The 230,686-nt window shown below is 44.1% G+C and carries 216 protein-coding genes, 2 tRNA genes, 1 pseudogene and 1 riboswitch (2 of these 220 cut by a window edge); of the genes and pseudogenes, 105 read left to right on the forward strand and 114 right to left on the reverse strand.

Annotated features, from left to right (window positions below):
• The 4 genes in view from radA to ACN0QW_RS06865 are tightly spaced (at most 34 nt apart) and all read left to right on the forward strand, a layout consistent with a single transcriptional unit that may run on beyond the window.
• Window positions 1-1,403: the 3' portion of a DNA repair protein RadA gene (gene radA / locus ACN0QW_RS06850; protein ID WP_417429957.1), read on the forward strand. It extends 10 nt beyond the left edge of the window; only the last 1,403 of its 1,413 coding nucleotides appear in the window; its start codon lies beyond the left edge, outside the window; the stop codon is at window positions 1,401-1,403.
• A gap of 22 nt (window positions 1,404-1,425) precedes the next feature.
• Window positions 1,426-2,115 carry a CvpA family protein gene (locus ACN0QW_RS06855; RefSeq protein ID WP_417429959.1) on the forward strand — a complete coding sequence of 230 codons (690 nt, stop codon included), beginning with the start codon at window positions 1,426-1,428 and terminating at the stop codon, window positions 2,113-2,115.
• Window positions 2,116-2,149: 34 nt separating this feature from the next.
• On the forward strand, window positions 2,150-3,607 hold the full coding sequence (purF, locus tag ACN0QW_RS06860) for an amidophosphoribosyltransferase (RefSeq protein ID WP_417429961.1): 1,458 nt from the start codon (window positions 2,150-2,152) through the stop codon (window positions 3,605-3,607).
• Between the two features lie 10 nt (window positions 3,608-3,617).
• On the forward strand, window positions 3,618-4,340 hold the full coding sequence (locus ACN0QW_RS06865) for an SDR family NAD(P)-dependent oxidoreductase (protein WP_299373307.1): 723 nt from the start codon (window positions 3,618-3,620) through the stop codon (window positions 4,338-4,340).
• Window positions 4,341-4,398: 58 nt separating this feature from the next.
• On the opposite strand, the gene der is transcribed toward ACN0QW_RS06865, so the two are convergent.
• From der to ACN0QW_RS06880, 3 genes are read right to left on the reverse strand one after another with little or no spacing between them, the layout of a single operon-like run.
• Entirely contained in the window at window positions 4,399-5,883 is a 1,485-nt protein-coding gene (gene der / locus ACN0QW_RS06870) for a ribosome biogenesis GTPase Der (protein WP_417429963.1), read from the reverse strand.
• Window positions 5,884-5,921: 38 nt separating this feature from the next.
• Window positions 5,922-7,244: a PQQ-binding-like beta-propeller repeat protein gene (locus ACN0QW_RS06875; RefSeq protein WP_417429965.1), complete on the reverse strand. Its 1,323-nt coding sequence runs from the start codon at window positions 7,242-7,244 to the stop codon at window positions 5,922-5,924.
• Between the two features lie 17 nt (window positions 7,245-7,261).
• The gene (locus tag ACN0QW_RS06880; RefSeq protein WP_417429967.1) at window positions 7,262-7,903 is read right to left on the reverse strand and encodes a tetratricopeptide repeat protein; all 642 of its coding nucleotides are present in this window, start codon (window positions 7,901-7,903) and stop codon (window positions 7,262-7,264) included.
• A 259-nt stretch (window positions 7,904-8,162) separates the two neighbouring features.
• Between ACN0QW_RS06880 and ACN0QW_RS06885 the strand changes: the two genes are divergently transcribed.
• Entirely contained in the window at window positions 8,163-8,540 is a 378-nt protein-coding gene (locus ACN0QW_RS06885) for a hypothetical protein (protein WP_417429969.1), read from the forward strand.
• A gap of 12 nt (window positions 8,541-8,552) precedes the next feature.
• On the opposite strand, the gene ACN0QW_RS06890 is transcribed toward ACN0QW_RS06885, so the two are convergent.
• Window positions 8,553-9,932 (reverse strand): NAD(P)/FAD-dependent oxidoreductase, encoded by a 1,380-nt coding sequence (locus tag ACN0QW_RS06890; protein WP_417429971.1) that lies wholly within the window; start codon window positions 9,930-9,932, stop codon window positions 8,553-8,555.
• 102 nt (window positions 9,933-10,034) lie between these two features.
• Between ACN0QW_RS06890 and ACN0QW_RS06895 the strand changes: the two genes are divergently transcribed.
• The 3 genes from ACN0QW_RS06895 to ACN0QW_RS06905 all read left to right on the forward strand — a co-directional run bounded on the left by ACN0QW_RS06895 (window position 10,035) and on the right by ACN0QW_RS06905 (window position 12,032).
• A complete protein-coding gene (locus ACN0QW_RS06895) occupies window positions 10,035-10,373 on the forward strand; it encodes a DUF2794 domain-containing protein (protein ID WP_417429973.1) in 339 nt (112 codons plus the stop codon).
• A 151-nt stretch (window positions 10,374-10,524) separates the two neighbouring features.
• Window positions 10,525-11,556 carry a diguanylate cyclase gene (locus tag ACN0QW_RS06900; RefSeq protein WP_417429975.1) on the forward strand — a complete coding sequence of 344 codons (1,032 nt, stop codon included), beginning with the start codon at window positions 10,525-10,527 and terminating at the stop codon, window positions 11,554-11,556.
• A 35-nt stretch (window positions 11,557-11,591) separates the two neighbouring features.
• A complete protein-coding gene (locus tag ACN0QW_RS06905) occupies window positions 11,592-12,032 on the forward strand; it encodes a GNAT family N-acetyltransferase (RefSeq protein WP_417429977.1) in 441 nt (146 codons plus the stop codon).
• Window positions 12,033-12,088: 56 nt separating this feature from the next.
• Here the strand turns inward: ACN0QW_RS06905 and ACN0QW_RS06910 are convergent, their stop codons facing one another.
• Window positions 12,089-12,295: a SlyX family protein gene (locus ACN0QW_RS06910; RefSeq protein ID WP_299373335.1), complete on the reverse strand. Its 207-nt coding sequence runs from the start codon at window positions 12,293-12,295 to the stop codon at window positions 12,089-12,091.
• Window positions 12,296-12,449: 154 nt separating this feature from the next.
• On the opposite strand from ACN0QW_RS06910, the gene ACN0QW_RS06915 reads away from it, so the two are divergent.
• Together ACN0QW_RS06915 and ACN0QW_RS06920 are read left to right on the forward strand one after the other, a co-directional pair.
• Window positions 12,450-12,785: an ArsR/SmtB family transcription factor gene (locus tag ACN0QW_RS06915; RefSeq protein WP_417429980.1), complete on the forward strand. Its 336-nt coding sequence runs from the start codon at window positions 12,450-12,452 to the stop codon at window positions 12,783-12,785.
• A 57-nt stretch (window positions 12,786-12,842) separates the two neighbouring features.
• Window positions 12,843-13,010, forward strand: a complete 168-nt coding sequence (locus ACN0QW_RS06920) for a hypothetical protein (protein ID WP_417429982.1) — start codon at window positions 12,843-12,845, stop codon at window positions 13,008-13,010.
• An 81-nt stretch (window positions 13,011-13,091) separates the two neighbouring features.
• Here the strand turns inward: ACN0QW_RS06920 and guaA are convergent, their stop codons facing one another.
• The 6 genes from guaA to ACN0QW_RS06950 all read right to left on the reverse strand — a co-directional run bounded on the left by guaA (window position 13,092) and on the right by ACN0QW_RS06950 (window position 21,078).
• Complete coding sequence (gene guaA, locus ACN0QW_RS06925) at window positions 13,092-14,645, reverse strand: glutamine-hydrolyzing GMP synthase (protein WP_299373385.1); 1,554 nt, start codon at window positions 14,643-14,645, stop codon at window positions 13,092-13,094.
• Window positions 14,646-14,851: 206 nt separating this feature from the next.
• Window positions 14,852-15,661 (reverse strand): TSUP family transporter, encoded by an 810-nt coding sequence (locus ACN0QW_RS06930; protein WP_417429985.1) that lies wholly within the window; start codon window positions 15,659-15,661, stop codon window positions 14,852-14,854.
• 167 nt (window positions 15,662-15,828) lie between these two features.
• Window positions 15,829-17,130, reverse strand: coding sequence for an RsmB/NOP family class I SAM-dependent RNA methyltransferase (locus ACN0QW_RS06935; RefSeq protein WP_417429987.1), 1,302 nt, complete (start codon window positions 17,128-17,130; stop codon window positions 15,829-15,831).
• Between the two features lie 125 nt (window positions 17,131-17,255).
• A complete protein-coding gene (gene guaB / locus ACN0QW_RS06940) occupies window positions 17,256-18,719 on the reverse strand; it encodes an IMP dehydrogenase (protein WP_417429989.1) in 1,464 nt (487 codons plus the stop codon).
• Window positions 18,720-18,959: 240 nt separating this feature from the next.
• The gene (locus ACN0QW_RS06945) at window positions 18,960-19,670 is read right to left on the reverse strand and encodes an RlmE family RNA methyltransferase (protein ID WP_299373398.1); all 711 of its coding nucleotides are present in this window, start codon (window positions 19,668-19,670) and stop codon (window positions 18,960-18,962) included.
• Between the two features lie 298 nt (window positions 19,671-19,968).
• Window positions 19,969-21,078 carry a Ppx/GppA phosphatase family protein gene (locus ACN0QW_RS06950; RefSeq protein WP_417429992.1) on the reverse strand — a complete coding sequence of 370 codons (1,110 nt, stop codon included), beginning with the start codon at window positions 21,076-21,078 and terminating at the stop codon, window positions 19,969-19,971.
• Window positions 21,079-21,355: 277 nt separating this feature from the next.
• On the opposite strand from ACN0QW_RS06950, the gene ACN0QW_RS06955 reads away from it, so the two are divergent.
• The 3 genes from ACN0QW_RS06955 to ACN0QW_RS06965 all read left to right on the forward strand — a co-directional run bounded on the left by ACN0QW_RS06955 (window position 21,356) and on the right by ACN0QW_RS06965 (window position 22,739).
• Window positions 21,356-21,429: transfer RNA gene (locus ACN0QW_RS06955), tRNA-Gln, on the forward strand.
• A 167-nt stretch (window positions 21,430-21,596) separates the two neighbouring features.
• The gene (locus ACN0QW_RS06960) at window positions 21,597-22,184 is read left to right on the forward strand and encodes a YceI family protein (protein WP_417429994.1); all 588 of its coding nucleotides are present in this window, start codon (window positions 21,597-21,599) and stop codon (window positions 22,182-22,184) included.
• Window positions 22,185-22,202: 18 nt separating this feature from the next.
• The gene (locus tag ACN0QW_RS06965; RefSeq protein WP_299372599.1) at window positions 22,203-22,739 is read left to right on the forward strand and encodes a cytochrome b; all 537 of its coding nucleotides are present in this window, start codon (window positions 22,203-22,205) and stop codon (window positions 22,737-22,739) included.
• A 129-nt stretch (window positions 22,740-22,868) separates the two neighbouring features.
• Here the strand turns inward: ACN0QW_RS06965 and ACN0QW_RS06970 are convergent, their stop codons facing one another.
• Complete coding sequence (locus ACN0QW_RS06970) at window positions 22,869-23,927, reverse strand: phospholipase D-like domain-containing protein (protein WP_417429996.1); 1,059 nt, start codon at window positions 23,925-23,927, stop codon at window positions 22,869-22,871.
• Window positions 23,928-24,158: 231 nt separating this feature from the next.
• Between ACN0QW_RS06970 and ACN0QW_RS06975 the strand changes: the two genes are divergently transcribed.
• Window positions 24,159-24,986: a tellurite resistance TerB family protein gene (locus ACN0QW_RS06975; protein WP_417429998.1), complete on the forward strand. Its 828-nt coding sequence runs from the start codon at window positions 24,159-24,161 to the stop codon at window positions 24,984-24,986.
• Between the two features lie 132 nt (window positions 24,987-25,118).
• Here ACN0QW_RS06975 and ACN0QW_RS06980 read toward each other — a convergent pair whose 3' ends face one another.
• The 6 genes from ACN0QW_RS06980 to argE all read right to left on the reverse strand — a co-directional run bounded on the left by ACN0QW_RS06980 (window position 25,119) and on the right by argE (window position 32,934).
• Window positions 25,119-26,849, reverse strand: coding sequence for a dipeptide ABC transporter ATP-binding protein (locus tag ACN0QW_RS06980; protein ID WP_417430000.1), 1,731 nt, complete (start codon window positions 26,847-26,849; stop codon window positions 25,119-25,121).
• Between the two features lie 14 nt (window positions 26,850-26,863).
• The gene (locus tag ACN0QW_RS06985) at window positions 26,864-27,799 is read right to left on the reverse strand and encodes an ABC transporter permease (RefSeq protein WP_417430002.1); all 936 of its coding nucleotides are present in this window, start codon (window positions 27,797-27,799) and stop codon (window positions 26,864-26,866) included.
• Window positions 27,799-28,767, reverse strand: a complete 969-nt coding sequence (locus tag ACN0QW_RS06990) for an ABC transporter permease (RefSeq protein WP_417430004.1) — start codon at window positions 28,765-28,767, stop codon at window positions 27,799-27,801. Before ACN0QW_RS06990 ends, ACN0QW_RS06985 begins: the two co-directional genes overlap by 1 nt.
• Window positions 28,768-28,860: 93 nt before the next feature.
• Window positions 28,861-30,456 (reverse strand): ABC transporter substrate-binding protein, encoded by a 1,596-nt coding sequence (locus ACN0QW_RS06995; protein WP_417430006.1) that lies wholly within the window; start codon window positions 30,454-30,456, stop codon window positions 28,861-28,863.
• A gap of 65 nt (window positions 30,457-30,521) precedes the next feature.
• Window positions 30,522-31,694: a M20 aminoacylase family protein gene (locus ACN0QW_RS07000; RefSeq protein WP_417430008.1), complete on the reverse strand. Its 1,173-nt coding sequence runs from the start codon at window positions 31,692-31,694 to the stop codon at window positions 30,522-30,524.
• A gap of 76 nt (window positions 31,695-31,770) precedes the next feature.
• The gene (gene argE / locus ACN0QW_RS07005) at window positions 31,771-32,934 is read right to left on the reverse strand and encodes an acetylornithine deacetylase (RefSeq protein ID WP_417430010.1); all 1,164 of its coding nucleotides are present in this window, start codon (window positions 32,932-32,934) and stop codon (window positions 31,771-31,773) included.
• Between the two features lie 277 nt (window positions 32,935-33,211).
• Here argE and ACN0QW_RS07010 point away from each other — a divergent pair, with 277 nt between their 5' ends.
• A complete protein-coding gene (locus ACN0QW_RS07010; RefSeq protein ID WP_417430012.1) occupies window positions 33,212-34,129 on the forward strand; it encodes a LysR family transcriptional regulator in 918 nt (305 codons plus the stop codon).
• A 25-nt stretch (window positions 34,130-34,154) separates the two neighbouring features.
• Here ACN0QW_RS07010 and ACN0QW_RS07015 read toward each other — a convergent pair whose 3' ends face one another.
• Entirely contained in the window at window positions 34,155-35,390 is a 1,236-nt protein-coding gene (locus ACN0QW_RS07015) for an ROK family transcriptional regulator (RefSeq protein ID WP_417430014.1), read from the reverse strand.
• A gap of 141 nt (window positions 35,391-35,531) precedes the next feature.
• On the opposite strand from ACN0QW_RS07015, the gene ACN0QW_RS07020 reads away from it, so the two are divergent.
• The 5 genes from ACN0QW_RS07020 (at window position 35,532) to ACN0QW_RS07040 (ending at window position 40,660) form a co-directional block, all read left to right on the forward strand.
• Window positions 35,532-36,776 carry an extracellular solute-binding protein gene (locus tag ACN0QW_RS07020; RefSeq protein ID WP_417430016.1) on the forward strand — a complete coding sequence of 415 codons (1,245 nt, stop codon included), beginning with the start codon at window positions 35,532-35,534 and terminating at the stop codon, window positions 36,774-36,776.
• 14 nt (window positions 36,777-36,790) lie between these two features.
• Window positions 36,791-37,678 (forward strand): carbohydrate ABC transporter permease, encoded by an 888-nt coding sequence (locus tag ACN0QW_RS07025; RefSeq protein WP_417430018.1) that lies wholly within the window; start codon window positions 36,791-36,793, stop codon window positions 37,676-37,678.
• A 92-nt stretch (window positions 37,679-37,770) separates the two neighbouring features.
• Window positions 37,771-38,526, forward strand: a complete 756-nt coding sequence (locus tag ACN0QW_RS07030) for a carbohydrate ABC transporter permease (protein ID WP_417430020.1) — start codon at window positions 37,771-37,773, stop codon at window positions 38,524-38,526.
• A complete protein-coding gene (locus ACN0QW_RS07035) occupies window positions 38,523-39,557 on the forward strand; it encodes a carbohydrate kinase family protein (RefSeq protein WP_417430022.1) in 1,035 nt (344 codons plus the stop codon). The genes ACN0QW_RS07030 and ACN0QW_RS07035 overlap by 4 nt, the downstream gene beginning before the upstream one ends.
• A complete protein-coding gene (locus ACN0QW_RS07040) occupies window positions 39,554-40,660 on the forward strand; it encodes an ABC transporter ATP-binding protein (RefSeq protein WP_417430024.1) in 1,107 nt (368 codons plus the stop codon). The genes ACN0QW_RS07035 and ACN0QW_RS07040 overlap by 4 nt, the downstream gene beginning before the upstream one ends.
• On the opposite strand, the gene ACN0QW_RS07045 is transcribed toward ACN0QW_RS07040, so the two are convergent.
• From ACN0QW_RS07045 to ACN0QW_RS07085, 9 genes are all read right to left on the reverse strand, one after another.
• Window positions 40,661-40,924, reverse strand: coding sequence for a hypothetical protein (locus ACN0QW_RS07045; protein WP_417430026.1), 264 nt, complete (start codon window positions 40,922-40,924; stop codon window positions 40,661-40,663).
• Window positions 40,924-41,256 carry a hypothetical protein gene (locus ACN0QW_RS07050; protein ID WP_417430028.1) on the reverse strand — a complete coding sequence of 111 codons (333 nt, stop codon included), beginning with the start codon at window positions 41,254-41,256 and terminating at the stop codon, window positions 40,924-40,926. The genes ACN0QW_RS07045 and ACN0QW_RS07050 overlap by 1 nt, the downstream gene beginning before the upstream one ends.
• 155 nt (window positions 41,257-41,411) lie before the next feature.
• Window positions 41,412-42,392, reverse strand: coding sequence for a peptide ABC transporter ATP-binding protein (locus ACN0QW_RS07055; RefSeq protein ID WP_417430030.1), 981 nt, complete (start codon window positions 42,390-42,392; stop codon window positions 41,412-41,414).
• Complete coding sequence (locus ACN0QW_RS07060; protein WP_417430032.1) at window positions 42,392-43,405, reverse strand: ABC transporter ATP-binding protein; 1,014 nt, start codon at window positions 43,403-43,405, stop codon at window positions 42,392-42,394. Before ACN0QW_RS07060 ends, ACN0QW_RS07055 begins: the two co-directional genes overlap by 1 nt.
• 4 nt (window positions 43,406-43,409) lie before the next feature.
• Window positions 43,410-44,330 carry an ABC transporter permease subunit gene (locus tag ACN0QW_RS07065; protein WP_417430431.1) on the reverse strand — a complete coding sequence of 307 codons (921 nt, stop codon included), beginning with the start codon at window positions 44,328-44,330 and terminating at the stop codon, window positions 43,410-43,412.
• A 2-nt stretch (window positions 44,331-44,332) separates the two neighbouring features.
• Window positions 44,333-45,349 (reverse strand): ABC transporter permease subunit, encoded by a 1,017-nt coding sequence (locus ACN0QW_RS07070; RefSeq protein WP_417430034.1) that lies wholly within the window; start codon window positions 45,347-45,349, stop codon window positions 44,333-44,335.
• Window positions 45,350-45,430: 81 nt separating this feature from the next.
• On the reverse strand, window positions 45,431-46,987 hold the full coding sequence (locus ACN0QW_RS07075; RefSeq protein ID WP_417430433.1) for an ABC transporter substrate-binding protein: 1,557 nt from the start codon (window positions 46,985-46,987) through the stop codon (window positions 45,431-45,433).
• A 576-nt stretch (window positions 46,988-47,563) separates the two neighbouring features.
• Window positions 47,564-47,908 (reverse strand): PilZ domain-containing protein, encoded by a 345-nt coding sequence (locus tag ACN0QW_RS07080; protein WP_417430036.1) that lies wholly within the window; start codon window positions 47,906-47,908, stop codon window positions 47,564-47,566.
• A 221-nt stretch (window positions 47,909-48,129) separates the two neighbouring features.
• On the reverse strand, window positions 48,130-48,507 hold the full coding sequence (locus ACN0QW_RS07085; RefSeq protein ID WP_417430038.1) for a hypothetical protein: 378 nt from the start codon (window positions 48,505-48,507) through the stop codon (window positions 48,130-48,132).
• 277 nt (window positions 48,508-48,784) lie between these two features.
• Between ACN0QW_RS07085 and ACN0QW_RS07090 the strand changes: the two genes are divergently transcribed.
• Genes ACN0QW_RS07090 through ACN0QW_RS07100 form a run of 3 tightly spaced genes read left to right on the forward strand, consistent with a single transcriptional unit; the run spans window position 48,785 to window position 53,735 of the window.
• Entirely contained in the window at window positions 48,785-49,378 is a 594-nt protein-coding gene (locus ACN0QW_RS07090; protein WP_417430040.1) for a helix-turn-helix transcriptional regulator, read from the forward strand.
• Window positions 49,375-50,532, forward strand: a complete 1,158-nt coding sequence (locus ACN0QW_RS07095) for an efflux RND transporter periplasmic adaptor subunit (protein ID WP_417430042.1) — start codon at window positions 49,375-49,377, stop codon at window positions 50,530-50,532. The genes ACN0QW_RS07090 and ACN0QW_RS07095 overlap by 4 nt, the downstream gene beginning before the upstream one ends.
• Window positions 50,529-53,735, forward strand: a complete 3,207-nt coding sequence (locus ACN0QW_RS07100; RefSeq protein ID WP_417430044.1) for an efflux RND transporter permease subunit — start codon at window positions 50,529-50,531, stop codon at window positions 53,733-53,735. Before ACN0QW_RS07095 ends, ACN0QW_RS07100 begins: the two co-directional genes overlap by 4 nt.
• A 56-nt stretch (window positions 53,736-53,791) precedes the next feature.
• Here ACN0QW_RS07100 and ACN0QW_RS07105 read toward each other — a convergent pair whose 3' ends face one another.
• The 4 genes from ACN0QW_RS07105 to ACN0QW_RS07120 all read right to left on the reverse strand — a co-directional run bounded on the left by ACN0QW_RS07105 (window position 53,792) and on the right by ACN0QW_RS07120 (window position 57,254).
• Entirely contained in the window at window positions 53,792-54,385 is a 594-nt protein-coding gene (locus ACN0QW_RS07105; protein ID WP_299374036.1) for a CDP-alcohol phosphatidyltransferase family protein, read from the reverse strand.
• Window positions 54,386-54,414: 29 nt separating this feature from the next.
• Window positions 54,415-55,239, reverse strand: coding sequence for a CDP-alcohol phosphatidyltransferase family protein (locus ACN0QW_RS07110; protein WP_417430047.1), 825 nt, complete (start codon window positions 55,237-55,239; stop codon window positions 54,415-54,417).
• Window positions 55,239-55,937: a phosphatidylserine decarboxylase gene (locus ACN0QW_RS07115; RefSeq protein WP_417430049.1), complete on the reverse strand. Its 699-nt coding sequence runs from the start codon at window positions 55,935-55,937 to the stop codon at window positions 55,239-55,241. Before ACN0QW_RS07115 ends, ACN0QW_RS07110 begins: the two co-directional genes overlap by 1 nt.
• A 138-nt stretch (window positions 55,938-56,075) precedes the next feature.
• On the reverse strand, window positions 56,076-57,254 hold the full coding sequence (locus ACN0QW_RS07120; protein WP_417430051.1) for a LysM peptidoglycan-binding domain-containing protein: 1,179 nt from the start codon (window positions 57,252-57,254) through the stop codon (window positions 56,076-56,078).
• 306 nt (window positions 57,255-57,560) lie between these two features.
• On the opposite strand from ACN0QW_RS07120, the gene ACN0QW_RS07125 reads away from it, so the two are divergent.
• The 5 genes from ACN0QW_RS07125 to ACN0QW_RS07145 all read left to right on the forward strand — a co-directional run bounded on the left by ACN0QW_RS07125 (window position 57,561) and on the right by ACN0QW_RS07145 (window position 61,681).
• The gene (locus tag ACN0QW_RS07125; RefSeq protein WP_417430053.1) at window positions 57,561-58,145 is read left to right on the forward strand and encodes a TIGR00730 family Rossman fold protein; all 585 of its coding nucleotides are present in this window, start codon (window positions 57,561-57,563) and stop codon (window positions 58,143-58,145) included.
• Window positions 58,146-58,251: 106 nt separating this feature from the next.
• Entirely contained in the window at window positions 58,252-59,466 is a 1,215-nt protein-coding gene (locus ACN0QW_RS07130; RefSeq protein WP_417430055.1) for an NADP-dependent isocitrate dehydrogenase, read from the forward strand.
• Window positions 59,467-59,471: 5 nt separating this feature from the next.
• On the forward strand, window positions 59,472-60,017 hold the full coding sequence (locus tag ACN0QW_RS07135; protein WP_417430057.1) for a peptidylprolyl isomerase: 546 nt from the start codon (window positions 59,472-59,474) through the stop codon (window positions 60,015-60,017).
• 188 nt (window positions 60,018-60,205) lie between these two features.
• The gene (locus ACN0QW_RS07140; protein WP_417430059.1) at window positions 60,206-60,694 is read left to right on the forward strand and encodes a peptidylprolyl isomerase; all 489 of its coding nucleotides are present in this window, start codon (window positions 60,206-60,208) and stop codon (window positions 60,692-60,694) included.
• 144 nt (window positions 60,695-60,838) lie between these two features.
• Window positions 60,839-61,681 (forward strand): mechanosensitive ion channel family protein, encoded by an 843-nt coding sequence (locus tag ACN0QW_RS07145; protein ID WP_417430061.1) that lies wholly within the window; start codon window positions 60,839-60,841, stop codon window positions 61,679-61,681.
• Window positions 61,682-61,768: 87 nt separating this feature from the next.
• On the opposite strand, the gene ACN0QW_RS07150 is transcribed toward ACN0QW_RS07145, so the two are convergent.
• Window positions 61,769-62,272, reverse strand: coding sequence for a methylated-DNA--[protein]-cysteine S-methyltransferase (locus ACN0QW_RS07150; RefSeq protein WP_417430063.1), 504 nt, complete (start codon window positions 62,270-62,272; stop codon window positions 61,769-61,771).
• Window positions 62,273-62,399: 127 nt separating this feature from the next.
• Here ACN0QW_RS07150 and ACN0QW_RS07155 point away from each other — a divergent pair, with 127 nt between their 5' ends.
• On the forward strand, window positions 62,400-63,614 hold the full coding sequence (locus ACN0QW_RS07155) for an MFS transporter (RefSeq protein ID WP_417430065.1): 1,215 nt from the start codon (window positions 62,400-62,402) through the stop codon (window positions 63,612-63,614).
• 97 nt (window positions 63,615-63,711) lie between these two features.
• On the opposite strand, the gene alaS is transcribed toward ACN0QW_RS07155, so the two are convergent.
• Window positions 63,712-66,366 carry an alanine--tRNA ligase gene (gene alaS, locus ACN0QW_RS07160; protein WP_417430067.1) on the reverse strand — a complete coding sequence of 885 codons (2,655 nt, stop codon included), beginning with the start codon at window positions 66,364-66,366 and terminating at the stop codon, window positions 63,712-63,714.
• Window positions 66,367-66,627: 261 nt separating this feature from the next.
• Here alaS and ACN0QW_RS07165 point away from each other — a divergent pair, with 261 nt between their 5' ends.
• Entirely contained in the window at window positions 66,628-67,158 is a 531-nt protein-coding gene (locus ACN0QW_RS07165; protein ID WP_417430069.1) for an invasion associated locus B family protein, read from the forward strand.
• Between the two features lie 90 nt (window positions 67,159-67,248).
• On the opposite strand, the gene recA is transcribed toward ACN0QW_RS07165, so the two are convergent.
• From recA to ACN0QW_RS07205, 8 genes are all read right to left on the reverse strand, one after another.
• A complete protein-coding gene (gene recA / locus ACN0QW_RS07170; RefSeq protein WP_417430071.1) occupies window positions 67,249-68,319 on the reverse strand; it encodes a recombinase RecA in 1,071 nt (356 codons plus the stop codon).
• A gap of 191 nt (window positions 68,320-68,510) precedes the next feature.
• Window positions 68,511-70,862: a PAS domain S-box protein gene (locus ACN0QW_RS07175; RefSeq protein WP_417430073.1), complete on the reverse strand. Its 2,352-nt coding sequence runs from the start codon at window positions 70,860-70,862 to the stop codon at window positions 68,511-68,513.
• Window positions 70,863-71,015: 153 nt separating this feature from the next.
• Window positions 71,016-72,077, reverse strand: coding sequence for a flagellar biosynthesis protein FlhB (gene flhB / locus ACN0QW_RS07180; RefSeq protein ID WP_417430075.1), 1,062 nt, complete (start codon window positions 72,075-72,077; stop codon window positions 71,016-71,018).
• Window positions 72,078-72,119: 42 nt separating this feature from the next.
• Window positions 72,120-72,878 carry a flagellar biosynthetic protein FliR gene (locus tag ACN0QW_RS07185; RefSeq protein WP_417430076.1) on the reverse strand — a complete coding sequence of 253 codons (759 nt, stop codon included), beginning with the start codon at window positions 72,876-72,878 and terminating at the stop codon, window positions 72,120-72,122.
• 3 nt (window positions 72,879-72,881) lie between these two features.
• Entirely contained in the window at window positions 72,882-73,148 is a 267-nt protein-coding gene (gene fliQ, locus ACN0QW_RS07190; RefSeq protein WP_417430078.1) for a flagellar biosynthesis protein FliQ, read from the reverse strand.
• A 47-nt stretch (window positions 73,149-73,195) separates the two neighbouring features.
• Window positions 73,196-73,504: a flagellar hook-basal body complex protein FliE gene (gene fliE / locus ACN0QW_RS07195; protein ID WP_417430080.1), complete on the reverse strand. Its 309-nt coding sequence runs from the start codon at window positions 73,502-73,504 to the stop codon at window positions 73,196-73,198.
• 24 nt (window positions 73,505-73,528) lie between these two features.
• Entirely contained in the window at window positions 73,529-73,939 is a 411-nt protein-coding gene (gene flgC / locus ACN0QW_RS07200; RefSeq protein WP_417430082.1) for a flagellar basal body rod protein FlgC, read from the reverse strand.
• A gap of 54 nt (window positions 73,940-73,993) precedes the next feature.
• Entirely contained in the window at window positions 73,994-74,395 is a 402-nt protein-coding gene (locus ACN0QW_RS07205) for a flagellar basal body rod protein FlgB (RefSeq protein ID WP_417430084.1), read from the reverse strand.
• A gap of 229 nt (window positions 74,396-74,624) precedes the next feature.
• On the opposite strand from ACN0QW_RS07205, the gene csrA reads away from it, so the two are divergent.
• From csrA to fliP, 5 genes are all read left to right on the forward strand, one after another.
• The gene (gene csrA / locus ACN0QW_RS07210; RefSeq protein WP_417430086.1) at window positions 74,625-74,852 is read left to right on the forward strand and encodes a carbon storage regulator CsrA; all 228 of its coding nucleotides are present in this window, start codon (window positions 74,625-74,627) and stop codon (window positions 74,850-74,852) included.
• 128 nt (window positions 74,853-74,980) lie between these two features.
• Entirely contained in the window at window positions 74,981-75,346 is a 366-nt protein-coding gene (locus ACN0QW_RS07215) for an EscU/YscU/HrcU family type III secretion system export apparatus switch protein (protein ID WP_299380318.1), read from the forward strand.
• Window positions 75,343-75,672, forward strand: a complete 330-nt coding sequence (locus ACN0QW_RS07220; protein WP_299380316.1) for a hypothetical protein — start codon at window positions 75,343-75,345, stop codon at window positions 75,670-75,672. Before ACN0QW_RS07215 ends, ACN0QW_RS07220 begins: the two co-directional genes overlap by 4 nt.
• 4 nt (window positions 75,673-75,676) lie before the next feature.
• Window positions 75,677-76,015, forward strand: coding sequence for a FliO/MopB family protein (locus ACN0QW_RS07225; protein ID WP_417430089.1), 339 nt, complete (start codon window positions 75,677-75,679; stop codon window positions 76,013-76,015).
• Window positions 76,012-76,764: a flagellar type III secretion system pore protein FliP gene (gene fliP / locus ACN0QW_RS07230; RefSeq protein ID WP_417430091.1), complete on the forward strand. Its 753-nt coding sequence runs from the start codon at window positions 76,012-76,014 to the stop codon at window positions 76,762-76,764. Before ACN0QW_RS07225 ends, fliP begins: the two co-directional genes overlap by 4 nt.
• Window positions 76,765-76,817: 53 nt before the next feature.
• Here the strand turns inward: fliP and ACN0QW_RS07235 are convergent, their stop codons facing one another.
• The 9 genes from ACN0QW_RS07235 to ACN0QW_RS07275 form a co-directional block, all read right to left on the reverse strand.
• Window positions 76,818-80,444: a tetratricopeptide repeat protein gene (locus tag ACN0QW_RS07235; protein WP_417430093.1), complete on the reverse strand. Its 3,627-nt coding sequence runs from the start codon at window positions 80,442-80,444 to the stop codon at window positions 76,818-76,820.
• The gene (locus tag ACN0QW_RS07240; RefSeq protein WP_417430095.1) at window positions 80,441-81,325 is read right to left on the reverse strand and encodes a flagellar motor protein MotB; all 885 of its coding nucleotides are present in this window, start codon (window positions 81,323-81,325) and stop codon (window positions 80,441-80,443) included. The genes ACN0QW_RS07235 and ACN0QW_RS07240 overlap by 4 nt, the downstream gene beginning before the upstream one ends.
• Complete coding sequence (locus ACN0QW_RS07245) at window positions 81,325-82,014, reverse strand: flagellar motor protein MotB (protein ID WP_417430097.1); 690 nt, start codon at window positions 82,012-82,014, stop codon at window positions 81,325-81,327. Before ACN0QW_RS07245 ends, ACN0QW_RS07240 begins: the two co-directional genes overlap by 1 nt.
• A gap of 5 nt (window positions 82,015-82,019) precedes the next feature.
• Window positions 82,020-82,667 (reverse strand): protein phosphatase CheZ, encoded by a 648-nt coding sequence (locus ACN0QW_RS07250; RefSeq protein ID WP_417430099.1) that lies wholly within the window; start codon window positions 82,665-82,667, stop codon window positions 82,020-82,022.
• 12 nt (window positions 82,668-82,679) lie between these two features.
• The gene (locus ACN0QW_RS07255) at window positions 82,680-83,069 is read right to left on the reverse strand and encodes a response regulator (RefSeq protein ID WP_046507440.1); all 390 of its coding nucleotides are present in this window, start codon (window positions 83,067-83,069) and stop codon (window positions 82,680-82,682) included.
• A 240-nt stretch (window positions 83,070-83,309) separates the two neighbouring features.
• Window positions 83,310-84,011: a MotE family protein gene (locus tag ACN0QW_RS07260; RefSeq protein ID WP_417430102.1), complete on the reverse strand. Its 702-nt coding sequence runs from the start codon at window positions 84,009-84,011 to the stop codon at window positions 83,310-83,312.
• Between the two features lie 12 nt (window positions 84,012-84,023).
• Complete coding sequence (locus tag ACN0QW_RS07265; protein ID WP_417430104.1) at window positions 84,024-84,509, reverse strand: DUF6468 domain-containing protein; 486 nt, start codon at window positions 84,507-84,509, stop codon at window positions 84,024-84,026.
• A gap of 3 nt (window positions 84,510-84,512) precedes the next feature.
• Window positions 84,513-85,601, reverse strand: coding sequence for a flagellar motor switch protein FliM (gene fliM, locus ACN0QW_RS07270; RefSeq protein WP_047764828.1), 1,089 nt, complete (start codon window positions 85,599-85,601; stop codon window positions 84,513-84,515).
• A 15-nt stretch (window positions 85,602-85,616) separates the two neighbouring features.
• Complete coding sequence (locus ACN0QW_RS07275; protein ID WP_299380704.1) at window positions 85,617-86,141, reverse strand: flagellar basal body-associated FliL family protein; 525 nt, start codon at window positions 86,139-86,141, stop codon at window positions 85,617-85,619.
• Window positions 86,142-86,598: 457 nt separating this feature from the next.
• Here ACN0QW_RS07275 and flgF point away from each other — a divergent pair, with 457 nt between their 5' ends.
• The 4 genes from flgF to flgH are packed head-to-tail and all read left to right on the forward strand — an operon-like array spanning window position 86,599 to window position 89,908.
• Complete coding sequence (gene flgF / locus ACN0QW_RS07280; protein ID WP_417430107.1) at window positions 86,599-87,327, forward strand: flagellar basal-body rod protein FlgF; 729 nt, start codon at window positions 86,599-86,601, stop codon at window positions 87,325-87,327.
• A 13-nt stretch (window positions 87,328-87,340) separates the two neighbouring features.
• Window positions 87,341-88,126: a flagellar basal-body rod protein FlgG gene (flgG, locus tag ACN0QW_RS07285; RefSeq protein WP_047764831.1), complete on the forward strand. Its 786-nt coding sequence runs from the start codon at window positions 87,341-87,343 to the stop codon at window positions 88,124-88,126.
• Between the two features lie 22 nt (window positions 88,127-88,148).
• Window positions 88,149-89,144: a flagellar basal body P-ring formation chaperone FlgA gene (gene flgA / locus ACN0QW_RS07290; protein ID WP_417430108.1), complete on the forward strand. Its 996-nt coding sequence runs from the start codon at window positions 88,149-88,151 to the stop codon at window positions 89,142-89,144.
• An 11-nt stretch (window positions 89,145-89,155) separates the two neighbouring features.
• The gene (flgH, locus tag ACN0QW_RS07295; protein ID WP_417430110.1) at window positions 89,156-89,908 is read left to right on the forward strand and encodes a flagellar basal body L-ring protein FlgH; all 753 of its coding nucleotides are present in this window, start codon (window positions 89,156-89,158) and stop codon (window positions 89,906-89,908) included.
• Between the two features lie 78 nt (window positions 89,909-89,986).
• Here flgH and dksA read toward each other — a convergent pair whose 3' ends face one another.
• Entirely contained in the window at window positions 89,987-90,403 is a 417-nt protein-coding gene (dksA, locus tag ACN0QW_RS07300) for an RNA polymerase-binding protein DksA (RefSeq protein ID WP_046507418.1), read from the reverse strand.
• A 115-nt stretch (window positions 90,404-90,518) separates the two neighbouring features.
• Window positions 90,519-90,935 carry a flagellar assembly protein FliX gene (locus ACN0QW_RS07305; RefSeq protein WP_417430113.1) on the reverse strand — a complete coding sequence of 139 codons (417 nt, stop codon included), beginning with the start codon at window positions 90,933-90,935 and terminating at the stop codon, window positions 90,519-90,521.
• Window positions 90,936-91,197: 262 nt separating this feature from the next.
• Between ACN0QW_RS07305 and ACN0QW_RS07310 the strand changes: the two genes are divergently transcribed.
• From ACN0QW_RS07310 to ACN0QW_RS07370, 13 genes and pseudogenes are all read left to right on the forward strand, one after another.
• Entirely contained in the window at window positions 91,198-92,340 is a 1,143-nt protein-coding gene (locus ACN0QW_RS07310) for a flagellar basal body P-ring protein FlgI (protein WP_417430115.1), read from the forward strand.
• Complete coding sequence (locus ACN0QW_RS07315) at window positions 92,340-92,663, forward strand: rod-binding protein (RefSeq protein ID WP_299380698.1); 324 nt, start codon at window positions 92,340-92,342, stop codon at window positions 92,661-92,663. Before ACN0QW_RS07310 ends, ACN0QW_RS07315 begins: the two co-directional genes overlap by 1 nt.
• Entirely contained in the window at window positions 92,664-93,134 is a 471-nt protein-coding gene (locus ACN0QW_RS07320; protein ID WP_417430117.1) for a hypothetical protein, read from the forward strand.
• 48 nt (window positions 93,135-93,182) lie between these two features.
• Complete coding sequence (flgK, locus tag ACN0QW_RS07325) at window positions 93,183-95,060, forward strand: flagellar hook-associated protein FlgK (RefSeq protein WP_417430119.1); 1,878 nt, start codon at window positions 93,183-93,185, stop codon at window positions 95,058-95,060.
• A gap of 11 nt (window positions 95,061-95,071) precedes the next feature.
• A complete protein-coding gene (locus ACN0QW_RS07330; protein ID WP_417430121.1) occupies window positions 95,072-95,992 on the forward strand; it encodes a flagellin in 921 nt (306 codons plus the stop codon).
• 47 nt (window positions 95,993-96,039) lie between these two features.
• Window positions 96,040-96,567: a flagellar assembly protein FliW gene (gene fliW, locus ACN0QW_RS07335; protein WP_417430123.1), complete on the forward strand. Its 528-nt coding sequence runs from the start codon at window positions 96,040-96,042 to the stop codon at window positions 96,565-96,567.
• Window positions 96,568-96,817: 250 nt separating this feature from the next.
• Entirely contained in the window at window positions 96,818-97,567 is a 750-nt protein-coding gene (locus ACN0QW_RS07340) for an SDR family NAD(P)-dependent oxidoreductase (protein ID WP_417430126.1), read from the forward strand.
• A complete protein-coding gene (locus ACN0QW_RS07345; RefSeq protein ID WP_417430128.1) occupies window positions 97,564-98,955 on the forward strand; it encodes an AMP-binding protein in 1,392 nt (463 codons plus the stop codon). Before ACN0QW_RS07340 ends, ACN0QW_RS07345 begins: the two co-directional genes overlap by 4 nt.
• Complete coding sequence (locus tag ACN0QW_RS07350; RefSeq protein WP_417430130.1) at window positions 98,952-100,022, forward strand: acyl-protein synthetase; 1,071 nt, start codon at window positions 98,952-98,954, stop codon at window positions 100,020-100,022. The genes ACN0QW_RS07345 and ACN0QW_RS07350 overlap by 4 nt, the downstream gene beginning before the upstream one ends.
• The gene (locus tag ACN0QW_RS07355) at window positions 100,019-101,269 is read left to right on the forward strand and encodes an acyl-CoA reductase (RefSeq protein WP_417430132.1); all 1,251 of its coding nucleotides are present in this window, start codon (window positions 100,019-100,021) and stop codon (window positions 101,267-101,269) included. Before ACN0QW_RS07350 ends, ACN0QW_RS07355 begins: the two co-directional genes overlap by 4 nt.
• A gap of 84 nt (window positions 101,270-101,353) precedes the next feature.
• On the forward strand, window positions 101,354-101,983 hold the full coding sequence (locus ACN0QW_RS07360; RefSeq protein WP_417430134.1) for a class I SAM-dependent methyltransferase: 630 nt from the start codon (window positions 101,354-101,356) through the stop codon (window positions 101,981-101,983).
• 170 nt (window positions 101,984-102,153) lie between these two features.
• On the forward strand, window positions 102,154-103,080 hold the full coding sequence (locus ACN0QW_RS07365) for a hypothetical protein (RefSeq protein WP_417430136.1): 927 nt from the start codon (window positions 102,154-102,156) through the stop codon (window positions 103,078-103,080).
• Between the two features lie 139 nt (window positions 103,081-103,219).
• Window positions 103,220-103,483: pseudogene (locus ACN0QW_RS07370) on the forward strand (integrase core domain-containing protein); the annotation flags it as partial.
• 170 nt (window positions 103,484-103,653) lie between these two features.
• On the opposite strand, the gene ACN0QW_RS07375 reads toward ACN0QW_RS07370, so the two are convergent.
• Genes ACN0QW_RS07375 through ACN0QW_RS07390 form a run of 4 tightly spaced genes read right to left on the reverse strand, consistent with a single transcriptional unit; the run spans window position 103,654 to window position 107,832 of the window.
• Window positions 103,654-104,736 carry a glycosyltransferase family protein gene (locus tag ACN0QW_RS07375; protein ID WP_417430138.1) on the reverse strand — a complete coding sequence of 361 codons (1,083 nt, stop codon included), beginning with the start codon at window positions 104,734-104,736 and terminating at the stop codon, window positions 103,654-103,656.
• 45 nt (window positions 104,737-104,781) lie between these two features.
• Entirely contained in the window at window positions 104,782-105,576 is a 795-nt protein-coding gene (locus tag ACN0QW_RS07380; protein WP_417430140.1) for an FkbM family methyltransferase, read from the reverse strand.
• Entirely contained in the window at window positions 105,569-106,546 is a 978-nt protein-coding gene (galE, locus tag ACN0QW_RS07385) for a UDP-glucose 4-epimerase GalE (RefSeq protein ID WP_417430142.1), read from the reverse strand. Before galE ends, ACN0QW_RS07380 begins: the two co-directional genes overlap by 8 nt.
• Window positions 106,543-107,832 carry a glycosyltransferase gene (locus tag ACN0QW_RS07390; RefSeq protein ID WP_417430144.1) on the reverse strand — a complete coding sequence of 430 codons (1,290 nt, stop codon included), beginning with the start codon at window positions 107,830-107,832 and terminating at the stop codon, window positions 106,543-106,545. Before ACN0QW_RS07390 ends, galE begins: the two co-directional genes overlap by 4 nt.
• Window positions 107,833-107,989: 157 nt before the next feature.
• On the opposite strand from ACN0QW_RS07390, the gene ACN0QW_RS07395 reads away from it, so the two are divergent.
• Window positions 107,990-108,832, forward strand: a complete 843-nt coding sequence (locus ACN0QW_RS07395) for a class I SAM-dependent methyltransferase (protein ID WP_417430146.1) — start codon at window positions 107,990-107,992, stop codon at window positions 108,830-108,832.
• Between the two features lie 16 nt (window positions 108,833-108,848).
• Here the strand turns inward: ACN0QW_RS07395 and ACN0QW_RS07400 are convergent, their stop codons facing one another.
• From ACN0QW_RS07400 to ACN0QW_RS07455, 12 genes are all read right to left on the reverse strand, one after another.
• Window positions 108,849-110,363, reverse strand: coding sequence for a hypothetical protein (locus tag ACN0QW_RS07400; RefSeq protein WP_417430148.1), 1,515 nt, complete (start codon window positions 110,361-110,363; stop codon window positions 108,849-108,851).
• Window positions 110,360-111,070 carry a cytidylyltransferase domain-containing protein gene (locus tag ACN0QW_RS07405; RefSeq protein ID WP_417430150.1) on the reverse strand — a complete coding sequence of 237 codons (711 nt, stop codon included), beginning with the start codon at window positions 111,068-111,070 and terminating at the stop codon, window positions 110,360-110,362. Before ACN0QW_RS07405 ends, ACN0QW_RS07400 begins: the two co-directional genes overlap by 4 nt.
• Window positions 111,067-112,014, reverse strand: coding sequence for a dihydrodipicolinate synthase family protein (locus ACN0QW_RS07410; RefSeq protein ID WP_417430152.1), 948 nt, complete (start codon window positions 112,012-112,014; stop codon window positions 111,067-111,069). The genes ACN0QW_RS07405 and ACN0QW_RS07410 overlap by 4 nt, the downstream gene beginning before the upstream one ends.
• Entirely contained in the window at window positions 112,007-113,059 is a 1,053-nt protein-coding gene (locus ACN0QW_RS07415; RefSeq protein ID WP_417430154.1) for a GDP-mannose 4,6-dehydratase, read from the reverse strand. The genes ACN0QW_RS07410 and ACN0QW_RS07415 overlap by 8 nt, the downstream gene beginning before the upstream one ends.
• Window positions 113,049-114,866, reverse strand: a complete 1,818-nt coding sequence (locus ACN0QW_RS07420; RefSeq protein WP_417430156.1) for an N-acetylneuraminate synthase family protein — start codon at window positions 114,864-114,866, stop codon at window positions 113,049-113,051. Before ACN0QW_RS07420 ends, ACN0QW_RS07415 begins: the two co-directional genes overlap by 11 nt.
• Window positions 114,867-114,918: 52 nt before the next feature.
• Window positions 114,919-115,944 carry a GDP-mannose 4,6-dehydratase gene (gmd, locus tag ACN0QW_RS07425; RefSeq protein ID WP_417430158.1) on the reverse strand — a complete coding sequence of 342 codons (1,026 nt, stop codon included), beginning with the start codon at window positions 115,942-115,944 and terminating at the stop codon, window positions 114,919-114,921.
• Between the two features lie 18 nt (window positions 115,945-115,962).
• A complete protein-coding gene (gene fcl / locus ACN0QW_RS07430) occupies window positions 115,963-116,922 on the reverse strand; it encodes a GDP-L-fucose synthase (protein WP_417430160.1) in 960 nt (319 codons plus the stop codon).
• 2 nt (window positions 116,923-116,924) lie between these two features.
• Window positions 116,925-118,421 (reverse strand): mannose-1-phosphate guanylyltransferase/mannose-6-phosphate isomerase, encoded by a 1,497-nt coding sequence (locus tag ACN0QW_RS07435; protein ID WP_417430162.1) that lies wholly within the window; start codon window positions 118,419-118,421, stop codon window positions 116,925-116,927.
• Window positions 118,422-118,464: 43 nt separating this feature from the next.
• The gene (locus ACN0QW_RS07440; RefSeq protein WP_417430164.1) at window positions 118,465-119,229 is read right to left on the reverse strand and encodes an HAD family hydrolase; all 765 of its coding nucleotides are present in this window, start codon (window positions 119,227-119,229) and stop codon (window positions 118,465-118,467) included.
• Entirely contained in the window at window positions 119,219-120,838 is a 1,620-nt protein-coding gene (locus ACN0QW_RS07445; RefSeq protein WP_417430166.1) for a hypothetical protein, read from the reverse strand. Before ACN0QW_RS07445 ends, ACN0QW_RS07440 begins: the two co-directional genes overlap by 11 nt.
• Before the next feature lie 4 nt (window positions 120,839-120,842).
• On the reverse strand, window positions 120,843-122,660 hold the full coding sequence (locus ACN0QW_RS07450; RefSeq protein ID WP_417430168.1) for a glycosyltransferase family 2 protein: 1,818 nt from the start codon (window positions 122,658-122,660) through the stop codon (window positions 120,843-120,845).
• A 231-nt stretch (window positions 122,661-122,891) separates the two neighbouring features.
• Window positions 122,892-123,845 carry a class I SAM-dependent methyltransferase gene (locus ACN0QW_RS07455; RefSeq protein WP_417430170.1) on the reverse strand — a complete coding sequence of 318 codons (954 nt, stop codon included), beginning with the start codon at window positions 123,843-123,845 and terminating at the stop codon, window positions 122,892-122,894.
• Window positions 123,846-124,023: 178 nt separating this feature from the next.
• Here ACN0QW_RS07455 and ACN0QW_RS07460 point away from each other — a divergent pair, with 178 nt between their 5' ends.
• Complete coding sequence (locus ACN0QW_RS07460; protein WP_417430172.1) at window positions 124,024-124,731, forward strand: phytanoyl-CoA dioxygenase family protein; 708 nt, start codon at window positions 124,024-124,026, stop codon at window positions 124,729-124,731.
• Window positions 124,732-125,045: 314 nt separating this feature from the next.
• Complete coding sequence (locus tag ACN0QW_RS07465) at window positions 125,046-126,980, forward strand: hypothetical protein (RefSeq protein WP_417430174.1); 1,935 nt, start codon at window positions 125,046-125,048, stop codon at window positions 126,978-126,980.
• A 39-nt stretch (window positions 126,981-127,019) separates the two neighbouring features.
• Here the strand turns inward: ACN0QW_RS07465 and ACN0QW_RS07470 are convergent, their stop codons facing one another.
• The 8 genes from ACN0QW_RS07470 to ACN0QW_RS07505 all read right to left on the reverse strand — a co-directional run bounded on the left by ACN0QW_RS07470 (window position 127,020) and on the right by ACN0QW_RS07505 (window position 136,073).
• Entirely contained in the window at window positions 127,020-129,320 is a 2,301-nt protein-coding gene (locus tag ACN0QW_RS07470; RefSeq protein ID WP_417430176.1) for a tetratricopeptide repeat protein, read from the reverse strand.
• 61 nt (window positions 129,321-129,381) lie between these two features.
• A complete protein-coding gene (locus ACN0QW_RS07475) occupies window positions 129,382-130,023 on the reverse strand; it encodes a hypothetical protein (protein WP_417430178.1) in 642 nt (213 codons plus the stop codon).
• 98 nt (window positions 130,024-130,121) lie between these two features.
• Window positions 130,122-130,592, reverse strand: coding sequence for a flagellar export chaperone FliS (fliS, locus tag ACN0QW_RS07480; RefSeq protein ID WP_417430180.1), 471 nt, complete (start codon window positions 130,590-130,592; stop codon window positions 130,122-130,124).
• A gap of 18 nt (window positions 130,593-130,610) precedes the next feature.
• Entirely contained in the window at window positions 130,611-132,299 is a 1,689-nt protein-coding gene (gene fliD, locus ACN0QW_RS07485) for a flagellar filament capping protein FliD (RefSeq protein WP_417430182.1), read from the reverse strand.
• 53 nt (window positions 132,300-132,352) lie between these two features.
• On the reverse strand, window positions 132,353-132,748 hold the full coding sequence (locus tag ACN0QW_RS07490; protein ID WP_417430184.1) for a flagellar protein FlaG: 396 nt from the start codon (window positions 132,746-132,748) through the stop codon (window positions 132,353-132,355).
• 91 nt (window positions 132,749-132,839) lie between these two features.
• Window positions 132,840-133,661: a flagellin gene (locus ACN0QW_RS07495; RefSeq protein ID WP_417430186.1), complete on the reverse strand. Its 822-nt coding sequence runs from the start codon at window positions 133,659-133,661 to the stop codon at window positions 132,840-132,842.
• Window positions 133,662-133,910: 249 nt separating this feature from the next.
• Window positions 133,911-135,017 (reverse strand): DegT/DnrJ/EryC1/StrS family aminotransferase, encoded by a 1,107-nt coding sequence (locus ACN0QW_RS07500; RefSeq protein ID WP_417430188.1) that lies wholly within the window; start codon window positions 135,015-135,017, stop codon window positions 133,911-133,913.
• Between the two features lie 189 nt (window positions 135,018-135,206).
• Entirely contained in the window at window positions 135,207-136,073 is an 867-nt protein-coding gene (locus ACN0QW_RS07505) for a flagellin (protein ID WP_417430190.1), read from the reverse strand.
• Window positions 136,074-136,426: 353 nt separating this feature from the next.
• Between ACN0QW_RS07505 and rfbA the strand changes: the two genes are divergently transcribed.
• The 16 genes from rfbA (at window position 136,427) to ACN0QW_RS07585 (ending at window position 154,443) form a co-directional block, all read left to right on the forward strand.
• Window positions 136,427-137,326: a glucose-1-phosphate thymidylyltransferase RfbA gene (gene rfbA, locus ACN0QW_RS07510; RefSeq protein WP_417430192.1), complete on the forward strand. Its 900-nt coding sequence runs from the start codon at window positions 136,427-136,429 to the stop codon at window positions 137,324-137,326.
• Window positions 137,327-137,517: 191 nt separating this feature from the next.
• On the forward strand, window positions 137,518-137,955 hold the full coding sequence (locus ACN0QW_RS07515) for a flagellar protein FliS (RefSeq protein WP_299380020.1): 438 nt from the start codon (window positions 137,518-137,520) through the stop codon (window positions 137,953-137,955).
• Window positions 137,956-137,978: 23 nt separating this feature from the next.
• Window positions 137,979-139,463, forward strand: a complete 1,485-nt coding sequence (locus ACN0QW_RS07520; RefSeq protein ID WP_417430194.1) for a flagellar hook-length control protein FliK — start codon at window positions 137,979-137,981, stop codon at window positions 139,461-139,463.
• A 20-nt stretch (window positions 139,464-139,483) separates the two neighbouring features.
• Window positions 139,484-140,194, forward strand: a complete 711-nt coding sequence (locus ACN0QW_RS07525) for a flagellar hook assembly protein FlgD (protein WP_417430196.1) — start codon at window positions 139,484-139,486, stop codon at window positions 140,192-140,194.
• A gap of 90 nt (window positions 140,195-140,284) precedes the next feature.
• Complete coding sequence (locus ACN0QW_RS07530) at window positions 140,285-141,916, forward strand: flagellar hook protein FlgE (protein WP_417430198.1); 1,632 nt, start codon at window positions 140,285-140,287, stop codon at window positions 141,914-141,916.
• Between the two features lie 204 nt (window positions 141,917-142,120).
• Window positions 142,121-142,426 carry a DUF1153 domain-containing protein gene (locus ACN0QW_RS07535; protein WP_417430200.1) on the forward strand — a complete coding sequence of 102 codons (306 nt, stop codon included), beginning with the start codon at window positions 142,121-142,123 and terminating at the stop codon, window positions 142,424-142,426.
• Between the two features lie 225 nt (window positions 142,427-142,651).
• Window positions 142,652-144,439 carry a flagellar basal-body MS-ring/collar protein FliF gene (gene fliF, locus ACN0QW_RS07540; protein WP_417430202.1) on the forward strand — a complete coding sequence of 596 codons (1,788 nt, stop codon included), beginning with the start codon at window positions 142,652-142,654 and terminating at the stop codon, window positions 144,437-144,439.
• Between the two features lie 44 nt (window positions 144,440-144,483).
• On the forward strand, window positions 144,484-145,494 hold the full coding sequence (fliG, locus tag ACN0QW_RS07545; RefSeq protein ID WP_299380034.1) for a flagellar motor switch protein FliG: 1,011 nt from the start codon (window positions 144,484-144,486) through the stop codon (window positions 145,492-145,494).
• Between the two features lie 12 nt (window positions 145,495-145,506).
• Window positions 145,507-146,319, forward strand: a complete 813-nt coding sequence (locus tag ACN0QW_RS07550) for a hypothetical protein (protein WP_417430204.1) — start codon at window positions 145,507-145,509, stop codon at window positions 146,317-146,319.
• Window positions 146,320-146,372: 53 nt separating this feature from the next.
• A complete protein-coding gene (gene fliN, locus ACN0QW_RS07555; RefSeq protein WP_299380048.1) occupies window positions 146,373-146,669 on the forward strand; it encodes a flagellar motor switch protein FliN in 297 nt (98 codons plus the stop codon).
• 24 nt (window positions 146,670-146,693) lie between these two features.
• Window positions 146,694-147,533, forward strand: coding sequence for a motility protein A (locus tag ACN0QW_RS07560; protein ID WP_299380039.1), 840 nt, complete (start codon window positions 146,694-146,696; stop codon window positions 147,531-147,533).
• A 39-nt stretch (window positions 147,534-147,572) separates the two neighbouring features.
• A complete protein-coding gene (locus ACN0QW_RS07565) occupies window positions 147,573-149,021 on the forward strand; it encodes a sigma-54-dependent transcriptional regulator (protein ID WP_417430207.1) in 1,449 nt (482 codons plus the stop codon).
• Window positions 149,022-149,048: 27 nt separating this feature from the next.
• Window positions 149,049-151,166 (forward strand): flagellar biosynthesis protein FlhA, encoded by a 2,118-nt coding sequence (gene flhA / locus ACN0QW_RS07570; protein WP_417430209.1) that lies wholly within the window; start codon window positions 149,049-149,051, stop codon window positions 151,164-151,166.
• Between the two features lie 58 nt (window positions 151,167-151,224).
• Window positions 151,225-152,202 carry a GTP-binding protein gene (locus ACN0QW_RS07575; RefSeq protein WP_417430211.1) on the forward strand — a complete coding sequence of 326 codons (978 nt, stop codon included), beginning with the start codon at window positions 151,225-151,227 and terminating at the stop codon, window positions 152,200-152,202.
• Entirely contained in the window at window positions 152,202-152,999 is a 798-nt protein-coding gene (locus ACN0QW_RS07580; protein ID WP_417430213.1) for a MinD/ParA family protein, read from the forward strand. Before ACN0QW_RS07575 ends, ACN0QW_RS07580 begins: the two co-directional genes overlap by 1 nt.
• Window positions 152,992-154,443 (forward strand): hypothetical protein, encoded by a 1,452-nt coding sequence (locus ACN0QW_RS07585; protein ID WP_417430215.1) that lies wholly within the window; start codon window positions 152,992-152,994, stop codon window positions 154,441-154,443. Before ACN0QW_RS07580 ends, ACN0QW_RS07585 begins: the two co-directional genes overlap by 8 nt.
• A 108-nt stretch (window positions 154,444-154,551) precedes the next feature.
• Here the strand turns inward: ACN0QW_RS07585 and ACN0QW_RS07590 are convergent, their stop codons facing one another.
• The gene (locus ACN0QW_RS07590; protein WP_417430217.1) at window positions 154,552-156,984 is read right to left on the reverse strand and encodes a GcvT family protein; all 2,433 of its coding nucleotides are present in this window, start codon (window positions 156,982-156,984) and stop codon (window positions 154,552-154,554) included.
• Between the two features lie 85 nt (window positions 156,985-157,069).
• Entirely contained in the window at window positions 157,070-158,632 is a 1,563-nt protein-coding gene (locus tag ACN0QW_RS07595; RefSeq protein ID WP_417430219.1) for a trimethylamine methyltransferase family protein, read from the reverse strand.
• A 180-nt stretch (window positions 158,633-158,812) separates the two neighbouring features.
• On the opposite strand from ACN0QW_RS07595, the gene ACN0QW_RS07600 reads away from it, so the two are divergent.
• On the forward strand, window positions 158,813-159,712 hold the full coding sequence (locus tag ACN0QW_RS07600) for a LysR family transcriptional regulator (protein WP_417430221.1): 900 nt from the start codon (window positions 158,813-158,815) through the stop codon (window positions 159,710-159,712).
• A gap of 42 nt (window positions 159,713-159,754) precedes the next feature.
• Here ACN0QW_RS07600 and ACN0QW_RS07605 read toward each other — a convergent pair whose 3' ends face one another.
• Together ACN0QW_RS07605 and fliI are read right to left on the reverse strand one after the other, a co-directional pair.
• Entirely contained in the window at window positions 159,755-160,186 is a 432-nt protein-coding gene (locus tag ACN0QW_RS07605; protein WP_417430223.1) for a hypothetical protein, read from the reverse strand.
• Entirely contained in the window at window positions 160,183-161,625 is a 1,443-nt protein-coding gene (gene fliI, locus ACN0QW_RS07610; protein ID WP_417430225.1) for a flagellar protein export ATPase FliI, read from the reverse strand. The genes ACN0QW_RS07605 and fliI overlap by 4 nt, the downstream gene beginning before the upstream one ends.
• A 310-nt stretch (window positions 161,626-161,935) precedes the next feature.
• On the opposite strand from fliI, the gene ctrA reads away from it, so the two are divergent.
• Window positions 161,936-162,649 carry a response regulator transcription factor CtrA gene (gene ctrA / locus ACN0QW_RS07615; protein WP_299379410.1) on the forward strand — a complete coding sequence of 238 codons (714 nt, stop codon included), beginning with the start codon at window positions 161,936-161,938 and terminating at the stop codon, window positions 162,647-162,649.
• Window positions 162,650-162,765: 116 nt separating this feature from the next.
• On the opposite strand, the gene ACN0QW_RS07620 is transcribed toward ctrA, so the two are convergent.
• From ACN0QW_RS07620 to ACN0QW_RS07640, 5 genes are all read right to left on the reverse strand, one after another.
• Window positions 162,766-163,611: a CheR family methyltransferase gene (locus ACN0QW_RS07620; protein ID WP_299379413.1), complete on the reverse strand. Its 846-nt coding sequence runs from the start codon at window positions 163,609-163,611 to the stop codon at window positions 162,766-162,768.
• Window positions 163,608-164,780: a protein-glutamate methylesterase/protein-glutamine glutaminase gene (locus ACN0QW_RS07625; RefSeq protein WP_417430228.1), complete on the reverse strand. Its 1,173-nt coding sequence runs from the start codon at window positions 164,778-164,780 to the stop codon at window positions 163,608-163,610. The genes ACN0QW_RS07620 and ACN0QW_RS07625 overlap by 4 nt, the downstream gene beginning before the upstream one ends.
• An 11-nt stretch (window positions 164,781-164,791) precedes the next feature.
• Window positions 164,792-165,157 carry a response regulator gene (locus ACN0QW_RS07630; RefSeq protein WP_299379420.1) on the reverse strand — a complete coding sequence of 122 codons (366 nt, stop codon included), beginning with the start codon at window positions 165,155-165,157 and terminating at the stop codon, window positions 164,792-164,794.
• Window positions 165,158-165,223: 66 nt separating this feature from the next.
• Window positions 165,224-165,679: a chemotaxis protein CheW gene (locus ACN0QW_RS07635; protein WP_053006163.1), complete on the reverse strand. Its 456-nt coding sequence runs from the start codon at window positions 165,677-165,679 to the stop codon at window positions 165,224-165,226.
• Window positions 165,680-165,705: 26 nt separating this feature from the next.
• Window positions 165,706-168,444, reverse strand: a complete 2,739-nt coding sequence (locus ACN0QW_RS07640) for a chemotaxis protein CheW (protein ID WP_417430231.1) — start codon at window positions 168,442-168,444, stop codon at window positions 165,706-165,708.
• Between the two features lie 291 nt (window positions 168,445-168,735).
• Here ACN0QW_RS07640 and ACN0QW_RS07645 point away from each other — a divergent pair, with 291 nt between their 5' ends.
• Window positions 168,736-170,433 carry an ABC transporter permease gene (locus tag ACN0QW_RS07645; protein WP_417430233.1) on the forward strand — a complete coding sequence of 566 codons (1,698 nt, stop codon included), beginning with the start codon at window positions 168,736-168,738 and terminating at the stop codon, window positions 170,431-170,433.
• Between the two features lie 109 nt (window positions 170,434-170,542).
• On the opposite strand, the gene ACN0QW_RS07650 is transcribed toward ACN0QW_RS07645, so the two are convergent.
• The gene (locus tag ACN0QW_RS07650; protein ID WP_417430235.1) at window positions 170,543-171,568 is read right to left on the reverse strand and encodes a Fe(3+) ABC transporter substrate-binding protein; all 1,026 of its coding nucleotides are present in this window, start codon (window positions 171,566-171,568) and stop codon (window positions 170,543-170,545) included.
• 273 nt (window positions 171,569-171,841) lie between these two features.
• Window positions 171,842-172,477: a histidine phosphotransferase family protein gene (locus tag ACN0QW_RS07655; protein WP_417430237.1), complete on the reverse strand. Its 636-nt coding sequence runs from the start codon at window positions 172,475-172,477 to the stop codon at window positions 171,842-171,844.
• Window positions 172,478-172,888: 411 nt separating this feature from the next.
• On the opposite strand from ACN0QW_RS07655, the gene ACN0QW_RS07660 reads away from it, so the two are divergent.
• From ACN0QW_RS07660 to ACN0QW_RS07670, 3 genes are all read left to right on the forward strand, one after another.
• Entirely contained in the window at window positions 172,889-174,619 is a 1,731-nt protein-coding gene (locus ACN0QW_RS07660; protein WP_417430239.1) for an NAD(P)H-dependent oxidoreductase subunit E, read from the forward strand.
• On the forward strand, window positions 174,619-177,399 hold the full coding sequence (gene fdhF / locus ACN0QW_RS07665; protein ID WP_417430241.1) for a formate dehydrogenase subunit alpha: 2,781 nt from the start codon (window positions 174,619-174,621) through the stop codon (window positions 177,397-177,399). The genes ACN0QW_RS07660 and fdhF overlap by 1 nt, the downstream gene beginning before the upstream one ends.
• 220 nt (window positions 177,400-177,619) lie before the next feature.
• On the forward strand, window positions 177,620-178,213 hold the full coding sequence (locus ACN0QW_RS07670; protein WP_417430243.1) for a cytochrome P460 family protein: 594 nt from the start codon (window positions 177,620-177,622) through the stop codon (window positions 178,211-178,213).
• Between the two features lie 44 nt (window positions 178,214-178,257).
• Here ACN0QW_RS07670 and ACN0QW_RS07675 read toward each other — a convergent pair whose 3' ends face one another.
• The gene (locus ACN0QW_RS07675) at window positions 178,258-179,892 is read right to left on the reverse strand and encodes a PAS domain-containing sensor histidine kinase (RefSeq protein ID WP_417430245.1); all 1,635 of its coding nucleotides are present in this window, start codon (window positions 179,890-179,892) and stop codon (window positions 178,258-178,260) included.
• A 328-nt stretch (window positions 179,893-180,220) separates the two neighbouring features.
• Entirely contained in the window at window positions 180,221-181,678 is a 1,458-nt protein-coding gene (locus ACN0QW_RS07680) for a catalase (protein ID WP_417430247.1), read from the reverse strand.
• Window positions 181,679-181,881: 203 nt separating this feature from the next.
• On the opposite strand from ACN0QW_RS07680, the gene ACN0QW_RS07685 reads away from it, so the two are divergent.
• Together ACN0QW_RS07685 and ACN0QW_RS07690 are read left to right on the forward strand one after the other, a co-directional pair.
• The gene (locus ACN0QW_RS07685; RefSeq protein ID WP_417430249.1) at window positions 181,882-182,844 is read left to right on the forward strand and encodes a hydrogen peroxide-inducible genes activator; all 963 of its coding nucleotides are present in this window, start codon (window positions 181,882-181,884) and stop codon (window positions 182,842-182,844) included.
• Between the two features lie 60 nt (window positions 182,845-182,904).
• Window positions 182,905-184,338 (forward strand): amidase, encoded by a 1,434-nt coding sequence (locus tag ACN0QW_RS07690; protein ID WP_417430251.1) that lies wholly within the window; start codon window positions 182,905-182,907, stop codon window positions 184,336-184,338.
• Window positions 184,339-184,403: 65 nt separating this feature from the next.
• Here ACN0QW_RS07690 and ACN0QW_RS07695 read toward each other — a convergent pair whose 3' ends face one another.
• The 6 genes from ACN0QW_RS07695 to ACN0QW_RS07720 form a co-directional block, all read right to left on the reverse strand.
• The gene (locus ACN0QW_RS07695; protein ID WP_417430253.1) at window positions 184,404-185,393 is read right to left on the reverse strand and encodes an ABC transporter ATP-binding protein; all 990 of its coding nucleotides are present in this window, start codon (window positions 185,391-185,393) and stop codon (window positions 184,404-184,406) included.
• On the reverse strand, window positions 185,390-186,367 hold the full coding sequence (locus ACN0QW_RS07700) for an ABC transporter ATP-binding protein (protein ID WP_417430255.1): 978 nt from the start codon (window positions 186,365-186,367) through the stop codon (window positions 185,390-185,392). Before ACN0QW_RS07700 ends, ACN0QW_RS07695 begins: the two co-directional genes overlap by 4 nt.
• A gap of 12 nt (window positions 186,368-186,379) precedes the next feature.
• Entirely contained in the window at window positions 186,380-187,279 is a 900-nt protein-coding gene (locus ACN0QW_RS07705; protein ID WP_299373152.1) for an ABC transporter permease subunit, read from the reverse strand.
• The gene (gene oppB / locus ACN0QW_RS07710) at window positions 187,279-188,199 is read right to left on the reverse strand and encodes an oligopeptide ABC transporter permease OppB (RefSeq protein ID WP_417430258.1); all 921 of its coding nucleotides are present in this window, start codon (window positions 188,197-188,199) and stop codon (window positions 187,279-187,281) included. The genes ACN0QW_RS07705 and oppB overlap by 1 nt, the downstream gene beginning before the upstream one ends.
• 79 nt (window positions 188,200-188,278) lie before the next feature.
• Window positions 188,279-189,913, reverse strand: a complete 1,635-nt coding sequence (locus tag ACN0QW_RS07715; RefSeq protein WP_417430260.1) for a peptide ABC transporter substrate-binding protein — start codon at window positions 189,911-189,913, stop codon at window positions 188,279-188,281.
• 423 nt (window positions 189,914-190,336) lie between these two features.
• Window positions 190,337-190,684, reverse strand: coding sequence for a RidA family protein (locus ACN0QW_RS07720; RefSeq protein WP_299373143.1), 348 nt, complete (start codon window positions 190,682-190,684; stop codon window positions 190,337-190,339).
• 155 nt (window positions 190,685-190,839) lie between these two features.
• Window positions 190,840-190,953, forward strand: a riboswitch (TPP riboswitch).
• Between the two features lie 76 nt (window positions 190,954-191,029).
• Between ACN0QW_RS07720 and thiD the strand changes: the two genes are divergently transcribed.
• From thiD to ACN0QW_RS07740, 4 genes are read left to right on the forward strand one after another with little or no spacing between them, the layout of a single operon-like run.
• Window positions 191,030-191,836 carry a bifunctional hydroxymethylpyrimidine kinase/phosphomethylpyrimidine kinase gene (gene thiD, locus ACN0QW_RS07725; RefSeq protein ID WP_417430263.1) on the forward strand — a complete coding sequence of 269 codons (807 nt, stop codon included), beginning with the start codon at window positions 191,030-191,032 and terminating at the stop codon, window positions 191,834-191,836.
• A gap of 39 nt (window positions 191,837-191,875) precedes the next feature.
• A complete protein-coding gene (locus ACN0QW_RS07730; RefSeq protein WP_417430265.1) occupies window positions 191,876-192,637 on the forward strand; it encodes an ABC transporter ATP-binding protein in 762 nt (253 codons plus the stop codon).
• On the forward strand, window positions 192,634-193,392 hold the full coding sequence (locus ACN0QW_RS07735; RefSeq protein WP_417430267.1) for an ABC transporter permease: 759 nt from the start codon (window positions 192,634-192,636) through the stop codon (window positions 193,390-193,392). Before ACN0QW_RS07730 ends, ACN0QW_RS07735 begins: the two co-directional genes overlap by 4 nt.
• 24 nt (window positions 193,393-193,416) lie before the next feature.
• On the forward strand, window positions 193,417-194,364 hold the full coding sequence (locus tag ACN0QW_RS07740) for an ABC transporter substrate-binding protein (RefSeq protein WP_417430269.1): 948 nt from the start codon (window positions 193,417-193,419) through the stop codon (window positions 194,362-194,364).
• Between the two features lie 63 nt (window positions 194,365-194,427).
• Here ACN0QW_RS07740 and ACN0QW_RS07745 read toward each other — a convergent pair whose 3' ends face one another.
• The 3 genes from ACN0QW_RS07745 to fdhD all read right to left on the reverse strand — a co-directional run bounded on the left by ACN0QW_RS07745 (window position 194,428) and on the right by fdhD (window position 197,630).
• Entirely contained in the window at window positions 194,428-195,738 is a 1,311-nt protein-coding gene (locus tag ACN0QW_RS07745; protein WP_417430271.1) for an MFS transporter, read from the reverse strand.
• A gap of 331 nt (window positions 195,739-196,069) precedes the next feature.
• Window positions 196,070-196,693: a molybdenum cofactor guanylyltransferase MobA gene (gene mobA, locus ACN0QW_RS07750; protein WP_417430273.1), complete on the reverse strand. Its 624-nt coding sequence runs from the start codon at window positions 196,691-196,693 to the stop codon at window positions 196,070-196,072.
• Complete coding sequence (fdhD, locus tag ACN0QW_RS07755; protein WP_417430435.1) at window positions 196,686-197,630, reverse strand: formate dehydrogenase accessory sulfurtransferase FdhD; 945 nt, start codon at window positions 197,628-197,630, stop codon at window positions 196,686-196,688. Before fdhD ends, mobA begins: the two co-directional genes overlap by 8 nt.
• Window positions 197,631-197,999: 369 nt before the next feature.
• Here fdhD and ACN0QW_RS07760 point away from each other — a divergent pair, with 369 nt between their 5' ends.
• The 4 genes from ACN0QW_RS07760 (at window position 198,000) to ACN0QW_RS07775 (ending at window position 201,752) form a co-directional block, all read left to right on the forward strand.
• The gene (locus tag ACN0QW_RS07760; protein ID WP_417430275.1) at window positions 198,000-198,974 is read left to right on the forward strand and encodes an ABC transporter substrate-binding protein; all 975 of its coding nucleotides are present in this window, start codon (window positions 198,000-198,002) and stop codon (window positions 198,972-198,974) included.
• A 161-nt stretch (window positions 198,975-199,135) separates the two neighbouring features.
• On the forward strand, window positions 199,136-200,032 hold the full coding sequence (locus ACN0QW_RS07765) for an ABC transporter permease (RefSeq protein ID WP_417430277.1): 897 nt from the start codon (window positions 199,136-199,138) through the stop codon (window positions 200,030-200,032).
• A 1-nt stretch (window position 200,033) separates the two neighbouring features.
• Complete coding sequence (locus ACN0QW_RS07770; RefSeq protein ID WP_417430279.1) at window positions 200,034-200,828, forward strand: ABC transporter ATP-binding protein; 795 nt, start codon at window positions 200,034-200,036, stop codon at window positions 200,826-200,828.
• A gap of 93 nt (window positions 200,829-200,921) precedes the next feature.
• The gene (locus ACN0QW_RS07775) at window positions 200,922-201,752 is read left to right on the forward strand and encodes a M23 family metallopeptidase (protein ID WP_417430281.1); all 831 of its coding nucleotides are present in this window, start codon (window positions 200,922-200,924) and stop codon (window positions 201,750-201,752) included.
• Window positions 201,753-201,796: 44 nt separating this feature from the next.
• Here ACN0QW_RS07775 and ACN0QW_RS07780 read toward each other — a convergent pair whose 3' ends face one another.
• Genes ACN0QW_RS07780 through ACN0QW_RS07790 form a run of 3 tightly spaced genes read right to left on the reverse strand, consistent with a single transcriptional unit; the run spans window position 201,797 to window position 204,343 of the window.
• On the reverse strand, window positions 201,797-202,249 hold the full coding sequence (locus ACN0QW_RS07780; protein WP_417430283.1) for a DUF6463 family protein: 453 nt from the start codon (window positions 202,247-202,249) through the stop codon (window positions 201,797-201,799).
• A gap of 2 nt (window positions 202,250-202,251) precedes the next feature.
• Window positions 202,252-203,595, reverse strand: coding sequence for an ABC1 kinase family protein (locus tag ACN0QW_RS07785; protein ID WP_417430285.1), 1,344 nt, complete (start codon window positions 203,593-203,595; stop codon window positions 202,252-202,254).
• A complete protein-coding gene (locus tag ACN0QW_RS07790) occupies window positions 203,585-204,343 on the reverse strand; it encodes a TetR family transcriptional regulator (RefSeq protein WP_417430287.1) in 759 nt (252 codons plus the stop codon). The genes ACN0QW_RS07785 and ACN0QW_RS07790 overlap by 11 nt, the downstream gene beginning before the upstream one ends.
• Before the next feature lie 329 nt (window positions 204,344-204,672).
• Here ACN0QW_RS07790 and ACN0QW_RS07795 point away from each other — a divergent pair, with 329 nt between their 5' ends.
• Window positions 204,673-206,025, forward strand: coding sequence for a mechanosensitive ion channel family protein (locus tag ACN0QW_RS07795; protein ID WP_417430289.1), 1,353 nt, complete (start codon window positions 204,673-204,675; stop codon window positions 206,023-206,025).
• Here the strand turns inward: ACN0QW_RS07795 and ACN0QW_RS07800 are convergent, their stop codons facing one another.
• Entirely contained in the window at window positions 206,026-206,667 is a 642-nt protein-coding gene (locus ACN0QW_RS07800; RefSeq protein WP_417430291.1) for an HAD family hydrolase, read from the reverse strand. It abuts the gene before it with no gap.
• Window positions 206,668-206,772: 105 nt separating this feature from the next.
• On the opposite strand from ACN0QW_RS07800, the gene ACN0QW_RS07805 reads away from it, so the two are divergent.
• Window positions 206,773-207,627: a C40 family peptidase gene (locus ACN0QW_RS07805; protein WP_417430293.1), complete on the forward strand. Its 855-nt coding sequence runs from the start codon at window positions 206,773-206,775 to the stop codon at window positions 207,625-207,627.
• Window positions 207,628-207,958: 331 nt separating this feature from the next.
• Entirely contained in the window at window positions 207,959-208,948 is a 990-nt protein-coding gene (gene moaA / locus ACN0QW_RS07810) for a GTP 3',8-cyclase MoaA (RefSeq protein ID WP_417430437.1), read from the forward strand.
• A gap of 52 nt (window positions 208,949-209,000) precedes the next feature.
• Here moaA and ACN0QW_RS07815 read toward each other — a convergent pair whose 3' ends face one another.
• Both ACN0QW_RS07815 and ACN0QW_RS07820 read right to left on the reverse strand, forming a co-directional pair.
• The gene (locus ACN0QW_RS07815) at window positions 209,001-210,224 is read right to left on the reverse strand and encodes an MFS transporter (protein WP_417430295.1); all 1,224 of its coding nucleotides are present in this window, start codon (window positions 210,222-210,224) and stop codon (window positions 209,001-209,003) included.
• 42 nt (window positions 210,225-210,266) lie between these two features.
• The gene (locus ACN0QW_RS07820; RefSeq protein WP_417430297.1) at window positions 210,267-210,752 is read right to left on the reverse strand and encodes a molybdopterin-guanine dinucleotide biosynthesis protein A; all 486 of its coding nucleotides are present in this window, start codon (window positions 210,750-210,752) and stop codon (window positions 210,267-210,269) included.
• Window positions 210,753-210,910: 158 nt separating this feature from the next.
• On the opposite strand from ACN0QW_RS07820, the gene ACN0QW_RS07825 reads away from it, so the two are divergent.
• On the forward strand, window positions 210,911-211,678 hold the full coding sequence (locus tag ACN0QW_RS07825) for an NAD kinase (protein WP_299377646.1): 768 nt from the start codon (window positions 210,911-210,913) through the stop codon (window positions 211,676-211,678).
• Between the two features lie 180 nt (window positions 211,679-211,858).
• On the opposite strand, the gene ACN0QW_RS07830 is transcribed toward ACN0QW_RS07825, so the two are convergent.
• Complete coding sequence (locus tag ACN0QW_RS07830; protein WP_417430299.1) at window positions 211,859-212,095, reverse strand: DUF1127 domain-containing protein; 237 nt, start codon at window positions 212,093-212,095, stop codon at window positions 211,859-211,861.
• Between the two features lie 142 nt (window positions 212,096-212,237).
• On the opposite strand from ACN0QW_RS07830, the gene ACN0QW_RS07835 reads away from it, so the two are divergent.
• From ACN0QW_RS07835 to ACN0QW_RS07845, 3 genes are all read left to right on the forward strand, one after another.
• Complete coding sequence (locus tag ACN0QW_RS07835; RefSeq protein WP_417430301.1) at window positions 212,238-213,239, forward strand: transcriptional regulator GcvA; 1,002 nt, start codon at window positions 212,238-212,240, stop codon at window positions 213,237-213,239.
• A gap of 431 nt (window positions 213,240-213,670) precedes the next feature.
• Window positions 213,671-213,741 (forward strand) — tRNA-OTHER (locus ACN0QW_RS07840).
• A 134-nt stretch (window positions 213,742-213,875) separates the two neighbouring features.
• On the forward strand, window positions 213,876-214,400 hold the full coding sequence (locus tag ACN0QW_RS07845; RefSeq protein WP_417430303.1) for a gamma-glutamylcyclotransferase family protein: 525 nt from the start codon (window positions 213,876-213,878) through the stop codon (window positions 214,398-214,400).
• A gap of 56 nt (window positions 214,401-214,456) precedes the next feature.
• Here the strand turns inward: ACN0QW_RS07845 and ACN0QW_RS07850 are convergent, their stop codons facing one another.
• The 3 genes from ACN0QW_RS07850 to ACN0QW_RS07860 all read right to left on the reverse strand — a co-directional run bounded on the left by ACN0QW_RS07850 (window position 214,457) and on the right by ACN0QW_RS07860 (window position 216,271).
• Window positions 214,457-214,792 carry a PilZ domain-containing protein gene (locus ACN0QW_RS07850; protein ID WP_299377654.1) on the reverse strand — a complete coding sequence of 112 codons (336 nt, stop codon included), beginning with the start codon at window positions 214,790-214,792 and terminating at the stop codon, window positions 214,457-214,459.
• Window positions 214,793-215,051: 259 nt separating this feature from the next.
• The gene (locus ACN0QW_RS07855) at window positions 215,052-215,777 is read right to left on the reverse strand and encodes a competence/damage-inducible protein A (RefSeq protein WP_417430305.1); all 726 of its coding nucleotides are present in this window, start codon (window positions 215,775-215,777) and stop codon (window positions 215,052-215,054) included.
• Window positions 215,778-215,821: 44 nt separating this feature from the next.
• Window positions 215,822-216,271: a YtoQ family protein gene (locus tag ACN0QW_RS07860; protein WP_417430307.1), complete on the reverse strand. Its 450-nt coding sequence runs from the start codon at window positions 216,269-216,271 to the stop codon at window positions 215,822-215,824.
• Window positions 216,272-216,468: 197 nt separating this feature from the next.
• Between ACN0QW_RS07860 and ACN0QW_RS07865 the strand changes: the two genes are divergently transcribed.
• On the forward strand, window positions 216,469-216,837 hold the full coding sequence (locus tag ACN0QW_RS07865; protein WP_417430309.1) for a DUF2946 family protein: 369 nt from the start codon (window positions 216,469-216,471) through the stop codon (window positions 216,835-216,837).
• Between the two features lie 150 nt (window positions 216,838-216,987).
• Window positions 216,988-218,418 (forward strand): PepSY-associated TM helix domain-containing protein, encoded by a 1,431-nt coding sequence (locus tag ACN0QW_RS07870; protein ID WP_417430311.1) that lies wholly within the window; start codon window positions 216,988-216,990, stop codon window positions 218,416-218,418.
• Between the two features lie 75 nt (window positions 218,419-218,493).
• Here the strand turns inward: ACN0QW_RS07870 and ACN0QW_RS07875 are convergent, their stop codons facing one another.
• Both ACN0QW_RS07875 and ACN0QW_RS07880 read right to left on the reverse strand, forming a co-directional pair.
• Entirely contained in the window at window positions 218,494-219,738 is a 1,245-nt protein-coding gene (locus ACN0QW_RS07875) for an MFS transporter (protein ID WP_417430313.1), read from the reverse strand.
• A gap of 155 nt (window positions 219,739-219,893) precedes the next feature.
• Window positions 219,894-220,523 carry a hypothetical protein gene (locus ACN0QW_RS07880; RefSeq protein ID WP_417430315.1) on the reverse strand — a complete coding sequence of 210 codons (630 nt, stop codon included), beginning with the start codon at window positions 220,521-220,523 and terminating at the stop codon, window positions 219,894-219,896.
• A 262-nt stretch (window positions 220,524-220,785) separates the two neighbouring features.
• On the opposite strand from ACN0QW_RS07880, the gene sfsA reads away from it, so the two are divergent.
• The 3 genes from sfsA (at window position 220,786) to radC (ending at window position 223,116) form a co-directional block, all read left to right on the forward strand.
• Window positions 220,786-221,487 (forward strand): DNA/RNA nuclease SfsA, encoded by a 702-nt coding sequence (gene sfsA / locus ACN0QW_RS07885; RefSeq protein ID WP_417430317.1) that lies wholly within the window; start codon window positions 220,786-220,788, stop codon window positions 221,485-221,487.
• An 80-nt stretch (window positions 221,488-221,567) separates the two neighbouring features.
• Entirely contained in the window at window positions 221,568-222,377 is an 810-nt protein-coding gene (gene map, locus ACN0QW_RS07890) for a type I methionyl aminopeptidase (protein ID WP_417430319.1), read from the forward strand.
• Between the two features lie 55 nt (window positions 222,378-222,432).
• Complete coding sequence (gene radC / locus ACN0QW_RS07895) at window positions 222,433-223,116, forward strand: RadC family protein (protein ID WP_417430320.1); 684 nt, start codon at window positions 222,433-222,435, stop codon at window positions 223,114-223,116.
• A 69-nt stretch (window positions 223,117-223,185) separates the two neighbouring features.
• On the opposite strand, the gene ACN0QW_RS07900 is transcribed toward radC, so the two are convergent.
• A complete protein-coding gene (locus ACN0QW_RS07900; protein WP_417430322.1) occupies window positions 223,186-223,926 on the reverse strand; it encodes a hypothetical protein in 741 nt (246 codons plus the stop codon).
• Window positions 223,927-224,203: 277 nt separating this feature from the next.
• Between ACN0QW_RS07900 and purB the strand changes: the two genes are divergently transcribed.
• On the forward strand, window positions 224,204-225,595 hold the full coding sequence (gene purB, locus ACN0QW_RS07905) for an adenylosuccinate lyase (protein WP_299377403.1): 1,392 nt from the start codon (window positions 224,204-224,206) through the stop codon (window positions 225,593-225,595).
• Window positions 225,596-225,680: 85 nt separating this feature from the next.
• On the opposite strand, the gene ACN0QW_RS07910 is transcribed toward purB, so the two are convergent.
• Both ACN0QW_RS07910 and ACN0QW_RS07915 read right to left on the reverse strand, forming a co-directional pair.
• Window positions 225,681-226,001, reverse strand: coding sequence for an ATPase inhibitor subunit zeta (locus tag ACN0QW_RS07910; RefSeq protein WP_417430324.1), 321 nt, complete (start codon window positions 225,999-226,001; stop codon window positions 225,681-225,683).
• Between the two features lie 189 nt (window positions 226,002-226,190).
• Complete coding sequence (locus ACN0QW_RS07915; RefSeq protein ID WP_299377399.1) at window positions 226,191-226,508, reverse strand: DUF1476 domain-containing protein; 318 nt, start codon at window positions 226,506-226,508, stop codon at window positions 226,191-226,193.
• Window positions 226,509-226,705: 197 nt separating this feature from the next.
• Between ACN0QW_RS07915 and ACN0QW_RS07920 the strand changes: the two genes are divergently transcribed.
• The 5 genes from ACN0QW_RS07920 to purL all read left to right on the forward strand — a co-directional run.
• Window positions 226,706-227,461: an NRDE family protein gene (locus tag ACN0QW_RS07920; RefSeq protein WP_417430327.1), complete on the forward strand. Its 756-nt coding sequence runs from the start codon at window positions 226,706-226,708 to the stop codon at window positions 227,459-227,461.
• Window positions 227,462-227,668: 207 nt separating this feature from the next.
• On the forward strand, window positions 227,669-227,977 hold the full coding sequence (locus tag ACN0QW_RS07925; protein WP_417430329.1) for a hypothetical protein: 309 nt from the start codon (window positions 227,669-227,671) through the stop codon (window positions 227,975-227,977).
• A gap of 117 nt (window positions 227,978-228,094) precedes the next feature.
• Window positions 228,095-228,337, forward strand: a complete 243-nt coding sequence (purS, locus tag ACN0QW_RS07930) for a phosphoribosylformylglycinamidine synthase subunit PurS (RefSeq protein ID WP_299377393.1) — start codon at window positions 228,095-228,097, stop codon at window positions 228,335-228,337.
• Between the two features lie 88 nt (window positions 228,338-228,425).
• On the forward strand, window positions 228,426-229,115 hold the full coding sequence (purQ, locus tag ACN0QW_RS07935; protein WP_417430331.1) for a phosphoribosylformylglycinamidine synthase subunit PurQ: 690 nt from the start codon (window positions 228,426-228,428) through the stop codon (window positions 229,113-229,115).
• A 12-nt stretch (window positions 229,116-229,127) separates the two neighbouring features.
• Window positions 229,128-230,686: the 5' portion of a phosphoribosylformylglycinamidine synthase subunit PurL gene (gene purL / locus ACN0QW_RS07940; RefSeq protein WP_417430333.1), read on the forward strand. The gene runs 631 nt beyond the window's last position; only the first 1,559 of its 2,190 coding nucleotides appear in the window; its start codon is at window positions 229,128-229,130; the stop codon falls past the right edge of the window.

A 230,686-nucleotide genomic window follows, 5' to 3' on the forward strand; every position in this document is an offset into this window, starting at 1 on the left:
CCATAATTCGCTACGTTTGTCAGTCCTGCGGTGCTGACTATGCAAAATGGTCAGGGAAATGTGATTCCTGTGGCGAGTGGAACTCTATAACCGAAGAAGCAGGATCATCATCTCCCGTTCCTGGTGGCCTTGGTAAAAAGAATGTTCGCAAAGGCAAACAAATTGAGTTTGTTAGCCTAGAGGGTACAAGCAAGCCCGTTCCCAGAATGATCAGTAAAAACCTTGAATTCGATCGAGTTTGTGGTGGCGGGCTCGTTCCAGGCTCAGCCGTTTTGATCGGTGGAGACCCAGGCATTGGGAAATCAACGCTTCTCACCCAGATATTAGCAGCCCTCACAACAAGCGCAGGTGTTAAGTGTGTTTACATCTCTGGCGAAGAAGCCATTGATCAGGTCCGTCTGAGAGCCCGTCGTCTGGGTTTGAAAGGCGATGATTTTCTACTCGCCTCGGCAACGTCTGTTCGTGACATCGCCACCACACTTGATGAACATGACGCTCCACAAGTTGTCGTTATCGATTCTATACAAACAATGTTTGTGGACAGCCTGGATTCTGCCCCCGGAACAGTCTCTCAAGTGCGGGCATCGGCCCAAGAACTGATCCAACTGGCCAAGGCACGGAGCTTTAGCGTTTTACTGGTTGGTCACGTTACAAAAGAAGGCGTCATTGCCGGGCCGAAAGTTCTGGAACACATGGTTGATACCGTTCTTACTTTTGAAGGGGAACGCGGACATCATTTCAGAATCTTGCGCGCCGTAAAAAACCGTTTTGGCCCAACGGATGAAATTGGCGTCTTCGAGATGTCAGAACAAGGACTTGAGCAAGTTTCAAATCCCTCAGCGCTCTTTCTTGCAGAACGGCGTGGCAATGTTACAGGCGCAGCCGTTTTTGCAGGGCTGGAAGGCACGCGCCCAGTTCTCGTCGAAATACAAGCACTTGTCTCTCCCTCACAACAGGCAAACCCAAGACGCGCAGTTGTCGGTTGGGATTCTGGTCGATTGGCAATGATCCTCGCTGTTCTAGAAGCGAGATGCGGTCTCGTACTCGCCGGGAATGAAGTTTATCTAAATGTTGCCGGGGGTCTGCGGATCGGAGAACCAGCAGCAGATATGGCCGTTGCTGCCGCTTTAATTTCAGCAGCCATGGACATTCCCGTCCCCGAAGATACTGTTGTATTTGGGGAAATTGGCCTTTCAGGTGAAATCAGGGCCGTCAACCAATCTGAAAGCAGGTTAAAAGAAGCCACAAAGCTTGGTTTTAAAAATGCAATAATTCCGCCTATTCGTGCAAAGAAGAATTGTAATAAGGCCGCTTCGGGGTTAGATACAAGACAGATTGAACATCTGCAGGATCTGGTTGCATTGTTTGCGGCTAAATCAGTCAAGAAAACTGCGGGTGGCTAACCGGCAAAATTGTTAGGTATTGATGGAAAACTTACCCATCTCACTCTTCGATGTCGCTGTAATTGGCATCATTGTCGTCTCAGGTCTCTTTGCTCTGTTTCGGGGTTTCGTGCACGAAGTCCTATCTGTAGCATCATGGATTGGTGCAGGCTTTGTCACCCTTTGGACATTCCATCCTCTACTACCCTACGTACAGCAATTTATTAACATCCCCTTTGTTGCTGAAATCGTCACCGGGTTTGCTCTTTTTGTGATTACCCTTGGCCTTTTCATGGTAATGATCAGAGCTATCTGTCGACATGTCCGGGAAAGCACATTTGGTCCTCTTGACCGCTCGCTCGGTTTTCTATTCGGGCTAGTACGCGGTGGAATAATTGTCAGTATAACCTGGATTGCACTCTTTGTATTTCTCATGCCAGAAAAAGAGGGCTGGCCAGACGATGTTCAACGGGCAAAAACACGCCCCTCGATTCAGCAAGCTTCAGCAATCTTAGTAAAAGCTTTACCTGAAAAATTTCATAATGAGACCATTAGACAGGTTCTCAAGCAGGCTGAGGCCGCCCGACAAACCTATAATGCGACACAAACTTATCAACGTTTGATAAGCCCGGAATCAAAATCCTCATCAGATAGCGAAGATGCTTCTGGCTATAATGATGAGATGCGTTCACAAATGCAAAAGACCATAGATGCCGTAAGTGGCAGCGAATAACGGATTTATTACTGAGTTCAGGAAAGCGAAAGCCATGACACTCGAAGATTTTCATGATGATGATAAGCTCCACGAAGAATGCGGTGTTTATGCCGTGCATGGACACGAAGGGGCTGCGGCTCTTGTTACTCTTGGCCTTCATGCTCTGCAGCATCGAGGACAAGAAGCGGCTGGCATCATCAGCTATGATGGTAGTGAATTTTATAACCATCGTGCCCTGGGGCATGTCGGCGACAACTTTTCATCACAGGAAGTTATCGAACGCCTGAAGGGGCATGTATCTATCGGGCACACGCGCTATTCTACTACTGGCGAAACAGCTTTACGGAACGTACAACCCCTCTTTGCCGACCTTCACGATGGCGGATTTGCACTTTGCCATAATGGAAATCTGACAAACTCTCAAAAAATACGAGACCAATTGGTCATGCGTGGCTCCATCTTTCAGTCAACAATGGACACTGAGGTGATTTTACACCTCGTCGCAACCTCTATTCAGGATACCATTGTTGGCAAAGTTACTGATGCCATTCAGCGTATTGAGGGTGCCTACGCCCTTCTATGCATGACGAAAGAAGGCGTTATCGCCGTCCGCGACCCCCATGGGATCAGACCTTTGGTTCTTGGCGAACTAGAGGGCGGTTATGTCGTCGCCTCCGAGACCTGTGCTCTGGACATTATCGGGGCCAACTTCATTCGGGATGTTGATCCCGGTGAAATGATTGTCATTAACGATGACGGTGTTCAGTCCCTGCGTCCCTTTCCGCCAACACGTCAACAAACATGTATTTTCGAATATATCTATTTTGCCCGGCCAGATTCAGTCATTGATGGTGTCAGTGTTTACGATGCACGTAAAAACATTGGGAAAGAGCTGGCACAAGAAAGTCATGTAGAATCAGATGTTGTTGTTCCGGTTCCGGATTCAGGTGTTCCCGCCGCGATCGGCTATTCACAAGAATCCGGTGTTCCTTTTGAACTCGGCATAATTCGAAATCACTATGTCGGCCGGACCTTTATTGAACCAGGCCAACAGATCCGCAATCTTGGCGTAAAGCTGAAGCACAATGCAAACAAAGCCGTTCTTAAAGGCAAACGCGTCATTCTTGTAGATGATTCGCTGGTGCGCGGAACGACCTCTATCAAGATCGTCGAGATGGTAAAAGCTGCTGGCGCGAAAGAAGTCCACATGCGCATCGCCTCTCCGCCGATTGGATATCCATATTTCTATGGCATTGATATTTCACAATCCAAAGAGTTGCTTGCTGCCCAAATGGATCTGGAAGAAATGGCCAAGCATATTGGTGTTGATAGCCTCGCATTCTTAACCATTGACGGTATGTACCGTGCGATGGGCAAAGAAGGGCGTAATCCAGAAGCACCTCAGTATTGTGATGCACCTTTTACTGGGCACTATCCAACTCAGATCGACGACTATAAAGATCACGTCGTTGACGTGCCAAGATTTATGCAATCAAAAAAAGCCGGGTAGGACGTTTTTCATGAAGAATGCAGATAACGGGCGGCTTGAAGGCCGGATCGCACTTATTACAGGTGCGTCTCGTGGTATTGGACGCGCTGTTGCCAAACGCTTTGCACAAGAAGGGGCTCAACTCTTGCTCATGGCCAGAACAGTTGGTGCTCTTGAAGAAATTGATGATGAGATTCGCTCTGAAGGTGGTAAAAACCCTATCCTCATTCCGCATGATCTTAAAAACATGGATGGCCTAGATCAACTAGGCGCATCACTATACGATCGCTATGGCAAGCTTGATATTCTCGTTGGAAATGCAGGATCGCTTGGTCCTCTATCCCCCATTGGTCATATCAAACCCAAGATTTGGCAAGAGACTTTTGATATCAATGTCACCGCGAACTATCGTCTCATCAGAAGTCTTGACCCTTTGCTAAAGAAATCAGACGCAGGTCGAGCTATCTTTGTCACGACAGGATCAACAGCCAAAGCCTATTGGAGTCTTTATAAAGCCTCTAAAGCTGCACTGAATACATTGGTTCAGTCCTATGCCTGTGAAATTGAGAAAACGAACGTCAAAGCTAATTTGATTTCACCCGGACCAATCAGAACAACAATGCGGGAAAAAGCTTTCCCCGGCGAAGACCCTATGACACTCAGAGCACCAGAAGAGATCACTGATACTTTTGTTGATCTGGCTTCTGTCGACTGTACCTTGAATGGACAGTTTATTGATATCAGAGAAGAATAGCTTGCCCTGACTACTTACCAAAAAAGGCTCCTTACCGGAGCCTTTTTTTTATTACCTTTTAAGTCTTCTTTTTCTTACCTGCATAGGGATTATCTCCCTTTTTCATATGCATACGAAGGGGAACCCCTGGCATATCAAAGGTTTCACGGAGATTGTTCTCCAAAAACCTTGTATAGGATGCAGGAAGATCCTCTGGCAAGGAACAGGAAATCGCAAAAGTTGGTGGCCGTGTCCGGGCCTGCGTAATGTATTTCAACTTGATGCGTCGTCCACCCGGCGCAGGCGGCGGATGGCGTTCAATCAACTCTGCAAGCCATCTGTTTAGACCAGCTGTTGGCAAACGAATATTCCAGATATCATAAATATCAAAGACAGTATCCAACATCTTATTCAGCTTGTGCCCCTTAAGGGCAGATATTGTCACGACAGGAATGCCTTTGACCTGTGGCAGCGATGTTTGAAGGCGATCTTTCACCAGCTGCATAACTTCATCTTTGTCTTTACAGGTATCCCATTTATTCACAACGATAATAAGGGCACGCCCCTCATCAATTACCGTTCGGGCGATCGTTAAATCCTGTTTTTCCAAGACACCATCAGCGTCCAAAACCAGAGCAACAACCTGTGCATATTTCAAAGCACGAATGGTATCAGAAGCAGAAAGCTTTTCCACTTTATCTTCGATTTTAGATCGACGGCGAAGCCCTGCTGTATCAACAAGTTTAAGGGGCTTTCCCCGATATTCCCATTCAATGGAAATTGCATCCCGTGTGATCCCCGCTTCAGGACCCGTCAACAACCTGTCTTCATCAATCAGCTTATTGATTAGCGTAGATTTACCAACGTTCGGGCGTCCGACAATGGCAAGCTGCAGAGGTCCGCGCTCGGCCTCATCATCTTCCAAAACCTCTAATTCGTCCTCAGAGTATTCATCTTCGTCTAAATTATCCTGATCTTCGGATTGGGCTTCATCATCTAGACTATTTGGCGAACCTGAATCTGCTTTTGACTTCTCAAATACTTCTGACGATGCCTTTGATTCCGCGGCACGTGTCATATGCTCTTTGACAACATCATAGAGATCACTGCTGCCCAAACCATGTTCGGCAGAAAATGGAATAGGCTCACCAAGACCTAATGAATAGGCTTCCATAAGCCCCTGTTCGCCTACCCTGCCCTCGCACTTGTTTGCCATCAACGCGATAGGTGTTTTTCCACGGCGAAGGTATTTTGCAAAATGCTCATCAATTGGCATAACACCCACACGGGCATCAATAACCATAATAACAAGATCAGCGTCTTCAACAGCACGTTCAGTTTGCCTGCGCATACGCGCTTCCAGACTGCCATCAAAAGCTTCTTCTAAACCTGCAGTATCAATAATTCGAAACCGACAATCAAAAAGATAGGCATCACCTTCTCTTCGATCCCGGGTTACCCCAGGTTGATCATCAACAAGAGCGAGCCGTTTTCCAACAAGTCGATTAAAGAGTGTAGATTTGCCCACATTGGGACGCCCTACAATAGCGACCGTAAAAGTCATTTTGTTTGTCTTTCTTCTCGCGCTTTAGCCCCTAGGGCTTATTGCATCGCGATAATTTCTGCTTCAGCAGTCAGGAAATACAAGCTATTCCCAACAACAACCGGAGGCATAGCAGCTCCGTCAGGAAGCTCAAGATATCCGAGGATATCGCCGGTATAGGGTGATAAAGAAATTGCCTCGCCATGAGATCCAGCAATAATCAAACGGTCACTTGCCAATACGGGGCCTTGCCATGCAATCAACCCTTTACGATCTTCGGGATCGGCAAAACGTGGTAAAGACTGGATCCAGCGAATACGGCCATCTTGCCTTCTGACAGCCGCAATCTGCGAGTCATTCGTCAAAACATAAATAAACTCACCCGCAACCCATGGCATCTGTACACCACCAATATCGGTATCCCAAAGACGTACACCTTCCTTGAGATCAATAGCAACCATCCGACCAGAGTGACTTATGGCAATTACCCTGTCTCTGTCAATAACTGGCATCGCTTTAATATGAGCGAGATCGGTCAACGGGTCAGTCTTTTTGACAGAAGAAAGGTTCAGGTTCCATTCCTCGTCCCCTTCGATCACGTCAATGGCAACAATCTCGCCTGAAGAATAAGGCACCACCAGTTTACGTCCGGCAATTGCGGGGCTCGCACCACCAAGCAAGCTGGTTTCAGATTGAAGACCGATATGGCTCCATAAACGACGGCCATCATCAGCAGCAAGAGACAGGGTTTGGTTATCAAGCGTTACAATGAAAACACGGCCGCCGTTGACTGTTGGAGCAGCCCTGATCGGAGCAGGTGCATCCTGAGACCAAATGACATCACCAGAACGGACATCCAGAGCAAAAATCCTAGCAAACCCAGTAGAAACAAAAATTCGACCATCCGCATAGGCAATACCGCCCCCGAAGAAACCATCATCTTCATCATGCGGATCAAGATCTTTTTCCCAGTAAACTCGACCCGTCAGGCGATCATAGGCCTTTACCGTCGAACGGGAATCCATTGTAAAGAGAACAGATTCGACAACAAGCGGTTGAGCGAGGATCAGCTCATCGCCATCGCTTTCTTCACCAATATCATCACTCCAGCTTTCTCGGGGTAGATCCCCTAAAGAAAGATGGAACATTGCATGGGCAGGGTTGCCACCATTATGAGTCCAATAGCTATTCATGAAAGGTTTGGGCAATACAATCCGCTGGTCGCTTATTGATGGATCAGCCTGTAACCCTTTATCAACAGATTGAATAGAAATACGTGCACCAGGTAAAGGCGGAGCTTCGTCTTCGCCCCACCACTCATCGGCCAAACTGCACCCAGAAAGAACAAAGCCCAGACCAAGTATCAACAGGCTTTTACGCATCCCCATCCCCATCTATTTTACTCCGCCAAGCTCTCTAGTATTTGACCAGAGCGACTTTTGATTCCATTTGGTGTATCAACATCATCAATAAGCTGTTGAAAAAGTGCTTTAGCTGCTGTGTTGTCACCTTCGCGTAAAGCAACAATAGCCTGTAGTTCAATAGCACTATAACGGAATGCCCCGTTTGCAACAGCTAAACCGGCCAAGCGTTGCTTCACATCAGCAAGATCACCATCTGCAACCAAATGCATCGCCGCGAGTAAAGAAGCCACATCTTTTAGCGTAGAGAGTGGTGGACTGCTTGCCGCAATCTCATCCCAAACCTTAACCGCAGCTGTGGTGTCGCCAGCTTCGACAAGAAGACGGGCCTGTTCAAAGCGAGCCAACGTCCCGTAACCATCATCACTTTGAGCCAAAGGTGTTAACACCTTCTCTGCTTCATCAGCTTTACCAGCCTGGGACAATTCCAATGCCGATGCAAAAATTGCTGATTTTTCGGCTTGCACTGTGCTTTTATAACTTTCCCAGCCTTGGAAACCAGCTGTTGCCGCAACGACAAGAACAGCTGCACCAATCGCCCACTTACCATATCTTTTCCAAAGAACTTCAACGCGTTCACGTTTCAGATCTTCTTCAACTTCCTGAAAAATATCAGCCACGAATTAATTATCCCTCGTTTTGGCGTACCGCCATTAGCGCAAAACTTTTTTCAAAGCCCGCGACTAATCAGTCATCACTCGAAATTCGTTGAACTTTATATAGAAACTTTACCCTTACAACAATCGCAATCATCAAATAAGAAGGCACACCATCGAAGATCATCGTCTAATTTCCTAATAAATTATTTACGAAGATGCCGTAGACTTCGCAAATAGGTATATTACCGACCTAATGATCGGCTTTAAACTAGGCAAAATTATGAAACGTCTCTTAAGTGCATTATTGATAAGTATTACCGCGGCAATCTCGTTAGCCGGATGTAGCTTAACGGACCCCGTAACAGCCGCGGCCAGCGTTGGGACACTTGTCCATACAGATAAAACCATCACAGACCATTTTGTTAGCTGGGCAATGGCTAAAGACTGTTCCATTGTTTATTCGTCAAAAGGTGAACCCTATTGCAGAGACGAACAGATGGAAAATGGGTTGGCTAATTCTGGTTACGAAAACTTGTATTGCTACCGTAATATCGGCGGTGTGACCTGCTATGAAAGCCCCTATCAGGAAGCTAGCTCACAAACAACGATATACCATAGTAAACAAACGCCACCATCAAACGTAGCATCAGGGAATTAACGCGCTAAGTGATTAGGCAAACCGCTTTGGACTATATGGGGAAAGATCAAACGATGGCCTCTTTCCTTCGACTATTGAAGAAACTACTTTTCCTGTAATCCCACCTAGGGTTAATCCTACATGCTGGTGTCCAAAAGCGAGTATGATGTTCTTGTTTTGTGGGGAAGGGCCAATCACAGGTAACGCATCTGGCATTGATGGTCGAAACCCAAGCCATTCACTCTGACGTACTCCCAAGTCTGGTAGTGCTATTTTAGCCGTTCTTTCCAGATAGTTCATCAAACTTTCAGTATAATCCTTTTGTAACCCACCAAGCTCCACAGTACCCGCTATACGTACCTGATCGCTCAATGGTGTCATATAAAACCCTTTTTCTGCCCACCCGACAGGACGGCTAAGAGACGTGTTCTGTGCACTGAGCATAATGTGGTAACCACGTTCTGTATCCAACGGCATCTTCCCAACAAGAGAAGGAAGCAAATCCAGTGAATACGCACCTGCCGCGACAACACTTTTTTGAACGAGAAACTCCACATTTTCGCACTGGACGCGCACGTTTTGATCACCAGAACTTTCCAGTTTTTTAACATTTTCCAGAAGAACGGCCCCTCCTTGACTTACAAAATGCTCTGTTAATCGCTCAATCAATTTCCCTGGATACAAAAACTGAAACGATTTATCAAAAAACACTCCCTTATAAAATATGTTCGTCAGGCTTGGTTCCAGTTCATATATTTCACCGGCCTCGACTTCACGAAGGGACACACCTCGTTCTTGCCTAGCTAGAATATCTGAATTTGCGGCTCTATAGCCTTTTTCAGTATTATATAAATAAAGACAGCCGTGTCGTTGTATAAGATCTTTCGCACCGGCGTCTTCTATTAAGGGCATCAAGCCACTTTCAGCCTTCGAAAGCAGTACCGCCAAAGCATCAATAATGCGGGTGACTTCTTTTGGCCGACAATGGGATATAAACTGGCTAAGCCAAGGAAACATCCGATAAATATAATTCCACTTTACGGCAAAAGGACTATTCTTGCTCAGAACCATGGCAGGAACGTTAAATGGCAATGACGGAGAATTAATTGGTATACAGGCATAATCAGCAAAAGTGCACGCACTTCCACTGGCCGTACTGTTACCAGGGGAGCAACGATCAATAATACAGACTGAATACCCACTCTTTTGGAGCCATAAAGCAGATGAAATACCAACCATACCGCCACCGATTACGGCAACATCGTATTTCTTTGTTTCTCTTAGAATAGACATACAACTCTCTATAAATAAATGATGGCAATTCAGAACTAACCAGTTAAACCAACCGTTACCAGAAGCTAAATCAATATCAGGATAAACTCTGAATAGATCAACATCTTTGGCTGATATCATTCAGGCTTATTGCCCCGGAATGCTTCGGCTATTAGGTATGGACCTTCTCATAAAAATCAGCCAACCTATAAGAATGGATATTCGCTATATATTGGGTGCTGAATGACCACTGTTTACTACCTGAACAAGGGGAAGAAAACCTCTCAACAAATCACCTTTAACAAACAAGAATTAGGGCAACTGTTATCAGTTTACAGCCAAAGGGTCGCCAAAGGAGAATGGCGAGACTATGCCATTGATATGTTAGGGGATTCTGCCGTTTTCTCTATCTTCAGACATGCACATGAAACCCCCTTATTTGCTGTCGTAAAGTCTATGGGTCACAAAAACCGTTATGAAGAATATACGGTGTTTAATGGACATAAAAAATTAAAAAGAACCCGAAACTTATCCGAAGCCCTCGAAATTTTTAATAATATTCTTCATCCTGTTAGCTACTGATTAACGCCTGGGATTCTATAAATAAATACAAGCATAAAAAATATTTCTATCGCCAAAACAGATCTGATTAATTAAATACCTCAATCAAGGCAGACGTCAGCTCTGTAAATTAGATTTAATAGAACATTTAAGCTTTAAGGAAAAACTGTAAATGCTGGTCGCCGATAGTTTCACAAATGCACAAGCTTACGCAGAGAAAGCTATCACTATTATGGTACAAAGGGGTATCCCCTCTACCCCACCCAATTATACAATCTGGTATGATTATGTCAGTGGTAAAAATACTGATCTCAAAATTGCCGTCGATAAAATCATTCAAGACAAAAAGCCGTTTACTCCAGAAACCTGTAATGAACTGTATCAGCGGTTTTATCTCGCCGACACAACTCATGGCGCTCACCTGCAAGAAGCTGGAGAAAGAATACAAGATACGTTAGCCCAGGTAATCCAGCAGATCAGCGAAGCGGGAAGTGATAACGCGACCTATGGCGAAAAGATTACAAGCATTGCCGATGATATGGCCGGAGAAGACAACGCGTCGTCTTTACAAAATTTTGTAAAAGAAATCGTGCGCGAAACTGCCGAAATTACAGAAAAGAATAAAATTCTTCAAAGCCAGCTACAAAAATCATCAAGTGAAATCGATACGCTTCAGGAAAACCTGGAAAAAGTCAGAACGGAAGCCTTAACCGATGCACTGACCCAAATTGGAAATCGAAAGCTTTTTGATACAAATCTTAATAAAGAGGCAAAAAAAGCAGACGAAGAAAATTCCGACCTCTGCTTGCTTCTAATGGACATTGATCTTTTTAAGAAGTTTAACGACACCTTCGGTCACAGAGTTGGTGATGAAGTCCTGAGAGTTGTTGCCCGCCAATTAAAAAGCGCTGTGAAGGGACAGGACACACCTGCTCGGTACGGAGGGGAAGAGTTTACATGCATCTTACCGAGCACAAGCCTTCACGATGCCACAAGCCTTGCAAACCAGATCCGTGAAAAAATCGCCAAACAAGTTTTACGAAATAAAAAAACGGGTCAAGAATTTGGCAGAATCACCCTTTCGATTGGCGTTTCAAAATACGTTAAGGGCGAATCCCTCGAAGGATTTATCCAACGTGCAGACGAAGCACTCTACAGAGCAAAAGACCAAGGCCGTAACCGCGTGATACAAGAAATTTCCTAAAACTCACAATCCCTGATTAGCTATATAAATACCTTATGATGCCACTCTCCTTCAAAACAGCTATGTCTACAGACTTGGAAAAGCTCATTTCAATTCGTATCGGAGCAATGAGAGAGAGTTTGGAAAATGTCGGGCGGTTCGATCCTGAGCGCGCACGTGAACGCTTTGCGAATAAATTCACCGCAGATAAAACAACACTTGTTTTACAGGGTGACGAAATCATCGGATTTTATGTTCTTCTGGCGAGAGAGAATTACCTCTGGCTCGATCATCTTTATATAGATCCCGCCACACAAGGTGTTGGTGTGGGATCTAGCGTTATGAACAGAATAATTAAAATAGCCTTGAGTAAAAAACTTCCCCTGAAACTCTGTGCATTAAAAGAAAGCAAGGCCAATATCTTTTACATAAAACACGGTTTCGAGCTTACTCATTCAGAAGAATGGGATAACTTTTATTCACGCCCATATTTGTAAGGAATTTCTTCAGCTTAATCCGAGCCACAGTTTCTTTGTTGGATAACTAATCCCTATCAGGATACAAAACCAACGGGCCCTACATTATCATCTTGGCCACTGACAATTTGCTCAATAACCCGTTCTGAACGTTCAAGGCGTTTGGTCAACTTTTCAATAACCTGCCATTGCTCTGCCAGCACATCACTGAGCTCTTGTATGGTTTTATCCTGCTCAGCGATATAACCTTCGAGAACATTCATACGATCATCTATCTCGGCCATTTCGTGCTCTTTCTACTTTGAACTCTATCCCAAACCATCATCTTGCTTTTGTAGCTATTTAAATAGCCTTTGTGCAAATGGTATATTAAATTTTATTTTGATAATTCTAGAAATACCGTTTAATGTAAGCTTAATCGAAAAAAGAGCGTTAAAAATGAATATAGAAACTGCCGCATCACAGATGGAAGCTTTGGGTAAACCCAAAAGGTTAGACATATACCGGGCCCTCATTCGTGCAGGAAAAGAAGGGTTATCTGTCGGGGCTTTACAAGACAAACTGGGAATACCGGGTTCAACCCTGTCGCATCATCTAAAAACACTAATGATTGCGGACCTCATCACTCAGGAAAGGCAGGCGACAACCCTGATTTGCCGTGCCAACTACACCTCAGTACAGCAGCTGGTCGATTATCTGGTTTGCGAGTGCTGTATCGACTCATCTCAAGATAGTGCGGACTGCGAAATCGATGCTTCACTTACATGCAGCTAAATGATCTCGATTGTCAGATATACTATGCTCAACCACCAAAACGTTAAGGAGAAACCAGTGGAAAGAAAAATAGACGGATCAAAAGCAACGATGGCCAACAATCAAAAATGTTGCGGTGGATCACCAGTAAACAACACGGATGCCTGTTGCAAAGCGGATGAAGTTGCCAAAGAACAAGGGCAAAAAGGGTGTGGATGTTCGTGTAGCTCCCCCAAAAGCGCTTAAATCGAGCCATAAATGAAAAAGGCGAAACACAGGGTTTCGCCTTTAATACAAACGTTTACCGTTAGATTTATTCCAACAGAATTATTCCCACTCAATAGTTCCTGGTGGCTTTGACGTGCAGTCATACACCACCCGGTTAATGCCGCGGACTTCATTGATGATGCGGTTTGTCACCCGCCCAAGGAACTCGTGGTCAAAGTGGTAATAATCCGCGGTCATCCCGTCGGTGGAGGTCACAGCCCGAAGAGCACAGACAAAATCGTAAGTCCGTGCATCCCCCATCACACCAACAGTACGCACGGGCAGCAACACAGCAAAAGCCTGCCAAATCTCATTATAGAGACCCGCTTTGCGAATTTCTTCAAGATAGATCGCATCAGCTTTACGCAGGATATCGCACTTTTCAGGCGTTAGCGGCTGTCCTGGGATACGGATTGCAAGACCAGGTCCCGGGAAGGGATGACGATCAACAAAGCTATCGGGCAACCCGAGTTCACGGCCCAAGCCACGAACCTCATCTTTGAAAAGCTCTCTGAGCGGCTCAACCAGCTTCATGTTCATGCGTTCGGGCAAACCGCCAACATTGTGGTGCGATTTGATGGTAACGCTTGGTCCGCCTGTGAAAGAAACTGATTCAATTACATCTGGGTAGAGCGTTCCCTGAGCAAGGAAATCTGCGCCGCCAATTTTATTGGCTTCTTCCTCGAAAACATCAATGAAGAGACCGCCAATGGTTTTACGTTTTTTTTCTGGATCAAACTCATCCCCAAGGGCCGCAAAGAAACGATCAGCGGCATTCACGTGGACCAGTTCAATATTGTAGTGATCTTTAAAGAGAGTAACCACCTGCTCGGCTTCGCCCATACGCATAAAGCCGGTATCAACGAAGACGCAAGTCAGCTGCTCACCAATGGCTTCGTGTAAAAGAACGGCAACAACAGAACTGTCGACACCACCAGAAAGTCCACATATAACTTTCCCGTCGCCAACCTGTTCGCGAATGGCCTCTACCTTTTGATCTTTAAAGGCAGCCATTGTCCAGTCGCCAGTACAGCCCGCAACGCCGTGGGTGAAGTTCTTCAAAAGCTGTGCACCATGGGGCGTGTGATAAACTTCCGGGTGGAACTGAACCGCGTAAAACTTTTTGTCATCGTTGGCGACAGCGGCACAAGGCGCGCCCTCAGAGGTTGCAACAACCCTAAAGCCCGATGCCAGCTTACCAACACGGTCGCCGTGGCTCATCCAGACCTGTTCCTGGGTGCCAACACCCCATACACCATGGAAAAGGGCACAGTCTTCGGTAATATCAATAATCGCCCGACCAAATTCCTGATGGTCAGAAGTTTCAACTTTACCGCCAAGCTGTTCCATCATGGTCTGCTGACCATAACAAATTCCCAACACAGGCACGCCCATTTCAAACACCTTTGTCGGTGCAGACGGGGCATCATCCCAAGTTACAGAGGCAGGACCACCGGAAAGGATGATGGCTTTTGGCGCATAGGCATCCAGAAAAGCATCATCTATGGCGTTAAAAGGATGGATCTCGGAATAGACGCCGCTTTCACGCACACGACGTGCAATCAGCTGGGTAACCTGAGACCCGAAATCAATAATGAGAATACGATCAGTCATGGATGGAACTCATGCTCCGCAATAAGCCCGACACCATCATTGGCAAATCCAATCAAAGGTATCCAGGGCACGTTCAATTTCACGTCCCTTACCTGCCGGAAAGCGCGACAAATGTCAAAGACAGAAACAGCTCTTTTACCTGTTTGAGGCTCTTTTTACAGTAAGCCATAAAAATCGCGTTTCTCTTTTCGTCGCCATTTTTTGAGCTACGAAAGAAAAACATCCAAAAACGAAACTATCAAGCGACCGAGAATATGATCGGGGTTAGAGTAGATCAGCTTTACGGTCATCAGAATCGACGTCACCACCAAAAGCGGCCGAATAATCCGCGCGCCATGCTTCATGGTCATCTGCGCGCCAAGATAACCACCGATCACGGATCCACAGGCCATGATCAAACCAACGGACCACACCAGACTGTCGCCAAGGATAAAGAACAACAGCGAGGCAAAGTTACTGGTGAAGTTCAATAACTTCGCATGCGCGGTGGCTTTGAGGATGTTGTACCCAAGCAGGCTCACTATGGCCAAAGTGAAGAACGACCCTGTGCCGGGACCAAAAAAACCGTCGTAAAACCCAATGCCTGTTCCAAAAAAGAACGCAAAGACATTACGGCTGATCCGTTGGTGACGATCTTCATCCCCCAGCTTGCGCTGAAACAGAAAATAGATGGCGATTGCAATCAGTAAAAAGGGAATGGCATTGACCAGAAAGCTGCTATCAACCGACCGAAGAACAAGCACGCCAGATGCCGCACCGATAAAGGTCAGAACTATCGGCAGTATCCACGCTTTGATATCCAGATGACCTTTGCGGATAAAACTAAGCGTCGCTGAGAAAGTTCCGAACGATCCCTGTAGCTTGTTTGTTGCAATTGCCTGAACCGGCGACAGCCCAACAGTCAACAAGACAGGTAGCGTAATCAGCCCCCCGCCCCCGGCAATGGCATCAACAAAGCCCGCAAAAAGACCCGCAGCAAACATCAGAGCAAGAAGCTCGGGAGAAAAGAAATCCATTCTGGTGACCTGTCGGAAGAAAAGAGCCGAAAAACAACATCGGGGAAACAGGATCTAGTCCTAACAAGCTTTCCCAGCTAATGCAGCAAAAGATATTATTTAATCAGGATTGTAAGCGCACAAATTGTCCCGGTTACAATTACGGAATGATCCAACACCACTCCCGATTATGACCGTCGTTCAAGCACCGCGCAGAAGAAGCCATCAAGGCTGTGTTGCGCGGGGGATACTTTCATTGTTTGGTCGATAAAGGCACAGGGTTTCATGCCTTGTTCTTTCCAGATTTCGCTGACAGGCACGCGTTGATAGTTTGGATGTTTTGCAAGGAAAGCGTCTATTTGATCCGTGTTTTCGTCATCAAGGACAGAACAGGTCGCATAAATCAGTCGACCACCAACTTTTACACAAGAAGCCCCCTGTTCCAGTACTTTGGTTTGCATTTCCTTGTAGTTTACAAACTTACCCGATGTGATCCGCAAACGTGCATCTGGTTGGCGTCGCCATGTCCCGCTTCCAGAACAGGGGGCATCCACCAACACGCGGTCAAAACCTTTTGCAGACATCTTTTTCAGATTATCTTTGTTCAGCGTTGCATAGCGGATGTTTTCAATTCCGGCCTTTTCAACCCGTGGCTCAGCTCGTTGAAGTCGGCGGGGGTCAATATCCATTGCTACCAACTCGCCGTCGTTTTGCAGCAACGCGCCCAAGGCAAGAGATTTGCCCCCGGCACCCGCGCAGAGATCAAGCACAGACTGTCCCGGTGTCACGTCGCACAATAAGGCGATCAGCTGTGACCCTTCGTCCTGAACTTCGACCAGACCATCACGAAAGGCTTTGCAGTTTCCGAGGGCTGTGCGCCCCTGAACCCGAATACCCCAAGGCGAAAAGTCAGTTACTGCTCCTTCGACATTATCTTTGCCTAGCAGGTCAATTACCTGATCCCGTTCGCCCTTTAGCAAATTGGCGCGAAGATCAAGACTGGCTTGTTTTTGCAAACCAACGGCTTCTGCTTTGGCACCTTCGACACCAAACTGTTTTTCAAACAAAGCATAGAGCCAGTCCGGCAATTCCCCCTGAACCGCTGCCGGCATATCCGGATGGTTAAGCTCTTGTCCTTGTAGTGTTGCCAAAGCTTCGTTTTCAAATTCGCTGAGGGCACGGGGGCTGTAATCCCCGCCATCGCAAATTTCATCCAACTCAGAAGCTTTCAGCCCTTCGACCAATGTCGCGTAAGATAAAACAAGTGATCGACACCCATCCCCAAGACCGGATTTAATCGTCCACCAATCAAGTCTAGATTTGGATCGGATCACGCCATAGACCCGTGCAGAGATATCCTTGCGATCTTTGGAGCCAATAAAACGCCGCGCGCGAAGGTAGCTGTTGACCACTCGATCCATGGGCAGGGATGATTCCATAACTTCGGTCAGAAGTTCGATTGAAGTTTGAATACGTCCAGAAGGTCTCACAACAGATCTCGCGTTTTTAGCTGGGAATAAAAAGGGCGACACCCGTTACAGGGGGCCGCCCATAAAAATAGTCGATTAGAGAGCAGAAACCAAATGCCGATTACTGCTGCCTAATATCTTAGGCCTTAACCACCACTGCGATAGTTCGGGGCTTCGCGGGTGATTGTCACATCGTGCACGTGGCTTTCGCGCAGGCCAGCGTTTGTAATTTTACAGAAAACGCAATTCTCACGCATGTGATCAATGGTCGGAGAGCCCGTATAGCCCATGGATGCTTTCAGGCCGCCAACCAACTGGTGCACAATAGCACTTGCCTGACCTTTGTATGGTACACGCCCTTCGATGCCTTCTGGAACCAGTTTCAGATTGTCTTTAACATCATCCTGGAAATAACGATCCGCAGATCCACGCGCCATGGCACCAACAGATCCCATACCGCGGTAAGATTTATAAGAACGTCCTTGATAAAGGAAAACTTCCCCCGGGCTTTCGTCTGTTCCGCCAAGAAGCGAACCAACCATAACCGCACGTGCCCCGGCAGCAATTGCCTTGGCAATATCGCCAGAGTTTTTAATACCACCATCAGCAATAATGCCGACATTGCTTTTGTTCGCAACTTCGACCGCGTCCATAATCGCCGTTAGCTGAGGGACACCAACACCAGCTACGATACGGGTTGTACAGATAGATCCCGGCCCGATACCAACCTTAACCGCATCTGCCCCCGCACCAATCAAGGCGCGTGTTGCTTCGGCTGTGGCAACGTTACCCGCAACAATCTGAGTGGATGGATAGGTTTTCTTGATCAACTCAACTGCGTTAATCACGCCACGGGAATGACCGTGAGCCGTATCAATAACCAAAAGATCAACACCAGCGTCAATCAGGGCCTCTGCGCGAGAAAAACCTTCGTCACCAACACCCGTTGCCGCCGCGGCACGCAAACGTCCGTGATCGTCTTTACACGCAATCGGATGTTTTGCCGCTTTGTCGATATCTTTAACAGTAATCAAACCGATACAGCGATAATTATCATCAACAACCAGAAGCTTTTCGATACGGTGTTGATGTAGCAGACGTTTGGCTTCGTCCCCGGTAATACCCTCTTTAACCGTGACGAGGTTTTCGCTGGTCATCAGTTCTGAAATTGGCTGATTAGGGTCTTGGGCAAAGCGCATGTCGCGGTTTGTGATAATCCCGACCAGCTTGCCTGTTTTTTCTTCAACAACCGGGAAACAGGAAAAACTGACGCTTTCCTGAAGGCGTTGTATATCTGCCAATGTCGCGCTGGGCGGGAATGTCAGCGGATCGGCAACCATACCGGATTCAAACTTTTTAACTTTGCGAACTTCACTGGCCTGTTCTTCGATAGAAAGGTTCTTGTGAATAACGCCGATACCACCAAACTGGGCCATTGCGATTGCCAGACGGCTTTCGGTGACCGTATCCATCGCAGAAGAAAGCAGCGGGATATTCAGTTCGAGAGAAGCAGTCAGCTTTGTGCGCGTATCTGCCTGAGCGGGAAGAACAGAGGATTCTGCAGGCTGGAGCAGAACATCATCAAATGTGAGAGCTTCGCGGATGTGCATGTCAATCTATCCCTTAGACGCGGGGAAACCTTGTTTCCCGTATGGGTGCCACACCATAGTGGCTAAATCCGATTGACGCCGCATTCTACACAGAAGCGAGTTAAAGCCAAGTGATTAAAAGATGACATTTCAATTATTTTATATGCAGGGCTAAGGCCTCAAAAAGCAGAACAACAAAAAGCCCTGAATTTTCAATTATTCAGGGCTTTCATACGTTTACTTTAAGCCTCATTAGCGACCTTATTTTTCCTTAAAGCCTGTCGCAACCAAAAACATTTCCGAGGAGTCTTTCCGACTGGAATCTGGTTTGAAATGGCGCACGCTTTTAAATTTGGTTTTCACTAACTTCAACAACTCGGCCTGCGCCCCCCCTTGTAGGACCTTGCCGATAAAACTTCCGCCGGGAACCAGAACTTCCTCTGCAAACATCAACGCGGTCTCCATCAGGCCCATAATCCGCAGATGATCCGTCTGAGGATGACCCGTTGCCGCCGCCGCCATATCCGACAGAACAATATCGGCAGGTCCATTCAGTTCAGCCTTAAGACGTGCAGGTGCATCATCATCCATAAAGTCGCCCTGCAGCAGAACAACGCCGGCAATCGGCTCGACCTCCTGGAGATCCATACCCACGATATGCGCGCCGGGTCCACAGCGTTCAACAGCGACCTGACACCAGCCCCCTGGGGCGCATCCTAGATCGACAATGCGGGAATTCTTTTTGAAAATTTTAAACTTGTCGTCGATCTGAGCAATCTTAAAGGCTGCCCGTCCCCGATAGCCGCGCTTTTTGGCTTCCTGAACATAGGGATCGTTGAGTTGACGGTTCAACCAGCGCGCAGAAGAGTTCGAACGCCGAGCCGCAGTTTTCACACGGACTTTCAGTCCCCGCCCCGAAGGGTTACTGCTTGGGCGCGAGCCACCTTTTTTGGATTTACCTGAAGAGCTCATTCTTCCGCTTTCTGACACATGATCACAGGATCAAAAGACAATAGTATACGACACACCAGACTTATTGGCGTTCCATTTCTTAACAGGGCTATACATCAGGACTGATAAAATCTCAAATGTCTCATCACCAGCCCATAAACAAAATTATCACACAACAAGGCCCAGAGTATCTGTTAGACTTTAAAATCCAGAGTATCAATTTGATCTTAAAATAAAGAATAGAAGATATTCTGTTAAAAGACGACCCGAGTAAGAGACAACCCGAACGCGCCAATCCCCCAACTAAAGCCGAAAGGGCTTAACCTTCGCTAATCAACTTATAGAGAATACCTTCGCGCAGGCCCCTGTCAGCAACGCGTAGTTGCGCAACAGGCCAGAGCTTGGCTAAGGCTTCGAAGATCGCACAGCCCGCCACCACCAGATCAGCGCGCTGACTACCTATGCAGGGATTTGCCACCCGTTGTGCATAGGTCATGCTGGCAATCTTGTGGCAGAGGCCAATAGCGGTATCACAATTGATCAGGGTACCATCAACCCGATTGCGGTCATAACGTGGAAGCTTTTTATACACCCCGACAAGCGTCGTCACCGTGCCGGATGTTCCCAATAGTTGCAACTTTCCATCGCGGACCCGTTGGGCAAAACCGTGTTTTTTCTCAAAGATCAGGAAGTCATCATAGATTTCCTGAACCATCTGTTGATAAATTTCCGCCGTGATATCCCGGCCACCGTATTTCTCGGCAAGGGTCACAACCCCTTTGGAAACCGAATACCAGTCTTCCATGATGGGACTTGGCATAATTGGGGTCGGCATAACAGGTTTGGGCACATCTGGTTTAGGTGCCGTCGCTTTCGCATTATCTGGCGCTTTCGTTTTATCTGGCGAGGGTTCTTTATCCCCCAGACGAATCCAGCTAACCTCGGTACTGCCCCCGCCGATATCAAAGATTAAAGCTTCGGGCAGATCAGGGTTTAGCAAAGGCGCACACCCCATAATGGCCAACGATGCTTCTTCCGAATTATCGATAATTTCCAGATCTAGCCCGGTTTCTTGCTTGACCCGTTTGATGAAATCATCCCCGTTTGCCGCGCGGCGACAGGCCTCGGTCGCGACACAACGTAGTTTTGTCACGCCCCGTCGTTTAAGTTTACTGTTGCAAATCTTAAGTGCAGCCAGCGTCCGACCCATGGCTTCTTCAGATAACTTACCTGTTTGACTTAGCCCCTCGCCCAAGCGAACGATACGAGAAAAGGTATCAAGAACACGAAAATTCTTACGGCTGGCGCGCGCGATCAACAGGCGACAGTTATTTGTCCCCAAATCTATCGCGGCGTAAACATTATTGTCCGCCCGTTTTACCGCCTTTTTCGATAAGGCCTTTTTTCGGGACTGAGAAGTAACCGTCAAAAATTTTGCTCCTGATCCGACCGGACCATAATCCAATACTCCCTTCTTACGAATTCAAAGGGGGAAAAATCAACATCTATTCACCATCTAGGCCCTAAAAATGCCCCAAAAGCAAAAAAACATCACTGGACGCAAAAATGTGTTGTAAGATCTGAGTCAAGGGACTATATGAAGCCCCGCAAGTCACCGTTATCAGCATATCTGGCCCACAGTAAATGCTCAGTGATCATCCAATGATCATCAAAAGCTGCCAGAATATTTATCTGCTGAACCCTGATCCGGGATAGTTTAACGGTAGAACTAAGGACTCTGACTCCTTCAGTCCAGGTTCGAATCCTGGTCCCGGATCCAAATTCTTACCCAAACAAGATACATTTAAGTCTGATAACTGGTTAGCGTGTTGCTTCCACAAACCTTGAAGACTGCTCACACAATAGTTACATCCAAATTCGTGGATTGAATGATAGGGTTCAAATCACCATCTAATTTAGAAATAATCTTTTTCACGGGGATTTTACATGTCTTTCAAACTACCTTTTAAAGCTCTTCCAACTGGCCTTGCTGCACTGGCACTTTCCTTGTCTGTGTCAATGGCGAATGCCGCTGAGTACAACATTGATCCAACGCACTCGTTTATTAATTTCAAAACAAAACACCTCGGCTATAGCTGGTTATCTGGTACCTTTAACAAGATTTCCGGAACTATCGATTATGATCCTGAAAATAATGCAGACCAGAAGGTCAATATAGAAATCGACACCGCAAGTCTGGATACCAATCACGCTGAGCGTGACAAGCACTTGCGCAGCGCAGATTTCTTTGATGTGGAAAAATTCCCGACAGCCACCTTTGTCAGCACAGGATACAGCGGCGATGCCAATGGAGGCACCTTGTCCGGTGATCTAACGTTGCACGGTGTAACCAAAAATATTTCCTTTGATGTCACTAAGATTGGCGAAGGTAAAGACCCATGGGGTGGATATCGTGCTGGTTTCGAAGGCAGCTACACCTTGAAACGTAAAGATTTCGGCATGGACTTTAATCTCGGCCCTGCGGCAGAGGAAGTACAGGTTGATCTCTTTATCGAAGCCATTCAAAAGAAATAATCAAATCGTTTATCAGTTATGATACGCAATTCAACAAATAGCTATGGGCTGGTCAGCAAGTTGTTGCACTCGCTCATAGCCTTTTCCATTATTGGTCTGATCGGTCTTGGCTGGTGGATGGTTGGGCTCAGCTATTATGATGCTTGGTATCATACTGGCTTGGAATTACACCGTGCCATTGGCATCTGTGTGCTTCTTCTTGCCTCTGTCTTTGCAATATGGAAAGTGATTTCCCCCTCGCCCGGTCTTCAGGAATCCCTGAAACCAATGGAAAAGGTCGGGGCAAAAGTAGTGCATGTCATTCTACTGCTTTCCATGTTTGTCGTTCCCTTAACGGGTTATGCCATTTCCACGTCTTCGGGAAGCGGCTTTACCTTTTTCGGGCTTTTCGACATTCCGTCGATCATGGCAATTACCGATACAACCCGTGATCTAGCCATCGACCTGCATTATTACATTGCCTATGGCCTGATCGCCGTGGTTCTGCTGCATGCAGGGGCGGCTTTTAAACATCAGTTCATCGATAAAAAAGGTACGCTTAAACGTATGTTTTAAAGGTAGTGCGATGTCACTAAGTGGATACAGGTAAAAATGTAAGAGGGAGCGAAAGCTCCCTTTTTCTTTTGCGCTAAACAACTACCCTAGATCGTTGGTGTCGAGATAACGGGCCTCATAGAACAGACCTCATGTAACGGGTCGGGCATGATCCCGGATGATGCGCTCGATTTCCGCGAGGGCAAAACTGGCAATCTTTTTCTGTGCCTCTTTTTGTGTGGGGGATGTTGTGTCCAGATCGCCAAGGATAATGATGTTCTCATCATTCAAATGGTTCGCCGGGCCCGTATAGTTAAAGGAGCCGCCAATCACCACTTGCCTGTCCAAGACCATCAGCTTGTGATGCAACTTGCCAAGCTGTCCGCTTTTGTGCACAAAAAACAAGTCTGCCCCCTTGGCCTTGAGATCATCCACAGGCGCCCAATCCTGACTACCCTGCCCGCCATCAAAGACACCCTGTATTGGCATGTCGAGATCAAGCAAGCGTAGCATGGTATCATCAATCCCCGATGATTTTGAAAAGGTAAAGATTGCAAAATCGATCCGCTCTCGCGCCTTGAGCATTTGCTTCATGATTTCCATTTCCGGGCTGTGATCCGGTGCAAACAGAACCCTGATCGGTACGTCGGACACCACTGTATCCGTCGGGGTTTTATCGTGACCTTCGTTCCGCTTGCCAAAATGTCCGCGCTGAATTTCCGCAAATTCACGGCTAAAGATTTTCGCAACCTTCTTATCGTGGATAATAATCACATGGTTCAGGTTATTGTGGGTGCCTGTCGGGGTGAAATTGGTCGATCCTGACAGAACCGACGCCCCGTCCCGAACCATAAATTTCTGATGAAAAATCTTAGAATTATAATCGACCTTCACGTCAATTTTGGCCCGCAGGATAGCATCATGAACCTGTCTGTTTGCCTCGTGCTTGCCACCCACGGCCCAAGGATCAACCTGCGCCGTTGCAGCCTTGAGATAGCTTTGTTCGATGACCATTCTGACCCGGACTTTTCGTTGGCGGGCACGAATAATTGCCTTGGCAATAGTTTCGTTTTCCAACTCCTGCACCGCGATATCCAGACGCTTTTGTGTGCCGTCGATAAAGTCAACGATCACAGCCTCCAGCTCATCTGGTGCCCCCAGAGCTTCCGGCCCTGCATGAAACTCTACATTCCCGACACGCACACCCATTGTTTTTCCGCAGTTATACATACACTTATGACACGCACAATGTACCACAAAAGTGCAGCAGCATCATGACAGATCAACTCCAGCGCGAGATACTGTATCTAACACTCCATGCAAAAAGCCCTTTGATTTTCCAACATCAGAAGAATTGAAACCCGCAAAAAATCCCCCATATGAGATAGGAACAAAAAATACCTGGTTTGCAGAAAACTCTAATTTCTATGATGGGACAGCATGTTTAACGCATCGAAACTAATCAACGAAGTACTTGGCGCAAGTGGTGCTGGATCAGGTGGTGGTTCAGCTATGCAAAAAGGCAAGGATTACCTTTCCAACAATGCAGGTGGTCTCGCTGGCGGGGCCGTCGCTGGCGGCTTGGCTGGTTATATGATGGGTTCCAAAAAGGGTCGCAAGATGGCAAAGAAAACCGTTCAGTACGGTGGCCTCGCCCTTGTTGCCGGTCTAGCGTACAAGGCTTATAGTGATTGGCAAGGCAATAAAAATGCGGCCCCTCAACAAGGCATGGGACACGGGCAAGTACCCGGACAAGCACAAGGACATGCTCAGAGCCAGCCCCACACTGCCCATGCACCAGCACAAGCTTCTCAGCAATATACAGCACATCAGACACCGCAACAGGCCGCTATTGTGCCTCCTGTCCCTCAGGATTCAGCCTTTGCGGTAGAACCGGCAACAGAAACAACAAACAGCTTTGGTGCCGCGCTGGTTTCTGCCATGATTGCCGCCGCAAAAGCAGATGGCCAGATTGATAGCGCGGAACAAGATGCTATCTTTGCCAAGATTGATGAACTTGACCTGTCAAACGACGAAAAGGCCTTCCTGATGGATCAGTTACGAAGACCATTGGATATCGACAGTCTGGTTGCACTGGCACAGAACAAGGAACAAGCCGTCGAGCTTTACGTGGCTTCTCTGATGGCAATTGAAGTAGATGATCCCGCTGAACAGGGGTATCTCAGCATGCTATCTGCACGCTTGAAGTTAGAACCGGAACTGGTTGCCCATATCCATGGGTCAGTCGCTCAAGCTGTCCACGCCTAGGATTAATAACGTTACTTAACTCTTGGACATTGAAGTAACGGCAAAACCCAAGCGTTTTCTCTTCGGTTCATACATACAAAAAGGGCTCTGAAATTACTTCAGAGCCCTTTTTTATACTTATCACGGATAGCTTTAACTTGCTTCGGCTTGTCCATCATCACGGTCCATAAGACCGGAATAGCTTGGCATCAAACTGATCAGATGCTTGCTGTATTCATGCTGCGGTGCCTTGAAAAGCTCTTCCGTATCAGCAATCTCAACCATCTTTCCTTTGGACATAACACCAACACGATCACACATCTGTCGGATTACCGGAAGATCGTGACTGATAAACATCATGGTCAAACCAAGCTCTTCCTGCAGATCTTTTAATAGATTGAGGATCTGGGCTTGAATGGATACGTCCAAAGCCGATGTTGGTTCGTCACAAATTAGGAAACGCGGACGCGTTGCCAACGCACGAGCGATGGAAATACGTTGTCGCTGCCCCCCGGAGAATTCATGAGGGAACTTCACAGCTGCCTTGGCACCCAGGCCAACGTGGTCAAGAAGATCATCAACAATTTGACGTGTCTCGGCTTCGGAACTTGTCAGTTTATGAAAGCGAATAGGCTCTGCAATAATGTCCCGAACCTTCATACGCGAATTTACGGATGAAAAAGGATCTTGGAAAATCATCTGCATCTGACGACGGTGCACATTAAGCTCGCGACGTTTTTTGATTTTGGTAAGATCTGTACCGGCAAAATTAATAGAACCACCAGCAACCTTGTAAATAGACGTCACCAAACGCGCGATTGTGGATTTACCTGATCCGGACTCCCCAACGATCCCGAAACACTCGCCATCACGGATATCAAAACTGACATTATCAACGGCGCGGACTTCACTTTTCCCGCCGCCGAACATACCGCCGGATTTGAAAACCATCTCAAGATTATCGACCTTAAGCAACGGACCATCGCTTTTGCCAAAATCACGGGCTTTGCCCAACCAATGTGTATTCAGATCAAGTTCTTTACACTCACCCGCCGCTTCAATGCTTTCCACAACAGGGAAACGATGCAACCGTATATCCGGGCGCGGAACTGCAGAGATCAAGCTACGAGAATAAGGATGATCCGGATTACCAAGAATTTTAGCTGTAGGTCCAGTTTCCACCACCACACCGCGGTACATCACCGCAACACGGTCAGCGACTTCGGCAATCACCCCCATATCGTGGGTAATAATGATCATGCCAACGCCTTTTTCCCGAACCAATTTTTTAAGCAAATCAAGAATCTGGGCCTGAATGGAAACATCCAGTGCAGTTGTTGGCTCATCCGCAAGGATAACATCCGGCTCGGCACACAGAGCCAAAGCAATAACAACACGTTGACGCATACCCCCGGAAAACTGGTGGGGATAATGATCAACGCGCACGGTCGGATCCGGAATACCAACCTGATCAAGGAGGGAAATTGCACGTTCACGGGCCTCTGCATCAGACAAGCCCAAATGAGTTTGAATTGTCCCGATCAACTGGGATGCAATAGTCTCTAATGGATTAAGCGAAGTCAGTGGATCTTGAAAGATCATGCCAATCCGTTTACCCCGGATTTTTCTCAACTCCGCCTGAGATTTACCAATGATCTGCTCACCTTCGAGGAACACTTCCCCGCCACCGACACGACCGGGACGTTCCAGCAAACCAACCACAGCATTACCAATGGTCGATTTTCCTGCGCCAGACTCCCCAACGACACCAAGAATTTCCCCAGCAGTAACAGTCAGATTTACATCCTTAGCCGCAATAACATCACCATGGCGAGATGGGAACTCAACAACGAGGTCTTTGATATCCAGTAACTCTTTACTCATGACATCACTCCCTATCAGCGCAGTTTCGGGTTCAAGGCATCGCGAAGCCAGTCACCCAGAATGTTAACGGAAAGAACGAGTACGACCAAAGCCACACCCGGGAAAATAGTTATCCACCACTCGCCAGAGAAGAGATAGTCATTCCCGATACGAATAAGAGTTCCCAAAGACGGAGAGGTCGGAGGGACACCAACACCTAGGAAAGAAAGTGTTGCTTCGGTAATAACAGCCAGAGCCAATTGAATAGTCGCAATCACCAACACTGGTCCCATAACGTTCGGTAAAATATGACGGACCAGAATAATCCAGTCCGGCAAACCGATAACCTGTCCTGCCTGAACGTATTCCTTGTTCCGTTCAACCAGGACAGAACTACGAACCGTGCGGGCATATTGCACCCAAAAGCTCAGACCAATAGCAACAACGAGAACATAAACCGCAAGCTCATCATGCACCTCTCGTGGCATAACACCACGGGCAATGCCATCAATAAGAAGAGCAATCAAAATAGCTGGAAATGATAACTGAACATCTGCAACACGCATCAGGAAGGAATCAACCATCCCGCCGGCATAACCGGAAATCAATCCAACAGTAATTCCCAGAACAGCTGCAAAGCCAACAGAGGCAAAACCCACAATAAGGGAAATTCGTGATCCGTACAGAATCGTGGAGAAAACGTCCCTGCCCTGATCATCTGTTCCCAGAAGATAAGACACCTTGCCATCCGCTTCCCATGCCGGAGGTAACAGACCATCAAAAAGATCAACAGTGGCAAGATCAAAGGGGTTATGCGGGGCAACAAAATTGGCAAAAACCGCGCCAAAGACAATTATAAAAGTCAGGAAGGCGGCAATCATTGCGCCCGGTGATCTCTTGAAATTGTACCAGAGATCACTTTCACGGAAGCGCGTGATAAATGATGATGCTTCGCTTGAAATATCACTCATTAGCTCTGTACTCGCAAACGGGGATCAACAACAAAATAGAGAATGTCGACAATCAAATTGATCACAACAAAAACAAAGGCAATCAATAGCAGATATGCCGCCATAACGGGGATATCTACTTCTGATACCGCCTGAATAAACAACAGCCCCATTCCCGGCCATTGGAATACGCTCTCGGTGATAATGGCAAAAGCAATAATCGACCCGACCTGAAGACCAATAATTGTAATAACAGGAACAAGTGTATTACGCAGAGCAATAGAGAAGTTGATTAACCTTGGGCTTAGACCACGTGCGTGGGCGAACTTGATATAATCAGTACGTAAAACTTCGAGCATTTCAGCACGAACCAAGCGCACGATCAAAGTCATCTGGAATACTGCTAGTGTAATCGCAGGCAATATAATCGACTTAAGACCACTTGCTGTCAGGAAACCTGTGCTCCACCAACCCAACTCGACAACCTCTCCACGACCAAAAGTGGGCAACCATCGCAAGGTCACACCAAAGAAGAGAATTAACAAAATACCGATTAGGAAGGTCGGCAACGATACCCCCATTAAAGATATCGTCATAAAACTACGACTAAATAGCGATTTTGGTTTTAGTGCTGTATAGATCCCCATGGGGACCCCCAACACCAAGGCTAGTACAGCAGAAACCAAGGAAAGTTCAAGGGTTGCGGGAAAACGTTCGGCAATCAATCCACTTACGGGCTGACGCAAACGATAGGACATACCAAAATCGCCCTGTACAGCACTTGAAATAAAACGCCCGTATTGAACGAGAAAAGGATCATTTAATCCCAATGATTCAGTCAAGGCTTCACGCTCTTCAAGAGTCGTATCCTGACCAACCATATTATTGATGGGATCCCCAACAAAACGGAATAAGGCGAAGGCAATCAAACCAACCACCAACATGACGACAATCGACTGAAGAAGCCGCATCGATATAAACTTGAACATAACGTCCCCTGCTGAACTTGGCTCAAGATAATTGAACCAGTAAAAACGGGGGCCTCTAAAACCGAGGCCCCCTTATACAATCACCCTAAAGGGTTACTTGCCAATCACAACATATCGAAGGTCAAGAACATTATCCGCACGCTGAGAAAGCGTTACGCCATCACGAACACCCCATGAAAGAGGTTGCTGGTGAAGAGGTAGATAACCAACGTCTTCCTTCAGAATAGAGAAAGCTTCGGCAACCATTTCCTGGCGCTTAGCTTGATCTGTTTCCTTTTCAACATTGCTTGCGATCTCATCAATCCGTGAATTGGAATAACGACCATAGTTAAATTGGCCAGTATTCTTCTCAGTATCAAATGATGACATCAGGTTGAAAAGCACGTTATGAACGTCCATAGAACTTGGTGTCCACCCCAGAAGATAGAAAGAGGTATCGTTACCATTTTGCGGGCTTACTTTTGCAAAATATTTGGATTTTGGCTGAGCATTCAGATCAACTTTGATACCAACGCGTGCCAAAAGGCCTACAACAGCCTGACAGATTTTTTCGTCATTTACATAACGATTATTCGGGCAATCCATACCAAGCTCAAAACCTTCTGGATATCCAGCTTCGGCAAGAAGGGCTTTGGACTTTTCCGGATCATACGCATAAGGCTTATTAAATTTAGCATCATGACCATTGATCTGTGGTGCAATCAATAGTCCTGACGGCACCGCCGCCCCACGCATGATTTTTTTGTCGATTGCGTTCAGATCAATCGCATGTGCCATAGCAGCACGAACACGCTGGTCTTTAAGCGGGTTCTTACCTTTGATATTGGAATAAAGCAGCTCATCACGCCACTGATCCATACCCAAGAAGATTGTACGTGCTTCAGGTCCTGTTAGCGGACTAACACCTTCTGCTTCTTCCAAACGGTTCCAATCCTGAACGGGAACCGGATAGACCAGATCAAGTTCACCTGAAATCAATGCAGCAACTCGCGTTGCACCTTGTGAGATCGGCGTAAAGTTCACTTCGGTCACGTTTGTTGGAATATCTTTCCAATAGCCATCAAAACGCTTGAAGGTTGAACGTACATCAGGTTGACGTTCAGTCAAAATGAACGGGCCTGTACCATTCGCATTTTGCGCAGCATACGTCGCCGTAGAATCAGCAGCCTTTGGACTTGTTGCTTCTACTGAACCATGCTTTTCAGACCACTCTTTGTCCATCATGTAATAGAAGACAAGTTCGCGAGGTAAAATTGGATTTGGTGCAGGTGTTTCCACCTCAATCGTATAGTCATCAATTTTCTTGATGTCTTTCATACGACTACCGTAACCCTTCATGTCAGACCCAGCAGTCAGCGTACGCTTCCACGAGAAGATAACATCATCAGCGTTAAAATCGCCGCCATCATGGAACTTTACACCTTCACGAAGCTTGAAGATCCACGTTGTCGGGCCAGTATTTTCCCAACTAACAGCCAACCCAGGCTGTAGTTCTAGGTTTTTGTCATAATAGGTAAGGCCTTCATAGACATTACCCAAAAATCCAAGAGTAAAAGTCTCATTCAAACCATGTGGGTCAAGAGACTGAACGTCCCCTTGAAACGACCATTTAAAAGTTTCAGCATTTGCTGATCCCGCGCTAAGGGCAAGAGCACATGCACCCGCCGCGAGTATTGACTTCATTTTCATTTTATACTCCCTGTATTTCTAACTTTACCTGTTTGAACCACACTACTTATTTAAACTTTTTGTTTTTAACGATTTATTGGCATCGCTGTTTCGACAAGTTTAGCCCAATAAGAACAACCAATGGGAATTATTTCGTCGTTAAAGTTGTATTTTGGATGATGAACCGGTGCTGTATCGCCATTGCCTAAGAAAATAAATGACCCCGGACGTGCGTTGAGCATGAAAGCAAAATCTTCGCCGCCCATGGTCGGGTTCGCGTCTGTATCAACTTTATCTTCACCAGAAATGCCAGAGGCAATATCAACGGCAAAAGCTGTTTCTTTTTCGTGGTTCATCACAACCGGATAATTGCGCTTGTAGTCTAGAACAGCCGTCGCACCGTGTGCTTTTGCAGTATGCTCGACAATTTCCTGTATGCGTTTTTCAGTCAAATCACGCACAGCTTCACTCAAAGTACGAACAGTACCGTTCAAGCTGGCTGTATCTGGAATAACATTAAATGCTGTACCTGCATTACAAGTTGTTACAGAAACAACCACAGATTCAATTGGATCAACATTACGCGAAGCAATAGATTGAAGTGCCAAAATAATATGGCTGGCAATAACGATCGGATCAATTGTTTCATGTGGTTTTGCTGCGTGACCACCAGATGCCTGAATATCAATAGTAAAAATATCAGTCGCAGCCATCAGCGCGCCAGGACGTGTTCCAAAACTTCCCACAGGAACACCCGGCCAGTTATGGAGACCGTACACTTCCTGAATATTGAAACGATCCATCATACCATCGTCAACCATTTCGCGGCCACCGCCGCCGCCTTCTTCAGCAGGCTGGAAAATAACAGCAACAGAGCCATCAAAATTTCGGGTCTCAGAAAGATATTTGGCAGCACCAAGCAACATCGCCGTATGTCCATCATGGCCACAGGCATGCATTTTACCGTCTACTTTGGACGCGTACTCAAGCCCAGTTTCTTCATGTATTGGCAAGGCATCCATATCAGCCCGCAAGCCGACAACTTTACCGGAACTGGTTTGATTACCCTTGATAATCCCAACAACACCTGTACGGCCTATACCTGTAACAACCTCATCAAGACCAAACTCTTTTAGCTTTTCTGTGACAAAACTTGCAGTTTCCTCTACGTCAAATAAGAGCTCGGGGTTTGAATGAATTTCTCTACGCCACCCTGTGATTTCATCGTGAAGTTCTGCAAACCTGTTTATAATCGGCATTATTCTTCCTTAATTCGGTATCTCTACTGTTCGTTATTTAAATTACTCTTATTTAATTTTGGTCAAACTTTGGGTCTTAGCTAGCTAAACGTTCAATCAGGCGTCGCTGAAAATCAATACCTGCATTCAATTGCTCAATAGACAGGTATTCATTAGCCGCGTGGGCTTGTGCAATATCACCGGGCCCACAAACAATCGTGGAATATCCACCATCCTGAAACTGCCCAGCCTCTGTGCCGTAAGACACAACATGCTCGGCATTATCACCTGTAATCTGACGGACCAACCTTTCAGCCGAACCATCAACTTCCCGGCGACATCCCGGCACATTCCCCCTGACTTCAATTTCAATCTTCGCAGAAGGAGCAATGCGTTGCATCTCAGCTTCCAACTCTGCTGTATAAACCCGATAAGCCTCAAGATATTCCATCGGGTTTTCAGATGGAAGCACCCGAAAATCAGAAGAAAAGGAGCAATCTTTCGCTGTTATGTTGTGCGCTGTCCCTCCCTCGATGACACCGCAATGCAAGGTCGTATAAGGGGGGTTAAACAAAACCGTCTCAGGTAGATTTTCGGTTCGTTCTTTATTTTCCAACATCTTTTGTTCATGCCATACGACAAGCTTTGCCGCGACATGCACAGCAGACACCCCCGTATGAACCAGACTGGAATGAACTTCAAAACCACGAACTCTGGTTGTCAGCCCTAACGCTCCTTTATGTCCAGAAACCACCTTCATCATAGTGGGCTCACCAACAATCACAGCTTCGGCTTTCACCTTTGGTGCCATATCCTCAATCATTGATGGAGCACCCAAACAGCCGATTTCTTCGTCATAAGAAAGGGCGAGATGAATAGGGCGTTTCATCTTTGCTTTGAGCATTTCCGGAACCAGCGACAGAGCTATTGCAGAGAAGGCTTTCATATCAGCGGTTCCGCGCCCATAGAGAAGACCATCCTTCTCGATAACCTCAAAAGGATTTGTATCCCAAGGCTGGCCATCCACGGGAACGACATCTGTATGCCCTGATAAAATCACGCCCCCATCTGCATCCGGACCAATAGAAGCCCACAGATTGGTTTTAGTGCCATCAGAATTTTGAACACGATGAGAGCGAACACCATGAGAATTTAAATAGCTCTCAACAAACTCAATTAGGGGAATATTACTGTTTCGTGACACAGTATCGAACGAAACCAACCTCGCAAGCATTTCTTTTGCTGAATAATATTCAGTCACAAATAACTCCCTATGCAACCCACTTCAATAAAACAAGGCAAATGACAAATAAAAAACTAACTATTTCTATTGCCAGTATTGAGAGGAAACATGAAATCTCAACATCTGTATCAAATGACTTGTTTGCACAGACAAATTACTAAGCCATCAATGTCGGCACCTGATAGGCACAAGTAACTTGCCTGTACTGACCAACAAGAAGGCCACGAACAAAGAATTGAATCAATGCATAATGATGTATATAGGTATACAAAAAAAGCATAATGGATATCAAGACATGCGCATGCGACAACTAGAGGCTTTTAGGGCCACAATTCTTAACGGCACCATATCTTCAGCGGCAAAAAGCCTCAAAACCACGCAACCAACCATTAGTCGCTTGCTGGCTGATTTAGAGTACTCCTTACAACTCAACCTTCTTCACCGTCGAAAAGGCAGGGTTGTCCCCACACCAGAGGGCATGGCGTTCTATAGAAAACTTGATGAAGTTTTTGATGCTTTTTCGAAGCTCAAAAATGCAGCAGAAGACATATCTCGGAATAAACAGCAAGATATTCGAATTATCTCTCTGGGCGCTTTGTCGGTAAGTATTATCCCCGAAATACTAGAGGAATTCACAGCCAATCATCCAAAGGTATCCATTACCCTGAACACAACAGATGTTAAAAGCTATTTCAACATGATTATGGATGAAGATCTTGATATCGCATTTGGTAACCAAATGGGAGAGCAACCAGGTGTCGAACAGGCTATTTTAGCCAAGGTTGACTATATTTGTGCCTTAAGCCCCAACCATCCCTTAGCAGAAAAAGACGTTATCTTTGAAGAGGACCTAATCGGCGAAAGGCTTATCGCACTTGATAGTGACGAGGTCTTGGCGTTTCATCAACACACTGACCTATACAAACGTATAAAACCAGAAACACCCTTTAGCACACAACACTCAGCAAATGCCTACTCCCTTGTCTGCAAAGGACTTTGCAGTGGCATTCTGGAACCTTTTTCTGCACCTGTCTGGGCGGCAAAAGGGGTTAAAATCCGCCCATTCAAACCGTCAATTTCTTATAAATATTCTGCTTATTACAAGGAAAATAGAAAAGACAGCTGGGTCATTCGTGAACTCTTAGAAATCGCGAGCAAAAAATTTAAGCGCTATGAGAAAGCTGAACAGCTTACTGAAATTTTCGATCAGTAGTACTGCCTCCACATAAGGGAAAGCCTTATGCCCACCCTGCTGGTTTTTTTGAATGACTATATAGCTCAGCATTAAATTCATAAAAAATTGGCACACTCGCGGCGCCATGTGCCGGAGCAGAAGGAGCACTAACGCCCAGCAATACCCGCTGCTCCAACGGCTTTAACTGTGTGACCACCGAGGGCAGCAGAGGATTTAACAAATCCAAAAGTGCTTGGGCGATTTTCGGGGGCAGCAAACCGCCTATAAAAATAACCTCTGGGTCAAATGAACTCTCAAGTGCAAGAATACCTATTCTAAGTTTTTCTGCAGCCTCTTGTAACCAGCTCATAAAAGCCGGATCTTTTGCTTCGAAAAGCTTCTCAAGGTTTTCAGGTGAACTATGATGGTTATCTTCCTCTCCCAGAGCATGATACGCCGCGCGTAAAGAAACGTATTGCTCAAAACATCCCTTATTACCGCATTCACACACCTTACCATCAGTTTCAACAAGGATATGACCTATTTCACCAGCTGCGCCTCTCACGCCATGATAGATCTGTCCGTTGAGAAAAAGCCCTGCACCAAGCCCCATTCCAATAAAAACATATACAAAGTTATCAAACTTTTTCCCGGCGCCATGAAGCCGTTCCGCGATAGCCGCTGCATTAGCATCGTTTTCTACGATAACTGGTAAACCTATGCGTCGCGAGAGGTTATCTTCGAGGGGATAACCAACCCACCCAGGCCCCACACCCGTTGGACCACTTACATCAAACGGTCCCGGAATAGCGACACCAACACCAAAGACACGCTGTTTTTCGACTTTACCTGCTTTAATAACCTCATCAACGAGGCGAGCAAAAATTTCTATACCTTCTTCTGCAGAAGGCCTGGAAACAGTCTTTTGGGTCTTTGCGCATTCTTCGCCAGCCAAGTTCACTAAAATAGCGAGGGCAAGTTGGTGGTCCATTTGTATGCCAACAGAAAATCCCCCTTGAGAGTTCAAACGATAGGGGCGTGCTGGCTGACCCCTTTTCGCTTTCTGAGGTTCTCCCGCAATCAACAGGCCACGCTGCTCCAGTTCAGCTACAAGGTTTGATATTGTCTGAACAGAAAGAGCCGTAGCCCGTGTAATTTCAGCACGCGTCAACTCCCCATGCCGCCGAACAGCATCAATGACAGCTCTTAGATTATGCTCTTTTGCATGTTCCAGATTCGTCCCCAAAACCCCAGACTTAACTGCATGATTTTCAGCACTTTTATTTTTTTCCGTTGCCATACGACAATTCCATGCTAGATTAATTAAATCAAATTGAGTTAATAAACAACACTATCCACTCAAACTGCCACAGACAAATAAAAACTACAAACTTTTGTGAACCAGTCTTTGTGGCAATAACCTTAAAACAGGGAGGTTAATATGAAGAAAAGTAAACTACTTATGGCAGCGGCGCTCGGGGCACTTGTTACTGCTTCTCCTGCCAACGCTGAAAAGACGCAATTAAGCGCTCTTTTCATGGCCCAAGCGGCTTATAGCGAACAAGATATCGAGCACATGACCAAAGCCTTTGAAAAGGCAAATCCAAGTGTTGATGTAAAGATGGAGTTTGTCCCCTACGAAGCGCTACACGATAAAATCGTGCTCTCTCATAATGCTTCAGAAGGCTATGACGTCGTTCTCTTTGATGTGATCTGGCCCGCTGAGTTTGCACAATACGGGCTGTTGACTGACGTCAGCGATAAAATTAATTCTGCTACAAAAAAAGAAATTCTTGAAGGTGCCTGGACCACTGTTGAATACGGCGGCAAGTACTATGGCATGCCATGGATTGTTGACACCAAATACCTTTTCTATAATGAGAAAATGCTAAAAGAAGCAGGTATATCCAAACCACCAGTTACATGGTCAGAGCTTACTAGCCAGGCACAGCTTATTAAAGACAAGGGCATCGTCGACTATCCTTTAGTCTGGAGCTGGTCACAATCAGAGGCCGTAATTTGTGATTACGCAACCTTCCTGTCCGCAATGGGCGGTAAATTTCTGGATGCCGATGGCAAGCCTGTCTTTCAACAAGGTGGCGGCTTAAAAGCATTGGAATACATGGTTGATTCAATTAAACTTGGTCTAACTAATCCAAATTCACGCGAATATTCCGAAGAAGATGTCCGCCGGACGTTTTCAAGTGGGCAAGCTGCCTTCGCTGTTAACTGGACCTATATGTATAACCTTGCTAACGACCCCAAGGAATCATCCGTTGCGGGTCATGTGGGCATCGCCCCTGCACCCGGTGCAGAAGGTATCAGTACTGCTTCTGCGGTGAACGGGTCCATGGGGCTCGGGATTACATCCAAAAGCAAACACAAAGAGCTGGCTTGGAAATACATTCAACACCTGTCATCCAAACCCGTTCAGGAAGACTTTGCAAAATTAAGTTTGCCCGTATGGAAATCTTCCTATGAAAACCCAGAAGTCACAAAAGGGCAGGAAGAACTTTTGAAGGCAGCAAAAGTTGGTCTGGCAGCAATGTACCCACGTCCGACCAAAGCATCCTATCAGGAAATGTCTTCAGCCCTTCAGGTCGCGATCCAAGAAGCCCTGTTAGGGTCAAAAGAACCAGCAGAGGCATTAAACGAAGCCGCTGATGTTGCAGCTGACTTAGACTAGAGTAGTTAAAGTCAATGGTCCGTTTTACCAAAGCCACAACTGCGTGGCTCCTGCTAACCCCGATGATGACCATCATCATCGGGGTGGTCGGATACCCCCTAATCAAAACAGTTTATTATAGCTTTACCGCTGCCCACCTTGCATCACCAGCAACAACAGACCGTTGGGTTGGTTTCAAAAATTACATCAAAGCACTTGGTAATTCTAAATTTCTGGATTCAATAGAAAACACCGCTTACTTTGTTTCTGTTTCTGTCTCTGCTGAAATAATCATTGGTGTGCTGGTTGCCCTACTCTTAAATCAAGTATTTAAAGGCAGAACTCTTTTACGCGCACTTTTAATTCTTCCTCTAGCGCTTCCTACCGTAGTCAACGCCATGATGTGGCGGCTCATTTACGGCCCAGATTTCGGGGCACTCAATGCTCTTCTGACACAGGTTGGCCTTTTGGCAGAATACCAAAGTTGGCTAGGAGATCCCGACCTAGCCTTATGGATGGTGGCAATTGCAGATATATGGAAAAACTTTCCTTTGGTTGCCCTCATTACCCTTGCCGCATTACAGACGATTTCAAAGGATCTGATCGAAGCAGCCACTTTGGACGGGGCAAATACATGGCAACGTTTTTGGACAGTTGTTTTCCCGGCAATAGTCGCCCCCGTTAGTGTCGCACTTGTTCTTCGAACGATCGAAGCATTCAAAGTCTTTGATATCATCTACGTCATGACCCGTGGTGGCCCCGCAAACAGTACTAAAACCGTTAGCTTCCATGTTTATCAAGAAGCCTTTGCCTATATGCGAATTGGCTCTGGTGCGTCTTATGCTCTCATCGTCGTTCTTATCAGTGCCCTTCTGATTGCCACCTACCTCTGGCTGATCAAAAAACAGGGGAATACAACATGATTAAGCAAAGTAAATTTCAAACAGCAATTGTTTACAGCTCAGCTATATTACTGGGTCTTGTTCTTCTCTGCCCTGTATTGTGGCTATTCATAATGAGCGTCAGTTCTACCAAAGACCTAACCACACTGCCCTTGTCATGGATACCAGCGGATATTTCCTTTGATAATTACATCAGCTTGATAGGCGACTTTGATAGCACCAGCGCAGAATCTTTTCTTTATGCGCTAAGAAATAGCCTGATCGTTGCAATATCAGCTACTGTTTTGTCTTTAAGCGTTGCAATACCTGCAGCTTATAGCCTGTCTCGTCTTCCCGGCAAACGAAGGAGTAGCTTACTTTTCATCGCCATCGCCACCTTTATGATGCCACCAGTCGCATTGGTATTACCCCTTTATTCTGCCATGGCATCTTTAGGGCTTCTAAATACACACATCGCCTTGATTGCCGTCTATTGTGGCGTACTGGTTCCTTTCACGACCTGGCTTTTAAAAAGCAATTTTGATGCAATTCCAATAGATCTAGACGAAGCCCCGCTTATAGATGGCGCTAATCGACTTCAGATCATTTGGTACATTACTTTACCTATCGCAAAACCAGCACTTGGTGCAGCCGCATTAATGGCCGTCCTTATGGCATGGGATGAGTTTTTCTACGCCTTACTTTTCACGAACGATATCAGAGCAAAAACGCTTCCTGTTGCCATCGCAGACTTTGCAGCAGGTCGAGTTGCCGATTACGGACTAATCTCTGCCGCTGGCATCCTAGCCACAATTCCACCAGTTTCTATGGCTTATTTTTTACAAAAATCGCTCGTATCCGGGCTAATGAGCGGGAGCGTAAAGGGATGATTGAAGCACCCAACCCTAAAAACAATTTAAAAAGCCCAGAAGTCATAACCGTTGGAACCGTGAACGTTGATTTAATCATGGGACCACAAGTACCTTGGCCAACACCCGGCACCGAAGTCATTCTACCCAATGCCAACCTTCGTGAAGGTGGCGGTGCAGGCATAACAGCAAAAGCCCTTACCGCACTGGGTATCCGTCATCGCATGGTTGTTAATATTGGCAACGATCTCTTTGGCGATTGGCTTATGCAACAATACCCTGACCTTGCGGATGACTGGATTATTGACAGTGTTGATACTGCTCTCACTGTTGGGATCACTCACCCCGATGGAGAACGTACTTTTTTTAGCACCCCCGGGCATGTCGCACAGTTCCAACCCTTGGAATTACAAAACAAGCTTGCCGGGATGGATCTAAACAATGTGGTTGTTCTTTTTGTCGGGACGTCATTAATGCCAACAATTCGTCCTGCATTGACCACGATTTTTCAATTCGTCAAATCCAAAGGCGGGCAAATTGCCTTGGATACCGCGTGGCCATCCGATGGGTGGACAGAAGAAACACGATCCGAAGTTATAAGCTGGTTGCCCTATATCGACATCGCCTTGCTCAATGAAGCTGAAGCAAAGGGCCTTTTGTTATCATCTTCTTCAAAAGAACCAAATTCTCACTCGCTTGATTATCAATCCTTGCTCAAAACAATGCCTCAAAACGCATTATTTGTAACTAAATTAGGTGAAGAAGGCGCAAGGGTAGATAGGTTGGGATCCCCAACGCTGACCTGTAACTCAAGAGAAACAATCGTAAAAGATACGATTGGCGCAGGAGATTCTTTTAACGCAGGATTTTTAGCCGCTTATGCAAGATCCCAATCCATTGAAACTTGTCTGCAAGTAGCGATTGACACAGCAAGCTATGCAATCGCATCTCACCCCCGTCAATATCCCAATCACCAGGATGTTGGCCTCGTAAACTGTTTCGCTGACAATACAACTGACAAATTTCCCCACAAAAGGACGCAAGCATTATGACCGCACTATCACTTAAAAATATCAATAAGAGTTTTGGTGATATTCAGGTTATTCACAATATAAATCTGGACATTAAACCCGGAGAATTTGTCGTCTTTGTTGGCCCATCGGGTTGTGGAAAATCCACGTTGTTACGAATGATTGCTGGGTTAGAAGATATCAGTTCCGGAGAGTTTTGGATCGGAGATCGGCGAGCAGATCAATTACCAGCCTCCGAACGTGATATTGCTATGGTGTTCCAGTCATATGCTCTCTACCCTCACATGACACTCGCCGAAAATATTGGCTTTCCTTTGCGGTTAGCAAAGCTGCCGAAAGACCAAATAAACAATAAAGTACAAGAAATCGCGTCGATCCTGCAACTTGAACATCTTCTCGACAGAAAGCCAGGTCAAATTTCGGGGGGGCAACGTCAACGTGTTGCTATAGGACGATCACTTGCTAGGGACCCAAAAGTCATCTTGTTGGATGAGCCTCTTTCCAACCTGGATGCAGCCCTCCGATTAGAAATGCGCATAGAGCTAGCCAAGTTACATAAACAGCTTGAAGCCACAATGATCTACGTAACGCATGATCAAGTAGAGGCAATGACGCTCGCCGATCGCATTGTAATTCTCAACAATGGCGAGATTGCTCAAATTGGCACTCCGCTTGAACTATACCAAACTCCCATAAACACATTTGTTGCAGAATTCATTGGTTCGCCGAAAATGAATCTTTTTCCTGCCAGCGTAAACGAGAAAAAATCTCAGAAAAAAAGCATTAAGATTATCGGTTCTAACGATGAGTTCGCTGTAGATACCAATCAACACCCATCACAGGAACTACAGACAGGAAACCAATTACAAATAGGCATACGCCCTGAACATTTAGTGCCTTCAGATACAGGCCAAATTAAAGGCACAGTCACAAGTACGGAACAGCTAGGTTCTGATACTTATATCTACTTCGATTCAGATACGACCAAACAGGCTGTCGCAAGAATTAATGGCGTGGCATCAATTAGGCCAGGCGAAAACATTTATTTTGCTGTAGCACACGAACATTATCATCTCTTCACCTCGGAAGGTAACCGTATTAACCCATCGGTTCTTGAACAATAATTACGAAATATCTATCTCCGAAGATGGCTTTCTTTTACTTGGTACAATCGCCACGATCAGGCGATCAACATTCCCGGTATTACTGAGCGGAAGAATTAAACGATCCCACACTTGCATTTTTAATGAATGGTGTGGTTCGTGCTGGGTATACAGGGGCTCTTTGCGCTGAACAACCGCACGATAGGTTATTGTAAAAAATGCCCTGAGCGGGGTCCAAATATCTGTTAGCAAAAGTCCGGTAAGATCTCTGCCAGGTTCACTCATTATAGCAGAACCATACAGGCGATACCTAAAGTTTTCGCCCCATCCAAAACGTCTAAAACAGCTAAGTGCCCAAGAATTAATCGTAGTTCCATAGGATCAACAGCATCCGGCGACGCGGCAAAATTATTGTCCCTGGCCTGATTCCACCACTCCAGAAAGTATGCAAGTTGATCCTCCGGGAGGTTTTCAGGTTCGGGATTCCAAATCAAACACGGTTTAGGACTACCAAGCTTATGAAGCAACAAGTCCAGTTTGTGATAATCTTCCCGAATAATTTCTTTCGAACGATTCCATAAAGCTTCTGTAGAAAAATTTATACCTTCAGATTGCACACTTCACCCCGAACAAACTCTGTATACAATATTAATAACACAGCTAAGTTATCGTTTAAACGAATTAAAAATCTCTTTTGAATCAATTGGTAAACAAAAAATGCGCCCAACACAATTGAGCGCATTTTTAAAAAAGCAAGAAGCCTAAGCTAAAGTTAACTTCGTCCCTCTTCGACCGCATGACACGAAACAAGTGCACTGCTCGTAGATGCCAAAACTGGTCGTTCTGCTTTGCAGCGATCATTAGCAAGTGGACAACGTGGATGAAAAGAACAACCTGATGGCGGGTTCAATGGGGACGGTAGCTCCCCAACCAACTTGATACGGTCTTTCTTTCTATTTGGATCAGCAACAGGTGTAGCTGATAAAAGCGCACGCGTATATGGATGCTGAGGATTACTGAAAATCTCATCCCGTGTCCCATGTTCCACGGGTTGCCCGAGATACATCACCAAAACATCATCCGCAATATGTTTTACAACAGACAAATCATGCGAAATGAAGAGATAGGCAAGATCCATTTCTTCCTGCAAATCAGTCAACAAGTTCAGTACCTGTGCCTGAATGGAAACATCCAATGCAGAAACAGGTTCGTCCAATATCACGATTTTTGGTCGCAACATCAGTGCCCTGGCAACAGCAATACGCTGTCGCTGTCCGCCAGAGAACATATGCGGGTAACGATCAGCCTGTTCGGGGCGAAGACCAACACGCGACATCATGGAAAGCACTTCTTCGCGTCTTTCCGAAGCTGACATCTTGGTATTAATCTTCAAAGGCTCGGCAAGAATATCACTGATTTTCTGACGCGGGTTCAAAGATCCATATGGATCCTGAAAAACAATCTGCACCATCTGGCGCAGCGTAATCATGTCTTCTTTGCTATGTGCAGACGCGATATCCATGCCACCGAGTATCAGCTCACCCTCTGTTGGTTTTTCAATCAACGTAACCAAGCGGGCAAGCGTGGATTTACCACACCCGGATTCACCAACAACAGCCAGTGTTTTTCCTGCTTCTAGCTTAAATGTTGCCCCATCAAGCGCCTTTACAGTACCGCCCTTGGAGAACATTCCCCCTTTAACATCGTAATAACGCTTGAGGTTATCGGCTTTTAATACAGTTTCAGCACCCATTATGCAGCTCCCCCCGAAACAGAGACATCTGATGTAGAGACACCGGGATGACCATTCGATGGTTTTCCATCAACCAAAGGATAATGACACAGAACCTTACTTGCGTGATCCGGCGCTTCTTTTCTGCATTTGTCTGTTGCAAATTGACAACGAGGATTAAAAAGGCATCCCGTTGGTCTGTCCAACAGTCCGGGCACAACCCCAGGGATAGATGGCAGCCGCTTACTTGTCGCACGTTCGGGCAAAGCATTAAGCAAAGCATAGGTATAAGGGTGTTGCGGCTTATCAAACAAACCGACAACGTCCTGACGCTCTACTTGCTGGCCCGCATACTGAACATTCACAACTTCAGCAGTTTCAGCAACAACCCCCATATCATGGGTAATCAGAACCAAGGCCATGCCTTTTTCTTTTTGTAACTCACCCAAAAGCTCAAGAATTTGAGCCTGAATGGTCACATCCAAAGCTGTTGTTGGCTCATCAGCAATCAACAAACGTGGATTACAAGCAATCATCATTGCGATCATCACACGTTGGTTCATACCACCAGACATCTGGTGCGGGAACGCACGCAATCTGGTTTCCGGTGCCGGAATACCAACCAAGCCCAAAAGCTCAATTGCTCTTTTTTCCAACTCTTTCTTGGTACCGCCCAAGTGCTCTTTGATCACTTCCATGATCTGATAGCCGACGGTGAAACAAGGGTTAAGACTGGTCATTGGCTCCTGAAAAATCATGGAAATATCTTTCCCAATGATTTGACGGCGCTCTTTTTTGGAAATTGACAATAAATCAATGCCATCAAAGAGCATGCGATCAGCTGTAATGTTCGCAGTCCAAGGCAACAAGCCCATCAAAGCCAGCATGGAAACGGATTTACCCGATCCCGACTCACCAACAATCGCAACCATTTCCCCCTGATCAATTTCCAGATCAACACCATCAACAGCACGGAACAAGCCATGTGCGGTCTGGAATTCGACTGAGAGATTTTTAATATCCAATAAACTCATGGGATCAAGACCTCTTCATCTTGGGATCAAGGGCATCACGCAGACCATCACCCATCAGGTTGATAGCCAAAACGGTCAAGAGAATGGCAACACCAGGGAAAGTCACAACCCACCAGGCACTGAGGATAAATTCACGTGCTTCAGCAAGCATTGTTCCCCACTCAGATGCAGGCGGTTGTGCCCCCATACCCAGGAAGCCAAGTGCAGCCGTATCTAGAATAGCCGTAGAGAAACTCAACGAGGCCTGAACAATCAATGGCGCCATACAATTCGGCAAAATTGTTACAAGCATTAGTCTCATAGTGCCTGCACCAGCCACTTTACTGGCTGTCACATAATCCCGAGCAGCTTCAGCCACAGCAGAAGCACGTGCAAGACGGACATAATGCGGCAAATAAGTAATGGAAATCGCAATCATCGCGTTTCTAAGGCCAGGGCCAAGCATAGCAACAAGAACAAGTGCCATCAGCAAACTTGGGATAGACAAGATGACATCCATAACACGCATTACGATGACTTCGTAGAAACCCCTGAAGTACCCGGCGGATAGACCAAGCAAAACACCGAATGTCAAACTGATGACAATCACAATGCACCCAGCAAATAGAGAGAAGCGAGATCCGTGCATCAGGCGTGATAAAAGATCACGACCAACAGCATCCGTTCCCAAAAGAAACTCTATGCTTCCACCATCCTGCCAAAATGGCGGGATCAAAATGAAATCGCGGTTTTGCTGATCAGGCGAATGTGGCGCAATCACATCAGCAAAAAGAGCAATAAAGACAATAAACAGGAAGAAAAACAGGCCAACGACAGCGCCTTTGTTTTCCGAAAAATAAAACCAGAACTCTCTGAACTGTTGACGCAGAGGACTGATTTGTTCGGGTACCGAGGACTGCTCGGCTGTATTTTGAACTTCGCTCATCATTACCTCCGATGCAGAATTCTTGGATTGATCAAACCATACATGAAGTCAACCAACAGATTCACCATCATGACAATCGATGCAATAAGGACGATCCCCCCTTGAACCGCGAAATAATCACGTCGAGAGATAGAATCAATCATCCATTTACCAATTCCAGGCCAAGAGAAAATTGTTTCCGTCAGGATAGCACCAGCCAAAAGAACCCCGACCTGCAAGCCAATCACGGTAACAACTGTGATCAAAGCATTCCGAAGAGCGTGAATACCAACAATACGGAAAGGAGAAAGCCCTTTGGCCTTTGCAGTACGAACGTAATCTTCACCAAGAACTTCCAACATCGCAGAACGAGTCTGACGCGCAATGATTGCCATCGGTATCGTACCTAAGACAATGGTCGGTAAAATAAGGTGCGAGACCGCTGACTTGAAGGCTCCTTTCTCATCACTAACAAAGGCGTCAATCAACATAAACCCAGTATCTTGATCAATCCAGAACAAGGCGGAAAGACGACCTGATACCGGAGTTAATCCAAGCATATCCGGGCTAGAGAACAGGATAATCAACAGAAGTCCCCACCAGAAGATAGGCATGGAATACCCGGCGAGGGAAATACCCATAAGAGTATGATCAAAAGCTGAGCCACGTTTGACCGCAGCAATGATACCAGCTGGCAAGCCGATCAAGGCTGCAAAGATAATGGCGCACCCAGCGAGCTCGACTGTCGCGGGGAACCGCGTTAGGAACTCTTCGAGAACTGGAGTACGACTGGTAAAGGAGACACCGAAGTCACCTTGTAAAATCCCCCAAAGGAATGAAAAATATTGTTCCCAAATCGGGCGATCAAAACCTAGATCAGCCATAAGCTGGGCATGCCGTTCGGGCGTAACACCGCGTTCGCCGGCAAGAAGCTCGATTGGGTCACCGGGTAACATCCTGATGAAACTGAAAGCAATCAGAGTAACACCAAGAAACGTTGGGATAAGAACACCCAACTTTGATAAAATGAAGCGTAACATCGCGATCCTGACTTCGCTTATAAGAAAAGCGGGGAAGGTTTACACCCCCCCCGTTTCATATTTAGCTATAAGATTTTTCTCTTATTCTTCTAAATCAACGCCGTAGAATACATGACCACCAAGTGGATCAATACGGAAATCAACTACTTTGTTGCTCATAGCTTTGTGAACAACAGAGTGAGCAACAGTTACCCAAGGAGCTTCTTCTTTGAAGACAGCCTGAGCTTGCTCATAAAGTTGAGTACGTTTTTCTGGGTCAGAAACACGTACCGCTTCCTGGAAAAGATCGTCAAATTCTTTGTGACACCAGCGCGCGCGGTTACCACCGGACTCAGCAGATGCACAGTTCAGAAGTGACAGGAAGTTATCCGGATCTGGATAATCCGCAGTCCAACCTAGAAGTACTGTATCGTGATCGCCTTTCTGTGAACGGGAAAGATACTCACCCCATTCCATAGAAACGATCTCGGCATCCACACCAACATTCGCCCAGTCAGCCTGAATAAGCTCAGCCATACGACGAGCATTCGGGTTGTAAGGACGCTTCACTGGCATCGCCCAGATGTTAGTGCTTAGGTTTGTTACACCAGCTTCAGCCAAGAGAGCTTTCGCTTTTGCAGGATCATAAGGATAATCCTGGATCTCTTCGTTGTAGCCCCAAAGGGTTGGTGGAAGCGGGTTCTTTGCCGCATTACCAGCGCCCTGGAAAACAGCTTTGATGATAGATTCTTTGTTCATGGCATAGTTAAGAGCCTGACGAACACGCTTGTCATCAAATGGTTTTTTCTCTGTGTTGAACGCAAGATAACCAACGTTCATACCTTCTTGGCTATCCACTGTCAGATCTTTGTTTGCTTCGATTGAAGCAAGATCAGCTTGGTTTGGATAAGGAACAAGATGGCACTCGCCAGCTGCAAGTTTCTGATACGCAACCTGCGCGTCAGGTGTAATTGCGAAAACGAGTTTATCTAGCGGTGCACGACCAGACCAATAATCTTCATTAGCTTGATAGCGAATGAAAGCATCTTTTTGGTAAGATACGAACTGGAAAGGACCAGTACCGATAGGCTCTTGGTCAAACTTCTCAGGAGAACCTGCATCCATCATCTGCTGAGCGTACTCTGCAGAGTGGATTGAAGCAAAATCAATAGCGATTTTGGAAATAAATGCAGCATCTGGTTTTTGCAGAGTAAATTTGACAGTTAGATCGTCAACTTTCTCAATTGTTTCCAGAATGTCCGGGAAGCTAACATACCCAGAGAAATATTCATACGTACCACCGGATACTTTATGATACGGATGGTCCGCTTTCCACTGGCGGTTAAAGCTGAAAAGCACATCATCAGCATTCAACTCACGTGTTGGAGTGAAATATTTTGTTGTGTGGAACTTTACACCAGGGCGAAGTTTAAAGGTGTAAGAAAGACCGTCTTCAGAAACTTCCCAGGATTCAGCCAAACCTGGTGTCATGATAGTTGAGCCTCTTTCGAACTCAACAAGACGGTTAAAGATGTTACGAGAGCTAGCATCAAATGACGTACCTGATGTATATAACGCTGGCGTAAAACCTTCCGGGCTGCCTTCTGAGCAATAGACAAAAGTTTTTGCCTGTGCTGTTACAGCACCCATAGTAAGCATACTAGCGAAAGCCGCTGTAGCCAAAAGTCCTTTTTTAATCACGATATCCTCCCAAATGTCGCAAATAAGCGCGGAATGCGCTTCTTTTATTAATTAGTGTTCATCTACCTAATCTAATAAGGATGGTTTTAAGCTATCCATCTGGAGTTGCATAGTCAATTTACAGTTCATCAGCACAGTAAAATTGTATACAAAATACAGCCACTCTCAGAAACCAGAATCATACATGAACACGAAACAATTATCTGTTTAATTACATGAAGATAACACAAATTTATTTCAAAATTAAATCGCTTCAAGCTAACATTATAAAACACTAAATAGCAAAAAAAAGCAATAAAATTTCACCTCTTTTCTATAGAAGTAATAGCATAAAGCTCATGTCTACCCTGCTAAACAACTCAAAGATGAGGACAATTCAAGATTCGTTGGTACAATCTTACAGCACCTGTTCCGAGTTGGTTCTTGTCATTCCATGCTTCAGCTTTTGATAAATAAAAAAGGTGCTACAAACTGCAGCACCTAAATTCTTTTTCATAGGTAACAAAAACACGCCACCTACAACACTAATGCACCCTAAGCAAACTCCAAACATTTACTCGGTAAAACGCCGGCCATGATACTTGCCATCTTATCCGGGCTGTCACTAAAACGAAGGCCGACTGTCCTGCCTCTTGACCATACAACTTCCGTTAACAGCTGAAACCCACCCGCGATTTTTAGAATAAACTGAGTACCGATCTCCAACGTTTGGTCAAACTTTGCACAAACACCATTAACAGATATATCAAAGATCACACACTTTTGCTCAGCCCCCTGATCATCGGCATACTCACCAGACCAAAGCACTGACACCCGCTGAAAACGACGTTTGTCATCATTGATGTGACCATCTTCTGTAGTACTATGTTTTTTTGGCATCGGATTTCAGAGCACCCACACAACAAACAAAATAAATTAACGTAATCCGTTTGTTCATTTAATATTTATTTGGCAACGAATACCTAGAGTGTAGAACAAAACTTACTAAATTATAAATAAAATTTGATCAAAACGATAACTAAAAACCACTAAACAAGCTAACAACAGACAAACGCTTATATTTTTATGGTTAAGACCAGAAACAAAATTATTAAATTATATTAATCTTTAACCGTATCAAGGAGTGTTTCGTCTAACTCTGAGAAGGTATTTATTACAGCCGCATTTGCTTTATACGCAATAGACACAAGCTTTTGATCAACCAATTCTCTTTCAATATTGACGCCTGTGGCAGAAAACACTTCCGCGAAACCAGCACTTTGCCCTGGCTCAGACAACGGTGCATTTGGGCCTAATTGCTGTAAGTTTCCTGAAACGCCGGGGTCACGACTTACTGCATCCAGCCTACTTGGTGCAAAGGGAACACGATCAGGCAATCGCGATGAATCAAGGGACCCCGCGTTAACAATATTATTTGAAGACACAGACAACCGCTGAGCCTGATACCGTAACCCAGATAAGGGTATAGAGTAGTCCATATAAAATAATCCTTTGCCCTATGTTACCCCATGTAGTTTTCAATTTCAATTTCAGGTATTTTAGGTAAATCCCATGCAAACTGTGGCTAAAACCTTAAATTTACAGCGTTTTCAATTCCCGCCATACTTTTGTCAAAATTTATTCGCATATATCGACTTGATATATGTTGAAATGATGTATATCTGTCCTGCATATGCCTAAGGTAAATTTAGACGATTAAAAGCGAGTCTTTAATTCACTTTAGAAGCAGAAAACAAGCTAAGGTAAATTTTCAGTATGGATGTCAGAACACTATGCCTTGCGGTCTTGTACCAAGGGGAAGCAAGTGGGTATGAAATCAAGAAAGCATTCCAAGAAGGGGCTTTTAGCCACTTTCAGGATGCAAGTTTTGGTTCTATCTACCCCGCCCTTGGACGCCTTTCTTCTGAAGGTCTCGTTGAATGTACTCAAATGGCTCAGGAAAAAAGACCGGACAAAAAGGTGTACAAGCTGACACAAAGTGGCGAAGACTCTCTTCTTACAAGCCTTCTTACTCCACCCACACCAGACAAATTTACGTCTGATTTTTTCTTCGTTTTATATTTCGCAGAACTTCTCCCTTTACCACAGATTATAAAACTCGTGGACCAGAGGATTTCTTTTTATCAGGAAATTATAGAGCGCATGACAACATGTGATCCCGCAGCTCTACCAACCGGGCGACGACTTTGCCACGGTTTAGGACTGACCGTTTATCAAAATTCTCTCACTTATTTAGAAGAGAACAAAGAACGTTTTATCGCTGAACTTCGATCTCAAAATACAATTCATACCTCTTCTGACGCAGATACAAATCGCACTCAGATAGAAACCAACAGGCACATATCATGAAAGTTTCCTATTTACTCGCATTCATTCTCGCCGTTGGAACGGCTGGCTGGGTTATGTCTGGTCAGCTATCTGATAGTTCTGAAACTGGTGAAGCAGGACAACCCGAGATCAAAAAGCCCCCTGTTAATCTCTCTGTCGACGCAAAAATACCTTCCGTACGCGTCCAAAGCCAAACAGCAGTCCCCTACACGCGTTATTTGACAGTGCGCGGCAGAACCGAAGCCCTTCGGACTGTCGAAATAAAAAGCGAAGCAAGTGGGAAGATCATCGACCTGGCTGTCAACAAAGGTGACACGATCGAAGCAGGAAAGCTTGTTGCTAAGCTAGACGTCAATGAACGTTCTGCTAAAGTGCAGGAATTCAAAGCTTTGCAAGAACAACGTGCTATTGAATACAAAGCCGCAAAGCGTCTCTCTCAAAAAGGTTTTAAAGCAGAAACAAAACTTGCTGCCAGTAAAGCATCACTGGAATCAGCACAAGCTGAATTAAGACGTGCACAGGTCGATCTTTCAAACACACTTATACCTGCCCCCTTTACGGGTGTCTTGAATAATCGCACAGTGGAAATTGGTGAGTACGTCGATGTAGGCGATACGATTGGTACAATTGTTGACCTGTCAACAATACTCGTGGTCTCAGACGTGAGCGAAAGACTTGTGCCCTTTATATCTGTTGGACACACGGCCAAGGTACGTTTGATCACAGGGCAAATTATCGAAGGTAAAGTTAAGTATATTGCTTCGATGGCTGATGCAACGACCCGAACTTTTCGCATCGAAGTCGCCGTCCCCAATCCTGAATTCAAAATTGCAGATGGTATTACAGCAGAAACTGTACTTACCCTCAATAGCATGCAAGCCCACAAAGTATCGCCGGGTATCCTGACTATCAATTCCGACGGCGCAATTGGTGTAAAAACACTGGGCCCCAACAATATTATAGAATTCAGAGAAGCCAGTATTCTTGAGAACACAACGAATGGCTTGTGGCTTGGCGGCCTTCCCAAGGACGTTACCTTTGTGGTGATAGGTCAAGAATTGATCAAGGATGGTCAGGAAGTAAAAGCAATTGATGCTGACACTCTTAAAGAACTGAAACCAATAACTTCATTAAAACAAGACCAAGAGACGACACCTGGAGCAGAACAGTCATGACCAATATCATTTCTGGTGCTCTCGGACGCTCGCGCACAGTAATACTGGGACTAATCCTCGTTCTTATAGCCGGCGCAGTATCTTACGTCACAATACCGAAAGAAGATAACCCGGACATTACCATTCCGATCATTTACGTCAGTATGCATCACGAAGGAATCTCTCCGGTTGATGCTGAACGCCTGCTGCTCAAGCCGATGGAAAAAGAGCTTCGTAGTATCGAGGGCGTAAAAGAAATGCGATCTAGCTCTTTTCTTGGCGGCGGTAATGTCGTCATGGAATTCGAAGCTGGTTCAGATATTGACCTTGCGCTAACGGATGTCAGAGAAAAGGTCGACATTGCCAAAGCAGAACTCCCCGATGATGCAGATGAGCCATCTGTGCACGAGGTTAACCTCAGTCTGTTCCCCATCTTGGTTGTCAACTTGTCCGGTGACGTTCCAGAAAGAGCATTGCTTGCCATAGCCAAAAACCTACAAGACAAGTTGGAATCCATTCCAAATGTTCTCGAAGCCAAGTTGGTTGGTGATAGAGATGAATTAATCGAAATTGTCGTAGATCCTCTTGTACTGGAAAGCTACAATCTTGACGCCAACGATATTATAACGGCCGTGGGAAAATCCAACCTTGTTGTTGCAGCGGGGTCTTTGGATACAGGCCAAGGTCGTTTCGCAATTCAGGTCCCCGGCTTGTTCGAGGACACTACAGATATTTTAAATATGCCTGTAAAAGTCAATGGCGATGCTGTTGTCAGGGTCAAAGACATCGGTATTCTTCGGAAAACATTTAAAGACACAACAGAGTACGCCCGGGTCAACAACAAGCCCGCTTTGACCATGGAAATATCAAAGCGAACAGGCACAAATATCATCGAAACAATTGAACAAGTCCGCGCAGTTGTCAGTCAACAACAAACCTTGTGGCCTGAATCTATTGACGTTTCCTACAGCCAAGACCAATCAACTGGTATCCGTACAATGTTACAGGATCTGCAAAACAACGTTCTCTCTGCAATTATTCTTGTTATGATCGTTGTTGTCGCTGCTTTGGGATTCAGATCCTCCATTCTTGTGGGCATCGCCATACCAGGATCTTTTCTTGCATCGATCATGATCCTTCATGCCGCAGGATTAACGGTCAATGTTGTGGTGCTATTTAGTTTGATTCTATCGGTGGGCATGCTGGTTGATGGCGCTATCGTTGTGACTGAATTTGCAGATCGCAAGATGAGCGAAGGATTGCCGAGAAAAGAGGCATACAAACAAGCAAGTCTGCGCATGGCATGGCCGATCATAGCATCAACGGCAACCACCCTAGCAGCTTTTGCCCCTCTTATTTTCTGGCCCGGCATAATGGGCGAATTTATGAAGTTCATGCCCATAACCCTCATCGCAACCCTAAGTGCTTCCTTGGTTATGGCACTAATTGTCGTTCCAACAATTGGTGGATTAATTGGGAAGGCCGGTGGTGCTGCAGATAAAAAGTCTATGGAAAATTTGGCAGCATCAGAAACCGGTGATTTAAATGCGGTAACGGGTTTTACTGGTCTTTATATCAAACTGATGCATTTGGTCCTCAAAATTCCGGGCACAATTGCAACACTGACTTTTGCCTCACTAATCGGCGTCATTATGCTCTACAGCAGTTTTGGCAAGGGTGTCGAATTCTTCCCGGATATTGAACCTGATAATGCGGTTCTTCAGGTCCGCGCCCAGGGCAACATGTCCATTGATGAACGCGATCACCTTGTCAGACAGGTTGAACAAATTGTGCTTGATCTTCAGAACGAAAGACATGAACTACATAATATTTATGTCAGCACCAATGCAGAAAGTTCAACAAGCAGTAACCAGCCAGAAGACGTAATTGGTAACATCCAGATGGAATTTACCGATTGGTTCAACCGACGATCGGCAGATGAAATCCTAGCAGAAATTCGCGAACGAACAGCCATTTTGGGTGGCATTTCTGTAGAGCCAAGAAAAGAAGACAAAGGACCATCGTCCGGAAAGCCAATTCAGATAGAAATAGCATCAAGCGAGCCTAGTCTCGTTTACCCCTGGGCCAATAAAGTTGCTCATCATCTAAGAAAAGCGAATGGCTTTGTCGATATCGAGGATGGCCTGCCAGTCCCCGGCATTGAATGGCGCATTGATGTTGACCGTGCACAGGCAGCGAAATTCGGCGCAGACATTGCCTTGATAGGTAGCTACATCCGAATGATTACGAATGGAATGAAACTTGGTAGTTATCGCCCGGATGACAGTGATGAAGAAATTGATTTGGTCGTTCGTCTTCCCCGAAGTAACCGGAACATTGAACATCTAGATCAAATCAAAATACAAACAAATGCTGGATTGATCCCTATATCTAATTTTATTACGCGGACAGCGGCACCAAAAGTTGGTGTTATCAACCGTGTGGACAGTCAACGAGTTGCAACGGTAAAATCAGATATCGCTCCTGGCGTTCTTGCCGATGATAAGGTCAAGGAATTAACCGAATGGATGTCGTCGCAAGAACTTGATCCCCGGGTAACAATTCAGTTCAAGGGAGAAAACGAAGATCAACAGGAATCTCAGGATTTTCTGGTAAAAGCTTTTGGGGTTGCCCTTTTTATGATTGCGATCATTCTGGTAACGCAGTTCAACAGCTTCTACAGTGCGTTCCTTATTCTGTCAGCTGTGATCATGTCAACAATCGGCGTTTTAATCGGTCTTCTAATCACCGACCAACCCTTTGGCATTGTCATGTCAGGCATTGGCGTGATCGCACTGGCAGGTATTGTTGTGAATAACAATATCGTTCTCATAGATACCTTTGATTATGTTTCGACTAAATTCAAAGATCAGAAAGAAGCGATTATCCGTACAGGTGCACAGCGCCTCCGCCCCGTAATGTTGACAACAATCACAACTATTCTTGGTCTGATGCCAATGGTTCTCGCGACCAACATTGATCTGATCAACAGAACGGTTCAAGTCGGCGCCCCCTCTACACAATGGTGGACTCAATTGGCCACAGCAATTGCATTCGGCCTTTGTTTTGCGACTATTCTCACGCTTGTGATTACCCCCTGCTCTTTGATGGTCCGGGTAAACAGCCGAAATCTTGTAAACCGTCTTAAAGCAAAATTTAAAAAGGATGACACACCATCTGAACCAGAAAGCTCAGACGATGAAAAGGCGATACCAGCCGAATAAAATGGGTAGATATTTTTCCATCAAAAAAGCCGGTACTTGTTACTGGCTTTTTTGATTTAATCGTCAAAAAGACTAAGAGCTGCGTGTATTCTGAAGCTGGTCGTCAACCAGCATAGCGCGCCAAAAAACCACGCCATCAAGGCAAACTTATCCGGCCAGAGACATAGAGCGAAAAAAAGCAGAATGGTCTCAGTCCCCTCGGTCAAGCCACCAAGATAGTAGATACTTTTTTTTCCGCGTATGTCAGTGGAAATATTTTTCTTAGCGGCAACGATGGCAAAAGATAAAAACGACGCCCCGGTTCCCATAAATGAGAAAATAAGGAATGCCGCTGCCAGCCCATTTTCTTCAGGCATCGCCAAGGCAAAACCAAAAACAACAGCCGAATAGAAAATAAAATCGAGGGTGATATCAAGATACCCCCCCAGATCGGTGATACCCTGTTTTCTGGCAACAGCGCCGTCCAGACCGTCACAAAGCCTGTTAAAAGCAATCGCTATTATAGCCAGATAGTAAGATTCGGTGGCAAGCGCAGGGACGACGAGCATCCCCCCAACAAAGCCAATCCAGGTTATTTGATTAGCGCCCAGCCCTGAACGTGAAAGAACCTCCCCTATTTTATCAAGGGGAGGGTCAATTTTCGTTCTCATCCAAGCATCAAACATAACGCGCCTGAAACTTATTCTTTTTCAGAAGTTGTATCGTCAGTTGACGTTTTCTCATCCTCGGAATCTTTTTCTTCCTGAGCCAACATTTTCTTACGGGTTGCCTGATAGGAAAACTGGGCCAGAATGATAGAAACCAGATACCCAATACCCGCAACACTCAGGAAAACCCAAGGCGTACTGTATAAGAACATAATACAAACAGCAAAGCCCAGTAGAACAAGACCAACATACCGTCTTGGGATGCGAATACGTTTGGATGAATAGGTCGGGATCGTACTGACAAAAAGTGCGCCCACAGCAACCAGCATCACACCATTCAGAACAGACGAGCGAAAGATATCATCGCCCAGTTCGAATGACAGAACAACAGGAATAAGCACAAGCCCTGCGCCACAAGGGGCAGGAATACCTGTAAAAAACTTGGATGCCCATGGAGGGGGATTTTCATCCAGCAAGCTGGTGTTAAACCGGGCTAACCGCATACCACAACAGACAGCAAAGAAAAGAGAAACAGCCCAAGCAAGTCCACCTGTACCATCCATTGCCCATAGATAAATAACCAACGAAGGAACAACACCAAAATTGACAAAGTCAGCAAGTGAATCAAGTTGTGCACCAAATTCACTTGTTCCCTTCATCAAGCGTGCAACGGGGCCATCCAAACCATCAAGTATCATTGCAACAACGATACCAATAACGGCCAGTTTCCAGTTCCCCTCAAGCGCCGCACGGATCGCAGATAAACCCGAACAAAGTGCCATCAAAGTAATGGCGTTTGGTATCAGGCGATTTACAGAAAATCCATGAAGTCGACGACGACGCTTGAGACCAGACATTAGCGTACCTCTGTTTCGCGTTGTGATTCATCAGACAGAAGATCGGCAATCACAGTTTCGCCACCAATCATTTGCTGCCCAACAGAAACAAGCGGTGCAATACCGTCTGGTAAGTAAATATCTGTACGGCTGCCAAAACGGATCAGACCAAAACGTTCCCCCGTTTTAACTTCTTGTTCCAACGTCAGATTACAGATAATACGGCGCGCGATCAGACCAGCGATCTGTACAAACGCGATCTCTTTACCGTCATTGGCCTCCATTTTGACGGACATGCGCTCATTAAGCTCGGAAGCTTTATCAAGTGCTGCGTTAAGGAAAGCACCATGATGATAGGCCAGCTCTGTAATTTTACCTGCAGTCGGAACACGGTTAACGTGCACATCAAAAACACTGAGAAAAACAGAAACACGCATTCGTGGTTCAGTCCCCATATTCAATTCAGCGGGTGGAACTGCCGTTTCAACGGCACTTACGTGCCCATCAGCAGGACTGACAACAAGGCCTTCACGAACTGGCGTCTGTCTCTCCGGGTCCCGGAAAAAATAAGTACAGAATGCTGCGATGATTAGCCCGACTATTGCCAAAGGCTTCCATATCAAAGCAAATCCAACGCTTAGCGCAAGTGCGCCGCCGACAAAAGGCCAACCAGCTTTATTAATAGGCACTAGAATGTGCTTCAGCACTGCCGTCTCCATTCAATATTCTAACAATAAGTGACGTAGCTCTGTATTCGAAGTATGAGCTACATATAACATTTGGGCTGTAATACTGTATTACGAGGTTCAATGTAAGGTATTTTCCGAAAATCTCTTAATTTTACGTCGAATTATGACTTAATTTTCTTTGGGAAGGACAAAAATTTGCCCTGGATAAATCAAATCCGGGTTTCTGATCTGATCCTGATTTCGATCAAAGATAACAGCATAACGCGCGCCCTCTCCGTAAATAGCACGTGAAATACGCCACAAACTATTACCCGGTTGAACAGTCACAACTCGTTCATCGGGAAGGGATTCAACTTTACCCGATCGCGAGAAGGGTATTTCGACACGCGCGATCACTTTTCCTTCGCCATCAACCTGATCAATGCGGAGTTGATGTAATCCTTCTTGAACATTCTTTTCTGCTTCTACAGTCCAGCGCCCTTCTTCATCCGTGACGCCCTGCCCCACAAATTCGTTGTTTAAATAACCAACAACCTTTTGTCCTGGCTGTGATGTTCCACCGATAATAGTTTGCCCCGCATCGTCATAATCAACGCTATCCAGCGCCAGATCTCCATCTTTGATGCCTTCGTCTTCTATCTTCTCGGGAAGCTGAATCACTTTTGATACGCCGCCCTTTTCTTCTGGGACGAGAACAGCAAGCGCGGACTTATCCCCGACCGGGACATCAACAATCGCGACTTCAGCAGATTTGAGTTTTACGCCCTCTTCTTCATTATTAACCTGCAACCCCAGTTCATGGGCCCCCGGTGCGAGCGGTGTCTCTAAAACGTAGGCCCACTGACCATTTTCATCGGCCTGTACACTTCCAAGTAAGGTTGTTCCATCCACAATGCGTACATCGCTCCCCGCGGGCGCCCTGCCAGCGAGAACAGTATCCCCTGTTTTCTCTACCCTAATCACATCAAAAGACAAAGACGGGTCAACAATTACTGCCGTTGATTGTTCCCCATCAGAAGATTGTGTCTCGGAAACATCAGTTACTATTTCTGTAAAAGATTCTTCAGCCTTTTGGCTCTTCTCGGAGCCTTCTGGTGAAGAAACTTTAGACTCACTTCCTTGCTCTGTATCATTTGTTGCAACGTCATTTTCGATCGTTACTGGTTCGGAAGTACTCGGTTCCCCAGAAAGTTTATTTACAATCTTTTTAGGGGCATCCTTTGAAGTACTCGTGCTATCCACGACCATAGTAGAATCAGGATCATCATCCAAGACATACCAAATCGAGACGCTGCCCCCTAACAGAACGACAACGGCTACGAGTAAAACAATGAGGGTACGGCTCAAAGATGCCTCCTAAGATCTCTATCTTGACTGATACTATTCTATAGTCAAAGCAGGTGGGAAATTTCCCCGCAGACTAACATTCTTCTAACTCTAGGTTAAGTCCTTATGGGAAAAGAACAAGAGCTATGACATTTTTAGACAACAAAAAATGTCATAGCTCTTGTTCGTCTGCCTTTTCCAGATGATTGCCATTGTTAAAACTAAAGATATAATTAAGAACATCGGCACGTCGAAGAGGGTCCAGCCCTGTCATCTACGTGCCGTTTTGCAACTCTGCACAAAAATAATAAGAAAAGGAATTTATCAATGACCAACATTAAATCTATCTGTGTTTATTGCGGTTCATCAAACCTTGTAAGTGATGAACATCTTGCAAAAGCCCATCAGCTTGGTCGCCTAGCAGCAGAAAATGACATTGAAGTTGTCTATGGTGGCGGACGTGTTGGGTCAATGGGACGGGTCGCTGACGGTGCTTTGGCTCATAATGGCACCGTAACGGGGATAATACCTGAATACCTAGATAAGTTAGAAGTTGCACACAAAGACGTAAATGAATTGATCGTTGTTGATTCCATGCATACTCGTAAAATGGCAATGTTCGAACGCTCAGATGCCTTCTGTATCTTGCCTGGCGGCCTGGGAACTCTGGATGAGTTTTTCGAAATTGCGACCTGGAAACAACTTGGCATGCATGACAAGCCTTTAATCATTGTCAATTTAGAAAATTTTTGGACCCCGCTTTTAGACCTGATCAGGCATCAAATTTCCGCAGGCTATCTAAGGCAAAATCCTGATGATATATATAGGGTTGTCAACAACATAGAAGAAATATTCACCCAACTAAAAAGTATGCCAGAGAGCAATATTGAAACGGATCTCAAACAACTTTGATATGAATTGTTATTCCGAGTTATCTTGCACTGCAGCGAAAGACTGTTATTTTCCTCTGTGAGTTCCCCAAATTATACGAAACAAGCCGACAAACAAGGAGGCGAACATGTCCAAAATTAAGGTTAAAAATCCAATCGTCGAACTCGATGGCGATGAGATGACACGGATCATCTGGGAAAAAATTAAACAAAAGTTCATTCTTCCTTATCTTGATGTTGATCTGAAATACTTTGATCTTTCCATCGAAAGTCGTGATGAAACCGACGACCAGATCACTGTCGATGCCGCCAATGCCATCAAAGAGCATCGCGTTGGTGTTAAGTGTGCAACAATCACACCTGATGAAGCACGTGTTGAAGAATTCGACCTGAAAAAAATGTGGCGTTCGCCAAATGGAACCATTCGTAACATTCTTGGTGGTACTGTTTTCCGTCAGCCAATTATCATGGAAAATGTTCCACGCCTGGTCCCTGGTTGGACACAACCAATTGTTATTGGACGTCACGCGTTTGGTGATCAGTATAAAGCAACTGACTTCCTTGTTCCTGGCGCAGGTAAACTGACCATGACCTTCCAACCAGAAGACGGTGGAGAGCCAATTACCCGTGAGATCTTTGAGTTTCCGGAAGCTGGTGTCGCAATGGGCATGTACAACCTGGATGAATCCATCCGTGGCTTTGCCCGTGCTTGCATGAACTACGGCCTTGATCTTGGCTGGCCTGTATATCTGTCGACAAAGAATACCATTCTGAAGGCTTACGACGGACGCTTTAAAGATCTGTTTGAAGAAGTTTATCAGACCGAATTCGCTGATAAGTTTGCGGCAAAAGGTATTTCCTATGAACACCGTTTGATTGATGACATGGTTGCAGCAGCCATGAAATGGTCTGGTGGTTTTGTATGGGCTTGTAAAAACTATGACGGCGATGTTCAGTCCGATACTGTTGCACAAGGTTTTGGTTCTCTTGGCCTAATGACATCAGTTCTGATGACACCCGATGGACAGACCGTAGAAGCTGAAGCAGCGCACGGTACAGTGACACGCCACTTTCGTCTGCACCAGCAAGGCAAAGACACATCAACAAACCCAATCGCTTCTATTTTCGCATGGTCTCGCGGCTTGAAATTCCGTGGACAGTTTGACGAAACGCCGGAAGTCGTTGAGTTTGCAGAAACACTTGAAAAAGTTTGCATCGACACAGTTGAATCTGGAAAGATGACAAAAGATCTTGCGCTTCTGATCAGCCCTAATCAAGATTGGTTGACAACAGATCAATTCCTGGATGCGATCGATACTAATCTACAGAAAGCAATGAGCTAACAAATATGCCAAAAATCCTACGTAATTTACTTGCTGGCCTTCTTGCCTTGACCTTTGCGTCAACAACTTCACAGGCTGCAGATCCTGAAAACACACTGGTAATAGAACTTAAAACCGGTAACGTCTTCATCGAGATGCTTCCCAACCTTGCTCCAAACCATGTGGCGAGAATTAAGGAGCTGACACGCGAGGGCTTTTATGATGGCATTGTATTCCATCGGGTAATCGCAGGATTTATGGCACAAACCGGTGACCCTAAAGGTCTTGGTACTGGTGGATCTGGTAAAAAACTAAATGCTGAATTTTCTCGTGAACCTTATGTTCGTGGTACCGTCGGCATGGCACGTTCCCAAAGCGAAAATTCTGGGGACAGTCAGTTCTTTATCATGTTCAAAAGAACGCCGTCGCTTGATGGAAAATACACTGTATGGGGTAAAGTCATACAGGGTATGGAACATGTCGATACGATCAAAAAAGGTGCCCAGGGTAGCGGTAAAGTTAGCAACCCAGACAAAATGATTTCTGTAAGGGTACTTGCTGACATTCAGTAGCTACCCGCCCAGAAAACTCAAAAAAAGCGCTGTAATCTCGATGGATACAGCGCTTTTTATTTTCGAGAAGAAGTATGAACGCCTCTCCTCTTTTTGAATTCCTATCCCCATAAAGATGCTACCTTGCAAAAGTACTCTCAAATACCTATTTTGCTGTTAGTTTATCACACTTATTTAAGGCCTAAGCCATGACAGAAGAAACAACACCAGATCTGGAAAACACTCTCGTTATCGAACTTGATACGGGTAACGTAACCATCGAAATGCTTCCCGATCTAGCCCCTACACACGTTGCTCGTATAAAAGAACTTGCACGCGAAGGTTTTTACGATGGCATCGTATTCCACCGTGTTATTGACGGTTTCATGGCGCAAACAGGTGATCCAACCGGAACGGGTACAAGTGGCTCAGGCAAAAAACTGCGCGCAGAATTTACACAAGAACCATTTGAACGTGGTGTCGTCGGCATGGCCCGCGCACAGAATCCACATTCTGGCGACAGCCAGTTCTTCATCATGTTTGACAGTGCGCCATCACTTAACGGCCAGTATACAGTCTGGGGCCGCGTAACCGATGGCATGGAACTGGTTGATGGTATCAAAAAAGGCGCTCCGGGCAGTGGTGCTGTTGATGATCCTGACCGTATGTTATCCGTCAAAGTACTTGCCGATATCTGATCAATTTCCCGACACCTGTCGAAGGTTCGTATTTTTACTAGGTGATTTTTTTAAACCCTCGCTGTATTATCCACAGCGGGGGTTTTGTCCAATGAGGGTTTATCCGGGGGACAGCCTGTAATCTTAGAAAGAGGAACTTTGGTTGTGACAATCACCGAAGAATACACACAGCTTGTAGAACAACTTACACAAACAGCATTAGATTTCTCTTTGGAAATTTTGGCCGCACTGGCCATACTTATTGTTGGTATTTTTGTCGCCGGGCGTGTTGCAAAATACACTGAGAAGCTACTAACCAAGTCAGGAAAAGTTGATACGACCCTGAAACCTGTCATCGTAAAGATCATCCGTTATACAATTATGGTCTTTGTATTGATTGCTGTTTTGGCCCGTTTCGGTGTTGAGACAACAAGTATTATTGCTGTTCTTGGAGCCGCCGGTCTGGCAATTGGTCTGGCTCTGCAAGGAACAATGCAAAACATCGCCGCTGGCTTTATGCTGCTTTTCCTTCGCCCTCTTAAAGTTGGTGAATTTGTTGATGCCGATGGTATTTCAGGAACGGTAGAAGAAATCAGTCTGTTCATCACACATATGACCACAGTTGACGGATTGTACCTTTCTGTACCTAATTCCAAGCTTTGGTCTGCAACTGTGACCAACTACAGCAGAAACAGTAAACGCCGTACAGACATGGCAATCGGCATTGGTTACGGTGATGATATCGCAAAAGCAGAGAAAGTCGCTTTAGCCGTACTTTCTGGTGATGGACGCGTTCATAAAGATCCAACTGCACAGGTTATCATCAGCGGTTTGGGTGAAAGTTCTGTCGATCTGAATATCAGATACTGGACAGACAGCGGAGACTATTGGCCTGCGTTGAGTGACAATCGTCGGGCAATTAAAGAAGCCTTTGACAAAGAAGGCATCTCTATCCCGTTCCCACAACGCGATTTACATATTATTTCTGATGTTAAAGCTAAGGCGTAACTTTAGAAAAGATTAGACGAACTAATAAAGGCCGCTACATGCGGCCTTTATGTCGTCTGCTGCATATCGTTTAGTATCACCAAGATATCAAAGCTGTTCGTGTAACAATAACGTTTTTTTACGTTCTAATCCGCCCCCATACCCCGTCAGCGATCCATCTTTCCCAACAATGCGGTGACAAGGAATAACAATAGAAATTGGATTTAAAGCGTTCGCTGCTGCCATGGCACGGACGGCTTTGGGTTTGCCAATAATAGACGCCATAGAGCTATAGGTCTCCTTTGCTCCAAAGGGGACTTTGCACAACGCAGCCCATACTTGTTTCTGAAAATCTGTCCCGCCTGTATCCATGACCAAGTCATCGAAAGCTGTTGGAGATTTAGAAAAATAATCATCCAACCGCATATCCAAATCAGACAACCCTGAAATTTCTTCCAACAACAAATTTGGAAAGCGTCTATTCAAAAGCTTCCCCCACCGATCCTGACAATCCGTGAAATCTAGGTGGCAAAGGATATTATCGTTATAAAATGATAGAATCTGGCCAATAGGTGATTCATATCGTGAATAAGAAATCAGATCTTGTAACATTACAAATACCTTATAATAACTTGATCTCGACACAAGATCGTGATTTCAAAACAAAGTTCCTGTTCGACAAATTGCGATCAGCTCAATACTTTGTAAAATACCAATCTTCTTACCCTACCAGAGACACATGACAAGCACTTCTGATAAATGGATTTCCCTAACGATACTTGCCCTTTGTCAGGTTGCTGCAATGGCACTCTGGTTTTCGGCATCCGCTGTCCTCCCCTCACTAATAGAGGAATATAGCCTCACGTCTTTCCAACAAGCACTTTTTACATCTGCGGTTCAGGTTGGATTTGTAGTAGGCAGCCTGTCTTCTGCCCTCTTTGGTTTGGCCGATCGATTACCGCCTAAACTTTTTTTCTTAGGTTCTGCAATTATTGCAGCCTTGGCAAATGCTTTGCTACTGGCCATAGAACCAACCCACACAGTTGTGCCGCTCCTTCGTTTTATCACCGGGGTTTGTATGGCTGGAATTTATCCCGTAGGCATGCGGATGGCCGCAACCTGGGCAAAAGGCGATATGGGTCTTCTTGTCGGCCTTTTGGTCGGCGCCCTAACCCTTGGATCAGCCTCCCCACACCTATTCAATGCAATCGGCGGCATTGACTGGCGCTTTACAATTGCAACAGCTTCTGCCTGTGCTATAGCCGCGGCCATTGGCATACTTTTGTTCAAAATGGGCCCTGCGTATACTAAAGCACCCAAATTTCATCCGCGGCATATTCTCTCTGCTTGGAATATCAAATCAGTTCGTCTGGCAAACCTTGGCTATCTAGGGCATATGTGGGAACTGTATGCAATGTGGGCTTGGATCGGGATATTCCTAACCGCCAGCTTTTCGCTGACGATGGAAAGTACCGTTGCCCACAATCTTGCCAAGCTGGCAACCTTTGCCACAATGGCAGCAGGGGCTATCGGTTGTTTGGCAACAGGTTACTTAGCAGATAAGCTCGGACGGACCACATTAACCATTATAGCTATGTTAATTAGCGGTATCTGCGCTCTAACGGTTGGCCTTCTATTCGGTACTTCTCCCATATGGCTGACATTGCTCTGTGTGCTGTGGGGTATCAGCATCATTGCGGATTCAGCCCAATTTTCAGCATCAGTCGCGGAATTATCCCCGCCTGAAATCGTAGGCACAATGCTGACGCTACAAACATCATTAGGGTTTACACTCACCCTAATCACTATTCATTTGATGCCCTATGCCGTAGACCTTCTAAGTTGGACCTATGCCTTTGCTCCCTTAGCCATTGGACCGTTCCTTGGCGTTTGGGCCATGGCAAAATTGCGCCAACATCCTGACGCCCTGAAACTTGCCAATGGGAAAAAATGATCTTGATAGATTTGCGACAAACAAAACATCTAAAGACATAAAAAAAGCTCCGCAGCCTTCATAACTGCGGAGCTTTTTATTTTGAGCAAAATACTAATCAACCAAGCAACGTTTCGATTGCCTGTATCGCATCTTGAGCTTTCGAAGCGTCTGGACCACCGGCTTGCGCCATATCGGGGCGACCGCCCCCGCCTTTGCCGCCAAGAGCCGCAGAACCAGCACGAACCAAATCAACCGCAGAAACCTTGTCGGTGAGATCATCCGTCACGGCAACAACAATAGAGGCCTTACCATCAGTATCTGCAATCAGAACAATAACGCCAGTACCGATTTGTTTCTTCAACTCATCTGCTGTTGGTTTAAGGTCTTTCGGCAAAACGCCTTCTAGAACCCGAGCAGCAACTTTGATGCCGTTTACTTCCTTGAATTCGGCATCACCTGATGCGCCACCGCCACCAGCGGCAAGCTTACGACGTGCATCAGTCAAGTCACGCTCCAGCCGCTTTCTTTCCTCCAAAAGCGATGTTACACGTGCTTCCAATTCAGCAGGTGAGGCCTTCATTGCCGCAGCAGCAGCGGCCAGTTGGGTTTCCTGTGCGGATACATATTCCAGTGCAGCCTGACCTGTCACCGCCTCAATACGACGAACACCAGAAGCAAGCGCCGCTTCGGACACGATCTTAAAGAAACCAATATCTCCGGTTCTTCTGACATGCGTACCACCACACAGTTCTGTTGAGTAATACCCGCTGCCAGTAGAACTGTCTGAACCGCCCATGGAAACAACCCGGACTTCCTCACCGTACTTCTCACCAAAGAGAGCCATCGCCCCTTCTTTGATTGCCTCATCCGGGGTCATCAGACGGGTAGTAACCGGATCGTTGCGACGAATGTAATCATTTACTTCGCGTTCAACAGTAGCAATATCATCTGGGTCCAAAGGCTTTGGTTGGCTGATATCAAAACGAAGACGTTCTTTTGCCACTAAAGACCCTTTTTGCGTTACGTGCGTCCCCAAACGTCGGCGAAGAGCTTCGTGTAACAGGTGCGTCGCAGAGTGATGAGCACGCAGGGCAGAACGACGAGACACATCTACCTTCATTTCCATCGCAAGATCGACCGAGATTTCACCACGGGTCACTTTACCGATATGAATAAATAAATTGCCCAGTTTTTTCTGTGTATCGCTGATCGTAACTTCCGCACCTTCGGCAGAGAACAACAGGCCGTGATCCCCTTGCTGTCCACCACTTTCACCATAGAACGGTGTCTGGTTTGTGATAACCATCACCTGATCACCAGTCTTTGCAGTAGAAACTTCGGCACCATCTTTTAAGATTGTGAGAACTTGGCCTTCGGCTGTCTCTGTATCGTACCCAAGGAACTCTGTTCCCCCAACACGTTCTTGTATTTCAAACCAGACTTTTTCCGTTGCAGCATCCCCGGAACCGCTCCAAGCCTTACGTGCAGCAGCACGCTGCTGTTCCATAGCCGCATTGAAACCTTCGGTATCAACTGCTTGCCCCTGTCCACGCAAAACATCCTGAGTCAAATCAAGCGGGAAGCCATAGGTATCGTAGAGCTTAAAGGCAACTTCACCATTAAGCGTGCCCTTGTCACCTAACTTGTCCGTTTCAGCTGACAGTAATTTCATTCCCCGATCCAGAGTTTGACCAAAACGATTTTCTTCCAGTTTCAGGGTTTCTGTGATCAGAGCTTCTGCACGGGTCAATTCAGGGAAAGCAGTCCCCATCATTCCAACCAGAGACGGAACCAACTTGTAGATTGCCGGATCTTTAACACCGAGTTTATGAACATGGCGCATGGCACGGCGCATAATACGACGTAGAACATAGCCACGTCCTTCGTTAGACGGCAAAACCCCATCCGCAATCAAAAACGCGGTCGAACGAAGGTGGTCAGCAATAACCCGATGAGAAACGGCATGATCCCCGTCCGCATCGACACCAGTCTCGTGCGCCGAAGCTTCAATGATAGTGCGAAGTAAATCAACATCGTAGTTATCGTGTTTGCCTTGAAGAACAGCTGTAATACGCTCTAGTCCCATCCCGGTGTCAATTGACGGCTTAGGCAGATCGACCCGTGTCCGGGCATCAATCTGTTCATATTGCATAAACACGAGATTCCAGATTTCAATAAATCTATCGCCATCTTCATCGGGACTTCCCGGAGGGCCACCAAAAATGTGATCTCCATGGTCATAGAAAATTTCTGAACACGGTCCGCAAGGTCCTGTAGGACCCATCGACCAGAAGTTATCACTTGTCGAGATCCGGATAATACGATCATCGCTCAGACCCGCAATTTTACGCCAGAGAGCCGCAGCTTCTTCATCTTCGGAATAGACCGTGACCAACAACTTCTCTTCCGGAACACCATATTCTTTTGTGATCAGGTTCCAGGCATGTTCAATAGCCACATCCTTGAAGTAATCCCCAAAGGAAAAGTTCCCCATCATTTCAAAAAAGGTGTGATGTCTTGCGGTATAGCCTACGTTTTCGAGGTCATTGTGCTTACCACCTGCGCGTACACATTTCTGCGAGGTTGCCGCGCGGCTATAGGGACGTGTCTCGTTACCGGTAAAGACATTTTTAAATTGCACCATACCTGCGTTGGTAAACATCAACGTCGGATCATTTCGCGGTACCAGTGGCGAAGATTCAACTGTTTGATGACCATGTTTTGCAAAATAGTCGAGAAAGACCTTACGGATCTCATTGCCGGTAATCATTTTAATCACTTACCCTAAAACTTGGACAGGACGCATTCTTTTCACAACAGAATACGGAAAATCTTATCTGCGGTTTTAACGTGCTGCCAAGGCTCTGTCTAGACTTCGCTTACAGCATTACAATTTCCCTGCCTCAACCTTCACACAGTCCTTATTATAACTTGCCTTTAATTTTCCATGATTATTCGATATAGCTAGAACACATATCTTGTGAATCAGCATTCACGACCATTAATTTAGTAAACTGGTAATCTAAAAACCATGGCCTTTATAAATACCGGAAATATTTTCAAAACTGTTGTCAGCTGTTGTCTGTTTTTCATAGCAACGTCTTCCATTGCCACAGCCCAACAACAGGCCCCACAACGGTCAACCGAACGTTTTGAGAACTGGGCCGCGCATTGTACGGTAAATGAGCCCCTTACGTGTTACATCGTACATAATGTGACACTCGGCGATAACTCTAGCCCAGTGCTGAATCTTGCTGTTGGACGACCCGACAATAATACAGCTGGTATCACCACTCTTATTCTAACCTTACCATTAGGCATTCGCCTCCCCGAAGGTTTTTCTTTAGAGGTTGGGCCACAGCTAAAAAGGCAATATCCTTTTATCCGTTGCTTAAGAACAGGCTGCCAGTCTGAAATACAAATTGATAATGAACTTCTAAATACATTTAAAAGCCAAAATGAAGGACGGGTTGTCTTTTTTGATGCTGTCAAAAAGAAAATTGCGATCCCTTTCTCATTAAAAGGTTTCACAAAGGCTTTTGGACGGGTTACCAATCCATAATTTGGACGATAATTCAAAATAAAATTCATCCACTAAAAGAAAAAGGAGCCAACAGTAGGCTCCTTTTTTGTTTTCTAAACTAAAGAACGATTAAGCGTCTTCGGTTTCGTCTTCTTCTTTTCCTTCGAGCATGGCGTTTGCCACAATCCCTGCATTTTTACGTACAGCAGTCTCGATTTTTTTCGCAACTTCCGGATTTTCCGTCAGGAATTTTTTAGCATTCTCACGACCTTGCCCAATGCGCTGTCCATCACAAGAGAACCAAGCACCGGCCTTTTCAACAACGCCGGCTTGAACACCGAGATCAAGCATTTCACCAGTTTTGGAAATACCTTCACCATACATAATGTCAAACTCAACCACCCGGAATGGAGGGGCCATTTTATTTTTAACAACCTTCACTCGAGTTTGATTACCGGTAATATTTTCACGATCTTTAATCGCACCAATACGGCGAATATCCAAACGAACGGAAGAATAAAACTTAAGTGCGTTACCGCCTGTTGTCGTTTCCGGATTACCAAACATCACCCCAATTTTCATACGAATCTGGTTAATAAAAATCACCAGTGTACGGGACTTGGAAATCGAGCTTGTCAATTTACGCATCGCCTGACTCATCAAGCGTGCTTGCAAACCAGGAAGAGAATCGCCCATATCCCCTTCGAGTTCAGCTTTAGGAACCAAGGCAGCCACGGAATCCACAACCAACACATCCAATGCGCCAGAACGTACCAATGTATCCGTAATTTCCAACGCTTGTTCACCGGCATCAGGCTGAGAAATCAGCAACTCGCTTACGTCGACACCAAGCTTATTGGCATAGGCAGGATCAAGAGCATGTTCTGCATCGATAAAAGCACAGGTGCCACCAGCTTTTTGTGCTTCAGCAACAACATGCAGGGCTAGGGTTGTTTTACCGGATGACTCCGGTCCGTAAACTTCGACGATACGCCCACGTGGCAAACCACCTATGCCTAGGCCAATGTCCAATCCCAACGATCCCGTGGAAATAACTTCGGTCTCAACTGCCTTTCCCTCGCCCAGTTTCATGATCGAGCCTTTACCAAAAGCGCGTTCAATCTGTCCCAGGGCTGCATCTAATGCCTTTTGTTTGTCCACCGTGCTATTCTCCACTAACTGTAAGACGTTTTGTGCCATCGTTGCCTCCCTTATCCCACAGGCTCACACTTGCTGCAACGAGAACAACGTACCCTCTTTGTTCCCATCAAGCAACAAAAAAGAACATTACAGGAACATCTGTATATAAAAGAGTCTATCCGCTGTAGTTAGGCTGACATAACTATTGTTGTCTAAGTATATATATCCAGCATAAAAACCGTAATACACAGTTATTGCGTGGCAAGAACATCCTTAACTTTAGAAGCTAACTGTTTCAAGCTAAAGGGCTTGGGTAAAAATTCAATAGCAGAATCTACATCCAACGACTTACGAAAAGAATCTTCCGTATAGCCGGAAATGAAAATAACTTTTAGATCCGGGTGCGTTTTATAAAGCGTCTTGATCAGCGTAGGTCCATCCATCTTTGGCATCACAACATCTGTTATGACCAGATCAATGGTTTCCCCGTCTTGCTGAAGAATCTCAAGTGCTGCTTCACCCGAATTCGCCTCAAGTACTTTATAACCTTTGTTCTCTAATGCCCGCGCACTAAAGGACCTCACAGCATCTTCATCTTCGACCAGCAGAATATTACCCCGCCCGGTCAAATCCTGTGCTTTTGGTATTTCAGCAACATGTTCTTCCTGATCTTGCGCATCTTCTTGGAAATGCGGCAGCAGTAAAGAAAAAACAGTTCCCTGATCAGCTGTTGAATCAACAAAAACAAAACCACCCGACTGCTTCACAATACCATAGACAGTGGACAGTCCCAGCCCGGTCCCAGCCCCAACTTCTTTTGTTGAAAAGAAGGGATCGAAAATACGGTCAATAATTTCAGTCGGGATACCGTGTCCGGTATCTTGTACCTTCACCAGAACATAATCACCGGGCGGGATTTCCTCGCCTTTAGCTTTATAAGGGGCATCAACCATCACATTTGATGTAATAATTTCCAACACCCCCCCCTGATCCATTGCATCACGTGCATTCACAGCAAGGTTAATGATAACCTGCTCTAATTGCCCCTGATCAGCCTTCACATCCCCCAAATCACGTCCATGTGTGATGCGTAGCTCAATGGTTTCACCAATAAGGCGACGCAATAGATGTGCAAGTTCAGCAATGATATCCGTTACATTCAAACGTCTGGGCTGAAGCGTTTGTTGACGAGAAAAAGCCAGTAACTGACGAACAAGGTTTGCGGCCCGATTGGCGTTTTGTTTAATCTGCATGATATCTGCAAATGATTGATCACCAGGGCGATGACGCAAAAGTAATAAATCAGAAAAACCAATCATAGCCGTTAGCAGATTGTTAAAATCATGCGCAATGCCACCAGCCAGTTGGCCAACGGCCTGCATTTTTTGTGATTGTGCGAACTGGGCTTCCAGACTGCGCTGCTCTGTCGTATCCGTAAAGTTCAAAATATACCCACTTGGCAGTCCGGAATTTTCATCCACATGCGTAACATTCATATTACAAACAGTATCGGAATTTCCCGTAAGGTGCACTTCCATAGCCTTACGTTCATAAGTCGTTGCAGAAACCAACGCCTCTCGAACACTCTCTCTTTCCTCTTCCCCAATCAAAGAAAGAAGTGGCTTTCCTCTGACGTCCTCTGTTGTCGCTAGAAACTCTTGGAAAGCCCGATTGCTTTCTGTAATAACGCCGCGTTCATTCAACAAAACGATACCAACTGGGGCCTCATTAAAGAACTTGCGGAACCGCTTTTCTGATTGCTCCAGCGCCGTGGCCATCTCTCGCTCAAGCGTCAAATTCCGTACAACGGACCTTGTTCTAAAACCCTTATCCCCACTACCTTCCGCAATATGCTGACTGATCGCTGCAAGAATACGCTTTTCCCCATCTACTGTTCTAAGGAAAACTTCTCCGGATCGGCTCTCCACATCCTCAAAGGGATGATAGGCTGGAACCTCGTCCAAAGTAGCATCAGCAACAATATCATGAAGCTTGATTTGTCCGCTTTCCAGTTCAGATGATGAATACCCCAACCAGTCAGTCAAGGTCTGGTTGGCGAAAAGAAATGAACCATCCGCATCTACAGAGAAAAAGCCAATTGGTGCATTTTCCAAAAGGTCTACAAAACGTTGCTGCTGGTCATTAATGACTTTTTCCATCTGACGGCGCATCGTAATATCATCAACGAACCAGAACACATACCCCGGTCGACTTGGTAAGGGATAGGCCGCTACATGACGCCACTGAACATCGTTGTGTTCAGGTCTAACCCCCGGTATTTCAATCTCGACATGTCCTGAAACACCATTCTTGGCATTAAGCTCAAGAGTAGCCAGCTTGCGCCTGATTTCTTCATCACCATTACTCTCATCAAGAATCAAATCAGGAACAGCCCTAAGATCACCGCCAAAAAAATCTTCAAACGCTGGATTTGCGAAAAGGCACTTTCCTTTGGGATCCACAATCTGTCTTGGTCTTGGAACAGCAGCAAAAGCATACTGACGCAAAGCAAGCATCTTTCTGTATCGCCAGACAACAAAGCCAAGCGCAAGTATAATCAAAGTTAAAAAGCTACAGATTGCGATCCAGATAGTAGGTGACACTTCCCTGCTTCCCCCACGAAATGTCTTCTTCTACGGCCACGACCAAGGCCCTAGAAAAGAAACAATAAGACAGTAAATGAAAGATTAACCCGAAAATCGTTTAAAAACAAACTGGATAGCTTAAGAAAGGTTCTCAATTACAAAGAACATTTGTTATTTTTTAAGTTTCATAACGTAACCAATGATTTCGGCGACTGCTTTATAGTGTTCTGGCGGGATCTCTTGGTCAATCTCCACCCCAGCATAAAGAGCACGTGCCAACGGGGGGTTTTCCATCACCGGAATTTTATTTTCTTCGGCGACCTTACGGATACGAAAAGCAACAGCATCCACCCCTTTTGCAGTAAGTTTAGGGGCCTCCATCATCATACCGTTATATTCCAGAGCAACTGCAAAGTGCGTCGGGTTCGTTATGACAACATCAGCATTGGGAACAGAGGCCATCATTCTCTGTCGCGCCTTTTCCATCCGTAATTGACGCAAACGCCCCTTGACCATCGGGTCACCTTCACTCTGCTTTGATTCGTCTTTGACTTCCTGTTTCGTCATCTTGAGCTTTTTTATGTACTCAAAATATTGATACAGATAATCAAGCCCCGCAATTACGGCCATTACAGCAACCACGGCGATCACGACGAGGGTCGCCCAATCCAGAAGTGTCATAGCAATCTGGGGAACACTAAGTTCGGCAAGTTGAGGAACAACAAAGCGTTTTGGCCAAAGAACCAAACCAATAATTGTCCCAACAATTAATAATTTTGCCAGCCCCTTAATCATATTCATTACAGATTGCATGGAAAAAAGACGCTTAACCCCCGCCAAGGGAGAAATTTTTTTTAATTCTGGCGTTAAAGACTGACTCGAAATCAAAAAACCATGCTGCATAAGCCCGGATGTAATACCAAAAGCCACCAAGATGACTGCTGGAGCAATGAAGAGAATACCTACATTTTTAAATAATGAGAGAGTTGTTTGATAAATATGACCTGTATCAAATCGGATCATATCAGGTCGCTCAAACAATGATGAAAGGGTCGAGCCCAATTCTTGGGATATCCAAACTGTAAAAAAGCTTAAAAACAATAAAAGCCCAAAGAAAGAGAACCAGGAATTCAATTCTTGAGATTTAGGGACATCACCTTTTTCACGAGCATCGGCAAGTTTTTTCGCGGTTGGTTCTTCCGTTTTTTGGGATTCATCAGCATCATCCGACATGCTGCACCTTCATTAATAATATAAAATCAGTTGCTGGATCTATCATTTTACAAACACCATCCAATGCTCTTCCAGACTGATCATATAAACTTTTATCATAACAGGTACTGACAAAAACAAAATTGTAATGCCCATGGCTACCTGCAATGGCATTGCCACAAAAAACACCTGCATTTGTGGCATCAATTTTGCTAATAACCCCAGACCCAAGAAAAAAATCATTCCAACAACAATAAAAGGGGCAGCCATTCTTGCTGCCAAGGTGAAGGTATCACCAACAACCCGAGCAATCATGTTTGAAAAATCACCCGTAGGCAATATCTGGCCCGGCACAAAAAGCTCATAACTATCTACCAAGCCAAGAATAAACAGATGGTGGATATCCAGAACCATAATCAACACAATAGCGATCGCGGTTAAAAATGTGCCCATAATTGAAGCTTGTTGAGCAGAAACAGGGTCTTGAATCAGCGCGTTTGCCAAAGAAGACATTGTCGCAGCAATCATGCCCGCAGATGCCGCTGCACTTAAAAACATCCTTGCAACGGTCCCCATAAAAAACCCTATCAAAGCCTCACTAAAAACCAGAAATCCCAAACCGGAGATTTGTTCTGGCATCGGAGGGATGCTGGGGGCTATCATCGGGGCAACAACCAGAGTAATTAAAATAGCTAACGCTAACCTGGCCCTGGGAGAAACATATGATTCCCCAAAACCTGGCAACAGAATCATGGCACTGCCGATACGTGTGAAAACGATTAATACTATATATACGCTAGAAGGAAGTAAATCATAGAGCATGACCTAACCCAGGGCGACTATCTTATCCATAATTTGTTCAGTAAAATCCCCAAGTGTTTGCGCCATAAACGGTGCCGTCGTAACAAGGGTTAAGCTAATGATAATCAGTTTGGGAACAAAGGTTAGCGTCATTTCCTGTAACTGTGTTAAAGCTTGGAACAGGGAAATAATTAACCCAACCAACAAAGCAACTGACAAGGTTGGTGCGCTCATTTTAAGCATGACCCAAACAGCTTCTTTACCAAACTCAATGACGTCTGTTTCACTCATGCCCCACCTGCGAAATTAATTTTCTGTTATGTACTAACCTAGCCCGATTAAATTGGCATTCTTAAAATTTCCTGATAGGCCTGAACAACCTTATCGCGTACGGCAACAACAGTTTGCAAAGTGACCTCTGCTTCAGACATCGCGGTTACAACGTCTGTCACATCTGCTTTACCTGCTGCGGCCATCAACGTTTTATTTTCAGCCACTTGCATTGTACCCAAGGTATCAGCGGCAACGTCTCGCAATGTTGACGCAAAATCGTCACCGACCGGATCAGACTTATCTTTTTTCCCTGCAAGGCCTTTTTCAGCAGCTTGATTATAAGCGTTTACTGCATCAACAAAATTTACAGCCATTCTCTAAATCCTCTTACGCTTATTCTACTGAAGTATTTCCAAAGTACGCTGTAACATACTTTTCGATGCTTGTATTGCCTGAAGGTTTGCCTCGAAGCTTCGCTGTGCTTCGCGCATATCCGTCATTTCGATTAACGAGTTCACATTAGGTTGAAGCACATACCCATCTTCATCCGCTGCTGGGTGTCCGGGCAAATATTCTCTTTTAAATTCAGACTTATCCGTCAGCACATCTTTAACGACAACTTTTTCAACACCGAGTTCTCTGCTCAGTTCCGAACCAAACGAGACCATCTTGCGACGGTAAGGAGCACCACCCGGTTCTTGAGCGACAGAATCAGCATTGGCAATGTTTTCAGAAATAATGCGGAGCCGTGTCCCCTGCGCTCTCATGCCAGAGGCAGAAACCTGCATTGATTTATAAAGATCGGACATTGCTTATTTTCCTAAAATTCATCAAACACTATGTGCTATAAACGAGCCAGCTAGTTATGGCCCTTTAAGAACCATCTTGTACATCTCTTGATGCTTTTTATAAAGACGCACCATGCCCTGATAATCCAATTGTGTTTGAGACATTTTTATCATTTGCTCTTCAAGAATAACCGCATTACCAGCGGGAGCTGTCTCATAAATATCTTTTGCCTTGTTAGCGCGGGCCTGATCACCGTTGAGTGGATTGCTTGATAAGTGTCCTTCATGACTAGATCGTTGTGCCATCACAGGGGCCGATCGACTAACCAATGACTTAAAATGGTTATCTTTTAAATCCAAAGGGACATAGTTCAGAGTATCCGAATTCGCAATATTCTTAGAGATCACAGCCTGTCGCTGTGTCAGCCAATCCATCTTTCTGGCTAGAACATCCGTAATTTTCAGCTTATCAGCCAACGTCGGCTCTCCTCATAAACGATAAGGTCCACACCTCCCGGAATAATACGCTTACTGACTTAATAACCTGTTAACGAATTTCCGATCTAGCAAAAAATAACATAAAAATAGAACTTTGGCTCGACCTAATTAAAAAATACACGTATAAACTTAACAATAGAACAAGTAGTTATAAAAACAACATAAGTCAGCATTTGGCAAATAAGGGACAGGGAGTCCGACGTCCGCGATGTTATACCTTACACGGAAAATTGGTGAATCTGTCATCATTAACAACGACATTGAAGTCAAAGTTGTTGATATCCGTGGGAAATCGGTAAAAATTGGCTTCACCTTCCCCGAAGACGCCACCGTTCTTCGTCAAGAACTTCACGAACGAATTCAAGAAGAAAACAAAGCGGCTGTCGCTGGATCTCTGGATATGCTTGGCATTGATCTGACAATTGAAGATGAATAATCTCTGATCGTCCCTATTTAGATTTACACTTATTTAGATTTACACTGTACCTTCCCCCTCATAACCTTTCATTAAGTATAAAGGGGCAAACTAATAATGAATTTTCTGATTTTATTAGAGAAAACAGGATGAGTGTAATTAACGAAGATCAACAGAAAAAACTCCCCCCTTCGTTTTCTACCACGCAAAACGAGCCCCCCTCTGATAAGGAAGAGGCAGAAACCCCACAACTATCTATCGCCGTTAAACGAAATATAGCAGGCCAAACAAAGGTTATTGCAAAAGGTTCAGGCGAAGTTGCCGAACAAATTCTGCAGATAGCCTTTGAACAAGGTGTAAAGGTAAGAACAGATTCAGATCTGGCCCAAATCCTCGCTAACGTTGAATTGGAAAGTGAAATTCCCTTAGAAGCACTAACGGCAGTAGCCACAATCCTAAACTATGTTTATGATGAACAGAAACAACCTCTTGATGAAACACCAAAACAGTCATGACAACGTTTGATGAACTTAGGGAACAGATAACACATCTTTCCCAGCAAATCGCTCTAGCCAATTCAACCATTAAGTCCGGCAACGACTTTGACGTTACTGATTTGCCCAAAGTTACCGATTTTTTGTGCCAGGAACTACAGCAACTTCCTCCAGCAGAACGGTCAAAGTTATCCCCAAAGTTACTAGCCTTAATTGAAGAACTCGATAACCTTACGATTACAATCAATAGTAATTTGGATAAGGTGCGCGTAGAGATAAAAGAAACAACCAGCCATAACAAAGCGGCCCGTGCGTATACCAGCGCAAACCAGCCAGGAAAAAAATAATTCAATGGATTATGGTAATTATTTTCAGTTCTTTTTAAGCCTGATATTTATCATCGGTCTAATATTTGCGTTTTCAATTATTGCAAAGAAATTAGGCTTGGGTCATGGCCCTGCGATAACAGGGAATAAACAAAAACGTATTCAAATCACAGAAGTTAAACCGTTGGATGCCAAAAGAAAAATTGTGCTAATCCAATGCGATAACAAAGAGCATCTTGTCTTGGTTGGCGGTACAAATGACCTCCTGCTTGATACCGTTCCTCGCAACATTTCTCTGGATCAAATAGATAAAACAAAAGCCCCTATAGGCGCTGGAAAAATGAATGAAAGTTCAGGGGTATGACAAAAAGTATTAACCCTAAAATTACTGTAATTGCAGCGTTAACAGCTGGTATTTCGCTTATTCCAGATCAAAGCTGGGCACAAGCACTCACCCTTGATTTGAACAATGAAATACTTGGTTCTGGAAGCGGTCGTATAATACAAATGCTGGCGCTACTTACCATCCTTAGCCTTGCCCCGGCCATTCTGATGATGGTCACGTCTTTTACCAGAATTATTGTCGTTCTATCATTTATCCGAACCGCAATGGGTATTCAACAGGCACCGCCCAACACTGTCTTAATCAGCTTAGCATTATTTCTCACTGCGTTCATCATGACGCCAACAATGGAAAAAGTTTATCAGGATGCGATAAAGCCTCTTGTAGATGAAGAAATAACCGAAATTGAGGCTTGGGATAGAGGCACGGGACCTATCCGGAATTTTATGCTACAGCACGTTAGAGAAAAAGACCTTCGACTATTCCTTGACCTTGCTGAAACCGGAGAGGTAACAGAACCATCGGCAACTCCGCTTCGTGCGCTCATACCCGCCTTTATGATCAGTGAATTAAGAAGAGCTTTCGAAATTGGTTTTTTAATCTTCCTGCCCTTTTTGATCATCGACATGGTTGTTGCATCTGTTTTGATGTCGATGGGTATGATGATGTTGCCACCAATTATGCTTTCTTTACCCTTTAAGCTGATTTTCTTTGTGATGGTTGATGGTTGGTATTTAATTGCCGGAAGCTTGGTTCGAAGCTTCGGATAGCTATACGAGTAGCATTAACAACGCCCTTGATTGCCAATATATAACACCAATCCCTAATTGATTTCACTCAGGGGCGTTGACTTGAGCTTGCTGCGGTACTGATCCATAAAAGCCTGAACCTGAGAGATTTGCTTTAACTCTTCAGCAATTGACGTCACAGATCCCGAATTCAAACTGTTTGTCAAAAGTTTGAATGTATCGCTATGCGGACCTTTACTCATAATAGAGCTATAACTATCCCTTAGGAGCTTTAGACCCTCGTTATCTTCGGAAAGAGTTTGTGCAATAGCGAGATTGATCACAGCTTGGCTTTCCTTGTCATTCAAAATTCGGTCCGCCGGCGGAGACGCAGGGATTAATTTACCAAGAATTTTTCCAGCCTCCTCCCACTTTCGCTGTTTCCACAAAATGTCGGCTTTCAAGCGCAACGCATCAAGGCTTTGATCTTCCGCGAGTAAGTTTAAAGCCTCTTCTTCTTTTGACAGCTCTGCCAAAGCTCGTGCCCTTAAATGTAATCTTTGCTGGGTCAAATCATCAGATATTTTATCGCCTTCGGTTTTATCTAGGGCAACAAGACTCTCTTCAGCACTTTTTTCCAACAACCGAATTAAGGCCAACCGACTTCCAACACGGGCTTTCTCTTCACCCTCTAATCGGAAATCCACCTGTTCTTCCAGCAAATTACCCGCTTGTTCTAGTAAATCAACATCAACAAGACGGTCCGCTAATTTAGTGATCATAATATCGCCTTTGTCACCAACCGGCGTTAGTTCCTTAAACTCTTCATACAGAGCAATAGAGGACAACGGCGGTATTCTCTTTCCGCCATCCTCTACATACATTCCCTCAAAAATTTCCTGCATTCGTTTGGCGATTTTATCCGCCCGTTCCGAATGAGGAAAATACGACGCTGCCTGGCGAAGAGAATGTAAGCTTTTGCGGAAATCTAATTCATCGGCATAGCGGTCCCCCAACTCACTAAGAATCGCAAACTCGAACTTATCACCTCGCCAAGCAAATCTGAGTTGTTCAAGCTGTTCAATACCTTCTTCTTGAGTGATCGTCCCCTCATCTATACCAAGCTTTGTAAGCGCATGCCGCGCTCGGGCACTTGTGGGGCGATGCCTGTTATATTTCAAACCTTTCCAGATTGTGCGTGCCTCTTCCGGGAAGCCATCCTGAAGCTGTCTCTGGCCCTCCAGAAAATCTGCCTGCGCTTTTTCAAAATCGGTTGGTTCACCTGATAGTACTTTACCAATAAGTAAACTTGCACTTCCTGTATCGCCGACATGTAGCTTCGCGTCAGCCGCAAGCAGGTAGAGTTTATTCCTTATATTTTGTGGGAAGTCCTCTATTAACGTTTCAGTTTCTGAAAACCCAATTGCGGCAGGCCCCCAATCTTGTCCTGATGCAGCAAGAGCTGCTTGCCATAAATTGGCCTCCCATTCCCCAGCCAGTACTGGGCTAGAGAGTGTCTTCTGGGCCTCGGCAAATTTGTCGCTCAGAAACTGTGTTGCCCCCAACAACAGTTGATAGGACGGATCATCACTTAATCGACGGTTTTCCTGCCCAATAAGCCGAAGCATGCCTGCAGCTTCGGCAACCCGCCCATGTGAAAAAAAGAACCGAGCCAAGTCCAAACGCGCTAACCCCTGCTGCATACCCGTCGTTTCAACGACAGCACGTTGCAATTCTTGTAAGTTTTTTAAATAATCGTCCTCACTGCCCAATCGGTCTGCTTCCAAATTTAACATCTTTACAGGTGCGACAGGTGTGATCGTCCCGCTACGGGGAAGAGACCGGGCCGTTTCATCCGAAACGATCAATTGATCACGGCTACGGACGACAACAGCACGAGGTGTCAGGGCAACAACCAAGCCCTCTGCAGTCGGTTGCAACACCACCCCTTGATAAGAAGGTAAAGACCTGAATTGTGGAAACTCGTCAATATCAGATGATCCAAGGTTAGGCTCGCCAATAGGGGCAACGATTAACCTATCGCCGAGTTCGGGGTGAGAAAGCGATAACAAACGGCTGACAGACTTAACTAAAAAGCGAACTTCAGGTCCATCCTCTCCCTCACCCAAGACATTCGAAATGGCCTGTACCGGCAGAGAAGACCTTCGACGAATATCAATCGTCCAGGTATTATCTTGTTTACTTAGTCTAGGAACTTGTGTTGCTGGTGCCGTTAATCGAACAACTGTAGCTCCTGCTACGGGCTGTGTATCAACCGGGGCAAAATGCGGTACCATTGCCTCAATAGCTTCGGCAAGATTATCAGGACCCTCCCGATCAAAAACAAGCCATAGGTGTTCTCCGCGGCGAAAAACGACCGCGCCAGTTTCTTCTTTCCAATTAAAATTCAAAATTGTTGGCGGCAATAGATCAGCAGAGCGCCCTGGCGGGGGAACAAGGTTTGGAATTTCCAAAGGTTCTGTCAGAGTTACCAAATCTTGTTCTATTGAACGTTCTGTGTTCGGGTCATCCACCAACTTAAAGTCAGATAATTTTACAGGGCCATTATTTCCCTGAGGCTTTGAAAGTCGCTTTTTTGTATTGCCCTCAAGCAAATTACGTCCCTCTTCTGGAGGAGGGGTATTTTCTGAAAGCGGCGTATTTTCATCATCATTATTGGCTTTAATTTCGGCATGGTCTTTGGAAGCGTCTTCTGAAGCCACTTGCGTATCTGATTCAGGTTTTTCCGCCTCATCATTTGCTACATTAGAATTTACGGGCTTAGGTAAAAGCGATAGAGGCCCCGGCCCTGCTAACTCTTCTAATTTCGGAAGAGAATCCGATGGTTCGGCTAACGTTGTCTCGGTATTTTTTGGTTCTGATTTTACAGTGTCAGTATTTTCATCTTTATTACTTTCGTCCGCCTGCACCTTTTTGTTCTCGGCAGATACTTTTTGCTCTTTTACCAGATCAGACTTTGTTTTTTTAGCCGATGATGCACTTTTCTTTACAGAACCGGGCTTAACATCAATAACAGACTTTGACCCGACATTAAAAATACGGGCTTGCGCCTCTGGAACAAGGCCAAATTCAACAATTAATTTTGGCGTACTGGCAATAACCCGACCGTTTTCGACAAATGGCATTTTTTGTTTATTAAGTTTCCCAAGATCAACTGACGCCCCTTGATCAAAGCGAACGATTAGCTTGTCACCGGGTTGAGAAATTGTCCCCTTCACCTTTTCAGGCCAATCAAAAACAAGCCTGTTATAATCCGGGTGCTCAGCAAACCTAAATCCAACGCCGGGTACAGGTCGGCTGTCCGTTTTTGTAGCCACACCCTTGTTATTCACTGCGTTTATATCGACCTGCAGATCGACAATAATTTTTGGGCCTGAGGTAAAAGTTTTTAGAGAGAAGTCATCAAGCAATGGAAAGGTCAGAATTTTTTTAGTGGGGTCTATTGTGGGCCGTCCTGTATAGCCCTTTACGCCCTGGCGGATATTATCCAACTGATAATCACCTGCCTTACCAAACTCAACAATTAGCTGACGTTGATTTATTCTCGCATTATGAGAAACCTGTTCAGGCCAATCAAAAACAATGCGGCCATACCCGGGGTGAATACCTGTCCTTACAGGAATTTCCTGGGCATGAGGAGCTGAAGAAAAAAACAACAAAAGCGCTCCTGCCATAACTATTTGGCATAGCGCTTTAATCACCCATTTTCTCCTGCATAAGAATGCACAATAATATCAACACGACGCGCGAGCTTTTCCCTTTGGTCTTCAGATAACCTATCGGTTATCTCATCATAACGCGAATCACCATACCCGCGCGATAAAATAGTGCCGCTATATCCAGATTTTTCTAATAAACCAGCAACATAGTTAGCTCTGGCCACTGATAGAGGCCAGTTAGTTTGGTAATTTTGTTGGCCCGAGGGCACCGCAGGGTCAGCGTGCCCTGCAATCTCAATTTTGTTACTTATATTTTGAAAAATTCGGCCTAACCGCCGTAAAATAGGTTGTGCCTCTTCCATTGGCTCTATGGCACCTGTTGAAAACAATAAATCACCAGGCACAGAAACCACGACACGATCATCCAATCTTGTTAAAATAGCTTGGGATAAATCTGAATCAGACTTGAATTTTTCAGACAACAATGCCTGTAAATAATCCAAGTCCTCTCCCGGTATGAAGTCAACGGGCTCCATTGTTAAACTTTTTGCAGGTTTCGGTTCTGCAATTACTCCCTCAATTTTGAGGTTACTTGCAAGGGAATCAACCAAGTTCCGCCATTGTTTCTCTTCCATCACAGACATCGAATATAACAAAACAAAAAAGGTCAGCATCAACGCGACAAGGTCTGTAAACGTTACCATCCAGCTTGAACCATAATTTACGGCGACAGCCTGCTCATTCTGTCTTCTGTTGGCAAAAAGTTTTGATTTTGGGATATCAGTAATTTTGTGCTTGTCAGAGCTCTTCTCTTCTTGCCCTGTACCAAAGCTCTCTTTACCCTCATCATAAATCTTATCTGCACGCGCCTTCCTCTGTGCTTCACCCTGGGCGTTGCTATTCCCTTTTCTCTTCTTAGCCATTATCTTTCCTCTCGATAAGAGCTAAAGGTAATGTTAGGTGGCGCTTGATCGTACAATCGAATCACAACAAAGACATAACCCGCTCGATCTGGTTGCAAACCGACGACTAGTCTATCTTTTGGAATACCCGCATCTAGAACTTCAATCGCAACAACTTCCAGTCGCCTTAACATCAAGTCGAGAAGGCTTTTTCCCCCTTCGTTCTGGCGCGCAGACGTACCATAAAGAAATTCAAACTCGTAGTAGCCACCTTTAACATCAAGCTTTTGTAAAGATGCCGACAGCCGCTTCAGTAAAAGTTCGCGCCCGGATGCTAGTTCAACTTCATCACGATAGAACAAAGCTTCAACAGGTAATTTAAGGCGTAGAAAATTTTGGGTACTTCCCTGCTCTCTTTCCACAGCGGGGATAGTTGTTTCAAACAATCGTTCGATTTCGGTGACTAGATCTGTTTGGTCATCAAGGTTATCTAACGCTTGATCAAAAGAAGCATGCCGCTCCATATGACTGGCATCACCACGGAAAGTGTTGTTGACAGATTCAAGAACAGCTCGCGCTTTTTCTTCTTCGTATGAAGAAATTGCGTTTAGCATAATGAAAAAAGCCAAAAGCAAGAGCTTAAGGCTTAATAAGGCGACATAATTCCGATCACCATCATCTTGGCGTTTGCGAAACAAAGGGCCAAGCATAACAACTAATCAAATCCCATTAATGCATCGATATCATCTTGACTAACACCCTCGCCTGGCAGCTGTGGCCCATTGAGTAAATCTTCATCGGGCCGCTCAACCCCATCTGCGCGTTTCGGCGTCGATTGTGCAGTTGTATTTTCAGGAACAAACTCCTCTCCACCGAAAGCGTTGAGCAATTTATCAACTTTGATTTCTACATGCTGTAACGCATTCACCACTCTCGATATCCGTTGACCAGTGATATCCTGAAAGCTACAGGCTTCATACACTTGGGTTACAGCATCATTCACTTTATCTGCGGCATCAGCTTCAAGATTTTCTGATACTTCATCCAACGTCTCCATCGCGGAAAGGATGTTGTGGGTGGCCTGTTCAGTTGCCCCCACAATCGCATCCAGCTCATCCGCTGCGGTCGGGAGAAAATCACTCTTAATCTCATCGGGCCTCAAAGAAGCCAGTTGCGTCTTCATATCGTGAATATAACTTGCAACAGAGCCAATTTCAGCCAAAAGCTTGTGATTGGTTTCAATCGCATCTTCACCAAAGTTCTGCAATAGACTGTCTACTAATGCTTCAAGATCTGCATCCTGAGCATTAGTGTCAAAAGCCTTCAGTTTATCGAGTAACTCTTCTCTGACCGGGTTGGTCATAGCATTAACCTCTTAGAAGTTCCCAAGCACCGCAATCAACTTCTTTTTAAGAGTCGCAGCATTAAACGGTTTCACAATATAATTGTTCACACCCGCCTGTTTAGCCGCGATAACGTTTTCTGTTTTACTTTCAGCAGTGACCATAATGAAAGACAAGTCTTTCAGATGGGCATCTGCACGGCACTCTTTTAGCAACTGAAGACCACTCATTGGTTCCATGTTCCAATCAGAAATAACCAGACTATATTGCTTACCGCGCAATTTTTGCAACGCACTGCTGCCATCTGTTGCTTCATCAACATTGTTGAAGCCTAGCTGCTTGAGCAAATTGCGCACAATACGCAACATGGTTTTATAATCATCCACGATGAGGATTGGCATATTCATGTCGACATCCGACATCAGCAACTCCTTAACTATCTCTCTTGCACACACATTCGCTTAAATCGTGATTTTAAGCTATCAGCATACAATTAACGCAGTGTAAACAAACCACAGCTTTTCAAGATCTTAGACTTTTATTTTAAAAAAAATTGTGACTTTACTAAAACAAAAGCCCCGTATCTCAATGGATACAGGGCTGATTTAGGAATTTGAACGGCTACCCGGAAAAATTAACCATAATTATCAAAGAGGATTCGATTATTCTTTTGATAATGGTAATTCACGTCTTTGCGCTAACTCCAGTGTAATTTCTTTTGCTCTTTTTGGATCCATACTCGCCAGAATCGGAGCTGTCTTTCTTTCTTTCATCCGCTCAACAACACCAAGCAGAACAATCATATCCAACTCTTCAAAAATTCGGGCAGCATCCTTGGGCTTCATGCTTTCATATATTTTAACCAGACTGAGCATCTGCTTTTCGCTCTGTTCATCATGTTTGACAATCAGACCTTCGATCGTATTTTGAAGTTTGCCAAGTTCGGTAATTTTCTCGTCAATCCTGCGTTCTGCGGCAAGCAAAAGCGTTTCTCTTTGTTCGACATCCCGCTCACGCGTTTCAAGCTGCTCTCTTCGGGCAGACAAGGATTGTAACAACTCTATTTCTTCATCCGTCATTGAAAAGGGATCGGCTTCAATACCCTGGACAACGGGAATACCTTTCGCATCTCCTTCAACCGAAGCGGTTTCAGGCTCGTCTTTTGGTTCAGCTCCCTCAGCAGCGTCTTCATCACCATTTATCTCAGGGGCTTCTGCCTTAGCTTCATCTTCAATTGTTTCTTCAGCTTCTGGAGTAGCTTGCGCAAACGCTTTACCGGATTGATTAAATCCTTCCCAGACCCCTCCGGCCTTAACGAGCAAAGTCAAAGAAGACACTGCAATTAATATCGGAAGCAAACGCATAGCATATTCTCCTTAACGCATGCCTTTAAGGGTTTTCAGAAGATCTTCTGCAGCGGGAGAAAGATCTCTTTTAGCTGCAACTTCTTTATCGGAAACTGGTTTTTTGTTTTTTTTGACTTCTCCAGGCTTAACCCCCTTCGGTAGAACCGTCTCTGGGGATTTTTGTCGAGCCAAACCAAGATCTTCTTCCAAACGGTCAGCAACAACCTCAGCCCGATCGACCAAATAACTCAAGTCAGATAAAATTCCATCTGCTTTGGCAGTATTCTCTTTCAATCCAGAACCAGTATCCGATGCATGTGCTTTGAATTCAGCAAGACTTCTTTCCGCTTTAGCCGTTGTTTCAGAAAAGGAAAGAATCAAACCCTCCATTTCGGCTTTGGCTTCACGCAAGGCATCCAGTTTTTTATTTAAAATGACCGCGTAGATGATCGTTGCTACCAAAAGGATCGCAACGAGAATATTAAATCCAAGCTCTATATTCGATAAATCTAACATAATCTATTCGCCATCATCACGAACAATCTTATTGGCAATTTTGACGGCAATATTTCCGCTTTTCCGTCCCATATTTCCTTTGAACATTGAAACATCTCCGCATCTCAGCTCTACAAGTGATTCCGGGGAAACGGTCAGATCCATTGTATCACCAACTTTCCAATTCATCACATCACCAAGAGAGATGTTTACTTGTTCCAATACAGCCAAAATGGAAACGTCTGTCTGCCATAGTTCAGCAGTCAAATGTCCTTCCCAAATTGAATCGCGCCCGAATTTCTCCCCCATAAACATCTGGAGTAACAATTCGCGCACAGGCTCAAGCGTTGCATAAGGTATGAGCAGTTCGACACGCCCGCCCCGATCTTCCATATCCACACGCAAAGTGATCACAATCGCAGCATTCTCGTGACGTGCAATCGTCGCAAAGCGGGGATTGGTTTCCAACCGATCAAACCTAAAGGTGACCGGAGAAAGTGGATCGAACGCACTGGATAGATCAGCCAGCACAACATGCGCTAATCTTTGAATAAGGTTACGTTCGATCGTCGTATACGGGCGTCCTTCAATACGCATAGCAGCCGTTCCACGACGTCCGCCAAGTAACACATCAACAATCGAATATATCAATGCAGAATCAACGGTCATCAAACCGTAGTTATCCCACTCTTCTGCCTTAAAGACCGTCAGCATAGCAGGCAGAGGAATTGAATTGAGATAATCACCAAATCGTGCAGAGGTGATATTATCCAAACTCACTTCAACGTTATCGGAAGTAAAGTTACGTAATGATGTCGACATCATTCTGACCAAGCGATCAAAAACAATATCCAACATAGGAAGGCGTTCGTAAGACACCAAAGCAGAGTTGAGGATTGCCTGTATGCCGGAATTGTCCCCGCCGTCATCATCCCCGGCATCAACACCTAACAGGCTATCAATTTCACTTTGGTCCAGAACCCGCGTACCACCAGGGCCGTCGTCGACTTCGTCGAAAACGTCATCTGCCTCATCCGCGTCGTCATCCGCCATGGCCTCCCATTCGGCCATCATGGCTTCCTGATCGACTTCTTCTTCCGTTTCGTCAGCCATTTCTTACCTTACAGGTTACTGTACCAGCATTTCCTGAAACAATACATCTTTCACCTTTATAGGAGCAGCTGCTGCGTTCACCCGAAGTAATAATTCTTCTCTCAAACGCTGGATACCAGCCGACCCACTCAAATCTTCAATTCTGAGCTCTCTTAAATAAACTTGGAAGTTATCAACAATTCTTGGCATCACGGCTTCAATACCCGGAATGTCCGTTTGCGCTTCAAGCTCTAGACTAATCGTAATCTTCAAGAAATGCTTTTTATTGCCAGTGGAATTCAAATTCACCAATAACTCTGGCACATCATAAAAGGCTGCGGGTCCATGAGCGGGAATAACTTCCTCAACGACCTCTTCTTCAACCACTTCTTCTTTGCCAAGCAAAGAATCAAGCATACCTGTGAAGTAAGCGCCAGCGCCTGCAATAAGAATGAGTAATAAAGGCAGTATGAAAAAAAGAACGAGTTTCTTTCCCGACATCCCACCTTTGGGGCGCGCTTCAACTTCTAGTTCTTCTTCACCAACAGATTCATCAGTCATATGCTGATATAAGCCTCCAATTAAAATACCCCATTAATAAGGGGTCAAGATGGTTAAAAAGTCGTTAAGTAGTATAGACGTTAAATCAAATACTTATCAGGGAAAACATCGCCCTTACCAATAAACTCTTCATCTAAATAATTTGTATCTGAAAGCAGCTTAATCGAAAAGTGTTAATATCTGCCCAATACCAGATAACGCCCTATCAGGAACTTCACCGAATAAATATTTAACCAATTCATCATCCCTCTCATCCCCAAGCCCATAACACCTATAAAGAATAACATAGTTTACCCTGTTGGCGGTAAATGTTTCCCCATACCGGAAATTGTTAACCAACAAAAGCTACCGAGCTGACACTTACCAACTTTGTTTCCCTTGCTGCTCAAGGCATTACACAATTGGCACACATCATGCATTGATTAGGACGAACACATGATGGCAAGGAATATCCAGGATGGAAAACCCCAGTTACATAGCCCTTTCAAGGCAAATGGCCCTCGGTAGAGAGATGGCGATCATTGCCAACAATGTTGCGAACATGAACACCAATGCCTACAAGAACGAAGGTATGATGTTTGTTGAGTATCTGAAAGACACCAAAACTGGTGAAAACCTTAGCTTTACACAAGATCTAAGATTGGTCAGGAACCTCGCCGAAGGGCAGCTTCATACAACAAACAACCCTTTGGATATTGCCATCTCTGGAAAAGGCTACTTTACCGTAGAAGTCGATGGTGAAGACCGTTACACAAGAAACGGTTCTTTTAAACTAAGCCCTGATGGTGAGCTCATCACAACAGAAGGATATCTCGTCCTTGGTGATGGTGATGCCCCAATTTCAATCCCGGCAACAGCAACAGATATAACAATCACTAGGGATGGAACAATCACGTCTAGCGCAGGAACGGCAGGCCGCCTTAAAACGGTTGATTTTGAGGACGAGCAACTTCTTGTAAAAGAAGCTGGAAGCGTTTTCAGCACTGCAGACAATCAAGAGCCAATTGATCAGGTAACAGGTGAAATCATTCAAGGAGCAATCGAAGGCTCTAACGTTCAAGGCGTCATTGAAATGACCCGGATGATTGACACAACACGCAGCTATACATCAATGGCTAAATTTATCAAAGAAGAACATGACCGCCAGCTTAAAGCCATTCAGTCGCTGGCCAGTTTAAAAGTTTAACAGGAGCCGTAAAATGAGATCATTAAACATCGGTGCAACTGGAATGCTGGCCCAACAGCTTAATGTTGAAGTTATTTCCAATAACATTGCCAACCTCAACACGACAGGCTTTAAGCGCCAGCGTGCAGAATTCAGTGACTTGCTTTATCAAAATTTACGTCGCGTGGGAACAAACTCATCCGATACAGGCACTGTCGTTCCAACAGGTATCCAGCTCGGACTAGGCGTTAAACCATCAGCGACCTATCGGATCACAAGTCAGGGTGAAATGAACATCACCGATAACTCGCTTGATGTTGCCATTAACGGTGAAGGTTATTTCAACGTAGAATTACCCAGTGGCGAAACTGGCTACACTCGTGCTGGTGCACTTCAGCTTTCCCCGACTGGTGATATTGTTACTCCAGATGGCTATACCGTACAGCCGGGCATTAATGTCCCAACAAACGCAGTATCAATCTCGATCAACTCAGCTGGCGAAGTTTATGTGAAACTTGACGGCCAGGTTAATGCCGCATTGGCCGGACAATTTGATCTTGCAATTTTCCCCAATGAAGCCGGACTGGAAGCGATTGGGGATAACTACTTTCTAGAAACACCAGCGTCTGGTGCCCCGACAAATGGTTCTCCAAATTCAACAGGCTTTGGTAGCATCCTTCAGGGCGCACTAGAGACATCAAACGTCAATGCCGTTTCAGAGATAACAAATCTGATCACAGCGCAACGTGCTTACGAAATGAACTCAAAAATCCTAACCGCATCCGATGAAATGATGCGTTCTGTTGCGAACTTGAGATAATTGAGATCAGCGGAGAAGAACAATGCATCTATTTAAGAAATTACTATTTGCAACAGGCCTATCCCTCACTGCCCAGGTTGGTTTTGTTGGGGCAAGTTTTGCCGAGGTAAATGTAAATTCAGTTCCATCAATCATAAACCTGAACAAGGATATCGTGATTGAAGGTGATATTGTTTATCTGGATGATATTTTTTCTGGCACAGATACAGAAAACAGAACCGCAATCGCACGATCCCCGGCCCTTGGCAAAGATGTTGAGCTTTCAGCACGGTGGCTATGGGCTCTTGCCCAAAAAAATGAACTTGATTGGCAACCAAGCACGCATTTGGATACAGCCATGGTCACACGGGCAAGCCAAATAATTAATGCTACGGATATACGCGACAGCGTTGAAACTGCCTTGCTGGAAAGAGGGCTGGTAGACAACAAGAAAATTGAGTTTGACCGAAAAGATCGAGATCTGAAAATTCCAGCTGAAATTGAGCCAACACTCCGTGTAGAAAATATCAGCTATAGACCTGGACGCAATCGTTTCACGGCACAGATAGTCATTCCTGCCGAAGGACGCCCAATCATCAATAAAACCCTATCTGGTTATCTGATAGAGATGGTGAATGTCCCCGTGCTCAAGCGCCGTCTGTCAAAAGGCGATGTAATTCAAGCACAAGATATTCAGTGGATCGCGATCAAAGAGTCAAAACTCAGCAAAAATGCTATCACTGATATTGATAACCTGATTGGAATGACACCCAAACAAACGCTCAAAGATCAAACCATTATCCGGACCAATGACATCGACACCCCTAAAGCCGTCACCAAAAATGGCTTGGTAACAATGTTGCTACAAAGCGGTTCTCTAAATCTTCGCACCCAAGGTAGAGCCCTTGAAAATGGTGCTATAGGCGAAGTAATCCGCTTGCTTAACACTCAATCAAACACAATCGTTCATGGTACTATTACAGGTGCGGGACTTGTCACCGTCTCACTTGTAAACAAAACCATTGTCGGTACTAACTAAGGAGCTCAGCGATGAAAAATTTACTGACATCCAACATAAGCAGATACCTAATAGCTGGCGTCCTGGGTTTTTCTCTGACTGCCTGTAATGCGATATCTCGTATTTCTGAAATTGGCGAAGTTCCCAAACTCAGCAAAATAGAAAACCCGGCCCCGCCTCAACCTATTTCCTTGCCAATGCCGGCACCGCAGGTTGCGACGAGACAGGCCAATTCCTTGTGGCGCCCAGGGTCAAGAGCCTTCTTAAAAGATCAGCGTGCAGACGAAATCGGCGATCTGCTTACAGTCGTTATCCAGATTGATGATAAAGCCGCCGTTTCGAACACCACAGAAAGAACGCGAGCCAATGCAGAAGGCGCAGGTTTAAACAGCTTCCTTGGTTACGAAACAGAGTTGGGTCGTATTTTTAACGACAACCTTAACCCGGCGACCCTTGTTGATGGCGAGAGCACAAGTGCCTCAAAAGGTGTTGGATCAGTGGACCGAGAAGAAGAAATCAACTTACGTGTTGCTGCCTTGGTCACACAGGTTATGCCAAACGGAAATCTTATCATTTCTGGGCGACAAGAAGTTCGTGTTAACTACGAAGTCAGGGAGCTTATGGTTACAGGGATGATTAGACCAGAAGATATCACATCCACAAACACAATCAGCTACGATCAAATCGCAGAGGCACGCATAGCTTACGGAGGACGTGGACAGTTAAGCGACGTACAACAACCACGTTACGGGCAACAGCTGTATGACATAATATTCCCGTTCTAAGACACAGGAATAATAATATAAAAAGGGCCAATGAAAGATCAATTTCATCGGCCCTTTTCATTTCAGTTTCGAAAAAAACTAGTCGTCCCTATGAACCTTTTCCATCCGCTCATGTTGTTCTTGAGCTTCAAGTGTCATGGTTGCAATTGGACGAGCTTCGAGACGTTTAATGCTGATAGGATCACCCGTTATCTCGCAAAACCCATACTCATTCTCGTCAATACGACGAAGGGCTTCATCAATTTTCCCGATAAGCTTACGTTCACGATCTCTCGTACGTAATTCCAAAGCACGTTCTGTTTCAGATGAAGCACGATCTGCAAGATCTGGTTCTTGTAAAGTTTCATTCTGGAGCGTCTGCAACGTAGCAGATGATTCAGCGAGTAGTTCTTCTCTCCAAGCCAACAGTTTATGCTTAAAGAACTCCAGCATGACTGGATTCATAAACTCTTCGTCTTCTTGCGGACGATAATCAATTGGAAGAGGAATAGTCATGGCAACCCCCATAAATTGGCAATTTTGGCGTGCAGTATAGGGAATTTCCCTGCCACGACAAGTTTGTCATGAAGAATTAACGCTATTTTCCATTTATACGATTAAAAACAGAGGATTATCGCCCTAATTTAGCGAGTTCAACCGCAGCACGAACCTCAACCTCGTTCAAAATCTCAAGGAGTCGAGGATCATTAATCTGCTCTCTACGTTGAGCAACGAGCGATTCGATTTTTTCCAACCGCCAGACTGGTATAGAGCCAAATAACAAACCAAGACGTAATTCTTCCAACTCATCCAAGATATCTTCGGCTTGTTTTTTCGCCTTCTGCTTACCTGTCAATGCATCAGGAACTTCCTGAATTGAAAGCAGACCGCTCACACCGCCAGCAGCGGATATGCCACTCGTATCAGAGACAGAATCTCCTGCACCAGATTCCAAAGCATCACTAAAGCTCCCTCCAACACCGGAAGCCTTACGTTTTGACTTCGAACCTGCTGCAGGTGTGACGGATGATCCCGTTCTAATCTTCATTTCAAGCCTATTACCTAATCTGACTACGGGTGAATGTTAGAGCCTCGATAAATTTTGTCTTCTTATGGGCAAGTTTTACCAGATCAATAGCACCATTGTTACCCAGCTCTCAATCAGAAGCAAAATTATTCCTTATAAATTGGCAGTTTCATGCCAATCGTCAAGCCCCTATCATATTGGCACGAAATTCGCATAAGGTACAGTGAACATCGCGTTGGTTTTCAAAGTCGTAACAAAGGCCAGCCAAACAATGGGTAGAATAATGAGCTTAGTACAACATATAAACATCTTATACAGAGCAACGGTCCTTTTTGGTGCGTTACTTGTATCATTTGCTGTTCAAGTTTCAGATGCCTCTGCCCAGTCACGGATTAAGGATATTGCCAACTTTGAAGGCATTCGCGACAACCTTTTAGTAGGATATGGATTGGTCGTCGGTCTTAACGGAACAGGTGATGACATTGACGATGCGGTCTTTACCCGTGAAAGCCTTATCGGTGTGTTACAGCGTTTAGGTGTTAATGCAAGAGACAACAATCTTGATACCGATAATGTTGCCGCTGTTATGATTACAGCGAACCTTCCCCCTTTCGCCCGCCAAGGCGCACGTATTGATTTAACTGTCTCTGCGATTGGAACAGCAGAAAGCCTTCAGGGCGGTACATTACTTGTAACCCCACTGATGGGTGCTGACGGTGAAGTTTATGCGGTTGGTCAAGGTCCGATCGCCATAAACGGTTTCAGTGCTGCCGGGAATGCTGAAACAATTACCCGAGGCGTACCAACTGTAGGACGGATTTCAAATGGAGCAATTGTTGAGCGCGAAATCGATTTCGACCTTAAAGAGCTTCAGAGCGTTAAAATCGCCCTTAAAAATCCTGACCTGACAACAGCAAGACGTATTGCACAAGCGATCAATACTCAGCTCGGCGGAAATTCCGCTGTTAGTACAGATCCCTCTACCGTCCAACTGGATGTTCCAGAGCGCTACAGAGGTAATACAGTTGCAATGTTGACAGACATTGAACAACTACCTGTGCGCGTTGATACACCGGCAAAAGTCGTTATTGATGAAAAATCTGGCGTCATTGTCATTGGCAACGATGTCCGGATCAGTACCGTCGCGATAGCCCAGGGCAACCTCACAGTCCGCATTACAGAGACACCACAAGTCAGCCAACCGAATGCTTTTTCAAACACAGGCACAACAGAAGTTGTTGATCGTACTGAAATTGAAATTGATGACGATAGCGACAAACGTCTTGCCCTTCTTCCTTCGGGCGTAACTCTTCAGGAAGTCGTGAACGGCCTTAACGCATTGGGCGTTGGCCCTAGAGACATGATTGCAATCTTACAAAGCATCAAAGCTGCTGGCGCTCTTCAAGCTGATATCGAGTTGCTATAATGCTGATAGATACACAGACATACGCAGAAAACATAATCAACGATACGATTGTTGGCAAAGCCCAATCCCTTGCCAGTATGAAACCCAAAAGCGAAGCCGAAGCAATGGCAACAGCCAAAGACTTCGAAGCTGTTTTTCTAACACAAATGTTAACTCCAATTTTTGAGAGCCTACCTACCGATGGTCCCATGGGTGGCGGTTCTGGAGAGAAAATTTTTCGTTCTCTCATGGTACAAGAGTACGGAAAATCTCTTGCCGAATCAGGTGGTGTCGGAATCTCCGATGCTGTCTATCGCGAAATCATAAAGCTGCAGGAGGTTTAAATGACTACAGCCCCTAAAACACAAAACATACCTGAAACAACTGTTCACAGTGTCATTACCACGGTTAAAGGTCTTGTTTCAGTCATGAGCCGAGAAATTGAACTTCTCCGTGCGATGAAAATCAAAGAGATGAGCGAGTTACAAGAACAGAAGCTCGTTCTCGTAAACGCTTATGAACAGGGTTCATCCCAGCTGAAGAAAGATCCGTCTTTCATGCAACACTTGGATCCTTTGTTAAAAGAAGAGCTCCGTGATGTCATTCAGTTACTTAACACAACAGTGACCGAAAACGAGACCGCCTTGCTTGCCGCAAAAACAAGCAATGAACGCTTGATGCAAGCAGTCGTTGAGGCTGTTCAAGAACAAAAAATCAAAAGCAGTACAAGCTATTCCCAAACAGGTGTTCTTGCCGCCCAGAAGGCCCAGACAGCCCAGGCAACAACGCCCATGCATTTGAATCAGTGTCTCTAATTTCTAAACGTTGCTTAAAATTATAAAGAAATAAGATTTGAGGACATTATGTCGCTAACCATCGCAATGAACAACGCATTGACAGGACTGAAGGTGAACCAGAATGCTCTGGCCGTCACATCCTCAAACCTGGCAAATATCAATAATGCGAACTATAGCCGTAAGGTTCTCTTACAGGAAACTCAGGTTATTGCTGGCCTTGGCGCAGGTGTCACAGCTGATACGATCCGGCGTAATGTCAACACGCTGATTCAAAGAGACTTCAGAGAAGAAACAACAACACTTGCCTCTATACAAACGGAAAGTAACTATCTGAACCGCATTCAACAAATGTTTGGATCCGTGGCAAATAAAAACTCTGTTGGCGATCTAATCGATAAATTCAATTCATCTCTTGAAAACCTGGGAAGCAGCCCAGAGATCTCGTCAAACTACTTTACGTCGGTAAACAACGGCACAATTCTAGCGCAACGTATCCGTGATATGGCTGATACTGTTCAAGCTGAACGTATGCGTGCTGATCTTGAAATTAAACAGGCCGTTGATGATATAGAGCTTCAGCTCAATATCGTCGCAGAGATAAACGGTACAATTCCCGGTCAAACTGCCTTGGGACTACCAACCGGCGATTTGGAAGACAAACGGGACCAAGCTATCGATAAACTCGCTGAATATATGGATATCCAGTACTTCCAAACAGATAAAAACCAAGTAAATGTTTTAACAAAAACAGGTCACACACTGATTAGCGGTAGTTTTCAGGCAGATCTTTCGTTCAGACAAACGACCCTTATTACAGCCAATGAGACCTATCCCGCCGTGCTCGACGGCATTCATCTGAATGCAGGAACCAGTCCTTCAGCGGCAAACGATATTACATCAAGTATTACAGACGGTAAGTTAGGGGCCCTTTTCAAAGCACGTGATACGATCCTGCCGGCAATGACAAACCAACTAGACCAAATGTCTGCAGCTTTGCGAGATCAAGTCAACCAAGCTCACAATAGAGGTGCCAACACACCTATGGGCTTGGGTACAGGTGCTCTTGACCCCGCAACAATGCTCGGATCCAGGTCTTTTCCAAACACAGCCCAGGCGATGACCATCGGCAGCGATGTCAACATGGTTTTACTCGACTCAAGCGGTGCAATGGTTGGCGCCATGGGCTCAATTACTGCGGGTGCGACAACCCCAGCAGCTGTTCAAACAGCCATTAACACATTTCTTGGCGCCAACGGCACGGCTGGCTTTGATGCTGACGGCAGACTTGAAATTAAGTTAAATAGCAACGTTCGGTTGGCTTTTAAAGATACAGGTGCAGCAACAAACAGTGGTGATTCTGTCATTCAGTATGATGCTGATGGCGATACGGTAAATGAAAACTACAACGGGTTTTCAAATTTTTTCGGCTTAAATGATTTTTTCGTTACGCCACAATTGTCTACGACGGTTCCAGCTGTTGAAGGGCAGGGTACTCAGACAGGCATTTCCTCGGGCATCGTCGTTAGGCAGGACATGATTGACAGCCCCTCAAATATTTCAAGAGGGAGTCTTAGTGGCACACCACCTAACTATGCGTTGGGCTCAGGTAATAATGATATTGCGCTCCAACTCGCCGCTGTCTTTGAACAAAATTATACTTTCAACGGCGTCTCAAACGGTCCGGATGTGACTTCCACCACAATAAGTGGCTACGCAGGTGTCATGCTATCTTACAGCGCAACAACGGCACAAGCAGCAGAAAGCTCATTATCATTTCAAAGCTCCCTCGCTGGGGATCTGCAGGTGAAGATGCAGAATGAATCTGGTGTTAATATGGATGAAGAGCTCGCCAACATGGTTATTTTTCAAAATGCCTATAACGCCGCAGCACGTGTAATACAAATTACAGGTGAAATGCTTGATACCGTTATTGAGCTCGCCTAAGGAGAAAATAGATGATTCGCGTTTCCAGTTATGCTCAAAATCAACTATTGCAAACGAACATGGCCTCAACACAGGCAAAAGTTTCGGATAGAACAGTACAAATTGCCAGCGGTAAAGTAACGCAGGAATACACAAATATTTCAGCTCAAGCTTTGGAATTAGTGAGCCTACAGCGCGATAACGTACGCACGACCCAATTTGAACGCAATATCCAAACCACGACAACTAGATTGGAAATCATGGATAGTAACATGGCGACCATGTCTGCACGAATTACAAACTTGCTAAGCGATGTCCTTAACGGTTTGAATAGTTCAAATATTCAGGAAATTCCGCTGGATCAATTTGCCGTCAGCTTCCGTCAGGAAATCACAGCTTTAATGAACGCACAACACGAAGGCAGGTATCTTTTTTCTGGCAGCCTTACAGATACACCACCTATTAACCTCTCAGATCCTGCCTACACACCGCAGGCAGGTTTACCAGGAACCTTTACTGCCGATTTTGACTATTACGACGGTGATAACGTTAAACTTAGCAACAGAATCGACCAAGATGCCAACCTGACTTACGGTATCACAGCAGATGATCCCACTTTCGAGAAAATACTCAGAAGTCTTGCCTATGTAGAGTATGCAGGAACAAATAACGACACCACGGTGTTACAAGAAGCATACGATTTACTCCAGAGCTCGCTGGATGGCGTTGCAAACTTCCGAAGTCAAATCGGCGCACAGCTGACCGTTTTAGAAGGCGCAAATAAAAATCACGCCGATTTTAAGACCTATGTACAAAATACAATTTCTGGTATCGAAGACGTTGATATCGCAGAAGCAACCAGTAAACTGGCCTTTGATCAAGTGCAACTTCAGGCCTCATATATCAGCCTGACACGGATCAATGAAACCACTCTTTTAAATTACCTTAGATAAGCCTTTGTGATTTCACGCTTACTATTCGTTAATCATGGTTGCCTATTGTGACTGGAAAGCCCATTATGTTGGACTTGGAACAAAATTATAAAGCTCAAGATTTAGCCGGGATCACAATGCCGAAGGCCGAAGAAGTGTCAAATAACGTAATTACACTGAAAACCCGTTTCGGGGTGATGGAAATAGATCGCGACAAAACCATCAAGATCCCGAAAGGAATGGTTGGTTTTTCAGAGTATAAAGAGTTCGGATTAACAGTGTCTCCGATTCCCGTTTTGGATGGCTTCATGCTATTACAATCTGTAGATGAAGCAGACCTGACTTTTATACTTAAGCCATATGACCTTTCCAGTGGTATCATTTCTGATGAAAACTTGGCCCTCGCAATTCAACAGCTATCAATCCTTCCCGAGCATGTCGGTGTTATGTTGGTAACTACATTGAGAAGAATGCCTGACCGTCTAGTGAAGTCTGTCAACATGCGTGCTCCTTTGTTTATTGACACAAGCAAGCAACAAGCGTGGCAGTATATTTTCAATAATGAAGATTATGACGTTCGACACGAAATCCATTAAAACTAAAACATATACCTGAAAATGAATAATCACGAACGCCTTATAAGTGTTTTCAAGACCGTTCTTGAAGTTGATGACACGAACAAAATTCAATCATTAGAATACAATACAATCCTCAAATGGGATTCGGTCGGGCACATGCAGTTAGTCGCTGCGATAGAAACTGAATTTGATATCCTCATGGAAACAGAGCAAATTATAGACATGAACTGTTTTGATATTGCCTGTTCCATATTAAGAGATCACGGAATTGACTGCTCTTCTTGAAAACAAGATAGCTTTAGTTACTGGTTCCTCCAGAGGAATTGGAAAAAGCATTGCTTGCCTGTTTGCTCAACACAAAGCCACTGTCATTCTACATGGCATCCATGCCGATCACTGTCGTGAAACAGCAGCAGCAATTAAAGCGATAACAGGGATATCTCCCGATATTATGGCTTGTGATATTTCTGACGAAGTACAGATCAAGAACATGTTTAAAGACATTTTTTCACGTCATAAGAAACTCGACATACTCGTGAACAATGCTGGTGTTTTGGAAGATCGTCTTGTTGGAATGATAACCCAGGATAATCTTGAAAAAATTTTTCAAGTTAATACTTACGGTACCTTGTACTGCCTACAATTGGCTTCTCGTTTGATGCGAAAAAGTAAGGCGCCATCTATTATAAATATGTCATCCATCATTGGCGTTGAAGGCGCGGCAGGACAAACCGCATATGCAGCGTCAAAAGCCGCTGTTATTGGGATCACCAAATCAGCAGCAAAAGAACTAGGCCCCCTAAGTATTCGCGTAAATGCCCTGGCTCCGGGCTTAATAGAAACGGATATGATCTCTCATCTTAATGAGGACATAACAAAATCTCATATTCAAAACACATCGCTGAAACGGTTGGGTACACCAGAAGAAGTTGCCAAAGCAGCCCTTTTTCTGGCCAGTGATCTTTCATCGTTCGTAACAGGACAAATAATTGGCGTTGATGGGGGCATGCGAACTTGAAATGCCTAAAAGCATCATTTCAAAAAAATGCCCACAAAATAGCTTTGGTCGACACAATTGATGGGTCTTGTGCAACTTATAACGATATTCTTTCCTGCAGAACAAAAATTATAAAGTATTTTGGAAAAAACAAGAACAACTTAATATTTTACCAACCCCAGAACACGCTAATTTCCGCTAAATTCATTCTCGCTCTTCTTTCTACCGATAATACTCTTTGCCTAGTTCCTCCCAAAATCGGTAATGATATTTTAAACGATTATATAGATAATTTCTCACCAGACTTTATATTTTCAAACAAAGAAAATACGCCCTCAGCGGGCTCCTACACACATTGTGAACACGAGATAATTCCGAATACAGAGCTTTACATTCCAAAGACCAGCTCTCCGCTTCCTATCGATAAAAATATAAGGTTACTGTTAACAACGTCCGGTAGCACTGGCTCCTCTAAATTTGTTCAATTAACAGAAGAGAATATTAGCTCGAATGTCTCTTCTGTTGAAAGATCAATGATGATAACCGATAGAGACATACCATATTGTCACCTCCCTTTTCATTACTCATATGGACTATCAGTCCTCATAAGCCATGCACGTGCTGGGGCTAAACTCGTTGTCACCTCCAGCACACTAATGGAAAAACCTTTTTGGAAAGATATAGACAGGTATCAATGCACTTTTTTCCCTGCCGTTCCGTTTCACATAGAAACGATACTCAAATTTGGATTAGAAAGGCTTAGAATTCCTAGCGTTAGAAAATTCTCCGTTGCAGGCGGCGCCTTGGACAAGGAAAAACAAGCTACGTTTTTAAAACAGCTTACTCGCGATAGTGATTTTTTTGTTATGTATGGGCAAACGGAAGCATCTCCAAGAATTACCAGCTTTAATTTAAAGCACTATCCTGAAAAAATAGGATCTGTTGGGAAGCCACTAAACAACACAGAAATATTAATCACACCTACAGAACATGAAATAATCCTCACAGGCCCGAGTGTCATGCGAGGATACGCTGCAGACAGAAAAAGTCTTTCTCCAGACCAAGAACCAATCACAAAACTCTCCACCGGCGACTTGGGATATATAGATAAAGATGAATTCTTGTATATAACAGGTCGAAAAAAAAGAATTGCCAAGATTTACGGACACCGCATCAGCCTAGAAGACATAGAACAGAAATTGTCACTTTGTAGTCCCTGTATTCTGTTAGAGGGCAACAACCTATTACATGCATTTTATCACGAGGATGATAAGGAAGACGAATTAGATAAGCTATTTAAAAACAATTACAATTTCCCAGGAAAACAGATACAATTTCATTTAATTTCCGAATTTCCTAGACAAGAATCGGGCAAGGTCGATTTCCAGAAATTGCATAAACTATTATGAGCTTTGAACAGTTACTCACTACAGATGAATATGCGCTCTCTGCCCAAGAAAAAAATACTTCTTTGGTGAAAGGTTTAATTGAGCTAACAAACTACCATAAAAAACATTGTCCAAAATACGCGAACATTCTTAAAGCAATCGGATATCAAGGACAAAACTGCATTGCTCTCGAAGATATACCCTTTATCCCCGTAAACCTTTTTAAAAATTTAAAACTGCATAGTATCCCAAATAATAATGATATCGTTACAGTTTTAAATTCAAGTAGTACAACCGGGCAAAATCCTAGCCAAATATTTATCGACAAAGAAACCAGCCGTCGACAATCTCTTGCCTTAACAAAAAGCATTAAATCCATAGCAGGCGATAAACGCCTCCCAATGTTAATTATTGACGCCCCCTCAACCATTAAACAAAAACCTCTAACCGCAAGAGGTGCAGGAATATTAGGGCTCATGAGGTTTGGGCATTCGCATTGTTTTGCTCTGGACGAACGACTTAATCTCGATGTTTCTCTTGTCGAACAGTTTTTAAGGCAACATGGCACAGGGCCATTCATTATATTTGGCTTCACTTTTATGGCTTGGTATTATTTCCTCAAGGAATGTCCAACAACAACTGACCTATCCAATGGCATCTTGATTCACAGTGGTGGTTGGAAGAAGATGCAAAACCAATCAGTTAGTCCTACTGATTTCAAGATAGGCTTTCAGGAAAAAACCAATCTTTGTAACTGTGTAAATTTTTACGGTCTCGTCGAACAAATCGGCAGTATTTACCTAGAAGGTTGTAAAGGTCTTCTTTATCCACCCGCCTTTTCAGATGTTATCATTCGAGACCCCTATTCACTTGAGCCTGTCCCCCACGGAGAAGAAGGTTTAATACAGCTTCTTTCCCTTTTACCACTTAGTTATCCAGGCCATTCTATCCTAACAAGCGATATGGGTATCCTTCACAAATCACCAGAAAGTACTATGCCTGGTTTAGAGATTACACGAAGAGTTCCTCGAGCAGAAATACGTGGCTGTAGTGACACTCACGCCTTCAAGGCAGAAGGTGATCAATGAAATTTCAACAACTAATTCCACAAAAAAAAACAATATCATTAGAACAGTTGAGATCAAACCTGCTACTTTCAAACTCTTATGTTCCTCCTTCACAACAAAGAGTTATAGAGTTTTTAAATACGCTTTCTCATGAGCTTTTCAATTCAGTATCACACTCTCAGGACCCAGAAATCTCTGCACTGGCCTTTTGGCTCAGAAAAGGAAGTATTCTGCCTTTAGTTCATGACAGAACTGAAGCTATAAAAGCCCAAAAAGCGAAAAAACGAGCCCGTGGTGTTGTCTTTTTAATGCCACCAACAAACGTGGGACTGCTTTTTTGTTATCAAATGGCACTTGCTCTCTTAACTGGTAACAAAGTGATCATTCGTATATCACCGAGCGCCCCTGTAAACTCTTTTATTCTATGCGATATAATCAGGGCGTTACTAAGGTCTGCAAAACATCAAGAAATCGCAAACAATTTTCATGTTTTTAGTTATGACCACCAAAAAGAAATCACAGAAGCTATTTCTCAAAATTGTGATCTCCGGTTAATCTGGGGCGGAAATAAAACCGTTCAAAAAATAAGGACGGTACCACTTGCCCCCAAAGCAATGGACGTTAGTTTTTCTGATCGCTTCTCATGGGCAGTTATAAAAACTAATCAGTTTTTAGAGCTTGGAGAAACAAAGCAAATTGAATTGGTTAAAAAATTACGAAATGATATCACACTTTTCGATCAACAAGCTTGTACTTCACCAAAGATCCTATGCTGGATAGGTACTGAAGATGAACGAGAGCATTCGTCCAAAATATTGCGCAAAATTCTGGGGTTACTATCAGGCAGAACCTCTTATGAGATAGACTTGGCCGGCATGGTCGAAAAGCACGAAAATCTCTACTCCCTGATGGCTTTGCTAACGGGTAGCAAGCAGCATTCAATTCCTAGTGATATTTCTTTTTTGACTACTAAAAGAATCACAAAAGAAGATCTGCTCAATATACACGACTTTAATAAAGGGAATGGCATCCTGATTGAAACAGGCTTTAAAGCAATTTCTGAATTAACGACAGTGATATCCTCGAAAGAGCAAACTCTATCTTATTATGGATATACGACTGAAGAACTAAATGTCTTATCTGAAGAAATAAATGGCCCATTCTTCGACACCCTTATTCCCATAGGGAAAGCTCATACTTTTTCGCACATATGGGATGGGTACAACCTTTTTGACCTTTATCAACGAGATGTAAGGGTTACGAAATAATACGACTTGAGTTAAATAAATAGCTTAGAAGAAATTGTTAATAAATACAATTCAACCTCACTAGAAACTGTAGGAGAACACTAAATGAAAGAGGAATATTTAGATCAAAGCGAGTTCACCTATATTATGTGGCTCTATAAGGTATTCGAAAAAGTTCAGCATGTTCCTGGGCATATCGTTGAGGTTGGTGTTGCAGAGGGCAGAAATTCAATAATTTTTGGTAGATTAATTGAAGCATATAGACAAGAAAACGTTCGAAATTATTATGGGTTTGATACCTTTTCTGGCTTTACGGATGAAGACCTAGAAAATAATTCATATCTACCCAAAAATAGATATGACCACTTGAGTCTTAATTTTGTAAAAAAAAGAATTCAAGACCAAAATCTTACTCATATTTGCCAATTCATCGAGGGAGACATTCGAAAAACGGCCAATGAATTCATTGCATCTTCTAAATACTATGTTCGCTCCCCTGGTTATCTTCGAATAGCACTTTTATACATTGATTGTAATGCATATGGAGCTTCCTTGGAATCGATGAGGCTTTTCAAAAACCATATGATGCCAGGTGGTATCATATGTATTGACGAGAAAAAACAAGGCGGGGAGACCGAAGCATTAATTCAATTTTGCAGTGAAAATAACTTAAAGATAATGAGAGATGTTGGACCTTTTTCCATACCCGCGTACACAACTATCGACCATCAATAAATCACCTACCTTGAATGGAAAAACTAAAACACTCTTATAATCATTTTTTATGCCAACAGATGTAGTTTGTGAACAATAGCATTCATTAACAAGTTGGCATGCTCAATATCAGATTAATGGCCAACTTATAACAAATAGAAACAAGCTATAATTAGTAGGAAGAAACTAACATGAATAAAGTTTTGGTTGTTGACGGTTTAGCTCGATCTGGTACGACTTTAATAAATTCTATAATTAACAGCCAAACGAACACAATAGCTCTAAGAGGATGTTTTCATGAACTACTTTCTATGGGTTACCCGTGGCCTGAAGGTGGTGTACTAGCAAATATACATTCCGCCACTGATCCAATTTCATTTAATGATAATATAAACAGATGTACAAATTCGGATGAAAAAAAATATTACACTAAAACAACTATCAGCTGGAAACAGATGAAAGAATTTACATTAGACAAAATTGAAGACCTTAGGCAATACGGTTCACTTAATCATCAAACATGGCTGTCTCTTTTAGACAGGGATGTGTCCTCATTATCAGATTTGGATAAACTTTATTCAGATATTTGTGAAACAGCAAACGTACAGACACTATCGCTAAGGTGGAATCAAGCAATAAGTTACGCCCCAATTTGGCTAAATCGTAAAAATCATTATTGGCTCGCAGTAGTACGTAATCCTTTTCATCGAGCACTCTCTGCTCAGAAGGCATTCTCAATGGATATGCAAACGTCTGTAGCTATGACTACAGCTTACGCCAAGAAGCTAGAAACTTTAAAAAACAACCCAAATTTCAAAATAATTTATTATGAAGATATACTTGAAAACCCTCATGCAAATATTTCAAATATCTGCAATTGGTTAGGAAACACATCTGCCCCCGTAATAGACAAAGAATTTGTCAATACTGATGGGGAACCTCATCGCAGAGAAAGCTCTAAGCTAGTCGGAACGAGTATAGACAGAAAAACTGGTATTCTATGCCCCAACATTAGCCCTGCTAGTAAATATGATCCTAAAAATGAAATAGAAAGCTATGATTTCGATAAAATTAAAAAGTGTATTGAAAATTACCCCGTTTATTCAAGGTACCACTAATCGAAGGCTACATACTTTGATTCAATTTGTGTAAAATTTGATACTTTTTCCTACTCAATTATATATCTTTTAGGGTCCTGACTATCTTACCTCATGACCTGCTCCCCTAAAAAAGTCCCTGATTTTGAGTTAACCTTTTTCTCGTGATCTAGATCTATGGGCTTATCAAAACAATGTAACCTTGGATTTCAACCGCCCAGGAAACCCAACCGATAATCCGTTTGTCGAAGTCTTCAACTCTAAATTACGCATTGAATGCTTAAATGCCCATTGGTTCCTTTCAATGGAAGATGCTTGCGAAAAGATAGAGAAATGGCGTAAACACTATAATGAAGAACGGTCACATAGCTCAATTGGGAATATACCCCCCGATTATGTTTGCAAAACCAGTCTGTCAACATGAGTAGAGAGCAAAAGTCTAAAACCCTCTGGAGGTAAGTTCGGGAGCACTGCAAAACAGAAACACTGCTAACTTATAAGTGAGTACATATTGGGGAGCAGGTTATTTCCCATCGCAACTCCGGTACATATCAGTGTGCACTTCGAATGGGAATCTAGCCACCTTAAGAAATTTTATAACAAATACTTACCAATAAGATCATTCAATTCTTCCGATCTCTTTCTCAGCCCATGATCTTTCAGACATCTTTCTTGCCCCTTTCGGGCAATCTCTTCGCGCTTCTCAGGGTGCTTTAAGTAAAATCGTATTTTATCCTCCATTTCACTAAGAGAATTATACGTTTCCACTTCCACTCCAGGCTCAAATATCTCGCTTAACTCATGGCACTGCTCTGTCAGTAAGAAACTACCAACGCCGACCGTTTCAAAAATCCTCATATTGGAGGCGATATTATCAGCCATATCAATATGATTATTAACAACTATTCGCGCACTTTTGAGTGTCCGAAACATTTCCATCCCCCATACCGTAGGCTGGATATATTGTTCCATTTCACTTAAGTCCATTGAAGTCCAGTTAGCCAAATGCAACCTTAAAGAATATTTATTCTCCTGAAATTCAGGCACTCTTGCTAAATGCTCAAGAAATCGCTGACGTTTGTTATGCAAATAACCAATTTGCCCTGCAAAAATTACATCACATTTTTTTCCTATATGAGTGACTTCCTCGGCTACAAATTCTGGAAAGGCGGGCAAGAAGGTCTCAGTCGCACGGGCCCCCGAATGAATAGCTTTATCCCTACATACTTTGAGAGTGGAAACCATTAAATCAACATTTCGCCAATCTACATCATCGGGGATTGGGGCAGCTCGCCAAGCGACAACAAGTCTTGGTTTCCAATTACAATTATCGAGAAAAACTGGATTAAATGCCACAGGATCTGCGATATGAAGAACATCAGGGCAAAAGTGATCTATCTGAGCACAAATAATTTTCTCTCTTGTCGATTGCCCATAGATCATTCCATGTTCTTTAGCCCACGTTTGCTGTGATTGCTTACAATTTACAACAGCAAATAAACTCTCATACCCATGCTTTTCCATAGCAGAAGTAAACAAATGTCCTCCGGAAAAGGCATCTTCTTCAAGTGCTTTCATCTGAGTAGCATAAGAGCCTCCAAACAGTTCTGGATTTCGCCCGTATATTTCTTCTAGATAAGAGGAATAAAAAGACATTAATTCCATAAATTTCGTCAAGGACTTCCTACTCCCCTAAGACTAAGCATCACAAACGCCACGGTACTATTCCTCCCACCAAGCGAATACGGAGCAGATATAGCGATCCGATTTTATTGAATGAAATGGTGGTTTCTGTTTCCCTTTAATCCAAGTCGCCGAATGCAAGTCACTCAAAACATATTTCATTCCTATTGTTTCAAATTTTGCAAGCATCTGACCAAGCTTTGAAGGAAAATTGCTTTGATCCTTAAGAATATGGCCTTCAACAATTACGTGTTTCACTTTATGCAGCATGTCGACACAATCGTCGATCACAGCAAACTCAGCACCTTCTATGTCTAATTTCAACAAATCCACTTCAACTTCATCTGCTAATAAATCGTGCAAGCGGATTGATGGCACTTTGATACCATCATCACTCACATAACCTGAATCGTCAGAAGTTGAGTTAAAGGACACTCCATTATCAGAAATCCATACGGCTTGGTTTTTAGTACCCTTATCCGATAATCCCATGGCATTGATATTCTTTTTAAGTACTTTGAATATATTGGGATCAGCTTCAAAACTTGTAATTACCGCATCTGGAAATTTTCGATAAAAATAGAGCGTTGCAAGACCTATGTGTGCACCGCAATCAATAATTCTCGGCGCCTGTTTTTCTATATCAAAATCGTATAGTTTTTCATTAAAGATTTGCTTTGCCTGATAATAGAAGCTGTGAAGATCTACATATTCCAACTGAACACCATCACAAATTACCGTACCACTGACACGCCGAGGGAATGTTTTTACAACTTTTTCAACCTGTAAAATGACATTCTGCATCGTTCCTTTAAATATCAAACCATCATCCATTTTTTCGTTGCATCCAACGCCAAGCATCAGAAACCATTATCTTCAACTCACTTCTTTCTGGCTGCCACCCTAATTTGTCTTTTGCCTTCTTAGCTGAAGCAATTAACCTTGCAGGATCTCCCGGGCGACGCGTAAGTACATCGTAAGCAATCGACTTTCCAGTCACGTTTTCGCATACTTTAATTATATCTAAAATTGAGTACCCTTCACCAAGCCCGAGATTAAATTGTTCCGAGTTCTGACCAGTCTCAAGCCATTTTAAAGCTAAAATATGCGCCCTTGCTATATCCACAACATGTACAAAATCCCTTACACATGTGCCATCCTTCGTTGCGTAATCATCTCCGAAGATATGAATAATATCCGTACTTCCAAACGCACATTGCAACACGACAGGAATAATATGTGTCTCAGGCCTATGGTCTTCACCTATTCGAGAAGAAGGATCAGCACCCGCGGCATTAAAATACCGCAAACTTACAGATTTTAGAGGGAACTCTTTCTCTGCATCCTTTAAAATGCTTTCAACCATTAGCTTGGATCTGCCATAAGGATTAATTGGATTTTGAGGAAGGTCTTCAGTAATTGTATCTAAATTTGCATCCCCATACGTTGCGCATGAACTGGAAAAAACCATTTGATGACAGCCAACTTTTTTCATCACTTTGAGTAACGAAATCGTCTCGCTAACATTCTGTTGATAATAATCTAATGGGTTTTCCATTGACTCATTAACCAAACATTTTGCTGCGAAATGAAAAACAGCCTGCGGCTTATAGGCAATCATAACATCTAGTAGCCGCTCAGAATCTCCAAGATCTCCGATTTCGAGAGGTCCCCATTTAACAGCATTTCTGTGTCCTGTGCTCAAATTGTCATAAACGACTGGCAGGTATCCTCCTTCTTTAAGCAACATAGCAGCATGACTGCCGATAAAGCCTGCTCCACCCGTAACCAAAATTCTCTTCATATTATTGCCTTCAAAGAACATGCTTCCTTGAGTTTCTCATATAACCTCAGATAGCGCTTTCCTTGTAATTCCATCGCAAACTCTTTTTTTGCAGTGTCTTGAGCAGTATTTCCCATTTCTAAAATCTTTTCCGGAGAAGAAATAGCAGATCTAATCGCATCAACTAATTTGCTTACATTTCTTTTCTCTACGAGCCATCCGGTTTTATTATCAACAATAAAATCTGGAGCCCCTCCTGTATTGAACGCGATCAGAGGTGTCCCGCTTGACATAGATTCCAAGATTATGTTCGGTAAGTTATCCTCAATAGACGGCAAAAGGGTAAAGTCGGCAGCATTGTAATACTTGCTCATCACAATAGGATCACTGACATAAGGAAGGGAAAGCTGTTCAACCAAACCATTCTTTTGGGCGCTGGAGTTACCAACCGTTACGAACAGGAGTTGACGTGCCTCATTTTCAGTTAAACCTCTAAAGGCCTGCTCAATATAGATTAGGCCTTTCCTCGGATCGGACACGTAATCCGAAGGAAAAAACGCGATAATTTTATCGCTCGGTAAATTAAGATCTTCACGAATTTTTTTTTGAGACCGAGGCTTAAATTGATGCTGGTCCAAACTATAGGGAATAACGTGAACATCGAAGTCCTTAAACATCAAGCTTCGCTTTGCTTGCCTAGCCAGCCACTTACTCGGAGCTACTACCGTGATAGGAAATGGCACACAAGATAGCGCATTACTTTTAATCTCATGTATTTTTCGTGACAAGTCTACCTCTCTATTTGAAGAGATATATTCACACGCACCACATTCATTTACAAATTTCCCACATGCGCCCGAGTAATGGCAACCTCCTGTAAAGGGGTACATATCATGTAATGTCCAAACTATCGGTATTTGCGTCTTTTCATGACTAAAGAACTCAGGAAAATCCACTAAGCCGCTAATCCAATGTAAATTTAATATATCCGCATCAGGTAATTGATTGAGCATTTGCTTCCCAAATGGAGCAAAGGGTAAGCTAAAAGGACCAAGATGCGAGCCAATCTCACCCTTGTTCATAGATAAGAGAGTTTCTGCCTTCCTGCGTATCGAGTCTCGCTGCGCAATATCTTCAACTGTTATATTATTGATATCAAGTTCTTGAACACTACAATCATCACTCAACTTTTCCCGAACGAACATTGTTGAATCCGTGCCGATCGACTGAACAGCCTTGTGTTGGCGGTAAGCTGCAATTGCGGCTCCCCCCTTAACATCCCAACGATTTAGCTGTACAACTTTCATTAAAAATCCATCTTATTATAAGGCATGTACGATCATCAGATTGAAAACTAATATACTCATTTTCTATTCAATTCTGGCTTGACTTACTCGAATGAACAATACTCATTGGACCTTAATAGAAATAAAAATAATCACTTAATATATTAGAGGAAAGTAATTGGCCCATAAATTATTGAGGAAATTAATTCGTCTCCCTTATATTGGGCGTCTTATATTAATGTATCAAAGATCTAAGTATCCCTTAAAACAATATCTGGTCAAAGGGAGAGTAATGGTAAAATGGCTAATACACTCTAAAGAAATAACAAATTATACCTATGACTTAACTCCATTAAACAAAACACATCTAGCAGCAACTTTAGCTGAAGTCTTATCAAGACCATATAGTGAAGTTTGGGGCTTCATTACCGAATTAGAGGCAGATACAGATTTAGCCCTCCATATATCCGACGCGACGGAAAAAAATGAACATTCTTTTGTCGCTGATAAAAATGTGAAATTTGGAAGAAGATTGGGATGGTATGTAATCGCCCGTGTCATAAAACCGCAAGTAATTGTAGAAACAGGTGTAGATAAAGGGCTTGGAGCTTGTATTTTGGCTGCAGCGCTAAAGCGCAATAAAGCAGACGGGTTTCCTGGTTATTATTATGGCACAGATATCTATCCTAAAGCTGGCTATTTATTATCGGGTAAATATGCTGATTTTGGAACAGTGTTGTATGGTGATTCCTTAGAAACGCTAAAAGCATTCGAGAAAACCATTGATATGTTTATAAATGACAGTGATCATTCCCCAAGTTATGAAATACAAGAATACAACGCTATCAAAAAAAATATTCGAGCCAAATCAGTTATTCTCAGTGACAACTCTCAAAGTACAAATGAACTTCTAAACTATTCTCTGCAAACCAATAGAAATTTTCTCTACTTTCAAGAGAAACCACTTGATCATTGGTATAACGGTGCGGGCATTGGAATATCGTTTAAAAGGAACCACTAAAACAACCCTAATACATTTATAACAATCCAAGTTCGTCTTTCAAAAAGAGATTCAATTTCTGTATATTTTCACTCAAATCTGCCTCAATGTACTGTGAAGGGACCACTGACATACACTGTTTAGACAAACTAATATTCTTGAGAAGAGCTTGTCCTGTTTCACTGTACAAAAATTCCCCTCTATAAATTTCATCCGAATACAACTGAAGTGCTGTTGGATCTATAAGCGACGTAGGTATTCTCAATGCAGATGCCTCATAAGCGACGCTGGACCAAGCAGTTACATGATGTTTTACTGACTTTAAAAGAGGATAAAGAGATATTTCACTCGATATTTCTACTTCAAATTTTGTTGGAGCAACTTTTGCAATTCTTTCAATCAGCTCAGCCTTGTTAAAAACCATATTCGGATGCATTCTTATCAGCCACAACCATCCTTCAGGGGCTTTTTCCATCGCCTCTAAAAGAACTTCACTGATAGGGTCGGCAAGCGGTTGTAAGGTTACCAGAATAGACATATCAGCTTTTTTTATTCTTTCTAAAAAACTCATATGCTCTTCTGGCAACTTAAAGGGATGTCCTGTTTTCCACAAACTTAACCACGGATATCCTATAACAACCGGCTTATGGGTTTTCAATTTTGCGGGGAGATGTCTGGAAATATTTTCAGCTGATGTACTACCCCAACTCCAAAAATAATTTGGCAATAAGTCCCATCCATTTTTCGGTACTTCCGTAAAATGAGTATAATTCACATTATAGCTACCCTGTTTACCATGTTGTATATCGATGACAGGAATACCAACACGTTTCGCGGCAAGTAATATTGCAAGGTTTACTATGGAATAGTAACATACAGTAAAGATGGCCTTAGGCTTACTTGCTGACAATACTTTGGTCATGTCATTCGCATAAACTAATATGAGGCCTAAATCTTTTTTGAATCTTTCATTAAATTCTTCTAAGTCACTATCTATTAGCGAAATAATTTTCGAGTAATCAGTAATATCCGAGAATTTAATGGGGTTATTTTTATTCTGCCAAAAAGCTCTATGCGTAAGATGGCCTAACTCATAATTAAAAGCAGGATAAACAAAATTATTGATCTTCTTAGAACTTGAGAAGACCAGTTTGAACAAGTCTTCTCTAGGCAAGACGACCTGCAATGTATCAGCAAATCGATCGACTAGACCTTCTTCTATCCGCTCTGCATGCCCTAATTGACCAGGCAACACCCAAATTTTGTTTTTGCCTTTACGAGCAAGTTTTTTTTGGGCCATAAAGTGCTTAATTTTTTCGCGAATACAAATCTCTAACCGGCGAAACAACGGTCTTTTTTTTAACTTTTCAGCCCCCTGCTTTCTGGTTTCAAGCGGTTGGAGATCTTCAACAAGCCATGATCTCACAATATGGGCTCTTAGAAGCGGCCAAATTCTAATGTCGTGATACTTAATTTTAGTAACATCGTTTTCTTGCTCAAAGAACACTATTTTTTCCAGCGCCCTCTCAAAATTGATCCCACCAGACATCATTTTCCGGCCCTACTGGCCTCTGCGAGAGCTTTCGCAACAATGAAATCAATTTCATTGTCAATATCGACAGACGTATTTCGGTCCATAAAGTATGGGATTGCATTTTGATATAAGGTTTTTAATTCCTTATCTTTAAGATCGCTTATTTTCCGAACGTAAATCGCTCCGTTGGGATGATACGCTGTTTTTTGGTCTTGGCTACGGGTGTTACCGGTTAGTAGAGGGGAGGCAGACAAAACTGGTTTCCAATTTCCTTCTTCTTCGCAATGAAAGGCAAAATTAATAGAAAACCCATACTCAGTTGCCGAGAACACTGGTTTTTTTTGGGTAGCAAATAAAGTTATAGCTTCATCAACCTGCGCCGTTGTACGTAAAGGTATAGTTGGTAATGCAAGAAGGAAAATATCATCATCTTCTGAAAATATTTTTTCCCGTGCCCCAACCAAATAATCAAATATTTTAACTTTATCTCCAGCTTCTTGGTCTGTTCTATAATCAAGAGAAAGCTTATCATTATCGAAGTAATTTTTGGCCAAATCCCAATATTCAATGGAATCAGTAGAAAAGATGACACGATCCACTTTACTGGATTGCATAACAGCCTCCAGCGTCCAAATAACCAACGGCTTACCGGCAAGATCTTTAATATTTTTTCCCGCTAGTCGTTTAGATCCAGAGCGAGCAGGCACAAATGCAGTAACCGTCATTTATCAAAAAACTCGTTAACTTTTTTATGCGTGCTTTTATAAATCACTTCGATTTCACCGTACTCTTCATCATTAAGATGTGGCATCGGCATACGATCTCTTCTATGCATTAAACCTGCAGCTTGCAATAATGCTTTATTAGTTCTGTGCCAGCCATATTTCGCAACACAGCCATCAAAAAACGGCCCTTCAATATTATCCAGTATAAAATTTATCGATTCATTATCATTCGCTTTGTAAGCGTTCCAGAAAGCCTCGCCAATTCTAGCATCAATCATAGATATTCCGTTGAGATAGGCTTTGGCCCCGTAGGGACGGTAGTTCATGAATACCGATTTTCTCCCTGCGATAACAACACGTATCTGAGGCTCCAGCTCCAAAGCGACACACGTCATCTGAAAATCCTTTGCATCTTCTTTTAACGCAGCAATTTGTGGAATTTTTGGCAAAGATTGTAACAAAGATTTCGGCCAATGCATTTGCGTACCATCCTCCCCAGAAAGGAAAGGCATCTCATGCACTAAAATTCCCATATTGGATTCACGACCAACTTCTGCATAATGATCTAATATCTGATCATCAGAAAAGTACTTTTCACGCACCAACAGAGAGATCAAATCAGCCCCTTCTTCTTTCGCATGACGTGAAAACTCTATAGTTTCCGATGTAGAACAATGAATAGGATCTCCAACAATAATTACATTTTGACGATCAAGCTCTTTCACTTTCCGAATACAAAAAGCATTTAATTCCATAATTTCTTTATGCGTTAGTTGGGAATAACGAGAGTTATAGGCCATTGCATAAAACTTGCGCCCACCGGTACGATAAATATGCTCTAGATACCGATCCAAAGAACTGTAATCAATTGAATTATCATCATTAAATGGTGTAAATATTGTATACACGCAGCCTTCAAGCCGTTCTTTTATTTCATTAAACATCTATGTTTCCGTTCATTCGTCTATTCGTGTCGGCCTCTACCATTTTTTGTGCAATATCGCTTAATTGATAGCTAAGTTTAAAATTTGTATGTTTTCGTAATTTTGAAGCATTGCCCCTCAACGGAGGCGTCTCTTGAGGGCGAAAATATTGTTTTGATATTTCAGCAAGTCGCATACCTGTCTTATCATCGATGCAAACTGTCTCCAGACCTTCCCCTTGAAAAATTGGAGAAAAACCAACGGCCTCGGCAGCTTGAACGAGAAAGCTCTTTACTGAAGTCAACTTACCCGTTGCAAAGACAAAGTCCTGTGGTTCTTTTAGGCTCAAAATTTCCGGCATCACTTTGACATAATCAGAAGCCATCCCCCAATCTCGTTCTGCCGCAAGATTACCCAATTGCATAGGCTCACCGTTTTCTTCTGCTAAACGAACTAGATTATATGTAATCTTTCTAGTCACAAAATTCCTGGCACGATAAGGACCATCATGATTAAACATGATTCCGCAAGAGGCAAAAAGTCCGTACCGTTTTCGGTAGATGTTAATCAGTTGCTGTGATGCTAGTTTTGAAATTCCATAAGGATTAAGGGGGTTACAAATACTATCTTCATCTAAGCCTTCTCCAGAAACATCTTCCCCAAAAATTTCTGAACTAGAAGTGAAAAACAAGCGAGTTTCGGGGGAAGAAATTCTTACTGCCTCCAGGACGTTTAAACATCCCAAGTAATTAGTCTGCATCGTGTTTGCTGGTAACTGGAAGGAATCTTCAACAAAACTTTCACCAGCAAAATGATACAAGTGGTCAGGTTTAACTGACTTTATTAAATCTAATACAAGATATGGTTCTTGAAGGTTGATATTTATCCAATCAATTTTCTGAAAAATATCAAGTTCTTTAAGTCTCCAATATTTATTTGTATTTCCACGACGAGTTCCTCCGACAACCCTCCAACCTTGCTTAATAAGATCAGATGCTAACAAAGCCCCATCCTGCCCTGATGCCCCAAGAATCAATGCCGTTTTCTTTTTTTGATTAATCACCATTATACATCTCGTGAAGGGAACAAAGAGCTTTGGCAAAACCTGCACCTTTATTTAAGTGTCCTTGCCAAACCTCTATTACCTTTATTCTATCCAGTCCCATTGCCAAGTCGATAACGGCTTGATTTTTTTTATCCCCGGCACCAAACTCGACGCCTTCACCATCATACCCAGCTGCATCAGCAATATGTATATGGCGAATATTTGTCTCCAAATCCTTAATAACATCCTGTGATTGAAAATCGAATAATGTATCTCCCATAGCCAAATGACAGACATCCATACATATAGGCATGTCGAAAGACTTTAGATGCGCAATATCTTCAACATTATTCATAGCCCTTAAAGGTACAGCCCCCCCAAAATACCATGCAATCGGTGGAAGCCACTGTGGGAGAATCATTACCCCCTGATTCAAGTAACTACTCAATAATTCAGCGTGCTGTTGATAAAAAATGTTTAATGTCTGATGTACCAATGAAAAACTACCAACGACGAGAACATCCTTCCCAGTATGATCTTGTAACGCCTTGGAAAGCTCTACTGTTTTATTAATAATATCCAAGCTTCCCTGCCGCTGACCTTCATCCGTGGAAAAAGGATCAACTAGCATCGTAGAACTTATATAATCAGGCAGATGAATACTATACTCATTTGTTCCAGAAAATGTTTTATGATTAATTTCATTTCTCAAATCCCCAAATGATAAATGAAACTCATAACGACCAATAGGATACTTAGATTCAATCAACTCAAAGTCGTGAAATCTTACAGGTAGTGAAATTAAATGATCTTTAGCAAATTGAATGGTTTCATCTGAAACCTTCGAAGGAGAATCGAAAACAGAGCTGTCCAGAACTCCCCCTTTAACAACAGTCCGTATTGCGCTCTTTTTAAATACCTCCGAAGAACGTTCCATTCCTAAGCCAGTTCGTGGTGATCGTAAAACCACGTCTTCTGGCACAATTTTCTCACCACATCGTATTTCTCTTTTGGCATAGAACGAACGACCCAAATTCTGGAGGTTCAATAACTCTCCTTGATTTGGGCTACGTGGACTATCTCCAGATTGAATTAATTTCAAATTTTTAGAAAAAGCCACCAATTTAGAAAATTCTTCACCAGTAGAACTCGAACTATGATCCAACCCCGATGCAACCTTGTCGAGAGTAATATGCCTCTCAATGACAGTTGCCCCCAATTGCATTGCCAAGAGGCAAGTTTCCCACATTTCATCATGGCTCGAATAACCAAACGAGTGGTCCCATTTTTTTTGCAAATATACCAGATAGCCTAATTTACTGTTAGAAAGGTTTACCGGATAATTTGAAACACAATGTAGCGGCGTCCATATCGATGGATTCAACTGGGGGAGAATAGTTTCGATAACTCCCTCATCCCAAGCACCAGTTGATATAAAACAGTCCTTATCATAACGCTCCAGTTCCTTAATGAGAGGAACATTGGTAAACTCAACCGAAGGAACTTTAAAAAAATCAAAGCATTGAATCTGGTCTGCAAAATCACCTATATCATCAGGAGTAAAAAAACTTATGCCAGATGCTAAATTAAGGGTTTGGGCATGATTTGATAACAACAATATAGTATCAGGAGAAAGATAATTTCTTCTTATTTCATTGAGGAGTATTTCATCACCGATCTCTCGTTTAGCTGTCGTATAAGTATTAGATAAATTTCGATATTGAAATTTCACCCCCCAAACACCTGCATCAGCAGCTATATTTATCAGTTTACGCGCGACGTCAATATCTCCACCATGATTGATACCAATTTCTGCAATTACCTTCATGCAATCCATATTTTCAGCTCTGCCTTATTTCTTATTCAATAAATATCTTTTTTCATGACAGATCAGATAATACCATTTCTGAAACCAACTCTTTAAAGGATGTGGTGTGTTTCCATCCTAAAACTCTTTCAGCTTTACTGGGATCTCCCAGAAGAAAATCAACTTCTGATGGGCGAAAATATTTAGGATCAATCCGAATTAGAGTTTGACCGCTATTTATATCGAACCCAATCTCATCTACCCCTTCACCTCTCCAAGAAATTTCATATCCAGCTATGGAGAAGGCTACTTCAACAAAATCCCTTACAGAATGAGCCTCACCGGTTGCAAGCACATAATCTCCAGGTACATCTTGTTGTAAAATTCGCCACATTCCTTCTACATAATCTCTTGCATGACCCCAATCTCGTTTTGCATCCAAATTGCCTAGATATAAACACTCTTGTTGACCATTTTTTATGGCAGATATAGCCATCGTGATTTTCCGTGTAACAAAGGTTTCTCCACGAATTGGACTTTCATGATTAAACAAAATACCATTAGAAGCGTGTATTCCGTAAGCTTCTCGATAATTTACAGTAATCCAATACCCATACAATTTTGCTGCAGCATATGGAGAGCGCGGATAAAAAGGCGTCGTTTCACTTTGCGGCACTTCCTGAACTTTTCCATACAACTCTGAAGTAGAAGCCTGATAGAATTTAGTATCTGTCAATTTCAATATTCTCATAGCTTCAAGAATACGCAAAACCCCCATACCATCAGAATTCGCTGTATATTCAGGCGTTTCAAAACTGACATGAACATGGCTTTGCGCTGCTAAGTTATAAATTTCATCTGGCTGTGTTTCTTGTACCAAACGAATTAAATTTGTCGCATCAGTTAAATCGCCGTAATGTAAATAAAAATTATTATCTGAAACGTGTGGATCTTGGTATATATGATCAACCCGCCCCGTATTGAAAGAAGACGAGCGGCGTTTTATTCCATGAACTTCATACCCCTTAGCCAATAAGAGATCGGCAAGATAAGCCCCATCCTGACCTGTAACTCCAGTAATCAGTGCTGATTTTTTCACGTCTATTCCTTCTTAAAATCATTGCCTGACAAAGCTTTGGTTATCCAAATACCATTGATAATATTCAGCCAACCCATCATTTAATACAATTTGAGGCCGCCAATTCAATTCTTTTAACTTTGAAACATCAAGTAACTTGCGTGGAGAACCATCAGGGCGGCTTGGATCAAATATTATTCGTCCATTATATCCAACAATACTTCTAATCATTTCTGCAAAATCTGCTATCGATATATCTGACCCAGTCCCCACATTAATGTGGTTATCTTCTGAATAATTTTTCAAAACATGAATACAAGCATCCGATAGGTCATATACGTGTAAAAACTCCCTAAGAGGGTAACCCGTTCCCCAGACTTCGACACTAGGTCTTTCCTCTATCTTTGCCTCGTGCATTTTTTTTAGTAATGCCGCAGGAACATGGCTATATTCAGAATGAAAATTATCTCCTGGACCATAGAGGTTTGTCGGCATTATTGAGATAAAATCACACCCATATTGCCTTCGATAGGCCTGACACATTTTAATCCCCGCAATCTTAGCGACCGCGTACCATTCATTTGTCTCTTCCAATTCTCCAGTTAATAACTGCTCTTCTTTTATAGGTTGAGGCGTATTCTTTGGATAAATACAAGACGAGCCTAAAAAAAGTAACTTCTCCACCTTATTTAAATAGGATGCATGAATAATATTAGCTTCGATCATTAGGTTATTATAAATAAATTCTCCCGGCAAAGCACTGTTTGCGTGGATCCCACCAACTTTTGCCGCCGCAATAATTACTACATCGGGCTGATTATCACGCAACCATTTTTCAACGTCACATTGCCTGGTCAGATCAACAATTGAATGCTCTACGGTTAAGATTTCACATGATTCATCTTGAAGACGGCGAACTATAGCTGCGCCGACCATCCCACGATGACCTGCCACCCAAACTCTTTTATTTGATAGCGAATATCTTTCGAACCCAATCACACTTACACGCTTTCATTTTCAATATAACGACCATAAACATCTTCCAGCCGAACAATGTCATCTTCACTTAAATGCTCTCCTGTCTGAACCTCTATTAAAACCAAATTTACGTCACCAATATTCTCAAGCCTATGAATTGTTTCCATTGGCAGATAAGTGGATTGATTAGATTTGAGGACAAAAACATCTTCTCCGCGGGTTACCTTCGCGATCCCAGAAACGACAACCCAGTGTTCGGCTCTATGAAAATGATACTGTAAAGACAATCGAGCTCCGACCTTGACTGAAATGCGCTTAACTAAATATCCTTCCCCTGAATCAAGAGACTGATAATAGCCCCAAGGACGATAAATTGTGCGTGCTTGCAGATAGTTTTTTGTTTTATTCTTTTCCAAACGACTAACAAGGTCTTTGACTTTCTCTGCCTTGTTTTTATTTACCACAAGGACAGAGCCATCACTTACAACAACAACAAGTTCTTCTACCCCCACCATTGTTGTAATTCCACCATCTTCATTCCATGCCAACGACCCAGAGCAATCAAGTAATTCAGCGCCTCCAACACATACATTACCCTTATCATCTTTTTTAGAGACGTCCCATAAGGAACGCCAAGAACCAACATCACTCCACCCCATATCAACAGGAATAACCACCGCTTGATCAGTTTTTTCCATCACCGCAACATCAAACGAGCTTTTTGGTAATATCGAAAATGCCTTTTTCTCTAGGCGAATAAAGTCTAAATCAAACTTTGCATTCTCGACTGAAGCTTTAATATTCTTTATGTAATCAGGATCTAATTCATTAACCGTATCTATCAAGCTACTGGCTTTGAACATGAAAATACCTGAATTCCAGCTGTAGTAATCTGTAGCGATATACTCAGAAGCCGTCTTCAAATTAGGTTTTTCATGAAAATTCACAACATGTCTTATGTTCTTATCGTCATCAAAATATTCTCCTGCCTCAATATATCCATATCCAGTTTCAGGATGCGTCGGCTCAATTCCGAAGGTTACAATTTTACCATGCTCTGTAGCATTCTGTGCATCTAAGATCGCACGGCTAAAAATTTCACATTTTTTAATGGAATGATCAGATGGCATAGCTAGAACAATAGCATCAGGATCATCCAGAAAGATTGAATATGCCGCAGAAACAATAGCTGCCGCAGTATCTCGTGCTTCTGGCTCAAGAAGTATTGCTCGAGGTACTATCCCTGCCTGAGAGAAACTCTCTCCAACTAAAAATCGATGTTCAACATTGCACACAACAGTCGGAGCATAAAAACCTTCAGAAAGAACTCTTTCAGCTGTATCGACAATTAAGGGATTATCCGAAGAAAGTGCTAAAAATTGTTTGGGGCGACTAACACGCGAGACAGGCCAAAGACGGCTCCCCACACCACCAGAGAGTATAACCGGATAAATCAAAGCTTTCCCTACTATCAATAAGTTAATTTGAAGCTTAATAACTAACCTTATTAGTAATGCCATAAATGACGTTAAAAATTTGACAATTTAACATCGAAAACGAACCTCATATTTGTGCTTTATAATTGACATAAAACCGATAAAAAAATGCTCGTATCCTATGCACAATGCCCCAACTAAAACTCCTTGGTGTATGTATTGTGTGGATGCCCAAATTAGACGGGACCAGTATGTCAGATATCCAATTGTCACCGATATGGAGTACGTTCTCCGCTTCGACTTCCAATTCAAGCATCATCGCCCGATACAAACTGCCAGCTCTTTTCGTTTTTTGCCATTCACTACTAACAAAAGTTGTGTAAGGTAAATCTGCCCCGACAAAACTTCGCAATAAATAATTAATAGACTTAGCACCCAAATACATATCGCTACAAAGCACAATTTTATGTCCTCTTGATCGCAAAGTTTCCAAATAAAGCCAGAGAGACTTATTTAGTTTAAGCATTTGTTGTTCAAGAGCTAATTCAATATCCAAACAGTGCTGTACAATTTTATCATCAACCCTCCCCTCTCTACCTCCTTGCAAGACTGTCTTCATCCACTCTTTATAAGTAACTTCATAACAGCCACCCTCTCGCTTCGCTTTACTGAATAACTCTCGACCAACCTTTAACCGAGCAAAATAGAGCTCATCCCGCGTAACACTATTATCCAAAGTAATTTGTTTGTACTGCTCCTGAGAAAAATCCTTGAATCGCATTAATTCTGGCTGAGTTGTTCTGAGTAACAAAGTATCAAAGACATCTACTGAAATTACTTTAATTTCATTCTTGTTAATCAGCTTTTCAATTTGGAGAATTTTATTTCTCATGTGCCCGCATCATTTCTGCAGCTTGAGGCCAATAAACATGAGAGCGAGTATTTTTTTTGACAGCAATACTTTTATAATTCCCATAGAGCTTAAACAGTTGCCCATCTCTTAAACTCTCATCATAGAACCAGTTACCGAGGTGTCTTGCTTCTTCATAGCTGGGTTCTTCAATCAACCTTGATAAACTATCTTGCAACTGTTTTGTTTCATGAATACCTTCAAACTCATCACTTTTAGTCTTTTCGGCAATACAGTACTTTTCCTTCCAATGGCGAATAAAAGTCAATACTCCTGCCTGCACATCAAAAATTTCCTTATATTGCCAGTCAGGTAATGGTGGAGCCACACAAACAGCTTTCCCGTCCCCCTCATACCCCAAAGTCGTCCCTTCCTGACAAGAGCAACACAACTCTAACAACTCGGGAGTCCTTAAATATTTCCGACTGAAACTTACTGGCGCACCATTCTGAGACAAATACCCCCTGATAATACAGTTGTTATTCTGTGCCCAAACAGCCCCGACACTGGAAACAAGGAAATTACCTTTTAAAGTTATTGGAGTATCTGTAGCTGCAAATACTTTAGATAAATTACTCAAGATATTACCAGCATAGCCCATATCAAGAAGATTGAGTTCATCAACATCTCCGGTTCTAGTAAATATATGGTGAAGTAAATTTGCCCTACAACGCTCCGATTTCGCAATACGCTGTTCAAGAATATCTCCTTTGTTTAACCAGGAAATTACTTTAGTTACATTTTCAGCGGTTACTAAAGTTTCAGGCGAAAAAGGTAAGTTATCACCACATTTAAGATCTAGTTGCTCAAGGAGTAAATTTAGAGATGCAGGTTCAACTCTACTCCTAACAAGAAAATTTTCTAGAGCAACAACCTCGGAAGGATCTGCCAAAACAGCTTTAACAGTAGACAATCGGCTAAGATATAAATTGGGACCAACATCTCCTCCAAGTTGAGAAACAACTTTACTCAGAAACCCGCCTTCGCGCATGACTCCATAACACTTCGAGTTTGTCTGATTCTTAAGCACCCACACCCCATATGTGAAAAACAGCGGCCCCAAAATATTATATCCCAAATGATGGAAGAAGTTATCCTCGGCTGGTTTCTCGTCTTTATATTCGAAGTATTTCTTCGCCCGACCAGGCTCACTATTTAAAGTAAGGTTAGGTGTATTTCGGAAGAATTTAGCCTGTACTTGATTTAATGTAATAATACCTTCTGCTGCATTATCCGTGTACGGAACAGAACACTTTATATTACCATCTATAGTTTGCGGAAAATAACCTGGCGATATTAGTGGTCTTATTTTTTCCCAAAATAATTCTTCTTTTTTGATAATGAGCTTTTTTGATACCGAAAATATATTTACGGGTACGAGCTCAAATGATTCAGTAAAGTTATAAGAATGGCGCTGACAATAAATTCTTATTTCAGCAAAGCTTTCAGGATCAAAGCCTTTCGCGAACCCCACTTCTGTATTTATAATCGTCCCGAGTATAACATACAGAGCCCGAAGATTCTCTTCGGAACCAATAACATGCTTGCCACAAAAAAGGATTTCATTATCCTGAATTGGTTTGCTTCTCATCCCCCTACTCCGTCTGCATAACGGCAAAACGACGGATTACAACATCCCCTCCCCCATCAAAAATAATTCGAGTTTCGCCATTACTATTCAACGCACCAGGGTGAAGCCGACATTCCGTAAGTTGCATTTTATCACAATCCTTTATCTCAGGAACGTATACTTTCCCTCCAATAGTCAGTAAAAGTTCCCTACCTTTACATTCTAAAAGGAAACTATTGCTTTTCCCCGCATTGGTTATATTGAAATAAATCTCTGAGCCAGCATTTCTTGGTCCCCAACCTTCTTCCCGCCGCTCAAACTCAACAAGTCGTACTTTGGGGTTATCATCATTAATCTCTATCCATTCACCAACTCCCGTTTCCAGGTTTTCGCTTAACGATTGAGTTATTTCATTGTGACGATCAAAGAAACCTTTTCTTAAACATAATAATAAAGGCCATAAAGTAATAGATATTTGAGAAGAAAAGCTTGTAAGTGTCTTGATGTGAGACGCGAACACGGGCTGATCGAGCGCAGTTCGCGAATTACGATGCTTTCGATAAAGAAACAAAATTTCAGGCACAACTTCTAACCTGTAACCATGGTTCACAGAACGTGTAAACAATTCCATATCTTCAAGAATATAATCATTACTCTCGTCATAGCCCTCCAAGCTCAGAAACGAACTTTTTTTATAAAGGGCATTTGTATCCCCATAACAATTAATAAAGACACCCAGATCAGCATGTCCGCCTAGCGGTAACCAATCTGCAAATACACTGTCATAAACATCCTCATCACACTTTACAGAAACCTCAGTACCAGAAGAAATCTCTGAATCCGGATGCCACCCAGGAATACAGGTATAAATATCAGCATCCGAAGATATGGCCGCCCTCCTAAATAAGGAAAGTTCGTTCGAAAGAGCCCAATTGTCGTCATCCATAAAAAGTAAATGTGTCCCCATAGACATTGAGGCTGCAAAATTACGAGCCGCTCCGGGGCCTTTATTCACTTGATAAAAAAACCGCCAACCATCTTTTTTGTACTGTTTTTCCAGAGATTGAACCTGTTTTTTATTTTTTGTGCTACTTCCATCATCGACAACGATAACCTCAAAAATATCGTCAGACTGTAACGTCAGACTACGCAATGCCTCCGAAAGCATTTCTGGTCGATTGTAACTAGTTAAACAAACCGTAATTAAGGGAGGAGTATTTTTTTTCTGATTAAAGTTGAGCTTATCAAAATTTCTTTGGCGATTAGTAGGAGGTATACTTTTCTTTTCACACTCGACATACAGGTTAGAGTTATTCCATCCTGCAGCAAGTGACCACGTATAAAAGTCGTCTCCTCTAGTATCAAATACCAGATCAAATCGCTTAAACGAATCCCTTTCCATCGCGTTTAATTCTATCTCTGTACGACCAGCTGGTAATTGTTTTTTCATTTCAAGAGACTGAGCTACTGACACAGGATTAACGAGAATAAAATTAGTCCCAGAGAGGTATCCCCCCTGTTGAGTAGATAACAAAGAAAAGTAGACAAGTCCTGGGCTTCCAACAACCAAAACAAAATCAGGCGATATTTTTTTGAGAATTTGATGAATACAAAAGCTTCTTAGAGGCATAAACATAGGCACCTCCCCTAAAAAACTCTCTACCGAGTAAGTATTCGTTTTGCAAAAGCTAAAAGGACTAACAAGCTCATCTAAATGACACTGCTCAAGAGTAACCAAATGCCATTCATCATCTAATACCTCTTCCCAGCCGGAGAGAAGGAAAGAGATATCCGAAGATAACTTATCACTAACGATTACCTTCTTGCCATTCTGCGCAGACAAAAAGGAATACAAGTTTCCATGCCGGATATCTTCATACGAGTTCGAGAGAAAAAATGGGTTCAAACTAAACACAGACGACATCCTTAAACATGGCCTAGACACCATATACTAAGCTAAAAACACAACAATATCAAAACATTACAGTAAACTATTCAAAATTCCCCAGACATATTATAATTGAACGGCCTACAGCCTGTAGGATAAATGTATATACAAAGAAATACGTAAAAATTAGCTTACCTTTTGAATATAAAACGATCCCGGCTCTCTTTCAGGGACTAAATACGGGCACACACCATGCAATTCTTCATAACTATTATGATGAAGATAATTTAATGCCCCAATAATTTTCCAGCTCTCATTATGCGTCAAAAATGCCTCAAGTAGGTACTGCTCATTCCAAAACAAAACACGAGAGGACAACCAATCTTTAGGATAGTTCCGAGGAGAGAATATATCATGAATATGTACAATCACACCTTGATTAAGTTCAGGCAATAATTGCAGGTATTCGAAAAGAACATCTCCTTGGGGCCTGATAACATGTGAAGAATCAATAAAAAGAATGTCATTCTTCTCTAGTTGTGAAAAAAATGACAAATCAATATCTTCAACTAATGATCTGATAACAGTCACCCCGACCTCCTCTAACCACGGCCTCTCATGGGGTTCTATACAAACATGGCTGCAGGTATAATCAGGATCGTCATACTTGTTTTGATTAATGGCTTTTTGAGCCATTAAAGTTGAGCTACCACTACCGATTTCTATAATTTTTCTTGGCTTTTTTAATCTTATTATTTGATACCAAAATTCAGCATCGCCAGATTCAAAAAAAGAATTATTAAAATGAAATTCGATATTCGCAGTTCTTTGCATTGGAATGTTTTTCAGCTCATCAGAAAAAACTAATGATTTACAAAGGCTAAGCTGTTCTTCATACCGCCAATTTATACCGGGCAAATTTCTCTCAACATCCAAAGGCCACTTAAGCTCGCGAATATCAAACTGCGGTTCATAATAGTGATTTGTAACCGGAAAAACCCCAACCTTCATTAGCATCATCTTTGACAAAGGAAACTTATCAACGCCCAAAGTTCTAATTTTTTTTAACAGCAAAGCCGCAAAAAAAACCAACGGAACCATCACGACATCAATAATTTTTACTAAGCCAATAATTTTCAACGTAAGTTTCACCAGTTCATAATAAGTAAAAATATTCTTCCAAAATTCCGCACTATTTTTTCACAAAAAACGTCTTGTAGACAACTGCAGACCAGAAAGTATATTTATGATTTACACCGTAAATTCAAATATATATCATTATAGCATTGCTCGTAAAATAATTTTGCTGAGATATATTATGAGTTACGCCAAAGACAAACTTAATTCATCACTTGAGATTACAGAAGCTGTCAAAAAACATGGCTTCTGCATTATCCCTAACTTTATAGCTTCGAAAAAACTCAATAAATTAAACAAAGAATTCGATACGATAATTAAACGCAATTACAGTACCGGATTTTATGAACATGGTTGCCGCGAATATATGGATGTAATCGCTGTCTCGGAAGACAATTTAAAGCAATCTCCATTTACAGCTCAAATCGACCTCATGTCGACCCCACTAATCCAAAAAATTACGCTCAATTTCTTTGGTGTTGATGATTTTTTTATACAACATATTTTTAATGTCAAAAGTACAGAGACACCCGCTCATTCCAACGAACTTCCATATTCTTTACATTTTGACAAAATACATATGCTCAAATTCTTTTTTTTCTTATCCGATATAGATGAAGACTGCGGGCCGACGTGGGTCGTTCCGCAACAACAACATAAGTCTCTCATAAAACGAAAAGAATGGCGGGAAAAAGGAAATCCAGTTCAAGAAATAAACAATATTATACATTATCATAAAGATGAGGTGATCCCACTTACAGGGGCTGCAGGATCGCTTGCCATACTTGATACCGACACTCCTCATAAAGCAGGAAGCCTTGGCCAAGATAAGGTCCGGAAGATAATTAGGGTTAGTGCGAGCTCCCCTTCATATTCATCAAAGGGCTGACATAGATAACAAGAAAAAGTTATTTATGTCAGCCTCTTACTATATTTATATATTTCAGAATCCACCTCTATTAAGCAACACTTTTCCAACAACTGAAAAAGATGAACAATCGTTACCCATTCTTTATCTCAACTGCGATATAATGAAGATAATAAAATTATAGTCGACAAAGTATTATCGATTAGATCTAAACTCCCTACCGCCCTAGTTATAAATATGCTAAAAAAAATGTCTTACACCCTGCATATAAATTATGCATCACACAAGCGCCTACAAAACCTTGGCGCTATTAACAAGTCAGCCTAAGAGCGATAATGCCATTACAAAAATATGCTCTAGATCAGAGACAAAAAACGCGCAAAAACATAAGTATTTACAATCTGAACAAATGGCGCACAGAAAGACTTCAGGTAGCAAATCGCTGGCATAATTCAACCTTATCTGAAATAGAAAATGAGATAACAGGCGAAAGTTCTAGCACGTCGCAACTACCTGTCTATTGGTATCGTTATAAATTTTATTTACTAGCCAGTGTTTATAAACTCACAAGCGAAGAAGAAAATTTTATTAAAAAAGTTGTAACACTTTACAAAAGCAGTAAAAACTCGAATCAAAAAGTAAAGTTACTTCTGATACTCGGGCTTTTTTATTATGCCCATTATGCTGCTAAGACTCATCAAATACATTTAGTTGCTGATTTTGAAACTATCACTCCTTCTGCCGCACGAATGTATATCATTTTTTTACTTAACTATCCCCAAATGCTTTTCAGCCCCGAAGAAGCAGACACACTGCACGATTATTATGAATCAATTTTATCCCATATTTTGAACTTTCTTGAGACCACAACTGACCAAGAAAAGAAAAAACACATCCTGAAATGGTGTACTACCATTTATATTGGGATAAACATGACTGACCGCAGTCTAAAAAAACTATATCAACTCAGAGGCCAAATCGTTGAACATTACATCAAATTTCACTCCGCAAAACTTCCTCAGCTAAATCATGATTTTATTGTTGGAGGAGCAGAAAAAAAGAAAATATCTGTTGGCCTGGTAATTACAAAGGTTGAACCAACTCCTGAAACCAGCATTTGGCTTTCACATTTTAGACTTCTTAATCCGGAAAAGTTCGAAACCCATCTATTCCGAATACCAACAAAGAAAACTATAGACAAAGAGTTCGAGACATACTTTCTCTCATCTTTTGATCATATACATAGCCTTTCATGCAAAGATTTTTATCCTCTAGGCCAAGAAAATCATAGAAATCTTGCAACAAAAGAAGTTGTTAATATGATTAGAAGCTACAAACTCGATTATTTTTCTTTTTCAGGCGTCCCCTCTAATTACTTTTTAAGCTTTGAAAACACCTTAACCCCTTATCGATTGGCACGAACCCAACTCTTAACCACAGCCATAAGCCCACAAACATCAGGGTTATCGTGCATAGATTACGTCATATCTACACCAGAAATGGAGCCCAAAGACGCTCAAACACATTTCACAGAAAAGCTGATACTTAATGTAGGAAGTAACCACTGTTTTGACTACAAAGGTCGAAAAGGAAATATTTCTACCGATATTACACGTGAGGAGATTGGTATTGAAAAAAAACAAGTCGTCCTAATAAACGGCAGTAGCCAGGCAAAGCTCTCCAGAGAAGTTATAACTCTCTGGTTACAAGTTATGAAAAAAAATAATGAAACTGTCCTTGTTTTGTTTCCCTACAACCCCTTGTGGACAGACAAGTATTCCCAAAGGATTTTTGAAGAATATCTACATCAACTTTGTGTTGAACAGCATATCTCGCCCAAAAGAGTTTTTGTCCTCCCTCCTCGGGAACACTACAATGAGGTAAACTCTCTTCTAACAATAGGCGATATTTACCTAGATTCTTTTCCCTTTACTGGAGCAACTTCAGTTTTAGATGCTTTCATCGCAGGGCTCCCTACAATAGTTAAATCGGGTTCATCACAAAGAGCCATGCAAGCTGCAGCACTAAATATAGCAATAGGTATGAATGCTCAAGTGAGCTACACCAACAAACAGTATTCAGAAATATTGAGCGAATTGATTACAAAGAAAGAGTTACGGGCAGAAATTCGAAGAAAAACAAAAATCGCTATAAAAAATGTACCAGCGTTTCTGAACACAGATACATTTATTAAACGCCATGAAAAAATAATTTCTAATATTGAAACAAGAATAAAAAGCCACTCTTACTTAGAACCACACAAGAAATGAATTCTTGCGCTCAAAACTAGGCCCTACAAGATAAATAATTTAGCCTTTCTGATTAATTACAGTTTCAAATAACTCTTCAAGCGGCATAACTGTATAATCGAATGCCGCATTCGCTAATCTTCTAATATGCTCTTTCCTATGCATAGCAAGAATATCGGGCGAGTTTACCAAGGAAACAGCTTTATTAATATAATCATCAAAACTACTGGCATTACAAATCTCTAACCCTCTAGATTTGTTAAGTAACATACCTATCCTTGATTGCGCTCCCTCTCCAGAAAGCGTTATGAAAGAGACACACATGGCCAGTGAATCAAAGGAAACAGTACTACCATTATAGGGGTAGGTGTCTAATCCTATATCAATTTCGTTAAAAGTTTCTAGATAAGTTCGAAGATCTGAACTTCCCCTAAAATCCAACCTATCTTGCTCAATTCCCTTTTCACAGAACCGGGCAATAAACTCTGACCGAGTTTTTTTGCTATCAAAGTTTCTATTCTTCAAAATAAGCTTTGAGTTAGGGACTCTTTTAAGTATTTCAATCCAAGCAAAAAGCAACTCTTCTGATATTTTTTCTAAGCGATTAAAACAGCCAAAAGTGAAGTACCCCTTTTCTATATTAGGACTGTTCTCAACGGGTCCGATCCCATCCGGAAGCCAATGTACTTTTGACTCCCTTATCGATTTATTATTAAAGGGCAGATATAGAACCTTTTCTACAAAATACTTCGTATTATCTCGCGGCACTAATGTTTCATTCGCAAAATAATAATCAATAGATTTCATTCCCGTTGTATAAGGATAACCAACAAAACTTACTTGCACAGGGCAAGGTTTATATCCAAAAGCTCCCAATCTGTTGCCCGGAGTATGCCCCGCCAGATCAACCAGAATATCAATTTCATCTTCTTGGAATTTTTGAGCTAACTGAAAATCATCATAAATATTGGTATTGCACCATGCATTAGCATATTCTTTTAACCGAACAGTCACTTTATCCTCTATTTTATTACCGGAATATAAAGTGACATGGAACTTATCTCTATCATGGTTAGCAATAATTGGTTCAATAAACCTACTCGTCGCATGATCTCTAAAATCCGGAGATACATATCCTACTTTAATAGGCTTGCCATCTTCTTTCTTAAACTTTCTAGGAGTAAGAAACCCGGCTTTACCAATACCAGATTCAAGTAACGCACCATAATGTTTATGAGCAGAGAAAAGTTCGTCGGCGGTGTGTTTAGGATTATACGACATCATCGCGAGTAATGCGCTAATCAAAACCCCGTTATCAGGCTTTAATTCCAGAATTTCTTTTACGACTTCTTCTGCTTCATTGATACGTGATGTTTCAAACAGCAATTTAGACATGCCAAGCTTTAAGTACCAAACCTCCATGCCCTCTAAAAAAAGATCATTAAGGATTTTTTCAGCGTCATCATATTCAGCATTTTCGATCATAATACCAAGAAGTAAATTCCATAACTCGGCAACCCTAGGATAGAACTCCACGGCTTGGGTCAAAACCTCTCTGGCTAATTTGGAGTTATTTTCCCCCATATAAAGGACACGAGCCATATTAAGAAAAACTGTTTGGTGCTGAACTCCTGCATCAATGGCCTTATCCAAAAAAATTTGAGCACGAACAAAATCTCCCTGAGAGATGTACCCGCCTACAATGGCGTCATAGGCTTCATATGATACAGGATTAATTTCAAGAGCCCTGAGCCAAAAAGGCTTCGCGTCCTCGAAACCTTTTTGGAGATAATAACATCGACCAATCCCAGTAATAGCACCAGAGTCATCTGCTTTAATGCCCAAAACCTTGTTATAATAGCTCACAGCATTGTCAAGCTCAGTCAAACTTTCCAAAACCTGAGCAAAATTATAGAGTAAATCGATATAAGTTGAGTTAATCTTTAATGCTTTTAGATAAGCCTCTTTAGCTTCTTTGTACTTAAATATTTTCTTAAAGGCATTGCCGAGGTTATAATAAGCTTCCCAAAAACCTTTCTCGTAAATCGCAGCTCTCTGATAACATACAATTGCATCATTATATTCTTCGAGTTCGTAAGCTAAATGAGCCATTTGATATAGACAATAAGCATCTTTGACAGTTTTAAGACTGATATTTTTCAGATGAACTCGCGCTTCATCTTGACGGTTTACTCGAATAAGAGCGTGTCCATAAACAAAATTTAAAGCTGAATTTTTCTTTTTTCTCAAATACTGTTCACAGAACTGGATCGCTTCAAAGAAGTTTTGAGACAAAACAAGATCTAATGCTTTGCGCAAACGAGCGTCATCTTTGGACATTTTCTTAGAAATAAGTTCCATAACAATAGCACTCTAGTTTTGAAAGGTTAATAAAAACAATGACGTATAAAGGGGCCTATTATCAAGTATTTTTTTTCATACGCGCCGGGTTACCAAAAGCCATCGTTCTACTTGGAAGGTCCGAATAAACAACAGAACCAGCAGATACCTTTACCTCATCACCAACTTTACAATTTTTGGTTATAACCGCTTTCGTTCCAAGAAATATTTCGTCTTGAAGAATAGCATCTCCATTTACTGTCGCGTATGGAGACAATACAGAATGAGATCCCAGACAACTATCATGCCCAACAGACGAATAAATATTGAGTAGGCAATTTTGTCCTACATATGCACCAGAACCTAGAAATGAAAAAGGGCATAAAATTCCTCCCTCACAAACCTCAGCTGAGGCCGATTTATAGGCACTGGGATGGATCAATGTTTCGAAAAAAGCTCCTTTATTCTTATATATATTAAAAACTTTCGATCTGCTTTTGGGATCACCCAGGCCAATTAAAAATTTAAACTCACTGATGGGTAAATTCTCATCAAATCCCCCTAAGATCATATCACCATTTTTTGTCAGCGTTTCTTTTGACAATGTATCGTCTAAATAGCCCGAAAACTCTCCTTTAAGCCCCCCCTTTAACAAACAATCCTCAAGATACTCTCTAAGCTCACGCCCAAAGCCACCTGCCCCAAGTATGATATATTTAGTCATGATGCCGCCGTTTCGGAAACAAAAAAAGGCTCCCTCAAGGAGCCATTATTCATAAAAAGAAGTCGTATTAATAAATTCACCATCTTTAGATTTAAGATTTACACACTTAAAGAAGAACTACCTGAAGAAAGATTATTTTCAGCAACATCTTGAGACTTCACACCAACTGAAGAACCTTGAGTTTCCTTCACCGCTTCCGTTTTCTTTCCAACTTCTACCCATGTTTCTTTCATCTGTTTTAAACTAGCCAGAACATCCTCAATGACATCCTCTGGATTTCTTGAATTAATCTGCATCATCCTCATAAACAGATTATCATAGAACTGATGCAATACAGGCGATATCTCACCGCCATTCTCGAAATCCAGCTGTCCCTGAAGACCGAGGATAATGCGCGAAGCTTTTTCTACTGCTTTAAATCTTGCTTCATAATCCCCTTCTTCGTGATGCTTTTTTGCTTCCAAAACCAAGCGAATTGCCCCTTCATAGAGCATAGTAATCGCCTTCATTGGACTCACATTTTGAGAAGCTTGCGAATATGCATTTCTACTATAAGGATTAGAGTACATAAAATCGCCTCTTAAACATTAACTACTGCCCGCGTTAGCCTGGGCTTCTAATTGTTTACGCATAGCATCCGCCTGCGCCAGCACCTGTTCTAGCCTCGAATATTTTTCCACCAGAAACTGTCTAGTCAATTCAATTCTGGCATCAACTGCTGTTATTCTTGAATTCAAATCTTTGTTATCCAGAGTTAATTCTTCTAATCTCGTCGCAATAGAGCCATCACCAGGGTCAACAAATCCATCGAGTTCCTGATAAAATTTTTCCGCAAGTCCCGTCGATGTTTTTACCTGAATATTCTGAGCACCACTGCCAGCTTCACCAACATAAACAAGTGTCAGACCTTCAAACTCAGTACCAGCTTTTCCTGTCAAAGTTGTACCATTTACATCGAAGACATTACCGTACCCAGTTACGGAAGCTCCAGTAATATCACCACTTCCATCAACACCATCAATTACAAGTTCAAAATCATCAAGATTTAATTCTTTTGTTCTGGCTACTATCTGTAATCGACTGTCATCCGCTTCAAATTTGTATTCAAAAACACTCCGAACTCCGTCCAGATTATTTAATAAAGCTGCGTCCAATTCAGTATCGTTAATTGTAAGTTTGTTCGCGTCGTCCAAATCAATACCAATATGCCCAAGTGTGTTGATAATATTACTGGCGACACCACTCGCACCTTCACTCACAATAGAGCCTAGAGCATCCTCTGCACGCCGAACAATATCATCCCCATATAAAGTAGGTCGTGTAGATGTGGTACTGGTAGGATCGTAATTACGCTGAGTAGTGACAAAATCTCGGACGGCATTATAGGCTTCAACAAAAGAGTTAATTCCCTCTTTGACACCACCAAGATTATTAGAAAGCTCTATCTTGATGTTATTGCCAACTTCAGCTTTATACAACTGAAGAGTTACCCCTTCAATCACATCATCTATATCATTGCTATCACGCTCAATAACGGTGGCAATACCATCAACTTTGATCTGCGCTTTATTAGCAGCTTCCAATTCCGTTAAAACAGAACCATCACCAAAAGTAGAAAGGAAGTTTCCCCCGCCAGACAACGTAACATCTTTACCCGTTTCTTCTGCGGTAAGAATCAAACGAAAATCATTATCTGAAACCTTGATAACCGAAGCTCTCACCCCAGTATCAGATTTAACGCCGTTGATTGCTTCCGCTATATCATTAAGTGACATCCCCGAGGTAATAGAAATATCCTTGGTAATTTCGCCCGCTAAACCAAGAGTGATTGTATCCGTCACCCCTTGGGCCGCTGTAGCGTCAGCAACGACACCTGACGATATTTTATTGGCCGTCGCAATTTGTAAAATTTCTACTTCATAGGTACCAGAAGCAGCATCATTTTTCGATGACACGCCTATCAAATCTGTCGCAGCTGTCGTGGTTCTGGATGTTAGAAAAGCCGATTTATTCTCAAAAATATTATTTTCGATGCTGCTAAAACCTGGTGGATTTCTCAACCCATTCAGTGAATTTTGTAAGTTTTTCAGTAACGTATTTAGCTCGCCATAAGAAGCTGTCTTTAAATCATTTTCCTTGATTGTACTTTCCATACGCACAGCAGGAATACGTTTCGCAAGGACAGATGCTTCAATAATAGCATTGGTATCAAACCCAGAATACTGACCAGTAATTCTCGGACTACCGTTTACAAAAGTTAAATTTCCAGCATCCATGTCTTAACTCCATATCAATACATCTCTACTTACCAATGCAAGATGTATTCCAATTAAGCATCTGTGGTGATTTTAAATGAGCCCGGAGAAATATTTGCCTTAGGGTAATTCCCTAACATTGTCTTGCTCGGAAACTCAGAGATAACGGCGTTATTGTTTTCATCAATGACTTTAACGACAAGTCGACCAGAATCGCTATCTCTATATGTAAAAATATTGGATGATACTGTGGCACCGCCAACAGAAGAAGAGCCTTCTGCATTTTCAGCTACATTATTAGAATCTAATGAAACAATACCTTGAGTTTGAGAATCTGCTTTAGCCAATGGTTCGCTTGGTGCGACAGAAGCAGTTGTTACAGCTGCTTGACTATTCGTCACACTAACGGAAGACCCTGTAGATTTTGTGACAGAGTAGGTAGGCTGTGATTGTATTGTTACATCAGACATCTTCCTCTCCTTTCACTCTCTAAACTCATCGATTTAATAACTACTATAAATTAAAGACTGGGATCGGTTAGCCCGATCCCAGTATATAACTTTACTGAAGAACTCTCAATAGACTTTGCGGAATCTGATTTGCCTGAGACACAGCGGATACCGCTGCCTGGGTCAGAACATTGGCAGAAACCAAACGAGATTGCTCAGCAGCAAGATCCACATCTTTAATTGCAGAGTTGGCAGCTTCAATATTCTCAACAGACGTTGCAATCTGATCACCACGCGTTTCAAATCTGGAAATCAAGGCACCAACTGTCGCACGTGCTGTAGATACGTTTGCAATTTGCGTATCAATCAATGCGGACGCAGCACTAGCGTTCGCATTAGTCGCACCCGTTGTACCACCGCCAGGTGCAGTCACAGTTACACCAGTTGTCAAATCAGCAGCAATAGCATTAATAGCACCACTTGCACCGAGACCAACAAAGAAACTCTCGTTGTAAGCCCCTTTAATTAATTCACTACCATTAAACGTGGTTGTATCAAGAATACCTTGAACCTCTGAATTAAGTGCCGTATATTCAGCGTTAATGTATCCACGTTCTGCAGAAGTAACCGCACCAGAAATCGCCTGAGCTGTCAGAGCTTTCATACGTTGGAGAACATCACTGATACGCGCAAGACCACCATCTGCAACCTGAAGAACCGATGCTGCCTGTGCAGCATTGGTACCAGCTTGCTTAAGTGCCGTTGTATCCGCGGTTAGTTTTGTACTAATCGCCAAACCAGCAGCATCATCAGATGCACGTACGATACGTGAACCAGAAGAAAGCTTGGACACAGAGTTAGCGGCCATTGAGGCATTTTTGTTGAGAAAACGAATTGCTGAGTTAGCAGCTGTATTTGTTGCAATTACAGGCATTGTAATAATCCTTCTACTTGAAGTATGTTTGACTAAATCCCTCCTGGATAAAGCCATCTTTAAGGTCGCCTTCTTGGCAACCCGCTATTCTTTCCATCTTGGAAAACATAGCTCATAGAAAATACATTTCTACATACGATCTAGTCTGTATGCAAGTTATTAACAAAACATTAATCGATGTGATTTTCGAATATAGACCTAATCCCCAGATAACTTAATCATATGATTCTAAAACAAAAACTTAAGACTCTAGATATTTCGAATCGCTTGCAGGACACAACGGATCTCATCAATTGTTAACTTCGAATGGAATGGCAAACCAAAGACTCTATCATACATGTCATCTGAAACAGGGAGTTCACCGACAACACCCCCCTCCATGAAAACAGGGTTGCGGTGTAAAGTATCCTCCCACCAGATTGAAGCGCCAATCCCTTGCATACGTAATTTTTGCACTGCATTTTTTGCCGTACCATTATTAACGAGAACATTCAAAGTTGAGCTAATCAATCTGCCAGGATCTCCCAACAAGCTAATATTATCTATATTTAAGAGCTCATTTAAGTAGATATCTTTAACCCTAAGGTACCTCGCCTTGAGACGTGATAATCTTTCAAACTGGGCCAAGCCAACAGCAGCATGATATTCACTTAACTTATAGTTCCCTCCTCGAATGGTCGCCACTCGCGTTTTTGAAAAACCAAATTTACTGATCTGGTGTATTTTTTCGATCAAGCTAGCATTTTGTGAAATGATGACCCCCCCCTCACCTACACCAAACACCTTTGTCGCATGTAAACTAACGATAACAGGGGCAATACCTGGAACAACTGAGAAGAATGACGCAGCGGCATCGATAACAACGGGAATACCTGTCCTTAAACTAAAGGCGTCCCACTCAGCTACCTCAACGGCAGCACCGAAAGGTGCGACGGCCATAACAACGTCTGGAACTATTGCTTCTGAGCATGACAAGTATTTCTCAACGATTTCGGGTGTAAGAGCGCCACTGCCACCAGAAACATCACAGAATAAAGGGAGCCCACCAGCTTCCAAAACAGCCTGTGCAGAGGCCACAAAAGTCCAAGCAGGCAATAAACATCTAAAACGCTTTCTACCTCCCAGCTCAAAGTTAAGGGCGAGAGCTTTAAGTGCCATCATTAAGCCAGTGGTCGCACTAGACGAAGTAGAAATACAATTTTTCGAGACTTGAAAATGGGCCGCCAGAAGGGTCTCAAACTTATTTAATTTAGGGCCAAAGTTTGAATACCAATGATCACAGTCAATCTCTCGCAAATAAGGAATAAGATCATCTGTTGTCGGCATGTCAGGAGAAAATAGCGGAATCATGGACATATTCTACATCTCAAAGAATGCCCCGCATTTAATGCAGGGATAGCTTATTATAATAAGATAGTCCGTAAAAAAATATTAAAACAAATAAAAATAAAATTATTAAATTAACGACCACCTAAAATCTGCCTATCACATATTTGGGCGTCCATCCTGGACGCCCAAAGAGCCATGTGAAAGCAACGATTGGCCTTACTGTAGAAGCGACAATAACGTCTGAGGCAACTGATTTGCCTGGGACAGAGCAGATACCGACGCCTGGACAAGAACCTGAGAAGATACAAGTCTTGATTGTTCCGCAGCCAAATCAACATCCATAACAGATGAAAGTGCAGCATCAATATTCTCTTTTGACGTGGCCACTTGCTGCTGCCTAAACTCAAAACGAGACACAATTGAACCGATATTCGCGCGCGCCTCTGACACCTCGTTGATTGCCAAATCAACAGATGCCATTGCAATCGAAGCGTCCGCAGAGGTACTAACAGTGGTTGATCCAAGGGCAGTACCACCTGTCGCCAAACTTGCAGCATTAAAGTCAGAGGCTGTAGAACTTAATGATGAGATATCAACCGATATAATATCAGCAGTCGTAACACCCACAAAAAAATTGACCGCCCCCGCACCAAATTGTGCGCCAGTTCCATCCAGCAGAGACTCTCCATTAAAACGTGTACTGGCTGCAATACCATCAATCTCAGTAATTAATTGCGTATATTCCGCATCAATAAATCCGCGCTCTGTATCTGTTGGTACGCCTGACAGAGAAGCCGCGGCCAACGCTTTCAATCTTTGCAACACATCCGAAATACGTGCCAAACCGCCATCACCAACTTGCATAACAGACGCACCCTGCGCAGAGTTGATAGACGCTTGCTGCAAAACGTTACTGTCCGCGCGAAGCCGTGTACCGATAGCTAGACCAGCAGCATCATCTGATGCATTTACGATACGTGACCCCGAAGCAAGCTTAGAAATCGAGCTACCAGACTTCATTGAATTCAAATTCAAAAAGCGCAGCGCAGAATTCGCTGCTGTATTTGTTGTTACTGTAGGCATGTTCTTTCCTTTCACATTTAGCTCAACGGAAGGCCTCTTGCCATTCCACCGCCAGAGACGGCACGTGTTGAATTCACAACTAATAAGCAAGGGTCATGCCAATTATTTTTATTTATTTATTTCAATCAGTTATATATAAAATTTATTTATTAAAAATTGCCATGAGCGATAAATTCCTAGCTCACAGTCTTTTTCTTCCCTGTAAAATGGAAAACAATTCCTAGCTAAATATAAAGGGAACATAATGCTGCGCACCAATAAAAATCACAAAATGTGATTGATATATCAGCCCACGATAAGACAATATACTAAATAGATTAAGGTTAATGCCATTGAGGCAAGGAGTTCATCAGTTGATAAAAAGAGCAATTGTGCTTGCCGGAGGAACAGGGACAAGATTGCGCCCCCTCACAGACGTTGTTTGTAAACAACTCCTACCAATCTATGACAAACCCATGCTTCACTACCCTCTAGCAACTCTGATGCTGCTAGGAATAAAAAGCATATTAATTATCACAACCCCAAAAGATCTAGACGTGATTAAAGGTAATCTTGGTGATGGGTCTCAACTGGGTATTTCTATCGAATACAAAACTCAGGAGAGTCCAAAAGGCTTACCTGATGCTTTTCTTATTGGCGAAGAATTCATAAACAACGAACCTGTCTGCTTAATTTTAGGAGACAATATACTCTACTGGGGACAGCTAAATCTCTTATGGAATGAATGTCTCTCTGTAAAAAAAGGCGCGTATATCGTAGGAACCCACACAAAAGAACCGGAAAGATTTGGCATCATTGAGTGTGACAAAAACAATAATGTGACAGCCCTAAAAGAAAAGCCAACCAATCCTCAATCCAATATTGCCGCGATTGGCCTCTATTTTTACGACCATCAAGTCGTAGAATTCGCAAAGCAGTTACAGCCCAGCACTAGGGGCGAATTGGAAATTACCGATTTAAACAACATCTACTTAAATAGAGGAGAATTAAAGGCCAAATTCCTTTCTCGCGGCACAACTTGGCTCGATGCAGGAACCGTGAACTCATTAATGGATGCCTCAAACTTCTTTAAAATCATTGAGGACCGTCAGGGTCTAAAAATATGCTGTATAGAAGAAGTTGCCTATAACATGGGCTACATATCAAACAATCAGCTTATAACTCTGGCTGAAAAATTCGACGGAAGTAGCTATGGGAAATACCTAAAACAAAGAGCCAACAGAACCCATGCTCCCCATACAAATTATCTATAGGTTAAAAAGCTCAACACACCCGGCATCTTTTATCACTTTCCAATAATTTATACCCGGCATTCTTTTCCTTCCCATCTCGTTACAATAACTTTTCTCTTTAAAAACAACGAAGAACAATATCTTCAAAAACTGGCCCGCAGTTTGCATTGATCATCCTGAGTTTTGATAATTCAAGATAGATTGGACACAAAATGCATTGGCAAGCGGACACCACAACAACACCACTAGACTCTTTAGATACGTCTCCCGGTGAAGTTCTGATGCTTATCAACCAGGCGATCAATGCTTTGGGAGAAGCAAAGGATGCTGTGACCACTCTTGAAATTGAAAAACGCTTCAATGCAACGATGAAAGCCTCTGCCTTACTGGATGCTATAGAAGAAGAAATGAAGGCAGATATTTCCGAAAATGTTCGCGGTGCTTTTATGCAAACCCATTTGAGTTTAATTGCGAACATTACCCGAACCAACGTCAAAAATGATTTGGAATCTGCTAAAGAGTCCATCTCGCTCATCATGAGCTTCCGGCAAATTTGGGTAACACTTCATCCGTCACTAGAGGAAGAATGTTTTACCTGGCCCCTCTCATCCACCCAAAACCATCGCCGTTCTGGTCTCCACTTGGCTTAATGATTTAGAGATTCAGGGATAGAATGATGAATAACTACAATATCGACATTAACAGAGCTGTTTCCCAACAGTCGACGGCAAAAGGTAAACAGGCACCTAATGCTAGCCAAGTATTTGCAGAATACCTGAACTCTGTCGGCTCATCTGGTAAATCTGCGGCTGTCAATCCCTCCCTGACACGTGATAATTCATTACTCGGAAATATCTTTAATAAGGCACCTTGGCCTGGAGAACGCGAAATCAGCTTCAGCGCCCCGAAAGAAACATTCGAAGACAAGACAAAGGCCCATGAAGATACAAAACCATCTGCAGTCGAGCACCCCGCAGATGAAGAAGACCATACTGCACAGCATGCGTCAGACGACAAAAGGGATTCATCTGATCTAAAAGATGACCAGCAAGCGGCCACGTCTGATATCGATAACAACGATGCACCCCTTGAGAATAAAGAAGTTCATTCAAATGAAAATACAGCAACAGATAGCAATGATGTCGCAGCTGCTGTTGCAGAACCAGCCTCTCAACAGGCGGCTTCTCAGACAGCAGCTAGCTTAAAACAGGCCGCTACCAACGGAGCTGCTAACCAGGGTTCTCCGGCTACTGTAGCCCCCCAACAGAGCGCAAAACCTGAAAGCGCCAACCAAGGGGTAAATAATGCAGGTGTAGCCAATGTTAAAGTCACAGAAGCAGAAGTAACATCAAGGCCAATGAATAGCCTGACCGGCTCTACATCAGTAAGTGCACAAAGCAGTCAGGATGCGAACACCGCCTCGGCAAATGCGAGTGCCCAAGACAAATCAAAAGGCTTGGCCACAGCAACCGCTGCACAAACAGTTAATGGCAAGACAGCAACACCAGGTCAGGTCGCACAAGCCGTTTTGGCTAACAGTCCAGGGCAAAATGGCAATAACGCTAACGGGCAGTCCCAAAGTAACAACGGAATGATCAAAGCTGATCTTGGCCAAGTGACAAACGCAAAAACACAAGTACAAACTGGTAATCTGAATTTTGCAGATACACTGGCATCAACAAGTCGTACTTCCAAGCCAGCACCGACTGCCCCATTACAAAGCACTCTAAGATCAATGAATGTAACGCCAGCCGATCAGCTGTCGATACACATTCGCAAGGCGGCCGGTGCCAATAAAGACAGTATCTCAATAAAACTACACCCATCCGAACTAGGACGCGTAGATGTGAAATTGGAAATTGTCGACGGCAGTACCATGAAAGCCATGATTTCAGCAGAACGTCCGGACACACTGGATATGTTGCAAAGAGATTCTAGGATGCTGGAAAAGGCATTGCAAGAAGCGGGTCTTAAAACAGATGGACAAAGCCTGAGCTTCAACCTCAAGCAGGGTGGTAGTGAACAAAATCCTACACACAACCAAGGCCCTGAATTATCTGACACAGAAAACGTTTCTGCGAGTGACGAAGACTTAACTGAAACAGCAGACATTGTGAAAAAATCGTCACATGACGGCGACTTGGACATTAGTATTTAAGGGAATGGCAGGAGAATAAAATGGACACGACAGCAGCACAAGCTCCAGCCCCCGTCAACGGAGTAGCATATCAAGAATCTGGTGGGTCAGGCTCCTTAACCGGTGGCCAGTCACTCAACGATACATTCGACATGTTCTTAAAACTGTTGACCACTCAGCTCAAAAATCAAGATCCATTGGAACCGACAGATAACACCGAATTTGTGAATCAATTAACACAATTCACCCAAACTGAAGCTGGATTGAACACAAATAAGAAGCTCGACAGCTTGATTGCTCTGCAAAGTAACACTCAACTAACCTCTGCCCTTGATTACGTTGGAAAAGAGGTAAAAGCAGACAGTATTGTTCTCAACCTGAGCGATACCGGAGCAGACGCGATTTATGGTTTGACGGCGAATGCAGCCACGACTGAGATTAAAATTCTTAATTCCGAGGGCAAGACAGTACGAACCCTTCAAGGTCAAACCTCTGCAGGACAACATACAATTCATTGGGACGGCAAAGATGACAATGGAAACCAGATGGAAAATGGCATCTATGCTTTCAGTGTTGTCGCTAAAGATTCTGATGAAAAGATAATTCAAACGGCACAAGGCATTCAAGGTACGGTCACAGGCGTTCAGATGAGCAATGGTAGCGTCATCTTGAACATCGGCGAAATTGAAGCACCTCTGGATAGCGTCCAGGCCGTCGTTCAGAAAAGTTCCACCACCGGAGAAAGTTCTTAAGATGAAAATGAGTACTTATGTAGATTTATTTTATCGGACGAAGAGCTTGCTCTGCCTAATTGCACTCTTTACCACTAGGGAGATTGGATCATGAGTATTTATGGCGCCCTTTATTCTGGCGTGTCCGGGCTCTCGGCTCAAAGTAATGCGATGGGCATGATTTCGGACAATATCGCAAACGTTAACACAACTGGCTACAAAGGCGTGACAGCACGCTTTTCAACCTTGGTTGCCCAATCTTCGAGTGAAACGCTCTATGCCCCTGGTGGTGTACGTTCCGCTCCGTTGAGAAACATTGATAAACAAGGCCAATTACAAGGTACGGCATCTGCGACTGATCTGGCCGTTGCTGGTAAAGGTTTCTTTGTCGTCGCCGACAGACCAGGTGGTGCGACAGGAACACAATACCTGTTTACCCGCGCGGGATCATTCAGGCCAAACGCCTCAGGTGACCTCGTGAATGCCGGTGGATATTACTTGCAAGGGTGGCCGATAACTCCGGGTAGCAGTACGCCGACCAGCGGCAGTACCTTTACTGGGCTTGAAACGATCAACGTTGCAAATCTAAATGGTACGGCACGGGCGACGACGAACCTAGAGCTTGCACTTAATCTACCATCGACAGTTCTACCTACAGAACAGACAAGTGACGTGGCCCTTGAAACAAACCTCGACAGTGCAGCTGTAGCAGGCACACAGCATGATGTGGTCACAACTGTAAACGATCCAACAGGTGTCGCACAATCAGTCACATATCGTTGGACAAAACTAGCTGCTGCAAACCAGTGGAGCTTTGAAGCATTGGCTCCAGCCGGTGGTTCAGTTAATAATGGCGGCCCGACAACAGTTGTATTCGATCCGGCAACCGGTCGTCCGACATCTGGATTTCCGCCTCCCGATCCGCTCTACTCCTGGAACAACGGATCATCAAGCACCATTGACGTCGGCAGTTACGGCAATGCTATCACAGAAACTGCGGCTGCTTCAGCATCAACAGCAACACAGTATAACGATCAATATCTGGCGACAGTTCAAGTATATGACGACTTGGGTAACACCCATGATATGCAGTTGGCGTTTACCAAAACAGCCGCAAATGATTGGTCCATGACTGTCTTAAACCCAACATTGAACGGTGCCACCAGCGGCATTGTTGCCAACCTACCGCGTACAATTCAATTTTCCGGTGGCGTTCCAAGTTTGATCAACATGCCACCGATTACAATTGATTGGTCCGTAGGTTCAACAGGCGCGACAAACAGCACAATTGCTCTTGACGCAGGTACTGTTGGATCACCAGATGGGATTATCCAGTTTTCTGGCAACTTCATTCTTAACTCTGCTGAACAGGATGGCGTGACCTTTGGTAATTTCCGAGGTGTATCCGTTAATGAAGAAGGGGTTGTAACCGCCCTTTTTGACAACGGCGAACAACTGGATATTGCACAAATTCCTCTTGGCATGTTCCCAAATCCCAACGGTTTGGAAGGCAGAACGGGGAATGCATATAGTGCGACAGCAGAATCAGGAAACTTCTTGCTCAACCGTCCGAAGGTGGGTGGCGCAGGACTGATTGCCTCTTCTTCACTAGAAGCTTCCAACGTTGATCTTGCCGAAGAGTTCACGAAAATGATTGTGACCCAACAGGCTTATTCCGCAAGTTCGAAAATCATTACGACAGCCGATGAAATGCTTGATGAGCTCATAAGAATCGCTCGATAAGCAATATTAACGAAAACAAAAAATTATTTTTACAGCCATTCATTTTTGAATGGCTGTTTTTTTGTCTCTAAAAGACTGTTTAACAAGACAAATTAAATAATACATAAAATTTAAGACAAATTGTCTAAATTATTGATATTAATAGTTTTTCAATAACCTCCCGCTATAAAAGCAACTCTTATTTAAATTGCTGGAGTAAAAACCATGCCGTCTCGCAATTTAGGCCGACGGACGAGTGATGTGGATATAAATGCACATCCTCTTTCTCTTGATGATCTACCGCCACCAGAAACGAAAAGGTGGGTCATACGACGTAAAGCACAAGTTGTTGCCGGTGTTCGAAATGGCGTCATAAGCCTCGACGATGCCTGCAAGCGGTATAAGTTATCATTAGAAGAGTTTCTTTCTTGGCAGCGCTTGATTGATAACCATGGATTACGCGGACTGAGAACGACTCATCTACAAAAATACCGTATAGACACTGAACATAAAGAGGCATCAAAACACTAGAAAAATATGTATGTCTTTTTAATATCGCCTCTAATTTTCACAAAAAAATAGCCTTTATTATTGAGCTTATTGTTATTTACGCAATAAGCTCTTGACTTATATAGATAAAATTTGATTCAATCCGCTGGGCAATTTTTTCCCACCACTAGGCAATTTTTTCCTTTGTTAACGTCCTATTTACCGAATAGCTATAGGTTAGTGTTAGCAGATTTTAAGTGTCTGTAAGTGAATAGCAATAATTCGGATCGTGCGGTAGTGAATACATTCGTAGATACATTGAAGAACCTCGGGCCTGTTCGCCTTGGCATAATGGCTGGCGTAGCAGCGGCTATTATTGCATTTTTCATATACCTGACCGGACGTGTTGCTACACCGGAAATGGCATTGTTATATGCCGATCTCGATACGCAGGATGGTGGACAAATTGTTAGTGAGCTCGAACAACTTCAAGTTCCTTACAAACTTTCACCTGCTGGCGATGCTGTTTATGTCCCCAGTAACAAAGTAGGCGCAATGCGTGTCGCTATGGCAGAAAAAGGACTGCCATCCGGCGGTTCAATCGGATACGAGATCTTTGACCAATCCGAAGCCTTGGGAACAACAAGCTTTGTACAGAATATAAATCACTTACGTGCACTAGAAGGAGAACTCTCCCGGACGGTTAAATCTATAAACAGAATTAAACAGGCCCGGGTTCATCTTGTATTACCACAAAGAGAGCTTTTTAGCAGGGACAAACAATCCCCCTCTGCATCAGTTGTCGTGACAACACAGGGCAACAATACTCTGGACCGCCAGCAAATTTTATCTATTCAGCATCTGATTTCTGCTGCTGTACCGGGTATGAAGCCCTTAAACGTATCCATTATTGATGACAAAGGGAACCTTCTGGCCCGCGGCGGAGAAGAAGGTGATCTCAATCAACTGACAAGTACTGCTGACGAGCGCCGTGTTGCTTATGAAACGCGATTGATGCGTACTGTAGAAGAATTATTGGAACGGTATGTTGGGCGCGGCAATGCTCAAGTTCAGATTTCAGCAGAAATGGACTTTGACAGAGTAACAGAAAACTCAGAAACGTATGATCCTGATGGTCAGGTTGTCCTGTCTACGCAAACAGTTGAAGAAAGCGCGAATGAAGCTGATAATGCCGGAAATGAAGGCATTACTGTTGGTAACAATCTACCTGATGCCAACCTAGGTCAGCTCGGTGGTGCTTCAGGAAGCCAGAGCAACAGTTCTCGCCTGGAAGAGACAGTCAACTTTGAAAACTCAAAAATCATTAAAACACGTGTTCGCGAAACCGGTGCTGTAAGGCGCCTCTCTGTGGCCGTTATTATCAATGACATCACAGAAGTTAATGAAGAGGGTGTAAGAACCTTTACAAGCCGAAGCGAAGAAGACCTTGCACAGCTTGGCGCAATCGTCAGATCGGCCGTCGGTTTTGATGAAAACCGTGGCGACACAGTTGAAGTTGCCAATTTCCGTTTTGCTGAACTTGATCCCCTACTCCTTCCAGAAGAAGGTGTTCTTGGGATGGATAAAGAAGATATGATGCGTTTTGCTGAACTCTTTATCCTTGGGATTGTTGCAATTCTAATCCTACTCCTTGTTGTGCGCCCTCTTGTTACACGTGTCATTGATGGTGATTTTGCACCTGTCGGCGATGGTGAAGGTGGTGGCACCATCACGGTTCCCGGCCCTGATGGACGCCCAATGGTTATGGCCGTTCCGACAGGAGCCCCAGGGGCAACCATGATACCCGGCATGCCTGCTCAGATAGGCGCTGATGGAACACCTCTTCTAACCTCAACTGCGGGGGGAACTGATGAAGCAGGCCTTCCGACCGAGGCAGGTGGGGTCAACAACGAAATCGAACAAATGATCGATATGAACAAGGTAGAGGGGCGTGTCCGCGCCTCATCCCTGAACAAGATTGGGGAAATTGTCGAAAAACATCCTGAAGAAGCTGTCCAGATTATACGCGGATGGCTTTATCAGGAAGGCAAATAATATTTAGCACAGTCCGAATATGACCACAGGTAAGAGTAACAAGTATGCGTGACGACTACAGAACAATGACCGGCCCAGAGAAGGCAGCACTTCTTGTGATGGCACTGGGCGAAGCGCAAACAGCTCAACTTTTTGCGCTCATGGAAGATGACGAAATCCGCGAGATTTCACAAATCATGGCGACACTTGGTACTGTGAGTGCTCAGCTGATTGAACGTTTACTCGTTGAGTTTGCGGACCAGATCTCTACGACAGGCACTATTGTCGGAAGCTATGACAGTACAGAACGCTTGTTGATGAAAGTTCTCGACAAGGACCGTGTCGACACCATCATGGAAGAAATTCGTGGCCCCGCTGGTAGAACAATGTGGGAAAAGCTTGCGAATGTTAACGAAAATGTGCTCGCGAATTATCTTAAGAACGAGTACCCACAAACAGTCGCAGTTATTCTATCCAAAGTTAAACCAGAACATGCTTCACGCGTTCTTGGACTTCTTCCAGAACCCTTCGCAATGGAAGTTGTAATGCGTATGCTCCGCATGGAAGCCGTTCAAAAAGACGTTCTGGATGATGTTGAAAGAACACTTCGAAACGAGTTTATGTCTAATCTGGCACGAACCAATAGGCGTGATTCACACGAAATGATGGCTGACATCTTTAACTTCCTTGATCGGAACGTTGAAAGCCGCTTTATGAATGCCCTAGAAGAGCGAAACAAAGATTCAGCAGAACGCATCAAAGCCCTGATGTTTACTTTTGAAGACCTAGGCAACCTCGACCCCGGTGGGGTTCAAACTCTCTTGAGCGCTGCTGAAAAAGACAAACTGGCAATTGCACTCAAAGGTTCCTCTGAAACACTCAGAGAACTCTTCTTTACAAATATGTCTGAGCGCGCCGCCAAAATCATGAAAGAAGATATGCAGGCAATGGGGCCAATTCGTCTCAAAGATGTGGACGAAGCTCAAATGTATATGGTTACCATTGCCAAAGACCTTGCTGAAAAAGGTGAAATCGTTATGGCCGACTCAAAAGGCGAAGACGAGTTGGTGTATTAGGAGCAATAGGTGGTGGCAAATTCTACACAAAAGTTCCTTTTTGATACCTCGTTTGAAGGCCGGGAAGAGTCAAACAAAAACAAATCCCAGAATAGCTCTACAAATAATTTTTCGGACTTTATGGGCAACTCCGCACCCCCGCCCCCTGATGTTGAAGAGAATATAGAGCCAGAAGAAGTCCCCTTACCGGAAGGCGCCGTTTCTGCAGAAAATCTGGAATTGGAAAAACAGGCTGCCTATGCCGAGGGTTTTACCGCCGGGCAAATAGATGCACAAAATCATGCCGATGAGACAGCTAACGCATTAATCGCACAATCGATTAATCTGATAACAGAACAATTACAAGGACTTCAAACAGTTCAACAATCTCAGGTTCAGGAACTTCAAAGTGTTTCGATGGAAGTTGTACTTACAGCGCTCAAGAAACTTTTCCCAAGCTTAGTGAACAACACATCACTGGACGAAATTATTCTTGTTTTCCGAGAATGTCTTGATCGTCTTCCACAAGAACCAAGATTGGTTATTCGTGTTTCAGATACAACACTGGATGACGTACAAGACAAACTGGAACAGGTCGCCCAGCAAAGTGGTTTTAATGGCAATTTAGTATTTTTGTCAGAGCCCGGCATGATGGCAGGCGATGTTCGGGTGGAATGGGCCGAGGGTGGCGCAGAAAGAACTGCGACAGAGCTTTTACAAGAAATTGAAACAATTATTAGTCGAGCAATTACAAATTTCTCACTGCCCGGAGCTGCCGGGAAAACCAGTGCAACGCCAGCATCAGACAGCCCGGCAGTTGTACCAACCGATGAGACAACGCAATGAACGATGATGACACACAAACCCCAGCTGAAGACACTTTTCCTGACATGCCTGAGATGGAAGATGACTCAGCAATGCCAGAGCCTGGCGGACGCCCGCCGACCAACGCAAAGGAACTGGAAGCCGTCTACGACATTCCGGTACAGGTTTCAGCCATTTTGGGTAAAGCCAATATGCAAGTCAGCCAACTTCTCAAACTGGGCCGCGGTGCTGTCATTGAACTGGACCGTAAAGTTGGTGAAGCCATTGATATCTATGTAAACAATAGATTAGTCGCACGTGGTGAAGTCGTTGTTGTTGAAAACCGCCTAGGCGTGACAATGACAGAGATCATCAAAATGGACAGAAACTAGGACTATTTGGGATAACAGCTAAAAATGGCAAATACATCTCAAACGCGCGCTACAGAAGGGACAGAAGTTCCCAGTCGCCCGCAATCCAATGCAACGGTTGATTATGCAACGCTGGGCGGTGTTGCTGGTGCGTTTTTGATCATTATTATCGCAATGATTGTTGGGGGCTCCCCAGGATCATTCTTTAATTTGCCTGCTATTCTGATTGTCATTGGCGGAACATTTTTGGTGACAACGATCTCCTTTACCTTTGATGAGGTAAGCAGATCGCAAAAAACAATGATGCGTGCAGCATTCTACCAAGCTGAAACCCCAAAGAATGCAGCTCTTCAGGTTCTTTTTTTGGCAGACAACGCCCGACGAAACAGTATTCTGTCTCTACAAAAACACCTGAAAGACATTCAAAACAGTGTCTTTTTACACCGCGCAACAGAAATGCTTGTGGATGGTATAGCGCCAGAACAACTGGAAGCAGTCCTAGAACAGCAGCTAATTGCCACACAAACCCGGCATCAACGTTCTGCTAATATCCTAAGAAGAGCAGGCGAAGTTGCCCCTGCCATGGGCTTGATAGGAACGCTCGTTGGGCTGGTCCAAATGCTTAGTAATCTTGAAGACCCCAGTACAATTGGTCCCAGCATGGCTGTTGCTCTTCTTACAACATTTTATGGGGCCATTTTATCAAACATGGTTTTTCACCCACTTGCTGCCAAGTTGGAACGAATTTCTCAAACTGAAGCGATCGTGAATCAAATCTATACCATTGGTATCTGTTCTGTATGTAAGCAAGAAAATCCAAGACGTTTGGAGATAATGTTGAACACTATTCTCTCTCCGGACCAGAGAGTGAATTATTTTGATTAAGACGGTCATATACGTAACCGTCGACCAGGAGAGTAAGTTATGCGCCTACTAATTGTTGGCTCACTAGAAGGACATATGATCACTGCCGGCAAAATTGCCTTTGAAAAAGGTGCAAAAGTGGCAACTGTAGATGACGTTGATCAGGCGATGGCCTCTTTACGCACAGGAAATGGTGCTGATTTGTTGATGGTCGATATCGGTTTGGATATTGATAAACTTTGTAAACACCTGGATGCAGAACGCTTTTCCGTTCCTGTCATTGCCTGTGGCATTGGCACCCAACCGTCAAAAGCTGGCGACGCCATAAGATCCGGCGCAAAAGAATACATTCCGCTTCCTCCCGATGCTGAACTTATTGCAGCAGTCTTAGCCGCGGTGACAGAAGAAACCACGTCACTGATCTACAAAGACCCCGCGACCGCAGCAGTCTTGAAACTGGCTGAACAAATTGCTCCATCAGACGCCTCTGTATTGGTGACAGGTGAAAGCGGTACGGGTAAAGAAGTAATGTCACGGTTCCTGCATACAAAATCCAAACGGGTAAAAAAGAACTTCATCTCGGTTAACTGTGCAGCAATTCCAGAAAACCTTTTGGAATCAGAACTTTTCGGTCATGAAAAAGGGGCTTTTACAGGCGCGATCTCTCGACGTATCGGGAAGTTCGAAGAAGCAAACGGGGGAACCCTTTTGCTCGACGAAATTTCAGAAATGCACCCTCGCCTACAAGCAAAATTATTAAGGGCCGTGCAGGAACGTGAAATTGATCGTGTCGGGGGCAACCAACCTATTAAGGTTGATATCCGTTTGCTCGCGACCTCGAACAGAGACTTGGAAGAAGAAGTCAGAAAAGGGAACTTCAGAGAAGATCTTTATTTCCGCCTTAACGTCGTAACAATCGAAATGCCTTCCCTCCGGGATCGTCCTTTGGATATAGAAATTCTAGCTGATCATTTTCTCGGAAAGTATGCCGAATCAAACGGTGTCCCTAAGCCTGCCATCACACCAGAAGCGATGGCTCAGCTTTTGCAGCATCACTGGCGCGGAAACGTTCGGGAACTGGAAAACACAATGCACAGAGCTGTGCTGTTATCTCGCGATAATCTTGTCAGCCCCGAAGCCATCATGTTAACCGGATCCAGCTTTGCACCAGCTGCAGCGGCCAGAACAGCTGCTTCACAAGCACCAGCGAGTACAGCAGCGGCAAATGCCTATGGCGGTGCGCAAACACCAGCCCAACCGGCATCACCAAATGTCGGCGCTTCAGAAACCCCAATTGACGAAAAACTTGTCGGTAGAACCGTCGCAGATGTTGAGAAAGATTTAATTCTGAACACCTTGGAGCATTGTTTGGGCAACCGAACTCATGCAGCCAATATTCTGGGTATTTCCATTAGAACCCTTCGCAACAAGCTAAAAATTTATAGCGAAGACGGAACTGAAATTACTAGTCCAGGCAATATCAGTGAACACTTAAGCCCGTCGGTTTGAGTCACATAAACAGTATCAGAGTACAGTATGTCTGACAGTAGCCCACAACAAGATGGCAAAAAGCTAGGCCTGCCAGCTTCCGTTTCTTCAGCGATTGAAGCAATGAAGCGTGGTGATATCGCCTTGGCCCTTGGTGTTATCGCAATTCTGATTGTTCTGATTTTGCCGATGCCGAGTTGGTTGCTGGATATTTCTCTGGCGCTTTCTATAACACTTTCAGTTCTGATCCTTATGACCGCCCTTTTTATTCAAGGGCCACTGGAATTTGGTTCATTCCCAACCGTGTTGCTTATTGCCACAATGCTACGGTTATCACTCAACCTGGCATCAACAAGATTGATTCTTGCTGAGGGGCACCAAGGCACAGCAGCTGCTGGACAGGTAATTCAATCGTTCGGCAACTTTGTCATGGGTGGCAACTTTGTTATCGGTATTATTGTTTTTGGTATCCTTGTCATCGTCAACTTTATTGTTATTACAAAGGGCGCGGGCCGTATTGCGGAAGTATCAGCACGTTTTAGTTTGGATGCGATGCCCGGCAAACAGATGGCTATTGATGCAGATCTATCAAGCGGTCTTATTGATGAAGGCGACGCCAGAGAACGTCGCAAGACACTCGAAGATGAAAGTAACTTCTTTGGGGCCATGGATGGTGCTTCAAAGTTTGTTCGGGGTGACGCCATTGCCGGACTTCTTATAACTTTCATTAATGTTATCGGCGGCATTATCATTGGTGTTGCTCAGCGTGACATGGCTGTAGGAGATGCGGCAACCTCATACACTCTGTTAACTGTTGGCGATGGCCTTGTTTCACAAATTCCTGCGATTGTTGTCTCTACGGCAGCTGGTATTCTGGTTTCCAAGACCACAACAACAGGTTCTGCGGACAAAGCTATTTTTGCACAGCTTGGTGGATACCCTCGAGCTCTTGGGCTATCATCAGCCCTTATGGTCGCACTCGCTGTTGTGCCGGGCACACCTGCTTTTCCGTTTCTCCTGCTCGCCGCAGCAACAGGTGGGCTGGCTTGGTATAGCGACAAGAAAGATATACAAAAAACCGAACTTGCAGATAAGAAAGAGCTGGAAGCAGCAGAACCCGCACCTGTTGCGGAAGAACCAATCTCAGCATCCTTGCAGATCGATAACCTTCGGCTTGAACTGGGCTATGCACTGCTCCCCATGATCAATGGACAGGGTGGGGAAAGGCTCACAGATCAAATTAAAGGCCTACGTCGACAACTGGCTCAAGAACTCGGGTTTGTGTTACCGTCCGTACGTATTCAGGATAACCTTCAGCTCGGCGCGAACAGCTATGTTATTCGCGTTAAAGAAATAGCCGCCGGCGAAGGAGAACTTCGTCCCAATATGTTCCTGATCATGGACCCTCGCGGCGATAAAATCCAACTCGTTGGCGAGGAAACTGTCGAGCCAACATTCGGATTACCGGCGATGTGGGTTGATGAAGGTCAGAAGGAAGAAGCCCTATTCCGTGGCTATACAGTTGTTGATGCCTCAACAGTGATCACGACCCATATTACCGAAGTTGTGAAAGACAATATTTCTGAATTGCTTTCTTATGCTGAAACACAGAAATTGCTCGATGAACTCGGTGAAGAACACCAGAAGCTTATTGGCGATCTTATCCCCAATCAAATTTCAGTCGGTGCCTTGCAACGTGTGCTGCAAAATCTACTTGGCGAACGTATCTCCATTCGTGATTTACCGACCATTCTCGAAGGGATTTCAGAAGCCTGTGCCTATACACGAAACGCTACCTTTATTACCGAACATGTACGTTCGCGCCTTGCCAGACAGATTTCCAATGATAATCAGAATGAACAAGGCTTTATTCCAATGATCACGCTGTCCCCTCAGTGGGAGCAAGCTTTTGCTCAGGCGTTGGTGGGTGAAGGTGAAGAAAAACAGCTTTCTATGCCTCCTACCCAGCTTCAAGAATTTATAACTGCTGTTCGTCAGACATTTGAGCGCCATGCCATGATGGGTGAAGCACCTGTCATGTTGAGCAGCCCGGTTATTCGTCCCTATGTACGTTCTATTGTAGAGCGCTTTCGGCCCACGACGGTCGTCATGTCGCAAAATGAAGTGCATCCAAAAGCAAAAATTAAGACTTTGGGAGTTATTTAGCTCCTATGATCACAAGACAAGAACGAGTTAAACTTTATTGGGCTGGAGCGATCGTGGTATGCGATTAAAGCACTATATCGCTGAAAATCTACCTGATGCCATGAATCAGGTCCGTCTTGATTTGGGTGAGGATGCGATCATTCTCTCCACGGATGAATTAGGTCCCGGTCAAGGCGTCCGTGTCACGGCAGGACTTGATGATGAGCCCGAGAATGATTTCTCTATTTCCGATCCTCAAGACGATGTAGATATTGTCGACGAAATAACAGAAGTACTTGATTTTCATCGCCTTCCCCATGAAATGATCGATATGCTTGTCGGACATGCGATGGGGGTTCCTGCATCAGAATGGCATATTTCTCTTGCTGGGGCATTGGACAACAATTTCCACTTTGGGCAGATCCCTAGCCGGGCATTATCCAAACCATTAATGCTCGTTGGCTCCCCTGGCGATGGTAAAACCTCGACCATTGCCAAGCTTTGCGCCAGGGCCAGATTATCAGACATACCAACAACAGTAATAACAATTGATGCAGAAAAAACAGGTGGTGTCGAACAGATCGCCGCTTTCTGTCATCGTCTGCAAATAAATCTGGATATCGCCGAGACACCAGAAAAACTTGCAGAATCTATTCACAGACCTCCATCTGATCACCTGCTATTAATTGATACGATGGGCGTGAACCCTTTTGATGATGATTCCCTGAATTATCTGGCAGAATTTGCCCAGGCCGCAAATGCCGTATCGACACTCATCATTCCTGCCGGGGGCGATGTTTATGAAACAGCAGATAAAGCCGCTGCGTTCAAATCACTGAATACAAAATACATTATTCCAACAAAACTAGACATGACACGGCGCTTTGGTGGCTTATTAACGGCAGCCCACAGTGCAGAACTCACCTTTATGGCTGCGGGCATATCCCCGCATATCGCAGACGGATTATCCCCTATAAATCCAGTATCTCTGGCACGGCTATTGCTTCCTACCAGACTAGAATCCCAACAGCACTCTCTTGCAACAGGCACACGCTGATGAACCAAGCTAAAAACCATAATGTTCAATCTTTGCATAATAAATTACTCTGCAAGAACATGATTGCCATAGCATCAGGCAAGGGTGGTGTCGGTAAGACCTGGCTGTCGATTACTCTGTCACATGCGCTATCAAGCTTGGGATGCCGGACTCTGTTGTTTGATGGTGATCTTGGTCTAGCGAACGTTGACATTCAACTGGGTCTCGCTCCAAATAAAGATATGGGGGGCGTCTTAAACGGCAGGTACTCTCTCAAAGAAGCGGCCGTGAGTTATCCAGACGGAGGCTTTGATGTCGTTGCGGGTCGGTCAGGCTCTGGTAATTTAGCGAACCTTCCTGCGCCTCGTTTGAACAGTCTAACAACGGATTTAGCAAATCTATCCCAATCTTATGACCGGATTATTTTGGATCTTGGTGCAGGAATTGACAGAACCGTACGCCAACTTGCATCACAAGCTCAGGTCTGCTTGGTCATCACAACAGATGAGCCAACCTCACTCACAGATGCATATGCCTTTATCAAGCTGACAAAAATGCAACGCCCTGATGCTGATCTACGTGTTATCGTGAACATGGCAGAAACAGAACATGACGGGCACAAGACCTACAATACCATTCGTAAGGCTTGTGAATCCTTTTTGAAAATAACGCCACCACTTGCAGGTATTATTGTTCGGGACAATAAGGTAAAGGAAGCAATTCGCAATCAAACACCTCTGCTGGTAAGATATCCATCATCAACCGCTGCAGAGCGCGTAGAACAGATTGCCCGGAATTTGCTAAAAGGGCATGAATAAGGTCCGACTTCCACTTGCAACAACACCAACCAATCAATCCGGAGCAACTCAAACAGCTCAGGCCAGTACGCTTGCAAATTATCCCCCGACCCTTACAAACCAAAAGATACAAGAACAACTAAGCGGAACAATAAAAGGACAGACACCACAAGGACAATTACTTGTCCAAACTCTACTCGGTGAGTTATCTGTTAACACCAACATTAAGCTCCCTGCCGGAACAGAAGTCATTGTCCAATTTCGAACCCATAAGCCTCCCTTTGAAGTTCTCATCCTGCCGCAAGGTGACAAAGCAAAAAAACTGTCCGGACAAATTCAACAAAATCCAACTGATAAGCTCAGCCTGAGCCACCAAATTCAAGCAACTCTTATCAGTAAACCAACAAGCAGTGCTGCTGTCCCTCTCCCCAAAACACTTCAGAACTTACAAATCGCCACGCAAATTTCCGTAAGAATGGAAGTATTGGGTCCTCCCCCCAAAAGCGCCGCACCGCAAGTTACGCCAGGCTTCCTTCATACTTCAACGCAACAATCAAGTTCAACGGCATCTCCACCAAATACGTCCGCAACATCACAGCCAGCAACTATGTTAAAAGCCACTGTAACAGGAAATACTCAAGGAAATCCTGTGGTTCAAACTGCCATTGGCACAATTCAACTTGCGATCAAGGCTTCCTTGCCTGTGGGAACACAAATATCCCTCACCCTGCTTTCGTTGGATGATTCAAAAGGAATAAAAACAGGCGATGGTTCTCGTATAGCATCAACAACAACCCAACCGGGACAGGACTTGCGCCAAGTTCTTCAAAGTGCATTGACCACTTTGGGACAACAGGGGCAATTTAATGCTCTCGCAAGCCATCTACCCCAAAAAGGCCCTGCGTTAACCGCAGGCATTTTGTTATTTCTAAACGCTTTGAAATCCGGATCCCCCAAAGGCTGGGCCGGAGAAGATACTCTTTCACTGCTCCGTGCAGCGGGCCGTCCTGAACTGGCACAGCAATTAACCACCGAAAGTTCGTTGATAACACGACCTGTTGAAACGGGCCAAGGGGAGTGGCGCATGACGCAACTCCCTATTCTCCACGATAGTCAATTACACCAAGTTAACCTGTTTGTCCGTGACAGAGAACATGACAAACAAGGACGCGGCAACCTGGAACACGAAGAAGTAACGCGCTTTAAGCTGGAGGTAGAGATGAGCAGAGATGGCGAAATGCAATTCGATGGCCTTGTAAAAAAAGGACGTTTTGATCTCGTTATCAGAAGCAGAAACAGTCTTCCCAAAACGATGGAAGTTAAAATATCTGACCTGTTTTACGGCGCAAACGAGGCCACTGGATTTGCCGGGAAACTTTCATTTGAAGTTTCGGAAAACTGGGAAAAACTAACTCAAAGCTCTCAAAAATTAATTGCAGGCTCTCATAACAGTACCATGGCTTAACACCCTCTCTCCCAAATACCACTCAAGACAACTTAGGCATGAAGGGATGAACATCTCACTTCATGCCTAAGTGCTTAACATTTGGATCTTCTGCTTATGTACTTAAAGTTACTCTAGATCACGAAGCTTTCTATTCTTTGGATCATATAGTGGCTCACTAGACACTACCGCTGGATAACGTTCCCCAAGAATACTAACTTCAAGTTCAGTCCCTTCCACGGCCAAATCAGTTCTCACAAAACTCAGGGCAATATTCTTTTCTATTGTATGGCCATATCCCCCAGAAGAAGATATCCCAACGATCTCATCACCCTTGAAAATAGGGGAGCAATAAGGTGCTTCAGCAATAGCGGTATCAATAATCAAAGGTACAAACCTTTCTTTGATACCATTCTCAAGATGTTGTTTTAGTGCCTCACGGCCCAAGAATGGACCTTTATCCAAGTCAACAAATCGATCCAAAGACAATTCGAAAGGCGTGTATTCATGAATAATATCAACTTTCCACGACCGATAACACTTCTCTAGACGCAATGAATCCATGGCATAGAGACCAAAGTCAGCAACGCCATACTCGTCTCCCGCCTTCATTACGTCATCATAAACCTGTCCCAAAAACTCCATCGGAACATGTAGCTCCCACCCGAGTTCACCAACGTAGTTCACCCGCATCGCCAGAACATCGGGGCAGTATCCAATTTCCATGCCTTGTGTCGTAAGCCAAGGGAAAGCCTTGTTGGATAGGTCCGTCTTGGTGATTTTACCAAGTAGATCTCTGGAACGAGGACCTGCAACCACCAGTGTTCCATAGCGATCTGTCAGGTTTTCAAATTCGACCGATCCATCGCCGGGCATATTTGAAACAAGCCAATCTTCATCATGCCATTCACCTGCACCAGCAGAAATAAGCCAGTAATGATCTTCTGCCAGTCTCGTGATGGTCATTTCTGTCATCATATGCCCTTTACGGGAAAGGAAATACGACAAGGACATGCCACCAACCCTAGGCATTTTTCCCGCAACCATATAATCAAGCCATGCAGTTGCCCCCGGGCCTGTAACTTCGTATTTCGTGAAACCGCCCAGATCCAGTACTCCGACACGTTCCCGCACAGCCTTACATTCAAACTTGACCGCGTCATTCCAATTTCGGCGTTCATCTAAAAAAGAAACTGTTTGCGCGTCCGGGCGATCTGTTTGCGGGAACCAGACCGCGCGTTCCCAGCCACCTCTTGCGCCGAAGAAAGCGCCTTTTTGTTTTAGCTTTTCATAAACAGGTGTCATCTTCGCCGGGCGGCCCGCGGGACGTTCTTCATGCGGGAAAGGAATTGCGTATTCGTTCTGATAAACTTCAATCGCTTTTTCAACCACATACCTTTGCGTGGCATAGTCCGTGTATCGGCGCGGATCCAACATCCACATATCCCATTCGGACTCACCTTCCAGAACTAGCTCAGCAATAATCTTACCCGCACCACCAGACTGCGTAATACCAAAGCTAAAACCACAACAATGGTAAAAGTTATCGAGTCCGTAGGCTGGGCCAATATAAGGTAATCCATCGGGTGTATAAGGAATTGGCCCGTTAATAACCCTAGAGACACCGCCCTTTTCAAGAATAGGAACACGGGCCATAGCTTGGCCGATGTACCATTCAATCCGATCTAGATCATCATTCCACAATTGTGAGGCAAAATTTTCGGGTAATCCATCCAGCCAATAGGGGGTGGCTTTCCATTCATAAGGCCCCAGAATAAGTCCGGCACGTTCTTGACGTAGGTAATAACTATCATCAGGGTCCCTGAAAAGTGGCAGTTTAGTATCAAGTGCTTCCAACTCGGGTATAGCATCGGTAACAAGAAACTGATGAGAGAGAGTTACGATTGGAATATACTGCCCCACCATTGCGGCGATCTCTCCGCCACGGTAACCACCTGCATTAATAACTTTTTCGCAAGTCACCGACCCTTTTTCACAATCAACACGCCACTCACCATTCGGGGTTTGTGTAATGGCAGTCACTCGCTTAAAGCGCTGAATTTGCACGCCCAGGTCCCGTGCACCTTTTGCATAGGCCTGTGTTAACTGACTTGGGTCGATATCCCCATCCAATGGGTCCCACAATCCCCCGACACAATCATGTGTTTCCAGATAAGGGTAATAATCTTTCATTTCACTTGGGTTCAGGATTTCATAATCCAGCCCCTGCGCCTTTGCCATGGACTGAACATGCTTGAACTCAAACATGCGCTCATCACTTTGTGCCAGACGAATCGACCCTGTGCGGGTATAGTTCATGGGATAGTCGACGTCTTCTGCAAGCCGTCCATACAGCTCAACCCCATAGGTTTGCATCTTCATGATATTGACGCTACTTGAATAGGTTGGGCAGTTTCCAGCGGCATGCCAAGTCGAGCCAGATGTCAGTTCATCCATTTCCAACAAGACGACATCTTTACACCCCATTTTTGCCAGATGATACGCAGCACTACAGCCAACCGCTCCCCCACCTATGATGACAATTCTTGCATGACTTTTCATAATTCACTTCCTGTTCTTCTTGATCTTATTTTTATTCGCACTTTATTTCTTGCCGGGCTGGCCCTCTACCCCCGGGGCGTAAATTTTACTTTGCGGTCATCATATCGCGGGGCAGCTTAATATTGTACTCAGCCCTGACCTGCTGATCCATTTCATCGCTGATATGGCGAGGGAAGTGATTATTCATCGTTTCCTGCACAATATTTGTTGCATTAAAAAGAGATGTCGGTCGTTTCTTCTCTTCCCATTCATTCGGGCTGCTTCGATCTGATGTCTCGGGATAGAAATATTCCGTTTCCATAACAGAAAGGGTTTGATCAGAACCAAGATAATGGCCGGGACCTTCTTCACAAACTTGGCGGATCGCTTCAATTGACAGAGTATCTTCATTGACATCAATGCCTCGAACTGTTCGCAGAACAGATCCAATCGTATCATTATCAAGTACAAGACTTTCCATACACATGCCCAGAAGACTGGCATGCATGCCCGCAGATTCATAAACCAGATTAGTTCCTGAATTTCCAGTTACGGCATGATTATACCCTTTTTCAGCCCCGGCCTGATAATCAGGAACTTTCGAATCACACATTCCGCTAGGTACACCCGTTGGTAGATCATAAAACCGCCCCATCTGGGCACAGGCTGCCACCAATAGGGCTTGTTCTCCGCTACCACCACTCATCGCCCCCGTTCTTAAATCAGAAACAAAAGGCCAAGTGCCAAAAACTGCTGGTGCGCCGGGCTGAATTGCATTCACATAAACAAGGCCAGCAAGAACTTCGGCAACTTCCTGTACAACCGATCCTGCTAATGAGGCAGGCGATGTCGCCCCCGCCTGCCCAGCCGATAACATAAGCACGGGCATGCCACCCCGCACTGCGACTTCCATACATTTACATGCATCTTCTGCAAACTTAAGGGGCGGCACAACAAAGCAATTCGACATACTGACAAAGGGACGCTCCCGCCACTTGTCTTCCCCACCAGCAACCATGTGCAGCATTTCTAAAGATTTTTCGATATGGCTTGGTTCAACCCAACTTGACCCCACATGTTTGGTGGTGCCTGAAATAGCTGCATAACAAGTATTAAAATCCATATCAAAGGGATCTGCCAGATCACGACATACCACTGAACGTTGAAAGAAATGGATGTTGTCCAGCTTATCCACCATACGTGCGATATCATACAGATCTTGCGTGGTTGATTCACGATAATCACCCGTGTGGGCATCGACCATATGAACCGCTGCGCCCGCTGTGCCAAAATAAATTTTGCTGCCTGACAAGTCCATATCGTGTTTTGGATCCTGTCCATGCAAGACGACATTACGATTAACCTTCACCAACATATCTTCGACAAGCGCACGCGGAAAAGTCAAACGACCGTTGTCTTTCAATATACCGCCCGCAGCCGTAACAGCTTCAATACAACTCGGTATCGCATCGGCAAGTCCGATATTTTCCAACACATCCAAAACTGCAGAATGAATACGCTTAACTTGTAAATCGTTCAGGACTTTATAATTTCCACTATCCAAACCAGGCTGGATAGCACGCTTATCCTCGGCTAACGGTGCAGCTCGCAAGGCTTGGCGGGCTTGGCGCCCTCCCCGACGTCGGGATGAAACAACAACTTCACTCATGGGGGTCTCCAGAAAAGATATTTGAGTCCATTGTTAGTCTCGGTTTAGAATCAGACAAATGATCCTTTTTCACTAAATGGTCACTTTTACTCACCATTTGAAATTGACTTTATGTCATAATCATAAAAGATTTGGATAGTTACTACGCTTGTTGCCACACGATACTTGAGGGTTTTTATATTGTTAAAGAAAAGACATCTGCCGAATTTGAACGCTCTTCGCGCTTTTGAAGCAGCAGCAAGGCATTTGAATTTTCGCCTCGCGTCCGAAGAACTTAATATAACCCACTCGGCCATCAGCCATCATATCAAAAACCTCGAAGACCAATTGAGCGTAAACCTGTTTGCCCGTGCCGGACGAAATGTCGTTCTCACAGAGGCTGGTAAAATCTATCTGCCGATACTAGAAGATAGCTTTGATCGAATTGCGGATGGAGCACGTATGGTGCAGTCTCTTGAACGCCCCAAAACCTTGCTGGTACAAGTTTATATTACCGTCGCAATGTTTTGGTTACTGCCCCGAATTCACGAATTCTATAAAGTCAGTAAAGGTATTCAGGCACAGTTGAATACATCCTATCTGGATTGGAAATTCGACAGGGCAGGAACAGATGTCGGTATCATCTGGGCAGCAAAAAAAGAACCTGATCTTGTTTATTATCATCTGGCCGAAGCACATCTTTCCCCTATGTGTCACAAGGACTTAATCACAGGAGAACACCCTGTACGCAACTCTGAAGACCTGCTGCAATACGATATCCTGCAACTCTTTAATCATAACCATGATTGGGCGATGTGGTTTCAGCAAGAAGATATCTCTGACTGGGCACCAGATCAGGCCATTACCTTTGACAACTATCTTCTCGCTCTAGAAGCTGCAAACAAGGGCCGCGGAATTGCTATGACAAATAGCCCCTTCGCGACCCCCCGAGATATTAACAGCCCCCTCGTAAAACCCTTTGGGGATAAAACCTGCCATAGCGGTGATTGGTATCTCGTATGCAAACCTGAACTTGCCGAAAGCAATAAGGTTAAAACGTTTCATAAATGGCTCGTTGAAGAGCTCAAAATCAACAATTGATAAACTGACCTTCAATTGAGATACTCATCCAATTAAAGGGCATTAATTATTTTCTGATGCTTTGCGTCGCCTATATTGTTGTATACCCATTTCATCAAAGGCGGCTTGTTCTTTTTTCTTCAGAACATCCTGCTGCCTTTTAATGTCATTTGCCTGCGCTTCTTCGTACTTCTTCAAATCCTGATAGATTTCATGTAACTCTTGTTGCGCAATCGCCTTCAAGGTTATGACTTCTTCAATGGATGTTTCCAAACGCTTACGCCGTTCGCGGGCAGCTTCAGCATAGGCAGGATAAGTCTGTGCCATATCAGGATGTTGCGACGCGAAGTCCTGCTCTTTAGCAACTTCAGCATCCAATTTTTCGATATCTTGTTCTAACTTGATCCCCAAGCTTTCCAGGTCAGCGAGCTTTTGCTGGGCTTCATCCAACTTCCAGCTATGTACCCTTACAATACTGTCAATTGGGGTCTTCATGATTCAGTCCCCGTTCCATCTATATTCTGTTGTCCTTGGGGTGGCATCTGGCCAGTTTCCTGCCCGAGCACCTCAGCATTCGGATTAAATTCAACTGCCGGGTCACCTCCTTGCCCCCAAGGCAAACCAACTGCGGCCGCGAGTTGTTCATACCCGATTGCAAGGTTACTTTCTTCGTACTTTCCTTGTGTCAAAAAGGCTTCCAATCCACCGTGGTGCGCAATGGCTTCATCAATTACAGGGTCGGACCCTTCGGTATAAGCACCGATGCGAATAAGTTCTGCCATATTGTCATAAGTAGAGAGTAATTGGCGCCCCCGGGTCACCAATTCATTTTCAGCGTCAGTATTACATCCGGGCATTGTACGCGAAACACTACGCAGTAGATTAATTGCCGGAAACCTGTTTCGTTCAGCAATCGCACGATCAAGAATAATATGACCGTCCAGAATACCCCGAACAGCGTCAGCAATCGGCTCGTTGTGGTCATCACCTTCGACCAAAACGGTGAAAAGACCTGTGATTGATCCCTGCGCTTTAACACCGGGTCCTGCGCGCTCCAAAAGCTGTGGAAGCTCTGCAAAAACCGATGGTGTATAGCCTTTACTCGCAGGGGGTTCACCAGCAGAAAGACCAATTTCACGCATGGACATGGCAAAACGAGTAACCGAGTCCATAAGACACAGTACATCCCGACCATTATCCCTAAAATACTCTGATAACGCCATTGTCATGTAAGCTGCCTGGCGCCGCATCAACGGTGGTTCGTCTGAAGTAGCGACAACGACCACTGAACGGGCAAGCCCTTCTGGCCCCAAATCGTCCTCAAGCCATTCCTGAACTTCTCTTCCGCGTTCTCCAATCAAACCGATAACGTTAACATCCAAGGATGTATAGCGTGCCAGCATAGACAACAATACAGATTTTCCGACCCCCGATCCTGCAAAGATCCCCATGCGCTGTCCCTGACAACAAGACAGGAAGGTATTGATCGCCCTGACACCCAGATCAATCTTACCGCCAACACGTTGCCGTCCGTGGGCCGGGGGTGGAGAGCTTCGAACTTTGTATGGATCTGGTCCCATTGGCAAAGGACCTTTACCGTCAATAGGCTCACCCAAGGCATTAACAACTCTTCCAAGCCATGCTTCAGATGGATGGATAGATGGCTCGCTCGAAGCAAGGATTGCTTTACACCCTAAACCAATACCGTCTAAAGAACCAAAAGGCAGCAATAGCGCATGGCCTTGTCTGAAACCGATAACTTCGCAAGGGACGCGTCTTTCATCTTTTGCAATCAAGATACAACGTGAACCGATCACCAACAGTCGATCAAGACCTGACAATTCAACCAGCATCCCCAGAACACCGGACACTCTTCCATAAACCTGATAATCCGAGAGGTCTGATATCTCTCTGGTTAAACTTTTGAGAGGCATTCCGTATTCTATACCCTGTAAAAAATATTAATTATGTAACAACCAGAAATTCTATTTCTAAATATCTGAGGTTGAATTCTATATCTCGACACTATTTTTACACATTTGTTTTAATAGCAGCTTAACCAGAAATTCTTTCCAAAAAATCAATTTTGGCAGAAAAATAGTCCCGTTGTGTAAAATTTGTTCTAAATTTTCGGGTATTTTTAACTTTTAAACAGCCTTGGTAAGATTTTGTTAATATTCGTTACCGAAAATGGTTAACAATATTCATATTGGTTTAACGAACATTAACAACCGGAATTTGAACATGCGAGTCTTGCTAGTAGAAGATGATGCCCCAACAGCCCAAGGCATCGAAATGATGCTCAAGTCAGAAGGCTATGTCTGCGACACGACAGACATGGGCGAAGACGGGCTCGAAATAGGTAAAATTTACGATTACGACATTATCATTCTTGATCTGATGTTACCTGATATGGATGGCTATGAAGTCATTCGTCGCCTTCGGGCCTCCAGAGTTGAAACACCAATCCTGATCCTGTCCGGCCTGAACGGTCTGGATGATAAAATCAAAGGTCTCGGTTTTGGTGCTGATGATTATCTGACAAAACCGTTTGATAAACGAGAACTTATTGCACGTATCCAAGCGATTGTACGCCGCTCAAAAGGGCATGCTGCTTCTGTTATCAACACGGGAAAACTCAAGGTAAACTTGGACACGAGAACAGTCGAAGTTGAAAACAAGCTGCTTCACCTAACGGGTAAAGAATACGGAATTCTGGAGCTCCTTTCCCTCCGTAAAGGCACAACCCTTACAAAAGAGATGTTCCTCAACCACCTGTATGGCGGCATGGATGAGCCTGAGCTGAAAATCATTGACGTTTTTGTCTGCAAACTACGTAAAAAACTGTCAAATGCCACAGGCGGTGAGAACTATATCGAAACTGTATGGGGACGCGGATATGTTCTGCGTGATCCTGTTGAAAACAGTGCAGATACACCGCAACTTGCTTCAGCCTAAACTTTTCTTTTAAGAAAATTTTACCTTACTGAATTTATCAAAAAAATCAGCCAATCAAAAAGGGCCTCTGAATTAAATTCAGTGGCCCTTTTTTTACTTCTAACTTTAACAGTCGCTTAAACAGCAGCAGCCTTATTCACCAACTCACCATTGCGAACCAGGCCATATATTCCTCTCTTCCCAGGAATAAGCTGAAATTCGTCAGAAATACCAAGAACTGTTTCTGCACCGCCCAGATATAAGAATCCATCATCCGGCATTTGCTTCGCAATGTTTTTCAAAACAACCGATTTTGTTGGCTGATCAAAATAAATAAGCACATTACGACAAAAGACGATATCGAATTTCCCAAGCATTGCAGGGCTTTCAAGAAGATTAAAGGACTTGAAAGTCACCATATTTCGGATAGAACTGTCGATCTGCCAGCGATCTCCATTTTGCTGGAAATACTTCACAAGAAGATTGATCGGCAATCCTCTTTGTACTTCGAACTGCGTGTAAACACCCTCTTTGGCCTTGTTCAGAATTTCATTAGACAGATCCGTCGCAATGATCTCTATCTTCCATCCAGCAAGAGCTGGCCCTGCTTCTTTCAAAAGCATCGCCAAGGTATAGGGCTCTTGCCCGCTGGAACACGCTGCCGACCAAATTCGTATTGTTTTACTCGAAGCTCTTTTCTCCAGCATATGCGGAAGCACCAGATCTTTAAACTGATCAAAAGGCTTTTGATCACGGAAGAAAAACGATTCATTTGTCGTCATTGCTTCCGTGATGTCATTAAGAATACGTTCGTCATTCGTCGCACGAACCTTTTGAACAAGTTCGTCAAAACCGCTCATGCTCCATTTGCGAGCAACAGGGTTCAAGCGACTTTCCAACAGATAGGCTTTATCCTGACTCAGGACCAAACCAGAACGTTTCTTTAAAAATTGCGAAATAAAATCAAAATCACTCACGTTCATGCCGCCGACCTCATAACAAGTTGTCGTACATTTGACGCCATCTCCTTGATTGGAAGAACCGCGGAACAGAGTCCTGCAGTTGCTACCGCACCTGGCATCCCCCACACCACACTTGTTTGTTCGTCCTGAGCAATAACGGAACCACCGGCCGCCGTTACTACTTCTGAACCTCGTAAACCATCACTTCCCATCCCGGTAAGAATTAGAACCAAAAGACGAGAGCCATAAATTTTAGATAAACTTCTGAGCATAGGATCGACCGCAGGCCGACAGAAGTTTTCGGGTGGTTCTTGGTTCAGGCGAATCACCGTATTCACCCCTTGTTTTTCAAAAACCATATGATACCCGCCAGGTGCAAGATAGATGTGTCCACCTTTAATGACCTCTCCATCTTCACCTTCTTTACTTGGCATACTTGAAACCCTTGCAATATGTTCCGCAAGCAAAGCTGTAAAAGTGGCTGGCATATGCTGTGTAATAACCACCGGCTGCGTAATGGTTCCCAAATTACCAAGCACATCAAACAGGGCTTGAGGCCCTCCTGTCGAGCTTCCAATTGCAAGAACATCCGGTTTCGTAATAATGTCTTTACGAAGTGTAATTGTTTTACTGGGATACAAACTTGACGGAGCAGCCGTTGTTTCTCTTGGCTTTAGGGCTGATGAACTTGCCGTCCCTTGCTGTGATTTAGCCGCAGATGGTAAGGGCGCTTTTTGGCTAGCTCTTGCTACCTGCCCCAGTGCCTTAACCTTTTCTACAAGTTCGTGTTTAAAATCACTGGCCTTGGTCAGTTCACCAGAACTGGTTGGCTTCGGGATATAATCGGCAGCGCCTAAGCGCATCGCCTTCAAGCTTATTTCCGCGTTTTTACGTGTCAGTGTCGATGCCATGATGACTTGGACATCAGGTTTAACCTGAAGCAGCTTTGGTAAAGCCGTCAGACCGTCCATAACCGGCATCTCGATGTCCAAAACAACAACATCGATATTTTGACTTTCTAAACGTTTAACTGCGATTTCACCATTAGATACAGATTCGACTACAGAAACTTGTGGATCGCTCTCTAAAATTCTGGTGAGGAGTCCCCGAATAACTGCAGAATCATCAACTACCATAATCCGATACGCATTATCGGACTTGCCGCCTTGATCAGTAGTGGATGTATTCATCGACAAGGCCATTAAATAAGGCCCACCTGTATAAATTTAGATTCAATAATATCGCTATCAAAAGGCTTCATAATATATTCATTGGCCCCCGCAGCTATAGCTTGTTGTATGTGCTGCATGTCATTCTCTGTCGTACAGAAAACAACAATTGGCTGTTCAACATTTTGAATCGCCCTCAGATCCTTGAGGAACTCCAATCCATCTTTTACAGGCATGTTCCAGTCAAGTAAAACAGCGTCAGGCATGGATGCGTTACATGCGTCCAAGGCTTTTTGACCGTCCTCTGCCTCTTCAATGTTAAAGTTTAATCCTTCAAGAATTTTCCGCGCAACCATTCGCACGACCTTGGAGTCATCGACAACCAAACAGGTCTTCATATTTTCGCTCCAACTTGTTTTTGAATACCCAAAATAACCGAACTCTAATGAACTAAGAAAAACCTATTATGCTGCGTCCGCATTTCGGCCATAATCTAAGAATCTGTTTACATCCAGAATGACAAGAAGCTTACCATCCAAGCGATAAATTCCTTGCGAGTAATCCCGAAAGCGCTGATCAAGTGTAGGTGGATTTCGCTCAAACGAACTTTCGTCCACCCCAAGAACTTCACCGACACTATCCACCATCAAGCTGTAAAGGTCATGACCATTCTCAACAACGATGCTCATCGACTCTTTTTCTTTGCGCGCGGGTAACCCCAAACGTTTTCTAACATCAATTGCAGTTACAATACGTCCGCGCAAATTCAAAGACCCCGCAATCTCGGGCGGTGCCAAAGGAATCGGCGTAATACGCTGAGGATTAATGATATCCTGCACACTTAAAACCGGAACACCAAAAAGCTGGCCAGCGATATAGAAAGTAACAAAATCTTCGTTTTCCAAATAAGTATCACTCACAGTTTCACTCTTTCTATGGTTTTATCTCACGCAGCGCCTTTAAGTTCTGCAATTGTATCTTGAAGGGTCAGCAGCAAAGCTTCGCGATCAGTTTTTGAAACGTAATCCTTGAAGCCTGCAGCCCGGCCACGCATCAAATCTGCGGGAGATGCAAAAGCCGACAGCGCAACCATTGGTGTTTTTGCCCAACGGTGATCTTCGCGAACTGCTTCTGCAAATTCGAAACCGTTCATTCCCGGCATTTCAATATCGGAAACGATAACATCAAATACTTCCCCGTTTTCACACAGGGTCAAGGCTTCGCTAGCTGATTCAACCGCTTTCACATCGTAACCCGCGACTGAAAGCATTGGCATCAAGAGATTACGGAAAAATGGACTATCATCTACAACTAAGATCTTGGATCGATCACTTTCAAAGTTTTCTTTTCCAGCTTCAGATCCAAACCAATCTGGATAAGCCTGCGTCAAATAGTAACCTGCATCAACAACATCCGTCGCCTTCTCGGCGATGATCGCACTGCCGATATAACCTTCTTTCTCAGCACTCAGTTCAACGTTCATCCGATCTTCGACAATATCGATAATCTCGTCGACAACAAGTCCCATAGACCGTTCTCTATCCGAGAAGACAAGGACAGGCTGACGACCTTCTTTCTCCAGTTCCATACCAGGTTGCATTGGAATAAGAGGCATTAGCTGACCACGATATTGAACCACATGTTGCCCACCTGACGTTTCCACTTTGGTTAGATCAATTTCTTCCAACCGGGCAATAAGGGCAAGTGGAACCGCTTTGGGTGCGTCGTCGCCGGAACGGAAGACAAGCATAGCAACTTTTTCATCATTACCAGTCAGATGACGATCTTCGTGAGCACCCAAATCACTATCGGCTACGGCAATTTCACCTGTTGCAGCAGCTATGCCATTAGGGTCAAGGATCATTACAACCGCGCCATCCCCAAGAATGGTATTTCCAGAAAAGAGTTGAATATCACGCAAAATTGGTGCGACTGGTTTGACAACAATTTCCTCGGTATCAAAGACGCGATCGACAATGATACCAAACGTGTACGTTCCAACCTGGGATACAACAATAAAGTTGTCTTCTCTCAGTTCCTTTTCGTCATCTTCTGGCTCATCATCATCTGTAAGCTTGAGCAGGTCACGCAATGTAACCAGTGGTAACAAACGATTTCTCAACCGCAAGACAGGCGTTTCGTTAATGTGTTCGATTGTATGTTCAGAATGCGCCGATGTACGTACCAACTCGACAACAGACAGCTGTGGGATGGCAAAGCGTTCTTTACAACATTCAACAATCAGCGCGGACACAATTGCCAGCGTCAGCGGAATTTTAATGGTAAAGATTGTACCTTTGCCCTCGGTTGAGCTTAGTTCAATCGTTCCACCAATTTTTTCAATGTTGGTACGAACAACGTCCATGCCAACACCTCGACCAGATACCGCCGTAACTTCAGCTGCCGTCGAAAACCCAGGTTTGAAGATAAACTGCTGAATTTGTTGGTCATTCATACCGTCCATTTCAGCTTCGGATGCAAGACCATTTTCTATACATTTTTCTTTAATACGGTTTGTATTAAGTCCCTTACCATCATCAGAGATCTGGATGATAATGTGTCCACCTTCGTGGTATGCGTTGAGAATAACTTGGCCTGTTTCAGGTTTACCCGCTGCTATACGATCACTCGGCATTTCAAGGCCGTGATCAGCAGAGTTACGAACCATGTGCGTCAATGGATCTTTAATCAGCTCCAGAACCTGACGATCAAGTTCTGTTTCCGCACCTTTCATCACCAGATCAATTTTCTTGTCCAGTTCGTGAGAAAGATCGCGGATAATACGAGGAAGTTTGGCCCACGCATTTCCAATTGGTTGCATTCGGGTCTTCATAACACCTTCTTGCAGGTCAGAAACCACATGGTTCAAACGCTGTAAAGGTGTTGCAAAATCACTCTCTTTATGGGCACGCAAAATTTGCAGGGTCTGGTTTCGAGTCAAGACGAGCTCAGAAACCATTGTCATTAAATTCTCAAGAACATCAACGCTAACACGAATAGATTGATTTGCGACTGAAGACCCACCATCTGCGGCTGGTGCTGCAGGAGGTGGTGCAGGTTTCTTTGCCGCAGGTTTTGGTGCTGGCGCTGCAGGTGGAGCAGGTTCTGCCTTCAGTTCAACCACTTCAGCAGCAGGTGCTGCATCCGGAACAGCAGACGCTTCGGCTGCGGCTTGTGCGGCCAACTCTTCTGGGCCGAGAGCTTCTCTGAAAGCGCGTTCAAGCTCATCTTCTTCATCATCGTCAGCTGCGTCTTCAACTGGGGCACCTGCCGGTTCTGGGGCTGCGGCAGCTGGTTCGGCAGCATCTCCGCCTTCAGCATGGGCATTCAAACGGCTAATCAAGTCAGAATCATCACCTTCAGGTTCTTGTTCAGTAGCTTCTAACGTTGTGAGGATTTCACGAATTTGATCCAAACACTCAAGGATAAGAGAGACACCCGCTGGAGTTACTGAGAGCTCTCCGTCCCTGAACTTGTTCATGATGTTTTCACCAGCATGAGCAACAGATTCAAGTCTCGGCAGTCCTAAAAATCCACAGGTACCTTTAATCGTATGCATTAACCTAAAAATGCTACTCAGCAACTCTGCGTCGTTTGGGTTCTGTTCGAGTTTGACAAGTTCCATATCGAGTGTCGTGAGACCTTCGTTTGTCTCAGTCAGAAACTCACTCAAAAGATCATCCATAACCGCGCTTCCATTCCATCTCTAATCAACCAAATCGGACGCAACAAACTTGCAATCCGCTATTAATTCAGTGACAAGCTTGTCAAAGGAAGATTAATAACCTCTTACCCAAACCCTATCCTTGATTAACTTTAATTAGAAAGGGTCGCATTTTATCATTTTTTTGGGCTTAAAGGCCTCATTTAATTATAACAAATCCTTGATAAACCCTAGTCGCAGAGCTTTTGCCATGCTAGCAGATGGGAGTCGAAAAAAATTTACGACAATGATTAGTTTGACGGATTCGAGATTATGGCTCCAAACCAGATAGCAGCTGAATCGAAAGTTTCACCCCTGCGCTTCAAAAATAAGTTTGGTTTAATGACTTGGTTGGCATTGTTCATCGCAGCATTGTTTACTTTGCCAATTTTTAACGTTATCGGATCTGCCATAACAACTGAGAGCGACATATGGAATCACTTGGTTGATACCGTTCTCACCGACTATCTAATCAATACATTATTACTCGCAACCGGCGTCGCAATCCTGGTTGCCATTATCGGTACCGGCACTGCATGGCTCGTGACAATGTGCCGTTTTCCCGGACATAAAATATTCGAATGGGCGCTGATATTGCCCCTCGCTGTCCCGGCTTATGTCATGGCCTACACCTATACAGATTTCTTGCAGGTAAGTGGTCCATTACAAGGGATGATCCGAGATATTTTCGATGTTCAGTATCGTGAATACTGGTTCCCTGAAATACGATCTTTATCTGGCGCCGTGGTTATGCTGTCACTTGTCCTGTACCCTTATGTCTATATGCTTTCACGCGCAGCATTCCTAGAACAATCCATTTGCGCACTGGAAGTCAGCAGAACTCTTGGTTGCGGCCCATGGGGTAGTTTTTTCCGTGTCGCCCTGCCACTTGCGCGGCCAGCCATTATCGCGGGAACCTCTCTTGCTTTAATGGAAACTCTTGCAGACTTTGGAACAGTTTCATTTTTTGGGGTTCAAACCTTTACAACGGGTATAATGAACGCCTGGACAAATATGGGTGATTTACCAGCAGCACGTCAGCTATCCACCTATCTTCTGGTTTTTATCCTAACCGTTTTTATTCTGGAAAAAGTCAGTCGAGGTAATGCACGCTATCACCATTCAACAAATCGATATCAAACTCTTCCCGGGTACCAACTAAAAGGACTCAGCAAATTTTTGGCAATTATTGCCTGTATAACGCCGTTATTTTTAGGCTTTGTTCTTCCCGCTATGTTATTACTGGACATGTCGATCACAATTGGCGACCAGCAATTTGGCGCAAAGTTCGTTAAGCTTGCATTCAACAGCTTCACAATCTCACTCATTACAGCTGTCATCGCGGTAATGATCGCAATTCTTTTGGCCTATACCAATCGATTACAATCAAACATCCTGTCAAAAACAGCAACGCGAATTGCTTCGATGGGCTATGCTGTTCCTGGTACTGTTGTTGCTATTGGCACACTCTTTCCTCTCGCAACGCTTGATAATACAGTTGATGCATGGATGCGGGAAAACTTTGACATCTCCACAGGCCTCTTACTAACCGGATCAATTACAGCTCTGGTTTTCGCCTATCTAGTGCGCTTCCTTGCTATTTCCCTTAACGCGGTTGAGACCGGTTTGGGTAAAATACGCCCTAGCATGGAAGATGCATCACGAACATTGGGGCACGGTCCATTTAAAACCCTTAAACACGTTCATGTCCCCATAATGAGTGGCAGTATTCTGACCGCAGGTTTGGTTGTTTTTGTCGACGTTATGAAAGAACTACCTGCAACCCTTGTTATGCGCCCGTTTAACTTCGACACTCTGGCCACTCAGGCTTACAATCTTGCGTCAGATGAACGCCTATCAGAATCCTCGACGGCATCCCTAACCATTGTCCTTGTCGGAATTCTTCCTTTGATCGTACTAACCAGAGCAATATCAAAAAGCCGGGCAGGGTCTTCAGCGCAAGAACAGTAAGGTGCTAAATTAAAGCTCACGTTTTTTTAGAGCAAGCAAAGACATAAAAGCCCTGTAGCTCAAATAAGCTACAGGGCTTTTAATTTTTTAGGCGTTTATGTCCTAGACTTTATTTCCAGCCAACGCGGTCGAAAATTTTCTGAGCCTTAACCTGGTTTTTACCATAGACAGAAACATTAACTGTATCGACTTTGAAATCACCCAAGCCTTTTACAGCTGAATTTGGCGCAATCCCTGAAACAACAGGGAATTCGTTATTACCATCAGCAAAGTACCCCTGCGCCTGTTCGCTTGTCAGGTATTCAAGGAACTTAACCGCAGCCTCTTTATGAGGGGCAGATTTCACTACGCCTGCACCAGAAACATTCACATGGGTACCGCGATCAGATTGGTTCGGGAATACATAACCAAGCTTCTCCGCTAAGCCTTTGTCTTTATCGCTTGGCTTGGTTAGCAAACGAACAAAGTAATATGAGTTGGCAACAGCGATCTCACATTCACCAGAGCCAATACCACGCAGCTGGTTTGTATCGCCTTTTACAGGCTGACGTGCAAAGTTGGCAACGACACCAGATGCCCATTTTTCAGCAGCTTCTTCACCTTTGGCTTCTATGATAGAAGCAAGCAAAGACTGATTGTAAATATTTGAGCTTTTGCGAATACAGACTTTGCCCTTCCATTTTGGATCGGCCAAATCTTCGTAGCTTGTGATCTCCCCATCTTTGATTTTAGCTTTATCAAAGAAAATCATCCGGGCACGTGTAGATAGACCATACCATTTGTTTTCAGGGTGACGTAGATTTTCTGGAATGTTTGCATCCAACTCATCGGAAGAAACAGATTGGAAAATTTCTTTCTGTTCAGCACGCCACAAATTTCCAGCGTCTACAGTAATCAAAACATCCGCGGGGCTATTCGCGCCTTCACTTTTAATACGTTCGATAAGTGCAGCACCTTTACCTTCGATCAGGTTAATTTTGATACCTGTTTCTTTTGTAAAGTTGTCATATAACGCATCGTCCGTTTGATAGTGACGGGATGAGTATACATTAACGACATCTTCAGCATAAGTTGCTGTGCTGCCCATCGCAGCAGCAGTGAGCATCGCAGTTGTAGCTAACCAAGCAGCCTTCATTGTGACTGTCTCCTATTTTAATCACACCAGTTTTAGTATTGGGCGACATGAGGACAAATTGAGAGAATTCTCTCTGTGAAACCGCTAGGAATATTGCAAATCGTTCTCAATTGATCAATCAAAATAATGCGAATAATTCGCATTATCTAACTGAAGTCCCTAATAAATAAGCAGCTTCCCCTCAAAGAAGCTGCTTATTTATGGCTTTCAAAAAAATTAATTTTATGACGCTGATGGTTTTCTTTCAGCGTTTCAAAGATCTTGTACTACATATTAGAATGATACAATAAGTTGGACATGCCCCTCGACAGAGCTGTTAATCAACAAATCTGTGCCACTTTGTCGCGCGAGAAAACGGGTAAAATATGCGTGAACATTACGCGGTGTCAGCTCCTCAGTCTCGACATCATCGGTCAGAGCCTCCTTAACCTCTTCACGAATCGAAACGGAATCTCCCGTCACCGTAACTGCAACAAAAGCCCCCGTATCAGCATTCCCACTCAATGCTGTGATAACACCGCCTCTCGGTAACATTTCGACACCAAGTGCGATAAGATTAAGAAGAACCTTGCCCCCGTTATCCGGCAAGCCTTCTGGTGCCGTCAAATCCGGCCACTTAAAATCAACTTTGGTATGGGATAGGTAATTAACAGCCAGCTGATTTAATGTCGCGTAATCACTCCCCATACGACTACCCGCCAATCCATAAGCCAATCTATAGAACTGTAAAGTGGCCGCAGCCTGGGATGCAGAAGACGTAGCCAACTTTAGTGCATCATCTGCCATACCAAAAGAATCATCAGCCATAAGCTCAAGACCATTATTGACAGCCCCCACAGGACCGACAAGGTCGTGGCATAGACGCGAGGAAAGAAGTTCGAGGACACGGAAATCAATTTGATTATTCATTTGTTACAAAATCTCTTTTGACAATTTAGCTATGTTCTAAACGACCCCGAAAGATCTCATTCGTTGCATATAAAATACCTGCAGGCAGTTAACCATAGATAAACAGAATAAATAAAGCCGATACAGTCTATTATTATCACCATTCACCGATACACGACTTGCTGCCTCTCATTGATAAGTAAACCCTATCAAAACATAGGACTTTGCGAATGTCCGTTTACTATCGTTCCTTGGTAAAGAGCTATAAAATGTAACAAAAAGCTTCGGGAATACGACAGAATCGTCGCGCAGTCATGGGCTACAAGTCATCGTTACCAAGTGAAAGTTACCCATAAAAGCAGAAATTGACCGGGACAAACCGGAACAACATGCCCCCAAACGAGGGCAGATTGTCGTGGAGAAGCATGAATAATGTCAGATAGTAGCGTCTTGGATGCCCCCTCTAAGAAGGACAGTCCCCCCGTCAAGCGCCAAATCCATCCTGGATCCGGTCGTAGAAAGCCACCTGTTTTTTCAAAGGGTCGCCAACTTGAAACAGAAGCTCACGAAGAAATCGTTGCTCTTTTGGATAATAAATCACGTCAAAGAGACCTCTTGATTGAGCATCTGCATCTTATTCAAGACAAATACGGCAGCCTTTCAGCAGGGCACTTACAGGCCTTGGCTGATGAAATGAAGCTTCCCATGGCCGAAGTTTATGAGGTAGCATCCTTTTATGCGCATTTTGATATTGTTCTCGATGGCGAAAAAGCCCCTGCGGAAATAACTGTCCGCGTTTGCGAAAGCCTGAGCTGTGAAATGGCTGGCGCAAAGGACTTGTTAAAAAGCCTTCCGGATTCAGTTGCCAAAAATGTTCGTGTTGTTCCTGCCCCTTGTATGGGACGCTGTGATTGCGCACCTGTAGCCGAAGTCGGTCACAATCATGTTGATAATGCAACAGTAGAAAACATCACCGCAGCGACTGACAACAAAGACATTCACCCCGCAGCTGTCGATTACAGAGACTACGATGCCTATATTGCAGATGGCGGCTATAAAGTGCTGCGTGAATGCTATGAAGGCAAATATGATCGCGACGAAATTGTCGAGCTTCTCAAAAACACAGGCCTAAGAGGGCTTGGCGGAGCTGGCTTCCCGACCGGTCTGAAATGGAGCATCATCCGCCAACAGCCTAAACCACGATTAATGGCAATTAATGGTGATGAAGGTGAACCCGGAACATTCAAAGACCGTCACTATCTAGAAACTGATCCGCATCGCTTCCTCGAAGGAATGCTGATTGGTGCATGGGTCGGCGAAGTAGAAGCAAGCTACATCTATATCCGTGACGAATACCCCGCCGTTATCAAACTTCTAAAAAAAGAAATTGAACGCGTTTATGCTGAAGGCCTTAACAACGGTATTAAAATAGATCTTCGCCGTGGGGCAGGTGCATATATCTGTGGTGAAGAATCAGCCATGATTGAATCCATAGAAGGAAAGAAAGGCTATCCGCGTCACAAACCACCTTTCCCATCACAGGTCGGCTTGTTCGGTCTACCAACACTCACAAATAACGTAGAAACAGTCTACTGGGTGCGTGATCTTATTGAAAAAGGTCCCGAGTGGTTCACAAGCCACGGCAGGAATGGCCGCAAAGGTTTAAGGTCGTTCTCGGTTTCCGGTCGTGTCAAAAATCCGGGCGTCAAGTTTGCCCCGGCAGGTATCACAATCAAAGAACTTATCGCAGAATATTGTGATGGTATGGCCGATGGGCATGAATTTAAAGCATATCTACCAGGCGGCGCCTCTGGCGGAATTTTACCAGCTAGCCTTGGTGATGTTCCCCTGGACTTTGATACCCTTCATGAACATGGCTGCTTTATCGGTTCTGCTGCGGTGATCGTTCTTTCTGATCAAGATAATATGCGCGACGTTGCTATGAACCTAATGCGCTTTTTCGAAGATGAAAGCTGTGGTCAGTGCACCCCATGCCGTACAGGAACTGAAAAAGCAGTGAGCCTTATGGAAGAAGACAAATGGGATCAGGATCTTCTGAAAGAACTTTCTACTGTTATGATGGATGCTTCGATTTGCGGCTTGGGTCAAGCAGCACCTAATCCTTTACTCACAGTGATGAAACATTTTCCGGAGGAACTGTAATGTCTGTTACTGCAAACACAACACCAGTCAGTTTTACACTTAACGGAAATGAAGTCACAGCACAACCAGGAGAATCCATCTGGCAAGTTGCTGATCGCCTGGGCACGGAAATTCCTCACCTTTGCTACCAACCAGAGCCAGGCTACAATGCAGACGGGAATTGCCGGACCTGCATGGTCGAAATCGAAGGCGAACGAACTTTAGCCGCATCCTGTATACGCCAACCCGCTGAAGGCATGATTGTCAACACGGCAACAGAACGAGCAAAAAAAGCACGGGAGATGGTGTTTGAATTGCTTGTGGCCGACCAGCCAGCTCGCGAAGAAACCCATGAGCCAAATTCAAAATTCTGGAACTGGGCATCAGATATTGGCGTCACATCCAGCCGTTTCCCTGCGCATGAACGTCCGGTAGCAGATTTAAGTCATACAGCAATCGCCGTAAATCTGGATGCTTGTATTAACTGTAACCTTTGTGTCCGTGCCTGCCGCGAAGTACAGGTCAATGACGTCATTGGAATGGCCTTCCGCGGATCTAAATCCAGCGTCGTCTTCGATTTCAATGCCGATATGGGTGACAGTACCTGTGTGGCTTGTGGTGAATGTGTTCAGGCCTGCCCAACTGGTGCGCTGATGGAAAGCTCTCTCCTCAACGATGCTGGCGTCAGAGAAGATTATGCTGATGAAATCGTAAACTCTGTTTGCCCATTTTGTGGTGTTGGCTGTCAGACCGAGGTTCACGTCAAAGATGACAAGATCATCAAAATTGACGGTGCTGAAGGCCCTGCAAACGAAAAGAGGCTTTGTGTGAAAGGGCGATTTGGATTTGACTATATCCACAATCCAAATCGCCTGACCAAACCACTTATCCGCCGTGATGATGCACCACGTGGTTGGGACATTGGTGTTCCCGATAACGATTTTTCCGCTTACTTCCGCGAAGCAACATGGGAAGAAGCTCTTGAACGTGCAGCATTCGGTCTCAACAAGATACGTGATGAAAAAGGGCCCAAAGCGCTTGCTGGATTTGGCTCTGCAAAAGGATCAAACGAAGAAGCCTATCTGTTCCAAAAACTGGTAAGAACAGGCTTTGGCAGCAACAATGTCGATCACTGTACACGACTTTGCCATGCCTCTTCCGTTGCGGCGCTAATGGAAGGTGTCGGTTCAGGTGCGGTGTCAGCACCCTTTACCTCGGTTGCTGATGCAGAATGCATCATCATCATTGGCTGTCGCCCTGGCTGGAACCATCCGGTTGCCGCGACCTACATCAAACAGGCTGCAAAAGATCCTAACAAACATATGATTGTCATGGATCCACGTGGACAAAACCTTGTGCGTTATGCAGATAATCATTTGCAGTTCAAACCTGGTCGTGATGTAGCAATGCTGAACGCGATGATTTATACAATCATTGAAGAAAAACTTTACGACCTTCAGTACGTTCAAGCCAACACTGAGGGCTTTGAAGAGCTGAAAGAAAATATCAAAGATTTTGCCCCTGAAGATATGGCCAAAATCTGTGGTATTGATGCGCAAACTCTACGTGAGACCGCGCGTCTTTATGCGACGTCCGAAGCATCCCTGATCCTTTGGGGAATGGGGGTATCCCAGCATACACACGGTACAGACAACGTACGTTGTCTGATAGCTATGTCTTTGATCACAGGCCAAATTGGCCGTCCGGGTACAGGTCTGCACCCGTTACGAGGGCAAAACAACGTGCAGGGCGCATCTGACGCCGGTCTTATCCCAATGCTTTACCCAGATTATCAATCCGTCGAAAACGAAGAAATTCGTAGCCGCATGGAAGATTTTTGGGGCATGGAACTCGACAAGGAAAAAGGCCTGACCGTTGTTGAGATCATGGACGCAATCCATGACGGTAATATTACTGGCATGTTCATTCAGGGCGAAAACCCTGCAATGTCTGATCCTGACCAACAGCATGCACGTGAAGCCCTGTCGAAGCTAAATCACTTGGTGGTTCAGGATATATTTATGACCGAAACAGCATGGCATGCTGATGTCATCCTACCCTCTTCTGCTCATGCCGAAAAAGACGGTACCTTTACCAATACCAACCGTCAGGTTCAGATGGGACGTGCTGCAGTATCTCCGCCAGGTGACGCACGACAAGATTGGGAACTCATTCAGGAACTTGCACAGCGCATGGGACTTGATTGGACCTATACGCACCCTCGGGACGTTTTCAATGAAATGGCCCAGGTTATGCCGTCACTAAACAACATTACTTGGGAAAGACTATCACGTGAAAATGTGGTGACTTATCCTTGTGCAAGCGAAGATGGACCGGGCACAGAAATCCTCTTTGCTCAAGGCTTCCCGACAACATCTGGACGGGGCAAGCTTGTTTCCACAGCTCTCATTGATCCGGCAGAACTACCGGACAAAGAGTTCCCACTTGTTCTGACAACAGGACGCCTTTTGGAACATTGGCACACAGGTGCCATGACACGTCGTTCAGAGGTTCTAGATAATCTAGAACCAGAAGCTGTTGTTTTCATCAACCGTCTGGATATGAAAAAACTCGGCTTGGATGCTGGTGACTGGGTGTCAGTCTCCACAAGGCGTGGAACTGTTAGTCTGAAAGTTCGTCAAGATCGCGAAGTTCCTGAAGGCATGATATTCATGCCATTCTGTTTCTCTGAAGCTGCGGCCAATATGCTAACAAACCCACAACTTGATCCATTCGGAAAAATTCCTGAATTCAAGTACAGTGCGGCAAAAATTGAACCTCTTGCGGTTGCCGCAGAATAATTCTGATACGTATAACTTTTCGTATTAAATCTGGAAGGGTCGCATTTATGTGGCCCTTTTTTATGCACAACTTTTTTCAAACTAGTTGATCTCACTTGATCGTGAAGAGGCTTTACTCCCCTTTTTTTACACGAATGCTATCTAGAAAGGAGAGAAAAAAACATCGAAACGCGGGCAAGGTAATAATTCGATGTCAGTCAGGATAATTGGAGATACCCAAATGAAGATCACGTTCAGCTCATCTGTCAAAAGCTTTCTTCTCTCAACACTGTTTGTACCATCACTATTCATGACTCCTGTGGTCGCGAATGCAGAAGATATTACCCCAGAGAAAGCGACTGAACATTATGAAGCTCTCTCACCAAAAATGAGAGCTGGCTATGCAAAATCGGGCCACCCAGTTTCAACTGAGTACTTCAACTGGGATCGTTACACAAAAGCGCCTCATAAATCCAGTACACACGGCGGTCGACTGGTTCACAACTACGCAAACGATCTGGCGAAATCCTATGGAAAATACGAAGATATCGGCACCCTGCCTGTAGGGGCTATTGTAGCCAAGGACAGCTTCAAGGTAGGCAAGAAAGGTGTAAAACCCGGCCCTCTCTTTCTCATGGAGAAAATGGAAGCTGGCTTTGCACCTGATAACGGTGATTGGAAATATACGCTTGTAACCCCAAGCGGCAAGATTTTTGGCGAAACCAATGGGGTCAACTCTAAGAAAGTGAAATTCTGTGCTGATTGCCACAATGCAGTCGGCGAAGATCAAGACTTTATGTTTTTCCCCGAAGAAGACTACCGAGTTGTAAACTAATCGTCAGTTATTCACATTAACTTTCAAGGCTGAGTGGTGGGTACTCAGCCTTTTTCTTTTACATAATTAGAAAAGGACTTAGCCGATAGCTTTCGTACAGACGTTTTTGCCTGCACCCCTGTAAGAGCCGTTTCTTTTGTTACCACGCGATCTACCGGGAACCGAAGAACAACTGAAGTTCCGTGACCAACTTCACTTTCAATAGATAAATTCCCACCATGTAAGTTCATAAGAGACCCGGCCAAAGATAGCCCCAACCCAGTGCCTTCTATGGTTTTTGAATAGCTCGACTCACACTGTTCAAATGGTTTAATAACACGTTCGAGATCATCCTTAGGAATACCAATTCCTGTATCAGAAATAACAATAGAAAGACCATTCTCTCCATCAGGATACCGAATTTCGGCTTTAATAGATCCACCATCAGGTGTGAACTTCACGGCATTCGTCGCCAAATTAATCAGAACCTGCTTAACCAAACGCTCATCTGCAAACAGATAGGGCAAATCATCGTGTAGATTTGCATCAAGAGAGATATTCTTTATCTTTGCCTGACGCTTAACAAAACGATAAGCCGACAAGATCGACTGACGCACACACACGACAGTTTCATTTAACTGGATCTCACCGGCTTCAACACGGGACAGGTCGAGGATGTCGTTTACGATCGTTAAAAGATGCCTTCCGCTATCCAGTATATCCCCGATATATTCACGGTACTTTGGATGTGCAATCGGTCCCAAGTGTTCCTCGGTAATGAATTCAGAAAAACCGATAATAGCATTTAAAGGTGTTCGAAGTTCATGGCTCATATTTGCAAGGAATGAAGACTTCATCTGACTGGCGATTTCAGCCATATCTTTTGCTTCGCGGAGCTTATTTTGAACTTTGATCCGTTCAGATACGTCCCTGACAACCGCAGCAAAGGTTTGTTGTTCTCCCTCACCAATCTTTATGATCGTTGCTTCTGCAGGGAATATCTCGCCGTTTTGACGCAGCCCGGAAATAGCACCGCGGGTTCCCATGCCGCGTGTATCAATCGCCCCGGCATCAAAATCCGTCATATAGCCGCTATGCTCACCACGATGTTCTTCGGGAATCAATGTATCCAGGTGTTTTCCTATAATTTCTTCAGCGCTATACCCAAAAGTATCTTCCGCACCTCGATTAAAAAGCGTCAGAAGACCATCTTTATCTGTCGCAATAATTGCATCGCCAACCCCAGCAACAATACTGCTCATCAATTGTTGTGAAGAGGCAAGTTCACGGCTAATAGAAACTCGAGTACTAATATCACGCACCAAAAAAGTAAGCTGCCGTTGTTTAGAATTTTCCGTCACAAAAGATCGAAGCTGTACATCTATTTTCACACCGTCTTTAGATTTGATAAGACCGGGTAGTATAAATTCACCCTCAGGTAAGTTGTCATTGTCGCAAATTTTGAGAAGCTTGCTCTGGTTCCCTTGACTAACGGTAAAGACGTCAAAAATCGACTGCGAAAAAAGATCTTCTATCGCATATCCAAAATTTTTCCTGACCGCAGGATTAGTGTATTGAATTTGCCCTTTGTTATCAGTAACAAGAACAGCTTCAAAACTATTTTCGAGTAAGATATTGCTTGCATTACTTCGTGCTTCCGAAGTAAGAGCATGTTCATTACGATAATGCTCGCTGGTCATATACACAGCCCATTTCAACTTGAATTACCGGGCTCACACAGTCCTCAAACCAGTACAAAAGCGCCGTCTCTTCCATGAGAAAGCAAATCGAACATAAAAGATCAATTTAATTCTGATCATTAACCATAATATTTTCGTAATACTCCCCAAAAAAAGAATTTTTACCTAAAAGCCAACAACAATAGAATGAAACAACACTCCCTCTATACACGTATTAATTACTTACAATTTCATCAGTTTTCAGCTTTAAGAACTTAACCTCACCACCAGATACAAAAAGGGAAGGCCCGGCGCGACCTTCCCTTTCATACTACCTTTGAATAATTTCTTATTCAGCGGCAGCGATCTCTTCAATATTTAGCCCCAGCGCTTTGGCGACTCCAGCACCATAAGCAGGGTCCGCTTTGTAACAGTTGCGAATATGACGGTGCTGAATGTCCAACCGTGCGCCGCCAACAGCCCTTGCCGTGTTCTCAAACAACACTTGCTGATTCTCAGCTGTCATGAGCTGAAACAAAGCACGAGGCTGAGAATAATAATCGTCATCTTCTCGATGGTTCCAATGATCCGCAGCGCCTTCGATTGACAATGGTGGTTCAGCAAAATCAGGCTGCTCATTCCATTCATCTTTTGTATTAGGCTCATACCCGATGCGGCTACCGCCATTACCATCAACGCGCATCGCACCATCACGATGGTATGAGTGGAAAGGGCAACGCGGAGCGTTAACCGGAATTTGACTGTGATTTACACCCAGACGATAACGCTGTGTATCACCGTATGAGAACAAGCGCCCTTGAAGCATTTTATCTGGCGAGAAGCTAATACCAGGCACAACATTCCCCGGATTAAAAGCAGATTGCTCAACTTCCGCAAAATAGTTTTCAGGATTACGGTTAAGCTCAAATTCACCGACTTCAATCAACGGGTAATCTGCCTTTGGCCATACCTTGGTCAGATCAAATGGATTAACATGATAAGATCCGGCTTCTTTTTCAGGCATTACCTGAACAAAAAGTGTCCACTTGGGGAAATCACCATTTTCAATTGCATCAAATAAATCTTTCTGGTGACTTTCCCGGTCTTCCCCAACCAACTCGGCTGATTCTTGATCCGTTAGATTTTTAATACCTTGCTGGGTCTTAAAGTGGAATTTCACCCAATAACGCTCATTATCCGCGCTGATAAAGCTAAAGGTGTGGCTACCAAAGCCATGCATATGACGGTAAGTTGCTGGGATACCCCGATCACTCATGACAATTGTCACCTGATGCAGAGCTTCTGGTAAGCTTGTCCAGAAATCCCAGTTATTATCGGCACTGCGCATGTTAGTTTTTGGATCACGTTTTACGGCGTGATTAAGATCCGGGAACTTCATAGGGTCCCGAAGAAAAAATACAGGAGTGTTATTTCCGACAAGGTCCCAGTTTCCTTCTTCTGTATAAAACTTCATTGCAAAACCGCGAATATCACGTTCCGCATCTGCCGCACCACGTTCACCCGCTACTGTGGAAAACCGGAGGAACATTTCCGTCTTTTTACCGATTTCAGAAAAAATTTTCGCCTTAGTATATTTAGTGATGTCATGCGTAACTGTGAATGTACCGTAAGCAGCAGATCCTTTGGCATGCATACGTCTTTCAGGAATGACTTCTCTGTCAAAATGAGCCATCTTTTCCAAGAACCAAACATCTTGTAATAGTGCAGGGCCACGCGGACCAGCTGTTTGAATGTTTTGGTTATCGACAACGGGAGCACCGAATGCTGTTGTTAGTTTATTTTTCATTCTGCTTACCTTCTCTCCTTATCCAGCCATAATATAAAAGCTGAGAATTGATCAAAATCACTTCATCCGGCCTGTTGCGAAGTTTGAAATTGTTTTTGCTTATGTCGTTTGAATTGCGCCGGCCGATAAAGAAACAATACCCCCTTGATTTAAATCGATCCAACGAGTTATTCTGATCACAATAATTGGAAAAATCGATTAATATGCATATACCCACGCTAAAACAGCTAAAATACCTCGTCGAACTGGAGCGTCACAGCCATTTTGGACGGGCCGCTGATGCTTGTTTTGTGACTCAATCAACCCTGAGTGCTGGCATACAAGAACTTGAGAATTTGCTTGGATGTAAACTTGTTGAACGAACCAAACGCAGAGTCCTCTTCACCGAATTGGGTAATGAAATTGTTCAAAGGTCCCTAGAGTTATTAAGGGGAGCAGAAGACATTGCGACAATGGCACGGCACAGTGCCGAAACACTAAGCGGGGATCTCAAGCTTGGTGCTATTCCCACAATAGCCCCTTACCTTCTGCCGCAAACCCTTCCGCGCTTAAGAAGAGAATATCGAGACCTCAAGCTCTATCTGGTAGAGGATGAAACATCCCGGCTTATTGATCGCTTACGGGCAGGAACCATTGATGCAGCCTTAATGGCTTTCCCTTATAATGAAGCAAGTCTTGAATGGGTTGAACTTGCCGAAGATCCCTTCCTTCTTGCCCACCCCATTGATCATCCAATTGCCACGATGGACGCTGCACAACGCAATCATTTATTACAAAGCCAAGCCTTACAAAGCCAGCTTATCCTTCTGGAAGAAGGCCATTGCTTACGTGACCATGCTTTGGCTGTTTGTCACATGACAAAGCTAAAGCCCGGACAGACACTACAGGCATCCAGCCTTCTGACACTGGTACATATGGTTGCTAACGGTCTGGGCGTCACTCTTTTACCTGCGCTTTCCTGCCAATCATCACTTCTCTCGGGCACCAACGTTGCCTTAACCCCACTTGACGGAAATACAGGTCACAGAAAGCTTGGTTTGGCATGGCGGAAAAGCTCGGTCAGAAAAAAGGATCTCAAACTCCTTGCCGATCAGCTTTCACAGACCGCACAAAAGCAAATCAATTCATTTCTGACGAAAATGCTATCGACCAACGAAACCGGATAGGTATAAGCTAGCATTATCTTTATTAATCCTCTCTTTCATCACGTATCACCGAGCCCCCAAATGTCCGCACAAAACACAAACGAAATCATCAATGCCACGGCCTGTGAGGTCAGAGATCGTCTTCTAAAAAAAGATATCAAACCAACAGAACTGCTGGATGCTCTTGAAGACAGAATTCAGCAGGTGGATGGCTCGGTTAATGCCCTGCCAACCCTTTGTTTTGACCGCGCCTACGACTTTGCAAAAAAACTTGAAGCTAAACCCATTGAAAACCGTGGATTGTTGGCAGGTATTCCCGTGCCGATTAAAGACTTAACCGCCGTAAACGGCGTGCGAACAACCTCTGGCAGTCCAATTTTTGCAGATCGTATTCCTGATTGGTCCGATGTTTTGGTTGAAACAATGGAAACAAACGGTGCCATTGTTTACGCCAAATCAAACACACCAGAATTTGGCGCCGGCGCACATACATTCAACCCCGTACTTGGCACAACAAGAAATCCATGGGATCTATCCAAATCAGCCGCGGGCTCTTCTGGCGGTGCCGCTGCTGCTCTCACCACAGGCTGTGCCTGGCTGGCTCATGGATCCGATATGGGCGGATCGCTCCGTAATCCAGCAAGTTTTTGTGGTGTCGTCGGCTTGCGCCCTTCTATGCATCGCTTATCCGATGGACCGGGAACATCGCCGTTCCAAACTCTATCCATGCAGGGTCCCATGGCACGGAATGTAGCCGACACCGCTTTGTTATTAGATGCTATGGCGGGCTTCAAGAACATGAACCCACTGGCCCAACCAAGCCCAGCAACAAGCTTTCTATCAACTGCCAACAAAAAAATTAAACCAATCAAAGTCGCGTACAGCCCTGACCTCGGTGTCAGTCCGGTAGACCCAGAAATCGCAGAAATATGTAAAAGCGCAGCACTACAATTCGAAGCCGCAGGTGTAATTGTAGAAGAAATAACACCCGATCTTTTGGATGCTCCTGAAGTATTTAAACGTTTGCGCGGTTTAGATTTTGTTGTTGGGCTGGGTCCTCTTTTAGATCAGCATCGTGATAAGCTAAAAGAGGATATTATTTGGAATATTGAATACGGGCGCTCTTTGAGTGCAGAAGACATTGCATGGGCAGAGCGGAAAAGAGGCGAAATCTACTATTCCATGCAACAGTTTTTTACCGAGTACGATCTGCTGATTTGCCCCACAACCATTGTGCCACCTTTTCCTGTCGAACAAAGATACGTGACTGAATGCGCTGGCCAGAAGTTGGAAACTTACATTGATTGGCTAGCAATCGTCTCGACGATAACCCTTACGGCATCCCCCGCAATTTCAATCCCCTGTGGATTCACCCAAACAGGATTACCTGTCGGATTACAACTTGTTGGTAAACCTCAAGGTGACGGACCTTTGCTTTCGGCAGCGAATTTACTAGAAGAAATACTCCCTAAAATGCAAACGCCTATAGACCCAAGATCTAAGGTCGGATCGTAGAGCAATATTACAAAAAAGCCCCGCAAATGCGGGGCTTTCTCGATTAGTTCTTCAGATATTACGTCCTATTCTTCAATAAAATGACACGCTGCCTCTCTATCTCCTGCATAGGATTTCAAAGCGGGAACCTCTGCTGCGCAAATGTCCTTGGCAAACGGACAGCGTGTTCTAAAAACACAACCTGATGGCGGATTTAAAGGACTAGGCAAATCCCCCTTCAAAGCGACATGCTCTTTATTGCGCTCAATCTCTGGATCAGGGATTGGCACCGCAGAAATCAAAGCTTTGGTGTAGGGGTGAAGAGGCTTCGCATAAATCGCATCCCGATCCGCAACTTCCATCATCCGTCCAAGGTATAACACCATGATACGATGGCTGATGTGGCGGACAATACTCAAGTTATGCGAAATAAAGATCAGACTAAGTCCGAATTCTTTTTGCAGTCCCATGAGCAAGTTAACGATCTGCGCTTGAATGGAAACATCCAGCGCACTTACCGCTTCATCACAAACGATAAGCTTTGGCTCCAAAATCATCGCCCGCGCAATACCAATCCGTTGGCACTGCCCACCAGAAAATTCATGGGGATAACGGTTAACCTGATCAGGAAGAAGGCCAACCTTGGCCATCATTGCTTTGACTTTTCCCTTTACTTCAGCCTTTGAAAGCTTGGGGTGATGGGTAATCAAAGGCTCGCTAATAATCTGCCCAATTGTCATACGCGGATCAAGTGACGCCAAAGGATCTTGAAAAATCACCTGAAGATCAGAGCGCACATTCCGCAATTCTTCAGCCTTCATGCCACCCATTTCTTGACCAAACCAGGCAACTTGCCCGTCGGTTGGTTTTAGAAGGCGCAAAACAGCACGCCCAAGTGTCGATTTACCACAACCGGACTCCCCCACAACGCCCAGTGTTTCACCCGCTTTAACCTGGAAGGAAATACCATCGACAGCTTTGAGCAATCCTGGCTTTGTGAACAACTTACCGCTTGGGATCGAAAAATGAACCTTGAGATCCTTTACATCAAGAAGGACTTCCTGGGACATACTCATGCGACATCCTCCTCTCTATAACAGGCATTATGACTTCCGCTTGGTGTCTCAAACAGCGGCGGACGTTCACAAAGGCATCGATCCCGTACATGGATACAGCGCGGCGCAAATGCACAGCCTTGTGGTAAACGCTGCAGGTTTGGCGGCTGTCCGGGAATGGTTACCAGCTCATTGCTATGCGTTTTTTCATCAAGTCTTGGCGTAGAGGCCAAAAGCCCCTGACTATAGGGATGACGCGGTGCAGAGAAAACCTCGTGAACAGAAGAGCGTTCAACAATGCGCCCGGCATACATGACATTCAAGGTGTCACATAGTCCAGCAACAACGCCGAGATCATGGGTAATCATGACAATGGCCGTATTGAACTCACTCTTCAGTTTCCGCATTAGATCCAAGATTTGTGCCTGAATAGTCACATCCAATGCCGTCGTGGGTTCATCCGCAATCAACAAAGCTGGCTCACACAACAGTGCCATTGCAATCATCACACGTTGACGCATGCCACCAGAAAATTCATGCGGGTACATATCAAAGCGTTTTTCAGCCTCGGGAATTCCCACTTTGTCGAGCATGTTAAGTGCTTCTGACCTTGCAGCTTGCTCGCTCATACCTTTGTGGAGAACCAAAACTTCTGTGAGCTGTTTTGATACTTTAAGGTAAGGATTCAGAGATGTCATGGGATCCTGAAAAATCATGGACATTGATTGCCCACGGATCTTGTTCAACTCATCCGCACTTAGGCCAATCAACTCGCGTCCCAAAAGCTTGGCACTACCCGTTGTTTTACCGTTAGAGGCCAACAGCCCCATGATAGCGAGAAAGGTCTGACTCTTACCCGACCCTGACTCACCAACAACCCCTAATGCTTCACCCGCTTTAATCGTGAAATTCATGTTATTTACGGCATTCACAGGACCTTCTGGGGTAGAGAAGGTCACAGAGAGGTCTTTCACCTCAAGAATAATATCACTCATTTTCAGACCTCCCTAGCGATCGCGAGGATCTAACGCATCGCGCAGACCATCGCCAATAAAGTTAAAGCAAAAAAGGATGATTGCCAGTGCACTCGCCGGGAACAACAGTGTCCAAGGTGCAGATTCCATCTGTTGGGCACCTTCTGAAATTAACACGCCCAGACTTGTCATCGGCTCCTGTACTCCAAGACCAAGGAAAGAAAGGAAGCTTTCGATCAGAATAACCTGTGGGATTGTAAGTGTTACATAAACAATCACAGGCCCCAGCGCATTGGGAATAATGTGTCTGCGAATAATGTTAAAGTTACTCACGCCTGATGCACGGGCAGCTTCGACAAACTCTCTATTTTTAATAGAAAGCGCCTGACCGCGAACAATACGGGCCATGGTCAACCATTCAACCGCCCCCAATGCCGCAAAAATCAGGAAGATGTTTCGTCCGAAGATTACCATCAACAGAATCACAAAGAACATGAAAGGCATGGAATACATAATATCCACAAATCGCATCATAATGTGATCTGTACGTCCACCGACGTAACCGGAAATCGCGCCATAAGTAACACCAATGATCAATGACACACCTGTTGCTACCAAACCAACAAGCATAGATACACGAATACCGTACAATGTTCGGACAAAAAGATCTCGACCATTGGTATCTGTACCAAAGTAAAACCCAGCTTCCATATCCGGTGCAGCTTGAATGTAATCCCAATAGACTTCGTCAAAAGGATTAGGATGTATCCAAGGCCCAATAACCGCAATAAGAACGATGCTCAACAACACAACACAGCTGACCACAGAGGCCTTGTTTATCAGCAATCGCCTGAATGCATCCTGCCAAAGGCTACGGCCCTGAATTTCCTTTTCGTCGGAACCTGTACTTTTCATTTCCATATCAACTGCCATTATCCCATCCTCACTTTTGGATCGAGGAAGCCATAGATAATATCAACGATTAGATTGAAAGTGATAATCAACGATCCGTAAAAAATCACGACACCCATCACGAGGGTATAATCCCGGTTTAATGCTCCTTGAACAAAGTAACGTCCGATACCGGGAATACCGAAGATCTGTTCAATCACAACAGAGCCTGTGATCACAGCAGCTGAGGCTGGTCCTAAATAGGATACAACAGGTAACATCGCTGCCTTCAAGGCATGACGGCTAAGCATCAACCGTTCAGGCAAACCTTTAGCCCGCGCCGTACGGACAAAGTTAGATCGCAGAACTTCGATCATCGATCCACGTGTCAGCCGCGCGATATAGGCAATTTGCGGCAAAGCCAATGCGACAATCGGTAAAAAGGCTTGGGATACACTCTCGCCCCAGCCTCCAACGGGAAGCATGTTTAAATAGACCCCGAACACCAAAGTTAAGAGTGGTGCCATTACAAAGTTAGGAATGGTAATACCCGTCATCGCCGTTGCCATAACAGCATAATCGATAAGTGAATTTTGTTTAAGAGCAGCAACTGCACCAAGGGATACACCAATTGTAATCGCCAAAAAAATCGCCGTTAAGCCAAGCGTTAGCGACACTGGAAAACCAGCCGCGATAAGTTCGGTAACAGAAAAATCTCTATATTGGAAAGAAGGGCCAAAATCCCCCTGTATAGCACTTCCAAGATAATACAGGTACTGCTCCCACAAGGGATCATCCAAGTGATAAACAGCATTCAGATTTGCAGCGACTTCCGGAGGTATCGTGCGTTCCTTGTCAAATGGTCCGCCTGGGGCTGAACGGATAAGGAAGAACGCAAGTGTAACAATTATAAGTAGCGTCGGAATAGCCCCGGCCAGACGCTTTAAAATAAACGACAACATTTACTATGTCCTGACAAAAAAATCCGGCGCGCCACCAACGTGATGACGCGCCGAGACATTATTGGGAAACCGGAATTTCCTATTTCTCGATAGTGATGTATTGCGAACGGATATGATCCATCACATTACTCTGCCAGCCTTTAACATAAGGCTTAACCATACGCTTAGTCACATAGTGATAGATCGGTGCAACAGCATTCGCTTCCAAGAAGATTGCTTCAGCTTTCATCAACAACTCTTTACGTTTTGTTGCATCCTGCTCAAGTCCAGCTTGTTTAAGCAAACTATCGAACTCAGGATTATCAAAACCAGTATCGTTTAGACCAGAATCAGACAACCATAGCTCTAGGAAAGTGTTGGGATCGTTATAGTCACCAATCCAACCCGCACGGAAAGCTTGCGTCGCTTCTTTAAGCTTACGTGTTTCGAGGTAAACTTTCCATTCTTCGTTAACTAGGTTGACCTTAGCACCAAAAGTTTTCTTCCACATACTTGCAACCGCAATCGCGATCTTCTTGTGGTTATCACTGGTGTTATAACGAAGCTCAATCTCTATTGGATTATCTTTAGAATAGCCTGCTTCTTCATAAAGCTTTAAGGCTTCAGCGTTACGTGCAGCCTGGTCTTTCGCTTTAAAGTCAGAATAAACAGGATCATAGCCGGTAACACCAGGGACAACAAAAGCATAGGCAGGCACTTCACCAGCAGTCACAATGTTTGTCGTTAGAATGTCACGATCAATGGCCATCGAAAATGCTTTACGTAATTTCGGGTCATTGAACGGTGGCTTTGTCATGTTAAAGCCATAGTAATAAGTTCCAAGATAGTTAGAAACATGGAACTCATCAGCCATGTTTTCTTTGATCCACTTAATCTGATCATTTGGAACTTCGTAAGTCCAGTCCAGCTCGCCCGCACGATAACGCTTAAGGGCTGTTGTCTGGCTTTCAGTCGGATAGTAAACAACTTTATCTAACTTAACTGTGTCTTTATTCCAATATGTATCTGATTTCACAGAAACAATACGAGATTGCGGTGTCCATTCATCAAGTTTGAAGGCACCGTTTGACACCATATTGCCAGGACGTGTCCAAGCTTCACCGTGAGATTCAACAGTAGCTTTATGAACAGGGTAAGCAACTGAGTGCGTGATCATACCAAGGAAGTAAGGGGCAGGACCTTCCAGCTGAACTTCAAGCGTTTTGTCATCAGCAGCTTTTACACCAAGCTTATTGATATCCTTTTCTTCCCCACCTGCAATTGCTTGCGCATTTTGAAGAGGATACAGCAGAAACGAATATTCTGAACCTGTCGTAGGGTTCACAGCGCGTTGCCACGCAAAAACAAAATCATGCGCCGTTACGGGATCACCATTGCTCCATACGGCATCATCACGAATTTTAAAGGTAAACTGAGTTCCATCATCACTGATTGTCCAGCTTTCGGCCTGCCCTGGAATTATCGCACCATCGGTGTTTTCAGCTGTAAGACCTTCGAACAAGTCACGTAGAATATGCGAAGAAGGTACACCTTCCGAAATTTGCGGATCAAGCGATCCTGGCTCAGAACCATTACCTCTATGAAAAACCATTTCCTTAACTGGAGTTTCGATTTCCTTTTCAGCAACTTTTTCTTCTTCTTTTTTCATAAAAAAGAAGAAACCAGCTGCGATTGCAACTATAAGCAACAAAAGCACTAGTATTTTTTTGTTCATAATATCCTCATGTTTCGAACAAAAAGTTAGCCCTTCTCACTTCAAAGGGACTCTACCCACTACTTTAAATAATCAAAAAATTAATCAGTTTTTTTTAGCAAAGCAGAGTTTAACTTTTCACTCTTTCCCTGTTGTTACTGTTCGTTGTGCGTACCAGATAATTTTATATCCTTGCGTGCGACATACACAAAGTGACCTTCTTTTCGCTCAATGACAAGAGCTGGTCTTTACTTTAGATCAAGTCGGTAATAAACGTAGCAAAACAGCCATTTTATTTTATTAATTGATCAAAACTGGTGAGCATTTCAGTATTATACTTTATACAAAGAAGAGAATCCAGCCTAAGTCGCTTAGGTCACAAAAAAAGCCGCCCGATATCAACAATCGAGCAGCTTTCTAACCATCGTTTTCTTGAATTTTAACTTACTTTGCAGCAGTAATAATAATTTCTACGCTCAATTCTGCACGTGCAAGTTTAGCTTCACCGCAAGCACGAGCCGGGGCATAACCTTCTGGTACCCAAGCATTCCAAACTTCATTGAGTTCAGCGAAATATTTCATATCACTTAACCAGATCACAGCCTGTAGGATTTTGGTTTTGTCACTTCCGACAGACTCCAAACATGTATCAATTTTTTTCAAAATCTCTTTTGTCTGTTCAGTGACAGAATCACCCGCTGTACCCACTTGGCCAGAGAGGTAAACAGTATTACCATGTTCAACAATTTTACTGGATCGCGCCGTCGTGTCGTGACGAATAATTTCACTCATGAAGATAACTCCCTAATAAAAAACACACCCCTTTGGATGAGATGCTCTATATGCGTCAAAACATATCCCTAGGTCCAGATTTGAGTAAAATATAAACCAGAAAATCAAAAATAACTTTCTCTCTTGCCTATTTTTAAAAGCACCGCATAATTCAGTAAATCTCGTCGGGGTGCTCAATCAATCAACATTGATACAGCTGAGAGGCAAACGCCAACCCGCAGAACCTGATCCGGTTAATACCGGCGGAGGAAATTGAGATGCTAAGATTAGTTAAAGCACGACTAATCCTTCCCGATAAAGGAAACAGCATTAACAACTTCCTCTGGAAATAAAACGGAGGAAAGTATGTCTGCACCAATAGCCCTAACAATCGCCGGATCAGACAGTGGTGGTGGCGCAGGTATTCAAGCTGATATCAAAACAATGTCTGCTCTGGGTGTATATGCCGCATCGGTTATTACAGCTTTGACGGCACAAAATACCTGTAAAGTTCATTCGATTTTCCCTGTATCAACTGATTTCATACAAGATCAGCTATATACCGTTTTTGAAGACCTGAACGTCAGAGCTATCAAAATCGGTATGCTGGGCACGCCAGATATCATCAAATCTGTTGCAGGTGTTTTAAAAAATTACCCACAAATCCCCATCGTTCTTGACCCAGTTATGGTGGCAAAAAGCGGTGACAAACTTCTACAGGATGATGCTGTTGCAAGTCTGATAGAAAACCTGCTTCCCCTTGCCGAAATTATTACCCCCAATCTTCCGGAAGCAGCCGTCTTGACTGGTAAAAAAGAACCAGCTTCCATTGAAGAAATGAAGAGCATGCTCTCGACACTTCAGGCTATCACTCCTAAAGCTATTCTTCTAAAGGGGGGACACCTTGGCGGTAACAAAAGCGATGACTTGCTCTTTGACGGACAAAACGAAATCTGTCTGAGTTCACCGCGCATAAGTACCCAAAACAGTCATGGAACCGGATGCACTCTCTCTGCAGCTATTGCTTCTGGCATAGCAAAGGGACTTACACTTTTAGAAGCTGTCAATACGGCCAAAGAATACCTTACAGCAGCGCTTCGTCACGCCGATACCCTCGAAGTAGGTAAAGGACATGGCCCAGTTCATCACTTTCATAACAGTTGGAAAGTTTGACCATGAGGTTACTTACAACAAATTAGGCGAATTGCGTTAATGACATCCCAGACAGCAAGTAGCATCCATATTCAAAATTTTTACCTTTCCTATCAAGACAGGCAGATTTTCAAAAACTTTTCCCTTAGCATGAAAGGCGGAAAGTGGAATGTTCTATTGGGACGTAGTGGTGTTGGAAAATCATCCCTTCTCAAAGCAATCGCGGGCCTTCTTCCACCATCCACTTACCAAGGCACAATCAAAGCAGACGATGGTTCTCTTTTATCCGAACAAATAAGCTGGATGACGCAGGATGCCTTGCTACTTCCCTGGCTCAGCGTTTTACAAAATGTCCTGATCGGCAACAAGCTAAGACAAATTTCCGGGTCCGAAGCTATTTGTGAAATAAAAGCAAAATCGCTATTGGTAGATTTAGGGATGGGATCCTTTCTGGATATGAAACCAGACAGCTTGTCCGGCGGTATGCGTCAAAGGACAGCTTTGGCTAGAACACTATTGGACGATCGCCCAATTGTTCTATTGGATGAGCCCTTCTCGGCACTGGATGCCATAACACGCGCAGAAATGCACGACCTCACCTTTCGATATCTGACGAACAAAACCGTTGTCATGATCACCCACGATCCGCTTGAGGCCTTAAAACTCGCAGACATAGTTTACGTGTTGAAAGGGCCGACAATTTCCAGTGTAGAGACATTAACGCCTTCTACCTTCCCACCACGAAACATCAAGAACGAACTTGTGCTTGAAGAGCACGAAACTTTGATGAAACAGCTTTCTGATAACGAAGGTTTATCATGATAAAGTGCGCACGCCCGTTCATAATTATTACCGGACTTCTTCTGGCTTGGCAGTTGTTGATTTATACGACCGAAGTTCCGCCCTATATCCTCCCCGATCCCCTATCTGTTTTTCAAGCGCTGTTTGAGCGATTTGATACACTGATCAACCACGCAGGCATAACCCTGCTTGAAATTATTCTTGGTTTTCTTATTGGCAGCTTGCTGGGATGTTGTTCGGCCTTGGTCCTTGCCACAGTTAAATCGGCACGTGACTGGTTAACACCTTTGCTTGTCATCACTCAGTCTTTGCCTGTTTTTGCCCTCGCACCGATTTTGGTTTTGTGGCTAGGTTATGGCCTAGCGTCAAAAATAACTATGGCTGTCCTCATTATATACTTCCCGGTAACTGCGGCGTTCTATGACGGACTTAGGCGCACACCAAAAGACTGGCAAGCACTGGCTCAGGTCATGGGGGCAAAACCACTGGCTTTTCTGGTCCACGTTCGCATCCCTCTTGCCTTGCCCGCACTTTCATCAGGCTTGCGCGTCGCAATGGCCACAGCACCAATTGGGGCCATCGTCGGCGAGTGGGTTGGTTCATCAGAGGGTCTAGGCTACCTAATGCTTCATGCAAACGGACGTATGCAAATTGATCTGATGTTTGCCGCCCTCCTCATACTCTCCATCATGGCTGTTTCTCTCTATCTGACAACAGACCACCTCCTACACAAACTTCTTCGACACCTTTCACTTGATGACCATAAAACACGATAAATAACCTTACATAAGGACCTTATAATGTTACGAAAATTTATCTCTACGGCTCTTGCGTTGACCAGCTTGTTAAGCTTTTCATCACAAGCTGTTGCCAATGAAAAATTAACCGTCTTATTAGACTGGTTCGTGAACCCTGATCACGCCACACTTGTTGTTGCCAAAGAAAAGGGCTTCTTTAGTGAACAGGGGTTAGACGTAGATCTGATCGCCCCGGCAGATCCGAACGATCCGCCCAAACTGGTTGCAGCAGGAAAGGCCGCGCTTGCGGTTTCTTACCAACCTCAACTTCATTTACAAGTCGCCGAAGGGCTTCCGCTAACCCGTGTGGGAACACTGGTGGCGACGCCATTGAATTCGCTTGTTGTCCTTAAAGACAGCCCAATTAAATCCATTGTTGACTTGAAAGGTCGTAAAGTCGGTTATTCCGTTGGCGGCTTCGAAGATGTTATTCTAGATGCAATGCTGGAAAAACACGGTCTCGGCGTAAAAGATGTAGAACTGATCAATGTGAATTTCACACTCTCCCCCTCCCTTATTTCAGGTCAGGTTGACGCCGTCATCGGGGCTTTCCGTAACTTTGAATTGAACCAGATGGATATTGTTGGAAAGCCAGGTCGGGCATTCTACGTCGAAGAGGAAGGCGTACCTTCATATGACGAACTTATTCTGGTAGCAAACAATCAGAATGTCGACGACCCGCGCTTTCCCCGTTTTCTCAAAGCTTTAGAGCAAGCCACCACTTATCTTATAAATCACCCACAAGAAAGCTGGACCCTTTTCATCAAAGCCTATCCAGATCTTGACGACGAACTGAACCGAAGAGCCTGGAAGGATACTCTTCCGCGATTTGCTCTACGTCCAGCGGCTTTGGATGAAGGACGTTACAGCGATTTTGCAGATTTCTTGAAAGCAAAAGACCTGATTAAAGAAGTTGGAGATGTATCTAATTATGCAGTGACCATTAAATAGCATTACCCATTATATAAAAGATAAGGGCTACCCGACTAAAGGTGGCCCTTATTGATTCCCGTATTATTTAAAGGGACTTTGTTTTTCTTGAGCAAACAATACCAAAACAGATGCAACAACCAACCAGATGATCATCGGGATAAATCCGGCTTCAAAAGCAGGAACATCATAGATACGCTGCCCCGCTTCTGTTGCACCATTCCAGTTTAGATCTATCAAAATACCCGTCAGAGGTTGCAGAACCATTGGGCCAATCATAACACCTGTATTACACCAACCTAGCGATGTTCCTTGCAGTCGAGCAGGAACAGCTTCTTTGGCCCAGGACAGGCCAACAATCATAATACAACTTCCTGCGGCGGCAGAAAATAATGCCAAACCAAGAACAATCAGAGGAAGATCAGGTATCTGCGTAACAACAAACCAACCTAACGCAGCCACAAGTGCCAGCACAAAAAAAGGTATTTTTCGTTTCCCTGATGCATCGGACCAATGCCCCAGCAATACGCCGCTTCCGGCCCACACAAGCAATGTAACAGTGGTAATTAGTGCTGCTTCTGATGTGGAGAAACCATAAGCGACCTTGAGAAAAGGCACTCCCCAAAGCCCCCCAAAGGTAAGCATTGACCCTGCAGATGCTCCGCATGCCAACGTCAAAAGAAAAACCGTACGATAGGTAATGGCTTCTTTTAAATCAGCCCAAATGGACTGTTTTGGTTGAGTTTCATCGTGCTCATGACCATAGCTTTTATAGCCAAGATCCGTCGGATCATCCCGCAACCAAATGCCTGTAGCTAATGCCAGTACACCTGTAATCCCTGCAAAGCCAAGCATGACATAGCGCCAGCCAATCAACTCTATCATTTGCTGTAGTGGCGCCCCCGCAACAACAGCCCCCAGGTTGCCGGACAGAAGTCCAAGGCCAACCAGAAGTGCAAAGCGTTTTAGGTCAAACCAATGCAGAGCTATCTTCATCATGGTGACAAAAGCAACAGCCACTGAGCCACCGATCAACAAGCGACCAAAACTGATAATCCAGTAATTAGGCGCAAGTGCAAAAATCGCAGTTCCGATTGCCGCGACAATCGCCCCTGTTGTTAAAAGTTTTCGCGGGCCAAAACGATCCGCCATAACGCCAACAGGTACTTGCATAACCACATAACTATAATAATAAAAGCTCGCCAACGTCCCTAAGGTTGTTGCCGTCAATCCAAACTCAATCGTCAAAGGCTCTGCCATAACGCCAAAGGCAATACGGTGAAAGAACCCAATCAAGAAGAGCATGGCCCCCAATAACCACATCAACCAAGACAAGTTGGCTGGTGGCTTTTGCAATGACACAGGTTTATCGGGCATAACAGCAGACTGCGACAAATGAATTTTCCCTATGAAGAGATCATGTGAAGAAAGGATAGCTCAATAGCAAATTTTTCTGCAGCTATCCACAGACAGGATAATTTTGACGTAACCAATCAGTAACCGATAGCAACCCGTTAGGCAAAGATTTAGGCTGATTTGATCTCGACGTTTATATCGACGTAAAATTGTACGAAGACAGAGTTATATCAGGGTATGAAAGCACTATATAATAGTTGCCATCACACCCCGATATAATGACTGGCGAGCGTTTAATAAGCATGATGCCTGTAAGATTAGCAAAGCCTAATCTTACACATTCACTTTCGCAAAAATGCCACCCACTTTTTCATTCCCTCAACAAACTCTCGACCTTTAACAAATCATCCAGTTTGTTGGCGTTGAAAAAGGGATCAACCGTTTCATTCCCGATGACAACATCATCGAATGAAACGTGACAAATTCCATGACGTTCAGTCCAGCGATCGACCTTGCGCATTTCTTCGAACACGATTGCTTTGCGTAAATCATCACGTAGAGCAACAGACCACAAACCAACAACAGGATGTGTTCGCCCATGCGACATGGCGCAAGCCAAAGGTAAGTCTTGTTTGCTCGCCTCTGATACTAATCTTTCAACGAGATCCATAGGCACAAAAGGCCCATCACAAGGAACAGATATCATCCATTTCGCATCAGGCGAATGTGTTGCAACCCACTCTAACCCCGTGAGCACCCCAGCCAAAGGGCCGGGATTATCATCAACGACGTCTGCTGCTACAGGCAACGAAAAAGCCTTAAATCGTTCACTATCACCATTAGCGTTTAACACCAGCGGTCCGACCTGTGGTTTTATTCGCTTGATAATGCGGGTGAGCAAGCTCTCCCCCGCCAATGATTTCATGCCCTTATCACCGCCACCCATGCGGCGGGCCAGCCCACCGGCCAGTATCACACCCGCAACATCAGTCATCGGCTTGGCTCTCTTTAGTTTCAGTTCCTTGGCTTATATTATCTGTCCCACGGGCTGCCGCTCTTTGATGGCGTGGGTTTTCATCTTCCAAATCAGCGTCCTGATGGTCGAATACAATTCGGTCCTGTCCGGCCAGGGCTGTGAAACGTTTACCCTTGGCGCGACCAATTAATGTAAGACCCGCTTCTTTTGCCAGATCAACACCCCATGCCGTGAAGCCGGAACGGGAAACCAGTACAGGAATACCCATCTGCACTGTTTTTATCACCATCTCTGATGTCAAACGACCCGTTGTGTAAAAGATTTTGTCTGAAGCTGTAATGTTATTCAAAAACATATAACCGGCAATTTTATCAACGGCGTTATGACGCCCGACATCTTCGATATAAATCAAAGGCTGATCGCTCTGACATAAAACACACCCATGTATCGCACCAGCTTCCAAGTACAAACTCGGCACCATGTTGATTTTACGGCTGAGTGCGTAGATCCATGATGTGTGAATTTTGGCATCCGAAGGTAGTTTTATATCTTCGAACTTTTCCATCAAATCCCCAAAGACAGTCCCTTGAGCGCATCCAGATGTTCGTGTTTTCTTTTTGAGTTTTTCTTCGTAGTTGGTTTCACGTTCGGTTCGAACCACAACCAAATCCAGCTCTTCATCCACATCAATGGCTGTGATCACATCATCACGGCGTAGCATATTTTGATTTAAAAGATAGCCAACTGCCAAATAATCAGGGTAATCACCGATGGTCATCATCGTTACAATTTCCTGCCCATTCAGGAAAAGAGTTAAAGGTTTTTCGACCACAACAGGAATTTCAATTACATTTCCATCCTGATCCGTTCCTTTTACCGCTTCAGTTAATCCTTCTTTCGACGGATCGGGGCGCAAGACAAATTCTTCCAACGTTTCCAAAGAGGCTTTTGCCATACGTCTGGATGTCGTACTGGCCTGATTCTTATCTTTCATAAAACGGTCCGCATTAAATCTCTACAGGTCTGCTGATATCATTCAAACACTAAATCCCATGCACTATGTCGGGTTTTCTCATTATGAACAAGAAAAGGCCTAATCGTGATTTACGATCTTATATTCGGCTTGGACTAGGGCATTTATTTAGAATTTAAATCCATAAAAAACATCTGATCACTTCAACATATCTTCTTGCTTTCATGGCAGTGACAAGGGTTAATACATCACAATAAATTGGACAGACTCCTGATACCCTATTTCTCTGCGAGTATCATGGCGTTCTGAACCATACAAACGAATATATAATTGCTATCTCGGAGGCACATCATGATTTCAAAAAATTTGGGATCCAAATTTATTGCAGCTACTTTAGCACTTGGCCTATCGCTTCCATTTGCAGCGCAAGCTGAAGATGTTGTTGTTGCCACAACTGCTATTGTCGAACACCCCGCTCTTGATGCGGTACGTGACGGCGTACGCGACGAACTGAAAGCTCAGGGCTACGAAGAAGGTAAAAACCTTACGTTCCTTTATAAAAGTGCACAGGGTAATCCCGCAACTGCAGCTCAAATTGCCAGAGAATACATTGGGAATGGTCCTGATGTTATCGTCCCAATTGCAACGCCTTCTGCACAAGCTGTTGTCGCAGCGACAAAAGACATTCCCGTTGTTTTCTCTGCCGTTACCGACCCTGTCGCAGCCAAGCTTGTTGCCAATGAAGGTCCATCAGGTACAAATGTTACAGGCGTGAGCGATCTTTCACCTATTGATCAGCACATTGCCCTGATCAAGGAACTGACACCAAATGCGAAAAGCATCGGTGTTCCCTATAACCCGGGCGAAGCAAACTCTGTTGTTCTATTGGATCTTGTGAAGAAACACGGTGCAGCCCAAGGCTTTGACGTTATTGCATCCCCGGCAACAAAAACGGGTGAAGTGCTAACCGCGGCACAAAACCTGATCGGTAAAGCCGATGTTATTTATGTTGCAACGGACAACACAATCATCTCAGCTTTCGAAGCTGTGGTGAAAGTTGGTATCGATCACCAGATCCCTGTTTATGCTGGGGATACAGATTCTGTAAAACGTGGCGCAATGGCCGCGCTGGGTTTTGATTACTACGATGTCGGTCGCCAGACAGGTAAAGTTGTTGTTGAAATCCTCAAGGGTAAAGCAGCAGGTGATATTGCATTTCAGGGCGTGAGCAAAACCAATCTTTTTGTGAACCCGGCAATGGCAGAGAAAATGGGCGTAACCCTTTCCCCAGAAGTCATCGCGCGCGCAACAGAAGTGATCAAATAATATCGCTTGTTCTATCGCTGTCAAAAACAACAGTGATATAAAAGCTTTCAAGGAAGACGAAATTCGTTTTGCGGATTTCGTCTTCTTGCGTTATGGAACTATCCAAGCAGCGTGATATACGCAGGAACACAACAGTTAGAGAGCCGCAAGGCTTCGGATAAATGAACCTTATTTCCTTTATGGGTGCCATCGAATTAGGTCTGATCTACGGTCTAATTGCTTTAGCCGTCTTCTTGTCATTCAGAATTCTCGACTTTCCCGATCTAACAATTGACGGATCGTTTCCCTTAGGGGCTGCCGTCTGCGCAACGATGATCGTCTCAGGATGTAACCCGGTATTAGCAACGGTTATTGCCTTCTTTGCTGGCGGCATGGCCGGTCTGGTCACTGCATTTTTAAACCTGCGCTTCAAGATTCTCAATCTACTCGCATCTATCTTGACAATGATTGCCCTCTATTCAATCAATCTGCGGATTATGGGGCGCCCGAATGTACCAATAATTACAGAAGAGACAATTCTGACACCTTTTGAAGGTCAAGGACTACCCGGTTATTATCTGAAGCCAATCATTGCTGCTGTTATCGTCTTTGTTGTTGCCCTCATCGTTGCCCGGTTCCTGAATTCTGACTATGGACTAGCCATGCGTTCAACCGGTGCAAATCAGAAAATGGCCCGCGCACAGGGAATTGATACTAACAAGACAACCTATATTGGTATGGCTCTTTCAAACGCCCTTGTTGGTTTGGCTGGGGCTTTGTTCACCCAAATGAACGGCTTTGCAGATATCACGATTGGTACTGGTACTATTGTAATCGGCCTTGCAGCCCTTATCGCAGGTGAAGCAATCTTCTCGACACGCGGCATGTTGATGGCCGTTCTTGCCTGTATCTTCGGATCGATTGTCTATCGCATCGCCATTGGTCTCGCCCTTAACGCGGATAGTATTGGGTTGGAACCTTCCGACCTCAACCTGGTTACTGCCTTATTGGTAACAATTGCCTTGATTTTACCCGGGGCAAAAAACCCCCTCAAAAAACTGATGAAGCGGGGGCACTAAGATGATCAATGTTCAAGATCTCCGCATCACTTTTGGCAAAGACACGCCAAACGAAAACAAAGCACTTCAAGGTGTAAATTTGTCTGTTGCCGAAGGGGAATTTGTTACTGTCATCGGGTCAAACGGTGCTGGAAAATCCACCTTTATGAACTGTTTAACCGGTGAGTTAATCGCAGACAGTGGTGCCATTACAATTGACGGTAAAGACGTCAGCCGATGGAAAGCAGCGCGACGGAGTAGTTTGGTCTCGCGGGTTTTCCAAGATCCTCTTGCGGGAACCTGTGAAGCTTTAACCATCGAAGAAAATCTTTCTCTTGCCCATTCAAGGGGGCAAAAACGCGGCTTTGGTCTGGCAATAAATAATACCAAGCGTGAACTTTTCAGAGAACGTTTGTCTCGCCTACGGTTAGGTTTGGAAGACCGTCTAGCAGACAAGATGGGACTTCTCAGCGGTGGTCAGCGACAAGCCGTCAGCCTGATCATGGCAACATTACAACCAACAAAATGCCTGCTTCTTGATGAACACACGGCCGCACTTGATCCCAGAATGCAAGCTTTTGTGCTAGAACTCACCAATGATATTGTCAAAGAGACTGGCATCACGACCTTGATGATTACCCACTCTATGGGACAAGCTCTTCAGTTTGGGACAAGAACAGTAATGCTCCATGAAGGACAAGTTGTGTTAGATGTTTCTGGTGAAGAACGTAGCTCCATGACAATTCACGATCTCGTAGATATGTTTGGTAAGGTCAGGGGCGAGGAACTTGACAGTGACAGCTTGTTGCTTGGGTAAACGTCTCGTCTCGAACAAGTGACGAGCAGTACATACAAGAGAAACAGACGAAGAAAACTGGCCTATTAAAACTGGAGAATCTCGCGTAAGAACATGAAACATCTTTCCCTTACTCCTCTCTCTTTTTATAGCTTGGTCAGCGTTCTACTTACCTGCTTTTTTTTATTATCCACAACAGAGACCAACGCTGGTAAACGTGAAGACTGCTTTCATCACAACAAGGTTTGTTATCTGACAGTAGAGAACAATAAAAGCGCCCTGATTAGAGCCCAAAACAACTATACTTTTCCTATGCGCATATCGCTACAAATGACGGGGCATAATGTAATACCTGCAAATAAAACAAAGAACGTGCGACTTAACCCAGATGAAATTAAAAGCATTCTCACGATAAAGGCAAAAAGCCATGGTGAGTGGCGTTACAACTGGACATCACAGCTACATCCAGACACTGGAGACGCAAAACATGATGACCACGCGCTTTACCAACTCCCTTTTCCAAAAACCAAATCCTATCCCGTTTCTCAAGGACCTAATGCGGCATTTTCTCACACTGGGCCAAATAGCTTTGCCATTGATTGGGCAATGCCTGTGGGATCAGAAATTTTGGCGGCACGCGAAGGGATTGTCATTTCACTCAGGGAAGATTCATCCCGTGGGGGCGTTTCGAATAAATACAAAAGCGAAGAAAATTATCTCTGGATCCAACATCCTGATGGGTCAATAGGGCAGTATCTGCACCTTAAGAGAGACGGTGTTGTTGTCCAAATAGATGATAAGGTCGATAGAGGTCAGCTTATCGCCTATTCAGGGAACACAGGCTATTCCACCGGACCTCATCTGCATTTCCACGTTTCTACATCACAGACACATGGCGCAGCCTTTCAAAGCCATCCCATTACCTTCATTACGGACGAGCCTTAGAACCCTATCCGTCAAAATGACCTGTCATACATCCCCGAGACGATTTAGTTCCAATTGTCATTAGCCGATTTATTCTTCAGGTAAAATCCGAATATTGCAGGTGTCATCAACCAAAATCCTGACGCAGGTATCAACAATATTCCCAACGCCGTCATACATACCAAAGAAACGAGGATAACCTCTTGAAAAGGCGGCATCACTGTTTTCTTCTCATCACGATCAATCATATACCCAACAATAAAAAGCGGGATCCCAAAGAAAAAGAACCAAACGGTGTTTCCTACCTCAGCGTTCGCAACGCCCGTATCAAAGAAACCTCTCGTAAAAATATAAGTTACCTGAGTTGGAAACACAATAAAGGTAAAAACAAGATGAGATATAGATATGCCCATAATCCACCGACCAACCCATCGCTGCTTAATTAAATAGCAAAGCAGCCTCTCATGCGATGATGTTCCCTCGAACAGATCTTTATGTCCCCTCATCGTCATCGGCATTATCACACTCCGATCCACTTGTTTCCGGTTTTTACTGTTGCGCCCAACTTACTCAACAACAGAATCATCCCACGATAGGTTCGGTCAAAATATAATAGGTTTCTATTAATCTCTTTCATGAATGGTGTTATTTTTCGGGTGTCGGCCATCTTCATTTCTGGCCATTCCCGGTTAGTAAAATCAAATTGCTCTTCTAGGTACGGTTCGATCATCCATTTTTGAATTACATCCAACTGAGGTTGCAAAAGTGTTCGGAATTCTTCGTCCGTCATCTCATCCTTGCTTAGCTCCAGATCGTCATAAAAGCCTCTCAACTTATCGTAATCCGGTTCGACCGTATGATGATGAATAAGGAATCTGTAGTAATCGGATATGGTTTTGGTAAATTCTCTATCCATCTTTCGAACACACCCAAAGTCCAAAAGCCCTAGTTGGCCGCTTTTCATAAAGAGAAAATTACCCGGGTGTGGATCTGCGTGTACAAACCCCAATTCAAAAAAACTGTCGAAGAAAAAATCAAATAAGAGCTGACCATACGCATTTTTCTCGTCTTGCGAAGGGTTAGTTACCAACCATTCATCCAAATGAAATCCCGTTAACAGTTCCGTTGTCAAAATACGTTCAGAACTATAATCATCATAAGTTTCCGGAACGACGATCTTCTCGTTCTTTATTCTTTTTTTAAACCACTTCAGGCTTTCGGCCTCTTGGAAATAATCAACTTCCCGATGCAACTGAATAGTGATTTCATCGAGAACAGTGTCGATAATGTTTTTATCTGGCATCAAATCAGTAGAGGCAGAAAAAACTGTCAGCAACCCACCGAGCATTTTCACATCGCTTTTAATCGATGCCGCAATTCCCGGGTACTGAACCTTAACAGCGACATTTTCCCCCGATCCAAGCTTTGCTTTATGAACCTGTCCCAGGCTTGCCGCAGCAAACGCCGACGAGTTAAAATCATCAAAAATTTTGCCAGGACTTTTACCAAATTGATCCCGAAATACCTTGTCAACCAAAGCCCGGTTTAAGGGCGTTGCTTTATAGCAAGCTTTTGATAACTCCCGTCGAATACCTTCAGGAAGAATATCGGCTTCCATGCTGAGAATTTGTGAGGCCTTTAACGCTGTCCCTTTAAGTTGGTTCAAAGCCTTAAAAAGCGTTTTCCCAATATCTTCTTCGTGTTTGATACGAGCATCTTCATCCTGTTCCGGAGAGAAATGTCCCACGGTAAATTTTTTCTTACCCACATGCCCCAGATGTCGTAAGCCAACCTTGGTTGCGGTTAATCCAATTGTTGCCGAACGGTGCAGTTTTCTGGTTGCGATTGATCCCTTACCCCCCATGTTTCCAGCCTCCTTTGCCCGCGCCTTTATTGGCCATAGCGCCCAAGCCTTTCATTAGGCTCGAAAAACCCTGACCATTTTCTAGAAACCGCATCATCTGGCTTTTGATCATAAAGCTAACCAGATCAACACCCTTACCAAGCACGCCACTTTTTAATACTGTGGCAAAGAAATTTGTCGAAACCTCTACAAATTGAGTTGTCTGGGTGAATTCTTCACTTTCATCCTGTAGCCAATAGAGAACTATTCCCAATAAAGCATCAACCATCAGATGCGCTACGGCACTTTCAAAAGGAACATCCGGGATCTCACCATTTTCCACCGAATGTTCAAGAATTTGAATGATTTCTTTTTTCAGGGCTTTGCTTGCCGGGAACTCCCGCTGCATTAAAAAAGCCGGAGACTCTCGTAAAATCTCGATACTTTCGGCAACAAACTCACGATTTTCGATAAGGATATCTAGATAATTATAGATAAAAAATTGAAGTTTCTCTTCGAGAGTAAATTCAGGAAAATCGTCGGCTTCATCGACGAGCAGTATCACGCTATTCAAAGCAGACTCATGATAAGCCAGCAAAAATTTATCTTTGCTAGGGAAATACTTATAGATTGTTGAGTCCCCCATTTTAGCTGCCTTGGAAATCTGCTTCATAGAAACATTGTGAAAGCCATGCTCGGAAAACAGATCCACCGCAACAGCAATCAACTTCGCTTTATTTGCTTCTTTTTGCTTGTTAGATATTTTCATATTGAGAATAACTTTCCATTAAATTCTTAATAAGTAAACTTAATGTATATCATTTCTCAAAACAAACAACTAAATTAATGAACTCAACTCGCTTAAATTCCAGACGTCAAATAATTATCTAAATGATATCAGATAGATAATTTAATGCTGCCAAATTGACGCACCTCGAGACTCCTTGCCCTCCCAACAAACAGAGTCTGTTCCCCATAGAATAAAATTGCTAAACTTGTGATACAGGGCACCAAAAAGAAGCAAGCACAAAAAAATAGCGTCAAAACTATGCACGCCTTTATAGAGGTACAATTAGGAGGTTAAGGTTGGATTTTTTAATGCTCCCAAGCCACGAAGAAATTACCAGCTGGATGGAACAAATTACCAGCTGGTTGGGACAAAATCTCTTGAGCTGGCCGGTCATTTTCCAACTGGGATTCCTCCTTATCCTTCTTCCACTCAGCCGTTATCTCGGCAATAAATTACGCCCGATAGCCAGTGAGTGGAAGCAACTATCCAAAACACCACAAGCTCTAAGGCTGATCCTCACCAACCTACTGCCTATGATTCCATGGGTTGTATTCTTGTTAATGCTCTGGATCACACTTGGTGCCTTGATCCAGCTAGAAATGCCTGTCCGCACCAGGTTCCTGATCAATACGGTCGCCAGTTTGACGTTAGCCTGGGTCATTATTAACCTCACGACAAGTCTCATCAAAACACGTATCGTTGCACGGCTGGTCTCTCTTTTCATTTGGTCAGTCGCCGCCCTAAACATCTTAGGACTTCTTGATTTTACAGAAGAAATTCTAGACGCAGCTGCGCTAGACGTGGGGGGCTTACGTATATCAGTCCTCATGGTACTAAAAGGCGTTATTTCGCTCGCCGTGTTACTTTGGGCCGCAATTGCCTTTAGCTCTCTATTGGAACGTCGCGTAAAAGCCGTACCAGAATTAACACCTTCTGTTCAGGTCCTTCTTGGCAAATTATTAAAAGTTACTTTTATTGGTCTTGCAGTTATTGTTGGCCTAAAAACAGTCGGCATAGATCTCTCGGCCTTTGCACTTTTTGGTGGCGCCCTTGGTGTTGGTATCGGCTTTGGCCTTCAAAAGGTTATTTCCAATCTGGTATCCGGTATCATCTTGTTAATGGATAGATCCATTAAACCGGGCGATGTTATCGCCGTAAATGATACCTATGGCTGGGTTAAATCTTTCGGTGCTCGCTATGCCTCTGTTATTACCCGGGACGGTATTGAACACCTTATCCCAAATGAAGAGTTCATCACACAACGGGTTGAAAACTGGTCTTATACGAACAGCTGGGTCAGAGTACGTGTACCAATTGGTGTTTCCTATAACTCAGATCTTCACAAGGCCATTAATCTTTGTATAGAAGCCGCGAAAGAGAACAAACGCATTCTGGACAACCCTAAGGCAAACTGTCTTGTACGTAACTTTGGCGACAACTCTGTAAACCTAGAAGTACGGGTTTGGATTACCGATCCACAGAACGGAGTTGGCAATATAACGAGCGAATTGTTATTGGCAATCTGGGATAAATTCAAAGAAGAGAATGTCGAATTTCCCTTCCCCCAACGTGACCTTCATATCAAAGCACCAATCCAGATTGAAACCCTTTCGAATCAAACAGATTATGGGCAAGGTCAACCAGAAAACAAACCTTCTTGATTATAGAGAATCAACAACATTCAAAAAGTCCAACGGCTTATCAATAAGGTAGTGAACACCAGCGCCTTTTAATTCACTGACAGTTCCATAACCATAGGTAACACCAACCGATATCATCTTATTATTTAGCGCCCCCAAAACATCATGCTTCCTGTCTCCAACCATGAGAGAATTTGACGGACGGCTTCCCGTTTTTGAAAGTGCGTACTCGAGTAAATCAGTTTTATTCGAACGCGTGCCATTCAATTCAGAGCCAAAAACCCGCTCGAAAAAGCTTTCAAGATTAAAGTACTCAATTATTTTAGTGGCATAGATTTCCGGCTTACTTGTCGCGACAAAAAGGGGAAAACCTTTCTCTTTAAGGCTCTTAAGAAGAAGAACGATTTCTGGATAAATCTCATTCTCATAAAGGCCTGTTTCAGCAAACCTCTCTCGATAGAGAACAATAGCCTCCTCACTTAAAGATCTACCGCCAAGCAGCTGATCAAATGATTCTTTCAAAGGTGGCCCGATGCACCATTCCAGATCATCAGGCGACGGACTTTCCATACCAAGTTGTTCCAAAGCATATTGAATAGACTTCGTAATACCTTCTTTTGGATCGGTAAGGGTTCCATCCAAATCAAAGAAAATTGCTACCATTTTGACCTCTGGGCTGTAAAATAGGAACAACAGCACTTTATTTACTTACTCGACAGTGGCAAGCTTGTAATCAAATAAGACTGATAGAGAAAGCCTGACGCCATCATGTCACAAACATTGGACCCTCGCCTCCATCCGCTGAGAAAAGATCTAGCTGCTGAATATCTGCGCGACAAAGTTGAGGCCTCCGCATACAGCAAAGGCTACGCGGCACAGGTATCAAGGGGTATCGTTCCCCTCAGGCGGCACCCAGCAGATGAGGCTGGACAAGACACCGAGTTGCTTTTCGGCGAGAAAGTCACCGTCTATGAAGAAAAAAACGGCTGGGCGTGGGTGCAAAATGCCAAAGACAGCTATGTCGGCTACATACGCGCTGACACCCTATCACGAGAAGTAAGACAAACAACACACAGGGTAAAAGCCCTTCGTACTTATGTTTATCCCCAGCCTGACATGAAAATCCCGCCGATAGACATGCTTTCAATGGAATCAACGGTTCTCACCCTAAAAGAAGAAGGACGCTACACCCAAATTCAAGGCGGCGGATGGGTCTTTACCGACCACATTTGTTCACTTGAAACTAAAGCCCTAAGTCATGTAGATGTCGCTTACCAATTTTTGGGAACCCCCTATTTCTGGGGTGGAAAATCTTCTGTTGGCATCGACTGCTCTGGTTTGGTCCAGCTATCCCTAAGCGCCAGTGGTATCAACACACACAGGGATACCTATGTCCAAGAAACAAATGCGGGCTTTCCAGTGAATTCCGAACAATGCGCCGAAGGTGACCTTATCTATTGGCCGGGGCATGTTGCTATTGCATTAGATAAAGAGAACGTTATTCATGCTACCGCGAACTCTATGGACGTTCTGATAGAGCCAATTTCCCACATCACAGAACGCGTAAAAATGGAAACGGGTGGAACAGGTATAACCGCTATTAAGCGAATATCGACAACTTGATCTATGTTACATGCAATGAAAGCGGCTTAATATGTGACCTTGATATATGACAGGGCACAGTCCTTTGGCCTTCACTATAGGTTAGAAACTTAAATTGACTTGCAATTAACGACTTATGCGCCAAAGTGTAGGATGATTTTCAGGAATAAAAACAGAGCACCTGAAAGCTCAGGAGATATAATTGATGATTAATTCGTCAAACAGACAAAAGGGCCTCGTCTCGTCCGCGGCTTCTGCGGCCAATACGCAAGGCAACATTCAGGATGGTCACCCCGGGCAGGATGGTCACCCCGGGCAGGATGGTCACCCCGGGCAGGATGGTCACCCTGGAATGATTGACCCTTTTGGCCGCATGGTTGATTACCTGCGGATATCGGTCACCGACAGATGTGATTTTCGCTGTGTTTATTGCATGTCTGAAGACATGAATTTTTTACCAAAAAAAGAACTGTTGACGATTGAAGAGCTGGAAAGAGTTTCTGGTGCCTTCATCAACCTAGGCGTCAAAAAGCTTCGTTTTACGGGTGGTGAACCACTGGTTCGCAAAAACATTATGAAGCTGTTTAATGGCCTGACACCTTACCTGGAATCAGGGCAGCTCAAGGAAATGACCCTGACAACAAACGGAAGCCAGTTGGAAAAGTACTCGCAACAGCTTGCAGATGCGGGAATGCGACGTATTAATGTTTCCCTCGACACACTCAATAAAGATAAGTTTGCCGCGATCACACGATGGGGAAAGCTTGATCAGGTCCTAGAAGGTTTACAGGCGGCCAAAAAAGCCGGGCTAAAAGTCAAGATTAATACCGTTGCTCTTCGCGGTGTAAATGATGATGAACTACACACCCTTGTATCTTGGTGCGGCGACGAAGGCTTTGATATTACCTTTATCGAAGTGATGCCGATGGGCGATATTGGGAACGAAAACCGTGTTGATCAGTACCTGCCTCTAACGGAAGTGCGTTCCATTTTAGGGGAGCATTGGACCCTAAATGAAAGTGATCACAAAACAGGCGGCCCTGCACGATATGTAGAGGTCAAGGAGACAGGCGGAAAGATCGGTTTCATTACCCCCATGACCCATAATTTCTGCGAAAGCTGTAATCGAGTTCGAATGACCTGCACCGGAACCTTGTATCTCTGCCTCGGGCAAGATGATGCCATGGATTTGCGGGACCCCTTGCGCAGCAGTGATAAAAACGGGCCGCTAGAACAGGCAATATTTGAAGCCATTGCCCGAAAGCCCAAAGGTCATGATTTTATCATCGACCGGGAAGCCGACCCATCTGTTGCTCGACACATGAGTGTTACAGGCGGCTAAAGAGATAAAGGGAGGCTCCGATCAAGTTCCCTTTATCCTTTCTACAGCCCTGTTAAGCTGATGGTATTTTTTTCATCATCAGCGGAAAAAGGTAATACCAACCCACACCAAGCAACTGTGCGACAAGCAGCATAACAATACCCGCTTGATATCCTTCGACAGCATAACCACCAGAGGCTTGTACAGGCCATAATTCGATTACTGCACCGACGGCCCATTGTCCGACAAAAGCAACGACAAATACAAAAGAGTTCAATGCCGTATTAACACGGCCAGCCAGATGAACCGGGAAAAATTGTGATAAGCCCGGATAGATAAGATACCCCCCCGTCCCTAACAGACCAAAAATCATCCAAACAATACTAACCATCAGAAATGAATTCATTTCGATCAATAAAAAAGCTTGGGGTATGACGCAAAGAAACATCGCATAAAACCCGACAGTAATCGGGCTAATATTATGGCGCCGCAACCAATCAGTTAGAATACCACCCACAAGAAATCCGACAAAAACAGAAATCGCAATCAGAGTTAAACCCCATCCGACGATATCGCGATCAAAGCCAGCTACATCACGCAACCAAGGACCAGACCATAACGCCTGCAGAGAAAAGAAGGCCGCCTGAGACATTACCGTGAAGGGCATGATACGCCAGAAAAACGAGCTTTTAAAAACAAGGCCGTAGTCTCTAATCTGCTTGCTAACACTCTCACTTGCAGGGATCTCACCTCTTCGTGGAATCATAAAATAAATCAAAGCAGAAATACACAACGACATGATGGTAAGGACAACAAAAACACCTCGCCAGCCCATAATTTCTGAAAGGAACTCTACCGGAGCCGTTCCCGCGATAGCCCCAAGCCCACCCGCAGCAAGATGACAGCCATTAATTAAAGCAAGTCGTTCTTTCGGAACCCAACTGACATAAGCTTTGAACGCAGCCATCATACAGGCAGAAACGCCGAGGCCGATCAATCCCCGCGCCAAGATAAGAAGCGGAAAACTTTCGGCCCAAGAAAACAATAGGGCACCCGCAGCTGTTAATAGTAAAAAGGCGCTTTCGACCTTTCTTGGACCATAACGGTCAAGCAATACGCCTAAAGGCAACTGCGTAAGTGCAAAAGCTATGAAAAATGCACTCGTCAACAGGCCTAAATCTGCGGCAGACAGATCCAATTCTGCAACAAGATCAGGTGCGATAACAGCATTCACGACACGTAGAAGAAACGAGAGGAAATAGCCAATAGCGAAGGGAAGGAAAACGCGAACAATCATGAAATTAATTGTTACCTACCAGAATTATGAAAGACCCGAATTTTATTGAAGGATAACTTGGTGTGTAAAGTTCCGACCATTCGTAATCGTTATCTGGGTAAAACCCATCATTGCTGCCAGATCAAAGAATGTAAAAACATCTTCAACACCCAGTTCTTGAAAGACAGGTAAGGTTCGAACCCCTGCCGTCATATTCGCAAAGATTGCACGGGCGCGATAAATCGTATCCAAACGCCCATCTTCTAACCCGACAATAATGAGCTTATCTGCATCATTGCCCTTGGCAAAAATTGCTGCTGTCGGCGCAAATTCCCGTTGCATATTCTGCTGAGTGATAGACGTTACAAAAGCGATACGAGTTTTCCGGTGCGCAGTTGCAATTTGCTTAGCTCTGGCTTTGTAGATTTCCCGGTACACAGGATCAGGGTAATAGTATCCAGCATGCCTATCCGCAGCTTGAACGGTAGCCCCTAAAATACTGCAAAAACCAACAATAGCCAGAATTGCTAGAAAAAATGAACGGATCAAAATAAACACCCCTTATACATATTTTATTTATCAATCAGTACCAGACATTTTGACAGCGCTGCAAGTGGCTGTCAGTCTATTGTTATCATTTGTGAAATACATATCAGTGATCTTTGTAATGTTTTACGGAAAAGGCTGGCTGCCATGAGAAAAAAACGATGAGCCGAAAACGTGTTGCATTTGTTGCCTCTGAAACAGAACGTGCAACAAATGCATTGGAATGCCTAGAAAACAAATACAAAGCTGTTTCACCTGACGAAGCGGATGTGATCGTCGCGCTTGGTGGAGACGGGTTCATGTTGGAAACATTACACCAATTTATAGGGTTGGACATTCCTATATACGGCATGAACAGGGGCACGATTGGCTTTCTTCTGAATAAATACAATGAAGATCAACTCGATCAGCGCATTGAAAGGGCCGTAAAGGTTACATTGCATCCTTTGCGTATGTCCGTAGAGACAGTCAGCGGGCAGAAATTTGAAGCCCTGGCCATCAATGAGGTTTCTCTTCATCGAGATAGTCGACAAGCCGCAAGTATAGGCATAGACATCGATGGTATCGAACGCATGCAGGAATTGGTATGTGATGGCGTCATCCTATCAACGCCAGCGGGCAGCACAGCTTATAATCTGTCTGCTCATGGGCCTATCGTCCCTATCGGGGCGTCACTGCTTGCTATGACGCCCATTAGCGCTTTTAGACCAAGACGCTGGAGAGGAGCCCTTCTTCCTGCTTCGGCAGAAGTTACGTTCCGAACTTTAGACACGGAAAAGCGCCCCATTTCTGCAACGGCTGACTTCACCGAAATTAAACACGTCAAACGGGTCAGTGTTCGTCAGGACAATAGCGTCGATATGAATCTTCTTTTTGACGAAGAGCACAATCTGGAAGAACGCATTATTCGCGAACAGTTTCTTCCCTGATCAGCCGCCCTCTCTTTTTGGGCGTTCGTTCAGTCTTTGAATTCACACAAAGCCAAAAACTTCAAAAGCCCGTCAACGGCTGTCGGCGAGCAGTTAACGGGCTTTATAAAGTTCCAAAAGGAAAGTACGCTACCTTCTCGAAAGAAGAACCCGATAGCGCGGTCGGGGCAGGGTAATTTTTTAGCTAACCCAGAAAGGCTTTGCTGCTTCACGGTAGGCAGCCTGAGCCGTAATTCCCATATCCTGTAACAGATGGGCATCGGCATCACGAAGGCTGGCACGTTCATTTAAACGCTCTTGCCATGTAACCAACTTCTGGATGACGCTCGCAATTGGGGCCTTCAAAAAAGATACATCCTGCTTGCTCTTTTGCAACAGACCAAAAGTATAGGTTTTGTGCATTGTTACATTTGCCATAACAGTTCTCCTTATCCGAAATAATATGCCTCAACGGGCAATTGTTCTCTGTGTTCTTTAATACAGCTAAATTATGACCGTTTGATTCCAATCTCAAACGATGATATTTCATATATCGGATTAGATTTTATAATGTGAATTCATGCTTAGACCTCTCCCACCTCTTAATGCCTTGCGCGCGTTCGAAGCAGCAGCCAGACAACTCTCCTTTACCAAAGCCGCACAAGAGCTTTTTGTGACGCAAGCAGCTGTCAGCCACCAGATCAAATCACTCGAAGACCATTTGGGCATTCAACTTTTCCGCCGAATGAACCGCCGCCTAATCCTTACTGATGAGGCGCAGATTCTGTTACCCGCTGTCAGTGAAGCTTTCGACATTATTAAATCAACTACGCAGAAACTTTATGATGGTGGGGATCGTGGCACCCTTAAAGTCTCTGTCATGCCTTCTTTTGCCGCAAAATGGCTATTACCACGGCTGCCAAAATTTCGCCGAAAGCACCCTGAAATCGACATCCTTGTTTCGGCAACCATTACAAAAAGTAATTTCTCTCGCGATGATGTGGATTTGGCAATCCGATTTGGCGCAGGGCAATATCCCGGCTGCCGCGTTGATAAAATGATGGAAGACGAGAGTCTTGTTGTCTGTAGCCCTCACCTTCTCAAAGGATCACTACCTTTACGCACACCCCATGACCTGAAGTATCACACGCTACTTCATGACGATGTCGGCGAAGAGCCCTTTGCCGTTAACTGGCGGCGATGGTTGCATATTGCCGGTGTTACAGATATCGACCCGGATAAGGGCCCAGGTTACAATGATTCCAGCTTAATCTTGCAGGCAGCGATAGAAGGACAAGGTATCGCGTTGGGCCGCACATCACTTACTTATGACGACCTAAAAGCAGGCCGATTAGTTTGCCCCTTTGGCCCCAGAACCCCCTCAACCTATCAATACTACGTTGTCACCCCGCAAAGCACGTCAGAGATTACCAAAATCAAGGTTTTCCGGGAATGGCTGCTTGAAGAAGCCACGGCTGATGACTTTGTACCCAATGTACAGATCGACCTAGATAGAGCGAAAGAAAGAGGAGAAATTGGCACCGATCATGTCACCCCCAATAAAAACGAACAAAGCCGATAGTACTTCTAATTTATGTTTCAGAATCATATCCTTGCTCATTTAAGTGAAGGCATACTCCATTTCAGAAAAATCAAAAAAATTTTAAAAACCTAAAAACGAATCATTGACACAAAGCTGCTTTCGGGCGAGAGATTTCCCCACAGAGTGTCCTAGACAACACGTGCGGACGTGGTGGAATTGGTAGACACGACGGACTTAAAAAATTGAGTGCCTTTGGGGAAACCCAGAGAGTAGAACTGCTCAAATTCGGGGAAAGCTTAAATCGCAAGATAATGCCAATCCCGAGCCAAGCCCAAGACTTGAAAAAGATTTGGGAAGGTGTAGAGACTAGACGGGCAGCACCTACGACAAGGATCAGTGAGTTAGGCCTTGTTATGGTGAAGGGATAGTCCAGACCACAAACGCGCGGTGTTTACACCAAAGGCGTGGCAGCGAAAGCTGTAGATGGTATGAAAATCCGTTGGCTTCGGCCGTGCGGGTTCAAGTCCCGCCGTCCGCACCACTCTTCTTTTTTTAAGAAGAGACCGTTGCTAGAACATGATTTTGCTCTCCTTTGAAATTTTGCTTTGTTTCATTCCTTCAAAGAGAGCTTTATTAAACACAAATCTCCAGAACACCAGAACGCCGAGCTTCAAGATGCATGACAACACCTTACCACTTTTCTTCTTTGGCTCGCTGATGGATCAAGATGTCCTTGAAATTGTTTTGGGCAAAAAGATTGACGTTCAAAACCTCAAGCAAGGCGTACTCCTCGGGTATCAATGCGAAAAGGAAGCAAAAGAAAGCTATCCTGTACTCATCCCAAGCCCCGGAAAGCAGGCAACCGTGCTGATCGCAGGGTCTCTATCGACAACAGATATCGACCGTATTCTTTTTTATGAGACAGGCGAGTATGACCTTGTTCGCTTCAATTTGTTAATCGACGAAAAAGAAATTACAGCCCTGGGCTTTGCAACAGGCGATGGCATCGCATCATCGGGTGAGCGTTGGCATCTGAATGTCTGGCAAACGAAAGACAAAGCGGCGTTTTTACCCCTAGCTGAACGCTTTATGGAAGCATACGGGACAATGCCTCTACCGGAAGCTCTCATTTTTTGGGATCAACTCGTTGTGGAATTAGACCAAGACAAAATGGCCACGAGTTCTTCGATAGCAAGCTAACAAAAAAGCTCTTCGCAATACGAAGAGCTTTTTTAATCACGGTCCGTTGTTAACGGTTAACTATGCAACACCCGCATGTCATCGCTATTAAGAAAACCGGACAACCGTTCTGCTATTTTTTCAGGTGAATTTCTAAATTTTAATCCAACCTGAAGCCCGTGACGCCACATTACTTCACCGCCAAAATGAACAGACCCCGGCAGAATAAGCGTAACTTCACTATTCAACGGAACAGTGTCTGCAAGTTGTACTTTGACGCCAGTAACTGACACATCCACAACCTCACAGCTCGTAGATAGCTCTGGACCAAACTTTAAGCTCCCGCTCAACGCGGCCCCAATACGCGCTTTACCGCGACGCTCTTCTACACTTGCCTTTAATGCATCTTGCATTTCTATCGATCCCCCGTCGACTTCATTGCATTTCCATAAAATCCCATATAATTCAAAATGAACCAAGTATGGAAAAATTACAAGAGAATAAACAAACCAAAGGCAAATAGCTTAATAATATTGATGCATTTAAAGTAATATTTATGGTTAATATGCTTAAGTATAATTCGGGGTAAGGTCCTTTTATTCTTCTTTATAACTGCCGACAAAACCACTTATGCTCAATACTACAAAGAAAAGTCGCCATCACTTCGGCAAGTCACGTATAGCTGTTAAGAACAACATCAACGTCTTTTTCACATTGCATCAATAAATCTTCATTTGTTGATCGCATTACAATGCGCACCCCCGTACCTCCTCGTCCCATAAATGGATAGCTACCGACATCAACATCAGGGTATTTTTTCTGAATATCACCAAGGTCTTTGGCAATTTCCCCCTCCTTAGCATGAGACGTCAAAGTCCGTGAAATCATGGGTTTGCCCCCCGTTAGCCCCGGCGATAATTTTGAAAACATGGATTGCATAATCTTCGGGACGCCAGCCATAACAAAAACATTTTCGATCTGGTATCCCGGCGCAACAGAGATATCATTTTCAATGAGGCTGGCCCCTTGAGGTACATGTGCCATACGCAGGCGTGCTTCAGTTAACTGATCTTCGCCATAAAAAGCTAGCATAGCTTTATGTGCATCGGGATGAAGGATCAAAGGAACATCAAAAGCATCTGCAACACACTGCGATGTTATGTCATCATGTGTAGGACCAATACCACCTGTCGTAAAAACATAATCAAAAGCACTTCGCACCTCATTTACCGTGTGCATTATACGCTCTGGAATATCAGGGACAATTCTGGCCTCTTCCATTCTGATCCCGATTTCATTCAGCTTTTCACCAAGAAAAGAAAGATTTGAATCCTGAGTTCTTCCCGAAAGAATTTCATTCCCAATGATGACCAGACATGCCGTGTATATACGTTCCATAGTATTGCTTAAGCTCTCTTCGTTACAATCAACAAGTTATTGGATCAAAGTTCCCCTCGGATTACATATTTTAAAACCTTCACAACTTCTTCGGGCGTTCTGGTCACAGCAAGCGCCGCAGCATCAACTTCTTTCAAAGCATGTTGGTGGTCCGGTCCGTGCATGATGATCAACGGCTTTCCCAGTGCAGATGCGTATCCCGCATCAAAAGCTGCGTTCCATTGTTTATATTTCTCGCCAAAGCAAACAACAACGACATCGGATTTTTCTATGAGCGTACGGGTGCGAATTGCGTTTACTTTTGCACCTTTATGATCATGCCAGAATTTATCATCTTCTGCCCCGAGGATAGCGACACCGCAATCATCAGAAGATGCGTGGTCGGTTACAGGCGCAGAGATTTCCACAGGCAAGTTTAACTCTTGTACCTGTTGTTCAATCTCTTCACGCCAATTTGTATGAATTTCACCCGATAAATATATCTTCCAGATCATAACAGTTTTAATCCTTACAACAAATAAAATGGTAAATAATTAAGAGATAAAATTGTACCCAGAAAACCAGTACAAAACCCTTTGTAGGCTACAAAGAATGCACCATAGGAACAACAACCTTCTCTAAATTGCGATAAATTTAACATTGTCCAGTCACCTAAATCTTGACTATAAGCAGAATAACCAAGGGACTATCAATGAACTGGCAACCAGCTACAGCAATCAGAAAAACAGTAAAGCTTGTGCTTTTACTACAGTTCCTTGCTGTCTCATTGATTCCACAAGGGATGATGACCAGTTTTGCGGGCGATACTCTTACCCTGGTTATCTGCACCCCCGAAGGCATTAAAGAAATATCAGTTCCCGCAGAAGAAAAAAAAGAGGTTAAAAGCGGATCAAACTGTGCGTTTTCGCTCCATGCCGATCAGCATCTAGCCACGTTCAACAAACCAGTAGAACTCGCCGTATTATCAAAAGCATCTACGAACAGAATTTCAGACCGCCATTTAGCAGAACTTCAAAGACATCTGGCCTATGGGTCACGGGCACCGCCTATCTTCTCCTAAGTAATAAATTTATCAACAGTTGACTATGGAGCAACACGCATAAGAGCTGTTGTGCAAAAGGCACTTCATAAGCTTTTTCTTATGAACCTCTCCAAGCGTTAACACTCAAGAATAATTATCTCGTACAATGAGAATACTCAGGAGTTTGTCATGTCAAATATGACAGCAGATAACCCGTCCATGAACGATCATGGCACAGACGTTTCATCCACAACACTATCTCAAAAATTCTATCGCGCCGCCTGGCGTTGGCATTTTTACGCGGGCCTATATGTCATACCATTTCTTCTGGTACTTGCCGTAACTGGTTTGATCATGGTGTATTTCAATTCCATTGAAACCCGTTTCGGTGAAAAGCTTTATGTAACACCACAAGCGGAAATGGTGCTACCGACAGAGCAACTCAAAGCAGTTTCTAACGCCTACCCGAACAGTGTTATTGCTCAATATATGCCGCCCCCCGCAGCCGATCGTACCAGCCTTTTCACCATCAAGCTTGATGGTGAAAAAACAATCGTTTCCGTCGACCCTTATACAGCCCAAATTGTTGGGTCAGTGGAAAAAGATTCTACCTGGTTCTATTTTGCCAGTGACATTCATGCCAGCCTATTAATTGGTGATCTTGGTGATCGTCTGATCGAAATTGCCGCAGGCCTAACCATCCTCCTGATTGCAACAGGACTATATTTATGGTGGCCACGTGATGGCAAAGGATTGAGGCGTGCCCTTGTTCCTGATCTTACAGAAAAGGGGCGTACTTTCTGGAAAGAGCTTCATGTATCCATTGGCTTCTATATTTCAATTATCTTATTTTTCTTCCTGATTTCCGGCTTATCCTGGGCAGGCGTATGGGGTGGAAAATTTGTACAGCCATGGAGTACATTTCCAGCCGAAAAATGGGACAACGTTCCTCTTTCTGATGAAGTTCACGGCATGATGAATGACGGGGCAGTCAAAGAAATTCCCTGGGGATTAGAATTGACTAAAATGCCATTGTCCGGTTCGGACGCGGGGACAGTAGGCATTCCAGAAGGATACGCAATCAACTTGAATTCTATGGTTGTTCTGGCCCGTGGTATTGGCTTTGACACACAATTCCGTATCAATCTCCCCGGGTCACCAACCGGTGTTTACACTATATCTGCAGACTCTATGGACGGGGATACAGATACACCAACCGGCGACAGAACTGTCCATGTTGATCAATACAGTGGCAAGGTCCTTGGCGAAGTCGGATATGAGGATTACTCCCTGATGGCGAAATCAATGGCTGTTGGCATTGCCCTTCATCAAGGTGACATGGGATGGTGGAACTCAGTCCTTAACGCCCTGTTTTGTCTTTCTGTGATCTTTCTGTGTATCAGCGGTATTGTTATGTGGTGGATCCGTCGCCCCAAAGGTGCTGGAAGACTCGTTGCTCCTCCCCTTCCTCAAAACCTACCACTCTGGAAAGGGGCAGTGTTTATCATGCTCCTTCTCTCTCTGGCTTTTCCTTTGGTGGGGCTTACTCTTCTTGGAGTACTTGCAATAGATCTCTTGGTTCTCTCGCAACTACCTTTCATGAAACGTGCTTTTAACTAAAGCCAAAACAGCGAAGGGAGGCTCTTGAGCCTCCCTTTTCTTTAATCTACCCAGACGTTACCAACGCTCATGTTCTTAGGCAAACTTCCTTCTGGCCAAAAACTGTCTTTGCGCGCACCGAAGACAAAATGTTGCAAACACGCACCATACAATGCACCCGAGCACGACAACTTCGGGCGAGACATCCCTATCAAATAGCCACCCAAAAAGAGCGGGAGATAGAGCAGAAGCGAGAACAGACACAGACATCGCCATTGCCCTTATCGCCCCAATATGTCTTGTTCCATAAACTTCGGCCCAAATTGCGCTTGTCACTGTAGATCCAAAGCCAACTGAAATTCCAATAAAGCTCATGAACAATGTCGCCGCATAGAGGTCTTGAAATAACCCTAGGAACAGTAACCCAATCAGGAAAACAGGGATATGGACAACCAACAATCTCAACGCACCAAAACGATCTACTAAGGCCCCCGCCATAACAGCACTAATAGTAATCATCACAGCGTAGACCGTGAAATTTCCGGCGAACCATGCCATTGACCAGCCTTTACTCGTGACGATATGAATTTGATGAAAAAAGATACCTGTCACAATAAAGGCCAATGTTCCCAGGCCAGGCAACATTAAATAGAACCCTTTGTCCCTCAGAACATCGCGACGAGACCACTGTTTATGATCATCACTTCCAGCAGACGCCAAAGCCTGACTTTTAATCTGCTCGTTCATGCGCGCATCACGCTCACTGTGCCCGCGCAAGAGAAGAAAAACCAAAGGCATAAGGATGAGGCCTAAAAAGCCAGCATTCAAAATCCAGGCATCTCGCCAGTCCAACAAACTCAGCATCCAGATTGTCAGTAAAGGTAAGCTCGCCTCGCCAAGGGAAAGACCTAATGATGCTATCGAAATAGCACGCCCTCTATTGTCGTGAAAATAACGTGCCATCGCGGTTACAGATATGTGACTCATAAGCCCTTGACCACACAATCGAACCAGAAAGAAAATAGGGAAGATCAAATATGGCAATCCAGATGGTATAAAAGCCAAAGCCAAAGTAGCTGTGCATAACCCCAAGATCACCAAATAGCTATACGCCCGTAAATCCATATGGTCGATCTGCTTGCCAAACCAAATCACTGCGAACCCATTAATCAATGTCGCAGAAGAATAGAAGGCACCAAAATCACCGTGGGACAAATTCAGATCGGTTCGAATTTCTTCACTGAACAAAGAAACATAGAACGTCTGACCAAAGCTGGATGCAAAAGCCACCACAAAGCCAAAGGCCAAGAACCGGGCATTGGTCAAAATAAAATTGAACATGGGTTACGCCCATAAATAAGGGATAATGATGATCAGAAGAGAAGATGTCAGAATGAAGACGACAGTCTGAGAATAACCGGAATTAGCGGGGTAACAAGATCTTATTATTTAAGATGAAGCAAAACCAACACCTACAATCACATCATCAAATACCTTTAACGCTGATAGTACCCTTTTGTCTTCATGCAGCGGTTAAAGTGAATAGCCTGCCTTTTTTTAACGTCTTTCTTATCAATACTCTGACGAAGGTTTAAAATGGATGATGTTCCCCCTCCGTGACTGTCCCCAAAACTGCCTCCGCGATCATCTTCAATTCGTGCATCGTGCGCGACAAGACCTTTTGCATAATAATGACAGGAAGCGACATCATTTTCATAATCAACTTCTGTTTTCGGCGTTTCAGCAGAATACAGCTTGCCATCAGGCGCCTTAATAATCGGTTGTCCTTGTGCCGGGGTTTGATCCGGAGCTTGTGCAGGCATAGAGGATGGTTCTGCAGAACCATAAGGATAACTGTTCGTTACGGGTTGATCACTGATACTCAGACCACCATCTGTTTCATTCACAGTCCCGGTAACATTCTGATTGATAACTTCGTTTGAATTTCCACTCGGCGAATTTCCACTGAGCGAATTTCCACTGGGTGGGATTGCCAATGTCGAAGGTGCCGATGTATAGGTTTTCGTCTGTTTTTCGGGCGCCGCTTGTTCACTCTTCCCACCAAATGCACACCCTGAAAGCAGAATAGCAAGAGCAGAAGCAGTAAAAACAAAACGGCAATTCATAAAAATTCTCCCGATAAATTGGTGAGCAATAAGATAGGTAAGTAAACACCTGCGTTTTAACAGGTTTGGCTCAAATAATAAAAGCGAACAAAAGTTAACAACAACTTGTACTGGCTTCCAGATCTTTGGCAAGTGTTATAAATGGCACTTGAGGATCTTTTAAGAAAGTTCAACCTATCTTATAGATCATATGTGAGTTCTTTATTAATTCCCCTTGCTATAAAAAGCAGTATCCCATTACGGTCGTTCAAAAGAGGATCTTATGAAATTTGACGCACCTTTAATCCCCGGAAAACTGATTAAAAGATATAAACGCTTTTTAGCTGACGTAGAGCTGACGGACGGTACAATTGTGACCGCACACACCACGAATACAGGCTCAATGCTCGGTCTGATTGAAGCAGGTTCACCTGTTTGGCTTTCAGAATCAGACAATCCTAAACGAAAATTGAAATATACTTGGGAAATCGGTGCGGCAGGAGAAACTGCCGTGGGCGTTAATACATCTGTTCCCAACAAACTTGTAGTCCAAGAAATATCTGCTGGAAATATTCCGCGTCTCACTGGATACACTGCAATCAAACGAGAAGTTAAATATGGTCAAAATTCTCGTATAGATGTTTTCTTACAAGCAGAAGACAAAGCCGATTGCTATGTGGAAATCAAATCAGTTACCTTAAGTAGAGCATCCGGTGTGGCGGAATTTCCAGATGCTGTCTCTGCAAGAGGCACAAAACATCTGCAAGAGCTAGGGGACATGGTACAAGAAGGACATAGAGCCGTCATGTTCTACCTTGTACAAAGAAGTGACTGCACTGTACTTGCTCCCGCTAAGGATATTGACCCTGTTTATGCTGATGCTTTGAAAGTCGCAATGACACGTGGCGTTGAAGTTATCATCTATAGTTGTGATGTTACGCCAGAAGGAATTCACTTGGATAAGGCGCTTGAGCTAGGTATATAAACATTAAATATCGTAACACTGAAGACAGTTCGTAAATGATAGACGTAACTGTAAGGCACACTAGAAATGGAAGAAATAACGTGATCGACAATCTGACACGTGAAGAACGACAATTTGTAACCTATACAGAAGAAGACTTTGCCGGAATGCGCAAAGCCGGGCGATTGGCTGCAGAAACCTTGGACTTCATCACACCATACGTACAACCAGGTGTGTCCACAGGAAAGCTGAATGATCTTTGTCATGAGTTTATTACATCTCATAACGCGATCCCTGCGCCACTGAATTACAAAGGCTTCCCAAAATCAATCTGTACATCTGTCAACCATGTTGTCTGTCACGGCATTCCTGGCGAAGACAAGATTTTGCGTGATGGTGATAGCCTAAACATAGATGTAACGGTTATTTTGGACGAATGGCATGGCGATACCAGCCGCATGTTTTTTGCCGGAAAACCAAACGTCAAAAGCAAGCGTCTGAGTGAAGTAACCTACGAATGTCTGCTGCGTGGGATTGAAGTGGTCAAGCCCGGCGCTACGCTTGGCGACATTGGGCATGCAATACAAACCTATGCCGAAGAAAACCGCTTTTCTGTGGTCGAAGATTTTTGTGGTCACGGCATTGGCCGCAGCTTCCACACACCGCCCAGCATCTTACATTATGGGCAAGCCGGAAAAGGTGCCCGTTTGTTAGAGGGCATGATCTTCACCATCGAGCCCATGATCAATGGGGGCAAATACGCCGTCAAAGTTCTCAATGATGGCTGGACAGCCGTAACGAAGGACAAATCTCTTTCAATGCAGTACGAGCACACATTAGGTGTAACCGCCGATGGATGCGAAATTTTCACACTCTCTCCCAAAGGTTGGCATAAACCGCCTTACGATTAAGCCTTCTTAAATTTGGATACACACCCTATAAATCTGGATACACTCAGGCATTGGTTTGAAAACAGAAAAACCACATTATCATGGTCATCGCGATAGGCTACGTCAGCGCCTGCTGGAAAAGGGTGCTGAAAGCCTTGCTGATTATGAGGTGCTTGAGCTCCTTCTTTTTGGCGTTAATCCACGGGGCGACACCAAACCTCTGGCAAAGAAACTCATTGAAACTTTCGGGTCTTTAGCCGAAGTCTTTTCGGCGTCACCTGAAGAGCTCAAAAAAGTTACTGGTGTAGGTGATGCAGCCGCGTCACTGCTAAAGCTAATTCCCGAAGCGGCCCGCCGCTTAACAAAAGATGCCATTCTTGATCATCCCGTGATTGATACATGGGACCGCCTTATCGAATATTGCAAAATCGTTATGGCGCGGGAAAAAATAGAACAGTTTCGATTGCTTTTTCTAGATCGGAAAAATCGTCTTATTACTGATGAAATTCAGCAAAAAGGTACAATTGATCACACCCCGGTCTATCCACGGGAAGTTGTTAAGCGTGCTTTGGAACTAAATGCCTCTGCCCTGATCATGGTCCACAATCACCCCAGCGGCGACCCCTCCCCATCACAAGCAGATATCACTATGACAAAAGAAGTCAAAGAAATCTGTGGCAAGCTTGGGATCGAACTACATGATCATCTCATCATCAGCAAAACGGGGAACAGCAGCTTTCGCCATCTTGGGATTCTGTAAAAAAGTGCTATCTTCCTAATATAAAGAGGCCACCTTTCGGCAGCCTCTTTTAGGATATAATGGATCGTTTTATTGCGACTTAACCTGACGCAACCGATACCAAAAAGAGAATAGATAGAAGAACAAGAAACAAGCGACATAAAACTCGCTAAGCTCGTTCAAATCCATATCAAAATACATAAGCTCATCAAGCCGGGTCCATTTCTGAAACAATTGCCTCAGAACACGACTAACAAGACAGTAGATTGTCACAGGTAAACCAACAATAGTTGGGAATAGCCAGTAAAGCGCGCTGCCCATTGCTGGTTTGGTCATATATCCAAACTTGATAATAAGCGGAATAACAATCGTTCCAATCGCCATGCCAACCATGATAATCGATTTTATTGTTGTATCATGACCATTGAGCGTATTGTGGAAATTAGTCTCGTTATGGTCATTAATGGCCGCCAAGCTTTCGGGCGTTTCCCACTGGAACCAATGCTGCCCCCAACTCGCTTCTTCGCCCGCAGCAATAAAGACTGCTATCGTAGAAAGCATCAACCAATAACCGAGGTATTTTGACGGCAGAGCATCACGCATACGCCAAGCAAGGAAGCCAAAAATAACCGCTGGCACCAACATAACAAACGCAGCATTCTCAACGATACCACGCCGTTCGCTCTCAATATAGTATTCGTACTCTGCCCAATCTGGAAAAATCGTACGACCAATAACCATGACCGCGACCATCAATAATGGCAGCCACTGCCAATAAAGCTTGGAAAAGTCAGTTAGATTATCAGCATTTTTTACTGAATTTTGTGTCACATCCGCCTCAATGAATTTTTCATTAAATTTTATCGTCGAGGGCTATAACACAAGAAACGAGCTGTTGAAAGACAGAGACACAAAGACAAAGGGTTGTATGTAAAATGGAAAAATCACTTCTGTTTGTTAACAAAACTATCTTCACAGAAGGAAAGCACCCTATAAAATAACTATAACAGTTGACAGACGCTAACAACTTCGCTTGTTTCACCCTGAGATTGTTGGCAGTAAAAGCTAGCCATACCTTTGTGCACTTTCCAAAAGGAACAAAAGCACCATGATCCCGCGTTATAGTCGCCCAGAAATGACTTCAATCTGGGAAGCAGAAAACAAGTTTCGTATCTGGTTTGAAATTGAAGCACATGCTTGCGACGCCCAAGCATCTCTGGGCGTTATCCCTAAAGAAGCAGCCGCCGTTATTTGGAAAAAAGGTCAAATACCTTACACTCCTGAACGCATCGCTCGTATTGATGAAATTGAAGCCGAAGTTAAACACGACGTTATCGCATTTCTGACAGAGCTAGCTGAGAACGTTGGTGAAGAATCCAGATTTGTGCACCAAGGCATGACATCCTCAGATGTGTTGGATACTTGCTTGTCTGTTCAGATGTCACAAGCTGCTGATATTTTGCTTGCTGATGTGGATCGCTTGCTCGCCGCACTGGAAAAGCGTGCCAAAGAAACTAAGCACATGGCTTGTATTGGTCGTTCCCACGGCATCCATGCCGAACCTGTAACCATGGGGCTTAAATTTGCCCGTTTCTATGCCGAAATGGACCGAAACAAAAAACGCCTGCAACAAGCCCGTGAAGAAATTGCAACCTGTGCAATTTCCGGTGCTGTAGGTACCTTTGCGAATGTTGATCCATCCGTAGAAGAACACGTTGCCGATAAAATGGGTTTGACGCCCGAGCCAATTTCGACACAGGTCATCCCCCGTGATCGTCATGCAAATTACTTTGCTGTTCTGGGGATCATCGCTTCTTCGGTCGAAAACGTTGCAACTGAAATCCGTCACCTGCAACGCACTGAAGTTCGCGAAGCACAGGAATATTTTGCGCCGGGTCAAAAAGGCTCTTCTGCAATGCCGCACAAACGCAACCCAATTCTGACAGAAAACCTGACCGGATTGGCGCGTATTGTTCGTTCCGCAGTTACACCTGCCCTGGAAAACGTCGCCCTATGGCACGAGCGTGATATTTCACACTCTTCTGTTGAACGCATGATCGGCCCAGATGCGACTGTAACACTTGATTTTGCTCTAAATCGCTTGGCCGGCACGATCGAAAAACTTGTAGTCTATCCGCAAAACATGCTCGATCATATGAACAACTTTGGTGGTATCCACGATGCCCAGCGTGTTTTGCTTTACCTCACACAGAACGACATCAGCCGTGAAGATGCTTATCGCATTGTTCAACGCAATGCCATGCGGGTTTGGAAAAGCTATGGCATTGATCCAGATAATCCAGATTCACCAGCTGAGCTCGATGCTGTAGAAAAAGAAGCACAGGAACACGACAACCGTTTCTTCTTCTTTATGTCTAAAGACGAAGGTTTAATGGAGATTCTAAGCGTTGAAAAACTCAGCAAACTTCTTGATGAAGATTCCATCAGCTACCACACCAAAAATGTTGATCGTATTTTCGAGCGCATTTTCGGGAAGTGATTTAGCTTCACGAACGGTATATCCTTGAACAAGAGAGCCCCTGTTTTTGGGGCTCTCTTTATATTATATAAGCCCTTGAAATCGTCTATTCGTTTTTCACCAGCTCTATAGCCTGCTGCATAAATTCTTGAATCTGCCTTTCGATACGATGTTCAGATTTGTGCACACCGTGACGATTAAAATCATCGACGACCTTAACCTGCAACCGATCGCGCCCCGTGTCGTTGATATGCAACTGAACTAACTCTTCTGCATATTTTTCGATATAGCTCCTAGAGAATTCCATTAATTCACCAGCCCAAAGCCCGACCAATCTATTCCGGCGTATTTTAGCTTTAAAGAGAATATCCTGCTCATGCTTAAACTTGTTTTCATGAGCTTCTTTCAATTCCTGCAATACATCCATATTTACATTTCCCTGAAAGATACTGAAATACTTCTGTATCGTTCAGTATAAACGCAACTTAATAACCAAAAGTTTATTCGCAAAGCCTCAAGCCACTTATCAAGCAATATGATTTAAAACCAAAAAAGGAGCCTTCTCTAGAAAGCTCCTTTTAACGTAATCATAAAAAAACGAGGCTAATTGCGATTATTAGCTCATCATCTGTTTTTTGGCTTCTTCCATCAATTCAGCCATCTGACGCTCTAACTGATGAACTGATTTATCTACATTACGGCTCTGGAAATCTTTGAGAACCTTTTGTTTAACGTCCTCTTCACCAGGCTCAATCAAGTCTGCTTTGACAACAGTCTTTGCATATTCTTCCGCAGCATCCCCGGTGAGACCCATCAAATCAGCAGCCCAAAGCCCAAGAAGCTTGTTACGACGTGCTTCTGTTTTGAACCGCAATTCTTCATCGTGCTGGTATTTGTCTTCAAATGCCTTTTCGCGGTCACTAATATTAGTCATAGAACAAAGACTCCTTGCCTGAACTTAATTGTCATTCTTGAATTTAAAACTTGTCGGTTATTCAGTACGAAATCAGTTTGCAAAATAACTGAAAGCCATTCATCGAACCATCTGTTATATATTTTGTCATAACGCTTCTCTTCTGCAAGGGAAACCCTTTAATTATATCAATATAATTACATTTTATAGCAGGATTCATGTGTACCGTTACCCTTCTCTCTCGCCCAGGTCATAAATGGCCGCTTTTATTTGCAGGCAATCGCGACGAAATGAATGATCGTCCTTGGCTTCCCCCAAAACGTCATTGGGATGACCGCCCAGAAACTATTGCAGGCTTGGATGAACTTGCCGGGGGCACTTGGTTGGGAGTAAATGATTACGGCCTCATATCATGTGTTTTAAATCGTCGAGGAAGCCTCGGCATGAAAGAAGACAAACGGAGTAGAGGCGAACTGGTTCTAGAAGCTCTAGATCACGCTGATTCTTATGATGCTGCCATAGCGCTTGCCGATTTAAATACAGCAGCTTACAGAAGCTTTAATCTTATTATTGCAGATTATAAAAAAGCTTTCTGGTTACGAAATGATACAGAAAATGGTCCGGGGATGGTCGAAGTTTTCCCCATTCCCAAGGGTATTTTTATGATCACAGCTGGCGATGGCAACGACGCCAGTCCACGTATCATTTCCCATAGACAGGATTTTGAGAATTCCATTCCTGATGTCGATGCAAATGACTGGTCGGGATGGAAGGAAATTTTAGCCCGTAAAAATTGCGATCCCAAAAAGGCAATGACAGTGCAAACCCAAACAGGGTTTGAAACAGGTTCATCCTCTCTCATTGCCTTAGCCAACCCAGAGATCACGACAAAATTCGGGACTCCGGAAAAAACAAAATGGTGGTTTGCCAATGGCAAGCCCGGTGATGTTCCTTTTGAAGAAGTACAGATATAAAATTCATTTCATCAGTTCAAACTGATAAACACGAAAAATACAAATTCAACAACTTAAAAAAACAAGATAAATAAATCAGAATGATCTGTAATATTAAGCAGTTAATACTGCTGAAACAGAAAGAGCTTATTTCCAACAAATTCTATCTGGCTGAGAAAGCCAAAGTGGGATTGTCTTCTATAGCGTAGGCTGCTATATGGACCGCGAATGTATAAGGTTGGAAACAGAAATTCATCCTTTGTTATCTCTTTACGGGTAGAAACCCAAGGGACTGAGAAAATGCCAGGCAAGCCATTTTACAAAGGCAAACCATTGGCCTCTTTAACGGGCACATTACACTATTGCCTGTCATCCGCACCTATTGGCGCAGGGTCAGTTCTGTCACATCTGCCCATAAACGGTTTCCATAAAACTTTGACGACTTTTTCTCTGAAAACTAGACCAGCAATGATACAAGCGTTTGTTCTGATCTTGTGTATGTCGTCACGTAAAACTGTGAACGAAATCTGGGCCTAAAGGCCCATTGTAGCGGGGGCCTTTAAAAGGTCCCCAAGTTGTTTAAACGAAAGTCGCTAATCAGTTAGTCGAAATACCTACCGACGACGGTTCGCAACTGAATAATGGAGAATACGGGTGAAAGCGCGCATCCATGTCACTCTGAAAAACGGAGTCCTAGACCCCCAGGGCAAAGCAATCGAACACACACTAGGCTCTTTGGGCTTTGATGGTGTTAACGAAGCACGTCAGGGAAAATTCATCGAACTCGATATCGCAGAAACCGATGAAGTTAAAGCACGCGAAACCGTTACAGCCATGTGCGAAAAGCTTTTGGCAAACACTGTGATCGAAAACTATTCCATCGATCTGGAACAGTAAGTTTGTGCTTTGCAGAAATCTATTTCTGCAATCACAACTAAAGATCTGTAATGGCTTACTGTAATTTCAAACTACGAGGAACTTGCCAATGAAAGCGGCGGTTATCGTTTTCCCAGGATCCAACTGTGACCGAGATATTCAGGTTGCATTGCGTCAATCCATGGGATCAGAACCCCAGATGGTCTGGCATAAAGATGCCGACTTTGATGATGTTGATCTAATTTGCCTTCCCGGCGGGTTTTCCTATGGCGATTATCTTCGCTGTGGCGCCATGTCAGCGAAATCACCCGTTATGAAAGAAGTTGTTACCCGTGCGAACAAAGGGGTTCCTGTTCTCGGTATCTGTAATGGCTTTCAGATTCTGACAGAATGTGGCCTGGTCCCAGGCGCGCTCATGCGTAACAGCAATCTAAAATTTGTCTGTAGGGATCTTCACCTAAAAGTAGAACGTAACGACACCGTTTTCACACAGCACTATCAGGCCGGGCAAAATATCCGTATTCCTGTTGCGCATCACGATGGAAACTACTTCGTAGATTCAGAAGGCCTAAAAGCCTTGGAAGACAATGGACAAGTTGCCTTCCGTTATAGCGCAGAAGACGGCAGTGTTAATGATGACAGCAACCCGAACGGCTCCCTTAATAATATTGCCGGTGTGTACAATGCCAAAGGCAATGTTCTTGGCATGATGCCGCACCCTGAACGTCGTTGCGAAGATGTCCTTGGCGGTACAGATGGACGCCCCATGTTTGATAGCCTGGTTGCGGCACTTTCATAAGGTGATAGAAAAATGAGTGAAATTACCCCTGAAATCGTCGCTGAACACGGGATCAACGAAGAAGAGTACGCCCTTGTTCTCGAAATTATGGGTCGCGAACCCAACCTTCTCGAACTTGGCATCTTTTCGGTTATGTGGTCCGAGCACTGTTCCTACAAATCATCAAAAAAATGGCTTAAAACGCTTCCAACCGAGGGTCCCCAAGTCATTATGGGCCCAGGTGAAAACGCCGGTGTTATTGATATTGGCGACGGCAATGCTGCCATTTTCAAAATGGAAAGCCACAACCACCCAAGCTTTATCGAACCTTACCAAGGTGCAGCTACAGGTGTCGGTGGTATCCTGCGTGATGTCTTCACCATGGGTGCCCGCCCAATTGCCAACGTAAACGCGCTGCGTTTTGGTGAGCCTGATCACCCAAAAACACGCCATCTCGTTTCTGGTGTTGTCGCTGGTGTTGGTGGCTATGGTAACTGCGTCGGCGTGCCGACAGTCGCAGGTGAAGTAGAATTTGATCCTTCTTATAACGGTAACATCCTCGTAAACGCCATGACCGTTGGTCTGGCAAAGGCAGACCGTATCTTCACTGCCCAGGCATCTGGTATAGGGAACCCCGTTGTTTATGTCGGCTCTAAAACAGGTCGTGACGGCATCCACGGGGCGACAATGGCTTCGGCTGAATTTGATGATGCGTCTGATGAAAAGCGGCCTACAGTACAGGTCGGCGATCCTTTCACAGAAAAGCTGTTGATTGAAGCCTGTCTGGAACTCATGCAAACGGATGCGATCGTTGCTATTCAGGATATGGGGGCTGCTGGGCTGACATCTTCTTCTTTTGAGATGGCTTCTTCTGGCGACATGGGCGTTGAGCTTAATTTGGATCAGGTTCCACAGCGCGAAGAAGGCATGACTCCTTATGAGATGATGCTGTCCGAAAGTCAGGAACGCATGCTGATCATCCTCAAGCCAGGGAAAGAAGATCTCGCACGTTCTATCATGGAAAAATGGGACCTCGATTTTGCTGTCATTGGCACGCTGACAGATAGCAAGCGTATGGTTCTGAAATTCCACGGAGATATCGTTGGTGATCTTCCGATCAAACCATTGGCGCATCATTCCCCAGAATATGATCGTCCGTGGGTGCCAACACCAGATTCCAAAGATGTACTGGCAAACGATATCAAAGAAGCAACCGACACAACGGATGCTTTGAAGACTTTGATGAGCTCTCCGAACATGTCCAGCCGTCGCTGGGTGTGGGAACAATACGATCACATGGTAATGGGCGATACGATCCAACGCCCAGGTGGTGACGCTGGTGTTGTTCGTGTTCACGGTACTAATCGTGCTCTTGCTGTGACTTCTGACTGTACGCCGCGTTATTGCAAAGCGAACCCGGTTCGCGGTGGCGCACAAGCCGTGGCAGAAACCTACCGCAACATTACCGCGGTTGGTGCGACGCCTTTGGCTATTACCGATAATATGAATTTTGGTAACCCGGAGCGTCCTGAAATTATGGGACAGTTTGTTGGTTGTATCGAGGGTATGCGAGACGCTTGTCTGGCTCTGGA

This window comes from Kiloniella sp., from assembly GCF_048259265.1.
Classification (GTDB): domain Bacteria; phylum Pseudomonadota; class Alphaproteobacteria; order Kiloniellales; family Kiloniellaceae; genus Kiloniella.

Excerpts from the sequence above, each read along its gene's own strand:
- ACN0QW_RS07580 (WP_417430213.1), top strand. The coding sequence starts at position 152,202 with ATGAACCAAGCTAAAAACCATAATGTTCAATCTTTGCATAATAAATTA.
- ACN0QW_RS07790 (WP_417430287.1), bottom strand. The coding sequence starts at position 204,343 with ATGAAAATATCTAACAAGCAAAAAGAAGCAAATAAAGCGAAGTTGATT.
- ACN0QW_RS07720 (WP_299373143.1), bottom strand. The coding sequence starts at position 190,684 with ATGAGTGAAATTATTCGTCACGACACGACGGCGCGATCCAGTAAAATT.
- ACN0QW_RS07590 (WP_417430217.1), bottom strand. The coding sequence starts at position 156,984 with ATGAAAAGTCATGCAAGAATTGTCATCATAGGTGGGGGAGCGGTTGGC.
- ACN0QW_RS07670 (WP_417430243.1), top strand. The coding sequence starts at position 177,620 with ATGAAGATCACGTTCAGCTCATCTGTCAAAAGCTTTCTTCTCTCAACA.
- ACN0QW_RS07560 (WP_299380039.1), top strand. The coding sequence starts at position 146,694 with ATGGCAAATACATCTCAAACGCGCGCTACAGAAGGGACAGAAGTTCCC.
- ACN0QW_RS07920 (WP_417430327.1), top strand. The coding sequence starts at position 226,706 with ATGTGTACCGTTACCCTTCTCTCTCGCCCAGGTCATAAATGGCCGCTT.
- ACN0QW_RS07365 (WP_417430136.1), top strand. The coding sequence starts at position 102,154 with ATGAATAAAGTTTTGGTTGTTGACGGTTTAGCTCGATCTGGTACGACT.
- dksA (WP_046507418.1), bottom strand. The coding sequence starts at position 90,403 with ATGACTATTCCTCTTCCAATTGATTATCGTCCGCAAGAAGACGAAGAG.
- purQ (WP_417430331.1), top strand. The coding sequence starts at position 228,426 with ATGAAAGCGGCGGTTATCGTTTTCCCAGGATCCAACTGTGACCGAGAT.
- fliI (WP_417430225.1), bottom strand. The coding sequence starts at position 161,625 with ATGCCTCTCAAAAGTTTAACCAGAGAGATATCAGACCTCTCGGATTAT.
- fliP (WP_417430091.1), top strand. The coding sequence starts at position 76,012 with ATGACAAAAAGTATTAACCCTAAAATTACTGTAATTGCAGCGTTAACA.
- ACN0QW_RS07440 (WP_417430164.1), bottom strand. The coding sequence starts at position 119,229 with ATGAGAAATAAAATTCTCCAAATTGAAAAGCTGATTAACAAGAATGAA.
- fliS (WP_417430180.1), bottom strand. The coding sequence starts at position 130,592 with ATGTACTCTAATCCTTATAGTAGAAATGCATATTCGCAAGCTTCTCAA.
- ACN0QW_RS07320 (WP_417430117.1), top strand. The coding sequence starts at position 92,664 with ATGACTACAGCCCCTAAAACACAAAACATACCTGAAACAACTGTTCAC.
- ACN0QW_RS06930 (WP_417429985.1), bottom strand. The coding sequence starts at position 15,661 with ATGGATTTCTTTTCTCCCGAGCTTCTTGCTCTGATGTTTGCTGCGGGT.
- ACN0QW_RS07260 (WP_417430102.1), bottom strand. The coding sequence starts at position 84,011 with ATGCGTTTGCTTCCGATATTAATTGCAGTGTCTTCTTTGACTTTGCTC.
- ACN0QW_RS07660 (WP_417430239.1), top strand. The coding sequence starts at position 172,889 with ATGTCAGATAGTAGCGTCTTGGATGCCCCCTCTAAGAAGGACAGTCCC.
- recA (WP_417430071.1), bottom strand. The coding sequence starts at position 68,319 with ATGGCACAAAACGTCTTACAGTTAGTGGAGAATAGCACGGTGGACAAA.
- ACN0QW_RS07215 (WP_299380318.1), top strand. The coding sequence starts at position 74,981 with ATGAGTGTAATTAACGAAGATCAACAGAAAAAACTCCCCCCTTCGTTT.
- ACN0QW_RS06995 (WP_417430006.1), bottom strand. The coding sequence starts at position 30,456 with ATGAAAATGAAGTCAATACTCGCGGCGGGTGCATGTGCTCTTGCCCTT.
- ACN0QW_RS07130 (WP_417430055.1), top strand. The coding sequence starts at position 58,252 with ATGTCCAAAATTAAGGTTAAAAATCCAATCGTCGAACTCGATGGCGAT.
- ACN0QW_RS07875 (WP_417430313.1), bottom strand. The coding sequence starts at position 219,738 with ATGTTCAATTTTATTTTGACCAATGCCCGGTTCTTGGCCTTTGGCTTT.
- ACN0QW_RS06970 (WP_417429996.1), bottom strand. The coding sequence starts at position 23,927 with ATGGGTGTGCGTGTCGGGAATGTAGAGTTTCATGCAGGGCCGGAAGCT.
- ACN0QW_RS07780 (WP_417430283.1), bottom strand. The coding sequence starts at position 202,249 with ATGCCGATGACGATGAGGGGACATAAAGATCTGTTCGAGGGAACATCA.
- ACN0QW_RS07565 (WP_417430207.1), top strand. The coding sequence starts at position 147,573 with ATGCGCCTACTAATTGTTGGCTCACTAGAAGGACATATGATCACTGCC.
- ACN0QW_RS07690 (WP_417430251.1), top strand. The coding sequence starts at position 182,905 with ATGTCCGCACAAAACACAAACGAAATCATCAATGCCACGGCCTGTGAG.
- ACN0QW_RS07655 (WP_417430237.1), bottom strand. The coding sequence starts at position 172,477 with ATGAATAATCAAATTGATTTCCGTGTCCTCGAACTTCTTTCCTCGCGT.
- ACN0QW_RS07620 (WP_299379413.1), bottom strand. The coding sequence starts at position 163,611 with ATGAACGTGAGTGATTTTGATTTTATTTCGCAATTTTTAAAGAAACGT.
- flgC (WP_417430082.1), bottom strand. The coding sequence starts at position 73,939 with ATGTCCGATCTTTATAAATCAATGCAGGTTTCTGCCTCTGGCATGAGA.
- ACN0QW_RS06945 (WP_299373398.1), bottom strand. The coding sequence starts at position 19,670 with ATGAGCTCTTCAGGTAAATCCAAAAAAGGTGGCTCGCGCCCAAGCAGT.
- ACN0QW_RS07405 (WP_417430150.1), bottom strand. The coding sequence starts at position 111,070 with ATGACGGTTACTGCATTTGTGCCTGCTCGCTCTGGATCTAAACGACTA.
- ACN0QW_RS07220 (WP_299380316.1), top strand. The coding sequence starts at position 75,343 with ATGACAACGTTTGATGAACTTAGGGAACAGATAACACATCTTTCCCAG.
- ACN0QW_RS07085 (WP_417430038.1), bottom strand. The coding sequence starts at position 48,507 with ATGGACTACTCTATACCCTTATCTGGGTTACGGTATCAGGCTCAGCGG.
- ACN0QW_RS07355 (WP_417430132.1), top strand. The coding sequence starts at position 100,019 with ATGAAATTTCAACAACTAATTCCACAAAAAAAAACAATATCATTAGAA.
- ACN0QW_RS07595 (WP_417430219.1), bottom strand. The coding sequence starts at position 158,632 with ATGAGTGAAGTTGTTGTTTCATCCCGACGTCGGGGAGGGCGCCAAGCC.
- guaB (WP_417429989.1), bottom strand. The coding sequence starts at position 18,719 with ATGCACATCCGCGAAGCTCTCACATTTGATGATGTTCTGCTCCAGCCT.
- ACN0QW_RS07765 (WP_417430277.1), top strand. The coding sequence starts at position 199,136 with ATGAACCTTATTTCCTTTATGGGTGCCATCGAATTAGGTCTGATCTAC.
- ACN0QW_RS06895 (WP_417429973.1), top strand. The coding sequence starts at position 10,035 with ATGACCACTGTTTACTACCTGAACAAGGGGAAGAAAACCTCTCAACAA.
- ACN0QW_RS07915 (WP_299377399.1), bottom strand. The coding sequence starts at position 226,508 with ATGACTAATATTAGTGACCGCGAAAAGGCATTTGAAGACAAATACCAG.
- oppB (WP_417430258.1), bottom strand. The coding sequence starts at position 188,199 with ATGTTGTCGTTTATTTTAAAGCGTCTGGCCGGGGCTATTCCGACGCTA.
- ACN0QW_RS07870 (WP_417430311.1), top strand. The coding sequence starts at position 216,988 with ATGTCAAATATGACAGCAGATAACCCGTCCATGAACGATCATGGCACA.
- ACN0QW_RS07675 (WP_417430245.1), bottom strand. The coding sequence starts at position 179,892 with ATGACCAGCGAGCATTATCGTAATGAACATGCTCTTACTTCGGAAGCA.
- ACN0QW_RS07010 (WP_417430012.1), top strand. The coding sequence starts at position 33,212 with ATGCGCATGCGACAACTAGAGGCTTTTAGGGCCACAATTCTTAACGGC.
- fdhF (WP_417430241.1), top strand. The coding sequence starts at position 174,619 with ATGTCTGTTACTGCAAACACAACACCAGTCAGTTTTACACTTAACGGA.
- ACN0QW_RS06975 (WP_417429998.1), top strand. The coding sequence starts at position 24,159 with ATGTTTAACGCATCGAAACTAATCAACGAAGTACTTGGCGCAAGTGGT.
- purF (WP_417429961.1), top strand. The coding sequence starts at position 2,150 with ATGACACTCGAAGATTTTCATGATGATGATAAGCTCCACGAAGAATGC.
- flgH (WP_417430110.1), top strand. The coding sequence starts at position 89,156 with ATGAAAAATTTACTGACATCCAACATAAGCAGATACCTAATAGCTGGC.
- ACN0QW_RS07240 (WP_417430095.1), bottom strand. The coding sequence starts at position 81,325 with ATGGCTAAGAAGAGAAAAGGGAATAGCAACGCCCAGGGTGAAGCACAG.
- ACN0QW_RS07785 (WP_417430285.1), bottom strand. The coding sequence starts at position 203,595 with ATGGGGGGTAAGGGATCAATCGCAACCAGAAAACTGCACCGTTCGGCA.
- ACN0QW_RS07330 (WP_417430121.1), top strand. The coding sequence starts at position 95,072 with ATGATTCGCGTTTCCAGTTATGCTCAAAATCAACTATTGCAAACGAAC.
- ACN0QW_RS07535 (WP_417430200.1), top strand. The coding sequence starts at position 142,121 with ATGCCGTCTCGCAATTTAGGCCGACGGACGAGTGATGTGGATATAAAT.
- ACN0QW_RS07505 (WP_417430190.1), bottom strand. The coding sequence starts at position 136,073 with ATGCCTACAGTAACAACAAATACAGCAGCGAATTCTGCGCTGCGCTTT.
- ACN0QW_RS07575 (WP_417430211.1), top strand. The coding sequence starts at position 151,225 with ATGCGATTAAAGCACTATATCGCTGAAAATCTACCTGATGCCATGAAT.
- ACN0QW_RS07460 (WP_417430172.1), top strand. The coding sequence starts at position 124,024 with ATGAGTTACGCCAAAGACAAACTTAATTCATCACTTGAGATTACAGAA.
- ACN0QW_RS07470 (WP_417430176.1), bottom strand. The coding sequence starts at position 129,320 with ATGGAACTTATTTCTAAGAAAATGTCCAAAGATGACGCTCGTTTGCGC.
- ACN0QW_RS07815 (WP_417430295.1), bottom strand. The coding sequence starts at position 210,224 with ATGATTGTTCGCGTTTTCCTTCCCTTCGCTATTGGCTATTTCCTCTCG.
- ACN0QW_RS07070 (WP_417430034.1), bottom strand. The coding sequence starts at position 45,349 with ATGTTACGCTTCATTTTATCAAAGTTGGGTGTTCTTATCCCAACGTTT.
- ACN0QW_RS07350 (WP_417430130.1), top strand. The coding sequence starts at position 98,952 with ATGAGCTTTGAACAGTTACTCACTACAGATGAATATGCGCTCTCTGCC.
- ACN0QW_RS07825 (WP_299377646.1), top strand. The coding sequence starts at position 210,911 with ATGAGCCGAAAACGTGTTGCATTTGTTGCCTCTGAAACAGAACGTGCA.
- ACN0QW_RS07025 (WP_417430018.1), top strand. The coding sequence starts at position 36,791 with ATGGTCCGTTTTACCAAAGCCACAACTGCGTGGCTCCTGCTAACCCCG.
- ACN0QW_RS07090 (WP_417430040.1), top strand. The coding sequence starts at position 48,785 with ATGGATGTCAGAACACTATGCCTTGCGGTCTTGTACCAAGGGGAAGCA.
- flhA (WP_417430209.1), top strand. The coding sequence starts at position 149,049 with ATGTCTGACAGTAGCCCACAACAAGATGGCAAAAAGCTAGGCCTGCCA.
- mobA (WP_417430273.1), bottom strand. The coding sequence starts at position 196,693 with ATGACTGATGTTGCGGGTGTGATACTGGCCGGTGGGCTGGCCCGCCGC.
- ctrA (WP_299379410.1), top strand. The coding sequence starts at position 161,936 with ATGCGAGTCTTGCTAGTAGAAGATGATGCCCCAACAGCCCAAGGCATC.
- ACN0QW_RS07035 (WP_417430022.1), top strand. The coding sequence starts at position 38,523 with ATGATTGAAGCACCCAACCCTAAAAACAATTTAAAAAGCCCAGAAGTC.
- ACN0QW_RS07255 (WP_046507440.1), bottom strand. The coding sequence starts at position 83,069 with ATGTCGGATGTCGACATGAATATGCCAATCCTCATCGTGGATGATTAT.
- ACN0QW_RS07065 (WP_417430431.1), bottom strand. The coding sequence starts at position 44,330 with ATGAGCGAAGTTCAAAATACAGCCGAGCAGTCCTCGGTACCCGAACAA.
- ACN0QW_RS07465 (WP_417430174.1), top strand. The coding sequence starts at position 125,046 with ATGCCATTACAAAAATATGCTCTAGATCAGAGACAAAAAACGCGCAAA.
- ACN0QW_RS07525 (WP_417430196.1), top strand. The coding sequence starts at position 139,484 with ATGGACACGACAGCAGCACAAGCTCCAGCCCCCGTCAACGGAGTAGCA.
- ACN0QW_RS07680 (WP_417430247.1), bottom strand. The coding sequence starts at position 181,678 with ATGAAAAATAAACTAACAACAGCATTCGGTGCTCCCGTTGTCGATAAC.
- ACN0QW_RS07015 (WP_417430014.1), bottom strand. The coding sequence starts at position 35,390 with ATGGCAACGGAAAAAAATAAAAGTGCTGAAAATCATGCAGTTAAGTCT.
- purB (WP_299377403.1), top strand. The coding sequence starts at position 224,204 with ATGATCCCGCGTTATAGTCGCCCAGAAATGACTTCAATCTGGGAAGCA.
- der (WP_417429963.1), bottom strand. The coding sequence starts at position 5,883 with ATGACTTTTACGGTCGCTATTGTAGGGCGTCCCAATGTGGGCAAATCT.
- ACN0QW_RS07225 (WP_417430089.1), top strand. The coding sequence starts at position 75,677 with ATGGATTATGGTAATTATTTTCAGTTCTTTTTAAGCCTGATATTTATC.
- ACN0QW_RS07845 (WP_417430303.1), top strand. The coding sequence starts at position 213,876 with ATGCATGACAACACCTTACCACTTTTCTTCTTTGGCTCGCTGATGGAT.
- ACN0QW_RS07830 (WP_417430299.1), bottom strand. The coding sequence starts at position 212,095 with ATGGCAAATGTAACAATGCACAAAACCTATACTTTTGGTCTGTTGCAA.
- ACN0QW_RS07150 (WP_417430063.1), bottom strand. The coding sequence starts at position 62,272 with ATGTTACAAGATCTGATTTCTTATTCACGATATGAATCACCTATTGGC.
- ACN0QW_RS07245 (WP_417430097.1), bottom strand. The coding sequence starts at position 82,014 with ATGCTTGGCCCTTTGTTTCGCAAACGCCAAGATGATGGTGATCGGAAT.
- ACN0QW_RS07910 (WP_417430324.1), bottom strand. The coding sequence starts at position 226,001 with ATGGATGTATTGCAGGAATTGAAAGAAGCTCATGAAAACAAGTTTAAG.
- ACN0QW_RS07530 (WP_417430198.1), top strand. The coding sequence starts at position 140,285 with ATGAGTATTTATGGCGCCCTTTATTCTGGCGTGTCCGGGCTCTCGGCT.
- ACN0QW_RS07850 (WP_299377654.1), bottom strand. The coding sequence starts at position 214,792 with ATGCAAGATGCATTAAAGGCAAGTGTAGAAGAGCGTCGCGGTAAAGCG.
- ACN0QW_RS07125 (WP_417430053.1), top strand. The coding sequence starts at position 57,561 with ATGACCAACATTAAATCTATCTGTGTTTATTGCGGTTCATCAAACCTT.
- ACN0QW_RS07000 (WP_417430008.1), bottom strand. The coding sequence starts at position 31,694 with ATGCCGATTATAAACAGGTTTGCAGAACTTCACGATGAAATCACAGGG.
- ACN0QW_RS07835 (WP_417430301.1), top strand. The coding sequence starts at position 212,238 with ATGCTTAGACCTCTCCCACCTCTTAATGCCTTGCGCGCGTTCGAAGCA.
- fdhD (WP_417430435.1), bottom strand. The coding sequence starts at position 197,630 with ATGGCAAAAGCCTCTTTGGAAACGTTGGAAGAATTTGTCTTGCGCCCC.
- ACN0QW_RS07805 (WP_417430293.1), top strand. The coding sequence starts at position 206,773 with ATGTCACAAACATTGGACCCTCGCCTCCATCCGCTGAGAAAAGATCTA.
- ACN0QW_RS07645 (WP_417430233.1), top strand. The coding sequence starts at position 168,736 with ATGGCTCCAAACCAGATAGCAGCTGAATCGAAAGTTTCACCCCTGCGC.
- ACN0QW_RS06960 (WP_417429994.1), top strand. The coding sequence starts at position 21,597 with ATGTCTTTCAAACTACCTTTTAAAGCTCTTCCAACTGGCCTTGCTGCA.
- ACN0QW_RS06905 (WP_417429977.1), top strand. The coding sequence starts at position 11,592 with ATGATGCCACTCTCCTTCAAAACAGCTATGTCTACAGACTTGGAAAAG.
- ACN0QW_RS07880 (WP_417430315.1), bottom strand. The coding sequence starts at position 220,523 with ATGAATTGCCGTTTTGTTTTTACTGCTTCTGCTCTTGCTATTCTGCTT.
- ACN0QW_RS07055 (WP_417430030.1), bottom strand. The coding sequence starts at position 42,392 with ATGGGTGCTGAAACTGTATTAAAAGCCGATAACCTCAAGCGTTATTAC.
- ACN0QW_RS06900 (WP_417429975.1), top strand. The coding sequence starts at position 10,525 with ATGCTGGTCGCCGATAGTTTCACAAATGCACAAGCTTACGCAGAGAAA.
- ACN0QW_RS07420 (WP_417430156.1), bottom strand. The coding sequence starts at position 114,866 with ATGAAGGTAATTGCAGAAATTGGTATCAATCATGGTGGAGATATTGAC.
- ACN0QW_RS07155 (WP_417430065.1), top strand. The coding sequence starts at position 62,400 with ATGACAAGCACTTCTGATAAATGGATTTCCCTAACGATACTTGCCCTT.
- ACN0QW_RS07730 (WP_417430265.1), top strand. The coding sequence starts at position 191,876 with ATGACATCCCAGACAGCAAGTAGCATCCATATTCAAAATTTTTACCTT.
- ACN0QW_RS07685 (WP_417430249.1), top strand. The coding sequence starts at position 181,882 with ATGCATATACCCACGCTAAAACAGCTAAAATACCTCGTCGAACTGGAG.
- ACN0QW_RS07315 (WP_299380698.1), top strand. The coding sequence starts at position 92,340 with ATGCTGATAGATACACAGACATACGCAGAAAACATAATCAACGATACG.
- ACN0QW_RS07625 (WP_417430228.1), bottom strand. The coding sequence starts at position 164,780 with ATGAATACATCCACTACTGATCAAGGCGGCAAGTCCGATAATGCGTAT.
- ACN0QW_RS07740 (WP_417430269.1), top strand. The coding sequence starts at position 193,417 with ATGTTACGAAAATTTATCTCTACGGCTCTTGCGTTGACCAGCTTGTTA.
- sfsA (WP_417430317.1), top strand. The coding sequence starts at position 220,786 with ATGAAATTTGACGCACCTTTAATCCCCGGAAAACTGATTAAAAGATAT.
- ACN0QW_RS07305 (WP_417430113.1), bottom strand. The coding sequence starts at position 90,935 with ATGAAGATTAGAACGGGATCATCCGTCACACCTGCAGCAGGTTCGAAG.
- ACN0QW_RS07030 (WP_417430020.1), top strand. The coding sequence starts at position 37,771 with ATGAGCGTCAGTTCTACCAAAGACCTAACCACACTGCCCTTGTCATGG.
- ACN0QW_RS06980 (WP_417430000.1), bottom strand. The coding sequence starts at position 26,849 with ATGAGTAAAGAGTTACTGGATATCAAAGACCTCGTTGTTGAGTTCCCA.
- fliM (WP_047764828.1), bottom strand. The coding sequence starts at position 85,601 with ATGGCTGACGAAACGGAAGAAGAAGTCGATCAGGAAGCCATGATGGCC.
- ACN0QW_RS07760 (WP_417430275.1), top strand. The coding sequence starts at position 198,000 with ATGATTTCAAAAAATTTGGGATCCAAATTTATTGCAGCTACTTTAGCA.
- ACN0QW_RS07800 (WP_417430291.1), bottom strand. The coding sequence starts at position 206,667 with ATGGTAGCAATTTTCTTTGATTTGGATGGAACCCTTACCGATCCAAAA.
- ACN0QW_RS07020 (WP_417430016.1), top strand. The coding sequence starts at position 35,532 with ATGAAGAAAAGTAAACTACTTATGGCAGCGGCGCTCGGGGCACTTGTT.
- ACN0QW_RS07040 (WP_417430024.1), top strand. The coding sequence starts at position 39,554 with ATGACCGCACTATCACTTAAAAATATCAATAAGAGTTTTGGTGATATT.
- ACN0QW_RS07715 (WP_417430260.1), bottom strand. The coding sequence starts at position 189,913 with ATGAACAAAAAAATACTAGTGCTTTTGTTGCTTATAGTTGCAATCGCA.
- ACN0QW_RS06855 (WP_417429959.1), top strand. The coding sequence starts at position 1,426 with ATGGAAAACTTACCCATCTCACTCTTCGATGTCGCTGTAATTGGCATC.
- galE (WP_417430142.1), bottom strand. The coding sequence starts at position 106,546 with ATGAAGAGAATTTTGGTTACGGGTGGAGCAGGCTTTATCGGCAGTCAT.
- ACN0QW_RS06875 (WP_417429965.1), bottom strand. The coding sequence starts at position 7,244 with ATGCGTAAAAGCCTGTTGATACTTGGTCTGGGCTTTGTTCTTTCTGGG.
- ACN0QW_RS07060 (WP_417430032.1), bottom strand. The coding sequence starts at position 43,405 with ATGAGTTTATTGGATATTAAAAATCTCTCAGTCGAATTCCAGACCGCA.
- ACN0QW_RS07105 (WP_299374036.1), bottom strand. The coding sequence starts at position 54,385 with ATGAGAACGAAAATTGACCCTCCCCTTGATAAAATAGGGGAGGTTCTT.
- ACN0QW_RS07500 (WP_417430188.1), bottom strand. The coding sequence starts at position 135,017 with ATGTCCATGATTCCGCTATTTTCTCCTGACATGCCGACAACAGATGAT.
- ACN0QW_RS07095 (WP_417430042.1), top strand. The coding sequence starts at position 49,375 with ATGAAAGTTTCCTATTTACTCGCATTCATTCTCGCCGTTGGAACGGCT.
- ACN0QW_RS07520 (WP_417430194.1), top strand. The coding sequence starts at position 137,979 with ATGATGAATAACTACAATATCGACATTAACAGAGCTGTTTCCCAACAG.
- ACN0QW_RS07080 (WP_417430036.1), bottom strand. The coding sequence starts at position 47,908 with ATGCCAAAAAAACATAGTACTACAGAAGATGGTCACATCAATGATGAC.
- ACN0QW_RS07045 (WP_417430026.1), bottom strand. The coding sequence starts at position 40,924 with ATGAGTGAACCTGGCAGAGATCTTACCGGACTTTTGCTAACAGATATT.
- ACN0QW_RS07415 (WP_417430154.1), bottom strand. The coding sequence starts at position 113,059 with ATGGTGATTAATCAAAAAAAGAAAACGGCATTGATTCTTGGGGCATCA.
- ACN0QW_RS07275 (WP_299380704.1), bottom strand. The coding sequence starts at position 86,141 with ATGACTGATGAATCTGTTGGTGAAGAAGAACTAGAAGTTGAAGCGCGC.
- ACN0QW_RS06885 (WP_417429969.1), top strand. The coding sequence starts at position 8,163 with ATGAAACGTCTCTTAAGTGCATTATTGATAAGTATTACCGCGGCAATC.
- flgG (WP_047764831.1), top strand. The coding sequence starts at position 87,341 with ATGAGATCATTAAACATCGGTGCAACTGGAATGCTGGCCCAACAGCTT.
- ACN0QW_RS07495 (WP_417430186.1), bottom strand. The coding sequence starts at position 133,661 with ATGCCTGTAATTGCAACAAATACAGCTGCTAACTCAGCAATTCGTTTT.
- ACN0QW_RS07700 (WP_417430255.1), bottom strand. The coding sequence starts at position 186,367 with ATGAGTGATATTATTCTTGAGGTGAAAGACCTCTCTGTGACCTTCTCT.
- ACN0QW_RS07075 (WP_417430433.1), bottom strand. The coding sequence starts at position 46,987 with ATGCTTACTATGGGTGCTGTAACAGCACAGGCAAAAACTTTTGTCTAT.
- ACN0QW_RS06910 (WP_299373335.1), bottom strand. The coding sequence starts at position 12,295 with ATGGCCGAGATAGATGATCGTATGAATGTTCTCGAAGGTTATATCGCT.
- ACN0QW_RS06990 (WP_417430004.1), bottom strand. The coding sequence starts at position 28,767 with ATGTTCAAGTTTATATCGATGCGGCTTCTTCAGTCGATTGTCGTCATG.
- flgK (WP_417430119.1), top strand. The coding sequence starts at position 93,183 with ATGTCGCTAACCATCGCAATGAACAACGCATTGACAGGACTGAAGGTG.
- ACN0QW_RS07585 (WP_417430215.1), top strand. The coding sequence starts at position 152,992 with ATGAATAAGGTCCGACTTCCACTTGCAACAACACCAACCAATCAATCC.
- fliG (WP_299380034.1), top strand. The coding sequence starts at position 144,484 with ATGCGTGACGACTACAGAACAATGACCGGCCCAGAGAAGGCAGCACTT.
- fliE (WP_417430080.1), bottom strand. The coding sequence starts at position 73,504 with ATGGCTGTAAATTTTGTTGATGCAGTAAACGCTTATAATCAAGCTGCT.
- ACN0QW_RS07855 (WP_417430305.1), bottom strand. The coding sequence starts at position 215,777 with ATGGAACGTATATACACGGCATGTCTGGTCATCATTGGGAATGAAATT.
- ACN0QW_RS07390 (WP_417430144.1), bottom strand. The coding sequence starts at position 107,832 with ATGAAAGTTGTACAGCTAAATCGTTGGGATGTTAAGGGGGGAGCCGCA.
- ACN0QW_RS07770 (WP_417430279.1), top strand. The coding sequence starts at position 200,034 with ATGATCAATGTTCAAGATCTCCGCATCACTTTTGGCAAAGACACGCCA.
- ACN0QW_RS07775 (WP_417430281.1), top strand. The coding sequence starts at position 200,922 with ATGAAACATCTTTCCCTTACTCCTCTCTCTTTTTATAGCTTGGTCAGC.
- ACN0QW_RS07380 (WP_417430140.1), bottom strand. The coding sequence starts at position 105,576 with ATGGATGATGGTTTGATATTTAAAGGAACGATGCAGAATGTCATTTTA.
- ACN0QW_RS07360 (WP_417430134.1), top strand. The coding sequence starts at position 101,354 with ATGAAAGAGGAATATTTAGATCAAAGCGAGTTCACCTATATTATGTGG.
- ACN0QW_RS07705 (WP_299373152.1), bottom strand. The coding sequence starts at position 187,279 with ATGGCAGTTGATATGGAAATGAAAAGTACAGGTTCCGACGAAAAGGAA.
- ACN0QW_RS07310 (WP_417430115.1), top strand. The coding sequence starts at position 91,198 with ATGAGCTTAGTACAACATATAAACATCTTATACAGAGCAACGGTCCTT.
- moaA (WP_417430437.1), top strand. The coding sequence starts at position 207,959 with ATGATTGACCCTTTTGGCCGCATGGTTGATTACCTGCGGATATCGGTC.
- ACN0QW_RS07100 (WP_417430044.1), top strand. The coding sequence starts at position 50,529 with ATGACCAATATCATTTCTGGTGCTCTCGGACGCTCGCGCACAGTAATA.
- ACN0QW_RS07865 (WP_417430309.1), top strand. The coding sequence starts at position 216,469 with ATGAACTGGCAACCAGCTACAGCAATCAGAAAAACAGTAAAGCTTGTG.
- ACN0QW_RS07490 (WP_417430184.1), bottom strand. The coding sequence starts at position 132,748 with ATGTCTGATGTAACAATACAATCACAGCCTACCTACTCTGTCACAAAA.
- ACN0QW_RS07605 (WP_417430223.1), bottom strand. The coding sequence starts at position 160,186 with ATGAAGACCCCAATTGACAGTATTGTAAGGGTACATAGCTGGAAGTTG.
- flhB (WP_417430075.1), bottom strand. The coding sequence starts at position 72,077 with ATGTCGGATGATGCTGATGAATCCCAAAAAACGGAAGAACCAACCGCG.
- ACN0QW_RS07475 (WP_417430178.1), bottom strand. The coding sequence starts at position 130,023 with ATGACTAAATATATCATACTTGGGGCAGGTGGCTTTGGGCGTGAGCTT.
- fliN (WP_299380048.1), top strand. The coding sequence starts at position 146,373 with ATGGAAGATGACTCAGCAATGCCAGAGCCTGGCGGACGCCCGCCGACC.
- ACN0QW_RS07435 (WP_417430162.1), bottom strand. The coding sequence starts at position 118,421 with ATGGCATTACTAATAAGGTTAGTTATTAAGCTTCAAATTAACTTATTG.
- ACN0QW_RS06865 (WP_299373307.1), top strand. The coding sequence starts at position 3,618 with ATGAAGAATGCAGATAACGGGCGGCTTGAAGGCCGGATCGCACTTATT.
- ACN0QW_RS07185 (WP_417430076.1), bottom strand. The coding sequence starts at position 72,878 with ATGCTCTATGATTTACTTCCTTCTAGCGTATATATAGTATTAATCGTT.
- ACN0QW_RS07735 (WP_417430267.1), top strand. The coding sequence starts at position 192,634 with ATGATAAAGTGCGCACGCCCGTTCATAATTATTACCGGACTTCTTCTG.
- ACN0QW_RS07695 (WP_417430253.1), bottom strand. The coding sequence starts at position 185,393 with ATGAGTATGTCCCAGGAAGTCCTTCTTGATGTAAAGGATCTCAAGGTT.
- fliQ (WP_417430078.1), bottom strand. The coding sequence starts at position 73,148 with ATGAGTGAAACAGACGTCATTGAGTTTGGTAAAGAAGCTGTTTGGGTC.
- ACN0QW_RS07135 (WP_417430057.1), top strand. The coding sequence starts at position 59,472 with ATGCCAAAAATCCTACGTAATTTACTTGCTGGCCTTCTTGCCTTGACC.
- ACN0QW_RS07250 (WP_417430099.1), bottom strand. The coding sequence starts at position 82,667 with ATGACCAACCCGGTCAGAGAAGAGTTACTCGATAAACTGAAGGCTTTT.
- ACN0QW_RS06985 (WP_417430002.1), bottom strand. The coding sequence starts at position 27,799 with ATGAGTGATATTTCAAGCGAAGCATCATCATTTATCACGCGCTTCCGT.
- thiD (WP_417430263.1), top strand. The coding sequence starts at position 191,030 with ATGTCTGCACCAATAGCCCTAACAATCGCCGGATCAGACAGTGGTGGT.
- ACN0QW_RS07650 (WP_417430235.1), bottom strand. The coding sequence starts at position 171,568 with ATGAAGGCTGCTTGGTTAGCTACAACTGCGATGCTCACTGCTGCTGCG.
- alaS (WP_417430067.1), bottom strand. The coding sequence starts at position 66,366 with ATGATTACCGGCAATGAGATCCGTAAGGTCTTTCTCGACTATTTTGCA.
- ACN0QW_RS07400 (WP_417430148.1), bottom strand. The coding sequence starts at position 110,363 with ATGATGTCTGGTGGGATCAATTTTGAGAGGGCGCTGGAAAAAATAGTG.
- ACN0QW_RS07860 (WP_417430307.1), bottom strand. The coding sequence starts at position 216,271 with ATGATCTGGAAGATATATTTATCGGGTGAAATTCATACAAATTGGCGT.
- ACN0QW_RS07410 (WP_417430152.1), bottom strand. The coding sequence starts at position 112,014 with ATGTTTAATGAAATAAAAGAACGGCTTGAAGGCTGCGTGTATACAATA.
- ACN0QW_RS06965 (WP_299372599.1), top strand. The coding sequence starts at position 22,203 with ATGATACGCAATTCAACAAATAGCTATGGGCTGGTCAGCAAGTTGTTG.
- ACN0QW_RS06890 (WP_417429971.1), bottom strand. The coding sequence starts at position 9,932 with ATGATATCAGCCAAAGATGTTGATCTATTCAGAGTTTATCCTGATATT.
- ACN0QW_RS07630 (WP_299379420.1), bottom strand. The coding sequence starts at position 165,157 with ATGAAGACCTGTTTGGTTGTCGATGACTCCAAGGTCGTGCGAATGGTT.
- fliD (WP_417430182.1), bottom strand. The coding sequence starts at position 132,299 with ATGGATGCTGGAAATTTAACTTTTGTAAACGGTAGTCCGAGAATTACT.
- csrA (WP_417430086.1), top strand. The coding sequence starts at position 74,625 with ATGTTATACCTTACACGGAAAATTGGTGAATCTGTCATCATTAACAAC.
- ACN0QW_RS06915 (WP_417429980.1), top strand. The coding sequence starts at position 12,450 with ATGAATATAGAAACTGCCGCATCACAGATGGAAGCTTTGGGTAAACCC.
- ACN0QW_RS07515 (WP_299380020.1), top strand. The coding sequence starts at position 137,518 with ATGCATTGGCAAGCGGACACCACAACAACACCACTAGACTCTTTAGAT.
- ACN0QW_RS07265 (WP_417430104.1), bottom strand. The coding sequence starts at position 84,509 with ATGTTAGATTTATCGAATATAGAGCTTGGATTTAATATTCTCGTTGCG.
- ACN0QW_RS07640 (WP_417430231.1), bottom strand. The coding sequence starts at position 168,444 with ATGGATGATCTTTTGAGTGAGTTTCTGACTGAGACAAACGAAGGTCTC.
- ACN0QW_RS07795 (WP_417430289.1), top strand. The coding sequence starts at position 204,673 with ATGCTCCCAAGCCACGAAGAAATTACCAGCTGGATGGAACAAATTACC.
- ACN0QW_RS07115 (WP_417430049.1), bottom strand. The coding sequence starts at position 55,937 with ATGGAGACGGCAGTGCTGAAGCACATTCTAGTGCCTATTAATAAAGCT.
- ACN0QW_RS07140 (WP_417430059.1), top strand. The coding sequence starts at position 60,206 with ATGACAGAAGAAACAACACCAGATCTGGAAAACACTCTCGTTATCGAA.
- guaA (WP_299373385.1), bottom strand. The coding sequence starts at position 14,645 with ATGACTGATCGTATTCTCATTATTGATTTCGGGTCTCAGGTTACCCAG.
- ACN0QW_RS07925 (WP_417430329.1), top strand. The coding sequence starts at position 227,669 with ATGTATAAGGTTGGAAACAGAAATTCATCCTTTGTTATCTCTTTACGG.
- ACN0QW_RS07110 (WP_417430047.1), bottom strand. The coding sequence starts at position 55,239 with ATGTCTGGTCTCAAGCGTCGTCGTCGACTTCATGGATTTTCTGTAAAT.
- ACN0QW_RS07165 (WP_417430069.1), top strand. The coding sequence starts at position 66,628 with ATGGCCTTTATAAATACCGGAAATATTTTCAAAACTGTTGTCAGCTGT.
- ACN0QW_RS07445 (WP_417430166.1), bottom strand. The coding sequence starts at position 120,838 with ATGAGAAGCAAACCAATTCAGGATAATGAAATCCTTTTTTGTGGCAAG.
- flgA (WP_417430108.1), top strand. The coding sequence starts at position 88,149 with ATGCATCTATTTAAGAAATTACTATTTGCAACAGGCCTATCCCTCACT.
- flgF (WP_417430107.1), top strand. The coding sequence starts at position 86,599 with ATGGAAAACCCCAGTTACATAGCCCTTTCAAGGCAAATGGCCCTCGGT.